Raw genomic sequence first — 228,768 nt, 5'->3', positions numbered from 1 at the left:
GTTGTGCGTCACCAGCACCACGCTATAGCGCTGTTTCAGCGCGGAAATCAGCTCTTCGATGGTCAGCGTGGAGATCGGATCGAGCGCCGAGGTCGGCTCGTCGAGCAGCAATACTTCCGGCTCGATGGCGATGGCGCGCGCGATCACCAGGCGCTGCTGCTGGCCACTGGACAAGCGGAACGCATTTTCGCGCAGCCGGTCTTTTACCTCATGCCACAACGCGGCGGCGCGCAGTGAACGCTCCACCGCTTCATCCAGCAAGCGCCGGTCGCGCACGCCCTGCAGCCGCAGGCCGTACACCACGTTTTCATAGATCGATTTCGGGAACGGGTTCGGCCGTTGGAACACCATGCCCACCCGCCGCCGCAGCGCCGCCACGTCGATCTGCGCGCCGGAGATCGCCGCGCCGTTCAGTTGCAGATCGCCCTCAATGCGGCAGTTGTCCACCAGATCGTTCATGCGATTGAAACAGCGCAGCAGCGTCGATTTGCCGCAGCCCGAAGGGCCGATCAGGGCCGTCACCCGATGTTTCGGGATACGCAGCGAAATATCGTGCAGCACCTGTTTGTCACCATAAAACAGGTTCAGGCCGTTGACCGCCAGCGCGGTCTGTTCATCGTCGAGATGCTGGACATCCAGCCGGGGCAAACTGCCTGGCGTCATCAAACCCATTACGCACTCCCCAAAAATAGCGTCATTGTTACTGCGACCATGCTCGGTACCGCTCCCTCAACGAATGGCGGATGCCCATCGCCGCCAGATTCAAACTCACCACGATCGTCACCAGCAAGAAGGCGGTGGCGAACACCAGCGGCCGCGCCGCCTCCACGCTCGGGCTCTGGAATGCCATATCGTAGATCTGGAAGCTCAAATGCATGAACTTCCGCTCCAGGTGCAGATACGGGAAAATCTCGTCCACCGGCAGCACCGGCACCGATTTCACGACCCCCACCAGCATCAGCGGCGCGGTCTCCCCGGCGGCGCGCGCCACCGCCAGGATCAGGCCGGTCATCATCGCCGGCGCCGCCATCGGCAGCACGATGCGCCACAGCGTCTCGGCCCGGCTGGCGCCCAGCGCCATCGAGCCCTGCCGCAGCGAGGCGGGAATGCGCGACAGCCCTTCCTCGGTGGCGACGATCACCACCGGCAGCGTCAGCAGCGCCAGCGTCAGCGCCGCCCACAGCACGCCGGGCGTGCCGAAGGTCGGGTTGGGCAAAGATTCAGGATAGAACAGCTGATCGAGCGTGCCGCCGATCATATAAACAAAAAAGCCGAGGCCGAAGACGCCGTAGACGATCGAGGGCACGCCGGCCAGATTGACCACCGCGATGCGGATCACTCGCGTCAGCAGATTGTTGCCGGCATATTCGTGCAGATACACCGCCGCGATCACGCCAAACGGCATCACCACGATCGACATCAGGATCACCATCAACACCGTACCGAAAATGGCCGGGAACACCCCGCCTTCGGTATTCGCCTCACGCGGGCTGTCGGTGAGAAACTTCTTCACCTGCTCGCCCCAGTGCATCAGCTTCTCGGAGGTGCTCATGGCGTTCGGGTACCAGGCATCGCGCACCTGGCTGAGCGGAATGGTCAACGTCTGCCCGTGCATGTCGCGCAGCAGCAACGCGTCGCGCTGGCGATCGCGGTTCAGCCCCGCCAGACGTTCGGACAACAGCTGATACTGCCGCTGCAGCTCCAGCCGTTCGGCCTTGATGGCGTCCTGTGCGCGGGCGTCCAGCTTATCGTCGCGCTGCAGGCGCTTTTCCCGCAGCCGCAACGCGTCAAACTGCTGATTGATGCGCGCCATGTCGCGGAATTGAATGTCGTGCGCCTGGCGCGAGAGCGCGGCGATTTGCGGCAGGCGCTGCTGCAACGCCTGCCCCAGATTGCGGCCGGTCAGTGGTTGCCCGTCTTCCAGCAGCCCCGCCAGATAGCCGTAAGCGGTGCCGTGGCTGTCGCGTTCCAGCACCAGCAGGCTGCGCGGCGTGCTTTGGCTGCGGATATCGCTGGCCAGCAAGGTGCGGAAATCCTGCCCCTCGCGTTCGCGGTTGCCGACCTTAATCAGATAACGTTCGACGTTCTGCGCCTCGCCCGGCGGCGTGACGCCCGCCTCGGCCAGTTGGCGCCGGGAAATGCTTTGTTGCTGGTACAACTCACCGATCACCGTCACCGGCCCAGCGCCGTTCTGATTCAGTTCGAACTGATAAACCGGGCTCGGCCAGAAATAGCGCATCCCCTGCCCGGCCAGCAGTAGCAGAATGCCGATCAGCGCCAACAGGCTGACGGCCACCGAACCGGCGGTCAGCCACACCCACGGCGACCCACTCTTCACCCAGCTCTTCATGGCGCCTCCTGATTCGGCGTGTAACGCTTACGCAACCGCAGGCGCACCGCCTCCGCCAGCGTGTTGAACACGAAGGTGAAGACAAACAGCACCAACGCAGTCAGGAACAGCACGCGGTAATGGCTGCTGCCGGAAACCGCCTCCGGCATTTCAATGGCGATGTTGGCCGCCAGCGCGCGCAGCCCCTGGAACAGGCTGCCGTCGATAATCGGCGTGTTGCCGGTAGCCATCAGCACGATCATGGTTTCCCCCACCGCGCGGCCAAAACCGATCATCAGCGCGGAGAAAATGCCAGCGCTGGCGGAAGGCAGCACCACCTTGATCACCGTCTGCCATTGGGTGGCGCCCAGCGCCAAAGAGCCCTGGCTCAGGGTGGCCGGCACGCTGAACAGCGCGTCCTCCGCCAGCGAGAAGATGATCGGCACCAGCGCGAAGCCCATCGCCACGCCCACCACCAGCGCATTACGCTGGTCATAATTATCCCCCAGCCAGAAATGCAACGGCTCACCAAACAGCGCCACCTCCAGCCACGGCCCCAGGCTGAACGCCAGCCACACCGTCAACGCCAGCAGCGGCAACAGCAACAGCAGATCGACACCCGGCCGGCAGCGCGGCATAAAACGATGGGTCAACGCGCCGCACAGCAACACCGCCGCCGCCAGCAACAGCGGCAACGCCAGCACCGCCAACAGATACTGCTCGATGATCGGCGCCAGCCAGATGCCTGCCACCAGCCCGATCACCACCGTCGGCAGCGCGCCCATCACTTCGATAGCCGGTTTGATCACCCGCCGTAGCCCCGCCGTCATAAAGTAAGCGGTATAGATGGCGCCGGCCAAGGCCAAGGGTATGGCGAACAGCATCGCGTAAGCCGCCGCCTTGAAGGTGCCGAAGATCACCGGCATCAGGCTGAATTTGGGTTGGTAGCTGTCTTCGCCGGAGGTGGACTGCCAGACGTAGGCCGGCTGCGGGTAGTTCTCATACCACACCTTGCCCCACAGCGAACGCCAGGTGACGTCCGGATACGGGTTGTCGAGCGCATAGCGCTGCCAGCCCTGCGCGCTCTCCAGCAGCAGACCATCGCCGCGCGGCGCGAACGCCATCTGCCGCACCTCGGCACCCAAACGGGTATTCAGCAGCGGCTGCGGTTGAATGGCGGAAAATAACGAGAAGCCGCCATCGGGCCGCAGAGTGGCGAACACACGGCGGTAAGGCTCGGCCACCGTCAGCTCCTGCCCGTCAGCACCGTGATCGAAATGCTGCACCGGCGTCAGGCGCCAGCGCCGATCTTTTTCCACCTCGAACCACTCGCGCAGATTGCCGTCGGCGCCCTTGATCAGCAGCGCGCTACCGCCGGGCAGCGCCGTCATCTGATACGGGGCGTGTTCGCCAAGGGTACGCGTTTCACGCAGCTGCAGCTGCGCGCCGTCGATCTGATAACGCGCCAGCCGGTTGCCGGTCAGCAGGTAAAGCTGGCGGCCATCCGGCGTCAGCACCAGTTGCTCCCCGTCGTGCTCCAGCGGACGCTCGCTGAACTGCGGCGGCCGGTCGGGGCTGAAGCGGCCGAACACCAGGCGCCGATCGTCGGTCACCCCGGCCAACAGATACTGCCCGCGATGCGCATCCGCCAACGACAGCAGTTTCAGCGGTTTGTTCTGCGGATCCAGCGCCAACGGCTGTTGCCCAAGCGGGAACTGCCACTGCGGCCGGCCGTTTTCCGCCGTCGCGAAGTCCGCGCGTGCCACCACCAACCGGCCGTTGGCCTGCGCCAGCGCAAACAGATCGCGCTCTCCGGCAGCCTGCGCGAGCAGCGCCGGTTTGACCAGCAGCGTCTGCTGCACCAGCGGCGTCTGGGCCTGGCCGCTCGGCGCCGGCGTCAGACGATAAAATTGCCCCGCGCCCTGCGCGTCGATGCGATAACCCACGCGCTGCTGCACGTCCATGCCCAGCGCCAGCGCCGGGGCCGACACCGCGATCGGCAGCGGCTGAGCCTGCCCAAGCGAGGCCGGTTTGAACAGCGGCAGCACCGCAAACAGCAGATAAACGAAGATCAGCATCAACGTCATCAGCACCATCAGCCCGCTGGCGGTCACTGCCGCCTGCACGCCGCGGTCGATGCGCCCGCGCATGCGATCTCGGGGATGTTGATTGGCCGTCGTCTGTGTCATGTGTCTCGCTGTCGCTGATGTAATCGGGCTTACGCCGTAAGATAACCGGGCATCTTATGTCAGTTTTATGACGTTTGCATGACAAAGTTACCCGACTCAACCCAGGTTTTTTACACTGCCAACAGACAATATGAATTTGATATATTGCTGAAAAATGACCATAAACACGCTTTATAACGCCAAGAATAAGCCTGCTAGCCGTCATTTCATGCTGATCGTTTTACTGCCGAGCATCCCGCCGCGGGGAAAATTTATTGCCGCCGAAAAACGCCGCGCGCCAACGCAATGGATATGTTGGACTTTCCTGTCAATCTCTCGCAATAATGATGAAGGACACTAGAGCGGCATCCGGGCGCTGCGTCCCGGATCCTATTCTAAATTTGAACTGGAGTGGCAATGGGTCAGGAAAAGCTCTACATCGAAAAAGAACTAAGCTGGTTATCCTTTAATGAACGCGTGTTGCAGGAAGCCGCAGATAAGAGCAATCCCCTGATTGAACGTATGCGTTTTCTGGGCATTTACTCCAACAACCTCGACGAGTTCTATAAAGTCCGCTTCGCCGATCTCAAACGGCGCATCCTGATCAGCGAAGAGCAAGGCTCCGCCGGTTCCTCGCGCCACCTGCTGAAAAAGATCCAGGCCAAGGTGCTGAAAACCGATCAGGAGTTCGACGGCCTGTACAACGATCTGCTGCTGGAAATGGCCCGCAACCAGATCTTCCTGATCAACGAACGCCAGGTGTCCGAGAACCAGCAAATCTGGCTGCGGCAATATTTCAAACAGCATCTGCGCCAGCACATCACGCCGATCCTGATCAACCACGACACCAACCTGGTGCAGTTCCTGAAAGACGACTACACCTATCTGGCGGTGGAGATCATCCGCGGCGCCCGCACCGACTATGCGCTGCTGGAGATCCCGTCCGACAAGGTGCCGCGCTTCGTCAATCTGCCGCCGGAAGCGCCGCGCCGCCGTAAGCCGATGATCCTGCTGGACAACATTCTGCGTTACTGCCTAGACGATATCTTCAAGGGCTTCTTCGACTACGATGCGCTCAACGCCTATTCGATGAAAATGACCCGCGACGCGGAGTACGATCTGGTCACCGAAATGGAATCCAGCCTGCTGGAACTGATGTCCTCCAGCCTGAAACAGCGCCTGACCGCCGAGCCGGTGCGCTTTGTTTATCAGCGCGACATGCCGAACGAAATGGTGGAACTGCTGCGCGGCAAGCTGGGCATCTCCAACTACGATTCGGTGATCGCCGGTGGCCGCTACCACAACTTCAAAGATTTCATCAGTTTCCCGAACGTCGGCAAGGCCAATCTGGTCAACAAGCCGCTGCCGCGCCTGCGCCACATCTGGTTCGACGGTTTCCGCAACGGCTTCGACGCCATTCGTGAAAAAGACGTGCTGCTCTACTACCCGTACCACACCTTCGAGCACGTGCTGGAGCTGCTGCGCCAGGCGTCGTTCGATCCGAGCGTGTTGGCGATCAAAATCAACATCTACCGAGTGGCGAAAGATTCGCGCATCATCGAATCGATGATCCACGCCGCGCACAACGGCAAGAAGGTCACGGTGGTGGTCGAGCTGCAGGCGCGCTTCGACGAAGAGGCCAACATTCACTGGGCGAAGCGCCTGACCGAAGCCGGCGTACACGTGATCTTCTCCGCGCCGGGGCTGAAAATCCACGCCAAACTGTTCCTGATTTCGCGCCGTGAAGGCGATCAAATTGTGCGCTATGCTCATATCGGCACCGGCAACTTTAACGAAAAAACCGCGCGCATCTACACCGACTATTCGCTGTTGACCGCCGATTCACGCATCACCAACGAGGTGCGCCGGGTATTCAACTTTATCGAGAACCCCTACCGGCCGGTCACCTTCGACAACCTGATGGTGTCGCCGCAGAACTCGCGCCTGAAGCTGTATGAGCTGATCGACAACGAAATCGCCAACGCGCAGGCCGGGGAACAGGCCGGCATTATGTTGAAAATAAATAATCTGGTGGATAAAGGACTGGTAGATCGGTTATATACCGCGTCCGGCGCCGGCGTGAAGATCCGCCTGCTGGTGCGGGGCATGTGTTCCCTGATTCCCAACCTGCCGGGGATCAGCGACAATATTCAGGTGATCAGCATCGTCGATCGCTTTTTGGAACACGATCGGGTTTACGTTTTCGACAATAAAGGTGACAAACGGGTGTATCTGTCCTCCGCCGACTGGATGACCCGCAACATAGATTACCGTATCGAAGTGGCGGTATCGCTGCTGGATCCGGCGCTGAAACAGCGCGTTCTGGACATTCTGGAGATCCTGTTCAGCGATACGGTCAAGGCCCGTTATGTGGATAAAGAACTGAGCAACCAGTACGTGCCGCGCGGCAACCGCCGCAAAGTGCGCGCCCAGGTGGCTATTTACGAGTATTTAAAAGCTCTGGAACAACCAGGACAGTAGGCCAGCAACTATGCCGCTAAAAAACACTGCAACGAACAAACCGCAGGAAATCGCCGCCATCGACCTCGGGTCGAACAGTTTCCACATGGTGATCGCCCGCGTCGTCAACGGCGCCTTACAGGTATTGGGCCGTTTGAAACAACGGGTACATCTCGCCGACGGATTGGACAGCAACAACGTACTCAGTGAAGAGGCGATAGAACGCGGCCTGGCCTGCCTGGCCCTGTTTGCCGAACGGCTGCAGGGCTTCCCGGCGGATAACGTCACCATCGTCGGGACCCACACCCTGCGTCAGGCGGTGAACGCCGAAGTATTCCTCAAGCGCGCCGCCAAAGTGATCCCCTACCCGATCGAAATCATCGCCGGCCAGGAAGAGGCGCGCCTGATCTTCATGGGCGTGGAACACACCCAGCCGGAGAAAGGCCGCAAGCTGGTGATCGACATCGGCGGCGGCTCCACCGAGCTGGTGATCGGCGAAGACTTCGAGCCGCTGCTGGCGGAAAGCCGCCGCATGGGCTGCGTCAGCTTCGCCCAGCTGTTCTTCCCGGGCGGAGAGATCAGCAAAAACAACTTCCGCCGCGCGCGGCTGGCGGCGGCACAGAAGCTGGAAACGCTGGCCTGGCAGTACCGCATTCAGGGCTGGCAGTACGCGCTGGGCGCCTCGGGTACCATCAAGGCCGCCCACGAAGTGCTGGTGGCGATGGGAGAAAAAGACGGTCTCATCACCCTGGAACGCCTGGAAATGCTCGCCGAACAGGTGCTGCAGTTCAAAAGCTTCGGCTCGCTGAGCCTGCCGGGGCTGTCGGAAGACCGACAATCGGTATTCGTGCCGGGGTTGGCTATCCTGTGCGGCGTGTTCGACGCGCTGGCGATCCGCGATCTGCGCTTGTCCGACGGCGCGCTGCGCGAAGGCGTGCTGTATGAAATGGAAGGCCGTTTCCGCCACCAGGACATCCGCAGCCGCACCGCCAAGAGTCTGGCCGATCACTACAACATCGACCGCGAACAGGCCAAGCGGGTGCTGGAAACCACCGAACTGCTCTACTCGCAGTGGATGGCGCAAAACACCAAGTTGGCGCATCCGCAGCTGGAAGCCCTGCTGAAATGGGCCGCCATGCTGCACGAGGTGGGGCTGAGCATCAACCACAGCGGCATGCATCGCCATTCGGCCTACATTCTGCAAAACTCCAATCTGCCTGGCTTTAACCAGGAACAGCAGCTGCTGTTGGCGGCGTTGGTGCGTTTCCACCGCAAGGCGATCAAGCTGGAAGAGCTGCCGCGCCTCAACCTGTTCAAAAAGAAACACTACCTGCCGCTGATCCAGCTGCTGCGTCTGAGCACCCTGCTCAACAACCAGCGCCAGTCGACCACCACGCCGGAAACGCTGCGCCTGACCACCGACGACAACCACTGGACGCTGCGCTTCCCGGCCGGCTACCTGGCGCAAAACAACCTGGTGCAGCTGGACTTCGAGCGCGAGCAGGCCTACTGGAACGACGTCGTCGGCTGGAAGCTGCTGATCGACGAAGAAGGCTCGCAAGACGAACAGCGCTCCGCCTGATCCCCCGCCCCCTGCCAGCCAGGGGGTTTTTCTTTCCGCCCCGCCTCGTCAACCTAAACGAAACCCTAATACGGCGCGCCGCCCGCCGGAAAAAAATGGACAACTTTTGTCATCAGCGCCTAAAATCCGGTTACAAATTCTCGAGCGAATAACACAGGACACCGGCATACCGGGTGATATATGCGCAAGAAAACCACCGGACAGATGACGAAGATAGTGTTGTTTATCAGCTTTATCATTTTAGTCGGCCGACTGCTGTACGCCGCCGTGGTGGCGGTGCCTCATCATCAGGAAAAAAAGCAGGCCGCTGCGCAAAACGCCGCCGAAGTCAGCGCGCCGCAACAGGACGCCTCCTCTGAATAACCGCCGCGCCCCGTCCGTTTCATAAAAATGACTCCGGCACTCGCTATGCTCTATCTTTTAATGAGCCTGCGTCAGGAACGCCGAGCGCCCGTTAAGGAACACCATGTCAGCCGCAACCCATAACGTCAAAAAAGTCGCTGAACACCGCCAGCGCATTCTTACTCTGTTGTTGAACAATAAGGAATTGGTCGACGGCATTCTCGGCCGGCCGGGGGATGAACACGCCCTCAGCCAAAGCGAACGGCTGAACCAAACGGCGGAAATTACCGGCCTGCTGGACGACATGCACGCCGCCGACCTGGCGGACCTGCTGGAAGCACTGCCGCAGGACGAACGCATGGCGCTGTGGCGGCTGGTGGGCAACAGCAAGCGCGGCCAGACGCTGGTGGAAGTCGCCGAGCCGGTCTGGGACAGCCTGATCGAGGAAATGAGCGACAAAGACCTGCTCAAGGCGATCAAAACGCTGGATGTCGACGAACAGGCCTACCTGGCGCAATACCTGCCGCGTAACCTGATGGGCCGGTTGCTGACCTCGCTGGAGCCGGAGCAGCGCGCCCAGGTGCGCGAGATGAGCCAATACGCCAAAGACAGCGTCGGCTGGATGATGGATTTCGAACTGGTGACGGTGCGGCCGGACGTCACGCTCGGCGCGGTGCACCGCTTTTTGCGCATGCGCAAAACCATTCCCGACGCCACCGATAAACTGTTCGTCACCGATCGCAAAAACACCCTGCTGGGCGAGCTGCCGCTGACCGCGGTGCTGCTGAACGACCCGGAGATCCCGGTGCGCGAAGTGATGGACAGCGATCCCGCCACCTTTCAGCCCGAAGACAAGGCCGATGATGCGGCCGGCGCCTTCGAACGTTATGACCTGATCAGCGCCCCGGTGGTTGATGCCAAAGGCAAACTGATGGGCCGCCTGACCATCGAAGAGATCGTCGACGCCGTCAACGAAGAGAGTGACACCAATTTGCGCCGCATGGGCGGTTTGAGCCCGGAAGAAGACGTGTTCGCCCCGGTCAGCAAGGCGGTCAAGACCCGCTGGGCCTGGCTGGCGATCAACCTCTGCACCGCATTCATCGCCTCCCGCGTGATCGGCCTGTTCGAACACACCATTTCCCAGCTGGTGGCACTGGCGGCGCTGATGCCGATCGTCGCCGGCATCGGCGGCAACACCGGCAACCAGACCATCACCATGATCGTGCGCGCGCTGGCGCTGCACCAGATCGAAGTCGGCAACATCTCGCGCCTGATGCTCAGAGAGTTGGGGGTGGCCATCATCAACGGCGTAGTGTGGGGCGGCATCATGGGCGTGATCACCTGGCTGCTGTATGGCGACGCGGCGATGGGCGGCGTAATGACGCTGGCGATGCTGCTCAACCTGCTGCTGGCGGCGCTGATGGGCGTGGTGATCCCGATGACCATGCTCAAACTGGGCCGCGATCCGGCGGTCGGCTCCAGCGTGCTCATCACCGCGCTGACCGACACCGGCGGCTTCTTCATCTTCCTCGGCCTCGCCACCCTGTTCCTGCTGTAAGACGCTCAAAGCCGGCCCCGCGCCGGCTTTTTCGTCATTCTGTCGCCGGGCCTGCGCTAATGCAGTAAAGTCGGCCCTCCCGGTAGGTTTTCCTCTCACGCTGTACTACCCTTTGCCAATAAATCGTCTTAATTCATTCACGTCATGAATTCAATCACAGGCAGAGGCCATCGGTAAGGGTGTCTATGGAGATCAGCGCGCCGAACACGTTCGGCACACACAAAGGCGTCGTGCTGACGCATTCCCTGTTCGTGGCGCTGGCGACGTTTTTGCTCGCCTTGCTGAGCCTGTCGTTATCCAGTGAGGCTCATCACTTCACGCCGCTGTGGTTCCCGACCGCCGCCGCGATCGCCGTGCTGTATCGCCATCCCCCGCGTCATTGGGGTTTGCCGCTGCTGGCCAGCGGCACAGGCATCGTGCTCGCCAGCTTCCTGCTGTTCGGCCTCAGCGCCATTCCCGTCAAGCTGGCCGCCATCAACCTGCTGGAAGCGGCAGTGTGCGCTCTGCTGCTGCGCCGCACGCTGCCGGCGATCGATCCGCTGAGCGATCTGGGCTGTTGGCTGCGCTTCGTGGTCTGCGCGGTGATATTTACCCCATTGTTCAGCGCGCTGCTGGCCGCCGGACTGACCCCCACGCCGGACCAGACGTTTTGGCAATCGTTCGGCACCTGGTTCATCGCTGAGGCGATAGGGGTGCTGTCGCTGGCGCCGCTCGGGCTCACCTATCACCGCCGCCTGTTGGCTGGGCTGAATCCGTATCCGCTGCTGTTGACCCTGATGGGATCGCTGGCCTTCAGCTATCTGGCGCTGACGCATCTGCCCTTCCCCTTTACCTTCGTCATCCTGCCGCTGCTGTGGGCGGCTATCGCCCTGTCGCGCTTCGAAACCTTCACCGTCTGTTTCTGTACAATCCTGCTGATCACCGTCCTGCTGTCGCTGGGCCTGATGCGCCTTACGTCTTCCCGGCACACTTTCCTGGGCGAACTCGGCCTCTATCTGCCGATGTTGCTGATCCTGATCCCGGCGCACGCCATGGCGATGGTGATGCACACCTTCCGGGTGGAAAAGCAACATATCGTCGAGAGCGAAAGCCGCTTTCGCAGCGCGCTGGAGTATTCCGCCATCGGCATGGCGCTGGTGTCGCCGGAGGGCAAATGGCTGCAGGTTAACCAGGCGCTGTGCAAGCTGCTCGGCTATCCGCCCGAAAGACTTTATCGCCTGACCTTTCAAGAGATCACCCACCCGGACGATCTGAACGCCGACCTATCCCAACTGCACGAACTGCTCGACGGCCATATCAGCAGCTACACCCTAGAGAAGCGCTATATCCGCAGCGACGGCCAGACGGTCTGGGCGCTGCTGGCGGTCTCGCTGGTGCGCGACGGCGAAGGCCGGCCGTTGTACTTCATCTCTCAGGTGGAGGACATCAGCGACCTTAAGCGCAGCGAGGCGGAGAACAACCGGTTGGTGGAGCGCATCACGCTGGCCAACCAGGTGGGCGGCGTCGGCATCTGGGAATGGGTGATGGGCCAGGAAAACTTCACCTGGGATCAGCGCATGTTCGAACTCTACGATCTCACCCCCGACCAAACGCCGACGCTGGCGTTGTGGCGCACCCTGCTGGTGCCGGAAGATCGCGAGCGCACCGATCGCGAACTGGCCGAGCTCCTGGCGCAGCCGCGGCCATTCATCATGGAGTTTCGCATCACGACGCGTGGCGGCAAAGTGCGCCATATCCGCGGCCAGGGCAACGTGATCCTCGACGATCAGAGTCGGCCGCTGCGCCTGATCGGCACCAATATCGACATGACCGAGCTCAAGAGCCTCGCCGAGGCGCTGCACGAAGAAAAGGAGCGCCTGCACATCACTCTCGACGCCATCGGCGAAGGGGTGATCTCCACCGACAGCCACCTGCGTATCACCTTTATGAACCCGGTGGCGGAACAGATGTGCGGCTGGCCGCTCGAACTGGCGATCGGTATGCCCGTCGCCGGCGTGGTGCGCCTGACCAACGGCAAAGACGGCCCGGAAATCGAAAACCTCACGCAATACCCACGGCAATGGCCAGCGGATTATGCGCTGGTGCTGCACAGCCGCGACGGGCGTTATTTCGACGTGCAGCAGTCGGTCTCACCGCTGAAAACCCTCGACGGGGAAACCATGGGTGCGGTGATGGTGCTGCAGGACGTCACCGCTTCGCGCGAACTGATGAAAAAACTCAGCTACAGCGCCTCGCACGATGCGCTGACCGGGTTGCCGAACCGCACCCGCTTCGAGAAACAGCTGAAAGCGGCGATCGTCGCCGGCGGGGAACCGTCGTCGCCGCATTCGCTGGTGTTCCTCGATCTGGATCGGTTCAAGGCGGTGAACGACACCGCCGGCCATGCGGCGGGCGATGCCCTGCTGCGGGACATCGCCCAGCTGATGCGGCATCAGCTGCGCCATAGCGACTGCCTGGCCCGGCTGGGCGGCGACGAGTTCGGGCTGATCCTGTACGACTGCCGGCTGGAACAGGCCAAATCGCTGGTGCAGCAAGTGGTTAATCAAATCAGCCAGCACCAGTTCTACTGGGAAGGGAAGATTTACCGCGTCGGCGCCAGCGCCGGCATCACACGCATCAGCGCCGACGCCAAAAGCAGCGAACTGCTGGCGCAGGCCGATATCGCCTGCTACACCGCCAAGCACCAGGGGCGCGGCCAGGTTTATCTGTACGAAACGCGGCAGAAACAGCGGCTGGAGCGGCAGCACGAGGTGCTGAGCCTGCAGGAAGTGCAGACGATCATCAGCGAGGGGCAACTGCGGCTGCTGACTCATGCGGTCGCGCCGCCGGCGACGCCGCTGTCGGCCGCGTTTCACCAGGTGAAGCTGCAGGTGATGGCGCCGGACGAGTGCCCGCTGTCGCACGAGGCGTTCATCGCCGCCGCGCAGCTGTACGGCCTGATGCCGGACATCGACCGTTGGACGGCGGCGCAACTGCTGGTGAAATATGCCGACGACATCAAACGCAAAGGGCTGTCGCTCGCGCTGCCGCTGGCTATCGACAGTCTGCTCAGCGCCGACTTCCAGCGCGAGCTGACGGAAACGGTGCGCGCTTCCTCGCTGCCGCCGCAGGCGCTGCTGTTCAGCGTCGACGAGGCCGCGATACTGGAACACGCCGCGCAGTGTCGGGCATTTCTCCGCGAACTGCAGCAGCAGGGCTGCCGGCTGATCGTCAACGGCTTCGGGCATAACATCAATGCTTTCGATGAGCTCAGCGACCAGAGAATCGACATCATTCGCATCGATGAGCGCTTTATCACCAACGTGCACTGCAACCAGATGGACGAGCTGATGGTCGCGATGCTCAACGGCGCGGCGCATCGAATCAAGGCGCAGACGCTCGCCGGGCCGGCCCACCAGCCGGTGACGCTGCAGGCGCTGCGCGATATCGGCATCGATCTGGCGGACGGCGATCAGGTGGCGCTGGAGCAGCCGCTGGCGGTGTTGCTCAGCGACGGTTATTTCGGCATTCGCTAATCCCTCTTCCTCACCGGCGCCGTCGCACGGGCAGCGCCGCACTCCCCCGTATTTCACATTGTGTTAACCCATACGAGATTAGTGATATAAATAACACCTTAGGCTTAAACGATTAAGTAAGATGAATCGCCCATGCGAGTATCAGCGTATCCGTTGATTTTCCTCGACATGTGATGACTCAGGGATAAGGGACTATGGAAAAGAAATGGTTTTCCGCCAGGGAACTGATGGGGAAGGCGGGGTTGCCCTCAACCCCACAAGGAGTCAATTTGATGGCCCGGCGAGAAGGCTGGGTCAGTCGCCGCCGCAGCGGCGTACAGGGCAAAGCGCTGGAATACCATATCGACAGCCTGCCATTCGGCGCGCGCAGCCTCTCGGCGTTGCACGAGGCCGATCATCCGGACTACGACGTCAAACGCCAGGATCCAATACGGGTCTGGATCGAGTATTACTATCACCTGACGCCGGCCGAACGGGAAAAGCTGCTGGCGTTCCTGATGCGTGAAGGCATGAGCCGCTTGCTGCAGCTGATCGAGTCCCCCCGCTAGCCACGTTCAACTCTCCCCTTCCGGCGCCCAGCCGCCGTTGTGCCACAGGTGCAGCGTGGCGTAAGAGCGCCACGGGCGCCAGCGCTCGGCGTAGCGTTCAATCTGGCGCGGCGTCATGCCAGGGAAACGCTGTTTGATCAGGTAGTCGCCGGCCAGGAACACGTCCGGCCACGACCAGGCGCGCATCGCGATATAGCTGGCGGTCCAGTTGCCGATACCGGGCAGCGCGGTCAGCGCCTTGATGCCCTGTTCGATATCCAGCACGTTGTCGAGCTGCAGCCGCCCTTCGCCCAGCGCGCGGGCAATCTCGATCAGCGCCGCCGCACGCTTCACCTGCACCCCGAGCGGGCGCAGTTCTTCGGGCTGCAGCTGCGCCACCCGTCCTGCGGTGGGGAAAACGTGGGTGATGCCCTCATGCGGCGTCGCCAGCGCTTCGCCCCAACGTTCGGCCATCCGCCCGGCGAAGGTCGCCGCCATTTTCACGCTGACCAGTTGCCCCAGCACCGCACGCGTCGCCTGCTCGAAACTGTTCACGCAGCCCGGCAGGCGCAATCCCGGCGCATCGGCCGCCAGCGAGCCCAGCGCCTCATTAATGCGATCCGGCGCGGCGTCCAGATCAAACAGCAAGCGGACCCGGCGCAACACCTCCGTCGTCACCAAACTGAGCGTCGGCGCGATCTCGACCCGAACCCGATTGCGCGCCTCTTCCGGCTGCACGCTGAACCAGCCGCGGTGTTCAGTGCCACCCTGGCTGACGGCGATCGAGCGCAGGTAGCGGCGCCCCTCGACCCGCTCCACGCCCTGCACGGCGCGTGCCTGCAAGAAATTCAGCATGCGCGCCCAGTCATAGGGCGGCCGATAGCCCAGGTGAAACACCAACCCGCTGGCGGCCGCCCGTTCACCGCGCGCGCCGCCGCTCCGCAGCGCCGACGGGATCAGGCGGTAGCGCGCCTTGAACAGCTCGTTGAAACGCCGCAGGCTGCCGAAACCGGCGGCGAACGCCACCTCGCTGAGCGGCAGGTCGGTATCCGCCAGCAGACGCTTGGCCTGTAGCAACCGGTGCGACTGCGCGTAATCGATCGGCGAAGCGCCAAACTGTTCGGCGAAGATACGCCGCAGGTGGCGATCGGAAATGCCCAGCCGCGCCGCCAGCGCTTCGCAGCTGTGCTCGGACAGATAGCCTTGCTCGATGAGCTGCACCGCCACCTGGGCATAGCGGTTGCCCAGATCGATCAGCGCCAGGCCAGGGGCCAGTTCCGGTCGGCATTTGAGGCAGGGGCGAAACCCCGCCAGTTCAGCCGCCGCCGCGCTCGGATAAAAGGTGCAGTTTTCCCGCTTTGGCGTGCGGGCGCTGCACACCGGACGACAATAGATGCCGGTGGAAGAGACGCCGACGAAAAAACGGCCGTCGAATTTGCGGTCACGCGCGCGCAGCGCGTCGTACAACGCTTGCTGTTGAGTATTCATGGCAACGCTCGGGTTCGGTTTTTTCTGCATTATGGGACTCGGCTGGCGCGCTGACGTGCGGAATTCGGACATTAAGTTAAGCACGCCGCCGCCGCGCCCGCTAAATTTTTCGACACTCGCGCATTGGTGCATTGCCCGCCGGCCCCGTCTCGGGTAAAGTCGCCCCCCTTCATTGGCATGGGGACAAAAAAGAGATGTTTATTGGATTCGATTACGGGACAGCCAACTGTTCCGTTGCAGTGATGCGCGACCACGGCCCCGAGCTGTTGACGCTGGAAAACAACGAGCCGTATCTGCCTTCGATGCTGTGCGCGCCGACCCGCGAAGCGGTGAGCGAATGCCTGCACCGCCATTGGCAGGTGCCGACCGGCAGCGAAGAAAACCAGCAGCTGCTGCGCCGCGCCATCAGTTACAACCGCGAAGAAGACATTCCGGTCAACGGCGACAGCGTGCTGTTCGGCCTGCAGGCGCTGGCGCACTATATGGAAGATCCCGAAGAGGTGTACTTCGTGCGCTCGCCGAAGTCCTTCCTCGGCGCCAACGGCCTGAAACCGCAGCAGATCGCGCTGTTCGAAGACCTGGTGTGCGCCATGATGTTCCACATCAAACGCCAGGCGGAAAACGTGCTGCAGACCGGCATCGATCAGGCGGTGATCGGCCGGCCGATCAACTTCCAGGGCATCGGCGGCGACGAAGCCAACCGGCAGGCGCAGGGCATTTTGCAGCGCGCCGCCGAACGTGCCGGTTTCAAGGACATTGAATTCCAGTTCGAGCCGGTGGCGGCGGGGCTGGACTTCGAGGCGACGCTGAGCGAAGAGCAAACCGTGCTGGTGGTGGACATCGGCGGCGGCACCACCGACTGCTCGGTGCTGCTGATGGGGCCGCAGTGGCGCGACCGCGCCGATCGCCAGCAGAGCCTGCTGGGCCACAGCGGCTGCCGGGTCGGCGGTAACGATCTGGACATCATGCTGGCCTTCAAACAGCTGATGCCGCTGTTCGGCCTGGGCGGCGAAACCGCGAAGGGCATCGCCCTGCCGGCGCTGCCTTACTGGAACGCGGTGGCGACCAACGACGTGCCGGCGCAAAATGACTTCTACAGCGCCGCCAACGGCCGCGTCCTGCGCGATCTGATCCTCGACGCGGCGGAGCCGGAAAAGGTCAAACGCCTGCTGAAAGTGTACCAACAGCGCCTGAGCTACCGATTGGTGCGGGCGGCCGAAGAGAGTAAGATCGCCCTGTCCGGCCAAACGGCCATCAGCGCGCCGCTCAATTTCGTGCAGGCCGATCTGGCGGAGAGCATCAGCCAGGCTCAGCTCGCCGACGCCATTTCGCAGCCGTTGATGCGCATTCAGGAGCAGGTCAGCGCCGCGCTGGCCAGCAGCCAGACCGCGCCGCAGGTGATCTACCTGACCGGCGGCAGCGCACGCTCACCCCTGCTGCGCGCCGCGCTGCAACAGCAGCTGCCGGGCATTCCGATCGTCGGCGGCAACGACTTCGGCTCGGTCACCGCCGGGCTGGCGCGCTGGGCGCAAACGCTGTTCCGTTGACAGCCCAAGGGCGCGGCTCGCCGCGCCCTTGTTCATTGGAGGCTATGCATCATGTCGACCATCCTTACCCTCGACAGCGCCAGGCTGCGGCTGCGCGCCTGGCGCGACGACGATCTGCCGGCCTTCGCCGCGCTTAACGCCGATCCGCAGGTGATGCGCTATTTCCCGGCGACGATGACGGCCGAGGAAAGCCACGCGCAGGCCGAACGCATCCGCGCCTTCATGCAACAACATAGCTGGGGGCTATGGGCGGTGGAAGTGAAAGGCGGCGCGCCTTTTATCGGTTTTGTCGGGCTGGCGCGGCCGGGCGACGATCTGCCTTGTGCCCCCTGCGTGGAGATTGGCTGGCGGCTGGCGGCGGCTCACTGGGGCAACGGCTACGCCGCTGAAGCGGCGCGCGCCGCGCTGGCGTACGCCTTCGACACGCTGCGCTTGCCGGAAGTGGTGTCCTTCACCGCCGAAAATAACCAGCCGTCGCGCCGGGTGATGACGCGCATCGGCATGCAGTTTGACGGCGAAACCTTCCTGCATCCGCGCCTGCCGACGGGCCATCCGCTGCAAAAGCACGTCTTGTATCGGCTGAACCGGCAAATGTGGCGCGAACGCCACGGCGATTAATACAGCGTATCCTTCAGTCGCTGCGGCAGCGCGCTGTCGTACTCCTCACCGTCGAAGCGCGTTTGGCTCACCGCGGCCAAAATATGGCCGGGGCTGGGCAGCGCCGAACGTTCGAGGCGGCTGCCCTCTTCCCACAATCCCGAACGCAAGATCGCCCGGCTGCACTGGAAGAACACCGCCTCCACCCGAATGCGCAGCACCGAACGCGGCAGCTGGTTGCGGTGGACGAAGCGCTGCAGCATCGCCGGCGCCACCACGATTTCCGCCCGCCCGTTAATCCGCAGCGTTTCGCCGATGCCGGGGATCAGCAACAGCAGCGCCACCCGGTTGTCGTGCAGGATATTGCGCAGGCTGTCGATGCGGTTATTGCCGCGACGGTCCGGCAGCAGCAGGGTTTTCTCGTCTTCGATATGGATAAAACCGGCCGGATCGCCGCGCGGAGAGACATCCATGCCGTCCGGCCCGACCGTCGAGAGCGCGGCAAACGGCGCCGCCTCGATAAACGGGCGGTACGCCGGGTGAATATAGCTGACTTCTTTAAAAACCGAGGGCGCGGCGGGTTTGCCGTACAGCTGTTCCAGCGTCGCGAGGTCGTTGATGGTATCACCAGACATTGCGGGTTCCTGAATGGGCCATGTTAACCTCTTCAGCATAGAGCAAAATCGCCGCCGGGTAACGCCCCCTACTCGGCGCTGGCGTCGTTCAGCGCCTGAATGTCGTCCGCATCCAGCGTCAGCTTAGTGGCGCTGACCAACTCATCCAGCTGCGGCAACGAGGTCGCACTGACGATCGGCGCGGTGATGCTCGGGCGCGCTATCAGCCAGGCCAGCGAAACCTGCGCCGGGGAGCTGCCGTGTTTGCCCGCCACCTGATCCAGCGCCGCCAGAATGCGGAAACCGCGCGGGTTCAGGTAGCGTTCGACGATGCGATCGCCGCGCTGGCTTTTGCCCTCGTCCGCTTTGCTGCGGTATTTGCCGGTCAGAAAACCACTGGCCAGCGCGAAGAAGTTGATCACCCCGAGGCCATGGCGCTGCGCCACGCCTTCCAGCTCGGCTTCATACCCTTCGCGCGCATACAGGTTATATTCCGGCTGCAGGGTTTCGTAGCGCGCCAATCCGTTGCTCTCGCTCACCCGCAGCGCTTCTTCCAGGCGATCCGCCTGATAGTTGGAGGCGCCGATCGCCCGCACCTTGCCGGCCTTGATCAGCGCATCGAACGCCGCCAGCGTCTCTTCCAGCGGCGTATCGCGGTCATCGTCGTGCGACTGATAAAGATCGATATAATCGGTTTGCAGGCGACGCAGCGAGTCCTCCACCGCCTGCTGAATATAGCGCGGCGACAGCCCCTGCTTGCCTTCGCCCATCGGTTTGCCCACCTTGGTGGCGATGATCACCTGGTCGCGCTTGCCGCTCTTCTTCAGCCATTCGCCGATGACGGTTTCCGATTCGCCGCCCCGGTTGCCCGGCGCCCAGCTGGAATAAACGTCGGCGGTATCGATAAAGTTGAGCTGATTGTCCACCAGCGCATCCAGCAGGCTGAACGAGGTCGCTTGATCCGCCGTCCAGCCGAACACGTTGCCACCGAAGGTTAACGCCGGCACCTGAATGCCTGAACGACCCAGTTGTTTCTTGCTCATCACAAAGGCTCCATGGGTTAAATGATTTGCCTGTTAATTATTAGCGCCAAATACAGGAAATCGTTAAAACGTATTGGCTATAAGCCGGAATAAATCACTTATAAACATAGCACGCGCAAATCACCCAGTTATTAAGACAATGCTGACGGTTCCTCCATATTTCCTTCATTTTTATGCCGTCTTCGCTGGCTAAACTAGTATCCTGTAAGGAGTGTCATTTTTGTGGCAATGAGTGCCCGCGCCCCTGCCTTTTGGAGAGAATTTTCACCACCATGAATGCAAAACCCCAACGTCGTTCCCTGCTGCTGCGCCTGCTGGTTGCGGCGATTGCGATCATCGTCGCCGTTCTGGCCTGGCGCCATTTCAGCGCCGCCCAACCGACCGCTGGGACGACGCCGGGCGCGCACCAGGCCGCCGGTAAAACGGGAGCGGGCCGCGCGGCGGGCGGCAGACGCGGCGCGCCGATGTCGCCGGTGCAAGCGGCGACCGCCACGCAACAGACGGTGCCACGCTATCTTTCCGGCTTGGGCACCGCCACCGCCGCCAATACCGTGACCGTCACCAGCCGGGTCGATGGCCAACTGATGGCGATCCACTTTACCGAAGGCCAGCAGGTCAAAGCCGGCGATCTGCTGGCGGAAATCGATCCCCGGCCATTCCAGGTTCAGTTGACCCAGGCTCAGGGGCAGTTGGCAAAAGATCAGGCCACACTGGCCAACGCCCGACGCGATTTGGCGCGCTATCAGCAGCTGGTGAAAACCAATCTGGTGTCCCGTCAGGAGCTGGATACGCAGGCCTCGCTGGTGCAGCAGACCGAAGGCGCGATCAAGGCCGATCAGGGCGCGGTCGACAGCGCCAAACTGCAGATCACCTACAGCCGCATCACTGCGCCAATCGACGGCCGCGTCGGCCTGAAACTGGTCGACGTCGGCAACTACGTTACCAGCGGCAGCACCACCGTTCTGGTGGTGATCACGCAGACGCACCCGATCGACGTGGTGTTCACGCTGCCCGAAGGCAACATCGCCGATCTGCTCAAGGCGCAAAAAGCCGGGCCGGTGAGCGTCGAAGCCTGGGATCGCACCAACCAGAACAAGCTGACGACCGGTTCGCTGCTGAGCCTGGACAACCAAATTGATACCGCCACCGGCACCATCAAGCTGAAAGCGCGCTTCGCCAACGAAGATGACGCGCTGTTCCCCAATCAGTTCGTCAACGCGCGGCTGCAGGTGGATACCCTGCACGATGCGGTGGTGATCCCGACCGCTGCGCTGCAGATGGGCAACGAGGGCAACTTCGTTTGGACGCTCGGCGAAGACAACAAGGTCAGCAAACATCGGGTCACCGCCGGCGTGCAGGACAGCCGGCAGGTGGTGATCAGCGCCGGTCTCAACGCCGGCGATCGGGTGGTGACCGACGGCATCGATCGCCTGACCGAAGGCATGCAGGTGGAAGTGCTCGCGCCGAGCGAAGCGCCGGCGGCGGCCAACGCCAAGCGCGAACCTGACGTTCAGAGGAAGTCCTGATGCAGGTGATGCCTCCCAACGCCGGCGGCGGTCCGTCCCGCCTGTTTATTCTGCGTCCGGTCGCCACCACGCTGCTGATGCTGGCAATATTGCTGGCGGGGATTATCGGTTATCGCGCGCTGCCGGTGTCCGCCCTGCCGGAGGTGGATTACCCCACTATCCAGGTGGTGACGCTGTACCCCGGCGCCAGCCCGGACGTGGTGACCTCCGCCATTACCGCGCCGCTGGAACGCCAGTTCGGCCAGATGTCCGGCCTGAAGCAAATGGCGTCGCAAAGCTCCGGCGGCGCCTCGGTGGTCACACTGCAGTTCCAGTTGGCGCTGCCGCTCGACGTCGCGGAGCAGGAAGTGCAGGCGGCGATCAACTCCGCCACCAACCTGCTGCCGACCGATTTGCCTTACCCGCCGATCTACAGCAAGGTTAACCCCGCCGATCCGCCGATCCTGACGCTGGCCGTGACCTCCACCGCCATGCCGATGACGCAGGTGGAAGACATGGTGGAAACCCGCGTGGCGCAAAAAATTTCTCAGGTGACCGGCGTCGGCCTGGTGACGCTGGCCGGCGGCCAACGCCCGGCAGTGCGCGTAAAATTGAACGCCGCGGCGGTCGCCGCCTATGGCCTGAACAGTGAAACCATTCGCGCCGCCATCAGCAACGCCAACGTCAACTCGGCGAAAGGCAGCCTTGACGGCCCGACCCGATCGGTCACCCTCTCCGCCAACGACCAAATGAAATCTGCCGACGACTATCGCCAGCTGATCGTCGCCTATCAGAACGGCGCGGCGATCCGCCTGCAGGATATCGCCACCATCGAACAAGGGGCGGAAAATACCCGACTGGCGGCCTGGGCCAACAAGCAACAGGCGATCGTGCTGAACATCCAACGCCAGCCCGGCGTCAACGTCATCACCACCGCCGACAGCATCCGCGAAATGCTGCCGACGCTGATTAAAAGCCTGCCCAAGTCAGTCGACGTCAAGGTGTTGACCGATCGCACCACCACCATCCGCGCCTCGGTCAGCGACGTGCAGTTCGAGCTGCTGCTGGCGATCGCGCTGGTGGTGATGGTGATCTACGTGTTCCTGCGCAACGTGCCGGCGACCATTATCCCCAGCGTGGCGGTGCCGCTGTCGCTGGTGGGCACCTTCGCCGCCATGTACTTCCTTGGCTTCTCCATCAACAACCTGACGCTGATGGCGCTGACCATCGCCACCGGCTTCGTGGTGGACGACGCCATCGTGGTGATCGAGAACATCTCGCGCTACATCGAGAAAGGGGAAAAACCGCTCGACGCCGCGTTGAAAGGGGCCGGCGAGATCGGCTTCACCATCATCTCTCTGACCTTCTCGCTGGTGGCGGTGCTGATCCCGCTGCTGTTCATGGGCGACATCGTCGGCCGCCTGTTCCGCGAGTTCGCCGTCACGCTGGCGGTGGCAATTTTGATCTCCGCCGTGGTGTCGCTGACGCTGACGCCGATGATGTGCGCACGCATGCTCAGCCACGAATCGCTGCGCAAGCAGAACCGTTTTTCCGCCGCCTCCGAACGCTTTTTCGACCGGGTGATCGCGCAATATGGCAAGTGGCTGAAAACGGTGCTTAACCATCCCTGGCTGACGCTCGGCGTGGCCGTGGGCACGCTGGCGCTGACGGTATTGCTGTACCTGCTGATCCCGAAAGGTTTCTTCCCGGTGCAGGACAACGGCATCATTCAGGGCACGCTGGAGGCGCCGCAGAGCGTCTCGTTCAGCAACATGGCCGAGCGCCAGCAGCAGGTCGCGGCGCAGATTCTCAAAGATCCGGCGGTGGAGAGCCTGACCTCGTTCGTCGGCGTCGACGGCAGCAACGCCACGCTCAACAGCGGCCGGCTGCAGATCAACCTGAAGCCGCTGAGCGAACGCAGCGAGCGCATTCCGGCGATCATCAGCCGCCTGCAGCAGCAAACGGCGCAGTTCCCCGGCGTGAAGCTGTATCTGCAACCGGTGCAGGATCTGACCATCGATACCCAGGTCAGCCGCACCCAGTACCAGTTCACCCTGCAGGCGATGTCGCTGGACGATCTCAGCCTGTGGGTGCCGCAGCTGATGGATGAGCTGAAGCAAACCCCGCAGCTGGCGGACGTCACCAGCGACTGGCAGGATCAGGGGCTGGTCGCCTATGTCAACGTCGATCGCGATTCGGCCTCCCGCCTCGGCGTCACCATGAGCGACGTGGACAATGCGCTGTACAACGCGTTCGGCCAGCGCCTGATCTCCACCATCTACACCCAGGCCAACCAATACCGCGTGGTGCTGGAGCACGACGTCAGCGCGACACCGGGGTTGGCGGCGCTCAATGAGATCCGTCTGAGCGGCAACGACGGCGCCGTGGTGCCGCTGAGCGCCATAGCCAAAATCGAAGAGCGCTTCGGCCCGCTGTCGGTGAACCATCTCGACCAGTTCCCGTCGGCCACCGTTTCGTTCAACGTCGCCGACGGCTACTCGCTCGGCGAGGCGGTCGACGCGGTCACCCAGGCGGAAAAAAATCTCAATATGCCAAGGGACATCACCACCCAATTCCAGGGGGCGACCCTGGCCTTCCAGGCGGCGCTCGGCAGCACGCTGTGGCTGATTTTGGCGGCGGTGGTGGCGATGTACATCGTGCTGGGCGTGCTGTATGAAAGCTTCATTCATCCGGTCACCATCCTCTCCACCCTGCCGACCGCCGGGGTCGGCGCCCTGTTGGCGCTGATGTTGGCCGGCAGCGAGCTGGACGTGATCGCCATCATCGGCATCATCCTGCTGATCGGCATTGTGAAGAAGAACGCCATCATGATGATCGACTTCGCGCTGGCGGCGGAACGCGAGCAGGGTTTATCGCCGCGCGACGCCATCTATCAGGCCTGTCTGCTGCGTTTCCGGCCGATCTTGATGACCACGCTGGCGGCCTTGCTCGGCGCGCTGCCGCTGATGCTGAGCACCGGCGTCGGCGCGGAGCTGCGGCATCCGCTCGGCGTCTGTATGGTCGGCGGTTTGATCATGAGCCAGATCCTGACGCTGTTCACCACGCCGGTGATCTACCTGCTGTTTGACAAGCTGGCGCGCAACACGCATCGCCAGCTGGATACGCAGGAGCTGCCGTGAAATTCTTCGCCCTGTTCATTCACCGGCCGGTGGCCACCACCCTGCTGACGCTGGCCATCGCCATCAGCGGCGCGATCGGCTTTCGCCTGCTGCCGGTGTCGCCGCTGCCGCAGGTGGATTTTCCGGTGATTTCGATCAGCGCGTCGCTGCCGGGCGCCTCGCCGGAAACCATGGCGTCCTCGGTGGCGACGCCGCTGGAGCGCGCGCTGGGCCGCATCGCCGGGGTTAACGAAATGACCTCGATGAGTTCGCTCGGCAGTACCCGCGTCATTTTGCAGTTCGATCTCGATCGCGACATCAACGGCGCCGCGCGCGACGTGCAGGCGGCGATCAACGCCGCGCAAAGCCTGCTGCCGACCGGCATGCCGAGCCGCCCCAGCTACCGTAAGGTCAACCCTTCCGACGCGCCGATCATGATCCTGACGCTGACCTCGGACACCTACAGCCAGGGGCAGCTTTACGATTTCGCCTCCACCCAGCTGGCGCAGAAGATCAGCCAGACCGAGGGCGTCGGCGACGTTTCCGTAGGCGGCAGCTCGCTGCCGGCGGTGCGGGTGGAGCTGAACCCTTCGGCGCTGTTCAATCAGGGCGTGTCGCTGGACAGCGTGCGGCAGGCCATCGCCAACGCCAACGTGCGCCGTCCGCAGGGCGCCGTGGAAAACCCGCAGCAGCGCTGGCAGATCCAGGCCAACGACGCGCTGAAAACCGCCGATGCTTATCGTCCGCTGATCATTCATTACAACAACGGCTCGGCGGTGCGTTTAGCCGACGTGGCCGAGGTCAAAGACTCGGTGCAAGACGTGCGTAACGCCGGGATGACCGACGCCAAACCGGCGATCATTCTGGCCATCAGCCGCGCGCCGGACGCCAACATCATCGAAACCGTCGATCGCATTCGCGCCGAGCTGCCCGCCCTGCAGGAGAATATCCCGGCCTCGATTCAACTCAACGTCGCGCAGGATCGTTCGCCAACCATCCGCGCGTCGCTGGCCGAGGTGGAACAGTCGCTGGCGATCGCCATCGGGCTGGTGATCCTGGTGGTGTTCATCTTCCTGCGCTCCGGGCGCGCCACGCTGATCCCGGCGGTCGCCGTGCCGGTGTCGCTGATCGGCTCGTTCGCCGCCATGTATCTGTGCGGCTTCAGCCTCAACAACCTGTCGCTGATGGCGCTGACCATCGCCACCGGCTTTGTGGTGGACGACGCCATCGTGGTGCTGGAAAACATTTCCCGCCACGTCGAGGCCGGCATGAAACCGATCAACGCCGCGCTGCTGGGCGCGCGGGAAGTCGGCTTCACCGTGCTGTCGATGAGCGTTTCGCTGGTGGCGGTGTTTATCCCGCTGCTGCTGATGGAAGGCCTGCCCGGCCGGCTATTCCGCGAGTTCGCCGTCACCCTGTCGGTATCGATCGGGCTGTCGCTCATCGTCTCGCTGACGCTCACGCCGATGATGTGTGCCTATTTGCTGCGCCACCAGCCGGCGCGTTCGCAGCGGCGCGCGCGCGGCTTCGGCAAAATGCTGCTGGCGCTGCAGCAGGGTTACGGACGCTCGCTGAACTGGGTGCTCGGCCACTCGCGCTGGGTGCTGGCGGTGTTCCTCGCCACCGTTGCGCTCAACGTCTGGCTGTATATCAGCATCCCGAAAACCTTCTTCCCTGAACAGGATACCGGGCGTCTGATGGGCTTTATCCAGGCCGACCAAAGCATTTCGTTCCAGGCGATGCGCGGCAAACTGGAAGACTTCATGAAAATCGTGCGCGAAGATCCGGACGTGGAAAACGTCACCGGTTTTACCGGCGGCTCGCGCACCAACAGCGGTTCGATGTTCATCTCACTGAAACCCCTGTCGGTACGCAGCGATGACGCGCAGAAAGTGATCGCCCGCCTGCGTGCCCGCCTGGCCAAAGAACCGGGCGCCAGCCTGTTTCTGATGGCGGTACAGGATATCCGCGTCGGCGGCCGGCAGGCCAACGCCAGCTACCAATATACGCTGCTGGCGGACGATCTCGCCGCGCTGCGCGAATGGGAGCCGAAGATCCGCACCGCGCTGGCCGCATTGCCCGAGCTGGCGGACGTCAACTCGGATCAGCAGGATAAAGGCTCGGAGATGGATCTGGTCTACGATCGCGAAACCATGGCGCGCCTCGGCATTTCGGTGTCCGACGCCAACAACCTGTTGAACAACGCCTTCGGCCAGCGACAGATTTCGACCATCTATCAACCGCTCAACCAATACAAAGTCGTGATGGAAGTGGCGCCGCCCTACACTCAGGACGTGAGCTCGTTGGACAAAATGTTCATCATCAACAACGAAGGCAAGGCGATACCGCTCTCCTACTTCGCCAGTTGGCGACCGGCCAACGCGCCGCTGTCGGTAAACCATCAGGGGCTGTCCGCCGCCTCGACCATCTCCTTTAACCTGCCGGACGGCGGCAGCCTGTCGGACGCCACCGCGGCGGTAGAGCGCACCATGACTCAGCTCGGCGTGCCGTCCACGGTGCGCGGCGCGTTCGCCGGCACCGCCCAGGTATTCCAGGACACCCTGAAGTCGCAGCTCATCCTGATCCTGGCAGCGATCGCCACGGTGTATATCGTGCTCGGCGTGCTGTATGAGAGCTATATCCATCCGCTGACCATCCTTTCCACGCTGCCTTCCGCCGGCGTGGGGGCGCTGCTGGCGCTCGAGCTGTTCGGCGCACCGTTCAGCCTGATCGCGCTGATCGGCATCATGCTGTTGATCGGTATCGTGAAGAAAAATGCCATCATGATGGTTGACTTCGCGCTCGAAGCGCAGCGCAACGGCGGCATCAGCGCCCGCGAGGCGATTTTCCAGGCCAGCCTGCTGCGTTTCCGGCCGATCATGATGACCACGCTGGCGGCGTTGTTCGGCGCGCTGCCGCTGGTGCTGACCCGCGGCGACGGCGCGGAGCTGCGCCAGCCGCTCGGCATCACCATCGCCGGCGGCCTGGTGATGAGCCAGCTGCTGACGCTGTACACCACCCCGGTGGTCTACCTTTACTTCGACCGGCTGCAGGCGAAGTTCCGCCGCAACAAGCAACTGGCCCCGTTGCCCCATTAATGGCCGACTGATGCTGATGAAACACACCGCCACAGTACGCTGGCAACTCTGGATAGTGGCATTCGGCTTCTTTATGCAGACGCTGGATACCACTATCGTCAACACCGCCCTGCCCTCGATGGCCGCCAGCCTGGGGGAGAACCCGCTGCGCATGCAGTCGGTGATCGTCTCCTATGTGCTGACGGTGGCGGTGACGCTGCCGGCCAGCGGCTGGCTGGCGGACAAGGTCGGCGTACAGCGGGTGTTTTTCAGCGCCATCGTGCTGTTCACCCTCGGCTCCCTCCTCTGCGCCCGCTCGGAAACCCTGAACGAACTGATCGCCTCGCGCGTGCTTCAGGGCGTCGGCGGCGCGATGATGGTGCCGGTCGGCCGCCTGACGGTGATGAAAATCGTGCCGCGCGAGCAGTACATGGCGGCGATGACCTTCGTAACGCTGCCAGGCCAAATCGGCCCGCTGATGGGGCCGGCGCTGGGTGGCTTCCTGGTGCAATACGCCAGCTGGCATTGGATTTTCCTGATCAATATTCCGGTGGGTATCGTGGGCGCCATCGCCACGCTGCTGCTGATGCCCAACTACCAAATGCAGACCCGCCGCTTCGACGTCAGCGGCTTTATCCTGCTGGCGATCGGCATGGCGTCGCTGACGCTGGCGCTCGACGGCCACAAAGGCATGGGGCTGTCCGGCAGCGCCATCGCCGGCCTGGTGGCGCTGGGCGTGGCGGCGCTGTTGGGGTATGTTTGGCATGCTTACGGCAATAGCCGCGCCCTGTTCTCGCTGCGGCTGCTGCGCACCCCGACTTACAAGATCGGACTGCTGGCCAGCCTGCTGGGGCGCATCGGCAGCGGCATGCTGCCGTTCATGACGCCGCTGTTTCTGCAGGTGGGCATGGGCTTCTCGCCGTTCCACGCCGGGCTGATGATGATCCCGATGATCATCGGCAGCATGGGCATGAAGCGCATCGTGGTGCAGGTGGTCAACCGCTTCGGCTACCGCAACGTGCTGGTGGCCGCCACGCTGCTGCTGGCGCTGGTCAGCCTGAGTTTCCTGCTGGCGGCGATGCTCGGCTGGCTGTGGCTGCTGCCGGTGGTGCTGTTCTTCCAGGGGATGGTCAACTCGCTGCGCTTCTCGGCGATGAACACCCTGACGCTGAAAGATCTGCCGGACCGGCTGGCCAGCAGCGGCAACAGCCTGCTGTCGATGGTCATGCAGCTGTCGATGAGCCTCGGCGTCAGCGTCGCCGGCATCTTAATCGGCAGCTTCGCCCATCACCAGGTGGTGGCCGATAGCCCAGCCATTCACAGCGCATTTATTTACAGCTACTGCTGTATGGCGTTGATTATCGCCCTGCCCGCGCTCGCCTTCGCGCGCGTGCCGGCCGATAGCGCGCCCAACCGCACGCTGACCAAAGAGCCGGGTACCGGCTCAACGAGGTTGCAATGAGGATAGGCATTACCGGGAAGCTGTTCCTGGCCATTTTCGCTACCTGCATGCTGGTGTTGATCACCATGCATTGGGGGGTGCGCGTCAGCTTTGAGCGCGGCTTTATCGATTACATCAAGAGCAGCAACGAGCAGCGCATCAACATGCTGAGCGAAGCGCTGGAGGAACAGTACAGCCATCATGGCAATTGGATATTCCTGCGCAACAACGATCAGGTGGTCTACCAAATCATGCGTTCGTTCGAACAGAACAGCGACAGCAGCCACAATCTGCCGCCCAAGGGCTGGCGCACCCAGTTTTGGGTGGTGGACAGCCAGTTCAATCGGCTGGTCGGGCATTCCGGCCCGTTGCCGAAAGAGGGGCCGCGCCACCCAATCCGCTATAACAACGAGATCGTCGGCTGGGTGCTCACCACCCCGGTCGAGCGCCTGACGCGCAATACGGACATCAACTTCGATCGCCAGCAGCGGCGCACCAGTTGGATTATCGTCGCGCTCTCCACCCTGTTGGCAGCGGCGGTGACCTGGCTGCTGTCGCGCGGCATGCTGGCCCCGGTCAAGCGCCTGGTGGCGGGCACCCACCGCCTGGCGGCGGGCGATTTCACCACCCGCGTGGCGGTCAGCAGCCAGGATGAACTGGGCAGGCTGGCGCACGACTTCAACCAGTTGGCCACCTCGCTGGAAAAAAACGAGCAGATGCGTCGCGCCTTTATGGCCGACGTGTCGCACGAGCTACGCACGCCGCTGGCGGTGCTGCGCGGCGAGCTGGAGGCGCTGCAGGACGGCGTGCGCCAGCCGACGCCGGCGTCGCTCAGCTCGCTGCAGGCTGAGGTATCCACCTTGACCAAACTGGTCGACGACCTGCACCAGCTGTCGCTCTCCGATCTCGGCGCGCTGGCCTATCGCAAGGCGCAGGTGGACTGCGTGCACCTGGTGCAGATCGCCGTCGCCGCCTTCCGCGAACGCTTCCGCGCCAAAGGGCTGGAGATCGTCACCCATCTGCCGGCCCAGGCGCCGCTGTTCGGCGATCCCGATCGCCTGAACCAGCTGTTCAATAACCTGTTGGAAAACAGCCTGCGTTACACCGACGTCGGTGGCCGGCTGGAGATCGGCGCCGAGCTGCAGCCGGGGAGACTGATCCTCTGCTGGCAGGACAGCGCGCCGGGCATCAGCGATCAGCAACTGACGCGCATTTTCGAACGCTTCTATCGGGCGGAAGGTTCACGCAACCGCGCCAGCGGCGGCTCAGGGCTGGGGTTGGCGATCTGCCACAACATCGTGGAAGCGCACGACGGGAAAATCCGCGCCGAGCATTCGCCTTTAGGCGGCGTGCGCATTACAGTAGAATTTGCTACCCCGATAAAAAATAAGGCGCCCTGATGGACATTCAGAATCAACCCGTGCAGATCATGATTGTTGAAGATGAGCCCAAGCTGGGCCAGCTGCTGGTGGATTATCTGCAGGCGGCGGGCTACGCCACCCGCTGGCTGACCAACGGTAATGAAGTGGTGCCGACCGTGCACCAGCATCCGCCGGCGCTGATCTTACTCGACCTGATGTTGCCAGGGGCCGACGGCCTGACGGTGTGCCGCGAGCTGCGCCGCTTCAGCGACGTGCCCATCGTGATGGTGACGGCGAAAATCGAAGAGATTGACCGCCTGTTGGGATTGGAGATCGGCGCCGACGATTACATCTGCAAACCCTACAGCCCGCGTGAAGTGGTGGCGCGAGTGAAAACCATCCTGCGCCGCAGCTATCGGCCGCAGGAGAACGCGCGGGAAGATGACCTGCTGCACATCGATGAACCGCGCTTCCAGGCCAGCTATCAGGGGCAGTTGCTGGATCTGACGCCGGCGGAGTTCCGCCTGCTGAAAACGCTGGCCAGCCAGCCAGGCAACGTGTTTTCTCGCGAGCAGCTGCTGAACAACCTGTACGACGACTACCGGGTGGTCACCGACCGCACCATCGACAGCCACATCAAAAACCTGCGCCGCAAGCTGGAACTGATCGACGGGGAAAAATCCTTTATTCGCTCGGTATACGGTGTGGGCTACCGCTGGGAAGCCGAGCCCTGCCGGCTGATGAATGGGGTTTAGAGGGAAATCAGCGCGTCCAGTCTTCAACCGCCAACCCGGGCACCATGGCGAATGCGCGATCGTTGGTCACCAGCGTCGCGCCACGGCTCTGCGCGTGAGCGGCGATCAGTTGATCCATCGCGCCCATGATTTTGTCCTTTCTCACCATGTTTGCCCGCATTTCACCGTAGCAGCGGGCGGCCTCGCGATCCCATGCATAGACCGTCACCGCAGCAAGAAAGGCCTCGACCATGCTTTGCAACGCCTTGTTCCGCCGTTTGGCCACACCGTAAAGCAGTTCCGCCTCCGTGACGCTGGAAATACATACGGCAGAAGGCGGGAGCTTTTGCATGACGTTAAGCACCTGCGGATGCTGCCGAAACAAGTGGCTGACGGTGTTGGTATCAAACATGTACATCGCCTACTCTTCCTCTGAGAATGGATCGCGGTCTGCAACCCCTTGCTGACGATCTTCCGCGCCAAGAAACTCTTGCGGCACCGGCGTTTGGGCGATAATGCTCAGCAGCGGTGCCCAGCTGTCCGGCTTTGCTGGATATTTGGATAAAATCACGTTTCCCTCCCGATCGCGACGGATATACACACGATCCGTATCAAATTCAAATTCCACCGGTAACCTCACCGCCTGATTTCTACCGTTTTTAAACAGCTTGGCGATTCTTTCCATCTCGACACTCCACAGCAGGCATAGGCCAAAGCATATGCCTGCAGCGCGTCGATGCCAAGATCTATCGCTCACTTTTCACTCACCTTTACGTAGCGGGCAAACGGTAACGCGCAATGCTGCTCGATGAAACCACGTAATTGTCATTATGCGGCGCACTGCGCAATCACCGCGCCTTTCCTTAGCTTCCCGTGCGGCGCCGGGCTCACCGAATGAAAACTCCGCGCCGGCGCAAAAAAACTGCGCATTTTTTCGACTAAGCTGCAGTGAGGTTTAGCCGCCGATTTTCAAGCGATTGGCTACACTTACATCACGAATCGGAACCTACAGGAGAAGAACCATGGCAATCGGTCATTACGAGCTGAAAAAAGCAAAGAACGGACAGTACCACTTCAACCTGAAAGCCAGTAACGGCGAAATTATTCTGGCCAGCGAGATGTATGCCAGCAAAGCCTCGGCGGAGAACGGCATCGCCTCGGTGCAGACCAATTCACCGCACGAAGCGCAGTACGAACTGAAGCACAGCGCCAGCAATCAGCCCTATTTTGTGCTGAAGGCCAAGAACCATCAGGTGATCGGCGTCAGCGAAATGTACAGCTCCGAAAGCGCGGCCAAAAACGGTATCCAGTCGGTGACGAAAAACGGCCCGACCACCGATATCCGCGATTTGAGCGCCTGATCCCCCGTTTCGCCCGCGCGGTGGCCGCCACCGCGCGTTTTCCGTTTGACCGGGATCAATCTCCCTTGAATAAATCCGGTTAACTGCTGATTTCTTGCCGCGCTGCGGCTACAATCCCCCGCTTTTACTGCGCCATCAGGTGGCGTGGTGCTGACCTGAAATCAGACCGAGACACACTATGTTTACACCGGAACTTCTCTCCCCGGCCGGAACGCTGAAAAACATGCGTTACGCCTTTGCCTACGGCGCCGATGCGGTTTACGCCGGCCAGCCGCGCTACAGCCTGCGGGTACGCAACAACGAGTTCAACCACGAGAATCTGGCGCAGGGCATCAACGAAGCGCATGCGCTGGGCAAAAAATTCTACGTGGTGGTGAACATCGCCCCGCACAACGCCAAGCTGAAAACCTTCTTGCGCGATCTGAAGCCGGTTATCGATATGGGCCCGGATGCGCTGATCATGTCCGATCCTGGCCTTATCATGATGGTGCGCGAAGCCTTCCCGCAGATGGACATCCACCTGTCGGTGCAGGCCAATGCCGTTAACTGGGCGACGGTGAAGTTCTGGAAGCAAATGGGCCTGACCCGCGTGATCCTGTCGCGCGAACTGTCGCTGGAAGAGATTGCCGAGATCCGCGCCGAAGTGCCGGACATGGAGCTGGAGATCTTCGTCCACGGCGCGCTGTGCATGGCCTACTCCGGCCGCTGCCTGCTGTCCGGCTACATCAACAAACGCGATCCCAATCAGGGTACCTGCACCAATGCCTGCCGCTGGCAGTACAAGGCGGAGGAAGGCAAAGAGGACGACACCGGCAATATCGTGCACCTGCACGAACCGATCCCGGTGCAGACCGTCGAGCCGACGCTGGGCATCGGCGCGCCGACCGACAAGGTGTTCATGCTGTCTGAAGCGCAAAAGCCAGGTGAATATATGAGCGCCTTCGAAGACGAACACGGCACCTATATCATGAACTCCAAGGATCTGCGCGCCATCCAGCACGTGGAGCGTCTGACGCAGCTCGGCGTGCATTCGCTGAAGATCGAAGGGCGCACCAAGTCCTTCTACTACTGCGCCCGCACCGCCCAGGTCTACCGCCGCGCCATCGACGACGCCGTTGCCGGCAAACCGTTCGATCCGACCCTGCTCACCACGCTGGAAGGCCTGGCGCACCGCGGCTATACCGAAGGCTTCCTGCGCCGCCACGTGCACGAAGCGCAGCAGAATTACGAATACGGCTCTTCGCTCTCCGAGCGCCAGCAGTTCGTCGGCGAGTTCACCGGCGTGCGCCGCGAAGGCTGGGCGGAAGTCGACGTGAAGAATAAATTCTCACTCGGCGACAGCGTCGAGATGATGACGCCAGGCGGCAACGTGCTGTTCACCCTCGAAAGCATGCAAAATAAGAAAGGCGAGCCGATTGAGGTCGCGCCGGGCAACGGCCATATCGTTTATTTGCCGATCCCGCAGGATATTGATCTCAATTATGCATTGCTGATCCGCAATTTGGCGGAAGAAAATAGCGCCGGAGCCTAACAATCAATCGTCGCCATTCGGCGGCGATTTTTAGCAAATATTAGAATTGGATCACATCAATGTGCCCGCAGCTTGGTTACTATCACGCTGCTTAAAACGAACAACGAAAATATTTGCATAGCAATACTAGGAACCACCTCCTTAGCCGGCCCAATCTCCCTTGGGCTGGCTTTTTCTTTATGGGTCCGCCATTGCCGCCGGTGCGCCTATTTTTCATTACGTTTTCCCGTTATCCATTTTAATAAAAATAATAACGCCACATCGATATATAAATAACGCTATAGCGATTAATCCTGCCGCCATTAAAATTCCGCTTATTGTCAGGTTAAATTCAGATAAATTCGCATCGTCTTCATATTCACGGCACAATAGGAAATAACCGGAATTAGCTGAATATTCTGATGGCTTGGCGGCGTAGGCTGGTTTATCTTGAGGCATTCTTGGTTTTCCGCCGGAGGAGATCGGTAATGCCTCAACACTCACATGCAGCCGCCCTGCTTATTCTCAACGGCAAGGGCGCCGGCAACGAAGAACTGCGTCAGGCGGTCACACGGCTGCGCGAAGAGCAAATCACGCTGTACGTGCGCGTGACCTGGGAGCACGGCGACGCCGCGCGCTACGTCGCGGAAGCTGCACAACTCGGCGTCGGCACCGTCGTCGCCGGCGGCGGTGACGGCACCATCAACGAAGTGGCCGCCGCGCTGGTGCAGCTGCCGGCGCATAACCGGCCGGCGCTGGGCATTCTGCCGCTCGGCACCGCCAACGACTTCGCCATGGCGTGCAATATCCCCCCATCCCCCGAACTGGCGCTGCAGCTGGCGATCAAGGGCCGCTCGGTGCCGATCGATCTGGCGAAGGTCAACGGCGAGCGCTACTTCATCAACATGGCCACCGGCGGCTTCGGCACCCGTATCACCACCGAGACACCGGAGAAGTTGAAGGCGGCCTTGGGCGGCGTGTCCTACTTCGTGCACGGCTTGCTGCGCATGGATACGCTGCAGGCCGATCGCTGTGAAATCCGCGGGCCGGACTTCCGCTGGGCCGGCGAAGCATTGGTGATCGGCATCGGCAACGGCAAGCAGGCCGGCGGCGGCCAGGAACTGTGCCCCAGCGCGCTGATCAACGACGGCCTGCTGCAGCTGCGCCTGCTGATCGCCGATGAACTGCTGCCGGCGCTGGTCGCCGCCCTGTTCAACGACGAAGAGAGCAACAGCATCCTCAGCGCGGCGCTGCCGTGGCTCGAGATCGACGCGCCGCATGAGATGACCTTCAACCTCGACGGCGAACCGCTCAAAGGCCGCCATTTCCGCATCGAAGTGTTGCCGCAGGCCATCGAATGCCGCCTGCCGCCTAACTGCGCCCTGCTGGGCTGACCTTGTCGGGCGCAGCCGCTGCGCCCCACTTCTTCCCCTCCGTTCATCCGCTTCCACTCGCGATCAAATGTGATCCTCTCCGGCAAATTCATCAATTCATACTTGTATGGTAGTTAGTTCATGACGTATTTTCGCGCTATCTCTCCGCAGCTACAGGATGTGAAGGTTATGAAAATCGTCAACGCCGAGGTGTTCGTCACCTGCCCGGGGCGCAACTTTGTCACGCTGAAAATCACCACCGATGACGGCATCATCGGCCTCGGTGACGCCACGCTGAACGGGCGCGAATTGCCGGTGGCCTCTTACCTGAAAGATCACCTCTGCCCGCAGTTGATCGGCCGCGACGCGCAGCGGATCGAAGACCTCTGGCAATTCTTCTACAAAGGCGCTTACTGGCGGCGCGGCCCGGTGACCATGTCGGCCATTTCCGCCGTCGACATGGCGCTGTGGGACATCAAGGCCAAGGCCGCCAACATGCCGCTGTATCAGCTGTTGGGCGGCGCCTCACGTTCGGGAGTGATGGTGTATTGCCATACCACCGGCCACTCGATCGACGAGGTGCTCGACGACTACGCCAAACATAAAGAACAAGGCTTCAAGGCGATCCGCGTTCAATGCGGCGTGCCCGGCATGAAAACCACCTACGGCATGGCCAAGGGCAAAGGCCAGGCCTATGAGCCGGCCACCAAGGGTGACTGGCCGGAAGAGCAGCTGTGGTCGACGGAAAAATACCTCGATTTCACCCCCAAACTGTTCGACGCGGTGCGCAACAGGTTCGGCTTCAACGAGCACCTGCTGCACGACATGCACCACCGCCTGACGCCAATTGAAGCGGCGCGCTTTGGTAAAAGCGCCGAGCCGTATCGCCTGTTCTGGATGGAGGATCCGACGCCGGCGGAAAATCAGGCCTGTTTCCGCCTGATCCGCCAGCATACCGTCACGCCGATCGCCGTCGGCGAGGTGTTCAACAGCATCTGGGACTGCAAACAGCTGATCGAAGAACAGCTGATCGACTACATCCGCACCACCCTGACGCACGCGGGCGGCATTACCGGCATGCGGCGCATCGCCGACTTCGCCTCGCTGTATCAGGTGCGCACCGGTTCTCACGGCCCTTCCGATCTGTCGCCGATCTGCATGGCGGCGGCGCTGCACTTCGATCTGTGGGTGCCAAACTTCGGCGTGCAGGAATACATGGGCTATTCCGAGCAAATGCTCGAGGTGTTCCCGCACAGCTGGACGTTCGACGACGGCTATATGCATCCGGGCGACAAGCCGGGCATCGGCATCGAGTTCGATGAGAAGCTGGCGGCCCGTTACCCCTATGAACCGGCCTACCTGCCGGTCGCGCGTCTGGAGGATGGCACCTTATGGAACTGGTAAACACCATGCGCAGCGTCGTGATCGAACAGCCCGGGCGCCTGGCGCTGCAGACGCGCGCGCTGCCACAGCCGGCGGCCGGCGAGGTGCGGGTCAAGGTGAAATTCGCCGGCATCTGCGGCTCCGACGTCCATATCTATCACGGCCATAACCCGTTCGCCCGCTACCCGCGGGTGATCGGCCACGAGTTCTTCGGCCTGATCGATGCGCTGGGCGAAGGCGTCGATCCGGCGCGCCTCGGCGAACGCGTCTCGGTAGACCCGGTGGTGAGCTGCGGCCACTGCTATCCCTGTTCGGTCGGCCGCCCCAACGTCTGCACCTCGCTGCAGGTGATCGGCGTGCACCGCGACGGCGGCTTCAGCGACTACGCCTGCGTGCCGGCACGCAACGCCTATCCGGTTCCGGCCGCCATCAGCGATCGCCACGCCGCGATGATCGAACCCTTCACTATCGCCGCCAACATTACCGCCCATCTGCAACCGCGCCCCGACGACATCGCGCTGATCTACGGCGCCGGGCCGATGGGGCTCACGGTGATCCAGACGCTGAAAGGCGTGTACGGCGTCAAGCAGGTGTGGGTCGTCGATCGCATCGCCGAACGGCTGGACATGGCACGCGCCAACGGTGCCGACGAAGTATTCAACAACGCCGAGGCCGCATTGCCGCAGGCGCTGCAGCAGCGCGGCATTCAGCCGACGCTGATCGTCGATGCCGCCTGCCACCCCGCCATTTTGCCGGAGGCGATCGCGCTGGCTTCGCCGGCGGCGCGCATCGGCATCATGGGCTTTTCCGGCGACGCCTGCACCCTGACCCAGCAGAGCATCACCAGCAAGGAGCTGTCGATCTTCTCCTCGCGCCTGAACAGCGCGCGCTTCCCACTGGTGATCGCCTGGATGGCGGACGGCAAGCTAGACCCGCAGCGGCTACTCACCCACTGCGTGCCCGCCGGCGACGTCGAACGGGCAATGCAGATGTTCGAGCGGGATCAGCGCACCTGCTGCAAGGTACTGCTGCAGTTCGAGTAACGTCACGGCAGCATCGGGGCATGGGGCGGCACCCGCCGCCCGTGCAAACAACGAAGCATCACGATTAAAACGACACCCAGTGGAGTGCTTTATGTTTAAAAACCTGCGTTGGACCATCGTGTTCCTGCTGTTCATGGTCTACATGATCAACTACCTCGATCGCGTGGCGCTGTCGATCACCGTGCCGATGATCGAACAGGATCTGATGCTGAACGCCGAACAGTTCGGCCTGATCTTCGGCAGCTTCTTCTTCGGCTACGCCATCTTCAACTTCGTCGGCGGGCTGGCGGTCGACCGCTTCGGCCCGACGCTGGTGCTGGGCGTGGCGGTCGGCCTGTGGTCCATCTTCTGCGGCATGACGGCGATCGCCACCGGTTTTTACTCGATGCTGATCCTGCGCGTCCTGTTCGGCATGGCCGAAGGGCCGATCTGCGCCTCGGCCAACAAGATGATCAACGGCTGGTTCCCGAAGAAACAGGCGGCGACCGCTATGGGCCTGCTCAGCGCCGGTTCACCGTTGGGCGGCGCGGTGGCCGGGCCGATCGTCGGCTATCTGGCGCTGGCGTTCGGCTGGCGGCCGGCGTTCATGATCATCTGCGCCATCGGCATCGTCTGGATGCTGGTGTGGTTCTTCGTGGTGGCGGATAACCCGGCGAAAAGCCAACGCGTCAGCAACGAAGAACGGGCGCTGATCGCACAGTTGAAACAGGAAAATCTCGGCGAGGAAAGCGCCTTGAGCGACGCCGCTCACGGGCTGGGTTACTACCTGAAGCAGCCGATCATTCTGGTCACCGCCTTCGCCTTCTTCTGCTACAACTACATCCTGTTCTTCTTCCTGAGCTGGTTCCCCTCGTATCTGGTGCAGGCGCACAACCTGAACATCAAAGAGATGAGCCTGACCACGATGATCCCGTGGATCGTCGGCTTCGTCGGGCTGGCGCTCGGGGGCTATATTTCCGACAAGATCTTCAACATCACCGGCAAATTGCTGCTGTCGCGCAAGATCGTGCTGGTCACCAGCCTGCTGGCGGCGGCGGTGTGCGTGGCGCTGGCAGGCACCGTCAGCAGCGTGGTGCCGGCGGTGATGCTGATGTCGGTGTCGATCTTCTTCCTTTACATCACCGGCGCTCTCTACTGGGCGATCATCCAGGACGTGGTGCATAAATCCCGGGTCGGCGGCGCCAGCGGGTTCATTCATTTGATCGGCAGCGTCTCCGGCATCATCGGGCCGATCGTCACCGGCTACATCGTGCAGAACACCGGCAAATTCGACAGCGCCTTTATGCTGGCGGGCGGCGTCGCCGCGCTGGGCGCGCTGCTGGTGCTGCTGGTGATCAAGGCGCCGCGCGCAACGGCGGGCGTGCAAATCTTAAAACCCTAACGCCAGACGGGGCGGCTTCGCCCCTTTGCTTACCCTCCAGGGACATTGAACATGAGACTTTCCGACCACAGCGCGCTGCCGGCCGCCGTTATCCGGCCCGGCTACGCACGTGAGCGCGTGAAACCGCGCATGGCGCATATCGGCTTCGGCGCGTTTCACCGCGCGCACCAGGCGATGTACGCCGACAGGCTGGCCAGCGAGCACGGCAGTGACTGGGGTTACTGCGAAATCAGCATGCAGCACGGCCAGCAAAAGATCGCCGACCTACGGCAACAGGACCTGCTGTTCTCGGTGGCGGAGATGGACGACGACGGCTGGCGGGGCCGGGTCATCGGCGTGGTTCGCCAGGCGCTGCACTTGCAAACCGACGGGCTGGCGGCGGTGCTGGCGGCCCTGACACAGCCTGAGATCGCCATCGTCTCGCTGACCATCAGCGAAAAGGGCTATTGCTACCACCCCGCCAGCGGTCGGCTGATGGAGGAACACCCGGCGATCGCGCACGATATCGCCCACCCGGCACAGCCGCAGTCGGCGCCGGGGCTGCTGCTGGCGGCGCTGCGCCTGCGCCGTGAACGCGGGCTGCCGCCGTTCGCCGTGATGTCCTGCGATAACATGCCGGCTAACGGCCGGGTCACGCGCCAGGTGCTGGTCGAACTGGCGCAGCGGCAGGATCCGGCGTTGGCCGACTGGGTGCGTCAAGAGGTCGCCTTCCCTTCCACCATGGTGGATCGCATCGTGCCGGCGGTAACGCCGGAGGCCCGCCGGCAGTTGCGCACCTGGCTGGGCGGCGTCGAGGATGACGTCGGCGTGGCCTGCGAGCCGTTCAGCCAGTGGGTCATTGAGGACCGATTTCCTCAGGGGCGCCCGGCCTGGGAAAAGGCCGGCGCCGAACTGGTGAGCGACGTGCTGCCGTACGAGGAGATGAAGCTGCGCATGCTGAACGGCAGCCATTCCTTCCTCGCCTACCTCGGCTACCTGGCCGGTTATCAGCACGTCGGCGACTGTATGCAGGATGCGGATTTTGTCCGCGCCGCCCGTCACCTGATGCTGGCGGAACAGGCGCCGACCCTGCAGGTGCCGAACGTCGATTTGGCGCAGTATGCCGACTCGCTGCTGCAGCGTTACCGCAACCGCGCGCTGAAACACCGCACCGCGCAGATCGCCATGGACGGCACGCAGAAGCTGCCGCAGCGGCTGTTGGACGCGATCCGCTGGCATCTGGCGCGTGGCAGCCGCTTCGACTGCCTGGCGCTGGGCGTCGCTGGCTGGATGCGCTACGTCGGCGGCCGCGATGAACAAGGCGGGCCGATCGATATCAGCGATCCGCTGCGCGAGCGCCTCGCCGCGTTGGTCGCCGGCAGCGAGGAAGGCCGGCCCCGCGTCCTGGCGCTGCTGCAACTCGACAGCGTCTTCGGCCACGATCTGCCCGATTCGCCTGACTTCGTCCGCGCCGTCAGCCACGCTTATCATCAACTGCTGAGCCTGGGGGCCAAAGCCGCCGTCGCCGCTCTGCCGCTTACCGACCGGGAGGTTTCCGATGACCGTCACCACGCATAACGCCGTCAATACCGGCAATCAACCGCTGCTGCGGCGCGTCGCCAGCGCTTCCGCCATCGGCACCGCCGCCGAATATTATGATTTCTTCGCTTACGGCACCGCCGCGGTGCTGTTCTTCGGCCAGCTGTTTTTCCCCAGCGCCGATCCGCTGATCAGCACGCTGGCGGCCTTCGCCACCTACGCGGTCGGTTTCCTGGCGCGCCCGCTGGGCGGCATCGTGTTCGGCCACATCGGCGATAAGGTCGGCCGCAAGAAGGCGCTGGTGATCACTATCCTGATCGTCGGCCTCGGCACCTTCTGCATCGGCCTGCTGCCCACCTATGAGCAGATCGGCATCTGGGCGCCGCTCGCGCTGATCTTTATCCGCGTGCTGCAGGGCTTCGGCGTCGGCGGCGAACAGGCAGGCGCGGTGCTGATGACCGCCGAATATGCGCCGCCGCCCCAGCGTGGCTTCTACGCCAGTTGGGTGCAGATCGGCGCGCCCGCCGGTTTCCTGCTGCCGTCCGGGCTGTTCGCGCTGCTGACCGCAGTGCTGTCACCGGCGCAGATGCTGGACTGGGGCTGGCGCATTCCGTTCCTGCTCAGCCTGCTGCTGGTGCTGGTCGGGCTGTTTATTCGCCTGAGGATCGACGAATCGCCGGTGTTTACCCAGATCCGCGCCACCAAAGCGGTGGAGAGCCGGCCGGTGGTGGAAGTGGCCCGCCGCTATCCCGGCCTTATCGGCAAAGGGGTATGTGCCAAGCTGATCGAAGCCTGCGCCTTCGCCATGTTCACGGTGATCGTATTGGCCTACGGCAAGGCCAACCACCTCAACGAAACCATTCTGCTGGAGGCGATGATCGTGGCGGTGCTGCTGGAGATTTTCACCATTCCGCTGATGGGCCGCCTCTCCGATCGGCTGGGGCGCAAACCGGTGTACATCGCCGGCGCGCTGCTGCAGGTGGTGTGCATCGTGCCGTTCTTTATGGCGATCAACCTCGATAGTTTCTGGGTGACGCAGATCGCCATGATCGTGGTGCTGACCTTCGGCCACAGCATGTGCTACGCGCCGCAGGCCTCCTACTTCCCGGAGCTGTTCCCCACCCGCGTGCGCTGCAGCGGCATCGCGCTGATCTGGCAGATCGGCTCGCTGATCGGCAGCGGCATTCTCGGGCTGTTGGCGGTGAAGATCCTGCAGGTGACCGGCGGCCACTACTACGGGCTGGCGGGGTACATGATGGTGCTGGGCGTGGTGTCGGCCATCGGCCTGAGCCTGATGCCGGAAACTGCGCCAGCGCGGCGCAAGCAGGAATATCAGGATTGGCATCACTGAGTTACCCTGCTCGGCGGGTGGATTTATCCCCCCGCCCTTAACCAATAATCTGCTAGTATGGTGGCATTCGAATTCCAGCCAGATGCCTGATTGTCGCCATGTCTGAAACGTACAGTCTCACCAACAACGTCCCGGTCAACCAACAGATCTATCGCTTCCTGCGCAAGGATATCGTCGACTGCACCATTCCCCCCGGCACCCTGCTGTCCGAGAAAGAGATTTCTACCCGCTTTTGCGTTTCGCGCCAGCCGGTGCGCGAAGCCTTCATCAAGCTGGCGGAGGCCGGCCTGGTGCAGATCCTGCCGCAGCGCGGCACCTTCGTGATGAAGATTTCCGCCAAGCGCGTGGCCGACGGGCGCTTTATCCGTCAGGCGGTGGAATGCGCCATCGTGCGCCGCGCGGCCGAGCGCGCCACCCCGGCGCAGCTGATGACGCTGGAGCATAATCTGCACCGCCAGGCGCTGGCCGCGCAGAACGGGCAAACGCGCGAGTTTTTGGCGCTGGACGACGAATTCCACCAACTGCTGACCCAGTTTGCCGACTGCCCGCTGGCGTGGGAGACCATCGAAACCATCAAGGCCACCATGGATCGAGTGCGTTTCCTCAGCCTAAGCGAAGTCTCGCCGCCGGAGAGCCTGATCAAGCAGCACTACCGCATCTACGAGGCGCTGAAAGCGCGCGATGCCGAGGCGGCGGAGCGCGCCATCCACGATCACCTGCAGGAGATGATCTACTCCATCACCCCGATCGCCCTGCAGAACACCGAGTGGTTCGAGATCGAATAATCAATCGCTTAGCGCGCCGGGGGCGATCGCCCCCGCGTATTTGGCCACGCCAATGGCATTTCCTCTCAATCGCATCTATTGTTTGTCCTTGCCGGATCAAGTTCGGTAGCATCGCTTTACAGCTTCAATCACCGCTTTTTTACTGCGCCGGTGGTCAAAAACCCTTGCATTGCCGGTGTATGAAGAAGCTTAATCGGGAGTGAATCATGACTGATATTGTGCAGTTGCTAGGAAAGGAAGCGGAAGATCTGCTGCAACACCGCTGTACCACTATCCCCGCCGAGAATCTCTACCTGCCGGGCGACGACTTCGTCGACCGCGTAATGATCGATAACAACCGCCCCAACAGCGTGCTACGTTCGATGCAAACCCTGTTCAACCACGGCCGCCTGGCCGGCACCGGCTACCTGTCTATCCTGCCGGTCGATCAGGGCATAGAGCACTCCGCCGCCGCCTCGTTCGCCGCCAACCCGCTGTATTTCGATCCGAAGAACATCGTCGAGCTGGCGATTGAAGCCGGCTGTAACTGCGTCGCCTCCACCTACGGCGTGCTGGCGTCGGTATCGCGCCGCTACGCGCACAAGATCCCGTTCCTGGTCAAACTCAACCACAACGAAACGCTGAGCTACCCGACCCAGTACGACCAGACCCTGTACGCCAGCGTCGAGCAGGCGTTCAACATGGGCGCGGTGGCGGTCGGCGCCACCATTTACTTCGGCTCCGAGCAGTCGCGCCGCCAGATCGAAGAGATCTCGATCGCCTTCGAGCGCGCGCATGAGCTGGGCATGGTCACCGTGTTGTGGGCCTATCTGCGTAACCCGGCGTTCACCAAGGACGGCGTGGACTACCACTCCAGCGCCGATCTGACCGGCCAGGCTAACCACATCGCCGCCACCATCGGCGCCGACATCGTCAAACAGAAAATGGCGGAAAACAACGGCGGCTACCGCGCGGTGAAATTCGGCTATACCGACGATCGCGTCTACAACAAACTCACCACCGATCACCCTATCGATCTGGTGCGCTACCAGCTGGCCAACTGCTACATGGGCCGCGCCGGGCTGATCAACTCCGGTGGCGCCGCCGGTGAGAACGACCTGCAGGAATCGGTGCGCACCGCGGTGATCAACAAACGCGCCGGCGGCATGGGCCTGATCCTGGGGCGTAAAGCCTTCAAGAAATCGATGAAAGACGGCGTGGCGCTGATCAACGCCGTGCAAGACGCCTACCTGGACAAGAAGGTCACCATCGCCTGATGTGACAGACCGCCTGTCCCAAAGCCCGGCTCGCCGGGCTTTTTTGTGCATCGAGGGAGGTCTTGACAAGGAAATAATGCAACCGAATGTATTTTATAAGCAAAAATAAGAATTAGTTTTTATTTACTATCCTTGGGCTTTTTTTATTCCAAATATGCGAAAGAGAACGACATAAATCATTAAAGATTGAAAGTTAACCTTATCAAATTTCAAATTTCCCACCTTTTCCAAAAACACAAAAAGTTAGCGCATTAATAATTATTATAGTTCATTGTTATTTATGGACTTTTGACTAAATTTTACGCTAATTAATCCACACTTTTATGGTGGTGCTATCATGAAAGTCAATATTGTCATCATCTCCCTGCTCATCCTTTCGCTATCGTCTTGCTCGCTATTTAAATCTCCGGCCTCTAAGCATGAGTTGAAACCGGGAGAAACGTATTGGTTTGACTATGACTCAACAAGAAGCAGCGCCATTTATATTCCCGCAGACTCAAATATCAAGTACTGCGTGGCTCCCCCACCTGATGTCGCGCAGTCCGTTATTGCCGCGCTGAAAGCTGAAATGAGCACGGAACAAATTCAAAAAGTCAGTGGAGATGCAGGGTTCAGCACCGCCGTAGTCGATCTGGCTCGGCGCACCACCACGGTAAATTTTATCCGTGATACGTTGTATCGCGTCTGCGAAGCCAGGCTACAAGGCCCGCTCACCGCTACGGAAAAAGAAATTTTCCTGGCCGCGATAGCCGCCGCCAAAGATATGGCAATCGCTGAAAAAGACAAACAAAAGCAAGAGCTGGCCCAAACGGCCGAAAGAAACGGTGCTTCCGTACAGACAATACAAAAGATTCTCGAACAGTAACAGAAACAAGCTAACAACGGCGATTTCCGTATATCACCCTACCCAAAGCCCGGTTCGCCGGGCTTTTTTGTGCCCGTACCCCTAAACCCGACGCCGTCAACCTTCTCTTTCTTTCACCTTAAACTTTCAAAATAAAATATTTATCTTTCAAATTGTGATCTATTTAAAACAAATAGCCCACCAAAGTGACTACTGTAAGGCCCATGGCGACAGAGCCGCCGTTCGCTCCAGGCCATATCAGTCCATTACAGGAGAACATAATGATTGAGCTAATCACCCACGGCGCCGAGTGGTTTATCGGCCTGTTTCAGAAAGGCGGTGAAGTGTTTGTCGGCATGGTGACCGGCATTTTACCTTTGTTGATCAGCCTGTTGGTTATCATGAACGCGCTGATCAAATTTGTTGGCCAGGAACGTATCGAACGATTGGCGCAGCGCTGCGCGGGCAACCCCGTTTCGCGTTATCTGCTGCTGCCGCTAATTGGCACCTTTGTCTTCTGCAACCCGATGACCCTCAGCCTGGGGCGCTTCATGCCGGAGAAATACAAGCCGAGCTACTACGCGGCGGCCTCCTACAGCTGCCACTCGATGAACGGCCTGTTTCCGCACATCAACCCCGGCGAACTGTTCGTTTATCTCGGCATCGCCAGCGGCCTGACCACCCTCGGTCTGCCGCTCGGCCCGCTGGCGGTGAGCTATTTCCTGGTGGGGCTGTTCACCAACTTCTTCCGCGGCTGGGTCACCGATCTGACCACCAGCCTGTTTGAACGCAAGATGGGCATCCGTCTGGATCGCCAGGTGCAACTTTAATTCGTGGAGTGCAGCATGAGTGCTTATATCCGTATTGAAAAAGGCGCCAGCGGCTGGGGCGGCCCCCTGGAATTGCCGATCGAACCCGGTAAAAAAGTGGTGTACATCACCGCCGGCACCCGACCTTCCATCGTCGATCGCCTCAGCGAATTGACCGGCTGGCCGGCCGTCGACGGCTTCAAAGAGGGCGAGCCGCCGGCGGAAGAGATCGGCGTGGCGGTGATAGACTGCGGCGGCACCCTGCGCTGCGGCCTGTACCCGAAACGCCGCATTCCGACAGTCAACATCCACGCCACCGGCCAGTCCGGCCCGCTGGCGCAGTTTATCCTCGAAGACATCTATGTCTCCGGCGTGCGTGACCACAACATCAGCCGAATCGAAGCGGCAGATAGCCAACCCGCCGCCGCCGTTGCAGCGCCGCCCAAGGCGCGCGACTACGACACCAGCAAGAAAATCACCGAGCAAAGCGACGGGCTGTTGGCGAAGGTCGGCATGGGCATGGGATCGGTGGTGGCGGTGTTCTTCCAGGCCGGGCGCGACACCATCGACACCGTGCTGAAGACCATCCTGCCGTTTATGGCGTTCGTCTCGGCCTTGATCGGCATCATCATGGCCTCCGGCCTCGGGGACTTTATCGCTCACGGCCTGACGCCGCTGGCCAATAGCCCGATCGGCCTGGTAACGCTGGCGCTGATCTGCTCATTCCCGCTGCTGTCGCCGTTCCTCGGCCCTGGCGCGGTCATCGCCCAGGTGATCGGCGTGCTGGTCGGGGTGCAGATCGGCCTCGGCCATATTCCGCCGCAGCTGGCGCTGCCCGCACTGTTCGCCATCAACGCGCAGGCCGCCTGCGACTTCATTCCGGTCGGCCTGTCGCTGGCGGAAGCCAAGCAGGACACCGTGCGAGTCGGCGTGCCCTCGGTGCTGGTCGGCCGCTTCCTGACCGGCGCGCCGACGGTGTTGATCGCCTGGGCCGCCTCGGCCTTCATTTATCAATAATTTGATTCACAGGGAGACATTTATGCACACCATTTTTCATACCACCATCACACAGATCGGCGGCTGCGCCCGCGACGCGTTGCTGGACAACATGCTGATCACTTTCCGTGAAGGCGCGCCGGCGGATATCGAAGAGTTCTGCTTCATCCACCGCCACGGTGCGACCGCCGGCGAGCTGCAGGTCGGCGGCGTGATGGAGCTGGCGCAGCAGCGCTACGCCATCACCGCCGTCGGCAGCGTCGCCACGCAGAATCTGCGCGAACTGGGCCACATCACCGTGCGCTTCGACGGCGAAGCCGAAGCCGAATTCCCCGGATCGATCCACGTATCCGGCCCGACGCCGACCGATATCCCGTTGGGCAGCACGCTGTCATTTATCGCATAAGGAGTAGACCATGTCTGAAGTAGCTGTAGTGATTGGCGGCGGCCAAACGTTAGGCGCCTTTTTGTCCCACGGGCTGGCGCAGGCCGGTTATCGGGTGGCGGTGGCCGATCTGAACGCCGACAATGCCAATCGGGTGGCACAGCAGATCAACGAAGCGTTTGGCGCAGGCAGCGCCTGCGGTTTTCAGGCCGACGCCACCGACGAGCAGAGCGTGATCGCGTTGGCAGCGGCGGTTGACCGGGAATTTGGCCAAACCAACCTGCTGGTGTACAGCGCCGGCATCGCCAAGGCGGCGCCGATCACCGACTTCCCGCTGGGCGACTTCGACCGCTCGCTGCAGGTGAACCTGGTGGGCTATTTCCTCTGCGCCCGCGAGTTCTCGCGCCTGATGATCCGCGACGGCATCGCCGGGCGCATCATTCAGATCAACTCCAAGTCCGGCAAGGTCGGCAGCAAGCACAACTCCGGCTACAGCGCCGCCAAGTTCGGCGGCGTGGGGCTGACGCAGTCGCTGGCGCTCGATCTGGCGGAGTACGGCATCACCGTGCATTCGCTGATGCTCGGCAACCTGCTGAAGTCGCCGATGTTCCAGTCGCTGCTGCCGCAATACGCGCAAAAACTGGGCATCGCACCGGACCAGGTGGAGCAGTACTACATCGACAAGGTGCCGCTGAAACGCGGTTGCGACTATCAGGACGTGCTGAACACCCTGCTGTTCTACGCCAGCGAGAAGGCCTCTTACTGCACCGGCCAGTCGATCAACATCACCGGCGGCCAGGTAATGTTCTGACGCCACCGACGCCCCCTCCCGCGGAAGGGGGCCTAAGGAGAACCCCATGACACAAGCTCTGATCGCCTTCGCACTGCTGGCCTGGCTGCTGCAAATCGCCTTCGGCTGGTGGCAACTGCAGCGCTTCAACCGCGCCTTCGACGGCCTGTGCCAACTGGGCGCCGTCGGCGTCGGCCGTTCCGGCGGCCGTTTCCGCCCGCGGGTGGTGCTGGCGCTGGCCTTCGATGCCGATCGGCGGGTGTGCGGCAGCCTGTTGCTACGCGGCCTGACCGTTTTCGCCCAGCCCCGCCCGCTGCCTCGATTACACGGTTTGCATCAGCGGGATTTGCGCCCGGATGTGATCTTCCCCGAGGATCGCGCATGCCAGTCTGCACTATCGTTAGCGATTGAACCCAAATCGTGATATTTTCACATTAAAAGGCATTACCTTTCATAGTGAATTATTCAGCGAGGGGAAATGCCCCACTCTTGTGAACGGGAATCGCGATGAAACCAAAGCAGCGGCAGGCCGCTATCCTTGAATATCTGCAGCGGCATGGCAAAACGGCAGTGGACGCCCTGGCCGAGCATTTCTCCACCACCGGCACCACCATCCGCAAGGATCTCACCCTGCTGGAAGACGAAGGCGAGGTGATCCGCACCTACGGCGGCGTGGTGCTCAGCCGCGACGACGGCGATCAGCCGATCGACCGCAAAACCCATATCAATACCGAGAAAAAGCGCCACATCGCCAGCGCCGCCGTGGCGCTGATCGCCGACGGCGACTCGCTGATCTTCGACGCCGGCAGCACGGTGCTGCAGATGGTGCCGCACCTGGCGCAGTTCAATAACATCACGGTGATGACCAACAGCCTGACCATCGTCAACGCGCTGGTGGAGCTGGACAACGATCAGACCATCCTGATGCCCGGCGGCACCTACCGCAAAAAATCGGCCTCGTTCCACGGCAGCCTGGCCGAATCGGCGTTCCAGCAGTTCAGCTTCGACAAGCTGTTTATCGGCGCGGACGGCGTCGATCTCAACGCCGGCGTCACCACCTTCAACGAAGTGCATAACGTCAGCAAAGCGATGTGCGAAGCCGCCGGCCGCATTATTCTGTTGGTAGACTCCTCGAAATTCGGCCGTAAGAGCCCGAACGTGGTGTGCGAACTCAGCGCCGTCGACACGCTGATCACCGACCGAGACATCAACCCCGATTACCTCGCCGCCCTGCAGGCGAAAGGCATCAATATCCTTCTGGTAGGAGACCCCGATGAGTAACGCCAACGCCCTGCTCGCCTTCGCCCGCGAAACGCTGGAGATCGAGCTGACCGAAGCGCAACGCCTGCTGGCGCGCCTGGACGACAACTTCGTCTGCGCCTGCGAACTGCTGCTGAACTGCCGTGGCAAGGCGGTGATTTCCGGCATCGGCAAATCCGGCCATATCGGCAAGAAGATCGCCGCGTCGCTGGCCAGTACCGGCACGCCGTCGTTCTTCGTGCACCCGGCCGAGGCGCTGCACGGCGATCTCGGCATGATCGGCGCCGACGACGTGGTGGTGTTCATCTCCTACTCCGGTCGCGCCAAAGAGCTGGATCTGATCCTGCCGCTGCTGGCGGAGAACGGCATTCCGGTGATCGCCGTCACCGGCGGCAAAGAGTCGCCGCTGGCGCTGGCCGCCGCCTGCGTGCTGGATATCGGCGTCGAGCGCGAAGCCTGCCCGATGGGGCTGGCGCCCACCTCCAGCGCGGTCAACACGCTGATGATGGGCGACGCCCTGGCGATGGCGCTGATGCGCCAGCGCGGTTTCAACGCGGAAGACTTCGCCCGCTCGCACCCGGGCGGCAGCCTGGGCGCGCGCCTGCTGAACCGCGTGCATCACCTGATGCGCACCGGCGATCGCCTGCCGCGCGTGAGCGAAAGCGCCAACGTGATGGAGGCGATGCTGGAACTGAGCCGCACCGGGCTCGGGTTAGTGGCGGTCTGCGATGCGCAGCTGCGGGTGGTGGGCGTATTTACCGACGGCGACCTGCGCCGCTGGCTGGTGAAGGGCAACAGCCTGCAGGATCCGCTCAGCCCGGCGATCACCCGCCCCGGCTATCGGCTGCCGGAGCAGTGGCGCGCCGGGGAGGCGCTGGAAGCGCTGCACGAACAACACATCAGCGCGGCTCCGGTGGTCGATATGGACGGCGTGCTGGTGGGGGCGCTCAACCTGCACGATCTGCATCAGGCCGGCATCGGCTGATCAACGCCGGGGGCACCATCACCGGTGCCCCCGGTCAGATCATTTCCAGTCAGGATTGTTCTCGAACTGCTGCTTCAGCAGCGCTTTCATGTCGTCATTCGGCTTGCCGAGCCACTGGTACTTGGCATACTTCTTCGGATGATCGACGGCTTCCGGCCGATCTTCCACTTCCACCCGCACGCCCCAGGCCTGGGATTTGTCCGCGCTGAACGCCACGATCAAAAAGTTGTTGCCGCAGTCGTGCGGTTTGCACAGGTTGCCGACCAGATACTCTTTGCCCTTCCAGTTCAGATTCTGCGCCGGCGTAGAGGTGCCGACGCCCTTGCGCGCCCAGCCCGGCATCCGCGCCTGGCCTTTCACCATGTTTTGCCAGCTGGCCTGATACCCCGGCTGCTGAATCAAATCCGACGTGGTGACGATCTGCTGGGCAAAGCTGCCCGCGCTGAAGCTGAGCAGTGCGCCGAAGAGGGCGCAACGCAGCGCCTGGTGTCCCGTCATAGTCCTTCTCCCTAGGTTAAATCAGGTTTCGCCCGTCAAACCGGGCCTGAACTAGTCAGACCACGGTTGCGGCAAAAAGTTGACTCACCACCAGGCGTGAAAATGATGCACCGGCCCGATGCCGTGCCCCACTTCCAGGGTGTCCGCCTGTTGCAGCGCGTGTTGCAGGTAGTCCTTGGCGGCGGCCACCGTGGCCGCCCAGTCGGCATGGCGCGGGCGCAGCGCCGCCAGCGCGGCCGAGAGCGTGCAACCGGTGCCGTGGGTGTGGCGGGTGGCGACGCGCGGCGCGGTAAAGCGCTGCTCGCCTTCTGCGGTAAACAGCCAGTCCGGGCTCTCACTTTCGCTCAGGTGGCCGCCCTTCATCAGCACCGCTCGGCAGCCCATCGCCAGCAGCGCCCGCCCCTGCTCACGCATCTGCGCTTCATCTTCCGCCGGCGCGCACGCCAGCAGCGCCGCCGCTTCTGGCAGGTTCGGCGTAATGATCGACACCAGCGGCAACAGCTCGCGCCGAATAGACGCTACCGCCTCCGGCGCCAGCAACGGATCGCCGCTTTTCGCCAGCATCACGGTGTCCAGCACCACGAATTCCGGCCGGTAATGGCGCAGCCGTTCGGCCACCGCCTGCACGATGTCAGCGTTGGCCAGCATGCCGATCTTGACGCTGTCGATGCGCACGTCGCTGAATACCGAGTCCAGCTGCGCGGCGACGAACGCCGGATCGATGTAATACACCGACTGCACGCCGCGGGTATTCTGCGCCACCAGCGCGGTGATCACCGAGGTGCCGTAAGCGCCGAGCGCCGAGAAAGCTTTCAAATCGGCCTGAATGCCGGCGCCGCCGCTGGGATCGGTGCCGGCGATGGTCAGCGCGTTAATGCGTTTCATCACAGATCCTCCCCGCGCAGTTGATACAGCGCGTCGAGGAACGCCGGCGTAAAGCTGCCCGGCCCGGCGGCCTGCCTGGCCGCGAGGCCGCCGCAGTGGGACATCACTCGGCAGGCGGTCGCCACGTTATCCAGGCGATCGCCCGGCAGGGCGCAAAACGCCGCCGCCACCGCCGACAGCGCGCAGCCGGTGCCCACCACCCGCGTCATCAGCGGGGAACCGCCTTCGATCGCCCAATCGCGCTGGCCGTCGGTGACGTAATCCACCGCGCCGGTGACCGCCACCACCGCGCCGCTGCGCCGCGCCAGCTCACGCGCGGCGGGCAATGCCGCCAAGGAATCGTCGCCGCTGTCCACGCCGCGGCCGCTGGCCAGCAACCCACTGAGCGCCATGATTTCCGAAGCGTTGCCGCGTATCGCCGCCGGTTTCTCGTCCAGCAGCTGTTTGGCGAAGGCGGTGCGGTAGGAGAGCGCACCGACCGCCACCGGATCCAGCGTCCAGGGCTTGCCGGCCCGATTGGCGGCGGCCACCGCCGCCCGCATCGATTCGGCACGCAGCGCGTTGAGGGTGCCGACGTTGATCAGCAGGCCGTCGGCCAGCGCGCTGAACTGCGCCGCCTCTTGCGGCTCCACCACCATCGCCGGGGAAGCGCCGAGCGCCAGCAACACGTTGGCGGTCAGCGATTGCACCACTTCGTTAGTCAGGCAGTGGATCAGCGGAGGGCGCTGTTGGAATTGGGTCAGACAGGCCGCGGCGCGCGCGCCGGGTAGTGCATCAGGTCGAGCGATCATATTCCTCCCAACCGGCGTTCAAGAAGGCGGCGCCGGCTGGGCGGCCGTGACTTCCCTACGCTGGCATTATCCAGATCAGGTAATACGGGTATTTCTCAGCCTTCACGTAGAAGGGCACCCCGAGTCATGAAAATCAATAGGTTGTGATCAACGTTGCGTTAATCCCTGCAGGGGATCATGCCAGCGGCGGCGCGGACAAACAAGCGAATAAATTGACTCGCGCCTAAGCGATGTTTCCCTCTTTTCCCGCCAGATACAGGCTCAGCACGCCGGGCAGCTCCGCCAGCGTGAACGCCACGCTCTGCGGCGCCGTCTTGAAGATATGGTGCAGCGTACCGGCCACCAGGCTTTGCAACAGCCGGGTTTGCTGCAGGATCTCCGCTTCGGCGGTCTCGGGGCGGCGCAGCTGCAACACGCTGGCGATCAGCGTCAGGAAGCTGGACTTTTCATCCGGCAGGTTCATTTCCCGCATCACCGGCAGGTAGTCGGCATGCTCACGCAGGTACTGCGCATAGGGTGAAAACAGCCGCTGGATCACCGCTTCAGCGGAGAGGCGCCGCCACTCATCGTCACTGGCCAACGCCATGTCGCGCACCAGCGCCTCAATCGACTCGGTATGCCGATCTGCCAGCGCCTTGATCACCGCGTGGCGATCGGGAAAAAAGTGATACATCGAACCGATGGAGGTTTTGGCGTGCTTGGCGAGCCGCTGCATGCTGAGCGCCGCCAGGCCGTCCTGCGCCACGATCGCCGCCGCCGAATCCAGAATGGTTTGTACGCGTTGCCGCCCTCTTTCCTGCTGTGGCTCTCGCCCGGTGATGTTTTCGTCGATTTGCATATTCGTTTCTGCCCGCTGTCATCAACGCATTATACCCATTTGCCGCTACGAAGGCAGGGCGACACAAAAAACTAGATTAATCCCTCTAGTTTAGAGTAGAGTATTTATTCTAGTTTACCCTGACGCAAGCGTGGGGAAGACAAACAGTGACCTCACTCACTGAAAAAGAGTCATTTCATTCGGCCCGTCGCCCAAGCCAATCGTCAGAGAATGCCCTATGCCCGACAAAAAACTGCTTATCACCTGCCTGACCGCGCTGTTGCTCACCGGGTGCTCGCCGGCACCGTCGATAGTGGTGTTCGGCGCTTCGTTCCCCGACTGGCTGTTTTGCCTGTGCGGCGGCGTGGCGGGTATGGTGGCGATCCACCTGCTGCTGCGCACCCCGGAAAAACGCGCCTGGCTGGCGCCGCAGCTGCTGACGTATCCGGCGCTGACCGCGCTGATCGCCATGCTGATCTGGTTACTGGTTTTCCCCCACTGAGACTGACGCCATGACCCAACCACACACCCCAAACCGGCGCAGACTGCTGGTGCTTACCATCCTGGCGTTGACATTCATCGTGGCCGCCGTCGTCGTCTGGCGGGTGGAAAACGCCCCCAGTACCGACGATGCCTACGCCTATGCCGACACCATCGACGTGGTGCCGGAGGTGAACGGTCGCATCGTCGAGATGCCGATCCGCGACAACCAGGAAGTGCGGCAAGGCGATCTGCTGTTCCGCATCGATCCGCGCCCTTACCAGGACGCGCTGGCGGCCAGCGAAGCGCGCCTGATCACGCTGAATGAACAGATCAAGCTGACGCAGCGTTCGGTCAACGCACAGCAGTACAACGCCGAATCGATGAACGCCATCGTCAAACGCTCACAGGCGCTGGTGGCGCAGGCGACCGACACCCTTAACCGCCGGCAAAAGCTGCTCGGCAAGAACTACGTTTCGGCGGAAGAAGTGGAAACCGCCCGCACCTCCCAGCGCTCGGCGCAGGCGGAATTGCAGGCCGCATTGCTGCAGGCGAAACAGGCGGAAGCCGCCGTCAGCGGCGTCGAAGCCCTGGTCGCACAGCGCGCCGAAGTGCAGGCCGACATCGCCATCGCCAAACTGAACCTGGAGTTCACCGAGGTGAGAGCGCCGTTCGACGGCCGCATCGCCTCCCTGAAAACCACCGTCGGCCAATATGCCTCCAGCGCCAAACCGGTGTTCACGCTGATCGACACCCGCCACTGGTACGTGGTCGCCAACTTCCGCGAAACCGACCTGAAAGGCGTGCATCCCGGCGTGCCGGCCACGCTGTATTTAATGAGCGACGCCGGCCAGACCTTCAGCGGCAAGGTGGAATCGATCAGCTACGGCGTGCAGCCCGACGACGGCGGCACCGTGCTGGGCGGGCTACCCAACGTGTCGCGCAACATCAACTGGGTGCACGTGTCGCAGCGCTTCCCGGTCAAGATCGCGGTCGAGGCCCCGAACCCGGCGCTGTTCCGCGTGGGCGCTTCGGCGGTGGCCAAGCTGAACCTGCGCCATGAAGAATAAAACGATGTCTCGCGGCTGGCTGTCCCCGTTGATCGACGAGCTGCGCCCTTCGGACAGCCGCATCAACCTGGTGATCCGTGCCCTGCTCTCCAGCGCGATCGCCATCGTGATCTCGCAGACGCTGCAGGTGCCGTGGCTGGCGCTGTCGCTGATCGCTGTCTTCTTTATCACGCAGTCCAATATCGTTATCACCCGCACGATCGGCATCCTGTTTTTCGTCAGCTCCACGCTGGCGATCGGCGCCGCTATCCTGGTACTGAAGTTCACCTACGACTACCCGATGCTGCGCATCCTGCTCTCCAGCGCGCTGTTTTTCCTCAGCGTGTTCCTGATGCGGGTGACCAAGGTTGGGGTACTGTTCTTCCTGATGGCGCTGGTGGTGATCTACACGCAAAGCTTTGTCGATCTCACTCCGCAGGCGGAAGTGGTGATACGGCTGGTGCTGTGGGTATGGGTGGCGATCAATTACGCCATCCTGCTCACCCTGATCGTCAATACCCTGCTGCTGCCGGCCGAACCGCTGAAGCAGCTAAAGGGCCGGATGAACGCGGTGTTGGACGAAACCCGCGCTATGTTGGCCAATGGCGGCGAGACGCGCGATCTGAGCGCCATCTCGCAGCACGCCACCGAGCTGCATAAGCTGCTGCGCTTTTCGGTGATGCGCAGCGATCGCTGCCGCGCCAGCGAGCCCGGTTATCTGGCGCTGATCACCCTGGTGTTGCAGCTGAATATTCTGGCCTATCAGCTGCCGCCGGCTTTCGGCGCGGCCGCGCGTCAATTGGCGCAAGAGATAGACGCCGCCTGCCGCGCGCTGCAAACCGCGATCAGCCACGACAGCGCGCTGCGATTTTCCGTCGCGATCGCCGGCAGCGACGATCCGCAGGTGCCGGCGCCGCTCAATGAAATGGCCGGCCTCCTGCAGGTCTACACCAACCGCAGCGACTACGCCGACGCCCTGCAGGCCGCGCCACCGCCAAAAGTGCCCTTCTTTACCCCCGATGCCCTGACCAACCCGGTTTACATCCAGTTTTCGTTGAAAACGCTGCTGACCGTGCTGGTCGCCTACGTGTTTTATACCGCCGTCGATTGGCCCGGCATTCATACCATCATGCTGAGCTGCCTGATCGTGGCCCAGCCCAGCCTTGGCGCCACACAGCGGCGGGCGCGGCTGCGTCTCGGCGGCGCGGCGATCGGCAGCCTGCTGGCGCTGATCTCGGTGGTGTGGATCATGCCTCACCTCGACAGCCTCGTCGGCTTACTGCTGCTGACGCTGCCGGTGCTCGCCCTCTCCGCCTGGATCGCCGCCGGCTCCGAGAAGATAAGCTATGCAGGGGTACAGATCCTGTTCACCTTTTCCCTGGCGCTGCTGGAAAGCTTTGGCCCGGTCACCGAGCTGACCGAGATCCGCGATCGCCTGATCGGCATCGTGCTGGGGGTAGGGTTCGCCACTTTCATTCACGCCACGCTGTGGCCGGAATACGAAGGGGAGTCGCTGCGGCAGCAGGTTGCCAACGTGCTGCGGGAACTGGCGCGCTTCCTCGGCGGCGAGAACACAAACGCCATCGGCATCTGGCAAAAGATCGAGGGCTGCGAAGCGGTGGTGGCCCGGGTGACGCTGGAGCCTACCTGGCAGTTGGCAGATGATAACCATGAAAGCTTCACCCGGCACATCCAACTGATCTTTAACCAGACGCGCAGCCTGTTGCTGACCAGCGAAAAGCTCAACACCTATCTGGCAGGCGGCGGCGCGGCGCTATCCGTGCACGAACGCCAGGCGCTGATCGAGGTGCAACGCCAGGGCGGGCGCGTTCTCGCCGAGTATGCGGCGCAGCTTGCCAGCGCGCCGCAAGCGCTGCGGACGCCCGACTTTCATCCACCGCTGGCCGCCCTGCATGCCGACACCGTGCGCCACCTGGCTCAGGAGTTGAGCGACGGGCTCAATCGCCTGCCCGCCTGGGGCGACGCCTAGCATTTTCCGTTTGTGGCCGTGCACGCCCGGTGCAATGCGCTATAGTGAGCACAAACCACCGGGAGATGCCATGCAGATAAGACCCTACCAAGAGACCGATCGCCCCTTCCTGCGCACGCTGTACCTGGCGTCGCGCAAGGCGGCGTTCGGCTGGCGCGATACCTCAAATTATCAGTTGGAAGATTTCGACGGCGCGACGCTGGGCGAAACGATTTGGGTGGCGGAAGACGGCGGCACGCTGCTGGGATTCGTCTCCGTCTACCGCGAAGACAACTTCATTCATAACCTGTATGTCGATCCCCATCAGCCGCCGCGCGGCGTCGGCAGTGCGCTACTGCAGGCAGCGCAAGCCACCTTCACCGCCACCGGCTCGCTGAAATGCCTGGTGAAGAATGAAAAGGCGCTGACGTTCTACCGCAAACACGGTTGGCGTATTATCTCTACCGGCAACGACGGCGAAGAAGATTATTACCTGATGCATTCGCCGGCCCGCTAGCTATTACCCTAGGCATCCGGCATCCCGCGCAGCGTCAGCCGCCAAAACAGCAGCGCGCTCAGGCTGACGCCTGCCCCCAGCCAGCAGACGCCGCTCCAGCCCGCCCAGGCGTACATATGGGTGCCGGCAAAGGCGCCCAGCCCGCTGCCGACGGCGTAAAACAGCATGTAGCAGCCCACCAGCCGGCTATGCGACTGCGGGTGCGCGCGGAAGATCATGCTCTGGTTCAGCACGTGGATCGCCTGACCCGCCAGATCCAGCAGAACGATGCCCGCCACCAGCCAAATCAGGCCGCTGCCGAGCAAACCGAGCGGCAGCCAGGCCAGTGTCAACAGCAGCAGACACGCGCCGCTGGCCACCTGCCCCAGCCCGCGATCCGCCAGATGCCCGGCGCGCACCGCCGCCAGCGCGCCCACCGCGCCGACCAGGCCGAACGCCCCCACCGCGGCATGCGTGAAGTTGAACGGTGCCTGGCTCAGCGGCAACACCAGCGAACTCCAAAAGAGGCTGAAAGCGCCGAACATCAGCAGCGCCAGCATGCCGCGAATTTGCAGCGTGCGGTCATGCAGCAACAGGCCCAGCATCGAACGCAGCAGCGCGGGATAACTCAGCGTGCTGGGAGCGGTGTGCGGCGCAGGCAGCAGCCGCGACAGGATCGGCAGCAATACCAGCGTCACCCCGGCAGAGAAGAAATACACCGTGCGCCAACCGCCAACGTCCGCCAGCGCGCCGGACAGAGTGCGCGCCAGCAGCAATCCCAGCACCACTCCGCCCTGCGCCGTACCAACCACCCGCCCGCGCTCCTGCGGCGCCGCCAGGGCTGCGGCGTAAGCGATCAGCCCCTGCGTCATGGCGGTGCCCAATAAGCCTACCAGCAACATCCCTACCAGCAGCCAGGGCGCGCTGTGCGCCCAGCCCACCAATAGCAGCGCGCCGATCAGCCCCAGCTGTTGTCCCGCCAGCAACCGATGCCGGTTCAGCCGATCCCCCAGCGGCACCACCAACAGCAACGCCAGCGCGCAGCCCAACTGAGTCACGGTGATCACCATGCCGACCGCCGCCAGGCTGATGGAAAAATCATGGGCGATAGCGTCCAGCAACGGCTGCGCATAATAAACGTTGGCCACGCTAAATGCGCTGGCGGCAGCCAGCAGCAGCACCAGGGTGGCCGGCAGGCGCCCTAGCGCCGCACAGGGGGGATCCAGCAGTTTGTCGCTCATTACACACCTCAATCTGGTTTCATTATTAAACCCAATGAACTTTAGGCACAGAGGTTTTATAATGCAACCAGAATGTGCAGCTGGAGATAACCGCCGTGAAACGTAAAAGCCTGGAAGACGCGCCGTGCCCGGTGGCGCGCACGCTGGATGTGATTGGCGACTGGTGGTCGCTGCTGATCGTGCGCGACGCCTTCGACGGCGTCACCCGCTTTAGCGAATTTCAAAAAGGGCTGGGGATGGCGAAGAACATCCTTGCCACCCGCCTGCGCGCGCTGGTGACGCACGGCGTGCTGGAGATCGTGCCCGCCGCAGACGGCAGCGCCTATCAGGAATATGTGCTGACCGAGAAAGGCCGCGCACTGTTTCCGGTGATCGTCGGCCTACGCCAGTGGGGGGAAGATCATCTGTTCGCCGAGGGAGAAGCGCACTCAACGCTGGTGGAAAGCGACAGCGGCCGCCCCGTCCCGCGCCTGACGCCGATCGGCAGCGCCGGGCAAACGCTCACCCCGCTGAATACCCGGGTGGTGAAGGTGGGGGAACGGTGATGAGAGCTAGTGACGGTGCCCGCAGCTCACCCGCTGAAAAACCTGGCGGATAAAGAACCATTCCAGACACCCAGCCAGCAGATAAACCGCGCCAAAAACGAGCGCACCAAACCATTCCGTATCGTTAAAATGGAAAAACCCACTGGCGTCAATCAGCCAAGCGGTTTGATTCTGGTTTAGCCTGGGTACAGGAAAAAGCTTTATTGTCAGCAAAGCCAGCCCAACGACAGCCAATACGTTAGCGAGCAACAGGGCAAGTTTTTTCATAGCCTTTCATTCTACAACCTAACGAAGTCCAACAAACTGAACCTAAGAACATGCGTTAATGGTTAACCCTCAGGTTGCCCCGTTCGTCGGAGACAACCATGAATGCGGCGGTAATCAAATGCGAACCTTCGGGTGTCTGTATATCGTAGGCGACGGAATAGCGCTTCCCTGGCCGAAAAGCATAGTCGAATACCGGCATGCACCTCCCCGGCTCAACGAAGAAAACGTCATTATCGATAGCTTTAATGAGCTTATCGCCTGATTCGCTATAAATCTGAACGAAGCGGATATTATCCCCCGCCTTCATAGAAGAAAGAATGCAGACATGGTTATCTTTGGCTGTGACGACAGCGGGGAAGCGCGGAGTCAACTTATCGCCAGGCCCCGGACAGCCGACCAGGAAGCAGGCCGTGAATAGAACCACATATTTTTTCATGCTCCCTCTCATCCCTTAATAATTTTTTGATAAAGTGCATGAATGTCACGCAAACTATCGGTTCCCCTGTACTTACCCACTCGTCCAGGACGTTGATAATAACGCCACGTTTCAATACCATAAACCAACAGCAGCCAGTAATCAGCAAAAATCGAAGCTTGTTGCTCCAGCGAGTAATCAGTAATTTTATTCTTATCAAGACGATAGTTGTACTCAGCCGCCCAACTAAACAACCCACGCATTCTTACCCATTGCCCATGCTGATGCTGCCATACATGCCCCAACTCATGGATGAAAAGATGTTTATCTTCTATCAGAACCGTGTTATCAGAAAAATCGTCTTTATAGAGTTCCCTTCGTAACCACAACTCACCATTAGGTGCCATGGCATAACTTCTGTTTTGTAAGCCAAACGGGAAATAGCTATCACAGTGTATCCATACACGACCATATATAATTGAGCTTCCATATATATGGCGTGCCAATTTTATTTCCCCCATGGTCATACGTCGTAACGTCCCTTCTTCAGCTAATGCGCTCATTTATTCCTCCTTGAATTTATCAATATCCTAATGCTTTTTTAAAATGAATCTATACATGAACTCTTAAAGAGTTGCATTTGGCATAATCCATTTATAACTTGAATAATTTGCAGAAAGATCCTCATCGATTTTCTATAATTAATTAAACGAAAAAACATATTACAAATACCTTTGTAGTAGCCGCGGTCAGGATACCCTTATCCAGCCCCCTGCATGATTCGCTTCGCAGCGCCATCCGGGTAATGTATAGTCCGCGTTTTACGGAGATCCCATGCTGACTAACTCATCCATTCGTCTGAACAAATACATTAGCGAGAGCGGTATCTGCTCACGCCGCGACGCCGATCGATACATCGAACAGGGCAACGTTTTCATCAACGGTAAACGCGCCACCGTGGGCGCTCAGGTATTTGCCGGCGATGTGGTGAAGGTTAACGGTCAGCTGATCGAACCGCGCAATGAAGAAGATCTGGTGCTGATCGCGCTGAACAAGCCGGTCGGCATCGTGACCACCACCGAAGACGGCGAGCGCGACAACATCGCCGACTTCGTCAACCACAGCAAACGCATTTTCCCGATCGGCCGTTTGGACAAGGATTCACAGGGGCTGATCTTTCTGACCAACCACGGCGACCTGGTCAACAAGATCCTACGCGCCGGCAACAATCACGAGAAAGAGTATCTGGTGACGGTCAACAAACCCGTGACCGACGAGTTTATTCGCGGCATGGGCGCTGGCGTGCCGATGCTGGGCACGGTGACCAAAAAGTGCAAGGTGAAGAAAGAGGCGCCGTTCGTGTTCCGCATCACGCTGGTGCAGGGGCTGAACCGCCAGATCCGCCGCATGTGCGAACACTTCGGCTACGAGGTCACCAAGCTGGAACGCACGCGCATCATGAACGTCAGCCTGAAAGGCTTGCCGCTAGGCGAATGGCGCGATCTGACCGATGACGAGCTGATTGAGCTGTTCAAGCTGATTGAAGGCTCTTCGTCAGAGGCCAAGCCGACGAAGAAAGCCCCGGCCAAATCTGCCCCGGCGAAAAAGCCGAGCGCCGGCGGGCCGAAAAGCGCCGACAAAGCCGCTGCGCCGGCCGGCCGCAAGCGCTTTACCCAGCCGGGGCGCAAGAAAAAAGGGCGTTAAACGCCTTCCCCCGCTCAGCCCGCCGTTGCGCGGGCTTTTTTATCATAAAAGTCAGTCGCAGGCCGCCACTGCGTTCTCACCATAAAAAAGGCCCGCATCAAGCGGGCCAGTCGGTACCAGAGAAGTCTAGAGGGAAAATCAGAACGACCAGCGCAGGTTGGCGTTGACCGAATTAACGCGGGTATCGGCGCCGAATTGCCCCTGATAGCCGACATCCAGCGTCGCGGCGTGCGACAGCTTCACGCTCACGCCGATATCGCCCACCATCACGTTGTCATCCACGGCCTGGCCCTGCGTGATGAACGCGTCGCTGCCGGCAAACTCCATGCGCGATGAGGTGTTCTTATCGCCGTAGGCATGTTGCCAGCCGAGCGAGCCGTAAAGGCTGACGTTCTTCGGCAGTTCGGTCACGCCGCGCACCCCGAGTGTAGAATAGAAGGTATTCATCGTTTCATTGCGCACGCTCAGCGCCGCCGCGCCACCCGACTCCTGGAAGCTGTCGGTATGCAAACGGATGTAGCTCAGGTTGATGAACGGTTCGACGTTCATCTCCGGCTGACCGAAACGGTAACCCGCTTCAGTGAACGCCAGCAGCGAGTTCGCATCGTAATCCGACTTCAGCCGATCCGAGAAGCCGCTGAAATCGACGTTGCGCTTGCCTTCAATCTTGTGCCAGGTGTAACCCAGCGCGCCGCGCAGCGAGAACGCATCCTGCTGCCCGGCCGCATACAGGCCGAGGTGGTAGTTGTCGGTATCGGCCTTGGAACGGCGGCTGTCGACGTCGTAGTCGCCGCGGCTGTAACCAAAGTAGCCGCCGATGCGCACGTTATGGTCCGCCAGCTTGCGATCCGCGCCCAACAGGAAGCCGGTGGTGTTGCCATCCAGCTTGCCCACGTTGCCGTTGCCGCTGTTTTTGCCCCAGGAACTGAAGGTTTGCCCCCAAACGCCGCTGTTTTGCGCCTGCGCCGGTTGCACCAGCGACATCGCCAACGGCGGTATCGGCAGGCTGTCATTGTCGAACAGGCGCAGCATGCGCTGGTTCAGCACGTTGAACAGCTGGGTGCTGCCGGCGATCAGGTTAGACTGCATCGACGGATAGACTTCACCGGACAGCTGATTGAACGCCTCGCGCGCTTCCGGCGCGCTCAGCAGCAGCAGCGAGTTATACAGCGCCAGCGAAGGGCCGCTCTGCGCCAGCGTCGAGAGCGCGCCAGCGGTATTCCACTGGTTGCCGCTCTCGGCCACCGTTTGGAAAATGCCCGGTTTGCCGCTGCCTGGATTCTCGCCCCCCGGATTTTCACCACCTGGGTTTTCTCCGCCCGGATTCTCGCCGCCTGGGTTTTCCCCGCCCGGATTCTCGCCCCCTGGATTCTCACCGCCTGGGTTTTCCCCACCCGGGTTCTCGCCGCCAGGGTTTTCACCGCCCGTGTCTTTCTGCGCGATGGTCAGATCCACGGCGTTGGCGCTGTGGTTCAACGCCACATCGAGGAAGGCGGACTTGGAAACCGCCGACGCGAACTGGCCGTCAATGCCGCCGTCCGAGGTCAGAATGCGGTAGCTTTGGCCGGTTTTATAGCTGGTTTGCGGATCCAGCGCCGTAACCTGCACCTTGGCCTGATCGCTGATGGTGGTTTTGCCCGCCACCAGCAGTTGATCGCTGCGGCCGTCGCCGACGATATCGACGTCATAGAAGGATTCGCCGATAAAGTTCAGGTAGCGTTTCAGCGTCAGCGTGCCGATATTGCCGTCGCCGGGCGAGATATGGCCGCCGGACAGGATCTCGGTCTGGCCCAGCGTGCCGTTGCCGCCCAGCGTGCCGCCGGCCTTGATCGACGCGGCGCTGCTGTAGCCCTGCCCGTTATTGACGTCGGAACCCGCCGTCGCATTGAGGATCAGCGTGCCGCCGTTTTCGGCGCTGAGGGTTTGGATCTCGAAAATGTCGTCTTCTTTCTGGGTATTGATGTCGCTGGCGATGATGAGCTTACCGCCGCGCGCGGTGACGTTTGCCTGCAGGCCAGTGAGATCGCCGTTCAGCGTCGTGTGCCCGGCGGTGTTGATCACCTCGCCTTCGCCGCTCATCTTGTTGCTGAAGACGTAATTGCCGTCGGTATGGTTAAAGTACACATAGCTGCGGAACAATCCGCCCCGCAGGGCGATCGCCGTCTGGGCATCGATAGTGCCAGCAGCGCCCGCCGCGCCGAGCGTCGGCTCGGTCAACCCGGTGCCGGTATCCATGTTGCCGCGGCTGCCGATAATCAGCGCGCCGCGGTTAGAACCGGAACCGGTCTTGCCCAGCACCACTTCGTTGCCGCCGGCGGAGAATGTCCCGCCGTCCATGACCGCCAACACGCCATTGCCGTAATCGCCGACGTTGACGCTGCTGCCGCTGGTAAACCGTGAGCCGCTGCCGGCGATCGTCAGCTCGGCGGTTTTACGCGCGCCGGAGACGCCCGCCACCTGAATATTACCGACGTTGACCGCGCCGCCGTTCAGCACGTCCAGATCGCCGTAAAGCGTGAGCGCACGGCCGACGTTCCATTGGGAATTAGCCCCCGTGACCGTGGCTTTCGGGCTCAGCATATCGCTCTCGCCCGGCCCGCTGCCATTGCCGATGCGTGCGTCAAAGGCGGTATTCAGCACCGCGCCGTCTTCAATCGCCAGCGTGGATCGTGCCCCTAAATCGGTGCCGACGCTGAGAAAATTGCTGGTGACGCGAGAACCGGCGCCGGTGGCGATAAGGTGGCTGTCATAGCCACGGGTGGTGCCGACCACGATCTCTTTCGCGCTGGCCAGCGCACCGTCTTCAACCCGCAAGGTGCCCCGCCCCAGATTCAGGCCGCCACGCAGCACGAACTGATCGTTCACCGCGTTCAGCTCGGCGTTCGGCCCGCGGACCGTGACTACGCTCTCATGAATTTGGCCGTTGAACATCCGGCCAATATTGATGTTATAGGCGCTGATCTTGCCATTCTCGATCAGCAGATTGCCGCTTTGATTGCGGCCGACGTAAACGTCCCCGGTGTAGGCCAATGATTCGGTAATTTTTGAGTCGCCGTCAAAAATGGCATCGTCTGCGCGAGCGATATCGGCGGGCGCCAGCATCAACAGCGGCGCAGAAAATAGAGCGAGGTAAAGTTTGGAAAGCGGTGTACTAACCGCTAAAGGGTGCGATGTCTTGTCATTCACGGGCTATCTCCGTACTCGTTAGCGTGATGTCGCGAAATTTATTGTTATAGGAAAACTCAATACACTAGAGGAGGTGTGAGGCGTTATTTCGCGCACGCCGGTTTAGTGATCGTCGAAGCAAAAGCTTATTGCCCCCCGGCGCTGACGCTCCGACGATGGAAAACCAGGAAGCGGCAATACCGCCCCCGAAGCGAATTATTTATGCGTGACCACCGGCGTACAGGTCGGCGCGCTCAGCGACGGCGACGAACCTAAAATTCCCGGCATCATCAGCGACGAGCAATCAAAAATACGGCCTTTTTCCGTGGTGGCGCGATAAGAAAGTTTTTGGCCGCCCAGCGCATCTGGCTGTGCGCCATTGACATTGGTCACGGTAATTTCGTCCGATGAGCCCAGGCCCAGCATTTTGGCGGTTTCCGCCTGCAGTAATGGAATGGCCTGATCGGTTTTCAGGGTGGAACAACCGGCTATCATCATCGTAACGGTTAAAGCGATAAGTGGTTTCTTCATAAATTATCCTTTATAACCAATCAGTTAAAATTACCGATTAGCTTTATGTTTTCTCTTATCCAAATCCTCGAATAATATATTTCCCTTTCCTAAACGAAAAAACCCTCCTAAAGTAGGGAGGGTTGATAATAATTCATCAGACCTATCTGATATTTGAAGGCGAAAGGAGAATCCTTTGGGGCAGGATTATGCGTTGGTCGTTGATGACCATCCATTGGTAGCAAGCGGCATTGCCAATTTTCTCAGCACGCATTGCCGATTCAAACAGGCGCATGTGGTGACCAATGAAGAGAATTACTACCGCCATATTAGGGAAAATGGCCCACCGCGTTTACTGGTGATTGATTTTTGGCTCTCTTCCGGTACGGCGTTGAAATTACTCAAAGAAGTAAAACAACGTTATCCGCAGGTGCGGATTTTGGTGGTCAGCGGCGACGAGAATAACGATATCTGGCAGAAAGTGCACAATGCCGGCGGGCATGGGTTCGTGTTAAAAAATGAACCGCCAGAATTATTCGCCAGGGCGGTTTTTGCGCTGAATAACAATCAGGAATGGTTCCCGGAAGGCAATGAAGCCGCCATTAAAAACAACCATGACCATTTAAATAAATTCAATTTAACGCCGAGGCAATTAGACGTATTAACTATGATGCTGCGCGGCCTGCCAAATAAAAGAATTGCCACGCAACTGTCTATTTCCGAGCCGACCGTCAAAGAGCATATCAGCAATATATTGAAAAAGATCGGCGTCAACAGCCGAGTGGAAGCCATCACGCTGTTGCACGGCAAACGGGATCCGTCGTCATGAAGTTTTTCCAGCATTTACAAAATGATGGCATCTCTCCACGCGCGCAGATCCGCCTGCTGGACAACACCTTCATGCGGCTGGTGTTCAGCTTCACCGCCGTGCCCTTCGTCGGCATTCCGTTCGCCATCTGGATTTATTTGCTGGGTGATGAACTCGGCCCAACCATTACCTGGATCATCGTTTACCTGCTATGCGCCGTGGCGATCCGAATAGGACATCGTCGCTACCTGCATGAGGCCAAAGAAAATGATGAAGACACCGTGCTGCGCCGCTGGCTGCCGCGCATTAATAAGGTGGCCTTTATTCACGGGCTGGGGATCTCATCACTCTATTTAATTACCCCACAGACCCATAACTTTGACTTTTTTCTGCTGCTCAATATCAGCATCGCCGCGATCGTCGCCGCCAACGCAACGCACCTGACGCCCGTCATCAGCACCTTTACCCGCTTTTTCTTCGCCTCTTGGGGGCTGCTGAACCTCGGCATCATCTGGCGGCTGGAAGACGTGATGTTCATCGTGCTGATGCTGAACTTGCTGTACGGCTTCGCCATTTACCGCCACGCGTTAACCTCGCATGCGTTCTTTATTCAGCAGGCGCTGCTCGAAGAACAAAGCTCGCGCCTGGCGGAGCAGTTCCGCCAGGCTAAAGAGGAGGCGGAACAGGCGCTGCTGGACAAGAACCAGTTCCTGACCACCGCCAGCCACGATCTGCGCCAGCCGGTGCACGCCATGGGTTTTCTGATCGAAGCCATCATCCACAAAAACCGGGACGACAGCCTGACGCCGCAACTGCTGGATCTGCAACAAAGCGTGCGTTCGGTGCATTTGATGTTCAATTCGCTGCTCGATCTCAGCAAGATCGAATCCGGCAACGTGCGCACCGCGGCCACCCATGTGGATATCGGCGCCCTGCTCGACTCGGTGGTCACCCTGTTCCGCGAAGAGGCCAACAGCCGCTCGCTGGCGCTGCGCACCTGGCGGCCCAGACGGCGTATCAGCGTGATGGGCGATCCGCTGCTGGTGCGGCAATCGCTGATCAACCTGATCCAAAACGCCCTGCGCTATACGCAACAGGGCGGCGTGTTGATCGCCATCCGCCCACGCGGCCCCGAGTGCCTGGTGGAAGTGTGGGACACCGGCGTGGGCATCGCCGACGAAGAGAAAAGCAAAATCTTCTCCCCTTACTACCGCCCTGAACTGGCGTGGAAAATCGACAGCGCCGGCCACGGGCTGGGGCTGGCGGTGGTGGCGCGCTGCGCCAAACTGATGAAGGTGAAGTACGGCATGCACTCCGTCGAAGGCAAAGGTTCGCGCTTCTGGATGCGCTTCACGCAATACAGCGGCGAAGACAAAGCGCCGGACACCGCGGCCGCCTACGACAACACCGCCACGCCTATCCGCTATGCGCCGCTGCGCGGCGCCTGCCTGGTGGTGGACGACGATCCCTTGGTGACCTCCGCCTGGGAGAGCCTGATGAGCACCTGGGGCATCACCGTGCGCTGCGCGGCCTCCGCCGAGGAGGCCTTCGCCATTGTCGAGGACGGTTTTACGCCGTTCGCCGTGCTGTGCGACCAGCGCCTGCGCTCCGGCGAGAGCGGTTTCGACATCCTGAAAGCGCTGTTCGAGCGCCTGCCGGACGTGAGCGGCGCGATGGTCAGCGGCGAGTTCAACTCACAGATATTGCAAGAGGCCGAGCAGGAAGGCTATCTGGTGCTGCGCAAGCCGCTGGAGCCGGCCAAGCTGCATGCGCTGCTGACGCAGTGGGGGGCGGGCTAGCGCGAGGCGGTGCCTTAGCGGGCAAGATGCCGCAGCAGGCCTTCAAGGTTGCGCTCCCCTTCCGGGGTTTGCGCACCGGCCTTCAGCCCACCGCGGATCAACCGCTCCGCGGCCGGGCGTGCGAACAATCCCGCCCAGGCGTCGTGCTCGCGATAAAAACCGGCCTGCAGATCCGGTGCAGGCATCGCCTGTTTGGCCGCCGCAATCACCCCCGCAGGCAATGCCGCGATATTGCGCGCTAACCGCTCGACGAAATCATCCAGCTCGGCGGCAGGCAAGGCGCGGTTAATCCAGCCGTAGCGTTCTGCGGTAGCGGCATCGATGAGATCGGCGCCCAGGATCACTTCCAGAGCGCGGCCGCGCGTCATTCGGCTCGTCAGATACTGCGTCGCACCGCCGCCGGGCGTAATGCCCATCAAGGCCTCGCACTGGGCCAGCCCCGCCGCTTCCCGTGCCGCGAAAGCCATATCGGCCGCCGCCACAAACTCGGCGCCACCGCCGCGCGCCAGCCCGGCCAGCTTAACGAGAGTGACCTGCGGCTGGCTACGCAGCAGCTCGCCAAACGCCTGGAACGGATTTAGCCCCTCCGGCGCGTTGCTCGCCAGTTCGTCGAAAGCGTGCGGCTCATCGATCAAGGTCATGTCGACGTGAGCAATAAAGAACGCTGGGTTCGCGCTCTGGAACACCAACACCCGCGTATCCGGATCGTCACGCACCGCGAGCAATAAACGGCTGATTTCCGACATCAGCGCCACATCAAGCACGTTTACCGGTGGGTTATCGATAGCGATCGTCATCACGCCGTGCGCATGAGACAGCCTGAGCTTGCTGAAATCTGTATCTGTCATCTCAATGTCCTTTTACCTGGGGTACAAGTGCGGGTTTTTCACGCCGTGTGTCGAATGGTATACTTTGCATACCTGGCGTCAATTACGCACCTTAAGCATCCCAGGGATGCAGGAGGATACCGATGGATACGACCGACCTTGTTTACCGCGCCGACTGCCCAAGCCGCATCGTCCTCGATCAGATTGCCGATAAATGGTCCATGATGGTGCTGGAAGTGCTGCGTGAACCGCAGCGCTTCAACGCCATCAAGCGCCGTTTGGATGGCGTCACGCAACGCGTGCTGACCCAGACCTTGCGCAAACTGGAACGCAACGGCATGGTGCATCGCAAAGTGTTGGACGGGCGGGTGCTTGGCGTCGAGTATTCGCTGACGCCGCTTGGCAAATCCCTGCAGGGGCCGTTCTCGATACTGTTCGACTGGACGCTGGGGAATATTGAGGCGATTCAGGAGTGCCAGCGCAAGTATGATGAGCAGGACGAGTGATGCGATCCCCCATAGATAGGTTCAGAGAGATCGAGCATGGCCCGTTCTTTTTAACGTAACCGATGGTCTCTACTTTCTTCATGCCCCCTGGCGCTATCAATAATACCAAGGTCTGAACATAGGCCATATTTAGACCACAAACGATGTTCGGCTTTACTTATGGCTGGCATCAGGCAGAAAATGTTTGGTCATATAAAGAAAAACCCTCTGTAAAAACAGAGGGTTTCAGTCACTTCGGCCTAGTTACGAACAGGCTGCGGGAAGTGTCAAATCACTCCCACTCAATTATCAATCAAAAAAAACATTACATTACAAAAAGTTAACCAATAAAAACTCTTTAGTACCATAAAAAACACCATATCCAGAATGGATGTAGAGTCGCAGAGTTGCTTTCGTAATAGTACAAGCGGCAGCTTATTATCGACCGGTTTCGCTAGGGCGAGATCTCGCATAGAGGGTCCAAGTGCGGGATCAGGTGGAGTACCGTCTTTCCCTGACAACTATGCCCCAAATAGGTTGCCTTAATGTCGCCCCTACTAGGCTGTGACTCCATTACAGCGGGTCAACAGCAAGTTCCAACGCTTCCATGAAGTCCAACAACTTGGTGTCGTCAGTTGTCGCTGCCATCTGCTGAACTTGGCCACGAAGTTTGTCCATTGCGGCAGAAAACCTTGGGTTGGCACTTTCCGCAAGGGTTCTCTCCGAGGATTTGCTCAGTAGCTCAACACAAAGATGCCGTCCCTGGGGAGTCAAGCCAACGTAGACGCTGATTGATGCACCATTCGTCTCCAAATGAAAATATCTGACATGAGAGTCATAATCATGGAGGCGAGCATGAAAAAAACTGTTGCAGCTCTTTTCATTGATGTACCGCCTACGATTTTGTGGCCAAGTTGACCAATTGGCTTTGCTCTTGACATGGTTACAGTCGAAACATGCCACTGCAAGATTACGGTATGTAAAGGTGTACTGCCCGTAGGTGTTCTTGGGCAGGATATGCTCAATGGGCCGCGCATAAGCAATCCCAACAAGGCGACGTCGACAGTAACAGCAGCGTTCAGCTTGCAGAGCAGCAAGGTGGGATCGAAGTGCTGATATGATCTTAATACCGGTACCATCTTTTTGGCCCTCCACCATAAATGTAGCAGCACGTATGGCAGACCAGGGGCTGGCTCTGCTTGATGCAAGTTTTCGCCATTCACGATAGAAAGCTCTAGCCTCGACCGAGGTCAATACGTTCTTCCCGAAATCTTTCTCTGCGGTCACTAGTTGATTCACGATCTGGCCTCCTCAGACTTATCGGAGCTAGTCAGTTCCTCTATCGCGAGCGTAGCTCTCCGGATGAGATCAAGGTGCCGCGCAGGTACCTCGGAACCAAGCGCTGGTACAGCCCTAGTAACCTTCTCCTCCATCTGTTGCAATTCATCAAAGACGCTCGACAACATTTCAGTTCGCTCCGTGTTGGCAAACTCGATAGCCCGCGAAACCAACTCAGCACAGCGTTCGTGAACCTCTCGGTTGTTGCCTGTGTAGGTATCGAACCCCTGAAAAAGCACTCGTTCGACACTACTTGCAGCTTGCTCCCCAATTGCTTCTAGCACACCACCATCAGCCATAAATCGGTATGTGTCGTCCCCACGCGAGGTAGAAATTAGAATCGGTGAGTGCGTAGCGATAACCATCTGGCAATTGAAGTCTCGGCTGATAGTCTGAAAAACCGATGGCAGTGCTCGCTGCCAAGCGACGTGCAAGCTAGTCTCGGGCTCATCGATCAGGAAGACAACACCGGGCCGGGCGTATTCAACAAGCCTTGCCGTCAGAAGCAGTAGCTGCTGTTCGCCGGTACTAAGATGATCAAAGGGAACTATCGAATTCTCATGGTTTTTTCGAAAGCCGAGCTTCCACCCATTCATGTTACTTGGAGCCCCATCGACACCAAGTTCACGCACAGACTCCAGAACATCGGAGGTAGCGGACTCCGGCAATAGATAATGTTGACCCGCAAAAGACAGTTGGTCGAGAACTCTGCTCACCGCTGCGATCTTGTCGCGGTCGGCATGGATAGCAACCATCAACTCGGCTAACTTACGTCCAAGTCTTCGCGGCTGTGTGGACATATTACTAGTGCGCGCCCCTAGGTAGACGTAGTCGGCTGTTACCCCCATTTTGGCCTCGAATCTGTCACTGGTTGCAGAAGCGATAGCACGCACAGGCCGCCCAGACGTCACATATGCCTTAGCAAGCTGACGCAAGAGCATGCTTTTTCCCGCACCGTTGTTTCCAATGACGTAAACGCAGCAGGGTCGCTCTCGTTCCTCCAACAGCTTGTAAACAGGGGAACCATCCAGCAGATCGCTCGCGACCATAGGATCACGCTCGGAAATCCACAGAGATGGATCGAGAACCGCGTTCTGGTTGTCCAGAATTTCTTCTAACTGCACATAGCGAAAAAATCCAGGCACCTCGTGTAACTTCGCCCCGAACATCTTCCGAGCACGATTTAATAGCGCATCACCCAGATCGGACTCATAAGGAAGCCGAGACAATGTATCCCCCTTCATTGCGTCCAAGAATGGGGCACAGAGAAATCTAGCCAAGCGATCCAGAGGCTCGTCCCGCAATCCGTCTACCGCGCGACCGTTCATCAGCAGGACTGATTCATCGTTACTGGATCGCTCCTTCGCCATTATCAGCATCGAAAGTCGTGTACGACCAGACACTCGAGCAGGAATCTCTACTACACCCAGAACACACCTACGCTGTAGCAGATCATGCCGAATCTCGGCCCCCCGACCTTTGCCTCGTAAATCAGCTGTGGGGAGGACTACGATCGTGATACGTTGGCCATGTCTATGGTCAAGGAACCATTGAGCGAACTCAAGACCGTTGAGCTCAAAGGGACGCACCTCATTTGTCCACTCCGAACGATAGCGAGTCGGCCAAGCAAATTTGTAGGCTGCCCCTACGCCGCGCCAAGAACTGTCTGCCCCCTGTTCTGCTACTAACTGGAATTGCACGTTATGAGCATGAAGACGAAGACAGACCTCGAAAAGATGGGGCTGAAGCTCAGCCGGCAATACGTAATCGTCACCGGCCTGAACGTCTTTTAGACGAACCCCTAGCTCACCTGTCGTCATCGTGTTCATATCAACGATTGCCCGACCGCTAACTGACCAGCCATGTGCAAAATCGGCGACGAAGCTTTCGACTTTCCGAGCCCAGTTGTTTGAAGATCTCCTGGCACACAAACTTTTGACAAGAAAATCCAATCGATGCAAGTTTGCCGTAGAGTTACCGCTATAGCTAACAAGATGACGTAGTTTTTCCAGCACATATTGTGGCTGACGTGCCCATTCACGCTCTGTTACATCAGAGTCCTTGAGTCTTAACCAGTCGTCAGCACTACGCTTGGCATCCATCAAGCCATAAATCGTCTCTGTATCGGCCCATGACCAAGGAAGCACTATGTGTTTTGAGTTCTGCTCAGTAAATAGCAGAAATATGGCAAGCTTGAGTCCCCCCTCAGGCGTCTGATTAGTCTCTTCTCGCCAGATATCTAAAATCTGCCTCTCAAAGCGCGCAGCATCGATATCGCGTTCATCTATATTTTCCATTATCCCAGCAAACTCCCGTAGATCTAACCTAATAAAACTGGCCCTTTCCTGAAAACTACAGCCTCACCATTTACATGCTCATGCGATTAGCAAGCTTCCAGAAGCCGATATAGTTTAATCTGTAGCGATACTGTTAGGGGTACCACGCTTATGGTCTCGCCAAACATGTGGTGTGTAGTGGTCAAGTAATACTGGCCACGGTTTTACAGTAAAAATGGTACCTGTTCTCGGACTCTTCCGGCGTCAGCCCTCCGTTATAGTGGTGTGGTCTGACGCTATTGTAGTAGTTCAATATGTAATCATTAATTTGCTGCCGGACCTCGTCCCTACCTGCGTAACCATCCGTCGGCACCCATTCTGTTTTCAGACTGCGGAAGAAGCGTTCCATCGGGCTGTTATCCCAGCAGTTTCCCCGCCGACTGACGCTTTGGTTTATTCTGTAACGCCAGAGAAGTTGTTGGTATTTAAGGCCTGTATACTGGCTTCCCTGGTCGCTATGGAACATGACATCGCGCGGTTGACCACGCGTTTCATGGGCCATCCGCAGGGCACTGCTTATCAGTGCGGTATCGGCATGTGCTGACAGACTCCAGCCGATAACCCTGCGGGCAAAAAGATCCATAACAACCGCCAGATAGCACCAGCGATTTCCTGCCCAGATATACGTAATATCTCCGTACCATACCCGGTCTGGCTCCGGTACAGTGAACTGACGCTCGAGCAGATTCGGCAGGCATGTATGTACCTGACGGGCATTTTTATACTGATGTTTTCCGGGCTGACAACTGCTCAGATTCAGGTATTTCATGAGACGCCCGGCACGGTAACGACTCATCGGGACACCGTTCTGGATCAGCATTTCAGCCAGAGTTCGTGCGCCAGCAGAGCCCCGACTCTGGTTCCATGCTTGCCATATTTCGCTGTACAACCTGACTCACGCCGGATTGACAGTATCGCGTCGTTTTCGCCAGTACCGGTAACTACTACGGTGTATTCCCAGAGCGGAGCAAAGGGTAACAACCGTGTGACTGTCACTCCGTCTGGCAACTATCGTGAATCGTTCAGTGAGTCGGACATCAAGAGCGCAGTAGCTTTTTTAATATCGTATTCTGTTCCTCCAGGCGGCGAACCTGCTTTTCCAGCTCGCGGATACGTTGCTGCTCTGCAGTAATCGGGGTCGTAGAAGGTGTGATCCCCTGACGCTCTCGCCTGAGCTGGCGTACCCAGCTCTCAAGCGTGGTAGAACCGACATTCATCACCTCACTGGCTTGCCGATACGAGTATCCCTTATCAACAATCAGCTGTGCACATTCCAGCCTGAACTCAGGGGTGAAAGTACGCTTAGTTTTCTTGTTCATTAAGTCACCTGTTTCATGTTGAGGTGAGAATATCACCTTTAATCAGGTGGCCAAATTTACTGTGCCACTATGGCTGCGGTGGAGGAAAACCGGATAAATAATACCGAGCTAGAAGACCACCATAAATTAGAGTTCAGTCACCAGTATTGCACTGAGCATCGACCCAAGCAGGTAACTGGTGAGTGGAATACTTTATACAGACAGGCAAAACGCTCCCTAACACAATTTAATATCGAACTTGCCAGGCTGACTCATCAGTGTACCAACCGCTCCAGACCAAACGCACTATCGGGTGATGAACTGATAGATAAATATTTTCTCCAATTAATTATGAGATTAACATTACAGCCAGCAGACGAAGAAAAATTGCGCCATCTAGCTCGTAGGATGCTGGATTCAAAGCTATCAGACACCAAGAAAAAAATTTTAGTACTCAGACAATTGGGCTTCAATCAAACAGGTATTGGTCAACGGATACTAAATGCCAAGAAACAGCCAATAATACGACAAGCTGTATCTATAGCGTTGGCATCAGTTCGAAAGGAGTTCCAATTATGAGCGCATCTAAGGCTGATAAAAAATTTTAGCCGCTAAAATATACCCACTCAGCCTTGAGCAGAGGCTCTCTGTCCAAATTCATAGAAAGCATCTACTCTAAAAAGACATGAAAATTTTATTACATGGGCAGAGATAAATTACCTAGGCCATATTCAGTTTTCATCCAATATGGTCGCACCATCTATAGTATCGACTCCCGCAGGAGCCAATAATCGCTGTATCCAGCCAATGGCATGTCCTCGCTCAACGCACTGGGAGAAAAACGCACGCTGCTTTGCTCTGGTAAAGGCAACAAAAAAAGTGTTTAGCTCTTCACCCCGTTGCGGCGTAAGGCTCCACCATGTCTGATTGTCGAGTCCATAAAATATCATCGTGTGAAACTCAAGACCTTTGCTTTTATGGACGGTCATCAGAGCCACTTGGCCAATACCTTCAAACTCATCCAGTGCTTCCGTCCAGCTGCTGCTATGTTCTGCGCACTCTTTCAGGAGTGTAACAAATCCACTCCATACCCTCTCAAAGTCCCTTTCCCGCTGATAAGCGGGAAAAGATTGCCGAAGTGCAGGGGCTCCGACAAATTCAAGAAGCATCTCTGCAATCTCTTCCGCTGCATCCGGATCAGGCTGGCGACGCGCCAACTCTTCCCTTAATTGACGGACGAATGCTTCAAGCTTAACCAGTAACCGTTCCTGCGTGAGATCGTTATCCGGATCAGTAGCCTCCAGAAACAGATAGTTCTGCTGGGCCTGCTCCCAGTTTTCCGGGCTTCGGTTCGTCGCTCCCAGGCGGAGCAAAGGGACTAATATGCTGGTCAGTTCTTCACCAAGTAGATCCTGTATTTGAATTTCACCGACTGAACGGGCCGCATTTCTGATCCTGAGACCTCGTGCCGCAAAAGCAGGGGCTATCTCACCCTCCACCTGATCTGCCCGCATTCTGATCAGAATTGCTACATCATGTGGCGCAACACGCCCTGACTGAACCTCACGCCTCACCCATTCAGCCAGATAATTGTTCTCGTCACCTGCGTTCCGAAATTGCCAGATAGCAGAAACCTCACCTTCAATTTCACGGGTCCCTTGTGCCTGCACAGCTTCCACATTGTCGTCTATCCGGCGAGCAATCTCGTGCTGAATAAGAACCAGATCCGCATGTGACCGCCAGTTTGAAAGCAATGTGATACGCCTCGCACCAAAATCGTTCTCAAACTGGTCGAAGGCGTCATTCATGGCTCCCGCCCATCCCATGATACGCTGCTTATCATCGCCGACTGCCGTAAAGACAGCATCGCTACCATCGAATGCCGTTTGCAACAAGTCGTACTGGGCATAGGTGGTATCCTGGTATTCATCAAGAAAGACAATAGGATACGTTGCCTGTAAGGCCTGACGGATATATGCATTTTCCTGCAGCAACAGTTTTACAAGCCTGTTTATCATCGGGAAGGACAGAGAGATCTCGTCGCCTCCGAAGAATTGTTCATGCCAATAATCTGCTAACGCACGATGTACTTCAGATCCATTTGACAAGTCAATTGGCAGGTCTGTCAGAAGCAGTCTTCCCTCAAGCTGTTGAACACTCACACCGTGATAGCCATGACGTTCAAGAAAATCCTCATAATCCCGACGAAATGGCGTAACGATCTGATACGTGCCAGGCGCATTGAACGGCTCAGGTAAAGCAGGGCGGAACCGGTCCAGAAGTCCCTTAGTGAAGGCATCAAAAGTCATTGAATCAAAGCGCCGCGCCTGCTCTCTCGGGCAACGCTTTGTAACCCTTTCAGCGAGGTTTCTGGCGGCATCTTTTTTAAAGCTGATGGCCAGAATACGTTTGGGGGCCGGACAAATGCTTGTCTGCAGAAGATAGGTCGCCTTCTGTGCCAGAAACTCAGTTTTTCCCGCACCGGCACCAGCGGTCACGAGGATGTTGCTATCGGTTTCACGTAAAGCCTCCCACGCTCTGCCTTCCAGACCACCGACCCCCTGAGGTACCCAGTCGTCTCTTCTTACGCGGATCATTCCCCGATTCCTGGCAGATTTAGTTTATGCATTACGTACTCAATAAGGGCCCTAAGCTCAGCAGGAGCTGACGCAGAAACATCGACATCAGGGATACGGGAAAACGCAGCCAGATGGGTTTCTGGCTTACTGCGGCTCAAGAATAAATACGGATACCATTTAAAAGCATCATCATAGTGCTCGGTATACAAGGCTGGGGTCCCACCTGTTTTAAGTGTGCTGGCCTTTTTGGCTTGAATAGCGTTAGCATCACTCTGAGGCCCACGGCCACCTGGATTGGCAACCTGGTAAGCGTCTGGAAACGCAAGCAACATGGCAAAATCGAGATCAATAGGATAGGAAAAGAAAACACCTTCCCCCCTGAAAGCTTGAAGCAATTGACCTTGCTGGCCTTCATTATAAAGCTGTTGGTCGGTAACCTGAGCAGCATTATCACGATTGAGCTCCTCAAAATTATTCCCAATATGGCCCAGATTCTGAAGGCAGCTCCTCATGGTGTTCGCCCCACCATGTCTACGCCCCAAATCTAGATCGAGCAGTGTGGCATATGGAATCTCAAGATCACTAAGTAACCGCCAGAAATGCGCTACGAACCGTCCTCCTAGTGGGACGACAGGAACAAATGACGGGTCAAGTGGCACCCCCATATCTTCCGCTATTTTCGGAATGACGACGCGCTCTGAATCCCCTTCACCCAGGATTACAAATCGCGCGAAATAAAGTTCGGGGTATGCCTTTACGGCCAACCTGACATACACGCTGGCCTCAACATCATCTTCAGGCAAGGTCAGTTCTCGGATCGATGAGCACCGGGTGCTCCGGTCCATACGAAAATATCTCACTTCCTCCGGCTCTATCCGGCTCAGGATAGCCGGGGAATGGCTGGATAGCATAACCTGCGCGGAAGGCAGTGCACCGATCTCTCTCGCCTGTTTGATGATGCGAGACAAAAAGAACGGTGACAGGTTGTTTTCTGGCTCTTCGATGGCAAGAATCGTCAGGTGAATACGGCGTAACTTATCCTGTTCAAATGAGCTGTCATCAGCAGGCAAAGAAAAAGCTTCACGCTCGCTTTCTAGCGTTGCCGCTGTAAGGGCTATATGGAACAGAGAACGCTGACCGTCACTCAGCTCGGACAAACGGCGCTCCTGACCTTCTTCATCAGGCATAAAGGTAAATTCGGCTTTACGAACAAGCTCCTCAAAACGGTTTTCGATGAGCCTTAAGCGTGGCTTACTGTCTGTATCAGCTTCATAGACCTGTTGCCAACGCTTCGAAAGACGTTGCAGCAGAAACCTCGACGGCTCCTCTTCCTCGAAACTGCTCTGGATCTGACCGGCACTATCAGAGCTTGCATCCCTAAATGCCGTCGACCATTTGGCAGCCTGCCATAACCGCCCTTTTAGAAGAGCGGTCACCTGAGTCGTCGCATCACGATTTGCCGGTAAGTAAATAAACTGGATCGAAGAGCGCTCTACAGCCTGAACCCTGGAGCAATCATCCCATTCAAAATTATCATCCAGGGCTCTTATCCAGCGTATATCCTCTTCAATTGCCCCTTCCGGCGTACCATCATCCGTCCATGTTGCTTGTAGTCGTATCCGGGCCTTAAGGGGCTCTCCCTCACCAGAAGCAGCCATCTGATTGAAGAACTCCGGAACAGCATCAAGAGGAGAAGTGTCTTGATCTTCCAGCTCAGGGAAAGCAAGTACCGCTTCGACAAACAGACTGTCGCCAGACTGCAGTTCCTGCCGGTCAATAGGTATGTGAAAATCCCGACGCTGTACCGACCGCTGCGTTGGTGATGTACCAAACAACCGGGACACAGCTTGCAGCACTGCAGTTTTTCCGGAACCGTTTCCGCCGACAAGTATCGTCAGTTCTTCCTCGAAATTTAGCTCGACCACCCCATGCCCGAAACAACGGAAATTCTGTAGTTTTATCTTCTCTATTTTCATCCCTGATTACCTTTTTGTAAGAGATGCTTTTAAAAGTTAGCTAGCCCCTAAATAACCCATTCATCAATCATATCAGCCCAGTCCTGCAACATAGATGTACGCTGATCACAATACTCCGCTTTGTTATATACCGCTCTCACGCCCCTCTGCTCATGAGCAAGGCATTTATCAATCCAGTCAGTGTTGTAGCCAGCTTCATGTAGCAGAGAGCTGGCCGTGCGTCTCAAGTCGTGGGGCCCAAACTTGGCGAGCGACTTGCCTTCCTTCTGGGCCAATATGTAGGTCATAGTCATCACCCGATTTAGGGTGGCGCTGCTCATGGGCAAATCTGAGTCGTAACGGGATGCAGAATATAGCTAGAGCCACCAGAGAAGGTCTTCAACGCAATCAGGATGTCCAGAGCTTGTCTGGATAGAAACACCAGATGGGGTGTCCGTCGCTTCATCCGCTCCTTTGGAATGGTCCAAAGAGCCTCGCTGAAATTGATCTCGTTCCAGGTGGCATTGGTCAGCTCACTTTTGCGCCCCATGGTCAAAAGCAGCAACTTTACCGCCGCACGGATGGAGGGCGATGTACCAATCCGCCCCATATATACATAAGCCGGATTTCTGCAGGCAACAAAGTTCGATCTCGCGGCTCAAATCTGGCAATGCTCGTTGGCCTCACAAGGTCAGCTGGGTTTTCAACCTTCTGCCCTCGCTCAATGGCCCAACGATAAATCTGCAGCACTATGTCACGGGTATGAACAGCCGTTGCTGGAGCCCCTCGCTCTACAATGGCATCCGTCAACATGCGCAAATCTTCATGGGAGATCTCGGTCAACTTCTGGTTGCCAAATTTCGTTTCCAGCTCCCTAGCATAGACTGAGCGACGCATATCACGGGTGGAGTCCGCCATCAGGTAACCTCGCAGCCACTTTTCCGCCCAAGCACCAAATGTTTCAGCATCTTTTACCCGAGCCTTTTTACGGGCCTTCTCCTTAGCCGGAGACTTACCGTCGGCCACCATCCGCTTGGCTTCATTCAGTCGCTCGCGAGATTCAGCCAAACTGATACCACCGACACCGTAGCGGCCAAAGGTGATCGTCTCTTGCCTGCCATTGATCGACTAGTGGTAACGGAACGAGACCGAACCGGCGGGGGTAACAGCTACATAAAGACCATCCCGGTCATTCACCTTGTAAAATTTGTCCCTCGGCTTGAGGTTGCGTAGCTTGGTATCAGTCAGCAAAAGTCTTATCCTTCCTCGCATCCGATACCATGCTGAAAGATCACCCAGAGATTAGATAATAAAATCAATAAAAACAAAAATATAAATAAATCCAATACCATTAACATACAGGATCAAGCAGCATGGTATCGGCTATCACTCATGGTATCACGCCTCGATAATACCACCATAAATGCCATACTCAAGTGGTGCTTCACAATGCCATCCGTTGCTAGAACATGCCAAATACAGAAACAAAAAAGCCCATGTAAACATGGGCTTAATTTTCTTTTTATGCCAGTTAGTACCAGCTGATGCCTAACGGGTGATCACTCCCACTCAATCGTCGCCGGCGGCTTGCCGCTGATGTCGTACACCACGCGGGAGATGCCATCCACTTCGTTGATGATGCGGTTGGAGACGCGGCCGAGGAAGTCATACGGCAGGTGCGCCCAGTGCGCGGTCATGAAGTCGATGGTTTCTACCGCACGCAGGGAGACCACCCAGTCGTATTTGCGGCCGTCGCCCATCACGCCGACCGAACGCACCGGCAGGAATACGGTGAACGCCTGGCTGACTTTGTTGTACAGGTCGGCTTTGTGCAGCTCTTCGATGAAGATGGCATCGGCGCGGCGCAGCAGATCGCAGTACTCTTTCTTCACTTCGCCCAGCACGCGCACGCCCAGACCCGGGCCCGGGAACGGGTGACGGAACAGCATGTCGTACGGCAGGCCCAGCTCCAGGCCGATCTTGCGCACTTCGTCTTTGAACAGCTCTTTCAGCGGCTCGACCAGGCCCAGCTTCATCTCTTTCGGCAGGCCGCCCACGTTGTGGTGCGATTTGATCACGTGCGCTTTGCCGGTGGCGGAAGCGGCGGATTCGATCACGTCCGGGTAGATAGTGCCCTGTGCCAGCCATTTCACCTGCTCTTGCTTGCAGGCTTCTTCGTCGAACACTTCAACGAACACACGGCCGATGATTTTACGCTTGGCTTCCGGCTCGTCCACGCCCGCCAGTGCGGTCAGGAAGCGGTTTTCCGCCTCAACGTGCACGATGTTCAGGCCGAAGTGGTCGCCGAACATTTCCATCACCTGCTTGGCTTCGTTCAGGCGCAGCAGGCCGTTGTCGACGAACACGCAGGTCAGGCGTTTGCCGATGGCCCGGTGCAGCAGCATCGCGGTCACGGAGGAGTCGACGCCGCCGGACAGGCCGAGGATCACGTGGTCTTCACCCACCTGCTCGCGGATGCGCTCGACCGCATCTTCGATGATGGTGGCCGGGGTCCACAGGGCTTCACACTGGCAGATGTCCAGTACGAAGCGCTCCAGCATGCGCTGGCCCTGGCGGGTGTGGGTCACTTCCGGGTGGAACTGCACGCCGTAGAAGCGTTTTTCTTCGTTGGCCATAATGGCGAACGGGCAGGTATCGGTGCTGGCGATGGTCACGAAGTCGGACGGGATCGCGGTCACTTTGTCGCCGTGGCTCATCCACACGTCCAGCAGCGGTTTGCCGGCCGGGCTGATGGCGTCTTCGATGTCGCGCAGCAGCGCGCTCTCTTTGACGATTTCCACCTGCGCGTAGCCGAACTCGCGTTCGTTGGAACCCTGCACATGGCCACCCAGCTGCATCGCCATGGTCTGCATGCCGTAGCACACGCCCAGCACCGGCACGCCGGCGTTGAACACGTAGTCAGGGGCGCGCGGGCTGCCGGCTTCGGTGGTGCTTTCCGGGCCGCCGGACAGGATGATGCCGCTTGGGTTGAATTCGCGGATCTGCGCTTCGCTAACGTCCCAGGCCCACAGTTCGCAGTAAACGCCGATTTCGCGCACGCGGCGGGCGACCAGTTGAGTGTATTGCGAACCGAAGTCCAGTATCAGGATGCGATGCTTATGGATATTTTGTGTCATGTGAGGCGAATTCCAGCAACAAGAGAAAAAGAGCGAAAATGTGTGTTTCGGGATGGGGCTTGGCGCCCCACCCCGGCCTCTCACTCAGGAGAGGTTAAGGCATCAGCCCATGCGGTAGTTCGGCGACTCTTTGGTGATGGTCACGTCGTGCACGTGGCTTTCCTGAATGCCGGCGCCGCTGATGCGCACGAACTCCGCCTTGGTGCGCAGATCGTCGATGGTGGCGCAGCCGGTCAGGCCCATGCAGGAGCGCAAGCCGCCCATCTGCTGGTGCACGATGGCTTTCAGCATGCCTTTATAGGCCACGCGGCCTTCGATACCTTCCGGCACCAGTTTGTCGGCGGCGTTATCGGTCTGGAAGTAACGGTCGGAAGAGCCTTTGGACATCGCGCCCAGCGAGCCCATGCCGCGGTAAGATTTGAACGAACGGCCCTGATACAGCTCGATTTCGCCCGGGGATTCTTCGGTGCCCGCCAGCATGGAGCCGACCATCACGCAGGATGCGCCCGCGGCGATCGCTTTGGCGATGTCGCCGGAGAAGCGGATGCCGCCGTCGGCGATAACCGGAATGCCGGTGCCTTCCAGCGCTTCCACCGCGTCGGCGATGGCGGTGATCTGCGGTACGCCCACGCCGGTCACGATGCGGGTGGTACAGATAGAGCCAGGGCCGATACCCACTTTCACCGCGCTCACGCCGGCTTCAGCCAGCGCTTTGGCGCCCGCTGCGGTCGCGACGTTGCCGCCGACGATCTGCAGATCCGGGTATTTGGCGCGAGTTTCGCGGATGCGCTGCAACACGCCTTCGGAGTGGCCGTGCGAGGAGTCGATCAGCAGGACGTCAACGCCTGCCGCCACCAGCGCGTCAACGCGCTCTTCGTTGCCGGCGCCGGCGCCGACCGCCGCGCCCACGCGCAGACGGCCGTGCTCGTCTTTACAGGCGTTCGGCTTACGTTCCGCTTTCTGGAAGTCTTTAACGGTGATCATGCCCAGCAGATGGAAGCTGTCGTCCACCACCAGCGCTTTTTCTACACGCTTTTCGTGCATCTTCTGCAGCACCACGTCGCGCGCTTCACCTTCTTTCACGGTGACCAGGCGATCTTTCGGCGTCATCACCGCAGTCACCGGCTGAGACAAATCGGTCACGAAGCGCACGTCGCGGCCGGTGATGATGCCGACCAGCTCGTTATCTTCGGTAACGACCGGGTAACCGGCGAAGCCGTTGCGCGCAGTTAGCTCTTTCACTTCCTGCAGCGTGGTGGACGGGGTAACGGTCTGCGGGTCGGTAACTACGCCGCTTTCATGCTTCTTCACGCGGCTGACTTCTTCAGCCTGGCGCTCGATGGACATGTTTTTGTGGATGAAGCCCAGGCCGCCTTCCTGCGCCAGCGCGATGGCCAGGCCGGATTCGGTCACGGTATCCATGGCTGCGGACAGCATAGGGATGTTCAGGCGGATGGTTTTGGTCAGTTGAGTGCCGAGCTCTGCGGTGTTAGGCAGAACCGTGGAGTGGGCTGGAACCAGGAGGACGTCGTCAAACGTCAGAGCTTCTTTAGCGATACGTAGCATGGGCAATATCTCACCAGGGTGGGCTGTGAAAAAGATAAAATATTGCCGCGGCATTATACAGAGCGGAATCGGTTGCCTCCAGCACTTTCTTACAAAAAGTCTTGATTACCTTTTTCAGCCATGTAGTATCGACCAATTAAGTGATTGTTTTGAAATTTGATCTGGGTCACATGTCGCTACCTGTTTCGCCTTCCATTTTTACCGTAAGCCGCCTGAATCAGACGGTTCGCCAACTGCTGGAAAGGGAAATGGGGCAGATTTGGCTCTCCGCCGAGATCTCCAACCTCTCCCAGCCCGCCTCCGGCCACTGGTATTTCACGCTGAAAGACGACCGCGCCCAGGTGCGCTGCGCGATGTTCCGCAACAGCAACCGCCGCGTCACCTTCCGGCCGCAAAACGGCCAGCAGGTCTTGGTGCGCGCCAGCATCACGCTGTATGAACCGCGCGGCGACTACCAGCTGATCGCCGAGAGCATGCAGCCCGCCGGCGACGGCCTGCTGCAGCAACAGTTCGAGCAGCTGAAACAGCGCCTGAGCGCCGAAGGGCTGTTCGATCAGCAATTCAAGCAGCCGCTGCCCGCCCCGGCCAAACGCGTCGGGGTGATCACCTCCGCCAGCGGCGCGGCGCTGCACGATATCCTGCAGGTCTTGCAGCGGCGCGATCCATCGCTGCCGATCGTCATCTACCCCACCTCGGTGCAGGGCGCGGAAGCGCCGATGCAGATCGTGCGCGCCATCGAGACCGCCAACCGCCGCGACGAATGCGATGTGCTGATCGTCGGCCGCGGCGGCGGTTCGTTGGAGGATCTGTGGAGCTTCAACGACGAACGCGTAGCGCGGGCGATCTTCGCCAGCCGCATTCCGATCGTCAGCGCCGTCGGCCATGAAACCGACGTCACCATCGCCGACTTCGTCGCCGATCTGCGCGCGCCGACCCCTTCCGCCGCCGCCGAACTGGTCAGCCGCAATCAGCTTGAGCTGTTGCGCCAGCTGCAGTCGCAGCAGCAGCGGCTGGAGATGGCGATGGATTACTATCTGGCGCAGCGCCAGCAGCAGTTCACCCGCATTCACCACCGTTTACAGCAGCAGCATCCGCATCTGCGCCTGGCGCGCCAGCAGACGCTGCTGTTCAAGCTGCAGCGCCGAATGGAAGACGGCATGCAGCAGCAGCTGCGCCTGGCCGCCCGCCGCAGCGAACGCGCCCAGCAGCGGCTGGCGCAGGTGCAGCCGCAGGGCCGCATTCACCGCTACCAACAACGCGTGCAGCAGCAGGAATACCGTCTGCAGCAGGCGATGGAGCGGCAGCTCAACGCCTACCGCCAGCGCTTCGGCGTGGCCTGCAGCCAGTTGGAGACCGTCAGCCCGCTGGCGACGCTGGCACGCGGCTACAGCGTGACGCAAACCCCGCGCGGCGAGCTGCTGAAAACCACCAAACAGGCGCAGGTCGGCGAACTGCTGAAAACCCGCCTGCAGGACGGCTGGGTGGAAAGCGAGGTGAAAACCATCACCGTCGCCAAAAAGCCGCGCAAGAAGCGCGCGACCGAGTAACCCCCTACTCCAGCGTAAAACGCTCGCCCGGTTCGCCGTTCACCCACAGCGCGCGCGTTTCGCCTTCCGGCAGGCTGAGCGTCAGCATGCGCCAGGCCGGGCAGAAACGCCCTTCCGTCGTGATATCCAGCATGATGCGTTGATTGTCGCAGCGCATTTCCCAGCGCAGCCACAGCGCATCGCCCTGCCGCCAGCCGTCGCTTTCACCGTCGTCCTCAAACAGCAGCCCACGGCTTGCACCGCAGCCCTTGAGCGGAAACAGCCGCAGCTCGCGCCGATCGTCGGCGGCCACGTCCACATGCGCCAGCCGCTGCGACAGCGGCAGCGCCGCCCCGGCACGCACCAGCAGCGGCAGACGCTCCAACGGCGCCGCCAGCGTCACCGTCTGGCCGCCGCCGAACCACTGGCCGCTGTAGAAGCAGTACCAGCCTTCGCCGTTATCCGGCAGATACACCGAACGGCGACGCTGCCCCGGCTCCACTACGCTGGCCACCAGCAGATCGCGGCCGATCAGAAAATCGTCGTTTTCGCCAAAGGTGCGCGCATCCTGTTCGTGATCGAGAAAAGTCGGGCGCAGCATCGGCTCGTCGTCGGCGCAGGCCTGCCACAGCAGCGTGTAGAAATACGGCAGCAGCCGGTAACGCAGGTTGATCGCCTCGCGCACCGCCGGGGTGGCGGCCGGGTACATCCAGGGTTCGTTGACCGTGGCGTCGTCATTCCAGGAGTGGATGGTGAAACGCGGGTGCATCACGCCGTTTTGTACCCAGCGCACCAGCAGCTCCGCGTCCGGTTTGTCACCGGAGAAGCCACCGACGTCGTGGCCGAGGTTATACAGCCCGGACAGGCTCATGCCCAGCCCCATGCGGATGTTGTAGCGCAGCGTCTGCCAGCTGGTGCGGTTGTCGCCGCTCCAGGTCTGCACGTAGCGCTGCATGCCGGCACAGCCGGAGCGCGAGATCAGGTACGGCCGCTTCTGTGGCGCGAAGCGCTGCTGGGCCTCCATCGAGGCGCGCATCATCAGCAATGGCATCACCGGGCGGATATGCTTGATGGCGATCGGCCGCCCGAAGCCGTGGCAGCGTGCTTCGCCGTCCCACACTTCGTACTCGTTGTTGTCGTTCCAGGTCGAATCGATGCCCATCTCCAGCAGCTGCCGCGTGACGCCCTGCTGCCACCAGCGCACCGCCGCCGGGTTGGTGAAGTCGAGGTGCGATCCCTCGTCGTCCCAGAAACTGGAGCGCTCCGGTGCGTCGCTTTGCGAATCGCGGATAAACAGCCCCTGCGCCGCCACCGCCTGATACTGCGGGTGATCCTGCAGCAGGCATGGCTTGATGTTGGCCGCCAGCCTGAGGCCGGCGTCGTGAAACGCCTGGCTGAGCAGCTTGGGCTGCGGCACCTTGTCGTAGTTCCAGTTGAACACGTAGCGCTTGTTATTGATCGAGGTGTAGCCCGACGACAGCTGGAAAGAGTCGCAGGGTATGGCGTGTTGACGGCACAGCGCGATGAACTGCTGCAGCTGCTGCTGGGCGTCCGGCGCGTCGGTGTAGTGCATGGTCGAACCGCTGTAGCCCAGGCTCCACTTCGGCCCGAAGTGGGTGCGGCCGGTCAGGCGCACGAAGGCCTTGGTGACGTCCAAAACCTTCGGCCCGAGGAACAGGTAGTAATCCAGATCGCCCGCTTCGGCCTGATAGCGGCGGTAGGCCGCGTGGTAGTTGTCTATCTCGTTGCCCAGATCCAGCCAGCAGTTGCTCAGGTTATCGTAGAACAGGCCAAAGCTCGCCTCCGGCCCACGGGTGATGGTAAACGGAATGTGCTTGTACAGCGGATCGGTGCTGGCGGCGTTGTAGCCCATGGCGTCCAGATTGCGCATCTCAAAGCGGCGGCCGGTGCGTTCCAGATCGCCGGCCTTCTCCCCCAGGCCGTAATAGCGCTCATCGGCGAAACGCCGCTGGTAATGCGCCACGCCGTCGCCGTGCGCATTGAGCAGGTAGGCGCTGGTTGGCCGATCCGCCGCCAAGGGCCGCCACTCGCCGTCGGCATTGCAATACTCCCACGCCAGCCACAGCGGCTGATGCACCGTCACGCGCAGCAGCGGCGTGCTGACCACCAGCCGATCGCCCTCCCGACGCAGCTGATAGCCCGGCAGGCTGAAACCGGCGACGCTGAGCCGATCGCGCCCTTCCCAAGGCACATCCTCCTGCGGCGCGATGCTCCAGGTGCGATCCAGCGCCAGCCCGCCATCACGTTTGATCAACACGCGGAACAGACCGTCTTCCAGCACGTACAGGCAGAAACGGTGGCGTTCATCGACCAGCAGCTCGACGTGGTCCGCATGCTGCGCCGCCAATGTCCAATTTTTCAAGGTTTTCATAAATATTCCACTTAGCTGTGTGAAGGGGTTTTCTTACCGCCGCGCTCGGCAATCAGGGCGATCAGGAACAGGGCGCCGATCAAATCGAAGAAGCCCATCGCGATAAACAGCGGGTTAAAGCCGATGGTGTCGGATACTGCGCCGATCAGGAGCGTGAACAGGAAACTGGCGATCCAGGCGCTGGAGCCGCGCATGCCGTTCACCGTCGCCATTTGATTCTTATCGAACGATTCCACCACCAGGGCGCTGAGCATGCAGGAGATCACCTGGTGGCCGAATCCGCCGATCGAGATCAGCGCGATCGCCACATAGGGATCTTGGGTGATCGCGACAAACGCCAGCGACACCATCAGGAAAGCGCCGGTCACCGAGCTGGCGACCACCGAGTTAACGCGGCTGCAGCCGAACCATTTGCGGTACAGGGTGGTGAGATAGCCGCTGGCGACGCTGCCGATATCCGCCGCCAGGAACGGCAGCCAGGCGAACATCGCGATCTGTTTCAGATCCATGCCGCGTTCGGTGGCCAGGTACAGCGGCACCCAGAAGCTGAAGACCGCCCAGGCCGGCTCGGCGAGAAAGGCCGGGATGGCGATGCCGTAGAATTTCTTGTTCTTGCACAGGCTGGCCAGCGAGGTGAGAAACGGCAGCTTCGGCAACACCGGCTCGTTGTCTTCGCGGATCAGGTCCAGCTCTTGCTGACTGAGGTTCGGGTGCTGCTGCGGCGAGTGGTAGAACAGCCACCACAGCACCACCCAGATCAGCGCCAGCCCGCCGGAGAACAGGAAGGCGCCTTGCCAGCCGAAGGAGACGTGAGCGATGACGATGATCGGCGGGGCCAGCATGGCGCCGATGGAGAAACCGACGCCCGCCCAGCCGGCAGCGATCGGCCGCTCCTTCTTCGGGAACCAATCGGAGATCGCCTTGGCGTTGGCCGGGGTGGCCGCCGCCTCCGCGCCCCCCATGAAGAAGCGCAGAATGGCCAGTTGCAGCCAGCTGCCGGCGCCGGCGTGCAGCATGCATACCACCGCCCAAATGCCGGCGCAGATCAGAAAGCCCATCTTCAGGCCGATAACGTCGATCAGCCAGCCGCAGATCGGCTGAAACACCATGTAGGCCAGCTGGAACGACGCCACCACCCAGGCATATTGCTCGGTGCTCATGTTCAGGCTGGTTTTCAGCTCCGGCGCCAAAATGCCCAGCGAGTTGCGGGTGATGTAGTTGACCGTGACGCCCAGCAAGAACAGCGCCAGCATCCACCAGCGCAGCGATTTGAACTTGCGCCGGCCGCTCTGCGCGACCGCCTGATTGATCTCCACACTCATCGGTTCTCTCCCCGCGGCCGCCGGCTACGGCGACGCGCGTTTTGGTAGGGTACGTTGCGCTATCAAACACGGGACGATGAAAACGGATCGGCGCCGTATCATTGGCCGACAGACAATCACAACCCCATGATTTATTTTTTGTTTTCTTTTTCGCACACCATTAAAATTGGACTGACAGGTCGGTAAAATTGGTGTACCAATGCAGACTACTCAGCGAGAGCGCGCAGCGAAACGGAGTTTTTTGCAAATATTTTCACGGGCGGGTGAAAAAATAGCCATAATGGGCATGAAAGCCGGTCAAGACGCTGAAAATGCGCAGTGAAAATATTCTCATGGACGAATTTGAAGGAGATCACAAAATGAACGGAAAGCTGAAAATTCAGGAGATCGCTCGCCAAACCGGGTTGTCGACCAGCACCGTTTCCCGCGTGCTGGCGGGTAAGGCCAACACCAGCGCCGAGGCGCGCCGTAAGGTGCTGGACTGTGCGCAGCAAAACGGCATTCTGCAGGGCATTTCCAGCGGCCGGCTGATGCTGAACAACGTGATGGTGTTCGCGCCGCAGCGCGCGTTCGACGTGCGCACCGACATCTTCTACTACAAGGTCATTCAGGGCATTGCCGCCGCACTGATGGAGCACGAGGTGCGCATCCGCTACTGCGGGCTGGAAGAGCAACACAGCGACGGCGCGCTGTTTCTGGAAAAGATGAGCGACCCGCACACCGAAGCGGCGCTGATCATCGGCATCGACGACGAGCATATCCACACCCTGGCCGCCGATCTGCACAAGCCCTGCGTGCTGATCAACTGCAGCGATCGGCAGATGCGACTGGACAGCGTCTCGCCGGATCATCAGCTGATCGGCGACTATTCCGCCAGCTACCTGTTTCAGCAGGGGCATAGCCATATCCTCAATCTGCAGTGTCTGCGCCGCCACACCATGGAGCTGCGGCTGGCGGGCATCCGGCAGGCCTACGACCGGCATCATTTGCCGTTCGACGATGGCCGCCATCTGGTCACCACCTCCGGCTTCGGCAGTGAAGAGGCCGAGCAGGCACTGACCACCTATCTCGATGGCCTCCACGGCCACTCCCCGCTGCCGACGGCGATCCTGGCCGGCGGCGACTACATGGCGGTCGGGGCGGTCAAGGCGCTCAACAAGCGGGGGCTGAGCGTGCCGGGCGACGTCTCGGTGATGAGCACCGACGGCTTCAATCTGGCGGAAATCCACGATGTGCCGCTGACCTCGGTGCAGGTGCCGCGCGACGAGCTGGGCTACGAGGCGATCCAGCTGCTGCAGCGGCGCATGCTGCGCGCCGACGCGCCGCCGTGCAATCTGCAGCTGCACGGCCGGCTGGCGGTGCGCGCCTCGGTGCGGCGCATCAGCCCGCACAAGACCGCGCCAGCGGTGAGCACGCATGACCACAGGCTTTATGACGAGTAGGCTACACTTAGGCACAGTGCATTCATTCGATGAGGTAAAATTTTTGCCTAAGGAGAGCAACTATGCCAGCCCAGCGCATGCGTTCCGTCATTCCTCCCTACATGCTGCGCCGCATCATTGAACACGGCAACGCCCCGCAGCGCGACTGCGCGCTGCACACCCTGAACCACGTGCAAAGCCTGCTCGGCAATAAGCCGCTGCGTTCGCCGACCGAGAAAAACGCCCGAGCCGGCGAAGCGCTCCGCGATATCTACGACGCGCAGAACGGCACCCAACTGCCCGGCAAACAGGTGCGTAACGAGGGCCAGCCCAGCAGCCACGACGTGGCGGTGGACGAAGCCTACGACTACCTCGGCGTCACCTACGATTTCTTCTGGCAGGCCTACCGCCGCAACTCACTGGATAACCAGGGGCTGCCGCTGGTCGGCAGCGTACATTACGGCAAGGAGTACCAAAACGCCTTCTGGAACGGCCAGCAGATGGTGTTTGGCGACGGCGACGGCGAGATCTTCAACCGTTTCACCATCGCCATCGACGTGGTCGGCCACGAGCTGGCGCACGGCGTGACCGAGAGCGAAGCCGGACTGATCTACTACCAGCAGTCCGGGGCGCTCAATGAGTCACTGTCCGACGTATTCGGCTCGTTGGTCAAGCAGTTCCACCTGCAGCAAACCGCCGATAAAGCCGACTGGCTGATCGGCGCCGGGCTGCTCGCCAAGGGCATCAAAGGCAAAGGGCTGCGCTCGATGTCGGCACCCGGCACCGCCTACGACGATCCGCTGCTGGGCAAAGACCCGCAGCCCGCCAGCATGAAGGATTATATCCAGACCAAGGAAGACAACGGCGGCGTGCATCTCAACTCTGGTATCCCCAACCGCGCCTTCTACCTGGCGGCGACGGCGCTGGGCGGCTTCGCCTGGGAGAAAGCCGGCTACGTCTGGTATGACACGGTGTGCGACAAAGCGCTGCCGCAAAACGCCGACTTCGCCACCTTCGCCCGCACCACGGTGAAACATGCGCTAGCGCGTTTCGACCAGAGCGTGGCGGACAAGGTGCAGCAAGCCTGGCATCAGGTGGGGGTGGAATAATGAAACCGCTGCCGACGCTCAATCAGGATACGGTTATTGAGCTGGCGCGCGAGGGAGGCTTCGCCTACATTCCCAAACTGGCGGGCCAGCGCCGCATCGCGCTGGCCGATATCACGCCGGAGCAGCGGCAACGCCTGAATCAGTTGCTGAACCAGACGCTGCCCTATGCGCAGGAAGAAGGCCAGCCCTCCTCCCCCGGCTGCGGCGACCAGCGCTACTACCGCGTGCAAATCAACTACACCAGCCCCACCCTGAGCACTGAGATCGTGCTGTTAATCCCGGAAAGCAGCGCGCCGCAGGCGCTGGTGGATCTGTGGAAAACCGGCCAGGTGGATGAGTGAGGACTTACAGCGACTGATAGCTGAAATGAACCCGTTTTTTGGAGATCAGCCCGTGCCCGTTCTGGCACAGGTAATCCACCGCCCCGCAGGCTTTCAATTCTTGCAGCGGCTGCCCGCACTCCGGGCAGCTCGCCAGCTGCCGATAATCGCAGAGGCAGGCTTCACAATGGTAATGACCCGCTACCCACTTCATGGTTTGACGACAGTGCGGACAATGCGCATCCATAACGGCTCCCAGGTTAAATCGCGCCCCATGAGCGCAAGAAATAGATCCCCAACGCGGTGGTGAAGAACGACCCGACGGTGGTGATAGCGATAATGTTGGCCGCCAGCGTGGCGTTGCCGCCCATGGCGCGCGTCATCACATAGCTGCCCGAAGCGGTCGGCGTGGCGGAAAACAGGAAGATAATGCCCAGCGCCGCCCCCTGAAACCCGCACAGCCAGCCGGCCAGCGTCATCAGGCACGGCACCAGAAACAGCTTGGCCGCCGACGACAGCGCCGCCACGTTGGACGAGCGGAACATGGCGCGAAAATCCAGGCTGGCGCCGGTGCACAGCAGTGCCAGCGGCAGCGACAGCGCGGAGATATAGCTGCCGGTCTGGCGGATCACGGTCGGGATGCCCAGCCCGGTTTGCGCATACAGCAGCCCGCACACCAGGCCGATGATCAGCGGGTTGGTAACGATGCTGCGCAGCAGCGACAGGTGGCTGATTTTCTTGCCCTGCCCACCCTGTAGGCTGCGCGTGAGGGTGATCACCGACAGTATGTTGAACAGGATCACCGTCACCGTCAGGTACAGCGAGGCGAGCGCAATGCCTTCGCTGCCATAGGCGGTCATGGCGTAGGCCAGGCCGACGATGGCGGTATTGGCGCGGAAGCCGCCCTGCACAAACACCCCGCGCTCACGCGGTTCTTTCACCAGCCACTTGGCCGCCAGCTCCAAGAGCAGGAAGGTCGCCAGCGTGCCGACCGCGCCGAACAGCACCAGCGGCAGGTTGCCGAGCAGCTGCGGGTGGTTGGTGGCGATGCTGAAAAACAGCAGGCACGGCAGCGCCAAATTGAACACCAGGCGGGTCGCGCCGTCGACGAAACGGTCATCCATCAGGCGCCAATGGCGCAGCAGGATCCCCAGCAGCATCATCAGCAGATTCGGCACGGTGACGTTAAACGCAAAACTCCAGGTTTCCCAGGACATGGTGTTCCTTCAGGCAGGCGAGGTAATCTTCAGATAATAAAACGATTTCGGGCCAATAAAAAAGGGGCGCGGCATCACTGCCGCGCCCCTCATGGGCAATTACTTGCTCTTTTTCAGGTGGCTCATCAGGCGCTTGCGCTTACGCATCTGGGTTGGCGTCAGCAGGTTGCGCTTGCCGGCGAACGGGTTGTCCCCCTCTTTGAACTGGATGCGGATCGGCGTCCCCATCACGTTCAGCGAGCGGCGGAAGTAGTTCATCAGATAGCGCTTGTACGAATCGGCCAGATCGCTGACCTGGTTGCCGTGGATCACCACGATCGGCGGGTTGTAACCGCCGGCGTGGGCATATTTCAGCTTCACGCGGCGGCCACGCACCAACGGCGGCTGGTGATCGTCAACCGCCATCTGCATGATTTTGGTCAGCATAGAGGTGTTTACGCGGCGGGTTGCGCACTCGTAGGCTTCCTGCACCGATTCGAACAGGTTGCCGACACCGCTGCCGTGCAGCGCGGAAATGAAGTGCACGCGCGCGAAGTCGACGAAGCCCAGACGCAGATCGAGCATCTCCTTCACGTGCTCGCGATCTTCTTCGCTCATGCCGTCCCACTTGTTGACCGCGATCACCAGTGAGCGCCCACTATTGAGGATAAAGCCGAGCAGCGAGAGATCCTGATCGGAGATGCCTTCACGCGCGTCGATCACCAGCAGCACCACGTTGGCGTCTTCAATCGCCTGCAAGGTCTTGATCACCGAGAACTTCTCGACGGTTTCAGTCACCTTGCCGCGTTTACGCACCCCGGCGGTGTCGATCAGCACATATTCGCGTTCGTCGCGCACCATCGGAATGTAGATGCTGTCGCGGGTAGTGCCCGGCATGTCATACACCACCACGCGCTCCTCGCCGAGGATACGGTTAGTGAGCGTAGACTTACCGACGTTCGGGCGGCCGACGATCGCCAGTTTGATCGGCAGATCCTGCGGGTTGAACGCTTCTTCCGGCTCTTCGTCTTCTTCGCCTTCCAGCGTTTCACCGTTTTGCTCGGCCCAGTAAGCGGCGTTGGCCTCTTCCTCGGTCAGCTCGACGTCTTCCGGTTTTTCCGGCACGAACGGCACCAGCACGTGTTCAATCAGCTGGGTCACGCCACGGCCGTGAGAAGCGGCGATAGCGAACACTTCACCCAGGCCGAGCGAGTAGAAATCGGCGGTGGCGGTGTCCGGGTCCAGGCCGTCGGTCTTGTTGGCCACCAGGAAAGTCGCCTTTTGGCGGCTGCGCAGGTGCTGGGCAATGCCCTGATCCGCCGGCATCAGGCCGGCGCGGGCGTCGACCATGAACAGCACGATGTCCGCTTCTTCGATCGCCAGCAGCGACTGACCGGCCATGCGCGTTTCGACGCCGTCTTCGGTGCCGTCGATACCGCCGGTATCGACGATGATGAATTCATTGCCTTCGATTTCAGCACGACCATACTTGCGGTCACGCGTCAGCCCCGGGAAATCCGCCACCAGCGCATCACGCGTATGGGTTAAACGGTTGAACAAGGTGGATTTACCCACATTCGGGCGCCCGACCAGCGCGACGACAGGTATCATTGTTGAAGCCTCATTACTTAATAATCAATGCGTTACTGCACTGTGGATAGACACCAGCGGTGCAGCTTATAAAATACGAAACGGCCCCTGAACATTCAGGAGCCGTTTTCCCCTTCATCTTTCGCGCCACAGCGGCGTTGTCTGCGCACCTTCGCCTCGGTCACTTAGCTCACTAAGCTCCCGAGGACTCATGCGCTTGCCGCCTGGCTGCAACCCGAAATCTTTCGGGCGCAAGAAGGATCACGACGAGCGGCGTTAGCGGGTGAAAGCGTAAACTTTCCCGCCGCGAGCCTGGATGACCAGCTTGTCGCCGGCCACCATCGGCGCAGACAGGAAGCCGGAGCTGTCCACTTCCTGCTGGGCGACAAAACGGCCATCGGTGGTGTTGACCCAGTGCAGATAGCCTTCGGCGTCACCGGTCACCAGATAACCATTATACATCACCGGCGGCGTCAGGTTGCGGTGCAGCAGATCGCTTTGCGTCCACACGGTCACGCCGCCTTCGGTGCTGAGCGCCACCACGCGATCGTTCTGGTCGATCAGGTAGATGCGGCCCGCGTCGACGATGAAATCATTCACCGAACCCAGCTCGCGTTTCCAGATGATCTGACCGGAACGCAGATCCAGCGCCGTCAGGTTGCCGTTGTAACCCAGCGCGTAGACCACGCCGTCAACGATTACCGGCGTGGTGTCCACGTCGTTCAGGCGATCGATTTCGGTCGCGCCGCTCGGCTGAGAAATGCGCTGTTGCCAGATCAGTTGGCCCTGCTGCATCAGCACGGCGCTGACGCGGCCGTTGTCACCGCCGACGATGGCGGCGCCAAAGGCGACGGCCGGCGCGGATTCACCGCGCAGCGACAGCGAAGGCATGTCCAGGTTAACCGTCCACTTCACCGCGCCGTCGGCTTCGTTCAGCGCCTGCAGCATGCCGTTGGAGGTGTGCACCAACACCATGCCGTCGCTGATAACCGGACGTGAAATCGCTTCGCCGGCCACTTTGGTCTGCCAGGCGATGGCGCCGTCGGCGGTGTTCAATGCGTAAACCACCGCTTTTTCGCTGCCGACGTAAACCTTGTCGCCCGCAACCGTCAGGCCGCCCGACAGCAGCGCAGACAGGTTGCTGGAGAAGAAGCCGGTCTTCTCGGAGAGGTTGACCTTCCACTTCTCGTTGCCGCTGTCGGCGTCCATCGCTTTCACGATGCCAAAGCGATCGGCGGCGTAAATGGTGCTGTCCTGATAGGCCGGACGCAGGTGGGAGTAATACTCACCGATGCCGTCGCCCACCGAGGTACTCCACGCCTTGCTCGGCGTGAACTGATTTTCAACTTTCGGCAACGGCGACATGGTAACCACGTCTTCTTCGCTGTTAAACAGCGAGCAACCACTCAGCAAGGCAGCGGAAACCAGTCCGACCAAGAGTGTTTTACGCAATTGCATGGGAATTCCCCTTAGCTGGACAAGTTATTCAATTTCATGCGCAGCAGAACCTGCAGCGCCTGAGAAGCATTGGACTCAATGCCTTTGCTGTAAGCTTCGCGCGCGCCCTTGGCGTCGCCCTTGGCCAGCAATACATCGCCGCGCACATCCTGCATCATCGCCGCCCAGCCTTCGCCTTTCACGCCATCCAGCGTTTTCAGCGCTTCATCCAGCTTTTTCTCCTGCAGCTGGACACGCGCCAGACGCAGGTCGATCATCGCCAACAGGTTGTCGTCTTTGGTCTGGCCCTGCGCCAGCACCAGCTGCTGTTCCGCCTTGGCGAAATCATTCTGTTCGACAAAGTGCTTGGCCAACTGCAGCGCGGCCAGTACGCCGTAGCTGTTGCCGTTAGCCTGGACAAATTTCTCTGCGGCAGCCACGTCATCCGGCTTGCCGGCCGCCAGACGATCGCTGGCTTCCTGATAGGATTGCGATGCCGCCATCATGTTGGAGTTTTCATGGCTCTGCCAGTAACGCCAGCCAACCAGGGCACCAATTCCGAGCACCACGCCCACCGCCAGCGCTTTGCCGTTCTCGACAAAGAACCGACGCAGTGCGTCGACTTGTTCGTTTTCAGTGGTATAGACTTCCACGGTGTCCTTCTCCTTAACCTAACATCAAAGCCAGACGCGCAGCGACTTCGCTTTGCGCCAGCGTTTCTTGTTCACCACTGCGCAGGTCTTTCACCACCACCTGCTGCGCCGCCACTTCGCTCTCACCCAGGATCAGCGCGATGCGCGCGCCCCATTTGTCCGCACGGGTGATCTGTTTCTTGAAGTTGCCGCCGCCGTAATTGGTCATCAGCTTCAGCTGCGGCGCCGCGTCGCGCACCTGTTCAGCCAGCTGCATCGCCGCGCTCTGGGTGCCCGCGCCGGAAGAGATGACGTATACGTCGATAGCCGACGGCGCCTTGAATTCCGGGTTGACCGCCTGCACCAGCAACACCAGACGCTCGAGGCCCATGGCGAAACCGACCGCCGGGGTGGCGCGGCCGCCCAATTGCTCGACCAGGCCGTCGTAACGGCCGCCCGCGCAGACGGTGCCCTGCGCGCCCAGGCTGGTGGTCACCCACTCAAACACGGTGCGGTTGTAGTAATCCAGACCGCGCACCAGGCGCTCGTTAACGGTATATGGGATACCTGCCTGCGCCAAAAGTTCACACAGACCGGCGAAGTGAGCACGGGATTCTTCATCCAGGTACTCGGACAGGCGCGGCGCATCGTTCAACAGCGCCTGCACCTCAGGATTCTTGGAGTCCAGCACGCGCAGCGGGTTGCTGTACATGCGGCGTTTGCAGTCTTCGTCCAGCACCTCGACGTGCTGCTCCAGGAACGCCACCAGCGCGTCGCGGTAGTTGGCGCGCGCCTCCAGCGAACCGATGGAGTTCAGCTCCAGCTTGACGTGCTCGGCGATGCCCAGCGCTTTCCACCAGCGGGCGGTCAGCAGGATCAACTCGGCGTCGATATCCGGGCCTTGCAGGCCGAACACTTCTGCGCCCAGCTGATGGAACTGGCGATAGCGGCCCTTCTGCGGGCGCTCGTAGCGGAACATCGGGCCGATGTACCACAGACGCTGTTCCTGATTGTACAGCAGACCATGTTCGATGCCGGCGCGCACGCAGCCGGCCGTCCCTTCCGGACGCAGCGTCAGGCTTTCGCCGTTGCGGTCTTCGAAGGTATACATCTCTTTTTCCACGACGTCGGTCACTTCGCCGATCGCGCGTTTGAATAACGGGGTCTGCTCTACAATCGGCAACCGGATTTCGCTGTAACCGTAGCCGCCCAGCACCTGCTTGAGGGTGCCTTCAATACGCTGCCATAATGCCGTTTCTTCCGGCAGGTAGTCGTTCATGCCGCGAATGGCTTGAATGTTCTTTGCCACGTGAGTTCTCTGTCCGTTGTCTGTAAAAATGAACCCGATTATAGGGACTTTGCCGCCCGGTATTCAACGCGGATGCGGTTTTCTGCCCTTCAGGCTCATAAACAAGCGGGCCAACTGGCCCGCCGTGTAGCGATAACGCTTATTTTTCCAGCAGGTTGACCGTGATGCGGTTGCTTTCGTCCATCATCGCGGCCTTGGCGCGAATTTTCGCTTCCAGCTGGTCGATCATCTGTTCGTTGTCGAAACGCTCTTTCTGGCGCACGCCGTCTTCATAGAAGCCGCTCTTCTTGTGGCCGCCGGTCACACCCATGGTGGACACCAGCGCTTCGCCCGGGCCATTCACCACGCAACCGATGATCGAGACGTCCATCGGCGTGATGATGTCTTCCAGGCGCTGCTCCAGCGCGTTCACCGTACCAATCACATCGAACTCCTGACGCGAACAGGTCGGGCAGGCGATGAAGTTGATGCCGCGCGCGCGGATGCGCAGCGACTTCAGAATGTCGAAACCGACCTTCACTTCTTCAACCGGATCCGCCGCCAGCGAGATGCGCAGGGTATCGCCGATGCCTTCAGACAGCAGCATGCCCAGGCCGATGGCCGATTTGACCGACCCGCTGCGCGCGCCGCCGGCTTCGGTGATGCCCAGATGCAGCGGCTGATCGATGCGCGACGCCAGCAAGCGGTAGGATTGCACCGCCAGGAACACGTCCGACGCCTTGACGCTGACCTTGAACTGGTCGAAGTTGAGACGATCGAGGATGTCCACGTGGCGCATGGCGGATTCCAACAGCGCTTCCGGCGTAGGTTCGCCGTACTTTTCCTGCAGGTCTTTCTCCAGCGAGCCGCCGTTGACGCCGATGCGAATCGGGATGTTCTTGTCGCGGGCGCAGTCCACCACCGAGCGAATGCGCGATTCGTTGCCGATGTTGCCCGGGTTGATGCGCAGGCAGTCTACGCCATATTCGGCAACCTGCAGCGCGATGCGATAATCGAAGTGGATATCGGCGACCAGCGGCACGTTGACCTGCTGCTTGATCAGTTTGAACGCCTCGGCGGCGTCCATGGTAGGAACCGAAACGCGGACGATGTCGACGCCCACGCGCTCCAGCGCTTTGATCTGATTAACCGTTGCTTCAACATCGGTGGTACGGGTGTTGGTCATCGACTGCACGGCAATCGGCGCACCATCACCAATAGGCACCTTGCCGACGTAAATGCGTGTAGATTTTCGACGGTTGATGGGCGCTTGGTTATGCATTACTTACTCTCCATTGCTGCTCTGACATCACGACCAGCCGCGCGATTACTGCGCGGCGACGGTCAGGCGAGCAACACGGTTTGACTTAACGAACCGGCTTAAATCAACCGGTTTACCCTGATACTGGATCTGAACTGCCGCCGGCGCGCCGATGGTCAGTTTATACGGCGCAGTGCCGGTCAGGTTCAGCTTGCCACCTTGCTTCTGGGTGCCGCTGAACAGCGTTTTACCGCTCGCGTCGGTCACCTGCAGCCAGCAGTCGGCGGAGAAATCCATCACCAGCGCGTTCGGATCGGCCGCCGGCGCAGCCACGCCCGCATCGGCGGTCGGCAGCGGCGCTTGTGCCGCCGGCGCGGTTTCCGGCAGGGTTGTCTGGCTTGGCGACACCACGGCAGGCTGCTGCTGGGCCGCGCTCGGCGCCTGGGCGGTCGCCGCAGGCGTCTGAGCCGCTGCGCCGGTATCAGCCGGCGCGGCGCTGTTGTCGGTCAACGGCACGTTGGTGCCGGCGTCGGCGTTGCCGTCGGTCAGCGGCACGGACTGCCCTTCGTTATTCTGTGAAAGCTGCGCCGAGGATTGATCGGCCATGGTGGCGATCTCTTCCTGCTGCGCCTTGTGGTTTTGCCACCACCAGGCGCCGGTCAGGCCGATCACCACGAACACGATAAGCCAGGTGAAGCTCATCAGCCAGCCGTCGCGTTTCTTGCGGCGCTTGCCCAGCGAGAAGCTTTGCATCGGCGCCACTTTCGCCATCTTCAACGGCGCCTGCTTGGCCAGCATCGGCAGCAGTTCGTCTTCCGGCAGATGCACCAGCTTGGCGTAGGAACGGATGTAGCCGCGCACGAAGGTGGACGCGAGGTCAGCAGACACGCTGTCTTCCTCGATATCGCGCACGGTGGACATTTTGAGACACAGGCGTTCTGCAACGGTCTGTTGGCTCAGCCCGAGTTGCTCACGGGCCTGACGCAGGCGCTGGCCCGTCGTCATGGATACGGTTTTATCTTGGGAGGCTTCAGTATTCATTAGCTAAGAACTGCTGGTACTGTTTGGATTGTGGAAAACTTCGCGCTAGCTGCTTGCCATAGCGTTGAACGCTATCCTGGCGGCCGGCTGACGCGGCGAAACGAATCTGTAACCATAAGCTGCTGGCGCTGGCCGGCAGAACATGCTGATAAACATCCAATAAAAGTTGCGACTGGGCGCGCTTCCCTTCTCCAAATTGCTTTTCGGCCTCCGCCAACAGCGGAGTGCCTTTGTCCGGATCGACTTTTAGCGCGCGGCTCAACAGCGTGCGCGCCTCATCGTTTTGTCCGGCCTTGAGAAAACAGTAACCTGCGTTTTCCAGGCTGTCGGCGACCTGGCCATAATCGGGCACCAGCGCCGCAGCGCTAAACTGCTGTTGCGCCGGTACATACTGCCCTAAACCGCAAAGAAACGCACCGTAATTATTCAATACGGTGCCATTGCCCGGCGCAAGTTTGAGCGCTTGCCGATAACGCTGTTCGGCCTCGGCGTTTTCACCGTTCCGCTGCGCGTAGAGCGCCATGCCCAACTGCGTGCGGTAATCCTGCGGGGCCGCGTCCAGCGCCTTTTCCAGGTTCTGGCGCGCGGCGTCCATGTCGCCTTGCTGCAGGTACTCCAGGCCCAGTTGCAACCGCGTCTGGCCCGCCTCAGCGACCTGTGCTTCCTTTTCCGGCGCTGAACCGGAACACCCGGCCAACAACCCGGCCGCCAGCCACATACCCCACAGTTTCAGCTTCATGCCCGCATTCATTTCCTTATCGGCCGTCAGCTAACGCCCGCCAGCGACATGCTTGCGCATAACAGGCTGTTAGATAACAAAAAATGGTGCTATAGGATTCAGACCGCCCGTACGTTGATAGGTTCCCCGGCCATTTTCTTCTTCAGGGTACGCTTGGTACGGTCGATCACTTCACCCGCCAGTTGCCCGCAGGCGGCGTCGATATCGTCACCACGGGTTTTACGAACAATAGTCGTAAAGCCGTATTCCATCAACACCTTGGAGAAACGATCCACCCGGCTGTTGGAGCTGCGGCCGTAGGGGGCGCCCGGGAACGGGTTCCATGGGATCAGGTTAATCTTGCACGGCGTGTCTTTCAGCACTTCCGCCAGCTGATGCGCATCGTCGGTGCTGTCGTTGATATGATCCAACATCACGTACTCGACGGTCACGCGGCCCTGGTTGGCGTTGGACTTCTCCAGATAGCGACGCACTGCGGACAGGAAGGTCTCGATGTTGTATTTGCGGTTGATCGGCACGATCTCATCGCGGATGGTGTCGTTCGGCGCGTGCAGCGAAATAGCCAGCGCTACGTCGATCATGTCGCCCAGCTTGTCCAGCGCTGGCACTACGCCGGAAGTAGACAGGGTCACGCGGCGTTTGGACAGGCCAAAGCCGAAGTCGTCCAGCATGATTTCCATCGCCGGCACCACGTTGTTCAGGTTGAGCAGCGGCTCGCCCATGCCCATCATCACCACGTTGGTGATCGGGCGTTGGCCGGTCACCTTCAGCGCACCGATGATTTTCGCCGCGCGCCACACCTGGCCAATGATTTCCGACACGCGCAGGTTGCGGTTGAAGCCCTGCTGCGCCGTCGAACAGAATTTGCACTCCAGCGCGCAGCCTACCTGCGAGGAGACGCACAGCGTCGCGCGGTCGGCTTCCGGGATGTACACGGTTTCGACCTGCTGATCGCCGACTTTAATCGCCCACTTGATGGTGCCGTCGGCCGAACGCTGTTCTTCCGCCACTTCCGGCGCGCGGATTTCCGCCACGCGCTGCAGCTTGCCGCGCAGGACTTTGTTGATGTCGGTCATCTGCTCGAAATCGTCGCAGCAGTAGTGGTAAATCCACTTCATCACCTGATCGGCGCGGAACGGCTTCTCGCCCATTTCGGCGAAGAACTCGCGCATTTGCTGGCGGTTCAGATCCAGCAGGTTGATTTTGGCCGCAGCCGGTTGCTCCACGTTAACGGAGGGGGTAGTCAGCGAATTATTTTCAGACACGGTGTGCTCGGACGTGATGGGTTCTAACATAATGATCTCTGGCCTCGTTATTACACGTTATGGCGCTAAAGAATGGACAGTAAGTTGTGCATTTCAGCCCGCATGATTCGGGTGGCGGCACTAAAAACACGCCCCTGACAAGTCGTCTTATCAGGGGCGCGGCATTGTACAAATTTTAGTAGCGGGTGGCTACGGCTGAAAGGCATTCAGGGCATTTTTATTGTTTCAGCCGGTGAATGCCTGGCTATCAGCTCAGAAATGCACGATTAACGTGCGCAGATTTCGCTTTCGTTGAAGAAGTAAGCGATTTCGCGCTGTGCGGATTCAACGGAGTCGGAACCGTGAACGGCGTTAGCGGTGAAGCTGTCCGCGTAGTCGGCGCGCAGGGTGCCGGCCAGTGCGTTGTCCGGGTTGGTTGCGCCCATGATGTCGCGGTTGCGCTGCACGGCGTTTTCAGATTCCAGAACCTGCACCATGATCGGGCCGGAGGTCATGAACTCAACCAGACCGTCGAAGAATGGGCGGCCTTTGTGCTCAGCGTAGAAGCCTTCAGCTTGTTCGCGAGTCAGACGCAGCATTTTAGCGGCGATGATTTTGAAACCGGCGCGCTCGAAACGCGCGTAGATAGCGCCGATGTCGTTGTTGGCTACTGCGTTTGGTTTAACGATGGAAAAGGTACGTTCTACGGTCATGATGGCCTCTGTATGACTTCCAAAACAGGCCGGTCTGCAATGTTGCCGGCCTTCTCAAGTGGCGCAGATTATATGTGCGCCGTTAACGCTTGCCTACGGGAAAATCAACATTTCATTAAAAAAATATGATCTTCATGGGTCATTTTAACCACGCGGCGGCGCTACTGGGTCTTGTCGGTAGACGGGATCAAATTGCGCAGCCAGCTGCCCCAGCGGCGCTGGTAAAATGGCTGCGTATGGGCGATCAGATAGTGGCTGATGCCGCGCTCGTTCTCCGACACCAGGCAGAAATCCACCGGTTCGTCGTTTGGCGCCGTTTCGCTGGCGACGCTGCCGGCCTCGTTGATCAACGCCTCGATCTCCGCCGGCTCGGCGTCCACTTCCAGCCCGATCAGCAGATTCGGCTTCTCGTCCGCCACCTGGTCGTGCATCAGCGCCAGGAACGCGCGGCGCACCGGTTTGCGCTGGCTGAACAGCGTGGTCAACGCATCCACCATCGCCGACGGGTACTCCTCGGGCTGCCCCAGCAGGATTTGGGTCTCTTTATCGACGTAATGCTCCACCGGTTTGACGACGCCGTCGGTCGCCAACAGCATCGCCACCTCTTCCGGATAGAACTCTTTGCCGTACTCCGCCTTCGGGTTGAGGAACAGATCCGCGCCCTGGGTGATTTCGAACAACACCCGCGCCGGCATGGCGATGAACGGCTGTTCGTCCTCAACGGCCTTCTGCAGTGCTTCCAGCGAAGTGAAGAACGGAATGATGCTGCCGCCGTCCTGCTTTTCCCAATGCTGGATATTGACCGGCGTATCTGCGTTCAGCGTGATGTCGCCGTCCTGCTGCACCTGTTCGCTGTCGCCGAGGATCAGCACCGTGGCCTCGAGCAGTTCACGGAAGAACGCCGGGCGGTGGGCCGGCTCCGTCACCGCCAGCTTCAGCAGGCGTTCAAGTTCGTTCTCGCTCGGGGCGGCATCGTGATGATGGGCACTCATGGCAAACTCCAGGATCAAATAGCGAGGCCCAGCATGCTGGGCCCCGAAGATAATGCGCATTCTAGCGCCCGATGCGGCGGGCGTTCAATTATTTGGCTTTGCTCAGCAGCAGGTTGGCCAAGGTACGCACGCCCAAACCGGTCGCGCCGGCCGACCACTGATCCACCGCGCCTTTGCGGTAGGTGGCGGAGCAGTCGATGTGCAGCCAGCCCTGTTGGTAATTCTTGACGAAGTGCGACAGGAAGGCCGCCGCGGTGCTGGCGCCGGCGGTGTAGGCCGGGCCGGCTACGTTGTTCAGCTCGGCGAAGTTGGACGGCAGCTGGCTACGGTGGAACTCGGCCAGCGGCAAACGCCAGAACGGCTCTTGCTCGGCGGCGGCGCTGCTCAACAGTTCCTGCGCCAGCGCATCGTCGAAGCTGAACAGGGCGTGGTAGTCGTTGCCCACTGCGGTTTTGGCCGCGCCGGTCAGGGTGGCGCAGTCGATAATCAGCTGCGGATCCTGCTCAGAAGCGTCGATCAGGCCGTCGGCCAGCACCAGGCGCCCTTCCGCATCGGTGTTCATCACCTCAACGGTTTTGCCGTTGCGGTAGCGAATGATGTCACCCAGTTTGAAGGCGTTGCCGCTGACCATGTTGTCGGCGCAGCACAGGTACAGCTTCACGCGCTGCTTCAAGCCGCGCGCCGCCGCCAGCGCCAGGGCGCCGGTGATGGTGGCCGCACCGCCCATGTCAGCCTTCATCGAATCCATAAAGGCGCTCTGTTTCAGGCTATAACCGCCGGTATCGAAGGTGATGCCCTTGCCGACCAGGCAAGCGAACACCGGCGCGTCCGGGTTACCGGTCGGGTTGAAGTCCAGCGCCAGCAGCACCGGCGGGCGTTCGGAACCGCGGCCGACGGTGTGGATGCCAGCATAGTTCTGCTCGCGCAGATCTTCGCCCTTGGTGATACGGTAGCTGACGGCATCGCAGCCGACGTCGCACATCAGATCGACAGCGCGGGTCGCCAGTTGCTCCGGCCCCAGCTCTTCCGCCGGCATGTTGATGGTGTCACGCACCCAGTCGACGATCTTCAGGCGCTTATCCAGCTCCTGACGCGCGGCTTCCGGCAGTTCAGCCCATTCGACGTTGCGCTGCCCTTTCGGCCCGCGATAGCCTTGCCAGAACGCCCAGCTGTTTTCCAAATCCCAACCGTCGCCGGCCAGCTTGACGTTTTTGATGCCCTGGCCATCAATTTTGCGGCCCGCGCGCTGGATCGCGCCCAGCTTGTCGGCCCCGGTCAGGTGGATGGTCATCCCTTCACCGTTGGTGCTCAGCAGCGCTTTCTCGCCCCAGCGGGCGTCGGCAGGTTGTTGCGACAGCGTGACCTGCATGAATTCTGTTGTCATAGCCTTCTTACTCCGGATTATTCTTTTATTAATCTTGTCGGATACAAAATAAACGGGCCGCCCATGGCAGCCCGTTACGCTATTTACTCCGCTTCATCTAACCAGACCAGCAGGATCGCTTCCAGTATTTTTTCGTTGGAAGCCTGCGGATCGTCGTCGAACTCTTCGAGATCGCAGATCCACTGATGCATGTCGGTAAAACGCACGGTTTTCGGATCGGTGTCCGGGTATTGGTCGTACAGGGCTTCGCCGATTTCACGGCTGTCGGTCCACTTCAGTCCCATTATGATCTCCGGGTTGACGCTGCGGCTAACAATTAATGCTCACGCGCGTGGTTGACGGTGTAGCGCGGCATTTCGACCACCAGATCTTCGTCGGCGACCAGCGCCTGGCAGCTCAGACGGCTTTCCGGCTCCAGCCCCCAGGCTTTGTCCAGCATGTCGTCTTCCAGCTCGCTGCTCTCTTCCAGCGAATCGAAGCCTTCACGCACGATGCAGTGGCAGGTGGTGCAGGCGCAGGATTTCTCGCAGGCGTGCTCGATTTCAATGCCGTTGCGCAGCGCAACGTTGAGGATCGACTCCCCTTTTTCGGCTTCCAGAACCGCCCCTTCCGGGCAAAGGTCTTGATGGGGCAGGAAAACAATTTTAGGCATGGTTAAACCTCATCCACAGAATGGCCAGCCAGCGCGCGGCGAATGGAAGCGTCCATGCGGCGCGCGGCAAAATCTTGCGTTTGTGCATCTAATGTTTTGATGGCGTCTTCGATAGCGGCGGGATCTTCACCCTGCGCCGCCTGCTGCAACGCCTGGGTCGCGGCGGCGATCGCCTGGCTTTCCGCCTCGCTCAGCAGCGCGGCGTCGGTGGCCAGCGCACCCTGCAGGCTTTCCAGCACCCGCGCGGCTTCCACGCGTTGCTCCGCCAGCTTGCGCGCGCCCACGTCGCTTTGCGCGTTGGCCATCGAATCCTTGATCATGCCGGCGATTTCGCTGTCCGACAGACCATATGACGGCTTGACCTGGATCGAGGCTTCCACGCCGGTGGATTTCTCCATCGCGGTGACGCTCAGCAGACCATCGGCATCCACCTGGAAGGTGACGCGAATGTGCGCGCCCCCGGCAGGCAATGGCGGCAGGCCGCGCAGCGTGAAGCGCGCCAGCGAACGGCAATCCTGCACCAGCTCGCGCTCGCCCTGCAGCACGTGGATCATCATCGCGCTCTGGCCATCTTTAAAGGTGGTGAACTCCTGCGCGCGCGCCACCGGAATGGTGGTGTTGCGCGGGATCACTTTCTCCACCAGACCGCCCATGGTTTCCAGGCCCAGCGACAGCGGGATCACGTCCAGCAGCAGCATGTCGCTGTCCGGCTTGTTGCCCACCAGGATGTCGGCCTGGATCGCGGCGCCGATGGCGACCACTTTATCCGGATCGATCGACGTCAGCGGCGTGCGGCCGAAGAAGGCCCCCACCTGCTCACGCACCAGCGGCACGCGGGTGGAACCGCCGACCATCACCGCTTCCAGCACCTCGTCGGCGGCGACGCCGGCATCTTTCAGCGCGCGGCGGCAGGCCATCAACGTACGTTTCACCAGCGGAGCGATCAGCGCTTCGAACTGGGCGCGGGTCACCTCGCCCTGCCAGCCGGCTACCTCAACGCACACGCTGTCGGCATCGCTCAACGCGATTTTGGCGGCGATGGCGGCGTCCAGCAGTTGGCGCTGCACACCGTGATCGCTGCGATCGGCCACGCCGGCCTGCTCGCGCAGCCAGTCGGCCAGCAGGTGATCGAAATCGTCGCCGCCCAGCGCGGAATCGCCGCCGGTGGCCAGCACTTCGAACACGCCGCGGCTGAGGCGCAGAATGGAGATATCAAAGGTGCCACCGCCCAGATCGTAAACCGCGATCACCCCTTCCTGGCCGGAATCCAGCCCGTAGGCGATCGCCGCCGCGGTCGGTTCGTTCAGCAGGCGCAGGACGTGCAGGCCGGCCAGACGCGCCGCGTCTTTGGTGCCCTGGCGCTGCGCGTCGTCGAAGTAAGCGGGAACGGTGATCACCACGCCATCCAGCTCGCCTTCCAGCGCCGCTTGCGCGCGCGCGGACAGAGCCCGCAGGATATCGGCGGAGACGCCAACCGGGTTAACCGGGCCGGCGGCGGTGACGATCAGCGGCAGGCCGTTGTCGCTGGCCTGAAATTGATACGGCAGGTTCGGGTAACGTTGCTGCACGTCCGCCAACGAACGACCCATCATGCGTTTGATGGAGCTGACGGTATTGGCCGGATCCTGCGCCGCCTGTTGGCGCGCATCCCAGCCGACGCGCTGCGCGTCCGCCTGATAATGCACCACCGAAGGCAGCAAATGGCGTCCCTGATCGTCGGCCAGCGTTTCCGCTTGCCCGCTGCGCACCGTGGCGACCAGCGAGTTGGTGGTGCCTAAGTCGATGCCGGCGGCCAGGCGTCGCTGGTGCGGCGCGGCGCTGAGGCCAGGCTCACTAATTTGTAATAAGGCCATGTTGAAGCTTCCACAATCAGAATCAGAAGGTGTTACTCAAAACCCAGCAGTTTTTCTTCGAGTTGTTCAACCTGTTGCTGGAGTTTGTCCAAAAAGCGCAGCTTGCGCACGGTGTCGGCGGCATCCGCCCACTGTTCACTGTCCAACTGCTGCAGCATCAGCGCGCTGCGCTGCTTGATGGAGGAGGCCAGCCGCGCGCCGAAATCGGCCAGCAGGCTTTCCGCCTCCGGCTTGCGCTCAATGGCGTCGAGCTCTTCACGCAGCTCCAGCTGTTCCATCAGAAAGGCGGTGTCGCGCATCGTATGCTGTTCGTTGCCCAGATCGAAGCCGTGCAAAGATAGCATATACTCCGCGCGTTTTAACGGGTGCTTCAGCGACTGGTAGGCTTCGTTGATGGTCGCCGCCTGCTGCAACGCCATCAGGCGTTCGCGCTCCGGCTGGTTGGCGAAACGATCGGGGTGGAATTGGCGCTGCAGATCCTGGAAGCGGGACGCAAGCAGGCTGCCGTCCACGGTGTAGCGAACGGGCAGCCCGAATAAAGTAAAGTAATCCATAGCGTGCTCTGGGCGTTAGCGGATGAAGTTCCCCCGCCGAAACGGGGGAGCACGATGGACTGTCAGACGTTGAAACTCTCGCCGCAGCCGCACTCGCTTGAGACGTTCGGGTTGTTAAACTTGAAGCCTTCGTTCAGGCCTTCCTTAACGAAATCAAGCTCGGTGCCGTCAAGGTAGACCAGGCTCTTGCCGTCGATGATCACCTTGATGCCTTTGTCTTCAAACACGATGTCGTCATCGTTGGCTTCGTCAACAAATTCCAGCACATAGGCCATCCCGGAGCAGCCGGAAGTTCGCACTCCCAGACGCAGGCCGAGACCCTTGCCGCGGTTCGTCAAAAACGCCTGAACACGCTGCGCAGCGCTGTCGCTCATGGTAATAGACATCACAACCTCACACTTCACATCAAAGCCCGGCGCGGCCGGGCCGATTCAGACAAATTACTTGGCGCTATGCTTGCTCTTATAGTCGGCAATCGCTGCTTTGATGGCGTCTTCAGCCAGGATCGAGCAGTGAATTTTGACCGGCGGCAATTCCAGCTCTTCGGCGATCTGGGTGTTTTTGATCGCTTCAGCCTGATCGAGCGACTTGCCTTTCATCCATTCGGTCACCAGCGAGCTGGAGGCGATGGCGGAACCGCAGCCGTAAGTTTTAAAGCGCGCGTCTTCGATGATGCCTTCATCGTTAACCTTGATTTGCAGCTTCATCACGTCGCCGCAAGCCGGCGCCCCTACCATGCCGCTGCCGACGGTAGGATCTTCGTTGTCGAAAGAACCCACGTTACGTGGGTTTTCATAATGATCGATTACTTTTTCGCTGTAAGCCATGACCTTGCTCCTGAAACCTGAGAATTAATGATGCGCCCATTCGATGCTGTTGATGTCCACGCCCTGCTTGAACATCTCCCACAGTGGGGACAGATCGCGCAGACGGCCGATGGATTTACGCACCAGTTGAATGGTGTAGTCGATCTCTTCTTCCGTGGTGAAACGCCCCAGGGAGAAACGGATCGAGCTGTGCGCCAATTCATCGCTCATGCCCAGCGCGCGCAGCACGTAGGACGGCTCGAGGCTGGCGGAGGTACAGGCTGAACCGGAAGAAACGGCCAGGTCTTTCAGCGCCATGATCAGCGACTCGCCTTCAACGTAGTTGAAGCTGACGTTCAGGATGTTCGGTGCGCCGTGCTCCAGATCGCCGTTCAGATACACTTCTTCCATATCTTTCACGCCGTTCCACAGACGATCGCGCAGGGTGCGCAGACGCGCCATCTCTTCGGTCATCTCTTCTTTGGCGATGCGGTAAGCTTCGCCCATGCCGACGATCTGGTGGACAGGCAGGGTACCGGAACGCATGCCGCGCTCGTGACCGCCGCCGTGCACCTGCGCTTCGATGCGGATGCGCGGCTTACGACGCACGTACAGCGCGCCGATGCCTTTCGGACCATAGATTTTGTGGCCGGAGAACGACATCAGGTCGACTTTCAGCTTGCTCAGATCGATAGGCAGTTTGCCCACGCTCTGGGTGGCGTCAACGTGGTAGATGATACCGCGCGCACGGCACATTTCACCGATCGCTTCGATGTCCTGCACCACGCCGATTTCGTTGTTGACGTGCATGATGGAGACCAGGATGGTGTCATCGCGCAGCGCCGCTTCGAGATCCTGCAGGCTGATGATACCGTTGCTCTGTGGCGCCAGGTAGGTCACTTCAAACCCTTCGCGCTCCAGTTGACGGCAGGTGTCCAGCACGGCTTTGTGTTCGGTTTTGCTGGTGATGATGTGCTTGCCTTTTTTCTGGTAGAAATTGGCAGCGCCTTTAATCGCCAGGTTGTCGGATTCGGTCGCCCCGGAGGTGAAGACGATTTCGCGTGGGTCGGCGCCCACCAGTTCGGCGATTTGGTTACGGGCGATGTCTACCGCCTCTTCCGCCTGCCAACCGAAACGGTGGGAACGGGAAGCCGGGTTGCCGAAAGTGCCGTCCAGGGTCAAAAACTGCATCATCTTCTCAGCAACGCGCGGGTCAACCGGCGTCGTTGCTGAGTAATCCAGATAAATCGGTAATTTCATTGCTCTTGTGCTCCGTACATCACTTCCAAAAACTAAAATAATTTCGCCAGCTGCTTATGCGCGCAGATTAACGTTGATAGTTTCTTGCGGACGACCGTTGGCCGTGCGGCGCGTATCGTTGTTTTGACGATCCGCCACCACCAGCACTTCCTGGTTATTGACCAGTTCTGCCAGCGTAATGTTGTTCAGGAACCCGCTGATGCGCTCGCTCAGATCGCGCCACAGGGCGTGGGTCAAGCAGCGATCGCCGCCCTGACAGCCTTCTTTGCCCTGGCAACGGGTTGCATCTACCGATTCATCGACGGCAGTGATGACAGCGCCAACGGCGATCTCACCCGCGTCTTTACCCAGCAGATAACCACCGCCCGGACCGCGCACGCTGGCCACCAGGCCATTCTTGCGCAGACGGGAGAATAATTGTTCCAGATAAGAGAGCGAAATACCCTGGCGTTCGGAAATGTCCGCCAGTGGCACCGGCCCTTCCTGGGAATGCAGCGCTACGTCAAGCATAGCGGTTACGGCATAACGGCCTTTGGATGTCAGTCTCATAGCTCAATGGTTACCTGTTGGTCAAATATGGCCGAAAGTCTGACATTCCTGAGTAAAACAGTCAACTATTTAACCTAGTAATTGACTCAAGTATTAGCACGTTTTGAACTTAGCAAGAACAAAGGTATATAAAATACATGTTATAACCTTTGGATAACTAATACTATTGTCGCCCACCGTTATGCCACATCAATTAATTACCTTGATGTTTATCCTGTTTCTCGATCGAGGTTAGCATGCCGCGCAGGATATTCAGCTCCTGCCCTTCCGGGCGCGCGCGGGTGAACAGCCGGCGCAGGCGGCTCATCACCTGGCCCGGATGGGACGGGCGAATAAAGCCGGTGCGCTGCAGCGTCTGCTCCAGGTGCTGATAGAAACGCTCGAGGTCATCCACCAGCGGATACGGCGTCTCTTCCAGCTGCGGCGCGCCCGCCTGTTGGCGATCGAGGTAAGCCACGCGCACTTCATACGCCAGGATCTGCACCGCCATCGCCAGGTTCAGCGAGCTGTAGTCCGGGTTGGCCGGAATGGCGACGTGGTAGTGGCACTTCTGCAATTCATCGTTGGTCAGCCCGACGCGTTCGCGGCCGAACACCAGCGCCACCGGCGCGTGCTCGCCCTCGTGCACCGCGCGCACGCCGCATTCACGCGGCTCCAGCATCGGCCACGGCAAGGTGCGAGAACGTGCGCTGGTGCCCACCACCAAGCTACAGCCGGCGATGGCGTCATCGAGGGTATCGACGATGGTGGCGTTGCCGATCACGTCGCTGGCGCCGGCAGCCAGGGCGATGGCCTGAGAATCGGGTTTGATCAGCGGATTAACCAGATAAAGGTTGGTTAACCCCATGGTTTTCATGGCTCTGGCGGTCGAGCCCATGTTGCCGGTATGTGAAGTCTCTACCAGAACAATGCGGATATTGTGCAGCATACAAACTCTGAGCGTGGCGGAAAATCGCAGCATCTTAACACAGCCGTAGGCAATTTGCCGAACAGCTGCTATACTTCGCGCCGTTTCCTGTTCTTTAACATCCTAGTTGGAAGATACCCATGCATCCGATGCTGACTATCGCCGTGCGCGCTGCGCGCAAGGCCGGTAACCTGATTGCCAAAAACTACGAAACCCCTGACGCTGTAGAAGCGAGCCAGAAAGGGACCAATGACTTCGTCACCAACGTCGATCGCGATGCAGAGCATCTGATCATCGACGTCATCCGCAAGTCTTATCCGCAACACAGTATCGTGAGCGAAGAACGCGGTGAGCTGATCGGCGAAGATCGCGATGTGCAATGGGTGATCGATCCACTGGATGGCACTGCAAACTTCATCAAACGTTTCCCTCATTTCTCCGTTTCCATCGCCGTACGCATCAAAGGCCGTACTGAAGTGGCCGTGGTTTACGATCCGATGCGCAACGAACTGTTCACCGCCACGCGCGGTCAGGGCGCACAGCTCAACGGCTACCGCCTGCGCGGTACCAACGCCAAAGATCTGGATGGCACCATCCTGGCGACCGGCTTCCCGTTCAAAGTCAAACAGCACGCAACGCCTTACATCAACATCGTCGGCAAGCTGTTCACCCAGTGCGCAGACTTCCGTCGCACCGGTTCCGCCGCGCTGGATCTGGCCTATGTGGCCGCCGGCCGCGTAGACGGTTTCTTCGAGATCGGCCTGAAGCCGTGGGACTTCGCCGCGGGCGAGCTGCTGGTGCGTGAAGCCGGCGGCCTGGTGACCGACTTCGTCGGCGGCCACAACCACTTCAGCTCAGGTAACCTGGTCGCAGGTAACCCGCGCGTGGTGAAAGCCATGCTGGCCACCATGCGTGAAGAACTGAGCGAAGCGCTGAAGCGTTAATCGCCAGAAGCGAATCGAAAAAAAGCGCTGCCGATGCAGCGCTTTTTTTATGCCCGTTAGCGGGAGAAGGGGCGGATGCCGCCGCCGAATTCCGGCTGCGCGCTGACGTACAGCAACAGCCCGGCGGCCAACAGGATCAGACCGCCGGCCAGCGCCAGCGAGCCCCAAGCCACCGCGCTCCAGGCGGCGGGCGCGCGCGAACGGCTGAGGCGCACCGCCAGCCGGCGGCTGTAATGCACCAGCAGCGCCAGCATGGAGATGGTCAACGAGGTGCCGAACGCCATCGCCAGCGCGGAGATCACTCCCCAACCGAACACGCCGATCACCTTGGAGAACAGCAGCACTAAAATCGCCCCCGAACAGGGACGCATGCCCATCGCCAGCACGATGGCGGCCTGAGTGCGCCAGTCGCTTCCCGCCTGCAGCTCGCTGTCGCTCGGCAGATGCCGGTGGCCGCAGCCGCAATTGGCGCTGTGCACATGATCCGCCGCCAATGGCGTCAGGCTGTTGATGCGCAGCGCCGGCGCCGGGCGCAGCGCCTTGATCGCCGCAAACAGGCGTTTCAGCGCGCGCCAACTCAGCAGCACGCCAAGCAGCATCACCAGAATAAAGCTGCCCTTCTCCAGCCAGAAACTGCTTTGGTGCAGCTGGCGCGAAGAGAGCTGTAACACCACCAGCATCAGCGTGACCAGCGCGATCGCCACCCCGCCCTGCACCAGCGAAGCCGCGAAGGTCAGCTTCAGGCTGCTTTTCAGCCGCGCCGGATGGGTGGCCAGGTAGGTGGCGATCACCACTTTGCCGTGGCCGGGGCCGAGCGCATGCAAGACGCCATAGCCGAGGCTGAACAGCATCAGCGCCAGCCCGGTCTGCTGCGGCGCGGCTTTCACCTGCTGCAACAGCCCCGCCATCTGCTGGTGCAGCGCTTTTTGCCACACCACGCTCTGCATCAGCAGCTGCGGCCAATAGTGCCACGCCAGCAGCGCGGCGGCCGCCAGCACCAGTGTGAACGGCAGCAGCGGCCACAGGCCGAAGGCCCAGTGACGCCGGCTCGTCGTCGGTTGCGAGAGATTTAACGACATTGCAGCGTCACCCGCTGGGCGAACTGTTGCCCCAGCGCCAGGTCTTCGCCGGGCGAGTCGTTCTTGTCGAGCGACAGCGCATAGGCCTGCAGCGACGCATTCGGCTGCGGCGTCATCAGCTTGTAGCTGCACTGCTGCGCCATCTCCGGCGGCAGATGCAGTGCATTTTGGTCTTTATAGGTCATATCCACGAAATAAGTCGGATCGTAAGTAGAAAGTTCGAACGGCTTGCCCGCCAGCGGCTGCGGTTCGGCCAACGGCAGCACGAACTCCAGCACCGCCTGATTGCCCTGGCGCGACAGGTGATATTCGCTGGGCAAGTTCAGGTATTTCACCGGCTTGCCGTCGCGGTAAAGATCGGTGAAATAGTGCTGCCCCAGCACGTTGGCCATCACTTCCGCCGCCAGCTTTTTCCACACTTCCGAATCGCTCTTGGCGTTTTTCGCATCGTAAAGCAGATCCGCCGAGGTGATTTCATCCATCACCCACACCATTTTCAGGCCGACCAGCCGCTGGTCTTTGGCGACGAAGGTGGTATTCATGTCGATAAAGCTGTGTGGATGCGCGATCGCACCGGCGCTGAACACGGCGCCGAAAGCAGCCAAAAGACGACGTAACTTCATCATTATCCTGCCTTACCTGTATTTGTTATAACGTAACACAAATAACTGCCGAACGGCCCGCCTCTCCCGGCGATATTTGTGACGAAAGTTGTAAGCCGAAGTAAAAGCCGCGCGGTAACCCTGCCGGCACAAAGCCTTTTGCTATGCTTAGGCATAATCTCAACCTTTTATGCCGGAAGGTGATAATGAGCCTGGACACCTCTCCCGTGCCCGCGCTCTCCGGACAACAACGGCGCTGCCATCTGCTGCTGATGCTGTACACGCCGGAGCCCGAGTTACAGCTGGAGACCCTAAGCCGAATCAACGGCGTCGCCCCCCCGATAACCCGGCAAGATATAGCCGAGGTGGCCAGTGAAATCCAGCGTTTCCATCACCTGGAGATCGCCGTCGATCCCGACCATGGCTACCAACTGCGGGGCAGCGCGCTCAACCAACGCCTGTGTCTGATCCATTGGCTGCGACGGGCCCTGCGCTGCAGCCCGCGGTTCGTCGAAGACGATTTCGCCCCGCGCCTGCGGCACGCGCTGGCGGCCGATGCCGCCCCAGCGTCTGCGCTGGCTCAAGCGATCGACGCCTGCGAGCCACTGCTCAGCCGCCACTTTGACGCGCGCGACCGCCAATTCCTGCAGCATTACCTGCTCTACTGCGCCTGGCAAAATCGCCTGCAGCGCCATCCGCATTTCGACGCCGTTCAACGCGACTGGCTGCGGCAAAAGCCGGAGCAGCAGGCCGCCGCTTGGTTGCATCAGGCCTGCAACCGGCTGTTTAACCAGCCGCCGCAGGCAGACGAGCGCGATTTTTTGGCGCTGACCTTCACCATGTTGAAAAATCACAGCTACCACAGCAATGACTCGGCGCAAGAGCAGAGATTGATGGCGGCGATCGACAGCATGGTCGAGCGTTTCCAGCAGCTTTCCGGCATGGCCTTCAGCAGCAAGACGGAGCTGGTCAGCCAGCTGTTCGCCCATCTGGCGCCGGCGCTGGAGCGCTGCCGTTTCGCCATCGGCATCGACAATATGCTGCTGGAAGAAGTGGTGCGCAAATACCCGCGGCTGATGCGCACCACGCAGGAAGCGCTGATACCGCTGGAACAGGAATACGGCGTGCATTTTTCCAACGAGGAGGCGGGCCTGGTGGCCATCAGCTTCGGCGCCTGGCTGATGCAGGACAACGCGCTGCAGGAGAAACAGGTGCTGCTGCTGACGCTGGATAACCCGCAGTTGGAAGAGGAAGTGGAATACCAGATCCGCGAGCTCACGCTGCTGCCGCTGAACATCAAGTATCTGCCGTTGAGCGACTATCTGCGCGGCGGAGCGCCGCAGGGCGTCATGCTGGTGATCACCCCTTATGCGGCGGTGCACAGCGATCCGCACCCGCCGTTGATCTATACCGAACTGCCGCTGGAAACCCGGCAGCGCCAGGCCATCCGCGCGCTGCTGGAAGCGCCTTAATCAGCGGCTGACGCTGACCGCCGGCGGCCGGATGAACAAGGCCGGCACCGCGACCGCCGCCATCACCCAGAAAACCCCGCCCTGCCAATATTCGAACAGGAACCCGGCAATGACCGTCATGACGGCGATACCGCCGCCCATCGCCAGCGCCGAATACACCGCCTGCAGCCGGATCACCTCTTGCCCCTGGCGCGCGGCGATAAAGCGCATCGCCGCCAGATGGCAGACGGTGAAGGTGCCGCAATGCAGGATCTGGATCAGCAGCAGCCAGCCCAGCTCGGTGCTATAGGCCATCAGGCTCCAGCGCAACACGCCGCAGCAGGCGGAGAGCAACAGCAGGTTGCGCGCATTCCAGCGGCGGAACAGCACGTTGCTGCTGGCGAAAATAATCACCTCCGCCACCACGCCCAGCGACCACAGATAGCCGATGGTCGAGGCCGAATAGCCCGCCTCCTGCCAGTAAATGGAGCCGAAGCTGTAGTAGCCGGCGTGCGCCCCCTGCAGCAGCGTGACGCACAACAGGAAGCGCCAGACCGGCCCCTCTTTCAGCAGTGCCCACAGCGAACGTTCGGTATCGCTGTGCGTACGCGCTTCGCCCTGCGGCATGACGCTCGGCTTCAGCAACATGCCCAGCAGCATCGCCAGCACGCTGAAGATCAGGCTGTAGAGAATGGCGTTATGGCCCCACACCGCCACCAGCTGCCCGGTCAGCGCCGAGCCGATGACGAACGCCAGCGAGCCCCACAGCCTTACCCGGCCGTAGTCCATACGGATCTGCTTTTGCCAGGTGGCGGCCAGCGCGTCGGTCAGCGGCACCAGCGGCGAGAAGAACAGGTTGAACCCCGCTATCACCAGCATCAGCCAGCCCCAGCCGTTGCCGAAACAGAAGCCAACCGCGAAAGCCAGTGTCAGCAGCGCCAGCAGGCGCAGGGCGGAGACTAAATGAGAGGGATCTTTAACGCGGGGTGCAATCAGTAAACTGCCGAGGAAGCGGGCCACCAAACCGGCGCCGAGCAATATGCCGATGGTTTCCGGCGCGATGCCTTCGCCTTTCAGCCACACGCCCCAGAACGGTAAGAAGATGCCATAGGAAAAGAAGTAGGTGAAATAGCTGAGCGCGAGCCAACGCGTGGATTGCAGAACCATGATCCCTCCGGAGTGAGGGCAATACTTTGACAGAGCTCACACCGCCCCGCAATCTTCATTCCGCTTCAATGCGTTAGAGTGCCAGACAGCTCACAGTTTACCGCGAGCGGCCACAAAAAAACCCGCCGCAGCGGGTTTTATCAGGCAAAAGCGGGATTATGCGTAAACCGGCAGGCGGGCGCAGATATCCAGCACTTTCTTCTTGGTGCGTTCGATGGTGGCTTCATCGTTGATGTTGTCCAGCACATCGCAGATCCAACCGGCCAGTTCGCGCACGTCGGCTTCTTTGAAGCCGCGACGGGTCACGGCCGGGGTGCCGATACGCACGCCGGAGGTGACGAACGGGCTCTTCGGATCGTTCGGCACGCTGTTTTTGTTGACGGTGATGTTGGCGCGGCCCAGGGCGGCGTCCGCTTCTTTACCGGTCAGGTTTTTATCGACCAGATCCAGCAGGAACAGGTGGTTATGGGTGCCGCCGGAGACCACTTTGTAGCCGCGCTGCAGGAACACGTCCACCATCGCCTTGGCGTTGACCGCCACTTGCTGCTGGTAAACCTTGAACTCAGGCTCCATCGCTTCTTTCAGCGCCACCGCCTTGCCGGCGATCACGTGCATCAGCGGGCCGCCCTGGCCGCCAGGGAACACGGCGGAGTTCAGCTTCTTGTACAGCTCTTCGTCGCCGCCCTTCGCCAGGATCAGGCCGCCGCGCGGACCCGCCAGGGTTTTGTGGGTGGTGGTAGTGACGATGTGCGCGTGCGGTACCGGGTTCGGGTACACGCCGGCGGCGATCAGGCCAGCCACGTGCGCCATGTCGACGAACAGGTAAGCGCCGATGCTGTCGGCGATTTCGCGCATTTTGGCCCAGTCAACCACGCCGGAGTAAGCGGAGAAGCCGCCGATGATCATTTTCGGCTTGTGGGTTTGCGCCTGTTTGGCCAGATCGTCATAGTCGATTTGGCCTTTGTCGTCGATGCCGTAAGGCACCACGTTATACAGTTTGCCGGACAGGTTAACCGGGGAACCGTGGGTCAGGTGGCCGCCGTGCGCCAGGTTCATGCCCAGAATGGTGTCGCCCGGCTGCAGCAGCGCGGTGTACACGGCGAAGTTAGCCTGGGAGCCGGAGTGCGGCTGCACGTTGGCGTAATCGGCGCCGAACAATTCTTTGGCACGATCGATAGCCAGCTGCTCAACGATATCCACGTATTCGCAGCCGCCGTAGTAACGCTTGCCCGGATAGCCTTCAGCGTATTTGTTGGTCAGCTGGGAACCCTGAGCCTGCATCACGCGCGGGCTGGTGTAGTTCTCAGACGCGATCAGCTCGATGTGCTCTTCCTGACGCACCACTTCCTGCTCCATGGCACGCCACAGTTCCGCATCGTAATCGGCAATGTTCATTTCACGCTTTAACATCCGGCATCTCCTGACTTAAATCAGCTAACTAAAAAATCACCAAATAACTACCCGTTTGGGTTCTGGGCCACAGTGTAAACCGTTTCGCCCCACCGAAGATAGGTCTTGACAGAGGTTTTTACGCAAACGATTGGCATAAGGTGGCGCAAGGCTTTGATCCGCTAAATGCCGTCGTTTATCAACGGACATTTCCTCATGCGAACGATGCGCTTTTTTCATGTTCTGTGAGCGCGATCGACGCCCGAAGAACACCGCAACGAAAACAAGGGTATTTACAAGCGACGCGGAACCCAATAAGATGCATTTAAAATGCATCATTACAATTATCGTCAAGATCCTAACCTAAGGAGCGCTTCCATGCTGGATAGCCAAACCATCGCCACCGTGAAATCCACCATTCCCCTGCTGGCTGCGACCGGGCCGAAGCTGACCGCCCACTTTTACGATCGCATGTTCGCGCATAACCCGGAATTGAAAGATATTTTCAACATGAGCAACCAGCGCAACGGCGATCAGCGTCAAGCGCTGTTCGACGCCATCTGCGCCTACGCCGCCAACATCGAGAACCTGCGGCGCTGCTGCCGGCGGTGGAGCGCATCGCGCAGAAGCACACCAGCTTCAATATCCAGCCGGAGCAGTACCAAATCGTCGGCGGTCACCTGCTGGCGACGCTGGACGAAATGTTCAGCCCGGGCCAGGAAGTCCTGGACGCCTGGGGCAAGGCCTACGGCGTGCTGGCCAACGTATTTATCCAGCGTGAAGAGCAGATTTATCAGCAGAGCGAAACCGACAACGGCGGCTGGCGCGATCTGCGCGCATTCCGCATCCTGAAGAAACAGCCGCAGAGCGACGTGATCTGCAGCTTCGTGCTGGCGCCGGTGGACGGCGGCCGGGTGGCGGACTTCAAACCGGGGCAATACCTGGCGGTCTACATCAAGCACGACAGCCTGGAGCATCAGGAAATTCGCCAGTACTCGCTGACCACCTCGCCAAACGGCGAGTTCTACCGCATCGCGGTGAAGCGCGAAGATCAGGGGAAAGTGTCCAACTACCTGCACCAGCAGGCGCAGGAAGGCGACGTGATCGACATCGCCCCGCCGCACGGCGACTTCTTCCTCGACGTGGCGCCGACCACGCCGGTGGCGCTGATCTCCGCCGGCGTCGGCCAAACCCCGATGCTCGGCATGCTCAACACCCTGCACGACAGCCAACATCAGGCGCAGGTCCACTGGCTGCACGCGGCGGAAAACGGCAGCGTACACGCCTTTGCCGATGAGGTAGCGGATATTGCCGGCCGTATGCCAAATCTGAGCCGCCATGTGTGGTACCGCGAGCCGGGTGCCGATGACGTGGAAGGCCGCGACTACCACAGCCGCGGATTGATGGATTTGAGCGCGCTGCAAGGCAGCCTGGCCGATCCGCAGATGCACTATTACTTCTGCGGCCCGGTGGCCTTCATGCAGTTCGTGGGCAAACAGCTGCTGGAGATGGGCGTAGAGGCCGAACGCATCCACTACGAATGCTTCGGCCCGCATAAAGTGCTGTAATGCTTGCGGAGCGCGGCCGTCAGACCGCGCTCCCTCTTCATTTCGCCTGCAGTTGGCGCGCGTCCTGGACCTGCTGCACCGTCACCGGCGCCGCCTGGTTGCCCCAGCTTCCCCGCAGATAGCTCATCAGATCCGCCGCCTGCCGATCGTTCAACGCCCAGCCGTAAGCCGGCATGTCGAACGCCATCGCCTGCTGCGTGATCGGCGTATGCGCCCCCTCCAGCACCACCCGCAGCGCGGTCAGCGGATTGTCCGCCGTTACCGTGGCATTGCCTGCCAGCGCCGGAATGGCGAAGTCGGTACCCTCCCCCTTATTGCCGTGGCAGGTCGAGCAGTACATTGCATAGGTCGCCTTGCCACCCGGGTTATCCGCCTGCGTGGCTGGCGCAGCGGCTTTGGCGGCGGTTTCCGGCGCCAGGCTGCGCAGGTACACCGCGATGGCGTTCAGATCGCCGTCGCTGAGATACTGCGTACTGTGGGTTACCACCTCGCTCATCGGCCCGGCGACCGCCGCATGGCGGCTGCGCCCGGTTTTCAGCAGCGCCGTCACCTCTTCCGGCGGCAGGCCGCGCAGATTGGAGGCGTACCAGCCGTCCAGCTCGGCGCCGCTCAGGAATACCGGCGCCTTACCGTCCAGGCCCTTCTCCTGCATCGCCCAGCCGCGCGGCGTGTGGCAGCTGCCGCAATGGCCCGCGCCCTGCACCAGATAGGCGCCGCGGTTCCACTCGGCGCTTTGATGCGGATCTGCCTGATACGGCTGGTCGTCGTGGAACAGCGAGTTCCACACCGCCAGCGGCCAGCGCATCGACAGCGGCCAGCTGATATCGCTGTCGCGGTTGGCGACGTTCTGCGCCGGCACCTCTTTCATCAGATAGTCATACAGCGCGCGCATGTCTTCCGCGCTCATTTTGGCGTACGAGGTGTACGGCATCGCCGGATAAAGCCGGTGACCGTCTTTGGCGATCCCCTGCCGCATGGCGCGATCGAACTCTTCGAATGAGTAAGCGCCGATGCCGTGCAGCTTGTCCGGCGTGATGTTGGTGGCGTAGATAGCCCCGAGCGGCGTCGGGAACTTCATGCCGCCCGCCAATTCTGCGCCGCCCGGCGCGGTATGGCAGGCGGTGCAATCACCGGCTTTGGCGACGTATTCCCCGGCCGACATCGCCTGGGCAGAACCGCCGGCGGCCAGCAGGCTCAACAGGTACAGCGAGCGCAGACTCATGCTCCCTCCTTGGCGGCAACCTTGCCGTAGGCCAGTTCATTCACCGCACGCCACGCCTGATCGATCGCCGAGTTGGCGTACGGGCTCCAGTCGGCATCGGAGTTGGCGATAACGATCTTGCCGATCGGCTGCCGCGCCGTTTCGATGATTTTCTTGGCTTCATCTTCGTCGTCAAACAACCCGTTGAGGAAGTAGGAGTAACCGTGTGACCAGCGGTTGACGGTGATCGCCTGAATGTCGCGCTGATGGTCGAAACCGGCGTCGCCCAACATGCCCTGCAATTGTTCGCGGATCATCTGTTCGTGCACCTCGAACGGCGTGCCCAGCAGCAGCGCGCGCCCTTTGCGCGACTGCTCGCGCGGGCTGAGGCCGCTGCCCGGCAGCGTCGGCACGTACACCATATGCAGGCCGATTGGCCGATCCGGATCGCGCGGGTGCTGGTACCCGCCCATGCTCACCGGGTAGTCCAGCTTCACGCGGCTGTACGGCGCGGCCGGCGAATAAATTTCGTGCACGCCCAGCTTAATGAACGGCTGCCAGTTGCGGATCACCACCTTGCTGTACACCAGCGGCGCCTTGACGTTCTGCTTCAGCGCCTCCTGCTGCTCGTGCGACATCTCCGGCACCAGATACGGGATCATCATGTTGTAGCCGGCCATCACTACCTGCCCGGCGCGCACCTTGGTCATCTTCTCGCCGGTCATATAGGTGACTTCCACCTTGTCGCCGACGTTGGCCGCGTGCAGCCCGGTGCTGTTTAAACGCAGCTTCACCGGCGACTCCGGCCGATCGAGCTGGCTGTAGTCGAATTTGGCCAGCACCACGTCGTTCATATCTTTGCCGGCCGGCGCCACCGCCGGGATCAGCTTGCGCACCATCAGGCGCGCCAGCGTGGCGTTGCCGTCCGGGAAGTGGAACACGTAAGGATCGTCGAGATCCGCCTGCGACTCTTCGTCCAGCGGCGGCAGATTCATGCCGCCGAGGCCCGGCAGATCGCAGATGCGTGCATCGCTGCACGAGGTGCCGTCGATGCCCACCGCCTGGAAGTCGTTGGTGGTCTGCTGGAAATACCGGATCGCCAGCTCGCTCAGGCCCACTTTTTCACGCAGGAACTGGGTGTAGCTGTGGGTATCGAGCCACTCGACCTTCTGCTCCAGCGTCATCTCCGGCAGATAATCTTTCTCCACCGTATGCAGCGCGATCAGCGCCTGGCGATCGCTTTCCGGCAGTGGGAAATCGCCGATGAACGCTTCATAAGAGCGGCCGTTGAGGCGATCGCGCGGAATGTCGTCCGCCACCGTGCGGCCCGGATCGCCGCTCACCACCTTGTCGACGCCGAAGTTCTTGCGATCGAAGTAAACCCCACGGCTCAGGTTCAGATCCGGGTAGAAGGTGGTGTCAAACGCCTGCTCCAGTTGGTCGATATCGACGCCGAGCTTGCGCAGCAGCCCCATCGCCACCGGGCTGAAGTTGGAGCGCGGCGACTGCAGCGATTCACTGCCGCCGTAGCCGAGCAGCATGCCGTCGTCGGTGTTGAATTCGTTGCGCTTGGCGTGGCCGCCGAAGTCGTCATGGTTGTCGATCAAAAGAATGCGCTGCTGCTCGCCTTTCAGCTGCTGCCAGAAACAGGCGGCCGCCAACCCGCTGATGCCGGCACCGACCACCACCAGATCGAACTCTTCAACGGCGGGTACGCTGCCGAAATCAAAGGTTTTGCCGTCGCGCCCCAGTTGATGCGCATGCTCGAACGAGCCCGGATGGTTACCCCGCAGCCCGGTCAGCGCCGGCGGGTAGTACAGGGTTTGATTGGCGGTTTGCGGCGACGCGCGCAAGATTTGCAGCGGCGTCAACCCGGCGGCGATGGTGATCGCCACCCCGTTGAGAAAATCGCGTCTGGTGATACCCATATAGGCTTCCTTTCAATTTTTATTATCATCAGCCGGCCGGAGCCGGCTCGAAGGCCGCGCTATTGTGCGGATAATTACTGTAAAATCAATGTTTGAACATTACATGACGAATGGCCGTGTAATCCTCCAGCCCGTACATCGACATATCCTTGCCGTAACCGGACAGTTTTTGGCCGCCGTGCGGCATTTCGCTCACCAGCATGAAGTGGGTGTTCACCCAAGTGCAGCCATATTGCAGCCGGGCGCTTAAGCGATGCGCGCGGCCCACGTCGCGGGTCCACACGGACGACGCCAGCCCGTAGTTGGATTCATTCGCCCAGGCCAGCACCTGCTCTTCATCGTCAAACGGCGTCACCGTCACCACCGGGCCGAACACTTCGCGCTGCACGATCTCATCTTCCTGGCGCGCGCCGGCCAACAGCGTCGGCTGGAAATAGTAACCCGGCCCTTTCACCTTCTCGCCGCCGGTCACCACCTGCACGTGCGGCAACGCTTTGGCGCGCTCGACAAAACCGGCCACCCGCTCCAGATGCTGGGCGGTAATCAACGGCCCCAGTTCGGTGCTCTCGTCGTCCGGCGCACCAATCTTCAGGCTGGCCACCGCCTCGCCCAGCCGCTTCACCAGCTCGGGATAAATGCTTTTCTGCGCGTAGATGCGGCAGGCGGCGGTGCAATCCTGCCCGGCGTTGTAGAAACCGAAGCCGCGAATGCCGTCCACCACCTGCTGCAGATCGGCATCGTCGAATACCAGCACCGGCGCCTTGCCGCCCAGCTCCATATGGGTGCGCTTAATGCCGGCGGCGGTGTGGGCGATGATGTGCTCGCCGGTGGCGATCGAGCCGGTCAGCGACACCATGCGCACCTTGTCATGCCCGGTCAGTCGATCGCCGACGCCGGCGCCGCGGCCGAACAGCACGTTGAGCACGCCCGGCGGGAACAGCCCGGCGGCCAGTTCGGCTAGTTTGAAAGTGGTCAGCGGCGTCTGCTCCGAAGGCTTAATCACCACGCAGTTGCCCGCCGCCAGCGCCGGCGCCAGTTTCCAGGCCGCCATCATCAGCGGGTAGTTCCACGGGGCGATCGAAGCCACCACGCCGAGCGGATCGCGGCGGATCATCGAGGTATGCCCGGCCAGATACTCGCCGGCGGCCATGCCGGTCAGGCAGCGGCTGGCCCCGGCGAAGAAGCGAAACACGTCGGCCACCGCCGGCAGTTCGTCGTTCAACACGCAGTGATAAGGCTTGCCGCAGTTGAGCGACTCCAGCCTGGCGAAGGTCTCGGCATGCTCGTCGATCAGATCTGCCAGCTTGAGCAGATGCTCGGCGCGCTCCTTCGGCGTGGTTTGCCCCCAGGCGGCGAACGCGGCATCCGCCGCCAGCACCGCGCGATCGACCTGCTCCGGGCTGGCCTCCGCCACCTGCGCGATCACTTCGCCGGTCGCCGGGTTATACACCGGCTGGGTCGCGCCCTGGCCATTCACCAGTTGGCCGTCAATCAACAGTTGGCTTTGCATAGGGTTATCCTTTTATCAGAGGTCGGGTAAGGAAATTATTTGCCGCTGCCGGCGACGCTTTCTCCACCTTTGGTTAGGTAGTAAGCGCCGAGGATCGGCAGCATGGTCAACAGCATCACCGACAGCGCCACCACGTTGGTGATCGGCACGTCGCGCGGGCGGCCAAGCTGGTTCAGCAGCCACAGCGGCAGCGTGCGCTCGTGGCCAGCGGTAAAGGTGGTCACGATGATTTCGTCGAACGACAGCGCAAACGCCAGCATGCCGCCGGCCAGCAGCGCCGAGCCGAGGTTCGGCAAGATCACGTAACGGAAGGTTTGCCAGCCGTCGGCGCCGAGATCCATCGACGCTTCGATCAAGCTGTACGAGGTGCGGCGGAACCGGGCGATGACGTTGTTGAACACGATCACCACGCAGAACGTCGCATGGCCGACGACGATGGTCAGGATGCCCGGCTCGATGTTCAGCGCCTTGAACGCCGCCAGCAGCGCTAGGCCGGTGACGATCCCCGGCAGCGCGATCGGCAGCAGCAGCAGCAGCGAAATGCTGTCCTTGCCGAAGAAATCGCGCCGATACAGCGCCGCCGCCGCCAGGGTGCCGAGCACCAGCGCGATGGCGGTCGCCAGGCAGGCGATCTGCGCCGACAGCAGTACCGCATCGAGGATGTCCTGCCGCCCGGCGGCGACGTTAAACCAGTGCAGCGTGAAGCCCTTCGGCGGGAAGCTGAAGGCCGCATCCTCGGTGTTGAAGGCATAGATGGCGATGATCGCCAACGGGAAATGCAGGAAGACAAGTCCGCCCCAGGCGGCCAGCTTCAGCCCTAAGGGCGCGCGTTCAGAGTGCATCGAAAGCCCCCAGACGTTTGACGATGGAAAGGTAGATGGCGATCAGGACGATCGGCACCAGCGTAAAGGCCGCGGCCATCGGCATATTGCCGATCGCGCCCTGCTGGGCGTACACCATGCTGCCGATGAAATAGCCCGGCGGCCCCACCAGCTGCGGCACGATAAAGTCGCCCAGCGTCAGCGAGAAGGTGAAGATCGATCCGGCGGCGATACCCGGCACCGCCAGCGGCAAAATAACGTGGCGGAAAGTCTGCGCCGGTCGCGCGCCCAGATCCGCTGAGGCATGCAGCAGCGAGGGCGGCAGGCGCTCCAGCGCCGCCTGGATCGGCAGGATCATGAACGGCAGCCAGATATAGACGAATACCAGAAAACGCCCCAGCCCCGAGGTCGACAGCGTGTTGCCGCCGACGCCGGGCACCGTCAGCAGCGAAGCCAACAGCGGCTCCAGCCCCAGGTGCTGCAGGAACCACTGCGCCACGCCGTCTTTCGCCAGCAGCAGGGTCCAGGCATAGGCTTTAACGATATAGCTGGCCCACATCGGCATCATCACGGCGATATAAAAGAACGCCTTGACGCGGCCGCTGGTGTAGCGCGCCATATAATAGGCGATGGGGAACGCCAGCACCGCGCTGGCCAGCGACACCAGCACCGCCATGGTCAGCGTGCGCAGGATGATGTCGTAGTTGGCCGGGTTGAACAGCGCCGCCAGGTTGGCGAAGGTCAGGTCCGGCGTCACCGCCATGGTGAAATCGTCGAAGGTGTAAAACCCCTGCCACAGCAGCGTCAGCAGCGAACCGAGGTACACCGCGCCGAACCACAGCAGCGGCGGCACCAGCAGCAAAAGCAGATACAGCGTCGGCCGGCGATAAAGCCAGGTCGACAGCGCGCGCACGGTACCGCCGCGCGCCGAGGGGGAATCGATGCTCATGTCCATCTCACCTCTCCTCCAGCAGCGGCACCATCGCCGCGCGCGGCCAGCAGGCGACGATCGGCTGGCCGATCTGCCGCTGTTGCCCTTCGGCGATCCACTGCGGATTGGCCTGGCTGACCAGCAGCTTTTCGCCGCCGTTCAGCGCGATTTCATAGCGTGTGGCCGCGCCCTGGTAATGGATTTCCTGCAGCGTGCCCTGCACCTGAATCTCGTCCTGCGCCGCGCCGCCTTGCTCCAGCAGGCGGATATGTTCCGGCCGGATCGAGAAGGTTCGACTTTCGCCGAGCAGGCGCTGCGCCAGCTCGCTACGTACCACGTTGGAGGTGCCGACGAACTCGGCGACGAACGGCGTCTTCGGCCGCATGTAAAGCTCGCGCGGCGTATCCACCTGTTCGATGCGGCCGTTATTGAACACCGCCACCCGATCGGACATCGACAGCGCTTCGCTTTGATCGTGGGTGACGAAGATAAAGGTGATGCCCAGCTGGCGCTGCAGCTTCTTCAGCTCGCCCTGCATCTGCTCGCGCAGCTTGAGATCCAGCGCGCCGAGCGGCTCGTCCAGCAGCAGCACCCGCGGCCGATTGACCAGCGCGCGCGCCAACGCCACGCGCTGACGCTGGCCGCCCGACAGGTGCGCCGGCTTGCGTTCGGCGACGAAACCGAGCGCCACGCTCTCCAGCGCCTCTTGCGCCCGCGCCAGCCGCTCGCGTTTGGCGACGCCCTTCACCATCAGGCCGTAGGCGACGTTTTCCAGCACCGACATGTGCGGGAACAGCGCGTAATCCTGAAACACGGTGTTCACGTCGCGCTGGTACGGCGGCAGGTTGGCGGCTTCCTGGCCGTGGATGCGAATCGAGCCGGAAGTGAGCTGTTCAAAGCCGGCGATCAGGCGCAGGCAGGTAGTTTTGCCCGAGCCGGACGGCCCGAGCATGGAGAAGAATTCCCCGTCCTGAATATCGATGGATACCCGATCCACGGCGCGAACATCGCCGAAAGTCCGCGAAACATCGATGAATTGCACGGCAATGGTCATTTTCTGTGCTCCATACGGATGTGATTCGGGCGCAGCGGGCTGCGCCCCGCGGCTTAGCGGCCGCCCATGATGGCGATGTAGTCCTGGGTCCAGCGGCTGTACGGCACGAACTTGCCGCCCTGCGCCTGCGGCGTTTTCCAGAAGGCGATTTTGTCGAACTGGTTGAAGCCGTTGGTTTCGCAGCCCTTCTCACCCAGCAGCGCGCTGGCCTTGCAGCCCGCCGGCGAAGCCGGCACCGACCCGAACCAGGCCGCCACGTCGCCCTGCACCTTCGGCTCCAGCGACCAGTTCATCCACTGGTAGGCGCAGCTCGGGTGTTTGGCGTCGCTGTGCAACATGGTGGTATCCGCCCAGCCGGTCACGCCCTCTTTCGGGAACACGGTGGCGATCGGCTGCCCCTCGCCCTTCAGGGCGTTGGCCTGATACGGCCAGGCGCTGGAAGCCACCACGCCTTCGTTTTTAAAGTCGCTCATCTGCACCGAGGTATCGTGCCAGTAGCGGTGGATCAGCGCGTGCTGGCTGCGCAGCAGCTTCAGCGCCGCCTGATACTGCTCTTCGTTGAGCTGATAAGGATCGCTGATGCCGAGCTGCGGCTGGGTGGCCTTCAGGAACAGCGCCGCGTCGGCGATGTAGATCGGGCCGTCGTAAGCCTGCACCCGCCCCTGGTTGCTCTTGCCGTCCGGCAGGTTCTGCTGCTGGAAGATCACCGCCCAGCTGTCCGGCGGCGTCGGGAAGGTTTTGGTGTTGTACATCAGCAGGTTTGGCCCCCACTGGTACGGCGTGCCGTAGGTTTTGCCGTCCACGGTGTACCAGGCGCCGTTCAGCAGGCGCGGATCGATGTTCTTCCAGTTCGGGATCAGCGCGGTGTTGATCGGCTGCACCCGCTTGCCGAAGATCAGGCGCAGCGAGGCGTCGCCGGAGGCGGTCACCAGATCGTAGCCGCCTTTGGCCATCAGGCTGACCATTTCATCGGAGGTAGCGGCGGTCTTCACGTTCACCGCGCAGCCGGTTTGCTTCTCAAACTGGGTGACCCAGTCGTAGTTTTTGTCGGACTGGCCGCGTTCGATGTAGCCGGGCCAGGCGATGATATCCAGCCGGCCTTCGCCTTTGCCCAGTGACTGCGGCAGATCGGCCGCCTGGGCCAGGCCGCACAGCACGGTGAGACAGAGCGCGGAGACGGTGGTGGTGACTGCGGTAGTTTTTCTCATCGTAATTACCCCTGTGTTGCGTATCTGTGTGCGGCAGGGAACGGCTGCCGCCCGATTTTGCTTTATAGAACCGCTAGAAGCTGGCTTTGAACTTCGCCATTACGTGTCTGACAACGCTGTAATCCTGCAGCGAATCGCTGGACAGATCCTTGCCGTAGCCGGAGCGTTTCAGGCCGCCGTGCGGCATCTCGCTCGCCAAGGTGAAATGGGTGTTGATCCAGGTGCTGCCGTACTGCAGATGGGCGGCGATGTGCAGCGCCCGATCGATATTTTGCGTCCACACCGACGAAGCCAGCCCGTATTCCGAGTCGTTGGCCCACTCGACTGCCTGCGCCAGATGCTCGAAGCGCGTGACGCTGACCACCGGGCCAAACACCTCGCGCTGCACGATTTCGTCGCTTTGCAGGCAGCCCGCCAGCAGGGTCGGCTGGTAGTAGAACCCCGGCCCGGAGTGGGCCGCGGCGCCGGTGATCAATTCGATATGCGGTTGGCTGAGCGCCCGCTCGACGAAGCTGGCGACGCGATCGCGCTGGCGGCTACTTATCAACGGGCCGATCTCGTTGTCCTGATCGCGCTTGCGGGCGAAGCGCAGGCTGGCGACCGCCTCGCCCAGCGCGTCCACCAGTTTGGGATAGATGCCCGCCTGCGCGTAGATGCGGCAGGCGGCGGTGCAGTCCTGGCCGGCGTTGTAATAGCCGTAGGTGCGAATGCCGTTGACCACCTCGTCGAGATCGGCGTCGTCGCAGACGATCACCGGCGCCTTGCCCCCCAGTTCCAGGTGGGTGCGCTTGACGCTTTTGGCCGCCGCCTGAAGAATTTTTTGCCCGGTGACGATATCGCCGGTGACCGACACCAGCCGCACCTGCGGGTGCCCCACCAGCTGGCTGCCGACCCCTTCACCGCCGCCGTAGACGATATTCAGCACGCCCGGCGGCAGGATCTCCTGCAGCGCCGGCACCAGCGCCAGAATGGTCAGCGGCGTATGTTCGGACGGTTTAAACACCACGGTATTGCCCGCCGCCAGCGCCGGCGCGATTTTCCACGCCGCCATCATCAACGGATAGTTCCAGGGGGCGATCGAGGCCACCACGCCGATCGGATCGCGGCGGATCATCGAGGTGTGGCCGGGCACATACTCGCCGGCCAGCTGCCCTTGCTGCGTGCGCACCGCGCCGGCGAAGAAGCGAAACACGTCGACCGCCGCCGGCAGATCGTCATTGAGCGCCTGATGCAGCGGTTTGCCGCAGTTGAGGGCTTCCAGCTGCGCCAGCTGCGGCGCCTGCCGCTCGATGGCGTCGGCGATGCGCAGCAACAGCGTGGCGCGCTGGGCCGGCGTGGTGCGCGACCAGTGGCTGAACGCCTGCTGCGCGGCTTTCACCGCACTGCCGACCTGCGCCGAAGAGGCTTCGGTCAGGGCGATCAGCGTCTCGCCGTTGGCCGGATTGACGATGCATTCCTGCTGGCCTTCGCCGTCGATAAGCTGACCGTTAATGAACTGCTGACAGGACAAACCTGAGAGAACCTGCACATCCGCCATCGCCTGACGCCCCTAAGTGACAAAAACGTTAACCAAATGTGAATAAGTTAGTTTTAATCAGCCTAAGCGAGCCTCTGGCGGGCAACAAATTCTAAATACTGAACGACGCGTTCGATTAAATCGAATGCTTAAGCCCGGCGGCGTGTTTGCTGCCGTTCTCGCGCGCGATGGTGAGGAACGGCGTCACCAGCTCCGGCCGCGCGCTGCCGCGCCGCCATGCCAACCCGATATCCAGCGGCTCCAGCAGATCGTCCAGCTTCCGCGCCTCGATCATGTTGCCCTCCAGCGACCAGGCGCGGTACGCCATGTCCGGCTGGATGGAGACCCCCATCCCCGCCGCCACCAGACTGCGCACCGCCTCGGTCGAGGCGGTCTTCATGGCGATCTCCGGCTTCAGCCCGGCGCGCGCCCAGATGCGCCGCGCGTGCACGTCCATTTCATCGGCGTTGAGCTGGATCAGCGGCTGTTTGGCCACGTCCGCCAGGCTGATGCTCTCGTGCTCCAGCAGCGGGTGCAGCGGCGGCAGCCACAGGCGGTACGGCGAGTGCATCAGCACCTCGGTCTGCAGCGCGTCGCGGTCCTCGATGTTCGACAAGATCAGTACGCCGATGTCGATCTCGCCGCTGACCAGCAGATGCTCGATGTACGGGCGTTCGTCTTCTACCACCTGCACGGTGACGTTGGGATAGGCCGATTTAAAGCGCGTGAGCAGTTCCACCAGGAAGTAGCCGGCCACCAGGCTGGTGACGCCGATGGTCAGCTTGCCGGTCAGGCTTTCGGTGCCGATCTGCAGGCTGCGCTTGGCGTTGTCCACCGTCGCCAGGATCAGATACGACTGGCGCAAAAACTGGTGCCCCTGATGGGTCAGCGTCATGCCCTTGGCGTGGCGATCGAACAGCCGCACGCCGATCTCGGTTTCCAGCTGCTGGATAGCGAGCGTCAGCGAAGACTGGGAGACAAACACCGCCTGGGCGCCGGCGGAGATCGACCCGGTTTCCGCCACGGCGATGAAGTGGCGGATTTGGCGTAACGTCATCATGGGGGGGATTCCTCAAGCAAAAACATTGCGTTGAGTGTAGACGCCGGCCACGAAGCGATCGGGAAAAGTATCAAAAACGCGATAGCGTTCGCTTTTTTAGAATGCTGACAGGCAAAAAGGGGGAAACGGCGAGGCGAAGAAGCATGATGCGCGGAGGACAGAAATGACAAGGGCGCAGCACGCTGCGCCCTTGATGGCAGAGGATCAGATCGCTTCTTCGTCCTGCTCGCCGGTACGGATGCGCACCACGCGCGCCACGTCGAAGACGAAGATCTTGCCGTCGCCGATCTTGCCGGTCTGCGCGGTCTGCATGATGGTTTCCACGCAGGTGTCAACGATGTCGTCGGCAACCACGATCTCGATCTTCACCTTAGGCAAAAAGTCGACCATGTACTCGGCACCGCGGTATAGCTCGGTGTGGCCCTTCTGGCGGCCGAAACCTTTCACTTCGGTGACCGTCATGCCGGTGATGCCCACTTCGGCCAGTGCTTCGCGGACGTCATCCAGTTTGAACGGCTTGATAATCGCGTCGATCTTTTTCATCTTCTTTCCTTTTACCAATTTTTGCGGCCAAAACCGGATGTGATGGGGTAGCGGCGGTCTTTGCCGAAGTTACGGGCGGTGATGCGCGGCCCGACGGCGGCCTGACGCCGCTTGTATTCGTTGATGTCCACCAGGCGGATCACCTTGCGCACGATCGCTTCGTCGAACCCTTCGGCCACCAGATCGGCGACCGACTTGTCACGCTCAACGTAGCCTTCCAGGATCGCATCCAGGATATCGTACGGCGGCAGGCTGTCCTGATCGACCTGATCCGGCGCCAGCTCGGCGGACGGCGGACGATCGATCACCCGCTGCGGGATCACGTAGGAGACGGTATTACGGTATTCGGACAGCTTGAACACCAGCGTTTTCGGCACGTCTTTCAACACGTCGAAACCGCCGGCCATATCGCCGTACAGCGTGGCGTAACCCACCGCCATTTCGCTCTTGTTACCGGTGGTCAGCACGATGCTACGGCGTTTGTTGGACAGCGCCATCAGCACCACCCCGCGGCAACGCGCCTGCAGGTTTTCTTCGGTGGTGTCACGCTCGGTGCCGGCGAACATCGGCGACAGCTGGCCCATAAAGGCGTCGAACATCGGTTCGATGGAGACGATATCGAACTCCACGCCAAGGATTTCCGCCTCTTCCTTGGCGTCGGCGATGCTGATATCCGCGGTATAGCGGAACGGCATCATCAGCGCCTGCACCTTGTCTTTACCTAACGCATCCACGGCGATCGCCAGCGTCAGCGCCGAGTCGATGCCGCCGGACAGCCCCAGCACCGCGCCTTTAAAGCCGTTTTTGGTCACGTAGTCGCGCACCGCCAGCACCAGCGCTTGATACACCTGCGCCAGCTGCGGCAGTTCAGCGGCCGGATCGGCCATCGGCACCACGGCCAGCTCGTTGAATTCCAGACGAGTCACCTGCTCGTCGAAGGCCGCCAGACGGTGGGTCATGGTGCCGGCGGCATCGAATACCTTGGAGCAGCCGTCGAAGATCAGCTCATCCTGGCCGCCGACCTGATTGAGGTACACCAGCGGCAGCTGAGTGCGCTGGCAGTGGCCGGCCATCAGCGTTTTACGGATATACGGTTTTTCGCGGTTATACGGCGAGGCATTGATCGACAGGATAATCTCCGCGCCGGCCGCCTTGGCGGCGTCGATCGGCTCAGGGAACCACAGATCTTCGCAAATCAGCAGCCCCAGACGGTAGCCTTTCAACTCCACCACGCAGGTGTCGTTGCCGGCGTGGAAATAGCGCTTCTCATCAAACACGCCGTAGTTCGGCAGCTGCTGCTTGAAGTAGCGGGTCAGCAGGCGGCCTTCGGCAAACAGCGACAGCGCGTTATACAGCTTGTCGCCTTCGCGCCACGGGTGGCCGACCAGGATCGCCGTCTCGGCGGAGGCCTGCTGCAGGCGCAGCAGCTGCGCGTCGCAGCGCTGATAGAAGTCATTGCGATACAGCAGGTCTTCCGGCGGGTAGCCGGACAGCGCCAGTTCGCTGAACATGACCAGATCGGCTCCCGCCTTCTGCTGCTCCTGCACGATTTGCAACATGCGTTCGGTGTTGCCTTCAATGTCGCCGACCAGCAGGTTCAGCTGGGCCAGGGCGATGGAAAGTGATCTGCTCATTTGTGTACGATCCCGCTTAATACGTTCCATGGTGCTCTACGCCGGGGCGCGCCGCGGCAAAGAGAACGGAGTGTAAATCATTCCGCCGGATTTGTTGAGAACCTGCGTGGCAGGCACCGGCGGGAATCTGTCATTCTTTGAAATCGTTGGCGTCCAGCTCGTGACGCGACAGCAATTTGTAAAACTCGGTACGGTTGCGGCCCGCCATGCGTGCGGCCTGGGTCACGTTGCCCTTGGTGATCTGCAGCAGCTTGCGCAGGTAGTGCAACTCAAACTGGTTGCGCGCTTCGGCAAAGGTCGGCAGTGCGGTGTTTTCCCCTTCCAGCGCCTGCTCCACCAGCGCTTCGCTGATCACCGGCGCCGAGGTCAGCGCCACGCACTGCTCGATGACGTTGACCAGCTGACGCACGTTGCCCGGCCAGCTGGCGGTCATCAGCCGCTTCATGGCGTCGGTCGAGAAGCTGCGCACGAACGGCTTGTGCCGCTGAGCCGCTTCACGCAACAGGTGGTTGGCCAGCAGCGGAATGTCTTCGGCGCGCTCGTTGAGCGCCGGGATCTTCAGGTTCACCACGTTGAGGCGATAGTAGAGATCCTCGCGGAACTCGTTCTTCGCCATCGCCTTTTGCAGATCGCGGTGGGTGGCGGAGATGATGCGCACGTCGATGTCCAGATCGCGGTTGCTGCCCAGCGGCCGCACCTTGCGCTCCTGCAGCACACGCAGCAACTTCACCTGCAGCGACAGCGGCATATCGCCGATTTCGTCGAGGAACAGCGTGCCGCCCGCCGCCGCCTGGAACAGCCCTTCGCGGCTGCTGACCGCGCCGGTAAAGGCGCCCTTGGCGTGGCCGAACAGTTCGGACTCCAGCAGCTGCTCCGGCAGCGCGCCGCAGTTGATGGCGATGAACGCCTTGCCGGCGCGCGGGCTGGCGGCGTGGATCGCCTGCGCCACCACCTCTTTGCCGGTGCCGCTCTGGCCGTTGATCAACACGCTGACGTCGGACTGCGCCACCATTTTCACCTGCTCCAGCAGGCGCAGCATCAGCGGGCTGCGGGTGACGATGTCTTCCCGCCAGGCCTCGTCGCCGGCCGGGGTGGCCGACAGCGCGAGCGCCTCGTCGATGGCCTTGTACAGCGCATCGCGATCCACCGGTTTGGTGAGGAAGCTGAACACCCCTTGCTGGGTGGCGGCCACCGCATCGGGAATCGAACCGTGCGCGGTGAGAATGATCACCGGCATGCCCGGCTGATGTTTTTGGATCTCGGCGAACAGCGCCATGCCGTCCATCTCGTCCATACGCAGATCGCTGATCACCAGATCGATCTGTTCGCGCGCCAGCAGGCGCAGCGCTTCCTGGCCGCTTTCGGCGGTGGTGACGTGAAAACCTTCGCTGGTCAGACGCATGCCCAGCAGCTTCAGCAGGCTGGGATCGTCGTCAACCAATAACAGGTTGGCCGGTTTGCGTGCGGTCATTGCGCGTGGGACTCCTTATTGGCAGGGGGCGGCGTATAGGTGTCTTCCGGTTCAACCGGCAGCGCGGTGCCCTTTTCCGGCTCGTCCTGCGGCTCAGCCCCTTTGGCGGCCGCGCCGTTTTTACCGGCGGCTTCGCCCTTTTGCGAGCCCGCGCCGTTGTCCGGGATTTCCCCTTGCAGCTGCTTGCGCGAAGAGAGCTGGCGCTCGATGTCGGTCAGGTTTTCCAGCTTGCGTGAGGTGTCCTGCAGCTGCGATTGCAAACGCGCCTGGCTCTGGCGCAGCGAATCGATCTGGCTGTCGCTGCTCTCCTGCAGATGCTGATAGCGCGCTTTCTCATCGAACAGCGTGATCTGCAGCATCTGCTGCTGGCGCCACAGCTGCGTCAGTGGACGCAGCGAGCCGGGGAACTCCATCCGGTAGCTGTTGATCCTGTCGATCATCTGGCGGCGTTCGCCAGAGGTCGGCTGTGCGCTACCCAGCAGGATGCTCTGTTTGAAAACGCCGGACCAGCTGTCACCCGGCACCGTTTTCGCCAGCGCACGCGCCTGGGTCGAGCCGATGCGATCGGCGCAGTCCATCGCGCGCAGCCAGTAGAGCGCATTATCCAGCGCATCCTTGTCGTCCAACTGCCACAGGGTATCGCAAGCCGCGGTGCGGTAATCGATCACCTTGGTATCCGGGATCGCCTCTTGCTGCTGAGCGTTCAGGCCGCCGCTGACGGCGCGATCGACGCAGCCCGCCAGCAACAGCGGCATAAAGAAGACGGCACCCAACCAGCTGATCGGGCGTTTGCCGAGCGGCGCTCTGTGCGTGGCACGCGGTGAACGTTCAGTCTGTGAAAGACGAAGGCGCTTAGACCATGTGTACATTATTTATTCATTCTCGGCGGTTAACGGCAGTTCAATGCGGAAGCAGACGTCTGCACCGGCGACCGTCGCCAGTTGCAGCTCACCGCGCATGCGACGGATACAGTCCTGAGCGATGCTCAACCCCAGTCCGCTTCCTTTTACCGCCCCTTTTCGCTGGTGACTACCCTGGAAAAAAGGCTCGAAAATCATGGCTCTTTCAGCCTCGGGGATCGGCGTGCCGGTATTGGCGACGTCGATTTGCACCCGTTGTCCAACCTGACGGCTGCGGATCCAAATGTTACCGGATTCCTTGCCGTAGTGCACCGCATTGGAGTAGAGATTATCCAGCACGCGCATTAATAGCGTAGGCTCTGCCCAGCAGATTTCCGCCTCCAGCACGATTTCGGTGGAAATCATCTTCGCCCGCGCCGGCAAACTGTGCGCGGCGACCACCAAATCGACCATCTCGCGCAGCTCGACGTTCTCGTGTTCCGCCGGGCCATCGGCCAGTTTGCGGTTGTAATCCAGCAGCTGTTCAATCAGCTGCTGCAGGTGGCGACTGCTGTTGTCGAGGATCGTCACCACCTCTTTCTGATCGGAAGTCAGCGGCCCCGCCACCTCGTCGGCCAGCAGCTCGGTGCCTTCGCGCATGCTGGCCAGCGGCGTTTTCAACTCGTGCGAGATATGGCGCAAGAATTCGTGGCGCTGCGATTCCAGCCACGCCAGCCGCTCGCTCAGCCAGATGATGCGCTGCGCCAGCGAACGCAGCTCGCGCGGCCCCTTGAACGATGCAGTGCTGCCCAACGCGCGCCCTTCCCCCAGGCGGTTGATCATCCGTTCCACGGCCTTGACCGGCCCGATGATCATGCGGGTAAACAGCACCACCAGCAGCACGCTGACCAGGAACAGCAGCAGCGCCTGCCAGCCGAAGAACTGGCCGCGCTCGGCGATGGCCTGCTGCAGCTGCTGGCCGCGCGAGAACACCACCGCGCGCGTGGCCTGCACCATTTCGGCGTTGGAACGGGAGAACGATTCGAGCAAGGCCGAAGCCTCTTGGTCCGGCCCGCTGTTATGGCATTTGATCGCCGCCAGCTGGGTCAGCAACTGACGCAGCGTTTGGTAGTAGCGCTCGTCCGGCAGAATCGGCGCGTGGGCGTCCAGCATCTGCGAATATTGCTTGCGCTGGTTCTGGTACAGCTTCTGCAGCGTAGGATCGACCAGCACGCAGTACTGACGATAGCTGCGCTCCATCTCCAGCGCCACGCTGGTCATCGCCTCACTGCGCCGCGCGTCCACCAGCGTGGTGCGGTTGATGTCCGCCGCCTGCGCGCTGAGGTGATCCAGGCTCTGGTAGGCTTGATAGGCCAGCACCAACAGCGGCAGCAGCACCAACAGAAAGGCCAGCAGCACCAATTGCCGCAGCGAACGGGGAAATAAACGCCATTTTTTCAACGAAATCATCTCATTCTCTCAGCTCTGTCACGATGCTAACTGACTCGCCGGAAAGAAAAAAGCCCGGCAAGGGAGAATCCTGAACGCACAAGGAAAAAGCGACGGGATTGGTGAACCGCGCCCATAGGCCTGCCGACGGCATGCGGCCCCGGTAATATCAACCGGTGCGAAAACGAGAGTGTGGGGAGAGCGTCTGCGTTCGAGGGCATAGGCAACGAAACAGGGATAAGCGCAGCGTTGAGAATAGACATCGGGGCAAGAAACTTGCCCCAACGCAAGGAAGGTGTGGATGCCCTTGAACCTCGTCCCCAGGGTGATGTAGCGCAGCGGCTGGCATCGAACAGGACGAATAGCATCCGTAAGTATCCAGGATTGATGAACCCTTCATCACAGTTGGATACAGGCGGTGCCTCACTCCACGTGTCGCCCGATGCTTGATAAAGCCGTTTGCACGGTCTGTTATCGGTTTAGTTGGACGATAGGCACCATTTCTTTGGCATCATTCGGAGGCTTATGAGGCGATTTGCCGTCTAATAACGGCGCCGTCATAAAAAGTTGAATGAGCAACTGATGAGAATAATGCACGTTGCGTGCCAATTTTGCAATTAAAATTATAACTTTATGATTTTATTAAAAAATAAAATTATATCAGCAAATTTCTTTGCGCATCACGCCCCGATGAGCGATGAAAAAAACGCCGCGCTGTCGCCAAATGCAGACAACTAAAGCCAAACCCGCTTACCACCAATAAAATCAAACGGTTAAATGTCTCCATTTAGCGACAGGGAAAATAGCGCCTGTCGCAAAATGCAGACACTGCCGCCATTCGGCGAACGCCGGCCATAAAAAAGGGCGCAATTGCTTGCGCCCTCTGTACGGTGGTGGCCGTTTTTAGCCCAGCTGCTTACGGGCGTTGCGGAACATGCGCATCCACGGGCTGTCCTCGCCCCACTCTTCCGGGTGCCAGGAGTTGCTCACCGTGCGGAACACGCGTTCCGGGTGCGGCATCATCACCGTGGCACGTCCGTTGGCGCTGGTCACGGCGGTAATGCCGTTCGGCGAACCGTTCGGGTTAGCCGGGTAAGCTTCCGTCACCTGACCGGCGTTGTTGACGAAACGCAGCGCCACCAGGCCTTGGCTTTCCAGCGCCGCCAGATGCGCCGCATCGCGCACTTCGACGTGCCCTTCACCGTGGGAAACGGCGATCGGCATGCGCGAACCGGTCATGCCCTGCATGAATAGCGACGGGCTGGCCGCCACTTCCACCAGGCTGAAGCGCGCCTCGAAGCGATCCGACAGGTTGCGCACGAAGCGCGGCCAGTGTTCGGCGCCCGGGATCAGCTCACGCAGGTTGGACATCATCTGGCAGCCGTTGCATACGCCCAGCGCCAGCGTCTGCGGACGGTGGAAGAACGCCTCAAACTCGTCACGCACCCGCTCGTTGAACAGGATAGACTTCGCCCAGCCTTCGCCAGCACCCAGTACGTCGCCGTAAGAGAAGCCGCCGCAGGCCACCAGCGTGTGGAAGTCCTGCAGATCGCGGCGCCCTGCCAGCAGATCGCTCATGTGCACGTCCACCGCGTCAAAGCCGGCGCGGTGGAACGCCGCCGCCATTTCAACGTGGGAGTTCACCCCCTGCTCGCGCAGCACCGCCACTTTCGGGCGAGCGCCCTTGGCGATGTACGGCGCGGCGATGTCTTCCTCGGGTGCGAAGGTCAGTTTCACGTTCAGGCCAGGATCTTGTTCATCCTGCTTGGCCTGATGTTCCTGATCGGCGCACGCCGGGTTATCGCGCAGGCGCTGCATCTGCCAGGTGGTTTCCGCCCACCAGGTGCGCAGCGTATTGCGGCTTTCGCTGTACAGCGCCTTGCCGTGCTGGGTGATGACGAAACGATCGCCGGCCTGCACGCTGCCGATGTGATGCACGTTGTCGGTCAGACCGTGCTGCGCGAACGCCCGCTTCACGTCGTCGAGGCGTTCGGCGCTCACCTGGATCACCGCGCCCAGCTCTTCGTTGAACAGCACCGCCAGCGCATCGTCGCCGAGGCCATCGAGGTTAACCTCTACGCCGCAGTGACCGGCGAAGGCCATCTCCGCCAGCGTCACCAGCAGGCCGCCGTCGGCGCGATCGTGGTAAGCCAGCAGCGCGCGATCGGCCACCAGCTGCTGCATGGCGTTGAAGAAGCCCGCCAGCTGCGCAACGTTGCGCACGTCGGCAGGTTTGTCGCCCAGTTGGCGGTAAACCTGCGCCAGCGCGGTGGCGCCCAGCGCGTTATGGCCGTTGCCCAGGTCGATCAACAGCAGCGCGCTGTCGCCCTTATCGGTGCGCAATTGTGGCGTCACGGTGTGGCGCACGTCTTCCACGCGAGCGAAGGCGGTGATGACAAGCGACAGCGGCGAGGTCATTTCACGCTGTTCATTGCCTTCCTGCCAGCGGGTTTTCATCGACATGGAGTCTTTACCCACCGGAATGGTGATGCCCAGCGCCGGGCACAGCTCTTCGCCCACCGCTTTCACCGCTTCGTACAGGCCGGCGTCTTCACCCGGGTGGCCGGCGGCGGCCATCCAGTTGGCGGACAGCTTCACGCGCTTCAGACTGCCGATTTCCGTGGCGGCCAGGTTGGTCAGCGCTTCCCCGACCGCCAGGCGGCCGGAGGCGGCGAAGTCCAGCAGCGCCACCGGCGCGCGTTCGCCGAGCGACATCGCTTCGCCGTAATAGCTGTCCAGGCTGGCGGTGGTGACCGCACAGTCGGCCACCGGGATCTGCCACGGGCCGACCATCTGGTCACGCGCCACCATGCCGGTAACGGTGCGGTCGCCGATGGTGATCAGGAAGGTTTTCTCCGCAACGGCCGGCAAATGCAGCACGCGTTTCACCGCGTCGGCCAGCGTGATGTTCTCACGCTGCACCGCCTCGCCATGCGCCTGCAGGCGGGTAACGTCGCGGGTCATTTTCGGCGTCTTGCCGAGCAGCACGTCCAGCGGCATGTCGATCGGCTGGTTGTCGAAGTGGCGGTCGTTCAGCGTCAGGTGCTGTTCTTCGGTCGCTTCGCCGATCACCGCATAAGGTGCGCGCTCGCGGCGGCAAATCTCGTCGAACTGTGCCATCTGCGCCGGGGCAATCGCCATCACGTAACGTTCCTGCGATTCGTTGCACCACACTTCCAGCGGACTCATGCCCGGCTCGTCGTTGAGGATATCGCGCAGCTCGAAGCGGCCACCGCGGCCGCCGTCTCTCACCAGCTCCGGCATGGCGTTGGACAGGCCGCCGGCACCGACGTCATGGATAAACAGGATCGGGTTCTGGTCGCCCAGCTGCCAGCAGCGGTCAATCACTTCCTGACAGCGGCGCTCCATTTCTGGGTTGTCGCGCTGCACCGAAGCGAAGTCCAGATCGGCATCGGACTGGCCTGACGCCATCGACGAGGCTGCGCCGCCGCCCAGGCCGATATTCATCGCCGGGCCGCCCAGCACCACCAGCTTGGCGCCGACGGTGATTTCCCCTTTCTGCACGTGATCGGCGCGGATGTTGCCGATACCGCCCGCCAGCATGATCGGTTTGTGATAGCCGCGCAGCTCAACGCCGTTATGGCTGTTGACGCGCTCTTCATAGGTACGGAAGTAGCCCAGCAGCGCCGGACGACCGAATTCGTTGTTGAATGCCGCGCCGCCCAGCGGGCCTTCGGTCATGATATCCAGCGCGGTGACGATGCGTTCCGGCTTGCCGAAATCCTGCTCCCACGGCTGTTCAAAGCCGGGAATGCGCAGGTTGGACACCGAGAAGCCCACCAGGCCGGCCTTCGGCTTGGCGCCGCGGCCGGTGGCGCCCTCGTCGCGGATCTCGCCGCCGGAGCCGGTCGCGGCGCCCGGCCACGGTGAGATCGCCGTCGGGTGGTTGTGGGTTTCTACCTTCATCAGGATGTGCGCGTCTTCCTGATGGTAATCGTACGTGCCGTTCTCCGGCGCGGCGAAGAAGCGACCGACCTGCGAGCCTTCCATCACGGCGGCGTTGTCTTTATACGCCGACAGCACGTAGTCCGGCGTCTGCTCATAGGTGTTCTTGATCATTTTGAACAGCGATTTAGGCTGCTGTTCGCCGTCGATGATCCAGTCGGCGTTGAAAATCTTGTGGCGGCAGTGCTCGGAGTTGGCCTGCGCGAACATATAGAGTTCGATATCCGTCGGGTTGCGCCCCAAACCGGTAAAGGCATTCAGCAGGTAGTCGATCTCGTCCTGCGCCAGCGCCAGGCCGAGCCGGACGTTGGCCTGCTCCAGCGCGGTGCGCCCTGCGCCCAGCACATCGACCGACTGATACGGCGCCGGCTGATGGTGCGCGAACAGCTGTTCGGCCTGTTGCAGCTCGCTGAAGACGGTTTCCATCATGCGATCGTGCAGCAGCGCGGCGAGCTGGCGCCACTGGGTTTCCGTCAGCTCGGGCGCCTTGACGTAGAACGCCAGGCCGCGCTCCAACCGCAGCACCTGTTGCAAACCGCAGTTGTGGGCAATATCGGTGGCTTTGGAAGACCAGGGAGAAATGGTGCCCGGACGCGGCGTAACCAGCAGCAACCGGCCTTCGGGAGCGTGTTCGGCGAGAGAAGGACCGTACTTGAGCAGACGCTGAAGCTTGGCGTGTTCTTCGGCACTTAGCGGTGCACTAACATCGGCAAAGTGGACGTACTCGGCGTAGATATCACTGACGGGCAGGTGAGCGTCCTGGCAGCGGGACAGCAGTTTGGTAATGCGAAAAGCCGATAAAGCGGGCGAACCACGCAGAATTTCCATAATCAAAGTTCTCTCGTCTTCGAAGCGACGGATAAGACGCTTCATTGGGCGCAACAGGGGAAAACGCGCGTCATTATAGAGAATCCTCGCCGCCGACGAAACCGTTTGCGTAGGGATTATTGATAAAAGCGTGCCGCACCGACGAATTGTCATAACGTGTCAATAAAGTTGCACACTGGCGTTTTGTTGCGCAAAATGCCCCCCGCACTGGTGATTTAACCATGAGAAAAGTCGCGGTTGTCGTCGCCGGTGTACCTGTGCCACCACTGGATAACTATTTGAAACGTCTTAAAATAAACTACATCCTCATCGGCGTTGTCACCCTGCTTCTGGCTCTCGCGCTGTGGCCCAATATTACCTGGCGCAGCGGCCAGGGCGGGCAACTCCAGGAGATCATCTCCCGCGGCGAGTTGCGTATCAGCACGCTGAATTCACCGCTGACCTATTTCAACACCAAGCAAGGGCCGGGTGGGCTCGACTACGAACTGGCCAAGCGCTTCGCCAACTACCTCGGGGTGAAGCTGGTGGTGATCCCCCATCAGAATATCAATGACCTGTTCGACGATCTGGACGACGACGACGCCGACCTGCTGGCGGCGGGCCTTATCTACAACCAGGAACGCCTCAGCCGCGCACGCACTGGCCCGGCCTACTACTCTGTTTCCCAACAGCTGGTGTACCGACTGGGCACCCCGCGGCCGAAAAGCTTCGCCGACATCAAAGGCAAGCTGGCGGTCGCCTCCGGTTCCGCGCACGTCAGCACGCTAAAACAGCTCAAGCAGGATAAATACCCGGATCTCACCTGGGAGTCCTCCAGCGATCTCACCTCCAAAGAGCTGCTGGAGCGGGTTGCCGACGGCAAGCTGGACTACACCCTCGGCGATTCGGTGACCATCGCGCTGCTGCAGCGCATCCATCCGCAGCTGGCGGTGGCGTTCGACGTCACCGACGAAGAGCCGGTCACCTGGTATCTCAAACGTGACGGCGACGACAGCCTGTACGCAGCGATGCTGGATTTCTACAGTCAAATGGTGGACGACGGCACCCTGGCGCGGCTGGAGGAGAAATACCTCGGCCACGTCGGCAGCTTCGACTATGTGGACACCAAAACCTTCCTGTCGGCCATCGACTCGGTGCTGCCCAACTTCCGCCCGCTGTTCGAGAAGCACGCCAACGAGATCGACTGGAAGCTGCTGGCGGCCATCGCCTATCAGGAATCGCACTGGAATCCGCAGGCCACCTCCCCCACCGGCGTGCGTGGCCTGATGATGCTGACCCGCGCCACCGCCGACGGCCTGGGGGTCAACGACCGCCTCGATCCGGAAGAGAGCATTCAGGGCGGCGCGCTCTACCTGCAGCGACTGATGGCCAAGGTGCCGGACAGCGTGCCGGAAGACGAGCGCATCTGGTTCTCGCTGGCGGCCTACAACATGGGCTGGGGCCATATGCTGGACGCACGCAAGCTGACCAAAACGCAAAAAGGCAATCCGGACAGCTGGGTCGACGTCAAACAGCGCCTGCCGATGCTCAGCCAAAAGCGCTACTACCCGCAGCTGACCTACGGCTATGCGCGCGGGCGTGAAGCCTACAACTATGTAGAGAACATCCGCCGCTACCAGGTCAGCCTGGTAGGTTATCTGCAGGAAAAAGAGAGAAAGGCGGCGCAAGCGGCCGCCGAGCAGGAAGCGTTGGGGAAAGGCTATCCGACGGTGATGCCGGAACTGGCGCTCAACTACTGATTATTCCGGCTTATCCGCCGCCCGCTGCGCCAGCTTGAGCGCTTTTTTCTGTTCGCGGCGCAGGCGGAAGAAATTGCTCAGGGTGGCGGCGCATTCGTCCGCCAGCACGCCCGAGACGATCTCCACCTGATGGTTCATGCCCGGATGGCGCAAAATGTCCACCAGCGAACCGGCAGCGCCGGTTTTCTCGTCGGCGGCGCCATACACCAACCGGCGGATACGGCTGTGCACCATCGCACCGGCGCACATCACGCAGGGCTCCAGCGTGACGTACAGCGTGGCGTTCAACAAGCGGTAGTTTTGCAGCACCGCGCCGCCCTGGCGCAGCGCCATGATCTCGGCGTGCGCGGTTGGATCGTGTCGGCCGATCGGGCGGTTCCAGCCCTCGCCGATGACCTGATTGTCCAGCACCAGTAGCGCACCCACCGGCACCTCGCCCTCTTCCTGCGCGCGCAGGGCCAGCTGCAATGCCTGACGCATCCAGTACTCATCGTTATATTCAGTCATCGCATAATTCCTCGTGCGCTTTTGCGGCGGGCATTATACACACTAGCCTCCCTTTGTCGTAGCCGCCCGCCAATGGCTATACTGGCCGAATCAGCGTGTGATTCAGGGACAAGAAACATGAAACTCAGTAAAAAGAACGCCGTCGTGGTGCGCAAGGCGCTGGACGGCTGGGTTGGGGAAGGCGCCTTGACACCCGAGCAACGGCAGCAGTTGCTGCTGCATGTGGACGTACAACCTTTCGACTGGCGACGGCTGGCGCGCTATGCGTTTCTCGCCGCGCTGGCCTCGTTGCTGATCGCCGTCACCAGCCTGTTCGCCGACAGCGCACTGCTTGAATGGCTGAGCGAACTGTTCCGCTTCGACGCGCCGGTGCGCATGGCGATCGCCGGCGTACTGGCGGCGCTGGCCTACGTCTGGGCGCTGCGCCGCCGCCAACAGCACCCGGAAAAACGCTACGGCAATGAGGCGGCGCTGTTTGTCGCCGTGTTGCTCACCGCCTGCGCCTTATGGCAGTTGGGGGTCTGGCTGGATAACGGCAGCGGCCGGGTTTCCGTACTGCTGCTGGTCGCCGCGCTGCTGTACGGCGCGATCGGCTGGTTCAGCCGCTCCGGGCTGGTGTGGTGGTTCGCCCTGCTGTCGCTCGGCAATGCCTTCGGCGCCGAAACCGGCTACCTGTCCGGCTGGGGCGCCTACTGGCTCGGCATGAGCTACCCGATTCGCTTTATCGCCTTCGGCGCGGTGCTGATCGCCGCCGCATTGCTGCTGCGGCCGCTGTTGGCGCAGCGCGGCCTGCAGCGGGTGTCGCTGGCGATGGGCCTGCTGTACCTGTTCATCGCGCTGTGGCTGCTATCCATCTTTGGCAACTACGGCGATCTCGACAGCTGGTACCGCGCGCGCCAGATTGAGCTGTTCCACTGGAGCCTGCTGTTCGGGCTGGCCGCCCTCGCCGCCATCTGGCTGGGGTTGAAGCATGACGACGCCATGCTGCGCGGCTTTGGATTGACCTTCCTCGGCATCAACCTGTATACCCGCCTGTTCGAGTTTTTCTGGGACAGCATGCCGAAGGCGATTTTCTTCGCGCTGCTCGGCCTGAGCCTGTGGGCGTTGGGGCATTATGCGGAGAAGATTTGGCAACTGGGGCGCAAACCGCACGACGTAACCGACGACTGATCGCGGTAGCGATAACAGCAAAGGGCGGAATTCTCCGCCCTTTGTTTATTCCAGCTGCTGCAGCTCGCCCTGCTTGCTTACCCGCCAGCGGTGTTCGCAAAAAAACAGCAGCGGGTTATCCTGCTTGCTGTCGCTGTAACCGCTGTACAGCTTCAGCGGCGCACCGAGCCGTTGCTCCAGCTGCACCACTTTTTGTACGCCCAGACAGCGCAAGGTCAGCACCCAGCCGCCATAGCGGCGCGCGATGCGGCTGCCGACCAATCGCACCCGCGGCAGAAACGCCGAATCCCGATAGACCTGCGCCACCAGTTGCTCCGGCGAGCCGGTAATCAGCCACACCTCGGCATCGTGCTCATCCAAATACTGCCGCAAGCGCATTTGCACCACCGGAAACGCGGTCACCTTCTGGCGGAAAGCCTCGATAAACTGCCGCTCCAACGCCTTCAGCGTCGCTTCGGAGCGCCCGAAGGTGATCGCCCACAGCAACAGGCTCATCGGCCAGCGCGCGGCGCGCCCCAGCAGCAACAGCGCCAGGCCAATCAATGGCAACAGCGGTATCACCAGCAGCAGATTCAGCGGTAAACAGCGCAGCAGGAAGCGCAAGAAACTGCCGAACATATCCTCCTGATGCAGAGTGCCGTCCAGATCGAAAAAGACCACGCGGCGCCCTTCTGCGGCCGATGGTTGCTGCTTGTCGCTCAAACGCTACTCCTCGGGATCGTTGAACCCCATCATCCAGGTGAAGAGAAAACCGGCGATAATCGTAATCAGCATCCCCGCCAGATACAACATCACCTTACCTGAGACGATGGTCAACGCCAAAGGCAGCCCCGAAATGCCGAAGGTAATCACCGTCGCCACCTTCCAGTAGCTGATGAGCGCACCGCCGACCGCCCCGCCGAGGCAGGCGCCGATAAACGGCCGCCCCAGCGGCAGCGTCACCCCGAAGATCAGCGGCTCGCCGATGCCGAGAATGCCGACCGGCAACGCCCCTTTGATCACCTTCTTCAGCCGCGCATTGCGGGTTTTCAACAGCACCGCCAGCGCCGCCCCCACCTGACCGACGCCGGCCATCGCCAGGATCGGCAGCAGCGGGTTGGAACCGTGCGCCTGCACCAGCTCGACGTGGATCGGCACCAGCCCCTGATGCAGGCCGGAGAGCACCAGCGGCAGGAACAGCCCCGAGAGCAGCGCCCCGACAAGCAGCCCGCCCTTGTCGATCGCCAGATTGGCGCCGTGGGCGATGGCATCGGAAATAACCCCCCCGACCGGCTGCAGGATCAGGATCGCCAACGAGGCGGTGACCAGCGTGGTCAGCAGTGGGTTAAGGATCAGTTCGACCGACTCCGGCAACAGCGTACGCAGGCGTTTCTCCACCCAGCACATCAACGCCACCACCAGCAGCACGGCGATCACCCCGCCGCGCCCCGGCTGCAGCGCCTCGCCGAACAACGTGATCTGCGCCAGCGCAGGGCTGGAGAGGATCCCGGCCATCACGCCGCCCATCGCCTGTGAGCCGCCGAACACCCGCGCGGCGTTCACCCCAACCAGAATGTTCATGATGGCGAATACCGCGCTGCCGAATATCGCCAGCAGCCCCAGCACGTTCGGGTAGTCCACGGCCAGCTGACCGGCGATGTCGGGCCGTTTCAGCAGGTTGATGATGCCGGTGATCAGCCCCGAGGCGATAAACGCCGGGATCAGCGGAATAAAAACGTCGGCCAGCTTTTTCAGCGCGCCGCTCATCGGCGCAGCGTATTTTTGCTTGACCTGCGCCTTGGTGCGGGCGGCGTCACCGACGGCGGCAGCGGGCTGTGCATTGCCGCTCAACAGCCCGCGCATGGCGTCCACCACCTTGGCGGCGGCGCCCGGGCCGACGATAAACTGATGCTGCTCACCCTGTTTGATATAGCCCTTCACGCCGGGCAACTGCTTGAGGGCGGCCAGATCCAGACGCTGCTCGTCGCTGACCTCGATGCGCACCCGCGTCATGCAGTTCTCCAGTTTGAGGATATTGCCCTCGCCCCCCACGCCCGCCAAGATCTGTGTCGCCAATGCCGTTGTCTTGTCCATCGCCACCCCCACCGTCAATTAACGCACCAACGCCGCGCGCAGGTAGCCGTCGTGCCGCTGCAGCCGCTGCTGCGCCTCTTCGGCGCTGACGCCGGCCAAGATCATCAGGATCGCCGGTTTAACCTCAAAACCGGTCTGCGCCAGCGCCGCCTCCGCCTGAGCGCGTTCAGCGCCGGTGGCCTCCACCACGATGCGGCAGGCGCGATCCACCAGTTTGACGTTGGTGGCCTTCACGTCCACCATCAGGTTCTGGTAGACCTTACCCAGCTTGACCATCGCGCCGGTCGACAGCATGTTGAGCACCAGTTTCTGCGCGGTGCCGGATTTCAGGCGCGTCGAACCGGTCAGCGCCTCTGGCCCCACCACCGGCGAAATCGCCACCTGCGCTTCGTGCGCAATCGGCGAATCCGGGTTGCAGGAGATGGCCGCCGTCGGGCAGCCCAGCCCGCGCGCATAGCGCAGGGCGCCGATCACGTAGGGCGTGCGCCCCGAGGCCGCCAACCCCACCACCATATCGACGGCGGTGAGGTTCAGCGCCCGGAGATCGGCTTCGCCCAGGGCCTCGTCGTCTTCCGCCCCCTCCACCGCTTTGAGCAGCGCGCCCGGCCCGCCGGCGATCAGCCCCACCACCACGCCGTGCGGCACGCCGAAGGTCGGCGGGCACTCGGAGGCATCCAATACGCCCAGGCGGCCGCTGGTGCCGGCGCCCAAATAAATCAGCCGGCCGCCGGCCTTCAGCGCCGCCGCAGCCAAATCGACCGCCTGCGCAATCGCCGGCAGCACCTTTTCAATCGCCTCCGGCACCTTGCGGTCTTCCTGGTTAAAGCAGCGGACCATGTCCAACGTCGACATCTCATCCAGCCCCATGGTGGCCGGGTTGCGGGTTTCCGATACCAGTGCGCCTAAGTTCATCTGTTCACCTTTGAATTTTTAATTCACAAAATTAAATCAATATTTGAATATTTTATTCAACAAAGCGAGCGCTATTTGCTATTTTAACGGTGAGCTCACAAAAATTTTCACCGCGCGTTTTCGCCCTCTGCATGGCAAAATGGCCGCTGGTTTCCAGGGAAAGAACAATGAGTACCCTTCTGCGCATTCGCCAGATGTATCCGACACTGGCGCAAAACGACCGCAAGCTGGCGGACTTTCTGCTGAATAACGCCGAGCAGGCGCGCCATCTCAGCTCGCAAAAGCTGGCCCAGCTGGCCGGCATCAGCCAGTCGAGCGTGGTCAAGTTCGCCCAAAAACTGGGCTATAAAGGTTTCCCGGCGCTGAAGCTGGCGCTGAGCGAGACGCTGGCCCAGCCGCAGGCAGAACCGGTAGTGACCGTCCACAACCACATCCTCAGCAGCGACACGCTGAAAACCGTCGGTGAAAAGCTGCTGGCGGAAAAGCAGGCGGCGCTGCGCGCGACGCTGGACATCAACAGCGAAGAGCGGCTGCATCAGGCGCTGGACATGCTGCGCCAGGCGCGCCGGGTGATGCTGATCGGCATCGGCGCCTCCGGGCTGGTGGCCAAGGATTTTTCCTTCAAGCTGCTGAAAATCGGCGTGATGGCGGTGGCCGAAGCGGACATGCACGTCCAGCTGGCGGCGGTGCAGGCGCTGGACAAACGCGATCTGCTGCTGGCCATCTCCTTCAGCGGCGAACGGCGTGAAATCAATCTGGCGGCGGAAGAGGCGCGCCAGGCCGGCGCCAGAGTGCTGGCGCTGACCAGCTTCTCGCCCAATGGTCTGCAGCAGCGCGCGGACCACTGCCTCTATACCATCGCCGAAGAGCCCCATACCCGCAGCGCGGCCATCTCCTCCAGCACCGCCCAGTTCGCCCTCACCGACCTGCTGTTTATGGCATTGATCCAGCACGATCTCGATCATGCCCGCGATCGCATCAAGCACAGCGAACAGTTAATGAAAAAGTTGGTTTGACGCGTATAATGGCGGCCGATAAAACGCCGCCAGTTCAATTATTTCCCTTCTCTGCATTCGAAAAATAATGTGCGGGCGGTGACCTGCTCAATTATTGATCAATAATTGAGCGTGCATGGACAGCATTATTTAACGATACCATTATGAATACACACACTGTTATTTTAGATAAGTTGCGGCATTCCGTGACGCATCCGATTCTGCGTACCTTTTTGCTCTATATCATTACTGCATTGATTCTAATCAAGGCGATGGGATACAGCGGTGGAAAAGGTATTGATATTCTTTTTATTGCGCTTACTTTGCTATTATTATCTATTCATTCGCTTACCCGATACGGCCTGATTATTCCGTTTATTCTGCTGTGCACGCTGTATGCGCCGGTCGGGGCCATTTACGGTACCCCTTCCGCTGCCGTGATGTCCGCCCTGTTGCAAACCAACCTCATAGAAGCGAGGGAGTTTTTGCAGACCCTGCCGGCCAGTTGTTATCTGCTGCCCGCCGCCATTCTGGTTATGCTGGCCATTCTCGGCCTATTTATTTGGCGGCAAGCCATTTCAAAAAAAACTATACTTCCCTTGCTAGCCCTGCTGATGGTTATCATTATCGCCAGAGCCTTCAATGGCGGTGTGGCGAATCTTAAATTGCCTGACTTCTTTTTATCCCTCTACTCGGCTTACCATCAATACCAACAGCAGGTTGACGAATTAAGTGCCGGTGCTACAACACCGGATACTTGGTCAATAACCGCAGGCGCACCGACGAATGAAAACTATGTCATTATCGTCGGCGAAAGTATGCGCAAGGATCATATGTCCTTATTTGGTTATCCGGTGTCCACTACGCCGTTTCTGGATAATGCCAATGGACGATTTTACAGCAATTATATTTCCACTGCGCCAAATACGTTCGAATCGCTTCCCCGCACGCTGGCTTTGAGCAACGGCCACAACATTGCCATCGGAGATAATATCATCACCCTGGCAAAAGCCGCCGGTCTCAAAACCCACTGGCTGTCCAATCAGGGCATGTTCGGACAATTCGATACGCCGGTATCAAAAATCGCCATGTTCAGCGATAGCCATTATTTCCTGAAGAAAGGCGACTTCCAATCGCGCAATACCGATGACGATGCGCTGCTGCCGATATTTGACCCATTATTGCGTCGCCAGGGACAAGGCAATCTGTATGTGCTGCATCTGATGGGCTCGCACGCCGACTTTTGCGAGCGGCTTAACGGCGAACCGCCGAGCGTCGAGTCGCCGAATAAGGAGCTGGCCTGCTATCTCTCTACCTACCGCAAGACCGACCGTTTTATCGAGCAGGTTTATCACAGCCTGAAACAGAGCGGCGCACCGTTTAAACTGTTCTATTTCTCCGATCACGGCCTTTCCCACAAGGATATCGGCGGTGGGCGTTCTTTACGCCACAGCGGCGATACCCGGCAGAATTACCAGGTGCCGTTGCTGGTGCTGAGCGATCGCGACCAACAGCACCAGATCATTGATGATCCCTTAAGCGCGTTCGATTTTATCGGGTTGTTTGCCCAAGAGGCGGGAATACGGATTGCCCATCCCGAAGTGATGCCTACGATACGTATCGCAGATGCAGATAAACGCTGGGTGTTTGACGGGCAGAGAATGGTTGATTTCGATCAGTTGGCTGACGATCCGCCTGAGTTACCCTAAGCGGTAAGATGACGAAAAAGTGCCCGTTGCGCGGCGATTCTATGATAGATTGCGCGCCAGCCCGAGCACACCGATGGAAAGATAACTGACAATGGCACTGCTGATTACCAAGAAATGCATCAACTGCGATATGTGCGAGCCGGAATGCCCGAACCAGGCAATTTCGATGGGCGATGAAATTTATCAGATAGATACCGACCGCTGCACCGAGTGCGTCGGCCATTACGATACGCCGACCTGTCAGCAGGTCTGCCCGATCGACAACACCATCATTACCGATCCGCAGCACCGCGAGAGCAACGAACAGCTGTGGGACAAGTTCGTGGTGTTGCACCACGCCGATCGCATTTAATCGCCGCAGGACTGACAAGGGCGCCATAGGCGCCCTTTCTCTTTTCAGCTTTCGACGATCACCGTCGCGCAGGCATAACGCCGCTCGTCGGCCAGCGAAACGTGGATCGCGGTGACCCCCATCTCCCCCGCCAGCTCGGCGGCGCGGCCGTGCAAACGAATATTCGGCTTGCCCAGCGCATCGTTGAACACTTCGAACTGATTGAACGCCAGGCCGTTGCGAATGCCGGTACCGAACGCCTTGGCAGCGGCCTCTTTCACGGCGAAACGTTTGGCCAGAAAGCGAATCGGCTGCTGGTGCTGCTGATACAGCGCCCACTCGGCGTCGCTCAGCACGCGGCGCGCCAGACGATCGCCGCTGCGCTCCACCACCGCCTCGATACGCGCCATCTCGACGATGTCGGTACCCAGCCCGAGCACCGCCATTACCGGCGCGCTTCCCGCATCAGCACTTTCATGTCGGCAACCGCGGCCGGCAACCCGCTCATCACCGCCTGGCCGATAATCGCATGGCCGATGTTCAGCTCGTGCATTTCCGGCAGCGCGGCGATCGGCTGCACGTTGTGATAGGTCAGGCCGTGGCCGGCGTTGACCTTCAGCCCCTTCTCGGCCGCGTAGGCGGCGGCTACCGCGATGCGGCGCAGCTCGGCCTGTACCGCCAGCTCGCCCTGCGCTTCGGCGTAGGCACCGGTGTGGATTTCGATATACGGGGCGCCCACCGCCACCGCCGCGTCGATTTGGCGATGATCGGGATCGATGAACAGCGAGACCAAAATGCCCGCCTGCGCCAGGCGCTCAACCGCCACGCTCATTTTGTCCAGCTGACCGGCGACGTCCAGGCCGCCTTCGGTGGTCACTTCTTCGCGTTTTTCCGGCACCAGGCAGCAGAAATGCGGCTTCAGCTCAATGGCGATATCCAGCATCTCGTCGGTCACCGCCATCTCCAGATTCATGCGCGTCTGGATGGTCTGGCGCAGCAAGCGCACGTCGCGGTCGGTGATGTGGCGGCGGTCTTCGCGCAGATGCACGGTAATGCCGTCGGCCCCCGCCTGTTCGGCAATGAATGCCGCCTGAACCGGATCCGGGTATTGGGTTCCGCGCGCGTTACGTAACGTGGCGATGTGATCGATATTGACGCCCAGCAGCAAATCAGCCATGACAACCTCTAAATACGATTTTCAGTGTCAGCAGTTTACACGCGGGCGCAGGGCGGCAAAAGGGGAAAAGGTCAGGCGTCGTCGACCGGCGTATTCGGCTGTTTGCGCACAAACTGGCGGAACAGTTCGCGGCTCTTCAACGGTTTGCCGCCGAGGTAGGGTTTCAGCGCCATGCGGGTGAAACGCTTGGCGGCGCGCAGCGTTTCGGCATCGGGAAACTGACGCTCCGCCAGCGCGCGCAGTTCGCGCCCGGTGAAGCTGTAGTGATCCACCACCAGGCTGGCGATAAAGCCCTTCTCTTCGCGGTAGCGGTAGGTCATGGCATCATCCACCGGCAGGCCGCTGCCGGCGCAGTGCAGGAAATCTAGGCCGTAACCCAGGTGGTGCAACAAGGCCAGCTCGAACTGACGCAGCGCCTGTTCCGGCGAACTGTCTTCCGCCGCCAGCGCCTGCAGGCATTGCAGGTAGTCGAAGAACAGCACCGAGTAGTTGGTTTCCTGCTCCAGCACGCGCGCCAGCAGCTCGTTCACATACAGGCCGCTGTAGAGCATCATGCCGCTGAGGGGTAAACCAAGGGAGACCGCTTCGGCGTTGCGCAGCGTTTTCACTTCGCCACGCCCGCCCCAGCGCACTAACAGGGGGGTAAAGGGCTGCAGGCAACCCTTCAGATTGGAGCGGCGGCTGCGCGCGCCTTTCGCCAGCAAGCGCACCCGCCCATGACCTTCGGTAAACAGATCCAGCATCAGACTGGTTTCACTGTACGGCCGCCCATGCAGGACGAAAGCGCGCTCCCAGCCGTCCACGGGTCGTTACTTCAGATCGTCAACATAGCCCAGGCTGCGCAGCGCACGTTCGTCGTCCGCCCAACCGGATTTCACTTTCACCCACAGCTCCAGATGCACTTTGGCGTCGAACATCTTTTCCATGTCCTGGCGCGCTTCGATGCCGATGGTTTTGATCTTGGCGCCTTTATTGCCGATGACCATTTTCTTCTGGCCTTCGCGCTCGACCAGGATCAGGCCGTGCACATCGTAACCGCCGCGATCGTTGGCCACGAACTGTTCAATTTCTACCGTCACCGAATAGGGCAGCTCTTCGCCCAGGAAACGCATCAGCTTCTCACGGATGATCTCGGACGCCATAAAGCGCTGGGAGCGATCGGTGATGTAGTCTTCCGGGAAGTGGTGTTCCGCTTCCGGCAGCAGCTTGCGCACGATGCCGGCGATGGTGTCGACGTTCATCCCTTTCTCGGCGGAGATAGGCACCACGTCGAGGAAATTCATCTGCTGGCTGAGGAAGGCGATGTGCGGCAACAGCTTGGATTTGTCAGTGACGTTATCGACCTTGTTGATCGCCAGCAATACCGGGCAGCGCAGGCTGCGCAGCTTGTTGACCACCATTTCGTCGTCGGCGGTCCAGTTGGTGCCTTCGACCACGAAAATCACCAGTTCGACGTCGCCGATCGAGCTGCTGGCCGCGCGGTTCATCAAACGGTTGATGGCGCGTTTTTCTTCGATGTGCAGCCCAGGGGTATCGACGTAGATCGCCTGATAGGCGCCATCGGTGTCGATGCCCATGATGCGGTGACGGGTCGTCTGCGGCTTACGCGACGTAATGGAAACCTTCTGCCCCAGCAGTTGGTTCAGCAACGTCGATTTGCCCACGTTCGGGCGGCCGACGATGGCGATAAAACCGCAGTGTTGTTTTACTTCACTCATTCAAGCTCCAGCTTTTTCAGCGCTTGTTCCGCTGCCGCCTGCTCGGCTTTACGGCGGCTTGAGCCGGTGCCCACCACGGGCTCGCTCAAACCACTCACCTGGCAGTGGATGGTAAACTCTTGGTCGTGCGCTTCACCGCGAACCTGCACCACCAAATAAGAAGGCAACGGCAGATGACGCCCCTGCAAAAATTCCTGCAAACGGGTTTTCGGGTCTTTCTGCTTATCACCGGGGCTGATTTCGTCCAACCGGCTGCGATACCAGTCCAAAATCAGGCGCTCGACGGTCTGGATGTCGCTGTCCAGGAACACGCCGCCGATCAATGCCTCCACCGTATCCGCCAGGATTGACTCGCGGCGGAACCCACCACTTTTCAATTCGCCCGGCCCAAGCCGCAGACATTCGCCCAGGTCAAACTCGCGTGCCATCTCCGCCAGCGTATTGCCGCGCACCAGCGTGGCGCGCATGCGGCTCATGTCGCCCTCGTCTACGCGAGGAAAGCGATGATAGAGCGCATTGGCGATGACAAAGCTCAGAATCGAGTCACCCAGAAACTCAAGACGTTCATTGTGTTTACTGCTGGCGCTGCGGTGAGTCAAAGCCTGCAGTAAAAGCTCCTGCTGTTGAAAAGTGTAGCCCAGCTTCCGCTGCAGCCTGTTTATTACGATGGGGTTCATGAGTTACCAATAGATCAAGAATGCGTCAAAAACTTGCAGCATACGGAACAGGCCTGCTTCGCCGAAAGCCGATCCAAAGCTGTTTCGTTTGCAGTGGCTCCCAGCAGGGGCCAACTTTTTATCGCTCGAGAAAGTATTCTACAACGAGTGGAAACATAATGCTGTGTTTATATCCCCTTAATCCTTCACGCCGCAGTAGGCTGCGGCGTGAAATTAACAGGGAATCAGTCAGCGATTAATGAATACCGCCGATCCGGCTGAAACGCACGCCGGTAGGCCACTCACCTTCCTGTTTTTCAAAGCTCATCCAGATGGCCGTGGCTTTACCCACCAGATTCTTCTCCGGCACAAAGCCCCAGTAACGGCTGTCCGCGCTGTTATCGCGGTTGTCGCCCATCATGAAGTAATGCCCGGCCGGCACCACCCACTCCGCCAGCGGTTTACCCGGCTGTTGGTAGTAAGCGCCCACCCGATCCTGCGCGTCCGGCACGGTCAGGATGCGATGCGTGACGTTGCCGAGGCTTTCCTGGCGCTCACGCATGCGAATACCGCCCGACGGCACGTTATCGTTCAGCGGGATCTGATAGAAGCCGTTGCTGGCCTCGCCCATGCCGCTGCGGCTGAACAGCTGTACGAAGTCGCTCGGCTGCGCATCGGCGTAGGTCACGGCCAGCGCGGTATCGCAGGACTGCCCGCTGTTGCAGGACGGCTGCACCGTGACGCGCTTATTCACCGGATCGTAAGTAATACGGTCGCCCGGCAGGCCAATCACGCGCTTGATATAATCCAGTTTCGGATCCAGCGGATATTTAAATACCGCAATATCGCCACGCTTCGGATGGCCGGTTTCAATGAGCGTAGTCTGGGTAATCGGATCTTTAATGCCGTAGGCATATTTCTCCACCAGAATGAAATCGCCAATCAACAGCGTCGGCATCATTGATCCGGACGGGATCTGGAACGGTTCGTAAATAAACGAGCGCACCACAAAGACCAGCAGCAACACCGGGAAGACCGATGCCCCGGTCTCTACCCAGCCTGGCTGCTTCGCCACTTTCGCCAGCGTTTTATCGTCTACTGCGCCCGCGGTCTGCTCGTTGACCGCCGCAATCTTCGCGCGGCGGGCCGGCGCCCATTTAAAGCGCTCGAAGCACCAGATGATCCCAGTGACCAGGGTGGCCAACGCCAGGATCAGGGCAAACATATTCGCCATGCAAACTCCCTCGTTTCGCGAACTCGTCGCGGTTACTTGCCGTCTTTACCGACGTGCAGAATGGCCAGGAACGCTTCCTGCGGCAGCTCGACGTTGCCGACCTGCTTCATGCGCTTCTTACCGTCTTTCTGTTTCTGCAGCAGCTTTTTCTTACGGCTGACGTCACCGCCGTAGCATTTCGCCAGCACGTTTTTACGCAGCTGCTTCACGGTGGAGCGCGCGATGATGTGCGTGCCGATCGCCGCCTGAATCGCAATGTCGAACTGCTGACGCGGGATCAACTCTTTCATCTTCTCCACCAGTTCACGGCCGCGGTACTGCGAGTTGTCGCGGTGGGTGATCAGCGCCAGCGCATCCACGCGCTCGTTGTTGATCAGCACGTCCACGCGCACCATGTCGGAGGCCTGGAAACGCTTGAAGTTGTAATCCAGCGACGCATAACCGCGCGACGTGGACTTCAGGCGGTCGAAGAAGTCGAGCACCACTTCCGCCATCGGGATTTCATAGGTCAACGCCACTTGGTTGCCGTGGTAAACCATGTTGGTCTGCACGCCGCGTTTCTCAACGCACAGGGTGATGACGTTGCCCAGGTATTCCTGCGGCATCAGCATGTGACATTCGGCGATCGGCTCGCGCAGTTCCTGGATGTTGTTCAGCGGCGGCAGCTTGGACGGGCTGTCGACGTAGATCACTTCTTTGCCGGTGGTTTCCACTTCGTAGACTACCGTCGGCGCGGTGGTGATCAGATCCAGATCGTATTCACGCTCCAGACGTTCCTGAATGATCTCCATGTGCAGCAGACCGAGGAAGCCGCAGCGGAAGCCGAAGCCCAACGCGGTGGAGCTTTCCGGCTCGTAGAACAGGGACGCGTCGTTAAGGCTCAGCTTGCCCAGCGCATCACGGAAAGATTCATAGTCGTCGGAGCTGATTGGGAACAGACCGGCGTACACCTGCGGCTTCACTTTCTTGAAGCCCGGCAGCGCTTTTTCCGCCGGCTGACGCGCCTGCGTCAGGGTATCGCCCACCGGCGCGCCGAGGATGTCTTTGATCGCACAGACCAGCCAGCCCACTTCGCCGCAGTTCAGCACGTCGCGATCGACCTGCTTCGGCGTGAAGATGCCCAAACGATCGGCGTTATACACCTGGCCGGTGCTCATGACCTTGATCTTGTCGCCCTTGCGCAGCGTGCCGTTCTTGACGCGCACCAGAGACACGACGCCCAGGTAGTTATCGAACCAGGAGTCGATGATCAACGCCTGCAGCGGCGCATCCGGATCGCCCTGCGGCGCAGGAATGTCGCGCACCAGACGCTCCAGTACCTCAGGCACACCGACGCCGGTTTTGGCCGAGCAGCGCACCGCATCGGTAGCGTCGATGCCGACGATGTCTTCAATTTCCTGCGCGGCGCGATCCGGATCGGCGGCCGGCAGGTCGATTTTGTTCAACACCGGCACCACTTCCAGATCCATTTCAATCGCGGTGTAGCAGTTGGCCAGCGTCTGGGCTTCTACGCCCTGACCGGCGTCCACCACCAGCAGCGCGCCTTCGCAGGCCGCCAGCGAGCGGGAGACTTCATAGGAGAAGTCAACGTGGCCAGGGGTGTCGATAAAGTTAAGCTGATAGGTCTGCCCATCCAGCGCTTTATAATCCAGCGTTACGCTCTGCGCCTTGATGGTGATGCCGCGCTCGCGCTCCAGATCCATGGAATCGAGCACCTGCGCAGCCATTTCACGGTCGGACAAGCCGCCGCAGATTTGGATAATGCGGTCAGACAGCGTCGACTTACCGTGGTCAATATGGGCAATAATGGAGAAATTTCGTATATGCTTCATTATAAAAGTTTTTCTGCCTTGGTATTTCTGAATTACTCGCCTATAGAAACCCGCATGGACCTAAAGCGACAGTGAATGGGTGAGGCCGTCTTGCACCTGAATCGCTGCATTCTACATGCCACACCACTGAAAACCTAGCGATCGGTGCAGTGAAGGCATTCTATTATGCGCCGCTAAATGTTACAGGTCGCCCCGGCGGGTGAAAACAGATGTTAACGCGGACGATACAGCCTGAACCCGAGGCTTGCCGGTGCTCCGTGGCCATCAAACCCCGGTGCTAATACATAACCGGCCGCAGCGCAATAAACCCCTTCTGAAATTATCGAAAAAGAATATTTGGATCAACCTCTTAGAATTCGATTTTGCCCCACATCCTTTAGGAAAAACCCCATATACGCCACCACCTCGCCTCGGATAGAAAGGACATGAACTCCGCGACAAAACATTATTCCGGGCACTACATCGGCAGCCCACCGGGGTTCACCAGCATATCTGCGTACGTTGATTGGAAGGTGCATTATGATCGATAAAGGGCAAATGCTGAGCCGGCACGATTTTTCGAAGGTCAACTGGGGCATTCTGGCAGCGGCGGCGCTGCTGTTTAGCGTGGGGGCGGCGCTGTTGGTGCTGCCGCTGCTGAGCAGCATTGACGAGAGCGAGGTCATCACGCTGTTGCAGGCCGGCGCGGGCACGATTTTACTCGGCTGTACGCTGCTGGCGCTGCGGCATTATCTGCGCCCAACGCTGACCTATCGCCTGTACGAGCACGGCGTGCGGGTCTTTGACGACCACCATCACAAAGAGCGTTTCATCCCGTTTGAGAAGATCGGTGATATCTATCGCTTTCGCGGCGGCAAGGCTTTTGGCGGGCTGTTTGACGTCACGGCGTTTCGCACCGGCGCAGATCAGCCCTGGTGCACGGTTTTCAGCAATATCGCCCATTCGTGGCGGTTGGCGGACGTGATCGTCGACCAACAGCTGCAGCAGCGCGGGCCGCTGGCGTTGAATGCGCTCTATCAAGGGGAGACGGTGTCGTTTCACACCGTTGAGGGCGACGCGCGCTGGCTGTGGCAGCAGCTGCTCGGCAAGCGGCAAGGCACGCCGACCGAAACGCTGCGACTGAGCGCCACCTTGCTGGCGACTGAACGGGGAAACGTGCCGATCGAGCAGATCCGCACGTTGGAAAACCATCCGCAGCGCGGCATCCGCTTGCTCGACGGCCAGGGAAATCTGCTGTTCGCGATTAACTACGATTCGCTGCTCAGCGCCGATCTGTTCATCGCGCTGTTGGAGCATATGATCCACAACCGCATCACCGCCTATCACAACCCGGCGATGACGCGGCCATCGGTTTAAATCAGCGGGGAGTTTTCCGCCTGCATGCGCATCGCGGTAGGCGGCAACCCAATCTGCAGCACCACCGGCTGGTAATCGGCCTGCTCACCCAGACGTCGAGCCAAGCGGCGAGCCAGCATAAAGGCCGCCCCGCCGCCCAGTACGGCGCCGACTGCCGCCGAGGCGTCGCTGCCGAAACAATATTGCAGCAACGTGCCGCCCAGCATCATGCCCAGCAGCGGCGTCAGGTAAACCAGCATGGCGGAGCGCAGCAGGCTGCCTTCCGCGATGCCGACCTCGACGCGCTGCCCCGGTTCGAGCGGCTGCTCGATATGCACCTGCAGCTGATGCTCGGTTTCCGGCACCAACTCGTTCAACGCACGCGCGCCGCAGCCGGAACGCGCGGTGCAGCTGCCGCAGCCGGCCTTGGGTTCACAGCGCAGCAGCGCTACGCCCTGTTGCCACGAAACCACCGTGGCCCACTCTTTCATCATTACGGCGATACCTTGAAAGAAATGCTGTCGGCGATGCGCTTGGCCGTCGCCGGCGGCAATTCGCCCACAATCGTGATTTCGTTGCCCGCGCGCACTTCGGTCTGAATGGTGCGGCGCCCCTGACGGTAGTACTGCTGCCCGGCGCCGCTGCCCGCCGGGCTGACGTTGACCGAGAAGCTGAACAGGCCGTCGCTGTAGAGCCGGGATTCAACCGGCACGGCGACATTCGGCAATTTGCGGCGATTGCGCGCCACCTCGTCCACGCCAGCCGGCAGCCAGCCGGTGCTCCAGCTCAGCTGGACGTTTTCCACCGCCGGCAGCGACAGCAGCGGCGGCAGGTTGGCTTTGAGCAGCCCCTGCATCGCGCCCTGCACGTCGGCGCCGACCGCAAAGGAGATCACCCGATATTGCTCCAGCGTTTCGCCGTCGCGATCGAGCAAATCCACCCGCAGCGGCAGCTTGGTGTCTTCGTCCATCCAGACGATGTAACTGTAGCGGGAACCGTCGCGCGCCACTACGCGCAGCACTTCACACGGCCGATCGGCGATGCGGGTGCTGCCCACGGAGATGAAGTCGTAATACTTGGCCAGACGAGTGAAATCGGCATAGACGATCGCCGGCAGCGCATCGACGATGTGATCGCCGGTGAGCGTGAACGGTTCCAGACCGGGTTCGAAGTAGCTGATCCCGCCGCCGCGCTGCAACACTTCGCGACGCGGGCCATCCATATGCAGCAGTTGGCCGAGCGGCACGTTGCCGATCACCGCATGGCGATAGCGCAACGACTCGATTCCCTGCTTGCTGATGCTGATGTAGGCGAGCTCGTAATTGAGAGAACGGCTGGCGCTGCTCATCTGTTGCAATAACGCCCCGGACGCAGTTGGCTGCGCCGGGGCGATGCTGGAATAGAGCAGGCTGCCCGTCAATAAACAAACGGAGAACCAGATTTGCTTCATTACTGCTGTTGCATTCCTAAAGACTGAGTTCCGGGAACCTGAATGGCAGCCTGTTGTGGGTTGCCTTGCTCAAGCTGCAGCTGATCCGAATGCAGGCGACGTTGCAGCTCATAGTCCTGCAGCATGGCGTTGATACGCTTACGCTGTTCCTGCACCTGCTGCTGTTGACCGCTGCCGGTAGAGAAACTGTCGGCAGGCACGCCCAGGCTGACCGGCGAGGCCTGGCCCATGATCGGCAGCGTAGTGAAGGCCGGCGATTCGGACGCGTTCGATGGCGCAGAAGGCTGGTTGTACTGCTGCACGCCGACGATCACCGCCAGAGACACGCAGGCCGCCATACCGATTTGCGAAATCTGGCTCGCCCAAGGACGCACTTTGTCCCAGAACGGCATTTTCTGCCAGGTGTGAGGCTGCGGCTGAGATTCCTGAACGGCGGAAGGTACCAGCCGGGCGGGTTCTTTCTCAAGTGCAGCGGCTACGCGATCGGCGATGTCGAGATGCATCACTTGTCCGACATCACCTCGCAGTGTGTCACGTATCAGGTGATAGCTCTGCCAGCTTTGTTGAAGCGTTCGATCTTGCGACAGAGAACTCAACAGCTCGCTGTCGAACGATTCACCATCCATCAGAGCGGAAAGCTTTTCTTTCTGCATGCCTAAGTACCCTTCCTGTGCCCGCCATTGCTAACGCTGGATCAGCGGTTGAACTTTATTATCGATAGCTTCCCGGGCGCGGAAAATACGCGAACGTACGGTTCCGACCGGGCAATCCATGATGGCGGCTATCTCTTCGTAGCTTAGACCATCCAACTCCCGCAAGGTAATCGCCATGCGAAGATCCTCAGGGAGAGACTCAATGGTACGGAAAACTATCTGTCTCAGCTCTTCTGACAACATTAAGTTCTCAGGGTTCGAAATTTCTTTCAGTGCGCCCGCACTTTCGTAATTTTCCGCATCGTTGGCGTCCACATCACTGGATGGCGGACGGCGCCCCTGAGCAACCAGATAATTCTTTGCCGTGTTCACGGCGATTCGATACAACCAGGTATAAAAAGCGCTGTCGCCACGGAACGATTCCAGTGCGCGATAGGCCTTGATAAACGACTCCTGCACCACATCGGGCACATCGCCCTGCGGCACATAGCGGGAAACGAGACTCGCCACCTTATGCTGATAGCGCACTACCAGTAGGTTAAACGACTTCTGATCGCCCTTTTGGACCCGCTCGACCAGAACTTGATCCGTTAACTGCTCGCTCATCCGAGGTAAACTCTCCCCAAATCCGTCTCCACGCGTAAAATTGTACTGCCAGCCATACATTATTTTCCTGAGCAAGCACTCGCTTGGAGTTCATATAGAACACGAAGTTCCATATCGCCATTGTTTTTTCTGTTGATGTCACCCTATCCGTGGCTTTTGCCCGGACAGTTAGGCTAACATGAAATTCACTCTTCTTCTGCACACATCATACGTTATGCAACCATCATCTGAACATGTTAGCGATGTCCTGATCGTCGGCAGCGGCGCTGCGGGCCTGTCACTGGCGCTGCGCCTGGCGCAGCATTGTAAGGTTACCGTTCTCAGCAAGGGGCCGCTCAGCGAGGGGGCCACCTTTTACGCCCAGGGCGGGATCGCCGCGGTGTTCGATGAGACGGACAGCATTGCCTCACACGTTGATGACACTTTGATTGCCGGTGCCGGCCTGTGTGACAAAGAGGCCGTCGAATTCATCGCCGGCAACGCGCGCCACTGCGTGCAGTGGCTGATCGATCAGGGCGTGCTGTTCGACACCGAGATCAACGCGCAGGGCGAGGCGCATTATCACCTCACGCGCGAAGGCGGCCACAGCCATCGCCGCATCCTGCACGCCGCGGACGCGACCGGTAAGGAAGTAGAGACCACGCTGGTGGGGAAAGCAAGCGCTCACCCCAATATTTGCGTGATGGAACGCCGCAACGCGGTTGACCTTATTACCTCGAACAAAATCGGCCTGCCGGGCACCCGCCGAGTGGTGGGCGCTTACGTCTGGAACCGCGAGCTGGAGCGGGTGGAAACCTACCGCGCCAAAACGGTGGTGCTGGCGACCGGCGGCGCGGCCAAGGTATACCAATACACCACCAACCCGGACATCTCCTCCGGCGACGGCATCGCCATGGCCTGGCGCGCCGGCTGCCGGGTCGCCAACCTGGAGTTCAACCAGTTCCACCCGACCTGCCTGTTCCACCCGCAGGCGCGCAACTTCCTGCTGACCGAAGCGCTGCGCGGCGAAGGGGCTTACCTGAAGCGCCCGGACGGTAGCCGCTTTATGCCGGATGTCGACCCGCGCGGCGAACTGGCCCCGCGCGATATCGTCGCCCGCGCCATCGACCATGAAATGAAGCGCCTGGGCGCCGACTGCATGTACCTGGACATCAGCCACAAGCCGGCGGCGTTCATCACCCAGCACTTCCCGATGATCCACGAAAAGCTGCTGACGCTGGGCTTCGATCTGACTCGGCAACCGATCCCTATCGTCCCGGCGGCGCACTACACCTGCGGCGGCGTGATGGTCGATCAGCACGGCCGCACCGATCTCGACGGGCTGTACGCCATCGGCGAGGTCAGCTACACCGGCCTGCACGGTGCCAATCGCATGGCGTCGAATTCACTGCTGGAGTGCCTGGTTTACGGTTGGTCGGCGGCGGAAGACATTCTGCAGCGCCTGCCGTTCATCCAGCAGGCCAAACAGGTGCCGCACTGGGATGAAAGCCGGGTGGACGATGCGGACGAACGGGTGGTGATCCAGCACAACTGGCACGAGCTGCGGCTGTTCATGTGGGATTACGTCGGCATCGTGCGCACCACCAAGCGCCTTGAGCGCGCCCTGCGCCGCATCAATACGCTGCAGGCGGAAATCGACGAGTACTACGCTCACTTCCGCATCTCCAACAACCTGCTGGAGCTGCGCAATCTGGTGCAGGTGGCCGAACTTATCGTGCGCAGCGCCATGGCGCGCAAAGAGAGCCGCGGCCTGCACTACACGCTGGACTACCCGGATTTGCTGCCGGAAGCGCAGCCGACCATTTTGCAGCCTTAAACCATGCGACAGGGCGCCTTATCGGCGCCCTTTTCCTTTCAGTAAAACAGATAGAAGTCGGCGATCAACCGGCGGAAATCGTCGGTATAGCCGCCGTCGGCCTGTTTGATCGCCAGCGCCTGCGCCTGCAGAGGCGTTTCCTTACGCGTCAGCGCCAGCAGCACCCGGTGCAGCGGCGTATCGGCCCGATCGCTGACGTTCACTTTCGCCGCCGTATGCCAGCCGCTTTGCAGCGCCAGGCGTTCGAATTCGGCGCCAACGTCGTGCGGCAGCACCACGCAGAACGTCCCCTGTTCCGCCAGCAGCTGCGCCGCGCAGGCCAACAGCGCGCCGTGCGTCAGGGTTTCGGTGTAGCGCGCGTTGTGGCGCGCCTGGTCGCGGCAGGCCACCGCCGGCTCGAAATACGGCGGATTACTGACGATCAGATCATACTCAGCGGCATGCCGCTGCGCATAATGATGAATATCCTGCGCATGCACGCGGATGCGCTGTGGCCACGGCGATTCCGCCGCATTTTCGCGCGCCTGGCCGGCGGCGGCTTCATCTAGTTCCACCGCGTCGATGGTCACTTCGTCGCCGCTGCGCTGCGCCAGCATCAACGCGATTAGCCCGCTGCCGCTGCCGATATCCAGCACCCGGCGCGCCTGCCCCAGCGGTGCCCAGGCGCCGAGCAGCACCCCGTCGGTGCCCACTTTCATGGCGCAACGATCGTGGGCGACAAAGAATTGTTTAAAGGTAAAACCCCCGCGGCGCGGGGTAAAATCGGCTTTCGATCGCTTGCTCACACTCACCACCTGGCTATAAAACTGGCGTAGCATAAGGCAATCTGATAGGCGGGAAAAGAGCGGCTTTCCGCTTAAATAGGTGAAGATCGCGGCCAACCCGTCTATAATCGGCGCCCCAAGTAGAGGTAGACCATGACAGCAACCACTTTTTCCGAACTCGAACTCGATGATCGCCTGATCGACGCGCTGCGCGACAAAGGCTACGATCGCCCCACCGCCATTCAGGCCGCAGCGATCCCGCCGGCGATGGACGGGCGCGACGTCTTAGGTTCGGCTCCGACCGGCACCGGCAAAACCGCCGCCTTCCTGCTGCCCGTTTTGCAGCACCTGCTGGACTTTCCACGCAAAAAATCCGGCCCGCCGCGCGTGCTGATCCTGACGCCAACGCGTGAACTGGCGATGCAGGTCGCCGACCAGGCGCGTGAATTGGCTGCTCATACCTCGCTGGATATCGCCACCATCACCGGCGGCGTCGCTTACATGAACCACGCGGAAGTGTTCAGCGAAAACCAGGACGTGGTGGTCGCCACCACCGGCCGCTTGCTGCAATACATTAAAGAAGAGAACTTCGACTGCCGCGCGGTGGAAACCCTGATCCTCGACGAAGCCGACCGCATGCTCGACATGGGCTTCGCGCAGGACATCGAAACCATCTCCGCCGAAACCCGCTGGCGCAACCAAACGCTGCTGTTCTCCGCCACGCTGGAAGGCGAAGCGATCCGCGAATTCGCCGAGCGCATCCTGAAAGAGCCGGTGGAAGTGGAGGCCGATCCGTCGCGCCGCGAACGCAAAAAGATCCTGCAGTGGTACTACCGCGCCGATGACGTGCAGCACAAAACCGCGCTGCTAATCCACCTGCTGCAGCAGCCAGACGTGCAGAAATCGGTGATCTTCGTGCGCAAGCGCGAGCGCGTGCATGAGCTGGCCACCTGGCTGCGCGAAGCGGGCATCAACACCTGCTATCTCGAAGGCGAAATGGTGCAGGCCAAACGCAACGAGGCGGTCAAACGCATGATGGATGGCCGGGTTAACGTGCTGGTCGCCACCGACGTTGCCGCACGTGGCCTGGATATCCTCGATATCACCCACGTGTTCAACTTCGACATGCCGCGCACGGCGGATACCTACCTGCACCGCATCGGGCGTACCGGCCGCGCCGGGCGCAAAGGCACCGCCATTTCGCTGGTGGAAGCGCACGACCATCTGCTGCTGGGCAAAGTGGGCCGTTACCTGAACGAGCCGCTGAAAGCGCGCGTGATCGACGAACTGCGGCCGAAAACCAAGGTGCCGAACGAGAAGAGCAACGGTAAACCGTCGAAGAAAGTGCTGGCCAAGCGCGCGGAAGACAAGGCGAAGAACAAAGAAAAGGCCAAGGTGAAAGTGCGCCATCGCGACGCCAAAAACGTCGGCAAACGCCGTCAGGCGAAGGCCAAACCGGCCGGCGACGCGGAATAACCACCGCTGCCTAAGAAAAAACCGCCTGTACAGGCGGTTTTTTTATGGGCGTTTACTGCTGCGCGTAGTGCGTGGCCAGGCGATGCCCCTGCAGCCATTTGTCCAGCTCGCGGAACTGCGCCTTCAGCTCGTCATTCTGCAAATGCGCCGGCGTTTGCGAGAAGTAAAACTGGAACACGACGCCCTGCTGGTTGCGTGCCCGGGCATCGGCCCCGGCCTGCAACAGCAGCAGCGCCAGGTGCGGCGCGTTAATCTTCGCCGCCAGATGCAGCGGGGTATCCCCCAGCCGATCGCTCAAGGTGGTGTCCGCCCCGGCCGCCAGCAACAGACGCAGTTGCTCTTCGCGCCCGGCCAGCACCGCCGCCGCAAGCGGCGTGGCGCCGGTAACGGCATTACGCACGTTCACCTGCGCCCCTTCGGCCAGCAACAGCCGCAGGTACTGCGCATCTTGCAACATCGCCGCGGTGTGCAACGCGCTGTTGCCGTCCAGCCCCGCCGCCGCCGGGTCGGCGCCGAGATCCAGCAACGCCTGCACGCTACCCGGCTGCAGCGAAAGCACCGCCCACTGCAACAGCGTGACCTGTCGATCGCCCCGTTCGCGCAAGCGATCCTGCGTGGCCTGTGCACGGATACCCTGCGTATCGCCACGCGCCACCGCCTGAGCCAGCGCCAGATTGCTGCGGCCGTCAAACGGCGAAATCTCCTGCCCCATCTGTTGCTCCTTAGCCATCATCAGTAAACCGGTCACCGCGACCAGCGCCAGTAAGGCTATCGCCAGCGCCCGCCGCAAGCGACGCCCTTCAGGCATTAGCCTTCGCCTCCCACGGCTTTTGTTCCGCCATCGAGCTTATCACCTTGTCGATGCCGTGCGCCGTCAGGCTGCGATCCAGATGCTTGCTCGGCCGCCAGTCATCGATACCGGTCAGGGTATCGTTGTTGGCCAGGGTGATGTTGTGGCCGATGGCGTCCGGGATCAGCGAGGTCGACTCCTGGGTGCTGGTCAGCATGTCATATTGCTCGCTGTAGCGGCGAATGCCGCCGGCTTCGGCATCTTTCTTCGCCGCCGCCGGATCGATACCCAGGCGATTCAGGGTGTAATCCGACACCCCAGCCGCGTTGAAGGTGACCGCGACGGTACCGGTCGCCAGCGCAGCCGTGGCCGCCAGACCACCGCCAAGCGAATGGCCGGCGATCACCAGCGCATCGCCGAAGGCCGCCTTGGCGCTTTTGGCAGCGGCAACCGCCTGATTGTACTGCACATCGTCATAGCCCGTCGCCTGCCGCACGTTGCTCAGCCAGTCGCGCCAGTCGTTGGTGCCGGCGAACGCCAACACATACTGCTTGTCGTTGCTGTAAACCCCGGCCTGGAAACCGCTGCCCGCGTCGTGCAGGCTGGCGGGATCAATGCCGAAACCGAGCAGCGCGCTGTCGCTCAGGCGGTTGAACCCGGCAGCGCCCTGGCCGTTCAGTGAATAAACGTCCTTGGCCAACAGCGCCAACGCATAATCACCTTCCTGCGATTGTTGCCCCCGGGTCACGCCCGGCGCTGCCGCCGCCGTCGGGGCCGCCGCGGAGATATCGCCGACCAGCGTATTCAACAGATTCTGCGCATTGAGCGTGTTCTGAGAAGGGGTGGCCACCGGCGCCGGATTTGCCGGCGCTGCCGCAGGCTGCGCCGCCGTCGCCGTCTCGGCAGCGGCGCGAGGTGTAGGGATCGCGGCCACCGGGGATACTGCAGAGGTAAAACTTAAAGGCATACTCATGCCGACTCCTTGTCGATAGACTTTTTATTGAGCACCTGAATAGGTGCTGATTTAGCTATCGGCAGGTCGGATGAGTTCTGTATTAGAAATGCTTATCTTTGTACAGAATGTGATCCGCGTTCGGTTTTCGGCCGCCAAACGCAGAAAAGGGAGCCGAAGCTCCCTGATTGACTGCGCCGCAAATTACAGGCTTTCGGTAAAGGTGCGGGCGATAACGTCGCGCTGCTGTTCCGGCGTCAGAGAGTTGAAGCGTACCGCATAACCGGACACGCGGATGGTCAGCTGCGGGTATTTTTCCGGGTGCTTGACCGCGTCTTCCAGGGTTTCGCGACGCAGCACGTTGACGTTCAGGTGCTGACCGCCTTCCACGCGCACGGTCGGCTGCATTTCCAGCGGCACTTCACGGTATTCGATCTGGCCCAGGTCGCTCACTGCGACAACCTGATCTTCCGCGTAGTTGGCCTTGGCGCACACGCAGCGAGCTTCCGCTTTTTCATCATCCAGCAGCCAGAAAGAATTCACCAGCGCCTGGTCGTTCGCTTTGGTAATTTGAATACCGGTAATCATTATGTTGCCTCCGTACAAGGGCGTAAAAATTCACGTCGTGAGAAAACCCAATTCTGGTTTCGGCCATTTGGTAAAACCATTGTTGTCTTGTTGTTCTGTATACCAGCCTGACCGGGCCAGTTCCTTGATTAAAGTCAATTTTTACCGGGTAGGCACAGGGCATGAAGGGGCAAATTTATGTTTTATATCAATTTTCCCACTGCGGCAAAAACCAATTATTTTTGTAAATTTTCAAAAATAATTGCATTACGCGTGACAGTGAGAAATGAAAAGCGGGTTTCGCTGCGCGTGCCGAAACGGTAAGCTATAGCCCATGAATTGCTAAAGAAAACAAAGGAGAGCGTTTATGGCCACCTCCCTCACCTGGCATGACGTGATCGGCAAAGAGAAAGAGCAACCCTATTTTGTTGAAACGCTCGCCTTTGTTGCCGCTGAACGTCAGGCCGGTAAGACCATTTATCCACCGCAGAAGGACGTGTTCAACGCTTTCCGCTATACCGAGCTGGCGGACGTCAAGGTCGTCATCCTCGGCCAGGATCCGTATCACGGGCCCAATCAGGCGCACGGCCTCTCTTTCTCGGTGCGCCCCGGCGTGCCGGCGCCGCCGTCGCTGGTGAACATGTATAAAGAGCTGGCGACCGACATTCCCGGCTTCGAACGCCCGGATCACGGCTACCTGCAAAGCTGGGCTGAACAGGGGGTGCTGCTGCTCAACACCGTGCTGACGGTGGAAGGCGGCCGCGCGCACTCGCACGCCAACCTGGGCTGGGAAACCTTTACCGATAAGGTGATCGCCGCCCTGAATGAGAACCGCGAAGGCGTGGTGTTCCTGCTGTGGGGCTCGCACGCGCAGAAGAAAGGCAACTTTATCGACCGCAACCGCCACCATGTGCTGAAGGCGCCGCACCCGTCACCGCTCTCCGCGCACCGCGGTTTCCTCGGCTGCCGCCACTTCTCGCAGGCCAATCAGCTGCTGGAGCAGCAAGGGCTCACGCCGATCGACTGGATGCCGCGCCTGCCGCAGGCATAATCCAGAGACAAAAAAGGCACCCTCGGGTGCCTTTCTTTATGCCGTTGCCGGGGCGATTACGCCTTGGCTTTGGAGACCGCGACCATCGCCGGACGCAGCAGGCGGCCGTTCAGCGTATAACCTTTCTGCATCACCATCATCACGTGGTTCGGCTGGTGATCGGCGGATTCCATCATGCTCATCGCCTGATGCACTTCCGGGTTGAACGGCACGTTGACGTCGCCGACGATTTCGATGCCATACTTGCGCACCACGTCCAGCAGCGATTTCAGCGTCAGCTCGATGCCTTCGATCATCGCGGCCAGTTCAGGATTGTTTTTATCCGCCAGATCCAGCGCGCGCTCCAGGTTGTCGATCACCGGCAGCAGATCGCCGGAGAATTTCTCCAGGGCGAATTTGTGCGCTTTCTCGACGTCCAGTTCGGCGCGGCGGCGGATGTTTTCCGCTTCCGCTTTGGCGCGCAGCAGGCTGTCGCGCTCGTGCTGCTGCGCTTCCGCCAGTTGGGCTTCCAGTTCGGCGATACGCGCATCGCGCAGATCGACGCCTTCCGCCGCTTCCGGCAGCGTATCATCGTGATGAGCGTGTTGTTCCATTTCTTCCGAGACTTGCTCGTTTGGCGTCTTCTGTTCTTTACTACTCATGAATATCTCCGCGTTTTAGCATTAATCTCGCAACTTGGCTTATTATGGGGATCAAAACCGGGGTTTCAAGTCAACCGGTCACAATGTGGGGCATAAACGGGTCCCGGTGAGGAAAATCACAACAAATGAATAAAAAATTCGCCTGTATTGGCATTGTTGGCCACCCGCGTCACCCTTCAGCGCTGGCAACCCACGAGATGCTGTTCCACTGGCTGGTCGCCCGCGGCTATTCAGTGATGGTCGAACGCCAGATCGCCCATGATTTGGGGCTGAAAGACGCCGTGACCGGCAGCCTGGCGGATATCGGCCAGCAGGCCGATCTGGCGGTAGTGGTCGGCGGCGACGGCAACATGCTCGGCGCCGCGCGCGTGCTGGCGCGCTACGACATCAAGGTGATCGGGGTCAACCGCGGCAACCTCGGCTTCCTCACCGATCTCGATCCCGACAACGCCCTGCAGCAGCTGGCGGACGTGCTGGAAGGCGAATACATCGACGAACAGCGTTTCCTGCTGGAAACCATCGTGCATAAAGAGCACCAGCAGTGCCGCATCAGCACCGCCATCAACGAAGTGGTGCTGCACCCCGGCAAAGTGGCGCACATGATCGAATTCGAAGTGTACATCGACGATCGCTTCGCCTTCTCGCAGCGCTCCGACGGCCTGATCATCGCCACGCCGACCGGCTCCACCGCCTACTCGCTCTCCGCCGGCGGGCCGATCCTCACCCCGTCGCTGGAGGCGATCGCGCTGGTGCCGATGTTCCCGCACACTCTCTCCGCCCGGCCGCTGGTGATCAACGGCGACAGCACCATCCGCCTGAAGTTTTCGCAGATCGGCAGCGATCTGGAGATCAGCTGCGACAGCCAGATCGCGCTGCCAATCCAGGAAGGGGAAGAAGTGCTTATCCGCCGCAGCGATTTCCACCTGAATCTGATTCATCCGAAGGACTACAGCTATTTCAACACGTTAAGCACCAAGCTGGGCTGGTCGAAAAAATTGTTCTAAAATCTGCGCCGGCCACTTTACTGTATATAAAACCAGTCTATACTGTATGAAACTACAGTTATGTGTTTATACACAGGAAGGTTCCCATGCTGGCGCAATTAACCATCAGCAACTTTGCTATCGTTCGTGAGTTGGAAATCGATTTTCAACCGGGTATGACGGCGATCACCGGTGAAACCGGCGCCGGCAAATCCATCGCCATCGATGCGCTGGGGCTGTGCCTCGGCAACCGCGCCGACGGCAACGTGGTGCGCCTGGGAGCCGCCCGCGCCGACCTCTGCGCCCGCTTCTCGCTGGCGGACACCCCGTCTGCGCGCGAGTGGCTGGAACAGAACCAGCTGGACGACAGCAACGAATGCCTGCTGCGCCGGGTGATCAACGCCGACGGCCGTTCGCGCGGCTTTATCAACGGCACCGCCGTGCCGCTGTCGCAGCTGCGCGAGCTGGGGCAACGCCTGATCCAAATCCACGGCCAACACGCCCATCAGTTGCTGCTCAAGCCGGAGCACCAAAAAGCGCTGCTCGACGCCTACGCCGACGAACCCGCCCTGCTGGCGGCGATGAGCCAGGCCTACCAACGATGGCACCAGAGCTGCCGCGAGCTGGCGCATCATCAGCAGCAGTCCATCGAGCGCGAAGCGCGCAAGCAGCTGCTGCAATACCAGTTGAAAGAGCTGAACGAATTCGCGCCGCAGGCCGGCGAGTTCGAACAGACTGACGCCGAGTACAAGCGCCTGGCCAACAGCGGCCAGCTGCTGACCCTCAGCCAGCAGACGCTGCAGCTGCTGGCCGACAGCGACGAGAACAACATGCTCAGCCAGCTCTACAGCGCCAAACACCTGCTGCTTGAGCTAGCCGGGCTGGACGACAAGCTCAGCGGCCTGCTGGACATGCTGGAAGAGGCTTCTATCCAGATCAGCGAAGCCAGCGACGAGCTGCGCCACTACGCCGATCGCATGGATCTCGATCCCAACCGCCTGCACGAGCTGGAACAGCGCCTGTCGCGCCAAATCTGCCTGGCGCGCAAACACCAGGTTGCGCCGGAAGAGCTGCCGCAGCTGCATCAGCAGTTGCTGGATGAACAGCAGCTGCTTTCACAGCAGGAAAGCGATCATGAGCACCTGAACGAGGCGGTCACCCAGCATCATCAGCAGGCGCTGGCGCTGGCGGAAGAGCTGCACCAGAAACGCCTGCACTACGCGGCCGAGCTGACCACGCTCATCACCGACAGCATGCAGGCGCTCTCCATGCCGCACGGCAAATTCAACATCGACGTGCGCTTCGAACCGCAGCATCTGAGCGCCGAAGGGGCCAGCCGCACCGAGTTCTGCGTCTCCACCAACCCAGGGCAGCCGCTGCAACCGCTGGCGAAGGTCGCCTCCGGCGGTGAGCTGTCGCGCATCGCGCTGGCCATTCAGGTGATCACCGCCCGCAAGATGGAAACCCCGGCGCTGATCTTCGATGAGGTGGACGTGGGCATCAGCGGCCCGACCGCCGCCATCGTCGGCCGTCTGCTGCGCCAGCTCGGCGAATCCACCCAGGTGATGTGCGTCACCCACCTGCCGCAGGTGGCCGGATGCGGGCATCAGCACCTGTTCGTCAGCAAGCAGACCGACGGCACGGTCACCGAAACCCAAATGGCGCCGCTGGATAAACGCGCCCGGCTGCAGGAGCTGGCGCGCCTGCTCGGCGGCAGCGAAGTCACCCGCAATACGTTGGCGAACGCCAAAGAACTGCTGGCGGCATAAAAAAGCTCAACTTTTTCACTTTCCTGCGGTCTGACAGTGACGCTGTTGGCCCGAGAAATATCTAAAGTGCGGCGCGGCGGTGATCCAAAGCCATCTCAACGGCCTGAAAAAGGCCAAGCGCTTGAGGTGCTAAAGGAAAGCCAATGCGTCGCAACGTGAAAGATGAAGGGTATAAAGGTTTCCAACTGCCGCAAGGTCTATTATCATCGGCATCCTATGCCCTAAAGGAATGTGATTACTATGCGCTGTAAAACGCTGACTGCCGCCGCTGTAGTTCTTGTGATGCTGACTGCAGGCTGTTCTACTTTTGAAAAGGTGGTTTATCGTCCTGACATCAACCAGGGGAACTACCTGACGTCGACCGACGTGGCGAAAATTCAGAAAGGGATGACCCAACAACAGGTCGCTTACACATTGGGCACCCCAATGCTGCAAGACCCGTTCGGAACTCAGACGTGGTTCTATGTGTTCCGCCAGCAGCCTGGCCATGAAGATATCACCCAGCAGACGCTGACGCTGACCTTCGACAGCGCAGGCGTGTTGACCGATATCCAGAACAAACCGGCGCTGACCAAGTAATCGGCGCTGCCCGCTCTTCCGGCCCATGAGGGGGCATGGTGTTCCTCATGACAGTCGCAGGCTGCAACGCGGAAGAGAAAATCAGTTTCAGATAAAAAATAAGGCGCTATAAGCGCCTTATTTTTTTGCCTTTTCTGCCCGTTGCCGGCGCAGCTCTTTCGGATCGGCGATCAGCGGCCGGTAAATCTCCACCCGGTCGCCATCGTTCAGCGTATCGCCCAGCTTGGCCGGGCGGCTGTAGATGCCGATTTTATTGCTTTTAAGATCGATATCCTGGCGCAGCTCCAGCAGGCCTGAAGCCTGAATCGCCTGCTCGACGCTGCTGCCCTCGGCCAGCTTCACCTTGCGCAGGTACTGCCGCTCCGGCAAGGCGTACACCACCTCGACCTGGATGTCAGACACTGTAGACCTCTTTCGCCCGCTGGGTGAATGCCTGAACCATGCTGCCCGCCAGCTCTTTGAACACCTTGCCGAACGCCAGCTCAATCAGTTTGTTGGTGAACTCGAAGTCCAGGTGCAGCTCCACCTTGCAGGCCTCTTCGCTCAGCGGCGTGAACTGCCAGCCGCCCATCAGCTTGCGGAACGGACCATCGACCAGTTGCATATTGATGCTCTGGTTATCCAGCAGCGTATTGCGGGTGGTGAAGGTCTTGCTGATACCGGCCTTGGCGACGTCCACCGCGGCGGTCATCTCGTTGGAGGTAGCGTTAAGCACCCGGCTGCCGGTGCAGCCTGGCAGAAAATCGGGATAAGAATGAACATCGTTAACCAACTGATACATCTGCTCGGCGCTGAACGGCACTAATGCAGACCGACTGATCTGGGGCATATCATTTCCTGTAAGACATAAAACGTACAGATAATACCATTTATCTGGCGGCAAACAAAAAATCTGCTACGGGATGAGGGAACCAAAAATGCGAAAAATTGCGCAGGTGCTGAACGGGAAAGGATTTCTTTCGCTGGAGCATCCAGTATAATGAACGCACTATGACAAAGAAAAAAGCACACAAACCCGGTTCCGCCACCATTGCCCAAAACAAGCGCGCGCGTTTCGAATACTTCATTGAAGAAGAGTTCGAGGCGGGCCTGTCGCTGCAAGGGTGGGAAGTTAAATCGCTGCGTGCAGGCAAAGCCAACCTCAGCGACAGCTACGTGACGTTCCGTGACGGTGAAGCCTACCTGTTTGGCGCCACCATCACCCCGCTTAACGTGGCTTCGTCGCATGTGGTGTGCGATCCAACGCGTACCCGTAAACTGCTGCTGAACCGACGCGAGCTGGACACCCTGCTCGGCCGCGTCAACCGCGACGGTTACACCGTGGTGGCCTTGTCCCTGTATTGGAAAAATGCCTGGAGCAAGATCAAGATCGGCGTAGCCAAAGGCAAGAAAGAGCACGACAAACGCGATGATATCAAAGATCGCGAATGGCAGACGGCGAAAGCCCGTATCATGAAGCACGCCAATCGTTAAGCCGCTGGCTTATCGAGGTAAACTTCTGGTATACTGCACAAAGTTACTTGGGGCTGATTCTGGATTCGACGGGATTTGCGAAGCCCTAGGAGCATGCCGAGGGGCGGTTGGCCTCGTAAAAAGCCGCAAAAAAATAGTCGCAAACGACGAAAACTACGCTTTAGCAGCTTAATACCCTGCTTAGAGCCCTCTCTCCCTAGCCTCCGCTCTTAGGACGGGGATCAAGAGAGGTCAAACCCAAAAGAGATCGCGTGGATGTCCTGCCTGGGGCTGAAGCGTTAAACTCAATCAGGCTAGTCTGTCAGTAGCGTGTCCATCCGCAGCTGGCCGGCGAATGTAAAGATTGGACTAAGCATGTAGTGCCGACGGTGTAGTAATTTCGGACGGGGGTTCAAATCCCCCCAGCTCCACCAAAATTCTCCATCGGTGATTACCAGAGTCATCCGATGAAGTCCTAAGAGCCCGCACGGCGCAAGCCCTGCGGGCTTTTTTGTGCCTTGAATTTGTCCCGCGAAGTCTGATGCCAACTAATTAAATCCGAACCTTTTAGGCACCTTGTTAGGCACCTCATAAAGCTTTATTGTTTTTGAGGTGCCTAAAACTATGGAAACCCGGCAATGGCAAGACAAACCAAACCTCTATCCGTTAAAGAAATCGAATCTGCTAAACCCAAGGAAGCGGACTACGTTCTCTATGATGGCGATGGCCTTGAGCTACTTATCAAATCCAGCGGGAGTAAAATCTGGCAGTTTCGCTACATTCGCCCTGTCACCAAGAAACGTGCGAAGAAGAGCATAGGCCCCTACCCGTCAGTTACGCTTGCCGATGCCAGAAACTACCGGGCAGAGTCACGCTCTCTCCTGGCGAAACAAATCGATCCACAGGAACATCAGCAAGAACAACTTCGTAGTTCGCTTGAAGCTAAAACCAATACTTTCCAACTCGTGGCTGAACGTTGGTGGAATGTGAAGAAAGCCAGTGTGACCGAAGACTACGCAGAGGATATCTGGCGCTCTCTTGAGAGAGATGTTTTTCCTGCGATTGGCGACGTTAGCGTTACAGATGTTAAAGCTCACACACTGGTTCAGGCCGTCCAACCGGTTCAGGCCAGAGGAGCGCTGGAAACCGTCCGTCGCCTGTGCCAGCGCATCAATGAGGTCATGATTTATGCCCAGAATACAGGCCTGATTGATGCAGTTCCAAGCATTAATATTGGCAAAGCCTTCGAGAAACCTCAGAAAAAGAACATGCCGAGCATCCGCCCTAATCAACTGCTTCAGCTAATGCAGACGATGCGAATAGCGAGCTGGACTGCCCCCCTTGGTTATCAATTGGTTAATTTTTTTGCACATCGTTTCAATTAAGAAAAAAAATGGTAAGATTTTCAAAGTACTGAACTGCTCACACCTATCTTCATAAAGGATATTGTATGCTTTGTAGTATTTCTAAAATAAATATACTAATCCCATACTCTAGAAAAAAAGTTAATATACAATTAGATGGAAAAAGTCTGATTATCACTGGTGGTAATGGTTGTGGAAAAACAAGTTTCATAACAGCCATTTATAACTATTTGAAAAAGGGAATAGATGATCCTAATAATAATAGCATCGAATATTTGATGAATCAGATAAATCATTACAAACACCAAATAGAAAACATTGGGCGAGATGGTGGGAATTATAATTACTATAAGGATATGTTAGAGAAAAACAAGGATAGATTAGAAGAAATTAATAATTTCAATATCGAAACAGATTATATTGACAACAAAGACATTCGGTCTTTGCTCAGATTCCATAGTGCTACAAGACAATCCGCAATCTCTTCACCAAATCAAGCACCAAAACACTCTGTTCTAATTGAGGAAAATAAGCATTTCCCTAATGATAAAGATGGCAGTCAATTCTTTGAAAGCTATTTATTGAGTTTAAAGAAAAACCAAAGCTATGCAATAGCTTTTGATAAAGATGAAAATGAAGCAAAACGTATTAACCTATGGTTTGATAAGATACAGTTAGATCTGCGCTCATTATTTGAAGATCCAGGTTTAGGTCTAGAGTTTGATACAAAAGATGAGAAGTTTTATTTACATCAAGATGGAAAAGACAGATATACCTTTCAGACGTTATCAGCTGGATACTCTTCAATACTAAGTATCTATACCGATTTAATAATGAGAGTTGAAATGTGGGAGGTCTCTCCTGATAATATACAGGGAATTATTTTCATTGATGAAATTGATGCTCATCTACATGTATCATTACAAAAGCAAATATTAAGGTTTTTCATTAAATCATTTCCAAAAATTCAATTTATTGTGACAACCCACTCTCCTTTTGTGGTTACATCCGTTGCAGATTCTGTTATTTATGATCTTACAGCTAATGAGCAAATCATAGATGCTTCTTCATATTCATATGGTGTGGTTATGGAAGAAATTTTCGGCGTTCTACCAGATTCCCATGCATTAACGGATAAGCTTACACACATAGAAAACTTAGTCAAAAATATAACCAAAGAAAATATTTTTGAACTAGAAGAAATCATATCATCTTTGGCATCTAATAAGGATAACATGAGCGATAATACTCAAGCATTCCTTGACTCAGTACAGTTAAAACTAATCAAGACAAAGAAAAATATTAGGAGGTAGGGAGAGAGTTATGTTTAATGTAATAAGAACAATACCCGCCCCTGCTTCGCTGTCAGACAAAAAAACTTATGACGGCGATGATGTTCATTCAGCTCTACAAGAATGTTTTCATGAAAAATGTTATTTATGTGAAACTAAGAAACCATTGGATATAAATATTGAACATTTTGATCCTCACATGGGTGATATAACTAAAAAATTCTCATGGACTAATCTATATTTAGTATGTTCACGATGCAACAATATAAAGCTGATAAAATATAAAAATCTTCTTGATTGTTGTTCAATAAGCGTTTGGGATAGAGTGAAATTAACTCCTGGATTTTCTCCAAAAGCAAAAAAATTCATTATTACGCCGCAATTTCCTGACGATAAAACAATTGAAACAGCACAGCTACTAAATGATATTTACAACAATGACAATACAATAAACAAAAGACTTACAGCTCGTTCCCTACGAACCCAAGTAGTCCAAACCACACACAAACTAACACAGCATATGATTGTTTATCATAGCGAAGATTCTACAGATGAAGAAAAAGAAAATGCACTTGATAAAATAAAAGTTATGATTAAGAAATCATATCCATACTCTGCATTTTGTCGCTGGATGATAAAAGATGATGAAGATCTTGATAAATTATTAACCCCCATCATGGACTGAATCATCTATAAACAAAAGGGCCTAACGGCCCTTTCGTTTTCCCTTGATGGGAACTCTCCATTGGAGAGAATACATATCTCCATACTTGAGGAAACTCAATCAGCCCATTGGACTGTAAAACACTTACAATATATGTGGCAATCAGACACTTCGTTGAAGTGAATATTCTCAAGGAACACTTACTAGATATAAAATTAAATATCGACTGTCAAATATATTTATCTATTTAAATAAAAACTATCGTAATCGCATGAAAACCTGGAGGTTCAAACCAAGCTCCTGACGTCTAATATCTTTTGTAGTGTATATTACACCTCTTAATTTCAGCACAAATTATACAATGAGATTTTACTATTATGATAAATTACCAAATCATTTAAATCGCCATAAAAACATTAATCCATTTCGCCTTTATGAGTACATTACCCCTGCCTTCCTATCATATTCTCAAGAAATTTTCCCTCTAAGTTTTAACTTTGTTTTATATTCAGCCCTAAGATTCGAAGACTGTAATACCAGCCCCAATATAAACGCCTTATCAACATCATCAACTTTACAACCAACAGCCTTAGTCACTTCCGCACCAAGAATGATCTTCAGGCGTGTCTCAGCACTCTTGGATAAGGATTTTTCTTTATTCCTAAGGCGATTCAGACGCATCTGTGCTGATGCGATTTCTTGCTTAATTGTTTTTTCTGTTCTTGGCTTTCTGTTTTTATCATCCGTATTCATAATGATTTTCCTTTTAGTTGTTAAAAACATCAATTAGTGGAAGAATCCGGAACGTACTTCTTTATCCAGGCGTAAAGGTTATGGGTGGTGATGTCGAGACGTGTTGCAACGCTGGAAACAGAATAACCACGATCAACAACCTGTTTCACTGCTTCGATTTTAAACTCTTCGGGATAACGCTTTCAGCTCATGGGCATCTCTCTTTAAGTCATCTTAAATGACACTGAGGTGTCTGTTAAACCCGTGGCAATTCACAATATAAATCAATTAAATAAGAAATCAGTTACAGGGACGCCAGCCGATAAAACAAGGGGTTACGTGAAAACGCAATCCCTTTTTCTTTGTAGTGGCGACAAAATGGCGACACAAAATTACGTCGCCACTTTGTTATCGCTCCCCACGCAGCCATGCAATCGCCAGGGTGATTAGATAGCCGGCAACGAAGAACCCAACAAAGCCAGCAACCTTCATCACTGCCCCATCAAGTAAGAACAGCGACATGAAAGCAGCAATCGCGCAAACGCCGGTTACTATCGCTTCCAAAGCATGCGAAGCACCTAACCCTATATACTTAGTGAGTTTTCTGGTTAGAGAGGATTTTGCAGAGTTCATTCTGAATACCTTTACAAAGCATAGGGTGGCTGTTAATGAATTGGAGATACGGCTCTAGTTGCTCCTCAACCAAGAAATATGCCATATCTAAATTTAACGCCGACACCTTCCGGTATGTTTGAGGAAACTTAACTTGCATTCGTCGGGATGCTTGGGCTGCCTCTTCGATAAGTCCCTGTAACATTACAAGGTTGAGAGTGAACGAAGCGCCAAAGCGTACAAATTGTTTATACGCTAATGCAGAGGTCGCTTTCCTTAGCATCATGTGAGCCGCAAATTGCGCCAATGCAAATTGGCCCCCAGTTCGCCCACCAAGACGACCGACACCATAGGCTAGTTTATTATTGATGGACTCTTTGCCGCTAGCGTCTAATTTCTGATAGAAATCAGTGATCACAATAGTAATCAGGCGTCGTAAGGGTTCTTCACTGTTACCCATCGACTTAACCATACGGGCGAAACGTTCTGTTTCTTCTTGGTTTCTAGTCTTGAGGCTACTACCAGCCAATCCAGCCCCCTGCCAAGTGCGAACAACGCCATGATACATCCCGCTGGGAATAGTCGAAATTCCATCCAAAATTCCATGTGCAATTTGCTTTGCGTCCATTCGCTTTCCTTAAGCAAAATGTGTCCAGCTCAGAGAATAACCAAACCAGGGAGCGATTACCAATTCACGCATTTTTCAGTTTGGGAGTACGCCAAAGCCCCAGGCTTGGCACGGCCCGATGGGATATTTTATAGAAGATCAGAACTGAAAAATCTTTCTGAACAAAATTGCGCAGATGGATAGAGCACAGCACAAAAATATTAATAAATACATTTAGTTATACATATCCCACACTTATTCAAACGTCATCGTTCGCTTCCTTTCAGTGGAAATTGCCTATCTGGTGAGATGATACGCGCTTAAGCCCTATTCCCAAATATCCGGCATGCCCGCAGGCATGCCGGACGCTACCTCACCGCCCCTCTTTCTCCCCCAGGAAGAAATACCACAGCGGAATGGAAAGCAGCAGGGTGAACACCAGCGTATACAGCAGCACCATCAGGCTCCGCATGATCACCATCTGTGCGCTCCAGTCACCGAACGGCAGCTGAAACTGTTCGACGGTGCCGCCGAGGATCGCCCGGCCCATCACGCAGCCGACCGCCACCGCCACTGTCGCCACCGCCGCGCGGAACTTGCGCACCTCGGCGCGGCGGGCGGCCGCTTCCGGCGTTTCGTCCTGAAGGCCTTGCCGCTGCACGCGCCAGCGCCACACGTCCGCCAGCAGCAACGCCGCGAGGCTCACGCCCATTACCGGCAGGCAATAACCCAGTACGGCTGCAACCAGCAGCGTGACGACGCGTGCCGGCAGGGAAAGCGCCAGCCAGGCGGCAACCAGCGTATGCACCGGATGCTGCGCACCCGCCGCCGGGCGGCGACTCCACCACATGCGGTAACCCAGCGCAATCATCAGGCACAGCCCGAGGCCGAACGCCGCCAGCAGCAGCTGATTCGGCAAGCCGAACAGAATGCCCATGTGGGCGTCGATGCCCCAGCGGGTCAGCTTGGCGATGAGTGGGAAGGTGTCGAACCGCACCTGATCGATGACGGCGAAGCTTTGCGGCGCGATGGCGACCGCGTCCACCTGCGTCGGCCAGCTGCGATCCACTTCGGTCACCGTCCAGGCTTTGCCCTCGCCTTTCGGCTGGCGCAGCTCGACCTTGGCGGCGTCGATCCCGGCGGCGCGCGCAGCGTGCAGCGCCCGATCCCAATCACCGTTCAACGCATTGGCCTGCGCGGCAGGGCCCATCTTCATGCCCGGCATCATCCCGCGGTGCTCGGCGTGCGGATCGGCCGGCGTCTGCGGCGCATCGGCCTGCAGGCTGGTGTTGACCTGCGGCGTCAGCCAGCCCAGGTTGGCCCGCAGTGCGTCGATGTTGCTGCCGGCCCACTGCGACCAGGTCAACCCGGTAGCCGAGAAGAACAGCAGCCCGGCCAGCAGCGCCACGCCCAGCGTGATATGCCAATGGCGGCTGGCGGCGAAGCCCCCTTTTGCCCTTTTCAGCTTGCGCTTCGGCCGCGTCGCCAGCCACAGCGCCACGCCACCCAGCGCGGCCACCCACAGCCAGGAGGCCGCCAGCTCGCTGTAGTTGCGCCCCAGGTCGCCGAGCAACAGGCTGCTGTGTAGCTTGTCCAGCCAGGTGCGCAGCGGCAGCACGCCAGAGGTGCCGTACACCGTCATGTCGCCCTTGATCGCCAGGGTGTAAGGATCGACAAACAGCGCGCGCGACTCGGAGGCGCCCAGATCGGCACTCGCGAACTGCACGCGGGTGGTGTCCATTGAGCCGGGTGCCGGACGCACGGCGTAAATGCGCGCCTCGTCACCCGCCGCACGGCGGGCGGCGGCGATCTGGTCAGCCAGCGATCTCGCCTGCCCGTGCGGTTCAGTGAAAAGCGCATCGCGATACAGCGCCTCTTCAAGCTGCGGCGTCAGCACATACAGCGTGCCGGTCAGTGCTGCGACAAAAATAAAAGGAGCGACCAGCAGGCCGATATAAAAATGCAGCCGTCTGATCAGGTTCAGCATCGCGCCACGCGGCGATGCGGCAGGTGGAGTTTTGGTTATTGAAGACATGGCCTTTCTCGTTTTTCAAACTGTGCGCGCAGGCAAACCATCCGCAGCGATACGGACGGCGTTACCCATGATCAAGCAATAGGGAAAAACGGTTGGCCGGGTGGCCCGCGCGGGCTCGGCCGCAGAGTAAGGCGCCGAATGGGCGGAGAAACGATGCGCGGCGCGCAAGGCAGGCGCGCGATGCGCGCCATCAGCCACAGCAGCGGGACGAATGCCCACAGCAGCAGCGGCACGTGGATCAGCAGCTCGCAATAGCCGCAGAAAATCATCTCCGCAGGATCCATGCCGTGGTGGCCGGCATGCTCGGCGGCGGGCATCGCCATCGCGTGCATGTCGTGCGGCATGGCGGCGTCCGGTTGCGCCATGCCGCCCATCATCGGGTGGTGCATCAGCGATTTCGACACCACCGGCGCCACAAACAGCAACAGCACCGCCATAATGGCGATGCAGGCGGTAACGCGTTGCTGTAGCTGACGTGGCACTCTCATCGCGGCGGCGAATTAACCCGGTCGGTGGCGAACAAGCGGCCAGTGTAACCCGCGTTGCGCGATGAGGTGAAAGAAAAGTCAGGTTTGTCTTACACGCCCCCGGCGAGGGCGATCACAGCGCCCGTGAATAGACCCGTGAGGCTTCGCCCCAGGGGTGATACCCGAGCCCGTTATAAACGAAGCCGCTGCGTTCGTAATACCCTTCCAGATCGGTGCACAGGTGCAGCTGCGGGAAGCCCAGCCGGCGGGTTTCCGCAGCTACATGCTCAATCAGTTTGGCGCCGTAGCCCCTGCCGCGCTGCGTCTCTTCTACGTAGAGCGCGCACAGCCAGGGATACAACTCCCCACGGCTGATAAAGTCGTTGGTGATGAGCCCCGCACAGCCGAGGATCTGGTCATTTTCCATCAGCAGGTACCACTGCGGCAGCGGGTTGGCGGCGCCGAGGCTGCGGTTGATGGCGTCTTCATACATCATCAGCGTCTCTGCCGTGGCCCAGTGCCGCTGAAAATACGCAATGGCGCGCGGCGCCAGCTCGGGCGCTTGCCGCACCGAAATCATGTCCATCGTCATTCCCGTTATTCATGTTGTCAGCGTAGAATTATGCAGCAATATGCACGGTATGGCAGCGGCATTCCGCCGCCGTCATTCACTAAGGAGTCATCATGACGCAAAACATCTATGACAATCAGGCCTTCTTCGACGGCTATGCGCAGCTCAGCCGCTCGCAGCACGGCCTGGACGGCGCGCCGGAATGGCCCGCCATCCGCCGCATCCTGCCGGATTTGCAGGGCAAAAGCGTGGTCGATCTCGGCTGCGGCTACGGCTGGTTCTGCCGCAGCGCACGCGAACAGGACGCCGCCGACGTGCTGGGATTGGACGTCTCGGACAAGATGCTGGCCAAGGCGCGGGAGATGACCGCCGACGCGGGTATCGAGTACCGTCGGCAGGATTTGGCGCAGCTGCAGCTGCCGCCGGAAAGTTACGATCTGGTCTACAGCTCGCTGACGCTGCACTACCTCGAGGATTTGCCCGCGCTGTTCGCCACGGTTTACGCCGCGCTGAAACCCGGCGGGCAGTTCATCTTCACCGCCGAGCACCCGATCTATACCGCCCCGGCGCAGCAGGGCTGGCTGACCGACGGTAACGGGCAGAAATCCTGGCCGGTCAACGGTTACCAGCGAGAAGGCCAGCGCGTTTCCAACTGGCTGGCGGAAGGCGTCATCAAGCAGCATCGCACGCTTGGCGGCTATATCAACCCGCTGGCGCATCAAGGGTTTATCATCCAGCATTTGAACGAATGGGGCCCCAGCGCGCAGCAAATCGCCGCTAATCCGGCGCTGGGCGAAGAGCAGGAGCGCCCGATGATCTTCATTCTCGCCGCCCGCAAACCCGCCTGATTGATCCGCAGTAAACCGTTCACACCACCACAGTTGGGGAGGCCGCCTCCCCCCAACGGCTATTGTGCCGGCAACGCCGCCCCGTGCGCCGCGAAGTGCGTCAGCGCCTCGCCTTCCATACGATAGCGCACCCACTCGCCCTGCGGCTGCGCGCCGATGCTGAGGTAGAAATCGATGGCCGGTTGGTTCCAGTCCAGCACGCTCCACTCCAGGCGACCGCACTGCCGTTCGCACGCCAGCTGGGCGATGTGTCGCAGCAGCTTTTTACCGGCGCCCGCGCCGCGATGCTTCGGCGCCACGTACAGGTCTTCCAGATAGATGCCATTTTTACCCAGCCAGGTGGAGTAACTCATAAAGAACACCGCATAACCCGCCGGCTCGCCGTTCACCGTACAAATCAGCGCTTCGGAACAGGCGCCCGGCCCAAACAGGCTGCGTTCGATGTCTTCCACGCTGGCCAGCACCTGCTCGCGCGCCTTTTCGTACACTGCCAGCTCGATAATCATATCCAGAATCAGTTTGGCGTCGCTTTTTTGCGCCGGATAAATCTCAATGGTCATGGCAAATCCTGAGTGTGTTGATGACTGTGCTTGCCAGCATATCGCGCCTCCAATACTGTATGAACTGCATTTTCATCAACAGGTAATGAATATCATGCATCTGGATTTGAAACGCCTCGATCTCAACCTGCTGCTGGTGTTCGAAGCGGTCTATCGGCTGCGATCGGTGACGCGCGCCGCAGCAGAGCTGGCCCTCAGTGCGTCGGCGTTGAGCCACGCGCTGATCCGGCTGCGCAAGGCGCTGGCAGACGAGCTGTTCTACCGGGTCGGCAACGACATGCACCCGACGGTGTATGCCGACAGCCTGGCCCCGACCGTCAGCGAAAGTCTGGCGCTGCTGGCCAAAGGGCTGCATCCGCGCCCGCGCTTCGTCCCCGCCGAAAGCCGGGAGAGCTTCACCTTCGCCATTACCGATTACACCGCTTTCGCGGTGTTTCCCGCACTGATGGCGCAGATGCAGCGCCTGGCGCCGGGGTTATCGTTTCAGCTGCGCTATTCCGAGCGCAAGGTGGCGCTGAACGATCTGCTGGCGGGGCGCATCGACTTCGCGCTGGGCTTTACCGAAACCGATGGCGAAAGCTACCCGGAGATCGACGAGGTGAGCTGGCTAGAGGATGAGTATGTGGCGATCTGTTCGCCCGCGTTCAGCGCGAAATACGGCGAGCTGACGCTGGAAAACTACCTGCAGGCGCGTCATCTGGTGGTGACGCCGTGGAACGAGCAGCGTGGCGTCATTGACTACCAGCTCGACAAACTGGGGCTGCAGCGCGATATCGCCATCCGCACGCCTTCGCTGCTGGGAGCGCCGTTCATCGTCGCCGACAGCGAACTGGTGATGAGCATGCCGCGCTACGCCGCGCAAAAATTGCGGCAGGCGGCGGCGCTGGCTATCCACCCCCTGCCGTTTCCGGTGCCGCCGTATCAGATCAAAATCTACCTGCACCGCAAGAACGGCCGGCCGGAGGCCTGCCGCTGGTTGCGGCAACAGCTGCAGGCGCTGGCGGCGCTATAACGCGGGTTCGCCGATCGGCAGATACCCCTGCCACAGCGGCCGGGCCGGTTTGCCGTGCGGGTTGGCCCGCAGATGCACGTGGTAGCCCTGCAGCGCCTGCAGCAGCAGGCAGTCGTCCACCTCAGCCAGGTCATCCTTGTGCTGCTGCGCGCTGTCCGTCAGCAGCACCCGTTTGGCTTTCTCCTTCGCCTCGTCGGCAGAGCGCGCCACAAACAGGCCGAACTGGTGCAGTTCCGCCAGCTGATCGCTGCGATACCCGCCCACGTTGACGAAAAACAGCTTCTCTTCACCGGCGAACGGCGCAGGCTCCAGGCTCACGTCGTAACCGTCCGCCCAGTCGATGCGCGCATAGCCGTCGACATGCACCTTGCGCTTATCGCCGAACCACTTTTCACGCAGCAGCGGATACGCCTCTTCCGGCCGATCCGCCGCCGCGAACTGCACGTCGTGCAACTCAATATTGGCGCCCGGCGCCGTACCGCCCACATAAAACATCAATAATCCCGGCATGTTAGTCTGCTCTCCTTAGTGATAATCGCTGTATAAATCAATACATAATGAAACTCCTGCCAACGGCGGCGGCATTCTGTGTTATCAATAGATGAGGTTTAATCTGTTGTGGAGGAACGCATGGCATTCAATATCGGTGATTTTGTTCAACGCACCACCGGCGGCCCAAAGATGACCGTGGTAGCGATCGACGGCGAAACCCTGGTTTGCAGCTGGAATGAACTGGGCAAAGAGCAGCGCACGGAAGTGCAGGCCAGCGACGTGGCGCTGTACCACGAAGACGGCGATTTCGGCGTCTGCTGAATGACCGGGGCGCGCCGCGCCCCGTTATCGCTTCAGGCGCGAATGTCCTGATAGGCTGGGGTGGTATCGAACTCATGCTTGGCGAACGGGCATAGCGGAATGATTTTACGCTGCTCCGCGCGCATTTTCTCCACCACCAGCGCCACCAGCTTTTTACCGATGCCCTGCCCCTTCAATGACTCATCCACCCAGGTGTGATCGATAATGGTCAGTTTGTCGCCGCTCGGCACGAAAGAGATCTCAGCGATCAGCTTGCCTTGCTCATCATTGATATAAAAACGCTTCTCGTCTGCCAGTATTTTATGTTCCATATTATTTCTCCCTATATTTAAGTGCGCCGCTGGGGCAGGTGTCGATAACGCGTTTCACCTCGGCCGGCTCGGCATTGTCCGGCATAATCCACGGCCGGCGGTTCAAGGTGAATATAGCCGCGTTGCCGCGCACGCAGTTGGCGGAATGGCGGCATATCGCGCTGTTAAAATAAACGTCAATCTTGTCGCCGGAATAACGGCGGTAACCGGCGGCGGTCAATTCCTCATCCATCTTGGCCTCACATTGCCTGTTTTATTGTTTTTGCTCCAGGCTCAAGTATAGGCAATGCCGTCGGCTTCACCACGCGTCTCACCCAACGAAAAAAGTGGCGCAACCGCCCGTCGCCGCTAGAAAAAAACGTAAATTGTTCTAATATTTATTCAGTAAGACAACATCATTCCGACAGTGGCTAAGGAGTTCGAAATGGGTGATAGCTCAAAAGACGGCGTAATTCTGCTGTCTCGCATTCTACTGATGGTTCTGTTTATCATTTTCGGCTGGATGAAACTGGTCAACTTCGGTGCGACCGTCACGGCGATGGAAGGCTATGGCACGCCGATGCCTTATTTGGCGGCGATCGTTGCCGTGGTGGTGGAGTTTATTTTCGGCATCGCGCTTATTCTCGGTCTGTTTACTCGCCCTATCGCGGTCATTTTCGCCCTGTACGTGTTGGGCACCGCGTTTATCGGCCATCCGTTCTGGAAAATGACCGGCATGGAAATGATGGGCAATGAAATCAACTTCTTTAAAAACATCAGCATCATTGGCGGCTTGCTGTTGCTGGCGGTAACCGGCGCCGGCCGTTATTCACTGGACTATAAAATATTTAATAAATAATTCATCGATGGCCGGCGATATGCGCCGGCCATTTTATTTCGGCTATCCTTTCACCGGCTGCGCTTGGCGTGGCGCTCAAAGTTTTCTGCCTTGGCCTGCGCCGATTTACGCAGCGTGACATAGCAGGCGCCCTCGCCGCCGTCGCGCGGTAAAGCGCGGCAAAACGCCTGCACCTGCTCAAACTGCGCCAGCCATTTGGCGACGTAACTGCGCACGATATTCGGATGGCTTTCGTTCTGCCGCCCGCGGCCGTGCACGATCAGCAGCGAACGCAGATTTTGCGCCTCCGCCTGCATAATGAAACGGAACAGCGCCTGCCGGCTGGCTTCAACCGGCTGACGCAGCAGGTTCAGCGACGCCTGCGGCGGGTAACGCCCGTTGCGCAGTTTGTCCAGCACGCCCTGCTGAATGCCTTCCCCTTTGAACTCCAGCGGCTGTTCACAGGGGATCACCTCGAGAAAATCGGTGCTGAGGAAGTTTTCCTGCCGCAGCCGCTGCGCTTCGCGCCGCGCGCTTTTGTCCACCGCCGCCTGCGGCTTGAGGTACAGCGTCTGCCGTCCGCTCTCCAGCGGCACCACGTCCGCCATCGCCTGTTCAAAAAAGTCTTTTTCCTGCTCGCTCATGTTCCACCTCTCTTGAACGGCAGCCTTTACGGCTGGGAATGGGGTCGATTGTAAGACGCCTTGGCGCGGTTGCAAGCCGGGAATTGTCAGCGGCATTTGTCTCATTTGTCGTCAACGGGTGAGCTTGCGAACAGTTTTCGCTATACTGCTAAGCCATCATTGAGTGCCGCAAAGGATCGAGCCCATGACAATGCGCGAGCTGGAAATCCAGTTTCAAAATGCGATGAATGAGTTGCAGAGCAGCTTCGAACGGCAACACCGCGAATGGCAGCAGAGCTACCAGGCGCTGCAGCAACTGCTGGAAGAAGCCAAACAGCGCGAAGCCGCGCTGCGGGCGCAGAATGAACAACTGGCGCGCAAGCTGAGCACCGCCAGCTCGGTACCGGAACAGCATGCGTTAGTGAAGCAGATCAAAATGCTCGGCGCCCATCTGGACGCGCTGGCCAAAGACGCGGCCACCTTCAATCACCACCTGCGCCAACAGAGCGCGGTCGGTAATTTCAGCGGCGAACAGCATTGATAGCGGCGCTGTCGCACAGCGCCTCCCGCCCCTCTTCTGGCGTATTGAGAGTGTAATAAAGCCTAAATGACCTGGATCATCCTCGCCGCCCTGATCGTCGTATTTATTATCGGTTACCGCGTCCTGACGTCCGACACCCGCAAAGCCATCGATTCGCTGGCCCATCTGCTGAGAGTCAAACCGATGCTGATCGAATCGATGATCCAGGAAATGGGCGGCCGCCAAAGCCAGACCTTTATCCGCATGCTGAACAACGGCTACACCGAAGAGATGCACCAGGCGGCTTATCTGCTGTTCATCTACCTGACGTTCATCAAACAGGCGGACGACGAGCAGATTGCCCTGTGGCGCGACGTGCTGCTGCGCGCCGGGCTGTCGCCGGAGCTGCACGCCGAGCACACCGAAGCGGCGCTGTTTTACTTCGCCGAGCTGGATATCGATGCGTTTGAACTGGCGCAGTTCCGCCGCGCCTACAACGAGCGTTTCAACCGCGAAGCGTTGGCCCACGGCTGATAGCGTCCCCCGGGTCGGGGGACCGATTACAGGAACATGCTGTAAAGGTAGCGCGAAAGCGCTTCGCGCGAGCTGAAGCCGTGTGCGATGCCGTAGCGCTGGTTCGGGGTGTCGCTGCTTAAATCCAGGGGAAACTCCAGATACTGCTCGCTGAAGCGCACCGGGGAGGTCGGCGTGGCGAAATGCACGCTTCTCTCTTTCAGCGCCGGGTGGATCACCAACGCGGTTCTGCCCATCCGCGCTTCGCGATTCACATACACGTAGTGTGCGCCCTTGCGGTAACCATAGGCCTGATCGGTGACATAATCACGCTCAAAGCCGGTATTCTCCAACACTTTAGCCACTTCATCCGGCCGTAAATACATCGATTCCTCCTCTCATTCTGGACCGCTGAGCGACCTTACCGTAATCATTCACCGAAACAATGATTTTCTGGGAAGGAATCCGGGTTTCGGACTATTCCTGAATCAGGCCCGGCTGCGCTGCAACAGGCGCAGGGTGAGCAACACCCCGAGCGCCACCAGCAGCGCCGCCGCCAGATAGATCGACGGCACGCCCGTCTGCCCGATCAATAGCCCGGCCAGCGGGCCGGTGATGCCCAGCGCCAGGTCGAGGAACGCCGAATAGGTGCCGAGCGCCGTGCCCTGGTTCTGCGGCGGCACCTGTTTCACCGCCTCGACGCCCAGCGCCGGGAACACCAGCGAGAAACCGGCGCCGGCCAGCAACGCGCCGGTTTGCACCATCCAGGGCTCACCAGCCTGCCAGATCAACAGCAGCCCGACGATCTCGACCAGAAACGACGCCAGCGTCACCTTCAACCCGCCGTGGCGGTTAATGACGTTGCTGAAGATCAGGCGAATGCCGACGAAGGCGCAGCTGAACAGCGTCAGCGAAAACGCCGCGCCGCTCCAGCCTTTGTCGGCATAGTAAAGTGTGATGAACGTGGCGATCACGCCGAAACCGACGGTGCCCATCGCCAGACCGAGACCATAGGCCCAGATGCGGCCGAACACCGCGCTAAAGGCGATGCGCTGCCCGGCGGCGATCGAGACGTCCGGCTTGCCGCTCGCCAACAGCAGCGCCACCGCAACCGCCAGCACGATCAGCGCCGCCACCCCGGCCAATCCCCACTGCTGATTCAGGTACACGCCAAGCGGCGCCCCGGCAGCCATCGCCCCGTAGGTGGCAACGCCGTTCCAGGAAATCACCCGCGCGGTGTGCATCGCCCCGACCCGGCCGATGCCCCATAGCGTGGAACCGGTGCTGGCGAAGCTTTCGCCGACGCCGAGAAACACCCGCCCCACGCACAGCAACAGCAGGCTGAGCCACGGGTAACCGTCAACGCCGAACGCCAGCGCGTAAAACAGGCCGCTGGCACCGCAGCAGGCCAGGCCGAACAGCACCACCTTCTTCGGCCCCAGCTGATCGGCGTAACGCCCGGCGTGCGGGCGGCTGAACAGCGTGGCGAAGTATTGCGCGCTGATGATAAGGCCCGCCAACACCGAGTTGTAGCCCAGGTGGTCATGCACAAATCCCGGCAACACCGCCAGCGGCAGGCCGATGGTCAGGTAGCAGACGAAGGTGAACATCACCACGGACAAAATACGTCGGTTCAGCTGGAGGTTATTTTCTGCGGTCATCGAAGGTGGCTCGCATCGGACGGGGTAGACGAAGCCCTCCAGCATACCCCGATGAGATTTGATGATAAATGAGAGAGTTATAACGAATTATTATTTCGCTAACGATTTTGCCGCCACCCGCGCGCGCAGAAAATCGATAAACGCCCGCACCTTCTCCGGCACGTGACGGGTATTCGGGTAGAGCGCATAGATGCTCTGCTCAGGGAAACGGTGATCCGGCAGTAACCGCTGCAGCCTGCCGGCATCGATGTCGGGCTGCGCCAGCCACGCCGGCAGCAGCGCCACCCCGGCGCCATGCAGGGCGAACGCCAACAATGCCGCAGCGCTGTCGCCGGTAAGCGTGGCGGCGTCCGCAACCTTGAACAGCACCGCTTCGCGCTGCGGCGTGACCACCTGCCAGCTGAGCGGCGAACTGAGCCGGCTGTGGGCGATCCACTGCGCCTGCGCCAGATCCGTCAGCGAATGAATCGGCCGGTCGGCCAGATAACCCGGCGACGCCACCGGAAAAATGGCAAAGCTGTCGATCAGCGCCGCGCGGTGGCTGGAATCCGCCAGTTGGCCCAGACGGATCGCCACGTCGAAGCGCTCAGAGATCAGATCGGCATGATAAGAAGAAGAGACATGCTGGATGCGCAGCCGCGGATGCTGTCGCGAAAATGCCGCCAGCGCCGGCACCACCACCTGGGCGCCGTACTCCGGCGTGCTGGTGATACGCAGCACGCCGCTCAGCCCGTGATGATCGCGACGCACGTCGTCCAGCACATTTTCCGCCTCCTGCAGCAGCTGCAGGCTGCGCTGGTAGAAGCGTTCGCCGGCATCGGTCAGCGACAGCCGCCGGGTGCTGCGCGCCAGCAGTGACACCCCCAGCTCGTTCTCCAGCTGCTTGACGTTAAAGCTCACCACCGCCTTGGTTTGCCCCAGCGCCGCCGCCGCCGCGGTAAAGCTGCCCGCTTCCACCACTGCCGCAAAGATCGCCAGACGCTGCAAATTCAGCATTTCGTCGCCCTTATTGTCAAAATCATTTTGACAGTGTAATTGCCCGCCGCCGATTTATCCGCACTTTTCCCCCCGATACACTGCTCGCCTTCAACCGGAGGCACCATGTCTTATCGCAGCAAAGTGGCAATCGTCTATCTGCTCGGCTTTTTCGTCGATCTGATCAATATGTTTATCGCCAACGTCGCCTACCCCGCCATCGGCCAGGTGATGCGGGCGTCGGTCAGCCAACTGGCGTGGGTCAGCAACGGCTATATTCTCGGCCTGACGCTGGTGATCCCGCTCAGCGCCTGGCTGGCGCAGCGCATCGGCGGACGGCGGGTGTTTCTGCTGTCGCTGGCGTTGTTCATGCTGGCCACCCTCGGCGCGGGCAACGCCGACAGCATCGGCGCGCTGATCGGCTGGCGCACCCTGCAGGGCATGGGCGGCGGCTTGCTGATCCCCATCGGCCAAACGCTGACCTATCAGCTGTACCGCAGCCATGAACGCGCCGGGCTGTCGGCCGCCATCATGTTGGTGGGGCTGCTGGCACCGGCGCTGTCACCGGCGCTGGGCGGCTGGCTCGTCGATCGGTTGGACTGGCGCTGGGTGTTTTTCGCCAACCTGCCGCTGGCGGCCCTGGCACTGGCGCTGGCGGCGCTGTGGCTGCGTGCGGAAACGCCGACGGCGGCGCGCAAACCGCTCGACGCGACAGGATTACTGAGCGCCTGCGCGGCGCTGACGCTGCTGCTGCTCGGCCTGACCCGGCTGAGCGAAGCCGGCCATCAAGCTTCCGGCGCGGCGCTGCTGGCCACCGGTCTGCTGGTGCTGGCCTATTATCTGCGCCATAGCCTGCGTACCCCGCAGCCGCTGCTGAACCTGCGGCTGGTCGCCGATCCGCTGCTGCGCAACGCCATGGCGGTTTATTTGTGCATTCCCGGCCTGTTCATCGGCGTCAGCCTGGTGGCGATGCTGTATTTGCAAAACCAGCTGGGGATGCCCGCCGCACAGGTCGGCGGCCTGATGCTGCCCTGGGCGCTGGCGTCGTTCCTGGCCATCACGCTGACCGGCAAAAGCTTTAACCGCCTCGGCCCGCGGCCGCTGCTGATCGCCGGCTGTCTGTTGCAAGGCGCCGGCATGCTGACGCTGGCGCAGATCGATCAGGCCGGGCAGCACACGTTGCAGATCGCCGCCTTCGCCCTGATGGGGTTCGGCGGCAGCCTGTGCAGCAGCACCGCGCAGAGCAGCGCGTTCCTGCAAATCCCCGACGGCCAATTGGCGGACGCCAGCGCGCTGTGGAATATCAACCGCCAACTCAGTTTTTGCCTCGGCGTGGCGCTGCTCAGCCTGCTGCTGAATCTGCTGCTGGCCGTGTTGCCGCCCGCGGCGGCCTACCGAACCTGCTTCATTCTGGCGGGCACCAGCGTATTTATCCCGCTGTTGCTGTGCCTGCGCCTCGCCAACCGCGCCATCGTGCGCCAACTCAACGCTCAACAGGATGCTTTATGAACCCGTATTTTACCGAAGTGATCGACGCCCACATCGCCATTGAACGCTGGCTGGGCAAAGGCGCCGGAGAAGAGCAAGCGCTGCTGGCGCGCTTTACGCCGAAATTCAGCATGATCGCGCTGAACGGCGCCCCGCTGGATTTCACCGCGCTGTGCGCTTTTTTCCGCGCGCATCGCGCCGCCAAACCGGGATTGGAAATCGAGATAGAAGAGATGAAGCTGGTGGCCGAATGGCCGACGGGCGCGGTAGTCAGCTACCGGGAAAAACAGAGTCTGCCGGGACAAACCGCCACGCTGCGCTACTCCACGGTGGTGTTTGAACGCCTGCCCGACGCGCTCGGCTGGCGGCATTTGCACGAAACTGCCGCAGCGCAATGATCACAGGAAGCTGCCGGCCAAAAACAATTCCCAACCGACGATCACCCCACACAGGGTTACCGCGCTGAAAATGACTTCAAACAGATAGCGATGGATCATCGTTCGTCGCCTCAAAAGAAGACACCCGGAAGAACCGGGTGTCTGGAATACGGGCTGGAGAGTGCGGAACCTTCCGGTTCCGCAAACATCACTTAATTAAGCTTTTTTACCGGCTTTTTTGTGGTGTTTTTTAGCGGCCTGAGCTTTCTGCACTGGCGCTTTTTTGTGGTGTTTTTTAGCAGCCTGGGCTTTCTGAGTTGGCGCTTTTTTGTGGTGCTTTTTAGCGGCCTGAGCTTTCTGGGCTGGCGCTTTTTTGTGGTGCTTGGCTTTCTTGTGATGCGTTGCTTTAGCTGGCGCTTTTTCAGCAGCAGCCGCTGGCGCAGCGGTAGTGGTGGTCGCAGCTGGCGCGGTGGTGGTAGCCGGAGCAGTAGCTGCGGTATCAGCAGCGAAAGCAACAGAAGACAGACCCATAGTGGCAGCAACGATCAGCGCTAATACTTTTTTCATCTTTAAATCCTCAGAGTGTTGTTTCGGTAAGCTCCGGTGGAGCCGTTGAAACAGATACTAGTGGAATCAAACGGCCGCTTCCGTGAGTGATTGGTTTCGCCGAGTAACCAAATGTACAAAGCCCACGCGCCGGCAAACACCTGCGTGACGGCGGTTTTTTTCCGTGATCGGCCACACAATTCTCGGCATGGTCTACACTTAAAAGACATGTGTCGAAATGGAGAGCTGAATGTTTAAGAAAGCGGAAAGAACAGAACGCGATATCGATCAGGACGTCACTCTGTTGGCCGATACGCTGGATGAAGTGTTGCGCGAGTCCGGTGACAAGACCAAAGAGGAACTGAAAGAGCTGCACAGCAAGGCGAAAGGCGTGCTGCGCGACGCTCGGGCGCGATTCAACGGCTCCACCAGTCTGACACAGCATGCGCGCGACGCCGTCGATCAAGCCGACAGCTATGTGCGTGACAAACCTTGGCAGGGCGTAGGGATCGGTGCCGCCGTCGGCATCGTGCTCGGCGTGCTGCTGGCCCGGCGTTAACACCCCTGCAGTCATAAAGATAAAACAGATGTGCGTCTGGCCCGCGGAAATCGCGGGCCGTTTAATTTTAGCGAAACAGCTGCGCCAGCCCCTGTACCGCCCGCTCCGCCTCCTCTCGCCGGCTGAAATTGGCGAACCCCAGCAGTAACCCTTGCCCCACCGGATGGTCGATTCGCCAGTCCGACAACGCCTGCACCGCCAGCCCCTGCTGCCAGGCTTGCGCCGCCAACGGCGCATCCGCCAAGCCGTCGCGCAGCCGGGCCAACAGCTGAATACCGCCCTGTTGCGGCACCGTCGTCAGCCACGCCCCCAGCTGCCGCTCCAACGCCTGCGTCAGCCACTCGCGCCGCTGGCGGTACAACGGCCGCATGCGTTTCAGGTGGCGATAGAAATGCCCTTGCCGGATAAAATCCGCCACGCCGGCCTGCAGCAGCGGCGGGCAACCGCAGCCACGCAGCCGGCTGCTGCGCGCGAATGTTTCCGTCAGACCGACGGGCACCACCAGATAAGCCATGCGCAGCGCCGGGAACAGCGTTTTGCTGAAGGTGCCGGCGTACAGCACCCGACCCTGAACATCGAGGCTTTTCAGCGGCGGCAGCGGCCGCCCGTGATAGCGAAACTCGCTGTCGTAGTCATCCTCGAGGATCCAGGCCCCGCGCTGCTGCGCCCAGTCGAGCAGCGCCATGCGCCGCGCCAGGCTGAGCGAGACGCCGAGCGGGCTTTGATGGGTCGGCGTCACCACCGCCAGCCGCGCCTCAGGCGCCGTCAGAATACCGGCGGCCACGTCCATGCCCTGTTCATCCACCGGCACGGCGACCGGCCTGACGCCGGCGGCCAGCAGCAGCGGACGCGTGACCGGATAGCCGGGATCTTCGATCCATACCGCGTCGCCGGCATGTAACAGCGTCTCCGTCACCCAGTCCAACAACGCCGGATAACCGGCACAGAGGAAAATTTGCTCCGGCCGACAGCTGATGCCGCGCGACAAATGCAGGTAATGGGCGATCGCCTCACGCAGCTCAGACAGGCCGCCGGCCGGCGGCAGCGCCAGAGAAGCCACCGTGGAACCGCGCAGCTGGCGGGCGACAATGCGCTGCCACAGCGCCCGTGGAAACGCGTCCAGCGCCGGTACCCCCAGCTGGAAAGGCTGCAGCATGCCTTGCGGCTGCAGCGGATCGGCCGCCATTGCCGCCAGCGGTGGCGCAGCGGGGACCGCGCCCGGCGGCATGTGTGGTAGCTGTGGCGAGACATAGGTGCCCGCCTGCCCGCGGCTCTGCAAGAAACCTTCGGCAATAAGTTGCGCGTAGGCGCTTTCCACCGTAGCGCGCGCCACGCCCAGATCGCTCGCCAACCCGCGCACTGAGGGCAACCGGCTGCCTGCCGCCAGGCTGCTCTGGGTAATGGCGTCTTTAATCCGCTGGTAAATCTGCCGGTACAGCGGCTCGGCGAGCCGGCTGTCCAGCCGCAGCGAGGTCAGGAAAGTTGGCATTATGGCCCGGTTAAATAATCATTTTATGGCCCTATAGCATAGACCATAAGGCCGCTAAAGTAGCGCCATGATTTCGTTACTACCGATTGAGGTTGACCATGATTAAGCAACGTTTGAACTATGCCGAGCTGGCGCCCGCCCCGTACAAAAATATGGTGGGCGCGCTGATGGCGCTGGAGAAAGGCGCCCTGGACAAGGCGACCATCGAGTTGATGTTTATGCGCGTTTCGCAGATCAACGGCTGCGCCTACTGCCTGGACATGCACGGCAAAGCGCTGCGTGAAAGCGGTTTCAGCCATGCCAAGCTGGATACGCTGGCGGGCTGGCGCGTCAGCCATGAATTCAGCGAGCGCGAGCGCGTCGCGCTGGAATGGGCCGAGTCAGTGACGCTGATCGCCGCCACCGGCGCGCCGGACAGCGCTTTCGAGGCGCTGAAAGCGCACTTCAGCGATACCGAGATCGCCGATCTGACTTTCGCCATCAGCATCATGAACGCCTTTAATCGTCTGGCCGTCAGCATGCGTCAGTAATGCGCTCGACTCCCCCTCTTCACTGAGAGGGGGAATTTCTCACCCGCAAAAAATTTTTCCCTCGCCTTTTCCAGCCCCAGCGCGGCCTGCGCACCCACCCCCACAAAACACCATATATAGCGTGGTTGATAAAACAAATATCTACATATAGTATTTTATGAGTCAGCCGCAGGGAATGTCGTTCGGTTGATAACGCCGTCAGAAACGCCAGGAACGATGCTCCGTTATCTGACTTGCCCGCCTTTCCTTCAGCCTAAAGGTAAATGCGAATCATGAGCATTATTATTTACAGTAAGCCGGACTGTGTCCAGTGCAACGCCACTTATCGCGCATTTGATAAACAGGGGATTGATTATCAGGTGATCGACCTCACCCAGGATCAGCAGGCGCTGAACCACGTTAAATCCTTAGGTTATCAGCAGGTTCCGGTGATTATCGCCGGTGACGACCACTGGTCCGGTTTCCGGCCGGACAAAATCGGCGCGCTGGCGCTCACCTGCTGAGGCTCGACGATGAATCCGCTGGTCTATTTCTCCAGCAGTTCGGAGAACACCCATCGGTTCGTTGAGAAACTGGGCCTGCCGGCGATCCGCATTCCGATCGCCGGCGCCCGCAGCAAATTGCTGATGGAACAACCCTATATCTTGATCGTACCCAGCTATGGCGGCGGCAGCGCCGTCGGCGCGGTGCCGATCCAGGTGATCCGCTTTCTCAACGTTCCGCAAAACCGTTCATACCTGCGCGGCGTCATCGCCGCTGGGAACACCAACTTCGGCGCAGCGTACGGCATCGCCGGCGACATCATCGCCAAAAAATGCCAGGTGCCTTTTTTGTACCGCTTCGAGCTGCTCGGCACGACGCAAGACGTTGAAAACGTTAGACAGGGAGTAACCGCATTTTGGCAACGACAGAACTGACCAGGCCCGAGACGGGCGCGCTGGATTACCATTCGCTCAACGCGATGCTCAATCTTTACGATGCGGAAGGCCGGATCCAGTTCGATAAAGATCGGCTGGCGGCGCGGCACTACTTCCTGCAGCACGTCAACCAAAACACCGTGTTCTTCCATAACCTGGAGGAAAAGCTGCGCTATCTGGTGGAGGAAGGCTACTACGAGCCGCAGGTGCTGGCGCAGTATGAATTCCCGTTTATCAAGCAGCTGTTCCAGCAGGCCTACGCCAAGAAATTCCGCTTCGAGACCTTCCTCGGCGCCTTCAAGTACTACACCAGCTATACGCTCAAAACCTTCGACGGCAAGCGCTATCTGGAACGCTACGAAGACCGGGTGTGCATGGTGGCGCTGACGCTGGCGGCGGGCGACACCGCCCTGGCGCAGGATCTGGTGGAGGAGATGATTTCGGGCCGCTTCCAGCCGGCCACGCCGACTTTCCTCAACTGCGGCAAACGCCAGCGCGGTGAGCTGGTCTCCTGCTTCCTGCTGCGCATCGAAGACAATATGGAATCGATCGGCCGGGCGGTGAACTCCGCGCTGCAGCTGTCGAAACGCGGCGGCGGCGTGGCCTTCATGCTGAGCAATATTCGCGAGGTGGGCGCGCCGATCAAGCGCATCGAGAATCAGTCCTCCGGCGTCATTCCGATCATGAAAATGCTCGAAGACGCCTTCTCCTACGCCAACCAGCTCGGCGCGCGCCAGGGGGCCGGCGCGGTGTATCTCAACGCCCACCACCCGGACATCCTGCGTTTTCTCGACACCAAGCGGGAAAACGCCGACGAGAAGATCCGCATCAAGACGCTGTCGCTGGGGGTAGTGATCCCGGATATTACCTTCGAGCTGGCGAAGAACAACGAAGAGATGTACCTGTTCTCGCCCTACGACGTCGAACGGGTGTATGGCACGCCGCTGTCTGAAATCAGCGTCAGTGAAAAATACCGCGAGATGGTGGACGACAAGCGTATCCGCAAGTCGCGCATCAACGCGCGCGAGTTCTTCCAGGTGCTGGCGGAGATCCAGTTCGAATCCGGTTACCCCTACGTGATGTTCGAGGACACGGTCAACCGGGAGAACCCGATCGCCGGGCGCATCAACATGAGCAACCTGTGTTCGGAGATCCTGCAGGTCAACCGCGCCAGTACGTATCACGAAGATCTGAGCTACGATCGCATCGGCAAGGACATCTCCTGCAACCTCGGCTCGCTGAATATCGCCAAAACCATGGACGCGCCGGACTTCGGCAAGGCGATCGAGACCGCGATCCGCGCGCTGACCGCGGTGGCCGACATGAGCGATATCCGCTCGGTGCCGTCGATCGCCGAGGGCAACCGCAGCGCCCGCGCCATCGGCCTGGGCCAGATGAATCTGCACGGTTACCTGGCGCGCGAGCGCATTTTCTACGGCTCGGAAGAAGGCATCGACTTCACCAACCTCTATTTCTATACCGTGGCCTATCACGCCATCCGCGCCTCGAACCGGCTGGCGATCGAACGCGGCGGCGCGTTCGACGGCTTTGAGCACTCGCGCTATGCCAGCGGCGAGTACTTCGACAAGTACACCGAGCGCGACTGGCTGCCGCAGACTGAGCGGGTGCGCGAGCTGTTCGCCGCCGCCGGCATCGCCATTCCGGGCCGCGACGAGTGGCGCGCGCTGCGCCAGTCGGTGATGATGCACGGGCTCTACAATCAGAACCTACAGGCGGTGCCGCCGACCGGTTCCATCTCGTACATCAACAACGCCACCTCCAGCATCCATCCGATCGTCTCGCGTATCGAGATCCGCAAGGAAGGCAAGATCGGCCGCGTTTACTACCCGGCGCCGTACATGACCAACGACAACCTGGCGTATTACCAGGATGCCTACGAGATTGGCCCGGAAAAAATCATCGATACCTATGCCGCCGCAACGCAGCACGTCGATCAGGGGCTGTCGCTGACGTTGTTCTTCCGCGATACCGCCACCACCCGCGACATCAACCGCGCGCAGATCTACGCCTGGCGCAAAGGCATCAAGACCATTTACTACATCCGCCTGCGCCAGATGGCGCTGGAAGGCACCGAGGTGCAGGGCTGCGTGTCCTGCGCGCTGTGAGGCAACTTATGACGACCGTAACATCGGCGCCGCTGGTGCGCGCCATCAACTGGAACATTATCGAAGACGACAAGGATCTGGAGGTATGGAACCGCCTGACCTCCAACTTCTGGCTGCCGGAGAAGGTGCCGCTGTCCAACGATATCCCGTCCTGGGCCACGCTGACTCCGAAGGAGCAGCAGCTAACCATTCGGGTGTTTACCGGGCTGACGCTGCTGGACACCATCCAGAACACCGTCGGCGCGCCGGCCCTGATCGCCGATGCGCTGACGCCGCACGAAGAGGCGGTGTACTCCAACATCAGCTTTATGGAGGCGGTGCACGCCCGCTCTTACAGCTCAATCTTCTCTACCCTGTGTCAAACGCCGGACGTGGATGACGCCTATCGCTGGAGCGAGGAAAACCGCGCGCTGCAGAAGAAAGCCGGCATCATTCTGGCGCACTACCGCAGCGACGATCCGCTGCTGAAAAAGGTCGCCAGCGTGTTCCTCGAGTCGTTCCTGTTCTATTCGGGCTTTTACCTGCCGATGTACTGGTCCAGCCGCGCCAAGCTGACCAACACCGCCGATCTGATCCGCCTGATCATTCGCGACGAGGCGGTGCACGGCTACTATATCGGCTATAAGTTCCAGAAAGGGCTGGAGAAAGTGGACGCCGCACGGCGCCAACAGGTGAAAAATTTCGCCTTCGATCTGATGCAGGACCTGTACGACAACGAGGTGCGCTACACCGAGGAGCTGTACGACGGCGTCGGCTGGACGGAAGACGTGAAGACCTTCCTGCACTACAACGCCAACAAGGCGCTGATGAACCTGGGGTATGAAGCGCTGTTCCCACCGGCGATGGCGGAGGTCAACCCGGCGATCCTGTCGGCGCTGTCGCCAAACGCCGACGAAAACCACGACTTCTTCTCCGGGTCAGGGTCGTCCTACGTCATCGGCAAGGCGGTCAACACCGAGGATGAGGACTGGGACTTCTGAGAACATGACAGCGATACCGGTCTTTCAGGCCGGTATCGTGCATTCAATACCCTTGTTCTTTCTGACTACGGATCGCCAGAACAAACGCCGTATCGATATCAGGGATATATTTGTAGAGCGCCAAATAACCGCGAACTTGCTGCCCAATAATCAATTCACGCAGCCCTGAGCCAAGGGCTCGTCCGATCAATGGATTATGTTCCAATACCGCAATCGCCTGGATGATTTCCTGAATGCGCCGCCCTGGATCCACGGCACCATACTGAGCCAAATGAGCGAGAATACGTTCGATATCATCCCTGACCTCTGGCGCCAACTCGACGTTTGCCATCAGCGCCCCAATTTTTTTACCGGAGGTTTAACAGCGTCAGTGTTACCGGCTGCGTAATTTTCCAAATAACCGCGCATCTCTTTCCAAGAGACCGTCTCTCCCGTCGCAATTATCTTGGCATAGCGTTTTTCCGCTTCATTCTCAAAGTCGCGGCGCAACTCTTCTTGCTGCGTTTTCTCCGCTATTGCCTGCAAAATAAAGCTGTGAGACGTCACGCCAGCCTGCTCGGCGACAGCGGTGACTCGGGCTTTAAGCTCATCTGGAATACGGATGGTCGTCGTCGACATAATCGCTCCCAACGTCGGTCAATCACATGTAGCTCAATTGTGCTACATGAAGTCTGACAGCGCAATAATGCAGAGGATTATTTCACCGATTGACGCAGCTCAAGCTGCCGCCAAATAGCGAGTTTCTCCGCGTCGCTGGCGGTCGGCCAGGCGGCGATTTCCGCCCGCGTGCGCCGGCATCCCCGGCACTGCTGGGTTTCGTCGTCGATGCGGCACAGGCTGACGCAGGGCGATCTCACGCCGTGCTGGAATTGCTGATTGTCGCCCGCCATACGCTGCCCTTGATGTGATGAGTTCCGCCACAGGATACCCGATCCTGCGGCGGCGCGTCGTCAATCAGATGATGCCGCCGTTGGCGCGCAGGGTTTGGCCGTTGATCCAGCCGCCGTCAGCCCCGGCAAGGAACGCCACCGCCGCGGCAATATCTTCCGGCGTGCCCAGACGCTCCAGCGGCGCCATCTTCGCCAGCCGCTCGATAAGCTCCGGGGTTTTACCGTCGAGGAACAAGCCGGTGGCGGTCGGCCCCGGCGCGACGGCGTTCACCGTGATATTGCGGCCGCGCAGCTCTTTCGCCAGCACGCTGGTCAGCGCTTCGATCGCCGCCTTACTGGCGGCATACATACCGTAACCCGGCTGCAGCAACCCCACCACGCTGGAAGAGAAGTTGATGATGCGGCCGTTGTCGCGCAGGCGCTTCGCCGCCTCGCGCATCGCATTGAAGCTGCCTTTCAGGTTGATGTCGAGCAGGCGATCCACGTCTTCATCATGCATGTCCGCCACCGGCGCTAGCGCGATCACCCCGGCGTTATTGACCAGAACGTCGACGCCGCCAAACGCCTGTTCGGCGCTGTCGAACAGCTGGGCAACCGCAGCCGCATCGCTGACGTCGGCCTTGATGCTCAAGGCGCGGCCGCCGCGCTGTTCTATCTTGCCCACCAGCTCATAGGCCGGCGCCGGGTTGCCCGAATAGTTGATGATGACGGCAAAGCCATCGGCGGCCAGGCGCTCGGCGATGGCGGCGCCGATACCGCGCGATGCGCCGGTGACGATGGCGACGGAGGGAGTTTTCTGATTCATCGGGAGATCCTTAAAGAAAACGACGAGGGTAACGTTAATCATGCACTCTTTATCACGGCGAATAAGCCCCGATTCTCTGGCATCATCATCCCAAATTATCGAACAATGTCCCCAAGGCGCTTACGATGGCCGCCCGTTGGGCGGCCATCTCCCTTACAGCGCGCCGTAGTTCAATGGCACCCAGGTGTAACCGTCGCCCTGGCGGTTCAGATACCCCAACCCCGGGAACGACAGGTGTGCGCCCCCCACCAGCTCGCTCTGCCGCGCGCTGTCGCCAAATATCCGCAGCCGCTGAGCGACCGCCGCCTTGGCGTCATTATCAAAGCTGATAGCCACCTTCGGATGCGGCAACTGCACCGCTGCCACGTGGATAAGATCCCCCAACAGCAACAGCTTCTGGCCCTGGCTGGTCACCTGATACACGCTGTGTCCCGGCGTATGGCCGTGGGCGGCAAAGGCGGCAATGCCCGGGGAAAGCTCACCGTCGCCGCTGAACGGCTTAAAGTGGCCGGCCGCCTGATACGGCTTGATCGCCGCCTGAGCCCTTTCGAAGTTGCTTTTACTGCCCGCGCTAGCCTGTTTCAGTTTGTCCGCGCTTAGCCAGAAGTCCGCGTCCTGGCTGGCGGCGCGCACCACCGCATTGGGGAATACCGCCTTGCCGTCGTGCGTCAGGCCGCCGAGATGGTCCGGGTGCATGTGGGTCAGGTAGATCTCATCCACCTGCTCCGGCTGGTAACCCGCCGCGCGCAGGTTATCCACCAGCTTGCCCAGGCCGTCGCCCAGCAGTTGGCCGGCGCCGCTGTCGATCATCACCAGCTTATCGCCGGTATTGATCAGATAGGCATTGACCGAGGTGACCACCGGCAGGCTTTGATGCCGCTCGGCCAACCCGGCGGCGATCTGCTGCGGCGTGGTGTTTAGCAACAGCTTGTCCGCCGGCAAACGAATGATGCCGTCGGACAACGCGGTCACTTCAATACTGCCCAGCATGATGCGATAAAATCCCGGCGTCGGGGTTTTAGCCTGCGGCGCGGCGGCCCCGGCCTGTAATGACATAACGGCCAGCGCCGCGCCCAGCAGACAACGTTTCCAGAACATGATGACTCCTTGCGAGAATTGAACAGCGCTAAGTATTGACGCAAAAATCCCGATGCGCCTGTTTAATAAATGCCTTTGATAAATATATGAACAATATATTTATTGTGAATAATTTTGTTTGCCGACTCACACAACCCCAATCAATATTTTCCGGTTCGCCACTTCGTTATTTTTCTTACTCCCTAAACCACGAGTGAGGAAATATCATGAACTACCAATTCGAAAACCTGGTCTTTGAAGGCGGCGGCGTAAAAGGCATCGCCTATGGCGGCGCGCTGGAATTGCTGGAAGCCAAAGGCATCATGCCGCAGATCAAGCAAACCTCCGGCGCCTCGGCGGGCGCCATCGCCGCGCTGCTGGTCGGCCTGGGCTGCAGTTCGGCGGACGTCACCAAAATTCTGTCGGCGATGGATTTTAAAAAATTCCTCGATTATAACGGCGGCTTTTTCGGTACGCTCCAGGATGCCTACCGCCTGTTTAATCAATACGGCATCGCGCCCGGCGATTATTTCTATCAATGGTCACGCGATATTATCAAGCAATATACCGGCAACCCGGATATCACCTTCGAGCAGTTCGAAGCGATGAAGGCGGCGAAAGGGTTCAAGTCGATTTACTTTATCGGCGCCAACCTCAACAGCGGCCAGCGAGAGGTTTATTCTCACCGTACCACGCCGCGCATGAAAGTGGCGGACGGCCTGCGCATTTCGATGTCGTTCCCGTTCGCCTTCGTAGCGAAGAACAATACCCTGGGTGACCTGTGCATCGATGGCGGCATGATCGACAACTACCCGGTGCGGCTGTTCGACTATGACTTCTCCGCCACGCCGCCTTACATCGACGCCTCCAGCCAACGCATCAACACCCGCACCCTGGGCCTTCGCCTCGACTCCGCCGGCGAAATCGCCCAGGCCGCCGGTCAGACCGGCCCGCGCACGCCGGTCAACAACCTGTTTGATTTCACCCTGGCGGTGGCCAACGTGATGCTGGACATCCAAACCAAGGTGCATCTGGACAGCGACGACTGGAAGCGCACCGTGTATGTCGATACGCTCGACGTCGGCACGCTGGAGTTCGGCATCAGCGAGGAGAAGAAACGCGCGCTGATCGAATCCGGCCGCCGCGGCGTAGAGCGCTACTTCGCCTGGTACGACGCCGCCATGAAACAGGCAGCGTAACCGGTATTATCCCCGCCCGCACGTCAGGCCGGCGCGCGGGCAAAAAAAATCCCCGCGGGGGCGGGGAAAGGCAAAGTAACGCTAAGGATTTATAGGAGTTATACGAAGAACTTGGCCAACACCAGCAGCGACAGCGAAACGTTGATAGCGCCGCCGATACGGGTTGCGATCTGGGCGAACGGCATCAACGACATGCGGTTGCCGGCGGTGAGGATCGCGACGTCGCCGGTCCCGCCCTGCCCGCTCTGGCAGCAGGAGACAATCGCCACGTCGATAGGGTGCATGCCGATTTTCTTGCCGACGAAGAAACCGGTCGCCACCAGCGCGCTGACGGTGGTGACGATCACGATCAGATTCTGTACGGTGAACGCGTCCACCAGCTCCTGCCACGGCGTGATAGCCACCCCGACCGCGAACAGGATCGGATAAGTCACGGCGGTGCGGAAGAATTTGTACACCACCTGCGAGCCTTCCTGAATGCGTGGCGATACCCCGTGCGCCAGCTTCACCGCCACGGCGGCGAACAGCATGCCCACCGGCGCCGGCAGGCCGATCAGACGGTGCAGCAGCATGCCCACCATATACAGCAGAATGGCCAACAGCGCGCCGCAGGCGATGGTGCTGACGTCCACCTTGCCGCTGATTTTTTCCACCGCGTTCATGTCGCTGTCGCCCTGCTTGCTCGGCATCAGGCTGCCTTCGCCGGTCAGGTGCGGATAACGCTTGCCCAGCTGGTTAAGCAGGCCGGCGATGACGATAGCGGTCAGGCTGCCGAGCATCACGATAGGCAGAATGCGCCCCAGCGCCACGCCCTGTTCCATGTGTAGGATCGCCGCGTAGCCCATCGACAGCGGGATCGCCCCTTCACCTACGCCGCCGGCCATGATCGGCAGGATCAGGAAGAAGAAGATCTGGAACGGTTCCAGGCCCAGCGCCATGCCAACGCCCATCCCCACCAGCATGCCGACGATCTCGCCGCACAGCATGGGGATGAAGATGCGCAGGAAGCCCTGGATCAGCACCTGGCGGTTCATGCTCATGATGCTGCCGACGATGATGCAGCAGATGTAGAGGTACAGAATGTTGGTCGATTTGTAGAACTTGGTGGTCGATTCCACCACCACGTCCGGCAACAGGCCATAGTGCACCAGCGCGGAAGGAATGAAGGTGGCGCAGATTGCCGCCGCGCCCATTTTGCCGATCAGCGGCAGGCGCTTGCCGAATTCGCCGCAGGCGAAGCCGAAGAACGCCAGGGTGGCCACCATCACCACGATATCGCTCGGCAACTTGCCTTCCAGGCAGTCGAGCATAATCAATACGCCGGCCAGAATAAAGAACGGTAACGGAATAATCCCTACTTTATAATTGTCCAGTATCCGCCACCATTTCTCACGCAGAGGAATATCAGCGGTCTTGTCTTTGGCTACGAGGTAAGAATCATCTGTTGTGCTCATAATCTGGCCTCTTATTAGTTTGTTCAGCCATCATAGAGAAGCGCACGGATTATCTGCTGTGATTATGTTCAAAGTTAAAAAGGGTTTTTAATGGTGGTTATGGTTTCTATGGGGTTAATTAAGATTATGTAAAAACCAACGCGGTTTTAATGGTGTTAATACCGTTTTTATTTTAAAGCTTATTAATTTTATCGCAGGCGAACAATTCTCGTCCGGTTCACTCTAATCCCGTGTGAGGGATCACAAGTTGATCGAGCGCAATATTACAGACCCCGCTTATCGTGATAGGGTAAGGCTTCAGGATCTCTTTACGGTGAAGCTCCACCATGCGCCTCAAACTCTCATTTCAAATCAAACTGTTTCTGTGCCTGGTGGCCTTCTCCTGCCTGCTGCTGACCTGTATCGGCGCCTATACCTATTACCAGTTGGATGCGCAACTGCACCGCGATCTCGGCGCCCGCGCCCAGGTGCAGGCACGGGAAATCGCCCTTATCCCTTCGCTGGTGGACGCGGTGGAAAACAACGACGCCGCCAGGATCGCTGCGTTGATGAAAAAAATCCGCGCCAGCAGCGACGCCAGCTATATCGTCATCGGCGATAATCATGCCCGCCATCTTTATCATTCCGAATACGAAGGCCGCCTGGGCACACCGATGATCGGCGGCGATAATAAAGAGGTGCTGGAAGGGAAAAGCATTATTTCCATTCGCAAGGGCGGCATCGGCGTATCATTACGCAGCAAGGCGCCGATCCTGGATGAAAATAATCAGGTGATCGGCATCGTTTCCGTCGGTTATTTGAAATCGCATATCGATAATTTAAATGCCAGGACGTTGACGCAAATTATCGGCTCTATCGTGCTGCTGCTGATTGCCCTGTTCGTTTTTTCCTGGCTGCTGTCGAAAAATCTCAAGCGCCAGATGTTCTGGCTGGAACCGAAAGAGATCGCGCTGCTGGTGCGCCAGCAAAAAGCGCTGCTGGAAGCCATTTATGAGGGCGTGATCGCCATCGATCCGCAATTGCGGATCATCACCATCAACCATGCGGCGCGCGAGCTATTGGATCTACACCAGCCCGCCGCCAGCTTGCTGGGCCGACCAATCGGCGACGTGATCCAGGCGCAGCCGGACTTCTTCGCCGCCGCGCAACTGGGCCAGGATACGCACGACGAAGTGTGCCGCTTCAACCACGTGCGGGTGATCGCCAGCCGGGTGCGCATCATGCAGGAGCAGGAGCTGCAAGGCTGGGTGATCAGCTTCCGCGACAAGAACGACATCAATACCCTGAGCAGCCAGCTCAGCCAGGTGAAACGCTATGCCGACAACCTGCGCATCATGCGCCACGAGCAGCTGAACTGGACCGCCACGCTGGCCGGGCTGTTGCATATGCAGCGCTACGACGAGGCTATTCGCTATGTGGAAGCCCAGTCGGAGGGCGCGCAGGAGATCCTCGATTTCATCTCGCAGCGCTTCAGTTCGGCGGCGCTGTGCGGCCTGCTGCTGGGCAAATATTCCAGCGCCAGAGAAAAAGGCATCGAGCTGCGCTTCGATCCGGCCTGCCAGCTGCGGCAGATCCCGGCGGCGCTGAATGAGACCGAACTGATGTCGATCGTCGGCAACCTGCTGGATAATGCGGTGGAGGCGACGCTGCACCGCCCGGCGCCGCACGATGCGATCGAACTCTATATCAGCGATGGCAGCGACGAGCTGGTGATCGAGGTGGCGGATCGCGGTACCGGCATCGCTGAGGAGATTCGTGATACGCTGTTTGAACAGGGCGTCACCACCAAAGCGGATAAAAGCGACCACGGCATCGGCCTGCATCTGGTCGCCAGCCACGTGGCGCAGGCGCATGGCAGCATAGAAGTGTCGGACAACGAGCCGCACGGCGCGATATTCTCTATATTTATCCCTAAATAAAACCCATAACCCGATTTTTTGAGCACCCGATTATGTCACACCAAGCACTGGACGTTCTGATCGTGGAAGACGAGCCGCAACTGGCGACGCTGCACGCGGAGTTCATCGAGAAAAATTTCAACCTGCGGGTGGTGGCTTACGCCGCTACGCTGGCCGAAGCGCGAGCCAAAGCCAACGCGCACCAGCCGCGCCTGATCCTGCTGGATAACTTTCTGCCGGACGGTCAGGGCATCGAGCTGATGGAAGAGCCGGCGGTGAAGAACCCCGCCTGTTCGGTGATCTTCATCACCGCCGCCAGCGACATGCATACCTGCAGCCAAGCGATCCGCAACGGCGCCTTCGACTACATCATCAAGCCGGTGTCCTACAAGCGGCTGCGCAATTCGCTCGAACGTTTCATGCAGTTCGTACAGACCCAGCGTACCTTCAAGATCATCGATCAGGATAACGTCGATGCGCTGTACAACCTGCAGTCGAAGCAGTTCTCCAGCGAGCCGAGCGCCAAAGGCATCGAAACCAATACCCTAGAGCTGGTGCAGGCGCTGTTTATCGCCCAGCCGACGGTGGCGCATGCGGTGGAAGACGTGGTGGAGCAGGTCGGCATCAGCAAGACCACCGCCCGCCGTTATCTGGAATATTGCGTCGCCACCCAGTTCGTGCGGGTAGAGATGTTGTACGGCAATATCGGCCATCCGCGGCGGCTGTACCGCAAGGCCTGAGGCTGCCATCTGGCTGTCATATTACGGCGATAACATAGCGCTCGACGATATCCCCCTCGATATCGGCACCTGTCGTTAAAACTGATGAAATACTGATGACTTTTACCCGGCCTCTGGTCGGGTTTTTTATTATCCGAACGGCAGGCGTAAAACCGAAATAGCTCATCGCCCCACACCGCGTTATTTCCTCAAAAACCAAACCATTATGGCGAATAACAGCCGTCAATTTTGAGTCACGGGCCAAATTACCATAGCTAATTAAAACCTTGATGTAAACCACTAATATCCCATTTAAATGACATTGAGGGTTGTCTCAGATATTCACTGTGTTAGGGTAAAAAGCTCTTTTATTTTGCTAAGGACAGCCCATAACGCGTTAATTAAACCAGAGGAAACAGCAAATTGCATGGCAATTAAACTCGAAGTAAAGAACCTGTATAAGATATTTGGCGAACACCCGGAACGCGCATTCAAACTGCTGGATAAAGGTCTGACAAAAGATCGGCTGTTTGAAAAAACCGGCTTATCGCTCGGCGTAAAAGACGCCACTCTGGCCATTGAAGAAGGCGAGATATTTGTCATCATGGGGCTCTCCGGTTCCGGCAAGTCCACCCTGGTACGCCTTCTCAATCGTCTGATAGAACCCACCCGCGGTCAGGTGCTGATCGACGGTGAGGACATCGCCAAAATATCCGACACCGCGCTGCGCACCGTGCGGCGAAATAAGATCAGCATGGTATTTCAATCATTCGCGCTGATGCCGCACATGAATGTCCTGAATAATACCGCCTTTGGTATGGAATTAGCCGGCATACCGTTGCAGGAACGTCAGGAAAAAGCGCTGGATGCCCTGCGTCAGGTCGGGCTGGAGAATTATGCGCTGTCTTATCCGGATGAATTATCCGGCGGTATGCGTCAGCGCGTAGGATTAGCCCGCGCCATGGCCAATAACCCGGATATATTATTGATGGACGAGGCTTTCTCGGCGCTCGATCCGTTAATTCGCACCGAAATGCAGGATGAGCTGGTGAAATTACAGGCCCAGCATCAGCGCACCATCGTGTTTATTTCCCACGATCTGGACGAGGCGATGCGTATCGGCGATCGCATCGCCATCATGCAGGGCGGTGAGGTGATCCAGGTCGGCACACCGGACGAGATCCTGAACAACCCGGCCAACGACTATGTGCGCACCTTCTTCCGCGGCGTGGACATCAGTCACGTGTTCAGCGCCAAGGATATCGCCCAACGGCGCCCGGTGACGCTGATCCGCAAAACCCCCGGCTTTGGCCCCCGATCGGCGCTGCAGCTGCTGCGCGATGAGGACCGTGATTATGGTTATGTTGTTGAACGCGGGAAGAAATTTATTGGCGTGGTGTCGATAGAGTCGCTGAAAAAGGCGCTGTCCGCCAATCAAACGCTGGACGATGCCCTGCTCGAGGCCCCTGCCGCCGTGCCGGCCGATACGCCGCTCAGCGATCTGATTTCCCTGGTCGCCCAGGCGCCCTGCGCGGTGCCGGTGGTGAGCGAAGAACATAACTATCTCGGCATCATCTCCAAGGCCATGCTGCTGCAGGCGTTGGACAAGGAGGGCTCAACCAATGAGTGATACCACGCAAACCCAAGATCCCTGGGCTACCGCACCGGCAGATGCCGGCGCCAACGCCGGCGACGCCTGGTCCAGCGCGCCGCCGCCGGCCGCTCATGACGCCGCCGGACAAGGCACAGATTGGCTCAGCAGCGCCCCGGCGCAGCCTGAACACTTCAGCCTGCTCGACCCGTTCCATAAGGCCTGGGTGCCGTTCGACTCCTGGGTCACGCAAGGCATCGACTGGCTGGTGCTGCACTTCCGCCCACTGTTCCAGGGCATTCGCGTGCCGGTGGATATGATCTTGAGTGGCTTCCAGCAATTGCTGCTGGGCATGCCGGCGCCGATCGCCATTCTGGTGTTCTCGCTGCTCGCCTGGCAGGTCTCGGGCCTCGGCATGGGCGCCGCCACGCTGCTCTCCCTGGTCGCCATCGGCGCCATCGGCGCCTGGTCGCAGGCGATGGTTACGCTGGCGCTGGTGCTGACCGCGCTGTTCTTCTGCATTCTTATCGGCCTGCCGCTCGGCATCTGGCTGGCGCGCAGCAAGCACGCCGCCAAGGTGATAAGGCCGCTGCTCGACGCGATGCAAACCACCCCGGCCTTCGTCTACCTGGTGCCGATCGTCATGCTGTTCGGCATCGGCAACGTGCCGGGCGTGGTGGTCACCATTATCTTCGCGCTGCCGCCGATCGTGCGCCTGACCATTTTGGGCATCAAGCAGGTGCCGGAAGATCTGATCGAGGCCGCCGAATCCTTCGGCGCCAGCCCGCGGCAGCTGCTGTTCAAGGTGCAGCTGCCGCTGGCGATGCCGACCATCATGGCCGGCGTGAACCAGACGCTGATGTTGGCGCTGTCGATGGTCGTCATTGCCTCGATGATCGCGGTCGGCGGTCTGGGGCAGATGGTGCTGCGCGGCATCGGCCGGTTGGACATGGGCCTGGCCGCCGTCGGCGGGGTCGGCATCGTGATCCTGGCGATCATTCTCGATCGCCTCACCCAATCGCTGGGGCGCGATCGCCGCAGCAAGGGCATCGGCCGCTGGTATCGCCGCGGCCCCATCGGGCTACTGACTCGCCCGTTCATCAAACAGGCCTGACGCTTTTCCCGCCGGCGGCTGCGGCCCCGGCGGGCTATGACACCACCACATCGAAAGAGGGGAAACACTATGCGCACCACGGGCATCTGGGCTCTCGCCCTGACGACGCTGATTGGCTCACAGAGCGCCATCGCGGCAGACTTACCCGGCAAGGGGATCGCGGTACAGCCGGTGCAAAGCACCATTTCCGAAGAGACGTTCCAGACGCTGCTGGTCAGCAAGGCGCTGGAGAAATTGGGTTACGACGTGAAGGAACCGCGTGAAGTGGATTACAACGTCGCCTACACCTCCATTGCCTCCGGCGATGCGACCTTTATCGCGGTCAACTGGGACCCGCTGCACGCCGATCAGTACAAGGCCGCCGGCGGCGACGCCAAGTTCTACCGCGAAGGCGTCTACGTCAACGGCGCCGCGCAGGGTTACCTGATCGACAAGAAAACCGCCGAGCAGTATCACATCACCAACGTCGAACAGCTCAAGGATCCCAAGATCGCCAAGCTGTTCGACACCAACGGCGACGGCAAGGCCGATCTGACTGGCTGCACCCCGGGTTGGGGCTGCGAAGCGGTGATCAACCACCACATCAAGGCCTACGGTCTGAGCAACACCGTCGAGCATAACCAGGGCAACTACGCGGCGATGATCGCCGACACCATCACCCGCTACAAAGAGGGCAAACCAGTGCTGTATTACACCTGGACACCGTACTGGGTCAGTGATGTGATGGTGCCGGGCCGCGACGTGGTCTGGCTGCAGGTGCCATTCTCTTCGCTGCCGGGCGAGCAGAAGAACGTCGACACCAAGCTGCCTAACGGCGCCAACTACGGCTTCCCGGTCAACACCATGCGCATCGCCGCCAACAAGCAATGGGCCGAAGCCAATCCGGCGGCCGCCAAGCTGTTCGCCATCATGAAGCTGCCGATCGCCGACATCAACGCGCAAAACCTGCGCATGCATGAAGGCCAGGCTTCGGAGGCCGATATCCAGAACCACGTTAACGGCTGGATCAAGGCGCACCAGGCGACCTTCGACGGCTGGGTGAAAACCGCCGCCGAAGCGGCGAAGTCATAACCGTTCAGGGGCGCCGCCTTTGCCGCGCCCCTACCCCGCCATATCGATGCCGCTGAACTGTAAAAAACGTGCGGCGGCGTTCGACAAAGGCTGCGGCCAGATGCAATACACCTGGCGCCGCGGCCCGTCTTCAATCGGAATCGACACCAGCGCACTTAAGCGTTGCGCGGTCGAGACAGGTACGATACCCGCCGCCAATCCGCGCCGCACCAGATTTTCCAGCCATTCGATATGATCGATTTCAAAACTGACGTGCCGGCGGATACCCGCCGCCTGGAAGGCGCGATCGGTTTGGCGTCGCGCACCGGTGCCGCTGTAGAAATCCACCAGCGGCACTTCCGCGAGCGCCTGCAGGTTCACCCGCTCGCGGTTGGCCAGCGGGTGCTGCGGCGCCACCAGCGCCACCAGTGGCTCATCGGTCAACTGCCGGTGCGACATCGGCAGTAAATCGACATCGCCGGGCCAGATGCCGACGAACGCCATATCGCACTTCTGCTGACGCACATCCTCCAGCAGGGCTTCGCTCATGCCAACGTACAGGCGGATGTTCACCGCCGGATAGTGGCGATGAAACTTGTCGAGCTTTTCGGTCAGATCAATCGCGTTTATGGTTGAAATCGTGCCGATGGTCAGGGTGCCGGACACCGCATCGCCGGCGGCGGTCACCTCCTCCACCAGCGCCTGCTGCGCCGCCAATAGGCGCTGCGCCGACGGAATGAAAGCCTGGCCGGCGGGGGTCAACCGCACCCGGCGAGAGGTGCGTTCAAACAGCGTACAGCCCAGCTCTTCTTCCAGTTTTGCGATCTGGTGGCTGAGCGCCGACTGCACCGTATGGCAGCGCTGCGCCGCCCGGGTGAAACTCTGTTCTTCCGCCACCGCCAGCGCATAGCGGATCTGTTTCAGGTTCATGGCATCTATCTTGAAATGAGATAAATCAAATGAAAATTATACATTGGTTTCCACAGACGCGTTGCCGGATACTGCGCGCTATCTTCTTCCCGTGATGAAAAAATCATGAATCCACAAAACGCCCATCCGGGCCTCAGCCCGGCGCTGACCGTGCTGATTGCCATCGCCACCGGCCTGGCGGTCGCCAGCAACTATTACGCGCAACCGCTGCTGGAAACCATCGCCACCAGTTTCAACCTGTCGGTCAACCAGGCCGGCTTTATCGTCACCGCCGCGCAGCTCGGTTACGCCACCGGCCTGCTGCTGCTGGTGCCGCTCGGCGATATGTTCGAACGCCGCGGCCTGATCGTGTTCATGACGCTGCTGGCCGCCGGGGGCATGCTGATCACCGCCACTTCCGCCACGCTGCCGATGATGATCCTCGGCACCGCGCTCACCGGGCTGTTCTCGGTAGTGGCGCAGATCCTGGTGCCGCTGGCCGCCACGCTGGCCACCCGGAAAAGCGCGGCAAGACCGTTGGCATCATCATGAGCGGCCTGCTGCTCGGCATCCTGCTGGCGCGAACCGTCGCGGGCGCGCTGGCGTCGTTCGGCGGCTGGCGCACCATCTACTGGGTCGCCAGCGTGCTGATGATCCTGATGGCGCTGATCCTGTGGCGCGCGCTGCCGCGCTATAAGCAACACTCCGGGCTGAACTACCCGCAGCTGCTGGCCTCGATCTTCAACCTGTTCTGCCGCACGCCGCTGCTGCGCACCCGCGCCATCCTCGGCGCCCTGTCGTTCGCCAACTTCAGCGTGCTCTGGACCTCAATGGCCTTTCTGCTCGCCGCGCCGCCGTTCAACTATTCCGAAGGGGTGATCGGGCTGTTCGGCCTGGTGGGCGCCGCCGGGGCGCTGGCCGCTTCGCGCGCCGGGCATCTGGCGGACAAAGGTAAAGCCGGGTTGACCACCACCGTCGGCCTGGTGTTGTTACTGCTGTCCTGGATCCCTATCGCGTTAGCCAAACAGTCGCTATGGGCGCTGATCGCCGGCATTCTGATCCTCGATCTGGCGGTGCAGGCGGTGCACGTCACCAACCAGAGCGTGATGTACCGCATCATGCCGGACGCGCGCAACCGCCTGACAGCCGGCTACATGACCAGCTACTTTATCGGCGGCGCGCTCGGTTCTCTGCTCTCCGCCTCGGCCTATCAGCATGCCGGCTGGTACGGCGTGGCCGCCGCCGGCGGGGTGTTATGCCTGCTCAACCTGCTGACCTGGTGGCTCGGCAAGCACCACGATCCACAGGGGCCAGCGACAATCTGATTATCGTGCAAATAGTCACTAAAGAAATTTATTAGCGGTGCAGGGTATAAACATTACTTACTCTCTGGTAATGTTCTGGGCATAAACTATTGAAGTCCTATCTACCCTGCGATCCACAACCATGCAAAGCCAAGCTGCAGACAGCCTCAATCCGCCCGCCGTCAGCGCCACCTTCGCCAACGGCGTCGTCGACAGTTTGCCGATCGTCATCGGGTATGTCCCGGTGGCGTTCGCCTTCGGCCTCAGCGCCGTCAAACTGGGCTTTTCCCCGCTGGAAAGCCTTTTCTTCTCCTGCATCATCTACGCCGGCGCCAGCCAGTTCGTGATCACCGCCCTGCTGAGCGCCGGCATGTCGCTGTGGGTCTCCGCGTTGACGGTGATGGCGATGGACGTGCGCCACCTGCTGTACGGCCCGGCGCTGCGTCACCGTATCGTCTCGCGCATGTCGCCCGGTAAAACGGCAATGTGGGCTTTTGGTCTGACCGATGAGGTCTTCGCCGCCGCCACCGCCAAGCTGATGCGCAATAACCGCAGCTGGAGCGAAAACTGGATGCTGGGCATCGCGCTCTGTTCCTGGCTTTCCTGGGTAGCCGGCACCGCGCTCGGCGCGCTGTTCGGCAACGGCCCGCTGGAGCAGTTCCCGGTGATCGAGGCCTCGCTGGCCTTCATGCTGCCGGCGCTATTTCTCAGTTTCCTGCTGGCCGCTTTTCGGCGCCCGCAGAGCCTGACCATCGCTGCCTCATTGGCCGGTGCGCTGCTCGGCGTGGTGCTGTTCTCCATCCCGGTCGCCATTTTGGCCGGCATCGGCGCCGGTTGCGTCGCCGCTCTGTTCCAACCTGCCCCTGCGGAGGCCAGCCATGAACACTGATGTGCTGGTGATCGGCCTGGTGGTGGGCTGCGCCAATTACTTGTTCCGTTATCTGCCGCTGCGGCTGGCGCCGGCGCGCGCCCAGCCTGGCCTCAAACGCGGTAAAGCCGCCCTGCTACTCGACAGCATTGGCATCGCCTCGATCTGCGCCCTGCTGGTGGTCTCCAGCACGCCGGTGGTGATGCGCGAACCGGACAAGCTGCTGCCGACGTTGGCGGGGTTCGCCGCGCTGGCGCTGTGCTTCTACCGCAGCAAAAGCATCATTCTGTCGACGCTGCTCGGCGCGACGGCCTTTGGCGTCACATTAAAGCTGTTAATGCTTTTCGGTCCAGGCTGACGCCGCGCCGAACGTTTGGCTTCGCTTTGGCGTTTTCATGCGCCACATCTTTACAAACTCTGACAAATGACACGAATTGCTAAATTATCCGCACGGCTGAACATTTACATTATTAGTCACCGTCGTTACTATCTCGAACGAAATTAATGAGGCCCTAAATTATGGAAAGCTCGTTTGCCCCCATAGAACAAATGCTGAATTTCCGCGCCACCCGGCAGAAAGATTTCCCGTATCAGGAAATCCTGCTGACCCGCCTGTGCATGCACATGCAAGGCAAGTTGCTGGAAAATCGCAACAAGATGCTGAAGGCGCAGGGGATTAACGAAACACTGTTTATGGCGCTGATTACCCTGGATGCGCAGGAGAGCCACAGCATCCAACCTTCTGAGCTAAGCTCTGCCTTAGGCTCCTCGCGCACCAATGCGACCCGCATCGCCGACGAGCTGGAGAAACGCGGTTGGATCGAGCGCCGTGAAAGCGATAACGATCGCCGCTGCCTGCATCTGCATCTGACGCCGCAGGGGGAAGAATTTCTCAGTCAACTGCTGCCGCCGCAGCACCAATGTCTGCATTTCCTGTGGTCCACGCTGACCGACGATGAGCAAAAACAGCTGGAACAGCTGACGCGCAAATTGCTGGCACGTCTGGATCAAATGGAAATCACAGAACAGTTATCCTAATTCACAATTTCTGTTCAGGTACCTATTATGCGATCCCCATTTAACTGGAGATTCACCCCGCTGTTCGCCGTATTGCTGCTGGCCGGGTGTGCTTCTACCGATAATATTGCCCCGCAATCCACGCTGATGGATCCGCAGAGCCTGCAGTTGGCTCAGCCGAAAGTCAGTTCGCTGGCCGTCAGCCCGCAGTGGTGGCGCGCCCTCAAGGATCCGCAGTTGGATGCCCTGATGACGCAGACGCTGCAAAACTCGCCGACCCTGCGTCAAGCCGCCGCCCGCGTGCGCGAAGCGCAGAGCGTGGTGGGCGAAGCCAACGCCGCCAACGGGCCGAACCTGGATCTGAACGCCAGCACCCAGCGTCAACGCGTGCCGCAAAACGTCAATATGGGGTTGGGGTATCCGCATAAGCCGATCTATTCAAGCTCCAACTCCCTGGGGTTGAACCTGGCGTACGAATTCGACTGGTGGGGTAAATACCGCAACCAGGTGAACGCCGCCAAAGCGCAAGTGAACGCTGCGCGCGCCGAGCAGGAACAGGCGGCGCTGACGCTGACCAGTTCGGTGGCGTCCGCCTACTACCAGCTGCAAAGCAATCTGGCGCTCGAAAAGCTGCTGCAGCAGGAAGTGAACAACAATGAACGCCTGACCGCGCTGCGCCAACAGCGCTATCAGGCCGGGCTGACCGGCGTCGACGTGCCGCAACAAACCCAGGCGCAGTCCGACGTCGCCAAACAGCAGATCCTGCAGCTGCAGTCACAAATCGAACAGCTCAGACACCAGCTCGCCGCGCTGGCGGGCCAAGGGCCGAACGCCATGCAGCACCTGCGTCAGGTGCCGTTGCCCGCAGACAACCTGATGGCACCGCAGGGCGAGCTGACGGCGGATCTGCTGGGCAAACGCCCGGACATCGCCGCGCAACGCCAGCTGGTGGAGTCTTACAGCCAGCGCGTCAGCGCCGCGCGTAAGGAGTTTTACCCCAGCCTGACCATTTCAGCCTTCGCCGGCCTGATGACCACCAACACCAGTGGCACCAGCCCGAATCTGTTTGAAGCGGCCAGCCAGGCCTGGAACGTGATGCCGGCGATTTCGCTGCCGATCTTCCACGCCGGGGCGCTGCGCAGCAAGCTGGGCGAGGAATCCGCGCTGTATGACGAAGCGGTGGAATCCTATAACCAAACCATCCTGAATGCGGTACAGGAAACCGCCGACGCCATCACCATCCAGCAGAGTTCTGCGCAACAGCAGCTGCAGGCGGCGTCCGCGGCCCAGTCGATGCAACAGGTGTATCAGGTCGCTAACGCCCGTTACCAGGCAGGGATTATCGGGCGCGACGATCTGTTGACCAGCCAGACGCAGCTATTGCAGCAGCAACAGGCGGAGTTAAATGCCAGCAGCAACTTACTGCAGGCGAAGATAGGACTGATCCGTGCGCTGGGCGGTGGCTATCAGGCCCCGGCCGCAGCGGATTCGAAAGCATAATAATATAAGGCTTGGAGAACACCATGAGCGCGAGCGCGGAAATCCAAAACCCGCAGCAGCCGAGCGGCAAAAAGAAGCAGCGTAAATTTTGGCTGCTGTTGCTGACGGTTATTTTCATTGTTATAGGGGTGGCTTACTTAGTGTATTGGTTCCTGGTGCTGCGTCATCATCAGGAAACCGACGACGCCTACGTCTCCGGCAACCAGGTGCAGATCATGGCCCAGGTGTCCGGTAGCGTGAACAGCGTCAATTTCGACAACACCGACTACGTCAAGCAGGGCGACGTACTGCTGACGCTCGATCCGACCGATGCCGAGCAGGCGTTTGAACGCGCCAAAACCGGCCTGGCCAACAGCGTGCGTCAGACCCACCAGCTGATCATCAACAGCAAGCAGTATCAGGCCAACATCGCCCTGCGCAAGACCGATCTGAGCAAGGCCGAGAACGATCTGAAACGCCGCGTGGTGCTGGGCAGCGTTGACGCCATCGGCCGCGAAGAGCTGCAACACGCTCGCGATGCGGTCGACAGCGCCAAGGCCGCGCTGGAAGTGGCGGTGCAGCAATACAACGCCAACCAGGCGATGGTACTGAATACCCCGCTGGAACAGCAGCCGGCAATCCAACAGGCCGCCGCGCAGATGCGTGACGCCTGGCTGGCGCTGCAGCGTACCAAAGTGATCAGCCCCATTACCGGTTATGTCTCGCGCCGCAGCGTGCAGGTCGGCGCGCAGATCGCTGCCGGTTCGCCGCTGATGGCGGTGGTGCCGGCCGATCACATCTGGGTTGACGCCAACTTCAAGGAAACCCAGATCGCCAACATGCGCATCGGCCAGCCGGCAACGGTAGTCAGCGATGTCTACGGCGATGACGTGGTGTATCAAGGCAAAGTGGTCGGTATCGACATGGGCACCGGCAGCGCCTTCTCGCTGCTGCCGGCCCAGAACGCCACCGGCAACTGGATCAAGGTGGTGCAACGTCTGCCGGTGCGTATTGAGCTCGACGCCAAGCAGGTGGCCGATCATCCGCTGCGCATCGGTCTTTCGACGCTGGTGACCGTCGACACCGCCAATCTGGACGGCCGCGTGCTGTCTGACGTGGTGCGCGACAAACCGCTGTACCAGAGCGACGCGCTGGCGTTGAATCTGGCGCCGGTTAACCAGCTGATCGCTGACGTGATCCATGCGAACGCCGGCTAAGCGCGCGGGAGGCCATCTTGCCACAGAAACCGCTTGAAGGCGCCCAGCTCGCCTGGATGACGGTCGCGCTCGCCATGGCGACCTTCATGCAGGTGCTGGACTCCACCATCGCCAACGTGGCGATCCCCACCATTGCCGGTAACCTCGGGTCTTCCAACTCGCAGGGGACCTGGGTGATCACCTCGTTCGGCGTGGCGAACGCCATCTCGATCCCGATCACCGGCTGGCTGGCGAAGCGCATCGGCGAAGTGCGGCTGTTCCTCTGGTCCACCGCGCTGTTCGTCCTCGCTTCCTGGCTGTGCGGCATCTCCAACAGCCTCGGCATGCTGATCTTCTTCCGCGTGATCCAGGGCGTGGTGGCCGGGCCGCTGATCCCGCTGTCGCAGAGCCTGTTGCTGAACAACTACCCGCCCGCCAAGCGAGCGATGGCCCTGGCGCTCTGGTCGATGACCGTGATCGTCGCGCCGATCTTCGGGCCGATCCTCGGCGGTTACATCAGCGACAACTACCATTGGGGTTGGATCTTCTTCATCAACATCCCGATCGGCGCCTTCGTTATCATGGCGGCGATGGCGACGCTGAAGGGGCGAGAAACCAAAACCGAGATCAAACCGATCGACACGGTTGGACTGGTGCTGCTGATCGTCGGCATCGGTTCGCTGCAGGTGATGCTCGATCAGGGCAAGGAGCTGGACTGGTTCAACTCGACCGAGATCATCACCCTGACCGTCGTGGCGGTCGTAGCGCTGTTGTTCCTGGTGGTCTGGGAGCTGACGGATGACCATCCGGTGGTGGATCTGTCGCTGTTCAAGTCGCGCAACTTCACCATCGGCTGCCTGTGCATCAGTCTGGCGTACATGCTGTACTTCGGCGCCATCGTGCTGTTGCCGCAGCTGCTGCAAGAGGTGTACGGCTATACCGCCACCTGGGCCGGGCTGGCGTCGGCGCCGGTCGGGCTGATCCCAGTGCTGCTGTCGCCGATCATCGGCAAGTTCGGCAACCGGCTCGACATGCGCAGGCTGGTGACCTTCAGCTTCATCATGTATGCCGTGTGCTTCTACTGGCGCGCCTATACGTTTGAACCGGGCATGGACTTCGGCGCTTCCGCCTGGCCGCAGTTCGTCCAGGGCTTCGCCATCGCCTGCTTCTTCATGCCGTTGACCACCATTACGCTGTCCGGCCTGCCGCCGGAGCGTATGGCGGCGGCATCGAGCCTGTCGAACTTCACGCGAACCCTGGCGGGCTCGATCGGTACCTCGATCACCACCACCCTGTGGACGCAGCGCGAATCGCAGCACCATTCGCAGCTGACGGAGTTCGTCAACCCGTACAACCCGCAGTCGCAGGAGATGTACCGGCAACTGGAGCAGCTCGGCATGAGCAAGCAGCAGGCGTCGGCGTATATCGCCAACGAGATCACCGCGCAGGGCCTGATCATCTCCGCCAACGAGATCTTCTGGCTGTCGGCCGGGGTGTTCCTGGTACTGCTGGTGCTGGTATGGGTGGCGAAACCGCCGTTCAGCTCTGGCGGCGGTGGGGGCGGCGGCGCTCACTAAGCTTCAATAAACGAAACGGGCGCCCTGGGGCGCCCGTTTTTTTATCCGACGTAGAACAGATTACGCCTGATTCTGACGCCACCAGTCCGCCAGCAGAATGCCGGTCGCCACGGAAACGTTCAGGCTTTCCACTTTGCCGGTGCCGCCGATAGACACGTTCATGTCGCCCTGTTGCCAGGCGCCGTCGCTGAGGCCGTCACGCTCCTGGCCCAGCACCAGCACCATCTTGGCCGGCAGCCTGGCCTGCGCCAGCGCGGTGCCTTTGTGGCTGGAGGTGGTGACGATGGTGTAACCCGCCTTGCGGAAGGTATCCAGCACCGACAGGAAATCATCGGCGTTGATCGCCTTGATGTGCTCCGCGCCGCCTTCTGCGGTACGCACAGCCGCGCCGGACTCCAGCAGCGCCGGATCCTGCAGCAGCACGCCGTTGACGCCGAAGTGGGCGCACGAACGGACGATGGCGCCCAGGTTGTGCGGGTTGCCCACTTCTTCCAGCGCCAGCACGCAGTCGGTCGCCGGTGCGGTTTTCAGGTAGGTCTGCGCATCCAGGCCCTGACGCTTTTTGATCAGGAAGCAGACGCCGCCGTGGTGCTCAGTGCCGGAAGCCTTGGCCAGCTCTTCCTCATCCACCACGTGGTAGGCTTTGCGGTTAGCCGCCATCCAGCGCAGCGCTTCACGGAAGCGCGGCGTGACCGACTGCACGAACCAGGCGCGCACGATCGCTTCCGGGCGGCTGGCGAACAGCGCCTGACAGGCGTTTTCACCGTAAACGCGGGTTTCTTCCGCGCGCTGGCGGCGTAGCTGTTCCGGATCGATGAAGCTTTTGCCGCTGATGCCACCGTGATCGAACGCCGGCTCTTCATTCGGTGCCCGCGAGACGGTTCTCCACGGTGACTCGTTGCCACCGCGATCTTCAGTGCGCGCCGGACGGCGAGGACGATCGCTTTCACTGCGGCGGGAGTCGGCGCCGCGGCGATCGTTGCCGCCACGCGCCTTGTCTTGACCAGTGCGGCCCGAGCGCGCACCGTCAGCCGGACGGCCTTTGCCAGCCGGACGTTTATTCTTGTTGCGGTCATCGCCATTGTCGTCGTCATTGCGGACGTACATCACTTTGACTTTACCGTTCTTGCCACTAAATGAATCGTTCATTGTCTTCTCCACCAACGCGCAGGGCGCGAAGATTACCTGATGTTGGTGCACGAAGCCACCAACTTGCGCTAAAAGCTCCCAACTATCACATCCATTGAACAAACCTCATTGTTCACGCGCCGGGTTTTGCCGATAATTGTCAGCATTAAAGAAACATCTCCGCAACCGCGTTGCGGGGACCCGGCTTTCTCAGTACCCGAGGTCAACATGAATACAGTTTGTGCAGCTTGCAATGCCACCAACCGTGTGCCGGAAGAACGTCTGGCGGACAACGCGAAATGCGGCCGCTGCGGCCACGAGCTCTTCGACGGTGAAGTGATCAACGCCACCGCCGCCACGCTGGACCAGTTGCTGCAGGACGATCTGCCGGTCGTGGTCGATTTCTGGGCGCCGTGGTGCGGCCCGTGCCGCAGCTTTGCGCCGATCTTTGAAGACGTGGCCGAAGAGCGCGCCGGCAAAGTGCGCTTCGTGAAAGTGAACACCGAAGCCGAACCGGAGCTGAGCGCCCGTTTCCGCATCCGCAGCATCCCGACCATCATGGTGTTCCGTCAGGGCAAGATGGTCGACATGCTCAACGGCGCGATGCCAAAAGCACCGTTTGACAACTGGCTCAACGAGTTAGTGTGATTCCGCAAGTATAGGCCGTATCCCGCCATCGCGCGCGAACGCGCCCCGATCGAGCCCGCCCCTCCCGGCGGGCTTTTTTCTGCGTTACAATAGCGGTTTTTCCCCCAGGATCGTTATGACCGACAACGCCGTACTTCGCCTGCGCCAATTCCGTTTAGACCGCGCCACCCGCCCTTTTTTGGCGCGCGGTTGCCGGGTGGCGCGTTGTCAGGGTTGCCTGCTGCCGCATAAAAACTGCCTGTGTGACACCATTCGCCCGCAGCAGGCCGGCAGCCGCTTCTGCCTGATCATGTTCGGCGCCGAGCCGCTCAAGCCCAGCAACACCGGGCGCCTGATCGCCGATATCCTGCCGGACACCCAGGCGTTCCTCTGGTCGCGTACCGAGGTCGATCCCGCCCTGCTGGCAGCCATCAACGATCCGACGCGGCAGCCTTATGTGGTGTTCCCCGCGTCCTACGCCGACGCCGAACGGCCGGTGTTCAATGAGCTGCCCGTCGGCGGTAAACCGCCGCTGTTCATCATGCTGGACGGCACCTGGGCAGAAGCGCGCAAAATGTTCCGTAAAAGCCCGTATCTCAATCAATTCCCGGTGTTTTCACTCAACGTCGATGCCGCATCCGACTATCAGCTGCGCGAAGCCAGCCGCGCCGAGCAGCACTGTACGGCGGAAGTGGCCGCCGCCCTGTTGCAACAGGCGGGCGATCTGCCGGCCGCCGACGGATTGAATCAGCATTTCCGCTATTTCCGTCAACAGTATCTGGCGGGAAAACCGACCCGGCCGGAGGCACCGGTCACAGCAATGTAGCCATAAAGCGCCTAAAATCAGGCGTAACGTTGCCAAAAGGAGCCGTGCATGAGCCAGCGAGGGTTAGAAGCGCTACTACGTCCCAAATCGATCGCCGTGCTGGGCGCTTCGCAGCAGCCGGGCCGTGCCGGCAACCTGATGATGAGCAACCTGCTGGCCGGCGGTTTCGGCGGGCCCATCTTGCCGGTGACGCCGCGCTACAAGGCGGTATGCGGCGTCATGGCCTATCCCGACGTCGCCAGCCTGCCGCTGACGCCGGATCTGGCGATCATCTGCACCCACGCCAAGCGTAATCTGGCGCTGATCGACGCGCTGGGCCAACGCGGCTGCAAAACCGCCATCGTGCTCTCTTCGCCACCGGAACAGTTCGCCGAGCTGAAGGCCTGCGCGCAGCGCCACGCCATGCGGCTGTTGGGCCCCAACAGCCTGGGGCTGCTGGCGCCGTGGCAGGGCATCAACGCCAGCTTCTCGCCGGTGCCGATCCAAAAGGGCAAGCTGGCGTTTATCTCGCAGTCCGCCGCCGTGGCCAACACCATTCTCGACTGGGCGCAGCAGCGCGAAGTCGGCTTCTCCTACTTCATCGCGCTGGGCGACAGCCTGGACATCGACGTCGACGACCTGCTAGACTTTTTGGCGCGCGACAGCAAGACCAGCGCCATCCTGCTGTATCTGGAAAACATCAGCGACGCACGACGCTTTCTCTCCGCCTCGCGCAGCGCCTCACGCAACAAGCCCATTCTGGTGATCAAAAGCGGCCGCAGCCAACAGGCGCAATTACTGCTCAACAGCCAGCTGGGGCTGGACGCCGCTTATGACGCCGCCATCCAGCGCGCCGGCCTGCTGCGCGTGCAGGATACTCACGAGCTGTTCTCCGCGGTGGAAACCCTCAGCCATATGCATCCGCTGCGGGGGGAACGGTTGATGATCGTCAGCAACGGCGCGGCGCCGGCGGCGATGGCGCTGGACGAACTGCTCGGCCGCAACGGCAAGCTGGCGACGCTGAGCGAGGAAAGCCTGGCGAAGCTGAGCGATGCGCTGCCGGATTTCATTCGCGCCGGCAACCCGCTCGATCTGCGCGACGACGCCACGCCGCAGCGCTACCTGGCGGCTCTCGAAGCGCTGCTCGACAGCCACGACTATGACGCGCTGCTTCTGATCCATGCGCCGAGTGCGGCGGCGCCGGGCACCGCCACGGCGCAGCGGCTGATTGACGCGCTGCATCGCCATGCGCGCGGCAAGCGCATCACCTTGCTGACCAACTGGTGCGGCGAATACTCTTCTCAAGAGGCGCGCCGGCTGTTTACCGAGGCCGCCATTCCCACCTACCGCACGCCGGAAGGCGCGGTCACCGCCTTTATGCATATGGTGGAATACCGCCGCAACCAAAAGCAACTGAAAGAGACCCCGGCGCTGCCGGTCGGCCTGACCGCCAATACCGCCGACGCTCACCGCCTGATCCATCAGGCGCTGGCCGAAGGCGCCACCCAGTTGGATACCCACGAGGTGCAATCCATTCTGCAGGCTTATGACCTGAGCACCCTGCCGACCTGGATCGCCGAAGACAGTGCCGAAGCGGTGCACATCGCCGAGCAGATCGGCTACCCGGTAGCGCTGAAGCTGCGTTCGCCGGATATCCCGCACAAATCGGAAGTTCAGGGCGTGATGCTCTACCTGCGCACAGCGACCGAAGTGCAGCGCGCGGCGGAGGCGATCCTCGACCGAGTGAAGCGTACCTACCCCCAGGCGCGCATCCATGGCCTGTTGGTGCAGAGCATGGCCAACCGCGCCGGCGCCCAGGAGCTGCGCATCGCGGTGGAGCAGGATGCCATTTTCGGCCCGCTGATCATGCTGGGTGAAGGCGGCGTGGAGTGGCGCCAGGAAAATCAGGTGGCGGTCGCGCTGCCGCCGTTGAATATGGCGCTGGCGCGTTATCTGGTGCTGCAGGCGGTGAAAGGCGGCAAGATCCGCGGGCGCAGCGCGCTGCGGCCTTTAGATATCCCTGGACTAAGCCGCTTGCTGGTGCAGGTCTCCAACCTGATCCTCGACTGCCCGGAGATCGCCCGGCTGGATATTCACCCGGTGTTGGCCTCCGGCAGCGAATTTACTCTGCTGGACGTTTCGATGCAGCTCGCGCCGTTCAGCGGCGATCCGCAGGCGCGGCTGGCGATCCGCCCTTATCCGCATGAGCTGGAAGAGACCATCGCGTTGAAAGACGGCAGCCAGTGCCTGTTCCGCCCGATCCTGCCGGAAGACGAACCGGCGCTGAAACATTTCATCGACCGGGTGACCAAGGAAGACCTCTATTATCGCTACTTCAGCGAGATCAACGAGTTTACCCATGACGATTTGGCCAACATGACGCAGATCGACTACGATCGAGAAATGGCCTTTGTGGCGGTGCGCGCAGACGAGATCATCGGTGTGACCCGCGCGCTGTCCGATCCGGACAACACCGACGCCGAGTTCGCCGTACTGGTGCGTTCCGATCTCAAAGGCGTGGGCCTAGGCCGTCAGCTGCTGGAGAAAATGATCGCCTACGCGCGCGCGCATGGCCTGACCCGCCTGAGCGGCATCACCATGCCGAATAACCGCGGCATGATCGCGCTGGCGCAGCGACTGGGCTTTGGCATCGAGGTGCAGCTTGAGGACGGCATCGTCAATCTGACGCTGCCGCTGCAGGCCGCCGACGCGCAGTGACCTGCGTCGCAATGCGCTACGAATCCACCACTTAACGCCAAAACATACGCACAATCGGGGCAACTAATGGTATTATCGCCCGATTATTCGGTTTATTGTTTTTATGCCTGTGGCGTTCCGGCCATCAATCATGAGAGAAGAAACGCACTGTGATGTTGTCAAAATTTAAACGTAGCAAACATCAACAACACCTTGCACAACTGCCCAAACTCCCCCAGACGGTTGCTGATGTTCGTACGTTGTACGCGCCGTCCGATTTTCGCACCACGCTGCTGAGCGCCATCGCCAACGCCACCCAACGCATCTATCTGGTGGCCCTGTATCTGGAGCATGACGACGCCGGGCGCGAGATCCTCAACGCGCTGTATCAAGCCAAGCAGCGTCGGCCCGAGCTGGAAATCTGCGTACTGGTCGACTGGCACCGCGCACAGCGCGGGCGAATCGGCGCCGCCGCCGCCAATACCAACGCCGACTGGTACTGCGCCATGGCCAGCCAACATCCGGAACAGTCGGTGCCGATCTACGGCGTGCCGGTCAATACCCGCGAAGCGTTGGGCGTTCTGCACCTGAAGGGCTTTGTGGTCGACGATACCGTGATCTACAGCGGCGCCAGCATCAACGACGTTTATCTGCATCAGCATGAGAAATACCGTTACGATCGCTACCAGCTGATCACCAATGAGGTGTTGGCCGATACCCTGATCGATTACATCAAGCAGCATCTGCTCACCGCGGGCGCCGTACAACGCCTCGATCGCAGCGATCGGCCGAAAAGCCCGGAGATCAAAAACGAGACCCGTCTGTTCCGTTTCGCCCTGCGCCGCGCGGGTTACCACTTCCGCGGCAAGGCCGGCAACGATGAGCTGGCGGTGACGCCGCTGGTTGGGCTTGGCAAGCAAAGCGTGCTGAATAAAACCATTCATCACCTGATGTCGTGCGCCGACCAGAAACTGACGCTGTGTACTCCCTATTTCAACCTGCCGGCGCTGCTGGTGCGCAACATCATTTATCTGCTGCGCCAGGGCAAACAGGTGGAGATCATCGTCGGCGACAAGACCGCCAACGACTTCTATATTCCGGAGGACCAGCCGTTCAAAATCATCGGCGCGCTGCCCTACCTGTACGAGATCAACCTGCGCCGCTTTCTGAGCCGCTTGCAGCGTTATATCGACACCGGGCAGCTGATCGTGCGTCTGTGGAAGGATGGCGATAACAGCTATCACCTGAAAGGCATGTGGGTAGACGAAGAGTGGCAGCTGATTACCGGCAATAACCTCAACCCGCGCGCCTGGCGGCTGGATCTGGAAAACGCCATTCTGATCCACGATCCCAAGCAGGAAATGCGCGAGCAGCGGCAAAAAGAGCTGGAATGCATCCGCACTCACACCACCGTGGTCGGCCATTATCAGGAGCTGCAAAGCATTCAGCAGTACCCGATCAAGGTGCGTAAGCTGATTCGGCGTCTGCGCCGTATCCGCATCGATCGGCTGATTAGCCGTATCCTGTAAGCGGTATGCTGACCCCGGCCAAGGCCGGGGTTTTTATTACAGCTGTATCTCCTTGCCTTTGCGATGCAACCGGAGCGAGACCAGCAGCGCCAGCAGGCACATGCCGGAGACATACCAGAAGAAAGCGTTCTCCACGCCAAACGATTTAAGCGACAACGCGACATATTCCGCCGAACCACCGAACAGGGCATTCGCCACCGCATAAGACAAGCCTACCCCTAACGCGCGTACCTCCGGCGGGAACATCTCGGCTTTAAGCAACCCGCTGATCGCGGTGTAAAAGCTGACAACGAACAGCGCCAACACGATCAGACCGAACGCCATAAAGGGGTTGGTCACCTCTTTCAAGGCAAACAGGATCGGCACCGTCAACACCGTGGCGAAGGCTGAGAAGATCAGCATCGAGCTGCGACGGCCGATTTTGTCCGAAAACGCGCCTACCGCCGGCTGCAGCAGCATAAAGACGAACAGCGCCACGGTCATGATGGCGCTGGCCAGCTTGGCGTCCATACCAGCGGTGTTCACCAGGTATTTTTGCATGTAGGTGGTGAAGGTGTAGAAGGTCAGCGAACCGGCGGCGGTAAAGCCCAGCACCATCAGGAACGCCTTGCGGTTCTTCCACAGCCCCGTCAGCGAACCGGCATCTTTGTGGTTACGCGTCTTCGCATCGGAGGTTTCATTCAGCGAGCGGCGCAGGTACAGCGCCACCACCGCCAACACCGCCCCCAAGGCAAACGGAATACGCCATCCCCAGGCTTTCAGCTCTTCGCCGGACAATATTTGCTGCAGGATCACCAAAACCAGCAGCGCCAACAGTTGCCCGCCGATCAGCGTCACGTACTGGAACGAGGCGTAGAAGCCACGCCGCCCCTTGATTGCCACCTCGCTCATGTAGGTGGCGCTGGTGCCATACTCCCCCCCTACCGACAACCCCTGGAACAGGCGGGCAATCAGCAGCAGCGCCGGCGCCCAGCTGCCGATTGATTCATAAGTCGGCAGGCAGGCGATCACCAGCGATCCGGCGCACATCATGCAGACCGAAATCAGCATCGAGTTTTTCCGGCCATGCTTGTCAGCGATGTAGCCGAATAACCAACCGCCGATAGGTCGCATGAAGAAGCCGGCGGCGAATACCCCGGCGGTTTGCAGCAGCTGTGTCGTACTGTTGCCCGCCGGAAAAAATGAGGCAGCAAAGTAGATTGAGCAGAAGGAGTAGACGTAAAAATCAAACCACTCCACCAGATTGCCTGACGAAGCCCCGACGATAGCGAAAATGCGTTTCTTGTTATCCAGCGCTCCCTGTTCGGTGCCGTGCTCATCCCCAAGAGCCGAGGTTGTTTCTGTCATGATGTTTTCTCCGAGCCATAGCAATGATGAAATTCGGCGTCCTGCCGCCAGGTGTTACTTTATTGTTATTTATAAGTTAACAGCCAAACTTAATAGCGGACGAAGAATATCTGATATTCAGAGAAACAATGCGTTGGTTTTGTGATGAATATTAAACAGTACGATGAAAGCTGAAGCGGATTACAACGGGGATTTTCC

General features: G+C 60.0%; 209 protein-coding genes, 1 other RNA gene, 7 pseudogenes and 1 riboswitch (1 of these 218 only partly in view). Of the genes and pseudogenes, 97 read left to right on the top strand and 120 right to left on the bottom strand.

The genetic code is table 11. The features are described 5' to 3' along the window. The 3 genes in view from pstB to N6G83_RS33040 are tightly spaced (at most 28 nt apart) and all read right to left on the bottom strand, a layout consistent with a single transcriptional unit that may run on beyond the window. On the bottom strand, window positions 1-672 hold the 5' portion of the coding sequence (gene pstB, locus N6G83_RS33050; protein ID WP_019452422.1) for a phosphate ABC transporter ATP-binding protein PstB. It extends 141 nt beyond the left edge of the window; the window shows 672 of its 813 coding nt (coding positions 1-672); its start codon is at window positions 670-672; its stop codon lies beyond the left edge, outside the window. A 28-nt stretch (window positions 673-700) separates the two neighbouring features. After that, window positions 701-2,350: a phosphate ABC transporter permease PstA gene (gene pstA / locus N6G83_RS33045; RefSeq protein ID WP_025303847.1), complete on the bottom strand. Its 1,650-nt coding sequence runs from the start codon at window positions 2,348-2,350 to the stop codon at window positions 701-703. Next, the gene (locus N6G83_RS33040) at window positions 2,347-4,518 is read right to left on the bottom strand and encodes an ABC transporter permease subunit (protein ID WP_260516070.1); all 2,172 of its coding nucleotides are present in this window, start codon (window positions 4,516-4,518) and stop codon (window positions 2,347-2,349) included. The genes pstA and N6G83_RS33040 overlap by 4 nt, the downstream gene beginning before the upstream one ends. A 396-nt stretch (window positions 4,519-4,914) precedes the next feature. On the opposite strand from N6G83_RS33040, the gene ppk1 reads away from it, so the two are divergent. From ppk1 to N6G83_RS33010, 6 genes are all read left to right on the top strand, one after another. Further along, window positions 4,915-6,978, top strand: coding sequence for a polyphosphate kinase 1 (gene ppk1, locus N6G83_RS33035; protein WP_043137932.1), 2,064 nt, complete (start codon window positions 4,915-4,917; stop codon window positions 6,976-6,978). Window positions 6,979-6,988: 10 nt separating this feature from the next. Further along, the gene (ppx, locus tag N6G83_RS33030) at window positions 6,989-8,539 is read left to right on the top strand and encodes an exopolyphosphatase (protein ID WP_043137936.1); all 1,551 of its coding nucleotides are present in this window, start codon (window positions 6,989-6,991) and stop codon (window positions 8,537-8,539) included. 180 nt (window positions 8,540-8,719) lie between these two features. Continuing rightward, a complete protein-coding gene (locus tag N6G83_RS33025) occupies window positions 8,720-8,902 on the top strand; it encodes a YfgG family protein (RefSeq protein WP_004941600.1) in 183 nt (60 codons plus the stop codon). Between the two features lie 103 nt (window positions 8,903-9,005). Beyond that, window positions 9,006-10,439, top strand: a complete 1,434-nt coding sequence (gene mgtE, locus N6G83_RS33020) for a magnesium transporter (RefSeq protein ID WP_049204844.1) — start codon at window positions 9,006-9,008, stop codon at window positions 10,437-10,439. Window positions 10,440-10,624: 185 nt separating this feature from the next. Further along, window positions 10,625-13,954, top strand: a complete 3,330-nt coding sequence (locus tag N6G83_RS33015) for a diguanylate cyclase (protein WP_260516074.1) — start codon at window positions 10,625-10,627, stop codon at window positions 13,952-13,954. A 194-nt stretch (window positions 13,955-14,148) separates the two neighbouring features. Continuing rightward, a complete protein-coding gene (locus N6G83_RS33010) occupies window positions 14,149-14,502 on the top strand; it encodes a DNA-binding protein (RefSeq protein ID WP_025303853.1) in 354 nt (117 codons plus the stop codon). A gap of 6 nt (window positions 14,503-14,508) precedes the next feature. Here the strand turns inward: N6G83_RS33010 and alkA are convergent, their stop codons facing one another. Then, window positions 14,509-15,999, bottom strand: coding sequence for a DNA-3-methyladenine glycosylase 2 (gene alkA, locus N6G83_RS33005; RefSeq protein ID WP_141998669.1), 1,491 nt, complete (start codon window positions 15,997-15,999; stop codon window positions 14,509-14,511). A 164-nt stretch (window positions 16,000-16,163) separates the two neighbouring features. Here alkA and yegD point away from each other — a divergent pair, with 164 nt between their 5' ends. Together yegD and N6G83_RS32995 are read left to right on the top strand one after the other, a co-directional pair. Then, entirely contained in the window at window positions 16,164-17,516 is a 1,353-nt protein-coding gene (yegD, locus tag N6G83_RS33000; protein WP_025303855.1) for a molecular chaperone, read from the top strand. 51 nt (window positions 17,517-17,567) lie between these two features. Next, the gene (locus N6G83_RS32995) at window positions 17,568-18,134 is read left to right on the top strand and encodes a GNAT family N-acetyltransferase (RefSeq protein WP_025303856.1); all 567 of its coding nucleotides are present in this window, start codon (window positions 17,568-17,570) and stop codon (window positions 18,132-18,134) included. On the opposite strand, the gene N6G83_RS32990 is transcribed toward N6G83_RS32995, so the two are convergent. Next, on the bottom strand, window positions 18,131-18,748 hold the full coding sequence (locus N6G83_RS32990) for a pyridoxamine 5'-phosphate oxidase family protein (RefSeq protein ID WP_025303857.1): 618 nt from the start codon (window positions 18,746-18,748) through the stop codon (window positions 18,131-18,133). The genes N6G83_RS32995 and N6G83_RS32990 overlap by 4 nt on opposite strands. 68 nt (window positions 18,749-18,816) lie before the next feature. Next, window positions 18,817-19,770: an aldo/keto reductase gene (locus tag N6G83_RS32985; protein ID WP_043137956.1), complete on the bottom strand. Its 954-nt coding sequence runs from the start codon at window positions 19,768-19,770 to the stop codon at window positions 18,817-18,819. Between the two features lie 272 nt (window positions 19,771-20,042). Here N6G83_RS32985 and N6G83_RS32980 point away from each other — a divergent pair, with 272 nt between their 5' ends. Genes N6G83_RS32980 through baeR form a run of 6 tightly spaced genes read left to right on the top strand, consistent with a single transcriptional unit; the run spans window position 20,043 to window position 31,028 of the window. Then, window positions 20,043-21,296, top strand: a complete 1,254-nt coding sequence (locus tag N6G83_RS32980; protein ID WP_260516076.1) for an MdtA/MuxA family multidrug efflux RND transporter periplasmic adaptor subunit — start codon at window positions 20,043-20,045, stop codon at window positions 21,294-21,296. Further along, window positions 21,296-24,415 (top strand): MdtB/MuxB family multidrug efflux RND transporter permease subunit, encoded by a 3,120-nt coding sequence (locus N6G83_RS32975; RefSeq protein WP_142591403.1) that lies wholly within the window; start codon window positions 21,296-21,298, stop codon window positions 24,413-24,415. Before N6G83_RS32980 ends, N6G83_RS32975 begins: the two co-directional genes overlap by 1 nt. Continuing rightward, window positions 24,412-27,492: a multidrug efflux RND transporter permease subunit MdtC gene (gene mdtC / locus N6G83_RS32970; RefSeq protein WP_025303861.1), complete on the top strand. Its 3,081-nt coding sequence runs from the start codon at window positions 24,412-24,414 to the stop codon at window positions 27,490-27,492. The genes N6G83_RS32975 and mdtC overlap by 4 nt, the downstream gene beginning before the upstream one ends. A gap of 10 nt (window positions 27,493-27,502) precedes the next feature. Next, on the top strand, window positions 27,503-28,933 hold the full coding sequence (locus N6G83_RS32965) for an MFS transporter (protein ID WP_049296101.1): 1,431 nt from the start codon (window positions 27,503-27,505) through the stop codon (window positions 28,931-28,933). Beyond that, window positions 28,930-30,312 (top strand): two-component system sensor histidine kinase BaeS, encoded by a 1,383-nt coding sequence (baeS, locus tag N6G83_RS32960; protein ID WP_049204856.1) that lies wholly within the window; start codon window positions 28,930-28,932, stop codon window positions 30,310-30,312. Before N6G83_RS32965 ends, baeS begins: the two co-directional genes overlap by 4 nt. Next, on the top strand, window positions 30,312-31,028 hold the full coding sequence (gene baeR, locus N6G83_RS32955) for a two-component system response regulator BaeR (RefSeq protein WP_004941568.1): 717 nt from the start codon (window positions 30,312-30,314) through the stop codon (window positions 31,026-31,028). Before baeS ends, baeR begins: the two co-directional genes overlap by 1 nt. A 7-nt stretch (window positions 31,029-31,035) precedes the next feature. On the opposite strand, the gene N6G83_RS32950 is transcribed toward baeR, so the two are convergent. Both N6G83_RS32950 and N6G83_RS32945 read right to left on the bottom strand, forming a co-directional pair. Further along, window positions 31,036-31,425 carry a type II toxin-antitoxin system VapC family toxin gene (locus N6G83_RS32950; protein WP_043137970.1) on the bottom strand — a complete coding sequence of 130 codons (390 nt, stop codon included), beginning with the start codon at window positions 31,423-31,425 and terminating at the stop codon, window positions 31,036-31,038. Window positions 31,426-31,428: 3 nt separating this feature from the next. Then, complete coding sequence (locus tag N6G83_RS32945) at window positions 31,429-31,692, bottom strand: antitoxin (protein WP_004941563.1); 264 nt, start codon at window positions 31,690-31,692, stop codon at window positions 31,429-31,431. A 337-nt stretch (window positions 31,693-32,029) separates the two neighbouring features. Here N6G83_RS32945 and N6G83_RS32940 point away from each other — a divergent pair, with 337 nt between their 5' ends. Further along, window positions 32,030-32,368 (top strand): YegP family protein, encoded by a 339-nt coding sequence (locus N6G83_RS32940; protein ID WP_016926703.1) that lies wholly within the window; start codon window positions 32,030-32,032, stop codon window positions 32,366-32,368. A 178-nt stretch (window positions 32,369-32,546) separates the two neighbouring features. Then, window positions 32,547-33,899 (top strand): tRNA 5-hydroxyuridine modification protein YegQ, encoded by a 1,353-nt coding sequence (yegQ, locus tag N6G83_RS32935; RefSeq protein WP_025303865.1) that lies wholly within the window; start codon window positions 32,547-32,549, stop codon window positions 33,897-33,899. Window positions 33,900-34,115: 216 nt separating this feature from the next. Here yegQ and N6G83_RS32930 read toward each other — a convergent pair whose 3' ends face one another. Then, on the bottom strand, window positions 34,116-34,337 hold the full coding sequence (locus N6G83_RS32930) for a hypothetical protein (protein ID WP_141998673.1): 222 nt from the start codon (window positions 34,335-34,337) through the stop codon (window positions 34,116-34,118). 29 nt (window positions 34,338-34,366) lie between these two features. Here N6G83_RS32930 and yegS point away from each other — a divergent pair, with 29 nt between their 5' ends. The 16 genes from yegS to gutQ all read left to right on the top strand — a co-directional run bounded on the left by yegS (window position 34,367) and on the right by gutQ (window position 50,037). Then, window positions 34,367-35,272, top strand: a complete 906-nt coding sequence (gene yegS, locus N6G83_RS32925; protein ID WP_043137977.1) for a lipid kinase YegS — start codon at window positions 34,367-34,369, stop codon at window positions 35,270-35,272. 168 nt (window positions 35,273-35,440) lie between these two features. Continuing rightward, window positions 35,441-36,655 (top strand): D-mannonate dehydratase ManD, encoded by a 1,215-nt coding sequence (gene manD, locus N6G83_RS32920; protein WP_025303867.1) that lies wholly within the window; start codon window positions 35,441-35,443, stop codon window positions 36,653-36,655. A 5-nt stretch (window positions 36,656-36,660) separates the two neighbouring features. After that, window positions 36,661-37,677, top strand: a complete 1,017-nt coding sequence (locus N6G83_RS32915; protein ID WP_162496006.1) for a Zn-dependent oxidoreductase — start codon at window positions 36,661-36,663, stop codon at window positions 37,675-37,677. Between the two features lie 91 nt (window positions 37,678-37,768). Continuing rightward, the gene (locus N6G83_RS32910; protein WP_025303869.1) at window positions 37,769-39,058 is read left to right on the top strand and encodes an MFS transporter; all 1,290 of its coding nucleotides are present in this window, start codon (window positions 37,769-37,771) and stop codon (window positions 39,056-39,058) included. Between the two features lie 51 nt (window positions 39,059-39,109). Next, window positions 39,110-40,615, top strand: coding sequence for a mannitol dehydrogenase family protein (locus N6G83_RS32905; protein ID WP_260516080.1), 1,506 nt, complete (start codon window positions 39,110-39,112; stop codon window positions 40,613-40,615). Further along, complete coding sequence (locus N6G83_RS32900; protein WP_099816844.1) at window positions 40,596-41,927, top strand: MFS transporter; 1,332 nt, start codon at window positions 40,596-40,598, stop codon at window positions 41,925-41,927. The genes N6G83_RS32905 and N6G83_RS32900 overlap by 20 nt, the downstream gene beginning before the upstream one ends. 98 nt (window positions 41,928-42,025) lie before the next feature. Further along, window positions 42,026-42,712: a GntR family transcriptional regulator gene (locus tag N6G83_RS32895; protein WP_025303872.1), complete on the top strand. Its 687-nt coding sequence runs from the start codon at window positions 42,026-42,028 to the stop codon at window positions 42,710-42,712. A 206-nt stretch (window positions 42,713-42,918) separates the two neighbouring features. Next, the gene (gene fbaB / locus N6G83_RS32890) at window positions 42,919-43,968 is read left to right on the top strand and encodes a class I fructose-bisphosphate aldolase (RefSeq protein ID WP_025303873.1); all 1,050 of its coding nucleotides are present in this window, start codon (window positions 42,919-42,921) and stop codon (window positions 43,966-43,968) included. A gap of 337 nt (window positions 43,969-44,305) precedes the next feature. Further along, a complete protein-coding gene (locus N6G83_RS32885) occupies window positions 44,306-44,833 on the top strand; it encodes a hypothetical protein (protein ID WP_260516082.1) in 528 nt (175 codons plus the stop codon). A gap of 260 nt (window positions 44,834-45,093) precedes the next feature. Beyond that, on the top strand, window positions 45,094-45,642 hold the full coding sequence (locus N6G83_RS32880) for a PTS glucitol/sorbitol transporter subunit IIC (RefSeq protein WP_004941528.1): 549 nt from the start codon (window positions 45,094-45,096) through the stop codon (window positions 45,640-45,642). Between the two features lie 15 nt (window positions 45,643-45,657). Continuing rightward, window positions 45,658-46,638 carry a PTS glucitol/sorbitol transporter subunit IIB gene (locus N6G83_RS32875; RefSeq protein ID WP_025303875.1) on the top strand — a complete coding sequence of 327 codons (981 nt, stop codon included), beginning with the start codon at window positions 45,658-45,660 and terminating at the stop codon, window positions 46,636-46,638. Window positions 46,639-46,660: 22 nt separating this feature from the next. Then, a complete protein-coding gene (gene srlB, locus N6G83_RS32870; RefSeq protein ID WP_004941520.1) occupies window positions 46,661-47,023 on the top strand; it encodes a PTS glucitol/sorbitol transporter subunit IIA in 363 nt (120 codons plus the stop codon). A 10-nt stretch (window positions 47,024-47,033) separates the two neighbouring features. After that, window positions 47,034-47,813 carry a sorbitol-6-phosphate dehydrogenase gene (gene srlD / locus N6G83_RS32865; RefSeq protein WP_043138004.1) on the top strand — a complete coding sequence of 260 codons (780 nt, stop codon included), beginning with the start codon at window positions 47,034-47,036 and terminating at the stop codon, window positions 47,811-47,813. A gap of 46 nt (window positions 47,814-47,859) precedes the next feature. Beyond that, entirely contained in the window at window positions 47,860-48,216 is a 357-nt protein-coding gene (gutM, locus tag N6G83_RS32860) for a transcriptional regulator GutM (RefSeq protein WP_043138008.1), read from the top strand. Window positions 48,217-48,299: 83 nt separating this feature from the next. Continuing rightward, entirely contained in the window at window positions 48,300-49,073 is a 774-nt protein-coding gene (locus N6G83_RS32855) for a DNA-binding transcriptional repressor (RefSeq protein WP_025303878.1), read from the top strand. Beyond that, window positions 49,066-50,037 carry an arabinose-5-phosphate isomerase GutQ gene (gutQ, locus tag N6G83_RS32850; protein ID WP_260516085.1) on the top strand — a complete coding sequence of 324 codons (972 nt, stop codon included), beginning with the start codon at window positions 49,066-49,068 and terminating at the stop codon, window positions 50,035-50,037. Before N6G83_RS32855 ends, gutQ begins: the two co-directional genes overlap by 8 nt. A 39-nt stretch (window positions 50,038-50,076) precedes the next feature. Here gutQ and N6G83_RS32845 read toward each other — a convergent pair whose 3' ends face one another. The 4 genes from N6G83_RS32845 to N6G83_RS32830 all read right to left on the bottom strand — a co-directional run bounded on the left by N6G83_RS32845 (window position 50,077) and on the right by N6G83_RS32830 (window position 53,049). Continuing rightward, on the bottom strand, window positions 50,077-50,535 hold the full coding sequence (locus N6G83_RS32845) for an inhibitor of vertebrate lysozyme family protein (protein WP_033639640.1): 459 nt from the start codon (window positions 50,533-50,535) through the stop codon (window positions 50,077-50,079). 84 nt (window positions 50,536-50,619) lie between these two features. Next, entirely contained in the window at window positions 50,620-51,420 is an 801-nt protein-coding gene (thiD, locus tag N6G83_RS32840; protein ID WP_025303881.1) for a bifunctional hydroxymethylpyrimidine kinase/phosphomethylpyrimidine kinase, read from the bottom strand. Next, window positions 51,420-52,211 carry a hydroxyethylthiazole kinase gene (thiM, locus tag N6G83_RS32835; RefSeq protein ID WP_025303882.1) on the bottom strand — a complete coding sequence of 264 codons (792 nt, stop codon included), beginning with the start codon at window positions 52,209-52,211 and terminating at the stop codon, window positions 51,420-51,422. The genes thiD and thiM overlap by 1 nt, the downstream gene beginning before the upstream one ends. A 35-nt stretch (window positions 52,212-52,246) precedes the next feature. Next, window positions 52,247-52,343, bottom strand: a riboswitch (TPP riboswitch). Between the two features lie 91 nt (window positions 52,344-52,434). Next, window positions 52,435-53,049: a TetR/AcrR family transcriptional regulator gene (locus N6G83_RS32830; RefSeq protein WP_025303883.1), complete on the bottom strand. Its 615-nt coding sequence runs from the start codon at window positions 53,047-53,049 to the stop codon at window positions 52,435-52,437. Window positions 53,050-53,266: 217 nt separating this feature from the next. Between N6G83_RS32830 and N6G83_RS32825 the strand changes: the two genes are divergently transcribed. From N6G83_RS32825 to N6G83_RS32810, 4 genes are all read left to right on the top strand, one after another. Further along, a complete protein-coding gene (locus tag N6G83_RS32825; protein WP_025303884.1) occupies window positions 53,267-53,530 on the top strand; it encodes a YtcA family lipoprotein in 264 nt (87 codons plus the stop codon). A gap of 10 nt (window positions 53,531-53,540) precedes the next feature. Then, the gene (mdtN, locus tag N6G83_RS32820) at window positions 53,541-54,578 is read left to right on the top strand and encodes a multidrug transporter subunit MdtN (RefSeq protein ID WP_049204871.1); all 1,038 of its coding nucleotides are present in this window, start codon (window positions 53,541-53,543) and stop codon (window positions 54,576-54,578) included. Beyond that, window positions 54,568-56,547, top strand: a complete 1,980-nt coding sequence (locus tag N6G83_RS32815) for an FUSC family protein (protein WP_260516087.1) — start codon at window positions 54,568-54,570, stop codon at window positions 56,545-56,547. Before mdtN ends, N6G83_RS32815 begins: the two co-directional genes overlap by 11 nt. Window positions 56,548-56,617: 70 nt before the next feature. Continuing rightward, entirely contained in the window at window positions 56,618-57,043 is a 426-nt protein-coding gene (locus N6G83_RS32810) for a GNAT family N-acetyltransferase (RefSeq protein WP_025303887.1), read from the top strand. 8 nt (window positions 57,044-57,051) lie between these two features. Here the strand turns inward: N6G83_RS32810 and N6G83_RS32805 are convergent, their stop codons facing one another. After that, window positions 57,052-58,263: an MFS transporter gene (locus N6G83_RS32805; RefSeq protein WP_038629834.1), complete on the bottom strand. Its 1,212-nt coding sequence runs from the start codon at window positions 58,261-58,263 to the stop codon at window positions 57,052-57,054. Between the two features lie 95 nt (window positions 58,264-58,358). Between N6G83_RS32805 and N6G83_RS32800 the strand changes: the two genes are divergently transcribed. Then, window positions 58,359-58,808, top strand: coding sequence for a winged helix-turn-helix transcriptional regulator (locus N6G83_RS32800; RefSeq protein ID WP_033638555.1), 450 nt, complete (start codon window positions 58,359-58,361; stop codon window positions 58,806-58,808). Window positions 58,809-58,814: 6 nt separating this feature from the next. On the opposite strand, the gene N6G83_RS32795 is transcribed toward N6G83_RS32800, so the two are convergent. Genes N6G83_RS32795 through N6G83_RS32785 form a run of 3 tightly spaced genes read right to left on the bottom strand, consistent with a single transcriptional unit; the run spans window position 58,815 to window position 60,053 of the window. Further along, window positions 58,815-59,075 (bottom strand): DUF1158 family protein, encoded by a 261-nt coding sequence (locus N6G83_RS32795; protein WP_167324517.1) that lies wholly within the window; start codon window positions 59,073-59,075, stop codon window positions 58,815-58,817. Between the two features lie 55 nt (window positions 59,076-59,130). Beyond that, complete coding sequence (locus N6G83_RS32790; RefSeq protein WP_049204878.1) at window positions 59,131-59,511, bottom strand: putative T6SS immunity periplasmic lipoprotein; 381 nt, start codon at window positions 59,509-59,511, stop codon at window positions 59,131-59,133. 8 nt (window positions 59,512-59,519) lie between these two features. After that, window positions 59,520-60,053 carry a hypothetical protein gene (locus N6G83_RS32785; protein ID WP_049204880.1) on the bottom strand — a complete coding sequence of 178 codons (534 nt, stop codon included), beginning with the start codon at window positions 60,051-60,053 and terminating at the stop codon, window positions 59,520-59,522. A 271-nt stretch (window positions 60,054-60,324) separates the two neighbouring features. Between N6G83_RS32785 and rluF the strand changes: the two genes are divergently transcribed. After that, window positions 60,325-61,194 carry a 23S rRNA pseudouridine(2604) synthase RluF gene (rluF, locus tag N6G83_RS32780; protein WP_048796715.1) on the top strand — a complete coding sequence of 290 codons (870 nt, stop codon included), beginning with the start codon at window positions 60,325-60,327 and terminating at the stop codon, window positions 61,192-61,194. 138 nt (window positions 61,195-61,332) lie between these two features. On the opposite strand, the gene N6G83_RS32775 is transcribed toward rluF, so the two are convergent. Further along, a complete protein-coding gene (locus tag N6G83_RS32775; RefSeq protein WP_260516089.1) occupies window positions 61,333-64,380 on the bottom strand; it encodes an autotransporter domain-containing protein in 3,048 nt (1,015 codons plus the stop codon). A gap of 195 nt (window positions 64,381-64,575) precedes the next feature. Continuing rightward, window positions 64,576-64,890, bottom strand: coding sequence for a hypothetical protein (locus N6G83_RS32770; RefSeq protein ID WP_025303891.1), 315 nt, complete (start codon window positions 64,888-64,890; stop codon window positions 64,576-64,578). Window positions 64,891-65,065: 175 nt separating this feature from the next. On the opposite strand from N6G83_RS32770, the gene N6G83_RS32765 reads away from it, so the two are divergent. Both N6G83_RS32765 and N6G83_RS32760 read left to right on the top strand, forming a co-directional pair. Continuing rightward, complete coding sequence (locus tag N6G83_RS32765; RefSeq protein ID WP_167324519.1) at window positions 65,066-65,698, top strand: response regulator transcription factor; 633 nt, start codon at window positions 65,066-65,068, stop codon at window positions 65,696-65,698. After that, complete coding sequence (locus tag N6G83_RS32760; RefSeq protein WP_260516092.1) at window positions 65,695-67,476, top strand: hybrid sensor histidine kinase/response regulator; 1,782 nt, start codon at window positions 65,695-65,697, stop codon at window positions 67,474-67,476. Before N6G83_RS32765 ends, N6G83_RS32760 begins: the two co-directional genes overlap by 4 nt. Window positions 67,477-67,490: 14 nt before the next feature. Here the strand turns inward: N6G83_RS32760 and N6G83_RS32755 are convergent, their stop codons facing one another. Beyond that, window positions 67,491-68,324, bottom strand: a complete 834-nt coding sequence (locus N6G83_RS32755) for an enoyl-CoA hydratase/isomerase family protein (RefSeq protein ID WP_025303894.1) — start codon at window positions 68,322-68,324, stop codon at window positions 67,491-67,493. Between the two features lie 122 nt (window positions 68,325-68,446). Here N6G83_RS32755 and N6G83_RS32750 point away from each other — a divergent pair, with 122 nt between their 5' ends. After that, a complete protein-coding gene (locus tag N6G83_RS32750) occupies window positions 68,447-68,809 on the top strand; it encodes a winged helix-turn-helix transcriptional regulator (protein ID WP_127146624.1) in 363 nt (120 codons plus the stop codon). A gap of 552 nt (window positions 68,810-69,361) precedes the next feature. On the opposite strand, the gene N6G83_RS32745 is transcribed toward N6G83_RS32750, so the two are convergent. The 3 genes and pseudogenes from N6G83_RS32745 to N6G83_RS32735 all read right to left on the bottom strand — a co-directional run bounded on the left by N6G83_RS32745 (window position 69,362) and on the right by N6G83_RS32735 (window position 73,817). Beyond that, a complete protein-coding gene (locus tag N6G83_RS32745) occupies window positions 69,362-70,087 on the bottom strand; it encodes an HNH endonuclease (RefSeq protein WP_260516106.1) in 726 nt (241 codons plus the stop codon). After that, window positions 70,084-72,423: an AAA family ATPase gene (locus N6G83_RS32740; RefSeq protein WP_260516107.1), complete on the bottom strand. Its 2,340-nt coding sequence runs from the start codon at window positions 72,421-72,423 to the stop codon at window positions 70,084-70,086. Before N6G83_RS32740 ends, N6G83_RS32745 begins: the two co-directional genes overlap by 4 nt. A 181-nt stretch (window positions 72,424-72,604) precedes the next feature. Continuing rightward, window positions 72,605-73,817, bottom strand: a pseudogene (locus N6G83_RS32735) (IS3 family transposase). Window positions 73,818-73,850: 33 nt separating this feature from the next. Between N6G83_RS32735 and N6G83_RS32730 the strand changes: the two are divergent. Further along, complete coding sequence (locus N6G83_RS32730; RefSeq protein ID WP_260516108.1) at window positions 73,851-74,339, top strand: hypothetical protein; 489 nt, start codon at window positions 73,851-73,853, stop codon at window positions 74,337-74,339. A 152-nt stretch (window positions 74,340-74,491) separates the two neighbouring features. Here the strand turns inward: N6G83_RS32730 and N6G83_RS32725 are convergent, their stop codons facing one another. The 5 genes and pseudogenes from N6G83_RS32725 to guaB all read right to left on the bottom strand — a co-directional run bounded on the left by N6G83_RS32725 (window position 74,492) and on the right by guaB (window position 82,997). Beyond that, the gene (locus N6G83_RS32725; protein WP_260516110.1) at window positions 74,492-76,357 is read right to left on the bottom strand and encodes a UvrD-helicase domain-containing protein; all 1,866 of its coding nucleotides are present in this window, start codon (window positions 76,355-76,357) and stop codon (window positions 74,492-74,494) included. Beyond that, on the bottom strand, window positions 76,354-78,315 hold the full coding sequence (locus N6G83_RS32720; RefSeq protein ID WP_260516111.1) for an ATP-dependent nuclease: 1,962 nt from the start codon (window positions 78,313-78,315) through the stop codon (window positions 76,354-76,356). The genes N6G83_RS32725 and N6G83_RS32720 overlap by 4 nt, the downstream gene beginning before the upstream one ends. 47 nt (window positions 78,316-78,362) lie before the next feature. Beyond that, a pseudogene (locus tag N6G83_RS32715) lies at window positions 78,363-79,545 on the bottom strand (tyrosine-type recombinase/integrase). Between the two features lie 308 nt (window positions 79,546-79,853). Continuing rightward, on the bottom strand, window positions 79,854-81,431 hold the full coding sequence (gene guaA, locus N6G83_RS32710) for a glutamine-hydrolyzing GMP synthase (RefSeq protein ID WP_043138057.1): 1,578 nt from the start codon (window positions 81,429-81,431) through the stop codon (window positions 79,854-79,856). A 102-nt stretch (window positions 81,432-81,533) separates the two neighbouring features. After that, window positions 81,534-82,997 (bottom strand): IMP dehydrogenase, encoded by a 1,464-nt coding sequence (guaB, locus tag N6G83_RS32705; RefSeq protein ID WP_038629838.1) that lies wholly within the window; start codon window positions 82,995-82,997, stop codon window positions 81,534-81,536. A gap of 170 nt (window positions 82,998-83,167) precedes the next feature. On the opposite strand from guaB, the gene xseA reads away from it, so the two are divergent. Further along, a complete protein-coding gene (gene xseA, locus N6G83_RS32700; protein ID WP_142591390.1) occupies window positions 83,168-84,544 on the top strand; it encodes an exodeoxyribonuclease VII large subunit in 1,377 nt (458 codons plus the stop codon). 4 nt (window positions 84,545-84,548) lie between these two features. On the opposite strand, the gene N6G83_RS32695 is transcribed toward xseA, so the two are convergent. Both N6G83_RS32695 and N6G83_RS32690 read right to left on the bottom strand, forming a co-directional pair. Beyond that, the gene (locus N6G83_RS32695; protein ID WP_260516114.1) at window positions 84,549-86,915 is read right to left on the bottom strand and encodes a glycoside hydrolase family 31 protein; all 2,367 of its coding nucleotides are present in this window, start codon (window positions 86,913-86,915) and stop codon (window positions 84,549-84,551) included. Between the two features lie 11 nt (window positions 86,916-86,926). Beyond that, window positions 86,927-88,237 (bottom strand): MFS transporter, encoded by a 1,311-nt coding sequence (locus N6G83_RS32690; RefSeq protein WP_260516116.1) that lies wholly within the window; start codon window positions 88,235-88,237, stop codon window positions 86,927-86,929. Window positions 88,238-88,596: 359 nt separating this feature from the next. On the opposite strand from N6G83_RS32690, the gene N6G83_RS32685 reads away from it, so the two are divergent. From N6G83_RS32685 to N6G83_RS32675, 3 genes are all read left to right on the top strand, one after another. Next, a complete protein-coding gene (locus N6G83_RS32685; RefSeq protein ID WP_260516118.1) occupies window positions 88,597-89,679 on the top strand; it encodes a LacI family DNA-binding transcriptional regulator in 1,083 nt (360 codons plus the stop codon). A gap of 62 nt (window positions 89,680-89,741) precedes the next feature. Continuing rightward, the gene (locus N6G83_RS32680) at window positions 89,742-90,767 is read left to right on the top strand and encodes a M4 family metallopeptidase (RefSeq protein ID WP_141967221.1); all 1,026 of its coding nucleotides are present in this window, start codon (window positions 89,742-89,744) and stop codon (window positions 90,765-90,767) included. Continuing rightward, window positions 90,767-91,108: a protealysin inhibitor emfourin gene (locus tag N6G83_RS32675; RefSeq protein WP_033648911.1), complete on the top strand. Its 342-nt coding sequence runs from the start codon at window positions 90,767-90,769 to the stop codon at window positions 91,106-91,108. Before N6G83_RS32680 ends, N6G83_RS32675 begins: the two co-directional genes overlap by 1 nt. Before the next feature lie 4 nt (window positions 91,109-91,112). Here N6G83_RS32675 and N6G83_RS32670 read toward each other — a convergent pair whose 3' ends face one another. From N6G83_RS32670 to trmJ, 22 genes are all read right to left on the bottom strand, one after another. Further along, a complete protein-coding gene (locus N6G83_RS32670) occupies window positions 91,113-91,334 on the bottom strand; it encodes a zinc ribbon domain-containing protein (RefSeq protein ID WP_260516120.1) in 222 nt (73 codons plus the stop codon). Window positions 91,335-91,347: 13 nt separating this feature from the next. Then, on the bottom strand, window positions 91,348-92,304 hold the full coding sequence (locus N6G83_RS32665; RefSeq protein ID WP_033648913.1) for an AEC family transporter: 957 nt from the start codon (window positions 92,302-92,304) through the stop codon (window positions 91,348-91,350). Between the two features lie 99 nt (window positions 92,305-92,403). Further along, the gene (gene der, locus N6G83_RS32660; protein WP_004941442.1) at window positions 92,404-93,894 is read right to left on the bottom strand and encodes a ribosome biogenesis GTPase Der; all 1,491 of its coding nucleotides are present in this window, start codon (window positions 93,892-93,894) and stop codon (window positions 92,404-92,406) included. Window positions 93,895-94,149: 255 nt separating this feature from the next. Next, window positions 94,150-95,331, bottom strand: a complete 1,182-nt coding sequence (gene bamB, locus N6G83_RS32655) for an outer membrane protein assembly factor BamB (protein WP_025303907.1) — start codon at window positions 95,329-95,331, stop codon at window positions 94,150-94,152. A gap of 11 nt (window positions 95,332-95,342) precedes the next feature. Continuing rightward, on the bottom strand, window positions 95,343-95,963 hold the full coding sequence (locus N6G83_RS32650) for a YfgM family protein (protein WP_025303908.1): 621 nt from the start codon (window positions 95,961-95,963) through the stop codon (window positions 95,343-95,345). A 13-nt stretch (window positions 95,964-95,976) separates the two neighbouring features. Then, complete coding sequence (hisS, locus tag N6G83_RS32645) at window positions 95,977-97,251, bottom strand: histidine--tRNA ligase (RefSeq protein ID WP_025303909.1); 1,275 nt, start codon at window positions 97,249-97,251, stop codon at window positions 95,977-95,979. A 139-nt stretch (window positions 97,252-97,390) separates the two neighbouring features. Next, complete coding sequence (ispG, locus tag N6G83_RS32640) at window positions 97,391-98,512, bottom strand: flavodoxin-dependent (E)-4-hydroxy-3-methylbut-2-enyl-diphosphate synthase (protein WP_016929756.1); 1,122 nt, start codon at window positions 98,510-98,512, stop codon at window positions 97,391-97,393. A 45-nt stretch (window positions 98,513-98,557) separates the two neighbouring features. Next, window positions 98,558-99,532, bottom strand: coding sequence for a cytoskeleton protein RodZ (gene rodZ, locus N6G83_RS32635; RefSeq protein WP_049204899.1), 975 nt, complete (start codon window positions 99,530-99,532; stop codon window positions 98,558-98,560). Beyond that, entirely contained in the window at window positions 99,522-100,271 is a 750-nt protein-coding gene (gene pilW / locus N6G83_RS32630) for a type IV pilus biogenesis/stability protein PilW (protein WP_049209609.1), read from the bottom strand. Before pilW ends, rodZ begins: the two co-directional genes overlap by 11 nt. 98 nt (window positions 100,272-100,369) lie before the next feature. Continuing rightward, complete coding sequence (locus tag N6G83_RS32625; protein ID WP_004941426.1) at window positions 100,370-101,566, bottom strand: bifunctional tRNA (adenosine(37)-C2)-methyltransferase TrmG/ribosomal RNA large subunit methyltransferase RlmN; 1,197 nt, start codon at window positions 101,564-101,566, stop codon at window positions 100,370-100,372. Between the two features lie 236 nt (window positions 101,567-101,802). Beyond that, window positions 101,803-102,228, bottom strand: a complete 426-nt coding sequence (gene ndk / locus N6G83_RS32620) for a nucleoside-diphosphate kinase (RefSeq protein ID WP_004941424.1) — start codon at window positions 102,226-102,228, stop codon at window positions 101,803-101,805. Window positions 102,229-102,389: 161 nt separating this feature from the next. Continuing rightward, the gene (gene sseB / locus N6G83_RS32615) at window positions 102,390-103,220 is read right to left on the bottom strand and encodes an enhanced serine sensitivity protein SseB (RefSeq protein WP_043138089.1); all 831 of its coding nucleotides are present in this window, start codon (window positions 103,218-103,220) and stop codon (window positions 102,390-102,392) included. Window positions 103,221-103,308: 88 nt separating this feature from the next. Next, window positions 103,309-104,604, bottom strand: a complete 1,296-nt coding sequence (pepB, locus tag N6G83_RS32610; protein ID WP_043138092.1) for an aminopeptidase PepB — start codon at window positions 104,602-104,604, stop codon at window positions 103,309-103,311. A gap of 83 nt (window positions 104,605-104,687) precedes the next feature. Further along, complete coding sequence (iscX, locus tag N6G83_RS32605; RefSeq protein ID WP_006327336.1) at window positions 104,688-104,888, bottom strand: Fe-S cluster assembly protein IscX; 201 nt, start codon at window positions 104,886-104,888, stop codon at window positions 104,688-104,690. A 32-nt stretch (window positions 104,889-104,920) separates the two neighbouring features. Then, complete coding sequence (gene fdx / locus N6G83_RS32600; RefSeq protein WP_004941417.1) at window positions 104,921-105,256, bottom strand: ISC system 2Fe-2S type ferredoxin; 336 nt, start codon at window positions 105,254-105,256, stop codon at window positions 104,921-104,923. Between the two features lie 2 nt (window positions 105,257-105,258). Continuing rightward, window positions 105,259-107,109, bottom strand: coding sequence for a Fe-S protein assembly chaperone HscA (hscA, locus tag N6G83_RS32595; RefSeq protein ID WP_025303914.1), 1,851 nt, complete (start codon window positions 107,107-107,109; stop codon window positions 105,259-105,261). Between the two features lie 32 nt (window positions 107,110-107,141). Beyond that, window positions 107,142-107,663, bottom strand: coding sequence for a co-chaperone HscB (hscB, locus tag N6G83_RS32590; protein WP_025303915.1), 522 nt, complete (start codon window positions 107,661-107,663; stop codon window positions 107,142-107,144). A 62-nt stretch (window positions 107,664-107,725) separates the two neighbouring features. Then, window positions 107,726-108,049: an iron-sulfur cluster assembly protein IscA gene (iscA, locus tag N6G83_RS32585; protein ID WP_004941410.1), complete on the bottom strand. Its 324-nt coding sequence runs from the start codon at window positions 108,047-108,049 to the stop codon at window positions 107,726-107,728. Between the two features lie 54 nt (window positions 108,050-108,103). Then, on the bottom strand, window positions 108,104-108,490 hold the full coding sequence (gene iscU, locus N6G83_RS32580; RefSeq protein WP_004941408.1) for a Fe-S cluster assembly scaffold IscU: 387 nt from the start codon (window positions 108,488-108,490) through the stop codon (window positions 108,104-108,106). Window positions 108,491-108,514: 24 nt separating this feature from the next. Continuing rightward, a complete protein-coding gene (gene iscS / locus N6G83_RS32575; RefSeq protein ID WP_016929764.1) occupies window positions 108,515-109,729 on the bottom strand; it encodes a cysteine desulfurase in 1,215 nt (404 codons plus the stop codon). 54 nt (window positions 109,730-109,783) lie between these two features. Then, complete coding sequence (gene iscR / locus N6G83_RS32570; RefSeq protein WP_004941404.1) at window positions 109,784-110,278, bottom strand: Fe-S cluster assembly transcriptional regulator IscR; 495 nt, start codon at window positions 110,276-110,278, stop codon at window positions 109,784-109,786. A gap of 193 nt (window positions 110,279-110,471) precedes the next feature. Continuing rightward, entirely contained in the window at window positions 110,472-111,206 is a 735-nt protein-coding gene (gene trmJ, locus N6G83_RS32565; protein WP_025303916.1) for a tRNA (cytosine(32)/uridine(32)-2'-O)-methyltransferase TrmJ, read from the bottom strand. A 119-nt stretch (window positions 111,207-111,325) separates the two neighbouring features. Here trmJ and suhB point away from each other — a divergent pair, with 119 nt between their 5' ends. Further along, entirely contained in the window at window positions 111,326-112,129 is an 804-nt protein-coding gene (suhB, locus tag N6G83_RS32560) for an inositol-1-monophosphatase (protein ID WP_025303917.1), read from the top strand. Between the two features lie 56 nt (window positions 112,130-112,185). Here suhB and N6G83_RS32555 read toward each other — a convergent pair whose 3' ends face one another. Next, window positions 112,186-113,208 (bottom strand): nickel/cobalt transporter, encoded by a 1,023-nt coding sequence (locus N6G83_RS32555; RefSeq protein ID WP_164099444.1) that lies wholly within the window; start codon window positions 113,206-113,208, stop codon window positions 112,186-112,188. Further along, window positions 113,199-113,834 (bottom strand): DUF1007 family protein, encoded by a 636-nt coding sequence (locus N6G83_RS32550; protein ID WP_028127507.1) that lies wholly within the window; start codon window positions 113,832-113,834, stop codon window positions 113,199-113,201. Before N6G83_RS32550 ends, N6G83_RS32555 begins: the two co-directional genes overlap by 10 nt. 182 nt (window positions 113,835-114,016) lie before the next feature. Here N6G83_RS32550 and csiE point away from each other — a divergent pair, with 182 nt between their 5' ends. Then, on the top strand, window positions 114,017-115,282 hold the full coding sequence (csiE, locus tag N6G83_RS32545) for a stationary phase inducible protein CsiE (protein WP_049209552.1): 1,266 nt from the start codon (window positions 114,017-114,019) through the stop codon (window positions 115,280-115,282). On the opposite strand, the gene N6G83_RS32540 is transcribed toward csiE, so the two are convergent. Both N6G83_RS32540 and glyA read right to left on the bottom strand, forming a co-directional pair. Continuing rightward, a complete protein-coding gene (locus N6G83_RS32540; protein WP_148123685.1) occupies window positions 115,283-116,428 on the bottom strand; it encodes a 3-phenylpropionate MFS transporter in 1,146 nt (381 codons plus the stop codon). A 156-nt stretch (window positions 116,429-116,584) separates the two neighbouring features. After that, complete coding sequence (gene glyA / locus N6G83_RS32535; RefSeq protein ID WP_025303922.1) at window positions 116,585-117,838, bottom strand: serine hydroxymethyltransferase; 1,254 nt, start codon at window positions 117,836-117,838, stop codon at window positions 116,585-116,587. 357 nt (window positions 117,839-118,195) lie between these two features. Here glyA and hmpA point away from each other — a divergent pair. Then, window positions 118,196-119,385, top strand: a pseudogene (hmpA, locus tag N6G83_RS32530) (NO-inducible flavohemoprotein). A gap of 37 nt (window positions 119,386-119,422) precedes the next feature. Here the strand turns inward: hmpA and N6G83_RS32525 are convergent. From N6G83_RS32525 to purL, 15 genes are all read right to left on the bottom strand, one after another. Further along, window positions 119,423-120,607: a cytochrome c gene (locus N6G83_RS32525; RefSeq protein ID WP_260516130.1), complete on the bottom strand. Its 1,185-nt coding sequence runs from the start codon at window positions 120,605-120,607 to the stop codon at window positions 119,423-119,425. Beyond that, the gene (locus N6G83_RS32520) at window positions 120,604-122,514 is read right to left on the bottom strand and encodes an FAD/NAD(P)-binding protein (protein ID WP_148123688.1); all 1,911 of its coding nucleotides are present in this window, start codon (window positions 122,512-122,514) and stop codon (window positions 120,604-120,606) included. The genes N6G83_RS32525 and N6G83_RS32520 overlap by 4 nt, the downstream gene beginning before the upstream one ends. Window positions 122,515-122,599: 85 nt before the next feature. After that, the gene (gene patD / locus N6G83_RS32515; RefSeq protein ID WP_049200734.1) at window positions 122,600-124,024 is read right to left on the bottom strand and encodes an aminobutyraldehyde dehydrogenase; all 1,425 of its coding nucleotides are present in this window, start codon (window positions 124,022-124,024) and stop codon (window positions 122,600-122,602) included. A gap of 35 nt (window positions 124,025-124,059) precedes the next feature. Continuing rightward, window positions 124,060-124,866: an ABC transporter permease gene (locus N6G83_RS32510; protein ID WP_004941378.1), complete on the bottom strand. Its 807-nt coding sequence runs from the start codon at window positions 124,864-124,866 to the stop codon at window positions 124,060-124,062. Further along, window positions 124,856-125,800 (bottom strand): ABC transporter permease, encoded by a 945-nt coding sequence (locus tag N6G83_RS32505; protein WP_025303927.1) that lies wholly within the window; start codon window positions 125,798-125,800, stop codon window positions 124,856-124,858. Before N6G83_RS32505 ends, N6G83_RS32510 begins: the two co-directional genes overlap by 11 nt. A gap of 1 nt (window position 125,801) precedes the next feature. Next, window positions 125,802-126,830 carry an ABC transporter ATP-binding protein gene (locus tag N6G83_RS32500; protein WP_015378790.1) on the bottom strand — a complete coding sequence of 343 codons (1,029 nt, stop codon included), beginning with the start codon at window positions 126,828-126,830 and terminating at the stop codon, window positions 125,802-125,804. A gap of 53 nt (window positions 126,831-126,883) precedes the next feature. Continuing rightward, window positions 126,884-128,038: a putative ABC transporter substrate-binding protein YdcS gene (gene ydcS, locus N6G83_RS32495; RefSeq protein ID WP_025303928.1), complete on the bottom strand. Its 1,155-nt coding sequence runs from the start codon at window positions 128,036-128,038 to the stop codon at window positions 126,884-126,886. Window positions 128,039-128,111: 73 nt separating this feature from the next. Further along, the gene (locus N6G83_RS32490; protein WP_043138131.1) at window positions 128,112-129,575 is read right to left on the bottom strand and encodes a gamma-aminobutyraldehyde dehydrogenase; all 1,464 of its coding nucleotides are present in this window, start codon (window positions 129,573-129,575) and stop codon (window positions 128,112-128,114) included. A gap of 115 nt (window positions 129,576-129,690) precedes the next feature. Further along, window positions 129,691-130,614: a LysR substrate-binding domain-containing protein gene (locus N6G83_RS32485; RefSeq protein ID WP_015378793.1), complete on the bottom strand. Its 924-nt coding sequence runs from the start codon at window positions 130,612-130,614 to the stop codon at window positions 129,691-129,693. 204 nt (window positions 130,615-130,818) lie between these two features. Next, the gene (gene glnB, locus N6G83_RS32480; protein ID WP_004847623.1) at window positions 130,819-131,157 is read right to left on the bottom strand and encodes a nitrogen regulatory protein P-II; all 339 of its coding nucleotides are present in this window, start codon (window positions 131,155-131,157) and stop codon (window positions 130,819-130,821) included. A gap of 11 nt (window positions 131,158-131,168) precedes the next feature. Further along, entirely contained in the window at window positions 131,169-132,791 is a 1,623-nt protein-coding gene (locus N6G83_RS32475) for an NAD+ synthase (RefSeq protein WP_025303930.1), read from the bottom strand. Between the two features lie 130 nt (window positions 132,792-132,921). Next, window positions 132,922-134,262 carry a two-component system response regulator GlrR gene (glrR, locus tag N6G83_RS32470; protein ID WP_025303931.1) on the bottom strand — a complete coding sequence of 447 codons (1,341 nt, stop codon included), beginning with the start codon at window positions 134,260-134,262 and terminating at the stop codon, window positions 132,922-132,924. Next, entirely contained in the window at window positions 134,259-135,131 is an 873-nt protein-coding gene (gene qseG, locus N6G83_RS32465; protein WP_053085981.1) for a two-component system QseEF-associated lipoprotein QseG, read from the bottom strand. The genes glrR and qseG overlap by 4 nt, the downstream gene beginning before the upstream one ends. 3 nt (window positions 135,132-135,134) lie before the next feature. Next, window positions 135,135-136,571, bottom strand: coding sequence for a sensor histidine kinase (locus N6G83_RS32460; protein WP_025303933.1), 1,437 nt, complete (start codon window positions 136,569-136,571; stop codon window positions 135,135-135,137). Between the two features lie 882 nt (window positions 136,572-137,453). Then, window positions 137,454-141,347: a phosphoribosylformylglycinamidine synthase gene (purL, locus tag N6G83_RS32455; protein ID WP_260524103.1), complete on the bottom strand. Its 3,894-nt coding sequence runs from the start codon at window positions 141,345-141,347 to the stop codon at window positions 137,454-137,456. A gap of 275 nt (window positions 141,348-141,622) precedes the next feature. Between purL and mltF the strand changes: the two genes are divergently transcribed. Next, window positions 141,623-143,083, top strand: a complete 1,461-nt coding sequence (gene mltF, locus N6G83_RS32450; protein ID WP_025303935.1) for a membrane-bound lytic murein transglycosylase MltF — start codon at window positions 141,623-141,625, stop codon at window positions 143,081-143,083. Here mltF and tadA read toward each other — a convergent pair whose 3' ends face one another. Beyond that, the gene (gene tadA / locus N6G83_RS32445; RefSeq protein ID WP_033644114.1) at window positions 143,084-143,590 is read right to left on the bottom strand and encodes a tRNA adenosine(34) deaminase TadA; all 507 of its coding nucleotides are present in this window, start codon (window positions 143,588-143,590) and stop codon (window positions 143,084-143,086) included. A 117-nt stretch (window positions 143,591-143,707) separates the two neighbouring features. Between tadA and N6G83_RS32440 the strand changes: the two genes are divergently transcribed. Beyond that, a complete protein-coding gene (locus N6G83_RS32440; protein WP_148123690.1) occupies window positions 143,708-144,760 on the top strand; it encodes a DUF2157 domain-containing protein in 1,053 nt (350 codons plus the stop codon). A gap of 45 nt (window positions 144,761-144,805) precedes the next feature. On the opposite strand, the gene yfhb is transcribed toward N6G83_RS32440, so the two are convergent. From yfhb to murQ, 3 genes are read right to left on the bottom strand one after another with little or no spacing between them, the layout of a single operon-like run. Further along, window positions 144,806-145,462 carry a phosphatidylglycerophosphatase C gene (yfhb, locus tag N6G83_RS32435; RefSeq protein ID WP_148123691.1) on the bottom strand — a complete coding sequence of 219 codons (657 nt, stop codon included), beginning with the start codon at window positions 145,460-145,462 and terminating at the stop codon, window positions 144,806-144,808. 3 nt (window positions 145,463-145,465) lie between these two features. Further along, window positions 145,466-146,833, bottom strand: coding sequence for a PTS transporter subunit EIIC (locus N6G83_RS32430; protein ID WP_148123883.1), 1,368 nt, complete (start codon window positions 146,831-146,833; stop codon window positions 145,466-145,468). Between the two features lie 18 nt (window positions 146,834-146,851). Continuing rightward, window positions 146,852-147,745: an N-acetylmuramic acid 6-phosphate etherase gene (murQ, locus tag N6G83_RS32425; protein WP_025303940.1), complete on the bottom strand. Its 894-nt coding sequence runs from the start codon at window positions 147,743-147,745 to the stop codon at window positions 146,852-146,854. 167 nt (window positions 147,746-147,912) lie between these two features. Here murQ and N6G83_RS32420 point away from each other — a divergent pair, with 167 nt between their 5' ends. From N6G83_RS32420 to N6G83_RS32410, 3 genes are all read left to right on the top strand, one after another. Further along, window positions 147,913-148,761, top strand: a complete 849-nt coding sequence (locus N6G83_RS32420; RefSeq protein WP_016929788.1) for a MurR/RpiR family transcriptional regulator — start codon at window positions 147,913-147,915, stop codon at window positions 148,759-148,761. A 143-nt stretch (window positions 148,762-148,904) separates the two neighbouring features. Continuing rightward, window positions 148,905-150,449 (top strand): phosphoethanolamine transferase, encoded by a 1,545-nt coding sequence (locus N6G83_RS32415; RefSeq protein WP_192973979.1) that lies wholly within the window; start codon window positions 148,905-148,907, stop codon window positions 150,447-150,449. A 91-nt stretch (window positions 150,450-150,540) separates the two neighbouring features. Continuing rightward, entirely contained in the window at window positions 150,541-150,801 is a 261-nt protein-coding gene (locus N6G83_RS32410) for a YfhL family 4Fe-4S dicluster ferredoxin (RefSeq protein WP_025303942.1), read from the top strand. 44 nt (window positions 150,802-150,845) lie between these two features. On the opposite strand, the gene acpS is transcribed toward N6G83_RS32410, so the two are convergent. The 7 genes from acpS to lepA all read right to left on the bottom strand — a co-directional run bounded on the left by acpS (window position 150,846) and on the right by lepA (window position 157,397). After that, window positions 150,846-151,226, bottom strand: coding sequence for a holo-ACP synthase (gene acpS / locus N6G83_RS32405; RefSeq protein ID WP_004929169.1), 381 nt, complete (start codon window positions 151,224-151,226; stop codon window positions 150,846-150,848). Further along, complete coding sequence (gene pdxJ / locus N6G83_RS32400) at window positions 151,226-151,957, bottom strand: pyridoxine 5'-phosphate synthase (RefSeq protein WP_025303943.1); 732 nt, start codon at window positions 151,955-151,957, stop codon at window positions 151,226-151,228. The genes acpS and pdxJ overlap by 1 nt, the downstream gene beginning before the upstream one ends. Before the next feature lie 71 nt (window positions 151,958-152,028). Further along, complete coding sequence (recO, locus tag N6G83_RS32395) at window positions 152,029-152,760, bottom strand: DNA repair protein RecO (RefSeq protein ID WP_004929165.1); 732 nt, start codon at window positions 152,758-152,760, stop codon at window positions 152,029-152,031. Between the two features lie 6 nt (window positions 152,761-152,766). Then, window positions 152,767-153,675, bottom strand: a complete 909-nt coding sequence (gene era / locus N6G83_RS32390) for a GTPase Era (RefSeq protein WP_025303944.1) — start codon at window positions 153,673-153,675, stop codon at window positions 152,767-152,769. After that, the gene (rnc, locus tag N6G83_RS32385; protein WP_004929158.1) at window positions 153,672-154,352 is read right to left on the bottom strand and encodes a ribonuclease III; all 681 of its coding nucleotides are present in this window, start codon (window positions 154,350-154,352) and stop codon (window positions 153,672-153,674) included. The genes era and rnc overlap by 4 nt, the downstream gene beginning before the upstream one ends. A 235-nt stretch (window positions 154,353-154,587) precedes the next feature. Beyond that, complete coding sequence (gene lepB, locus N6G83_RS32380) at window positions 154,588-155,565, bottom strand: signal peptidase I (protein ID WP_015378805.1); 978 nt, start codon at window positions 155,563-155,565, stop codon at window positions 154,588-154,590. 32 nt (window positions 155,566-155,597) lie between these two features. Beyond that, window positions 155,598-157,397, bottom strand: a complete 1,800-nt coding sequence (gene lepA, locus N6G83_RS32375; RefSeq protein ID WP_049209569.1) for a translation elongation factor 4 — start codon at window positions 157,395-157,397, stop codon at window positions 155,598-155,600. Window positions 157,398-157,916: 519 nt separating this feature from the next. Between lepA and N6G83_RS32370 the strand changes: the two genes are divergently transcribed. Further along, on the top strand, window positions 157,917-158,753 hold the full coding sequence (locus N6G83_RS32370; RefSeq protein WP_043138313.1) for a hypothetical protein: 837 nt from the start codon (window positions 157,917-157,919) through the stop codon (window positions 158,751-158,753). On the opposite strand, the gene rseC is transcribed toward N6G83_RS32370, so the two are convergent. Genes rseC through rpoE form a run of 4 tightly spaced genes read right to left on the bottom strand, consistent with a single transcriptional unit; the run spans window position 158,750 to window position 161,441 of the window. Further along, the gene (gene rseC / locus N6G83_RS32365; RefSeq protein ID WP_025303947.1) at window positions 158,750-159,226 is read right to left on the bottom strand and encodes a SoxR-reducing system protein RseC; all 477 of its coding nucleotides are present in this window, start codon (window positions 159,224-159,226) and stop codon (window positions 158,750-158,752) included. The genes N6G83_RS32370 and rseC overlap by 4 nt on opposite strands. After that, a complete protein-coding gene (gene rseB / locus N6G83_RS32360) occupies window positions 159,226-160,182 on the bottom strand; it encodes a sigma-E factor regulatory protein RseB (RefSeq protein ID WP_025303948.1) in 957 nt (318 codons plus the stop codon). Before rseB ends, rseC begins: the two co-directional genes overlap by 1 nt. Next, window positions 160,182-160,835, bottom strand: a complete 654-nt coding sequence (gene rseA / locus N6G83_RS32355; RefSeq protein WP_260516131.1) for an anti-sigma-E factor RseA — start codon at window positions 160,833-160,835, stop codon at window positions 160,182-160,184. Before rseA ends, rseB begins: the two co-directional genes overlap by 1 nt. Window positions 160,836-160,865: 30 nt before the next feature. Then, on the bottom strand, window positions 160,866-161,441 hold the full coding sequence (gene rpoE, locus N6G83_RS32350; RefSeq protein ID WP_004929136.1) for an RNA polymerase sigma factor RpoE: 576 nt from the start codon (window positions 161,439-161,441) through the stop codon (window positions 160,866-160,868). Window positions 161,442-161,655: 214 nt separating this feature from the next. Between rpoE and nadB the strand changes: the two genes are divergently transcribed. Next, entirely contained in the window at window positions 161,656-163,257 is a 1,602-nt protein-coding gene (gene nadB, locus N6G83_RS32345) for an L-aspartate oxidase (RefSeq protein WP_260516132.1), read from the top strand. A 38-nt stretch (window positions 163,258-163,295) separates the two neighbouring features. Here the strand turns inward: nadB and trmN are convergent, their stop codons facing one another. Beyond that, window positions 163,296-164,075, bottom strand: a complete 780-nt coding sequence (gene trmN / locus N6G83_RS32340) for a tRNA(1)(Val) (adenine(37)-N(6))-methyltransferase TrmN (protein ID WP_260516133.1) — start codon at window positions 164,073-164,075, stop codon at window positions 163,296-163,298. 99 nt (window positions 164,076-164,174) lie between these two features. Between trmN and srmB the strand changes: the two genes are divergently transcribed. Continuing rightward, complete coding sequence (srmB, locus tag N6G83_RS32335; protein WP_025303951.1) at window positions 164,175-165,497, top strand: ATP-dependent RNA helicase SrmB; 1,323 nt, start codon at window positions 164,175-164,177, stop codon at window positions 165,495-165,497. Window positions 165,498-165,549: 52 nt separating this feature from the next. Here srmB and N6G83_RS32330 read toward each other — a convergent pair whose 3' ends face one another. The 3 genes from N6G83_RS32330 to grcA all read right to left on the bottom strand — a co-directional run bounded on the left by N6G83_RS32330 (window position 165,550) and on the right by grcA (window position 167,827). After that, window positions 165,550-166,305 carry an ankyrin repeat domain-containing protein gene (locus N6G83_RS32330; RefSeq protein WP_043138324.1) on the bottom strand — a complete coding sequence of 252 codons (756 nt, stop codon included), beginning with the start codon at window positions 166,303-166,305 and terminating at the stop codon, window positions 165,550-165,552. Next, window positions 166,298-167,260, bottom strand: coding sequence for a DUF2974 domain-containing protein (locus N6G83_RS32325; RefSeq protein WP_025303953.1), 963 nt, complete (start codon window positions 167,258-167,260; stop codon window positions 166,298-166,300). Before N6G83_RS32325 ends, N6G83_RS32330 begins: the two co-directional genes overlap by 8 nt. A gap of 183 nt (window positions 167,261-167,443) precedes the next feature. Then, window positions 167,444-167,827, bottom strand: a complete 384-nt coding sequence (gene grcA, locus N6G83_RS32320; RefSeq protein ID WP_004929114.1) for an autonomous glycyl radical cofactor GrcA — start codon at window positions 167,825-167,827, stop codon at window positions 167,444-167,446. A 346-nt stretch (window positions 167,828-168,173) separates the two neighbouring features. Here grcA and ung point away from each other — a divergent pair, with 346 nt between their 5' ends. Continuing rightward, window positions 168,174-168,857 carry a uracil-DNA glycosylase gene (ung, locus tag N6G83_RS32315; protein WP_033635636.1) on the top strand — a complete coding sequence of 228 codons (684 nt, stop codon included), beginning with the start codon at window positions 168,174-168,176 and terminating at the stop codon, window positions 168,855-168,857. 56 nt (window positions 168,858-168,913) lie between these two features. Here the strand turns inward: ung and grpE are convergent, their stop codons facing one another. Next, window positions 168,914-169,498, bottom strand: coding sequence for a nucleotide exchange factor GrpE (grpE, locus tag N6G83_RS32310; protein ID WP_025303955.1), 585 nt, complete (start codon window positions 169,496-169,498; stop codon window positions 168,914-168,916). 125 nt (window positions 169,499-169,623) lie between these two features. On the opposite strand from grpE, the gene nadK reads away from it, so the two are divergent. The 3 genes from nadK (at window position 169,624) to bamE (ending at window position 172,829) form a co-directional block, all read left to right on the top strand. Further along, window positions 169,624-170,502, top strand: a complete 879-nt coding sequence (gene nadK, locus N6G83_RS32305; RefSeq protein ID WP_043138328.1) for an NAD(+) kinase — start codon at window positions 169,624-169,626, stop codon at window positions 170,500-170,502. 86 nt (window positions 170,503-170,588) lie between these two features. After that, window positions 170,589-172,250: a DNA repair protein RecN gene (recN, locus tag N6G83_RS32300; RefSeq protein ID WP_260516134.1), complete on the top strand. Its 1,662-nt coding sequence runs from the start codon at window positions 170,589-170,591 to the stop codon at window positions 172,248-172,250. Window positions 172,251-172,490: 240 nt separating this feature from the next. After that, complete coding sequence (gene bamE, locus N6G83_RS32295) at window positions 172,491-172,829, top strand: outer membrane protein assembly factor BamE (RefSeq protein ID WP_004929101.1); 339 nt, start codon at window positions 172,491-172,493, stop codon at window positions 172,827-172,829. 117 nt (window positions 172,830-172,946) lie between these two features. Here the strand turns inward: bamE and N6G83_RS32290 are convergent, their stop codons facing one another. Then, window positions 172,947-173,231 carry an RnfH family protein gene (locus N6G83_RS32290; protein ID WP_004929098.1) on the bottom strand — a complete coding sequence of 95 codons (285 nt, stop codon included), beginning with the start codon at window positions 173,229-173,231 and terminating at the stop codon, window positions 172,947-172,949. Then, complete coding sequence (locus N6G83_RS32285; RefSeq protein WP_004929096.1) at window positions 173,224-173,658, bottom strand: type II toxin-antitoxin system RatA family toxin; 435 nt, start codon at window positions 173,656-173,658, stop codon at window positions 173,224-173,226. The genes N6G83_RS32290 and N6G83_RS32285 overlap by 8 nt, the downstream gene beginning before the upstream one ends. Window positions 173,659-173,819: 161 nt before the next feature. Between N6G83_RS32285 and smpB the strand changes: the two genes are divergently transcribed. The 5 genes and pseudogenes from smpB to N6G83_RS32260 all read left to right on the top strand — a co-directional run bounded on the left by smpB (window position 173,820) and on the right by N6G83_RS32260 (window position 177,622). Further along, entirely contained in the window at window positions 173,820-174,302 is a 483-nt protein-coding gene (gene smpB, locus N6G83_RS32280; protein ID WP_016929804.1) for an SsrA-binding protein SmpB, read from the top strand. Window positions 174,303-174,351: 49 nt separating this feature from the next. Next, window positions 174,352-174,715, top strand: a transfer-messenger RNA (tmRNA) gene (gene ssrA, locus N6G83_RS32275). Window positions 174,716-174,919: 204 nt separating this feature from the next. Then, a pseudogene (locus N6G83_RS32270) lies at window positions 174,920-175,609 on the top strand (integrase domain-containing protein); the annotation flags it as partial. 122 nt (window positions 175,610-175,731) lie between these two features. Further along, window positions 175,732-176,958: an AAA family ATPase gene (locus N6G83_RS32265; protein WP_060448117.1), complete on the top strand. Its 1,227-nt coding sequence runs from the start codon at window positions 175,732-175,734 to the stop codon at window positions 176,956-176,958. Window positions 176,959-176,968: 10 nt separating this feature from the next. Further along, window positions 176,969-177,622 carry a hypothetical protein gene (locus tag N6G83_RS32260; protein WP_072271559.1) on the top strand — a complete coding sequence of 218 codons (654 nt, stop codon included), beginning with the start codon at window positions 176,969-176,971 and terminating at the stop codon, window positions 177,620-177,622. A gap of 422 nt (window positions 177,623-178,044) precedes the next feature. Here the strand turns inward: N6G83_RS32260 and N6G83_RS32255 are convergent. From N6G83_RS32255 to N6G83_RS32225, 7 genes and pseudogenes are all read right to left on the bottom strand, one after another. Continuing rightward, window positions 178,045-178,354: pseudogene (locus N6G83_RS32255) on the bottom strand (conjugal transfer protein TraD). Between the two features lie 53 nt (window positions 178,355-178,407). Continuing rightward, window positions 178,408-178,536: pseudogene (locus N6G83_RS32250) on the bottom strand (transposase); the annotation flags it as partial. A 205-nt stretch (window positions 178,537-178,741) separates the two neighbouring features. Beyond that, on the bottom strand, window positions 178,742-178,966 hold the full coding sequence (locus N6G83_RS32245; RefSeq protein ID WP_055317294.1) for a hypothetical protein: 225 nt from the start codon (window positions 178,964-178,966) through the stop codon (window positions 178,742-178,744). Then, window positions 178,926-179,573, bottom strand: coding sequence for a hypothetical protein (locus N6G83_RS32240; RefSeq protein ID WP_072271560.1), 648 nt, complete (start codon window positions 179,571-179,573; stop codon window positions 178,926-178,928). The genes N6G83_RS32245 and N6G83_RS32240 overlap by 41 nt, the downstream gene beginning before the upstream one ends. Window positions 179,574-179,925: 352 nt before the next feature. Next, window positions 179,926-181,587 (bottom strand): DUF2534 family protein, encoded by a 1,662-nt coding sequence (locus N6G83_RS32235; RefSeq protein WP_260516135.1) that lies wholly within the window; start codon window positions 181,585-181,587, stop codon window positions 179,926-179,928. 71 nt (window positions 181,588-181,658) lie between these two features. Then, the gene (locus N6G83_RS32230; protein ID WP_239666026.1) at window positions 181,659-182,075 is read right to left on the bottom strand and encodes a DUF2946 domain-containing protein; all 417 of its coding nucleotides are present in this window, start codon (window positions 182,073-182,075) and stop codon (window positions 181,659-181,661) included. 112 nt (window positions 182,076-182,187) lie between these two features. After that, window positions 182,188-182,640, bottom strand: coding sequence for a GNAT family N-acetyltransferase (locus tag N6G83_RS32225; protein ID WP_043138456.1), 453 nt, complete (start codon window positions 182,638-182,640; stop codon window positions 182,188-182,190). Window positions 182,641-182,738: 98 nt separating this feature from the next. On the opposite strand from N6G83_RS32225, the gene N6G83_RS32220 reads away from it, so the two are divergent. Then, entirely contained in the window at window positions 182,739-183,473 is a 735-nt protein-coding gene (locus tag N6G83_RS32220) for a class I SAM-dependent methyltransferase (protein WP_025303969.1), read from the top strand. A gap of 59 nt (window positions 183,474-183,532) precedes the next feature. Here N6G83_RS32220 and N6G83_RS32215 read toward each other — a convergent pair whose 3' ends face one another. Beyond that, window positions 183,533-184,033 (bottom strand): GNAT family N-acetyltransferase, encoded by a 501-nt coding sequence (locus N6G83_RS32215; protein WP_025303970.1) that lies wholly within the window; start codon window positions 184,031-184,033, stop codon window positions 183,533-183,535. Between the two features lie 85 nt (window positions 184,034-184,118). On the opposite strand from N6G83_RS32215, the gene N6G83_RS32210 reads away from it, so the two are divergent. After that, window positions 184,119-185,045: a LysR substrate-binding domain-containing protein gene (locus N6G83_RS32210; RefSeq protein WP_099816871.1), complete on the top strand. Its 927-nt coding sequence runs from the start codon at window positions 184,119-184,121 to the stop codon at window positions 185,043-185,045. On the opposite strand, the gene N6G83_RS32205 is transcribed toward N6G83_RS32210, so the two are convergent. Continuing rightward, window positions 185,040-185,555, bottom strand: a complete 516-nt coding sequence (locus tag N6G83_RS32205; protein WP_260516136.1) for a DUF1543 domain-containing protein — start codon at window positions 185,553-185,555, stop codon at window positions 185,040-185,042. The two genes, N6G83_RS32210 and N6G83_RS32205, sit on opposite strands and share 6 nt — an antisense overlap. Before the next feature lie 120 nt (window positions 185,556-185,675). Here N6G83_RS32205 and N6G83_RS32200 point away from each other — a divergent pair, with 120 nt between their 5' ends. Next, entirely contained in the window at window positions 185,676-185,858 is a 183-nt protein-coding gene (locus N6G83_RS32200) for a YodC family protein (RefSeq protein ID WP_025303973.1), read from the top strand. A gap of 32 nt (window positions 185,859-185,890) precedes the next feature. Here N6G83_RS32200 and N6G83_RS32195 read toward each other — a convergent pair whose 3' ends face one another. Together N6G83_RS32195 and N6G83_RS32190 are read right to left on the bottom strand one after the other, a co-directional pair. After that, a complete protein-coding gene (locus N6G83_RS32195; protein WP_049209586.1) occupies window positions 185,891-186,169 on the bottom strand; it encodes a GNAT family N-acetyltransferase in 279 nt (92 codons plus the stop codon). Window position 186,170: 1 nt separating this feature from the next. Further along, complete coding sequence (locus N6G83_RS32190; protein WP_025303975.1) at window positions 186,171-186,401, bottom strand: (4Fe-4S)-binding protein; 231 nt, start codon at window positions 186,399-186,401, stop codon at window positions 186,171-186,173. Window positions 186,402-186,593: 192 nt separating this feature from the next. Here N6G83_RS32190 and N6G83_RS32185 point away from each other — a divergent pair, with 192 nt between their 5' ends. Then, window positions 186,594-187,007 (top strand): DoxX family protein, encoded by a 414-nt coding sequence (locus tag N6G83_RS32185; RefSeq protein ID WP_016929826.1) that lies wholly within the window; start codon window positions 186,594-186,596, stop codon window positions 187,005-187,007. Between the two features lie 50 nt (window positions 187,008-187,057). Here N6G83_RS32185 and smrA read toward each other — a convergent pair whose 3' ends face one another. Next, window positions 187,058-187,630 carry a DNA endonuclease SmrA gene (gene smrA / locus N6G83_RS32180; RefSeq protein ID WP_025303977.1) on the bottom strand — a complete coding sequence of 191 codons (573 nt, stop codon included), beginning with the start codon at window positions 187,628-187,630 and terminating at the stop codon, window positions 187,058-187,060. A gap of 184 nt (window positions 187,631-187,814) precedes the next feature. Between smrA and N6G83_RS32175 the strand changes: the two genes are divergently transcribed. Both N6G83_RS32175 and N6G83_RS32170 read left to right on the top strand, forming a co-directional pair. Then, window positions 187,815-188,150 (top strand): MbeD/MobD family mobilization/exclusion protein, encoded by a 336-nt coding sequence (locus N6G83_RS32175; RefSeq protein WP_004928976.1) that lies wholly within the window; start codon window positions 187,815-187,817, stop codon window positions 188,148-188,150. A 66-nt stretch (window positions 188,151-188,216) separates the two neighbouring features. Continuing rightward, entirely contained in the window at window positions 188,217-188,663 is a 447-nt protein-coding gene (locus N6G83_RS32170) for a DUF1198 family protein (RefSeq protein ID WP_033639556.1), read from the top strand. Window positions 188,664-188,689: 26 nt separating this feature from the next. On the opposite strand, the gene N6G83_RS32165 is transcribed toward N6G83_RS32170, so the two are convergent. From N6G83_RS32165 to N6G83_RS32155, 3 genes are all read right to left on the bottom strand, one after another. Further along, the gene (locus N6G83_RS32165) at window positions 188,690-189,028 is read right to left on the bottom strand and encodes a DUF2002 family protein (RefSeq protein WP_025303979.1); all 339 of its coding nucleotides are present in this window, start codon (window positions 189,026-189,028) and stop codon (window positions 188,690-188,692) included. Window positions 189,029-189,130: 102 nt separating this feature from the next. Further along, entirely contained in the window at window positions 189,131-190,303 is a 1,173-nt protein-coding gene (locus N6G83_RS32160) for an MFS transporter (RefSeq protein WP_089196196.1), read from the bottom strand. Between the two features lie 90 nt (window positions 190,304-190,393). Further along, entirely contained in the window at window positions 190,394-191,299 is a 906-nt protein-coding gene (locus N6G83_RS32155) for a LysR family transcriptional regulator (RefSeq protein ID WP_025303981.1), read from the bottom strand. 105 nt (window positions 191,300-191,404) lie between these two features. On the opposite strand from N6G83_RS32155, the gene N6G83_RS32150 reads away from it, so the two are divergent. Next, a complete protein-coding gene (locus N6G83_RS32150) occupies window positions 191,405-192,787 on the top strand; it encodes an MFS transporter (RefSeq protein WP_260516137.1) in 1,383 nt (460 codons plus the stop codon). Continuing rightward, entirely contained in the window at window positions 192,784-193,164 is a 381-nt protein-coding gene (locus tag N6G83_RS32145) for a DUF4440 domain-containing protein (protein WP_260516138.1), read from the top strand. Before N6G83_RS32150 ends, N6G83_RS32145 begins: the two co-directional genes overlap by 4 nt. A gap of 195 nt (window positions 193,165-193,359) precedes the next feature. On the opposite strand, the gene asr is transcribed toward N6G83_RS32145, so the two are convergent. Beyond that, window positions 193,360-193,710 (bottom strand): acid resistance repetitive basic protein Asr, encoded by a 351-nt coding sequence (asr, locus tag N6G83_RS32140; RefSeq protein ID WP_260516139.1) that lies wholly within the window; start codon window positions 193,708-193,710, stop codon window positions 193,360-193,362. Between the two features lie 229 nt (window positions 193,711-193,939). Here asr and N6G83_RS32135 point away from each other — a divergent pair, with 229 nt between their 5' ends. Beyond that, window positions 193,940-194,248, top strand: a complete 309-nt coding sequence (locus tag N6G83_RS32135; protein WP_004928950.1) for a YqjD family protein — start codon at window positions 193,940-193,942, stop codon at window positions 194,246-194,248. Between the two features lie 67 nt (window positions 194,249-194,315). Here the strand turns inward: N6G83_RS32135 and N6G83_RS32130 are convergent, their stop codons facing one another. Then, window positions 194,316-195,740, bottom strand: a complete 1,425-nt coding sequence (locus tag N6G83_RS32130; RefSeq protein ID WP_049296138.1) for a PLP-dependent aminotransferase family protein — start codon at window positions 195,738-195,740, stop codon at window positions 194,316-194,318. A 95-nt stretch (window positions 195,741-195,835) separates the two neighbouring features. Between N6G83_RS32130 and N6G83_RS32125 the strand changes: the two genes are divergently transcribed. The 5 genes from N6G83_RS32125 (at window position 195,836) to nrdF (ending at window position 200,290) form a co-directional block, all read left to right on the top strand. Beyond that, window positions 195,836-196,267 carry a carboxymuconolactone decarboxylase family protein gene (locus N6G83_RS32125; protein ID WP_025303985.1) on the top strand — a complete coding sequence of 144 codons (432 nt, stop codon included), beginning with the start codon at window positions 195,836-195,838 and terminating at the stop codon, window positions 196,265-196,267. 272 nt (window positions 196,268-196,539) lie between these two features. Then, window positions 196,540-196,770: a glutaredoxin-like protein NrdH gene (gene nrdH, locus N6G83_RS32120; protein WP_004928934.1), complete on the top strand. Its 231-nt coding sequence runs from the start codon at window positions 196,540-196,542 to the stop codon at window positions 196,768-196,770. Window positions 196,771-196,779: 9 nt separating this feature from the next. Further along, window positions 196,780-197,184 carry a class Ib ribonucleoside-diphosphate reductase assembly flavoprotein NrdI gene (gene nrdI / locus N6G83_RS32115; RefSeq protein WP_004928930.1) on the top strand — a complete coding sequence of 135 codons (405 nt, stop codon included), beginning with the start codon at window positions 196,780-196,782 and terminating at the stop codon, window positions 197,182-197,184. After that, entirely contained in the window at window positions 197,166-199,310 is a 2,145-nt protein-coding gene (gene nrdE, locus N6G83_RS32110; RefSeq protein ID WP_071845116.1) for a class 1b ribonucleoside-diphosphate reductase subunit alpha, read from the top strand. The genes nrdI and nrdE overlap by 19 nt, the downstream gene beginning before the upstream one ends. Window positions 199,311-199,318: 8 nt before the next feature. Further along, window positions 199,319-200,290, top strand: coding sequence for a class 1b ribonucleoside-diphosphate reductase subunit beta (gene nrdF / locus N6G83_RS32105; RefSeq protein WP_033639549.1), 972 nt, complete (start codon window positions 199,319-199,321; stop codon window positions 200,288-200,290). 43 nt (window positions 200,291-200,333) lie between these two features. Here nrdF and N6G83_RS32100 read toward each other — a convergent pair whose 3' ends face one another. The 5 genes from N6G83_RS32100 to N6G83_RS32080 all read right to left on the bottom strand — a co-directional run bounded on the left by N6G83_RS32100 (window position 200,334) and on the right by N6G83_RS32080 (window position 203,083). Further along, complete coding sequence (locus tag N6G83_RS32100; RefSeq protein ID WP_043138388.1) at window positions 200,334-200,621, bottom strand: type II toxin-antitoxin system RelE/ParE family toxin; 288 nt, start codon at window positions 200,619-200,621, stop codon at window positions 200,334-200,336. Continuing rightward, window positions 200,621-200,908 (bottom strand): CopG family ribbon-helix-helix protein, encoded by a 288-nt coding sequence (locus tag N6G83_RS32095; RefSeq protein ID WP_049205214.1) that lies wholly within the window; start codon window positions 200,906-200,908, stop codon window positions 200,621-200,623. Before N6G83_RS32095 ends, N6G83_RS32100 begins: the two co-directional genes overlap by 1 nt. Before the next feature lie 77 nt (window positions 200,909-200,985). Then, on the bottom strand, window positions 200,986-201,180 hold the full coding sequence (locus N6G83_RS32090) for a DUF1289 domain-containing protein (RefSeq protein WP_127146532.1): 195 nt from the start codon (window positions 201,178-201,180) through the stop codon (window positions 200,986-200,988). Between the two features lie 64 nt (window positions 201,181-201,244). Beyond that, on the bottom strand, window positions 201,245-201,985 hold the full coding sequence (locus N6G83_RS32085; protein ID WP_049205218.1) for an SDR family oxidoreductase: 741 nt from the start codon (window positions 201,983-201,985) through the stop codon (window positions 201,245-201,247). Between the two features lie 153 nt (window positions 201,986-202,138). After that, a complete protein-coding gene (locus tag N6G83_RS32080) occupies window positions 202,139-203,083 on the bottom strand; it encodes an MBL fold metallo-hydrolase (RefSeq protein WP_260516140.1) in 945 nt (314 codons plus the stop codon). 206 nt (window positions 203,084-203,289) lie between these two features. Between N6G83_RS32080 and N6G83_RS32075 the strand changes: the two genes are divergently transcribed. Then, window positions 203,290-204,261, top strand: coding sequence for a patatin-like phospholipase family protein (locus N6G83_RS32075; protein ID WP_260516141.1), 972 nt, complete (start codon window positions 203,290-203,292; stop codon window positions 204,259-204,261). 98 nt (window positions 204,262-204,359) lie between these two features. Here N6G83_RS32075 and N6G83_RS32070 read toward each other — a convergent pair whose 3' ends face one another. Continuing rightward, complete coding sequence (locus N6G83_RS32070; protein ID WP_260516142.1) at window positions 204,360-205,715, bottom strand: 2-hydroxycarboxylate transporter family protein; 1,356 nt, start codon at window positions 205,713-205,715, stop codon at window positions 204,360-204,362. A 326-nt stretch (window positions 205,716-206,041) separates the two neighbouring features. Here N6G83_RS32070 and N6G83_RS32065 point away from each other — a divergent pair, with 326 nt between their 5' ends. Together N6G83_RS32065 and N6G83_RS32060 are read left to right on the top strand one after the other, a co-directional pair. Continuing rightward, the gene (locus N6G83_RS32065; protein ID WP_049205224.1) at window positions 206,042-207,634 is read left to right on the top strand and encodes a sensor histidine kinase; all 1,593 of its coding nucleotides are present in this window, start codon (window positions 206,042-206,044) and stop codon (window positions 207,632-207,634) included. A gap of 32 nt (window positions 207,635-207,666) precedes the next feature. Beyond that, window positions 207,667-208,353, top strand: a complete 687-nt coding sequence (locus tag N6G83_RS32060; RefSeq protein WP_025303996.1) for a response regulator — start codon at window positions 207,667-207,669, stop codon at window positions 208,351-208,353. Window positions 208,354-208,369: 16 nt separating this feature from the next. Here N6G83_RS32060 and N6G83_RS32055 read toward each other — a convergent pair whose 3' ends face one another. Further along, window positions 208,370-208,633, bottom strand: a complete 264-nt coding sequence (locus N6G83_RS32055; protein WP_127146528.1) for a hypothetical protein — start codon at window positions 208,631-208,633, stop codon at window positions 208,370-208,372. A 126-nt stretch (window positions 208,634-208,759) separates the two neighbouring features. Here N6G83_RS32055 and proV point away from each other — a divergent pair, with 126 nt between their 5' ends. The 3 genes from proV to proX all read left to right on the top strand — a co-directional run bounded on the left by proV (window position 208,760) and on the right by proX (window position 212,108). After that, a complete protein-coding gene (proV, locus tag N6G83_RS32050) occupies window positions 208,760-209,962 on the top strand; it encodes a glycine betaine/L-proline ABC transporter ATP-binding protein ProV (protein WP_016929846.1) in 1,203 nt (400 codons plus the stop codon). Further along, window positions 209,955-211,037, top strand: coding sequence for a glycine betaine/L-proline ABC transporter permease ProW (proW, locus tag N6G83_RS32045; protein WP_169541366.1), 1,083 nt, complete (start codon window positions 209,955-209,957; stop codon window positions 211,035-211,037). Before proV ends, proW begins: the two co-directional genes overlap by 8 nt. A 69-nt stretch (window positions 211,038-211,106) precedes the next feature. Beyond that, window positions 211,107-212,108, top strand: a complete 1,002-nt coding sequence (gene proX, locus N6G83_RS32040) for a glycine betaine/L-proline ABC transporter substrate-binding protein ProX (protein WP_025303998.1) — start codon at window positions 211,107-211,109, stop codon at window positions 212,106-212,108. A gap of 30 nt (window positions 212,109-212,138) precedes the next feature. On the opposite strand, the gene N6G83_RS32035 is transcribed toward proX, so the two are convergent. Further along, the gene (locus tag N6G83_RS32035; RefSeq protein ID WP_016929849.1) at window positions 212,139-213,017 is read right to left on the bottom strand and encodes a LysR family transcriptional regulator; all 879 of its coding nucleotides are present in this window, start codon (window positions 213,015-213,017) and stop codon (window positions 212,139-212,141) included. A 105-nt stretch (window positions 213,018-213,122) separates the two neighbouring features. Between N6G83_RS32035 and N6G83_RS32030 the strand changes: the two are divergent. The 7 genes and pseudogenes from N6G83_RS32030 (at window position 213,123) to emrB (ending at window position 220,437) form a co-directional block, all read left to right on the top strand. Beyond that, window positions 213,123-214,321 (top strand): annotated as a pseudogene (locus tag N6G83_RS32030) (MFS transporter). Between the two features lie 121 nt (window positions 214,322-214,442). After that, a complete protein-coding gene (locus tag N6G83_RS32025) occupies window positions 214,443-215,189 on the top strand; it encodes an AzlC family ABC transporter permease (protein ID WP_025304000.1) in 747 nt (248 codons plus the stop codon). After that, window positions 215,179-215,526: an L-valine transporter subunit YgaH gene (gene ygaH, locus N6G83_RS32020; RefSeq protein WP_025304001.1), complete on the top strand. Its 348-nt coding sequence runs from the start codon at window positions 215,179-215,181 to the stop codon at window positions 215,524-215,526. The genes N6G83_RS32025 and ygaH overlap by 11 nt, the downstream gene beginning before the upstream one ends. 161 nt (window positions 215,527-215,687) lie before the next feature. Beyond that, window positions 215,688-216,206, top strand: a complete 519-nt coding sequence (gene mprA, locus N6G83_RS32015) for a transcriptional repressor MprA (protein WP_025160249.1) — start codon at window positions 215,688-215,690, stop codon at window positions 216,204-216,206. Between the two features lie 27 nt (window positions 216,207-216,233). Then, window positions 216,234-217,685 carry an efflux transporter outer membrane subunit gene (locus tag N6G83_RS32010; protein ID WP_025304002.1) on the top strand — a complete coding sequence of 484 codons (1,452 nt, stop codon included), beginning with the start codon at window positions 216,234-216,236 and terminating at the stop codon, window positions 217,683-217,685. Between the two features lie 23 nt (window positions 217,686-217,708). Beyond that, a complete protein-coding gene (gene emrA, locus N6G83_RS32005; RefSeq protein WP_043143796.1) occupies window positions 217,709-218,881 on the top strand; it encodes a multidrug efflux MFS transporter periplasmic adaptor subunit EmrA in 1,173 nt (390 codons plus the stop codon). Window positions 218,882-218,898: 17 nt separating this feature from the next. After that, on the top strand, window positions 218,899-220,437 hold the full coding sequence (gene emrB, locus N6G83_RS32000; protein ID WP_043143795.1) for a multidrug efflux MFS transporter permease subunit EmrB: 1,539 nt from the start codon (window positions 218,899-218,901) through the stop codon (window positions 220,435-220,437). A gap of 60 nt (window positions 220,438-220,497) precedes the next feature. Here the strand turns inward: emrB and N6G83_RS31995 are convergent, their stop codons facing one another. Continuing rightward, the gene (locus N6G83_RS31995; RefSeq protein ID WP_049296144.1) at window positions 220,498-221,586 is read right to left on the bottom strand and encodes a tRNA/rRNA methyltransferase; all 1,089 of its coding nucleotides are present in this window, start codon (window positions 221,584-221,586) and stop codon (window positions 220,498-220,500) included. Between the two features lie 207 nt (window positions 221,587-221,793). Between N6G83_RS31995 and trxC the strand changes: the two genes are divergently transcribed. The 4 genes from trxC (at window position 221,794) to pssA (ending at window position 227,223) form a co-directional block, all read left to right on the top strand. Further along, a complete protein-coding gene (gene trxC / locus N6G83_RS31990; RefSeq protein ID WP_004928868.1) occupies window positions 221,794-222,213 on the top strand; it encodes a thioredoxin TrxC in 420 nt (139 codons plus the stop codon). A 115-nt stretch (window positions 222,214-222,328) separates the two neighbouring features. Beyond that, entirely contained in the window at window positions 222,329-223,018 is a 690-nt protein-coding gene (locus N6G83_RS31985) for a tRNA-uridine aminocarboxypropyltransferase (RefSeq protein WP_038629863.1), read from the top strand. A gap of 48 nt (window positions 223,019-223,066) precedes the next feature. Continuing rightward, entirely contained in the window at window positions 223,067-225,715 is a 2,649-nt protein-coding gene (locus N6G83_RS31980) for a bifunctional acetate--CoA ligase family protein/GNAT family N-acetyltransferase (RefSeq protein WP_149570356.1), read from the top strand. Between the two features lie 152 nt (window positions 225,716-225,867). Continuing rightward, a complete protein-coding gene (gene pssA, locus N6G83_RS31975) occupies window positions 225,868-227,223 on the top strand; it encodes a CDP-diacylglycerol--serine O-phosphatidyltransferase (protein WP_025304007.1) in 1,356 nt (451 codons plus the stop codon). A gap of 36 nt (window positions 227,224-227,259) precedes the next feature. On the opposite strand, the gene N6G83_RS31970 is transcribed toward pssA, so the two are convergent. Further along, window positions 227,260-228,570: an MFS family transporter gene (locus N6G83_RS31970; protein WP_025304008.1), complete on the bottom strand. Its 1,311-nt coding sequence runs from the start codon at window positions 228,568-228,570 to the stop codon at window positions 227,260-227,262. Window positions 228,571-228,768 lie beyond the last annotated feature (198 nt).

The organism is Serratia sp. PL7, assembly GCF_945957435.1.
Note: the sequence above shows the minus strand (reverse complement) of the source record. Positions and strands in the feature narration are given on the sequence as shown.

Excerpts from the sequence above, each read along its gene's own strand:
- fdx (WP_004941417.1), bottom strand. The coding sequence starts at position 105,256 with ATGCCTAAAATTGTTTTCCTGCCCCATCAAGACCTTTGCCCGGAAGGG.
- pilW (WP_049209609.1), bottom strand. The coding sequence starts at position 100,271 with ATGAAGCTGAAACTGTGGGGTATGTGGCTGGCGGCCGGGTTGTTGGCC.
- N6G83_RS32950 (WP_043137970.1), bottom strand. The coding sequence starts at position 31,425 with ATGTACATGTTTGATACCAACACCGTCAGCCACTTGTTTCGGCAGCAT.
- N6G83_RS32670 (WP_260516120.1), bottom strand. The coding sequence starts at position 91,334 with ATGGATGCGCATTGTCCGCACTGTCGTCAAACCATGAAGTGGGTAGCG.
- ydcS (WP_025303928.1), bottom strand. The coding sequence starts at position 128,038 with ATGAGAAAAACTACCGCAGTCACCACCACCGTCTCCGCGCTCTGTCTC.
- N6G83_RS32680 (WP_141967221.1), top strand. The coding sequence starts at position 89,742 with ATGCCAGCCCAGCGCATGCGTTCCGTCATTCCTCCCTACATGCTGCGC.
- N6G83_RS32505 (WP_025303927.1), bottom strand. The coding sequence starts at position 125,800 with ATGGACATGAGCATCGATTCCCCCTCGGCGCGCGGCGGTACCGTGCGC.
- N6G83_RS32165 (WP_025303979.1), bottom strand. The coding sequence starts at position 189,028 with ATGTATTTACGGCCGGATGAAGTGGCTAAAGTGTTGGAGAATACCGGC.
- N6G83_RS32010 (WP_025304002.1), top strand. The coding sequence starts at position 216,234 with ATGCGATCCCCATTTAACTGGAGATTCACCCCGCTGTTCGCCGTATTG.
- N6G83_RS32510 (WP_004941378.1), bottom strand. The coding sequence starts at position 124,866 with ATGCACTCTGAACGCGCGCCCTTAGGGCTGAAGCTGGCCGCCTGGGGC.
- thiD (WP_025303881.1), bottom strand. The coding sequence starts at position 51,420 with ATGAAACGCATTAACGCGCTGACCATCGCCGGCACCGATCCCAGCGGC.
- N6G83_RS32325 (WP_025303953.1), bottom strand. The coding sequence starts at position 167,260 with ATGAGTATGCCTTTAAGTTTTACCTCTGCAGTATCCCCGGTGGCCGCG.
- N6G83_RS32965 (WP_049296101.1), top strand. The coding sequence starts at position 27,503 with ATGCTGATGAAACACACCGCCACAGTACGCTGGCAACTCTGGATAGTG.
- N6G83_RS32665 (WP_033648913.1), bottom strand. The coding sequence starts at position 92,304 with ATGTCCTGGGAAACCTGGAGTTTTGCGTTTAACGTCACCGTGCCGAAT.
- N6G83_RS32500 (WP_015378790.1), bottom strand. The coding sequence starts at position 126,830 with ATGACCATTGCCGTGCAATTCATCGATGTTTCGCGGACTTTCGGCGAT.
- murQ (WP_025303940.1), bottom strand. The coding sequence starts at position 147,745 with ATGAACTTAGGCGCACTGGTATCGGAAACCCGCAACCCGGCCACCATG.
- proV (WP_016929846.1), top strand. The coding sequence starts at position 208,760 with ATGGCAATTAAACTCGAAGTAAAGAACCTGTATAAGATATTTGGCGAA.
- N6G83_RS32815 (WP_260516087.1), top strand. The coding sequence starts at position 54,568 with ATGAAGAATAAAACGATGTCTCGCGGCTGGCTGTCCCCGTTGATCGAC.
- srlD (WP_043138004.1), top strand. The coding sequence starts at position 47,034 with ATGTCTGAAGTAGCTGTAGTGATTGGCGGCGGCCAAACGTTAGGCGCC.
- grcA (WP_004929114.1), bottom strand. The coding sequence starts at position 167,827 with ATGATTACCGGTATTCAAATTACCAAAGCGAACGACCAGGCGCTGGTG.
- xseA (WP_142591390.1), top strand. The coding sequence starts at position 83,168 with ATGTCGCTACCTGTTTCGCCTTCCATTTTTACCGTAAGCCGCCTGAAT.
- glrR (WP_025303931.1), bottom strand. The coding sequence starts at position 134,262 with ATGACCGCACGCAAACCGGCCAACCTGTTATTGGTTGACGACGATCCC.
- rluF (WP_048796715.1), top strand. The coding sequence starts at position 60,325 with ATGCTGACTAACTCATCCATTCGTCTGAACAAATACATTAGCGAGAGC.
- N6G83_RS32185 (WP_016929826.1), top strand. The coding sequence starts at position 186,594 with ATGGGTGATAGCTCAAAAGACGGCGTAATTCTGCTGTCTCGCATTCTA.
- N6G83_RS32830 (WP_025303883.1), bottom strand. The coding sequence starts at position 53,049 with ATGCAAATCGACGAAAACATCACCGGGCGAGAGCCACAGCAGGAAAGA.
- N6G83_RS32905 (WP_260516080.1), top strand. The coding sequence starts at position 39,110 with ATGAGACTTTCCGACCACAGCGCGCTGCCGGCCGCCGTTATCCGGCCC.
- trmN (WP_260516133.1), bottom strand. The coding sequence starts at position 164,075 with ATGCTACGCCAGTTTTATAGCCAGGTGGTGAGTGTGAGCAAGCGATCG.
- N6G83_RS32985 (WP_043137956.1), bottom strand. The coding sequence starts at position 19,770 with ATGAGCAAGAAACAACTGGGTCGTTCAGGCATTCAGGTGCCGGCGTTA.
- N6G83_RS32420 (WP_016929788.1), top strand. The coding sequence starts at position 147,913 with ATGAGTACCCTTCTGCGCATTCGCCAGATGTATCCGACACTGGCGCAA.
- glnB (WP_004847623.1), bottom strand. The coding sequence starts at position 131,157 with ATGAAAAAGATCGACGCGATTATCAAGCCGTTCAAACTGGATGACGTC.
- yegD (WP_025303855.1), top strand. The coding sequence starts at position 16,164 with ATGTTTATTGGATTCGATTACGGGACAGCCAACTGTTCCGTTGCAGTG.
- fbaB (WP_025303873.1), top strand. The coding sequence starts at position 42,919 with ATGACTGATATTGTGCAGTTGCTAGGAAAGGAAGCGGAAGATCTGCTG.
- N6G83_RS32080 (WP_260516140.1), bottom strand. The coding sequence starts at position 203,083 with ATGTTCTGGAAACGTTGTCTGCTGGGCGCGGCGCTGGCCGTTATGTCA.
- ispG (WP_016929756.1), bottom strand. The coding sequence starts at position 98,512 with ATGCATAACCAAGCGCCCATCAACCGTCGAAAATCTACACGCATTTAC.
- N6G83_RS32550 (WP_028127507.1), bottom strand. The coding sequence starts at position 113,834 with ATGATGAAGTTACGTCGTCTTTTGGCTGCTTTCGGCGCCGTGTTCAGC.
- ung (WP_033635636.1), top strand. The coding sequence starts at position 168,174 with ATGGCCACCTCCCTCACCTGGCATGACGTGATCGGCAAAGAGAAAGAG.
- patD (WP_049200734.1), bottom strand. The coding sequence starts at position 124,024 with ATGCAAAGCCAACTGTTGATTGACGGCCAACTGGTGAATGGCCAGGGC.
- N6G83_RS32895 (WP_025303872.1), top strand. The coding sequence starts at position 42,026 with ATGTCTGAAACGTACAGTCTCACCAACAACGTCCCGGTCAACCAACAG.
- N6G83_RS32975 (WP_142591403.1), top strand. The coding sequence starts at position 21,296 with ATGCAGGTGATGCCTCCCAACGCCGGCGGCGGTCCGTCCCGCCTGTTT.
- der (WP_004941442.1), bottom strand. The coding sequence starts at position 93,894 with ATGATACCTGTCGTCGCGCTGGTCGGGCGCCCGAATGTGGGTAAATCC.
- N6G83_RS33025 (WP_004941600.1), top strand. The coding sequence starts at position 8,720 with ATGCGCAAGAAAACCACCGGACAGATGACGAAGATAGTGTTGTTTATC.
- N6G83_RS32230 (WP_239666026.1), bottom strand. The coding sequence starts at position 182,075 with ATGAGAGTGCCACGTCAGCTACAGCAACGCGTTACCGCCTGCATCGCC.
- N6G83_RS32625 (WP_004941426.1), bottom strand. The coding sequence starts at position 101,566 with ATGTTAGAACCCATCACGTCCGAGCACACCGTGTCTGAAAATAATTCG.
- N6G83_RS32785 (WP_049204880.1), bottom strand. The coding sequence starts at position 60,053 with ATGAGCGCATTAGCTGAAGAAGGGACGTTACGACGTATGACCATGGGG.
- N6G83_RS32060 (WP_025303996.1), top strand. The coding sequence starts at position 207,667 with ATGTCACACCAAGCACTGGACGTTCTGATCGTGGAAGACGAGCCGCAA.
- glyA (WP_025303922.1), bottom strand. The coding sequence starts at position 117,838 with ATGTTAAAGCGTGAAATGAACATTGCCGATTACGATGCGGAACTGTGG.
- N6G83_RS32790 (WP_049204878.1), bottom strand. The coding sequence starts at position 59,511 with ATGAAAAAATATGTGGTTCTATTCACGGCCTGCTTCCTGGTCGGCTGT.
- N6G83_RS32430 (WP_148123883.1), bottom strand. The coding sequence starts at position 146,833 with ATGGACAAGACAACGGCATTGGCGACACAGATCTTGGCGGGCGTGGGG.
- smpB (WP_016929804.1), top strand. The coding sequence starts at position 173,820 with ATGACAAAGAAAAAAGCACACAAACCCGGTTCCGCCACCATTGCCCAA.
- N6G83_RS32085 (WP_049205218.1), bottom strand. The coding sequence starts at position 201,985 with ATGAATCAGAAAACTCCCTCCGTCGCCATCGTCACCGGCGCATCGCGC.
- rseA (WP_260516131.1), bottom strand. The coding sequence starts at position 160,835 with ATGCAGAAAGAAAAGCTTTCCGCTCTGATGGATGGTGAATCGTTCGAC.
- N6G83_RS32825 (WP_025303884.1), top strand. The coding sequence starts at position 53,267 with ATGCCCGACAAAAAACTGCTTATCACCTGCCTGACCGCGCTGTTGCTC.
- iscX (WP_006327336.1), bottom strand. The coding sequence starts at position 104,888 with ATGGGACTGAAGTGGACCGACAGCCGTGAAATCGGCGAAGCCCTGTAC.
- N6G83_RS32195 (WP_049209586.1), bottom strand. The coding sequence starts at position 186,169 with ATGGAACATAAAATACTGGCAGACGAGAAGCGTTTTTATATCAATGAT.
- rseC (WP_025303947.1), bottom strand. The coding sequence starts at position 159,226 with ATGATGAAAGAGTGGGCCACGGTGGTTTCGTGGCAACAGGGCGTAGCG.
- gutQ (WP_260516085.1), top strand. The coding sequence starts at position 49,066 with ATGAGTAACGCCAACGCCCTGCTCGCCTTCGCCCGCGAAACGCTGGAG.
- grpE (WP_025303955.1), bottom strand. The coding sequence starts at position 169,498 with ATGAGTAGTAAAGAACAGAAGACGCCAAACGAGCAAGTCTCGGAAGAA.
- manD (WP_025303867.1), top strand. The coding sequence starts at position 35,441 with ATGAAAATCGTCAACGCCGAGGTGTTCGTCACCTGCCCGGGGCGCAAC.
- N6G83_RS32750 (WP_127146624.1), top strand. The coding sequence starts at position 68,447 with ATGGATACGACCGACCTTGTTTACCGCGCCGACTGCCCAAGCCGCATC.
- N6G83_RS31970 (WP_025304008.1), bottom strand. The coding sequence starts at position 228,570 with ATGACAGAAACAACCTCGGCTCTTGGGGATGAGCACGGCACCGAACAG.
- N6G83_RS32460 (WP_025303933.1), bottom strand. The coding sequence starts at position 136,571 with ATGATTTCGTTGAAAAAATGGCGTTTATTTCCCCGTTCGCTGCGGCAA.
- N6G83_RS32875 (WP_025303875.1), top strand. The coding sequence starts at position 45,658 with ATGAGTGCTTATATCCGTATTGAAAAAGGCGCCAGCGGCTGGGGCGGC.
- lepA (WP_049209569.1), bottom strand. The coding sequence starts at position 157,397 with ATGAAGCATATACGAAATTTCTCCATTATTGCCCATATTGACCACGGT.
- trmJ (WP_025303916.1), bottom strand. The coding sequence starts at position 111,206 with ATGCTGCACAATATCCGCATTGTTCTGGTAGAGACTTCACATACCGGC.
- pstA (WP_025303847.1), bottom strand. The coding sequence starts at position 2,350 with ATGAAGAGCTGGGTGAAGAGTGGGTCGCCGTGGGTGTGGCTGACCGCC.
- N6G83_RS32795 (WP_167324517.1), bottom strand. The coding sequence starts at position 59,075 with ATGAAAAAACTTGCCCTGTTGCTCGCTAACGTATTGGCTGTCGTTGGG.
- N6G83_RS32690 (WP_260516116.1), bottom strand. The coding sequence starts at position 88,237 with ATGAGTGTGGAGATCAATCAGGCGGTCGCGCAGAGCGGCCGGCGCAAG.
- N6G83_RS32370 (WP_043138313.1), top strand. The coding sequence starts at position 157,917 with ATGATCGATAAAGGGCAAATGCTGAGCCGGCACGATTTTTCGAAGGTC.
- N6G83_RS32210 (WP_099816871.1), top strand. The coding sequence starts at position 184,119 with ATGAATATCATGCATCTGGATTTGAAACGCCTCGATCTCAACCTGCTG.
- lepB (WP_015378805.1), bottom strand. The coding sequence starts at position 155,565 with ATGGCGAATATGTTTGCCCTGATCCTGGCGTTGGCCACCCTGGTCACT.
- srmB (WP_025303951.1), top strand. The coding sequence starts at position 164,175 with ATGACAGCAACCACTTTTTCCGAACTCGAACTCGATGATCGCCTGATC.
- N6G83_RS32880 (WP_004941528.1), top strand. The coding sequence starts at position 45,094 with ATGATTGAGCTAATCACCCACGGCGCCGAGTGGTTTATCGGCCTGTTT.
- N6G83_RS32810 (WP_025303887.1), top strand. The coding sequence starts at position 56,618 with ATGCAGATAAGACCCTACCAAGAGACCGATCGCCCCTTCCTGCGCACG.
- N6G83_RS32900 (WP_099816844.1), top strand. The coding sequence starts at position 40,596 with ATGACCGTCACCACGCATAACGCCGTCAATACCGGCAATCAACCGCTG.
- N6G83_RS31985 (WP_038629863.1), top strand. The coding sequence starts at position 222,329 with ATGACCGACAACGCCGTACTTCGCCTGCGCCAATTCCGTTTAGACCGC.
- N6G83_RS32100 (WP_043138388.1), bottom strand. The coding sequence starts at position 200,621 with ATGGCAAACGTCGAGTTGGCGCCAGAGGTCAGGGATGATATCGAACGT.
- N6G83_RS32695 (WP_260516114.1), bottom strand. The coding sequence starts at position 86,915 with ATGAAAACCTTGAAAAATTGGACATTGGCGGCGCAGCATGCGGACCAC.
- rseB (WP_025303948.1), bottom strand. The coding sequence starts at position 160,182 with ATGAAGCAAATCTGGTTCTCCGTTTGTTTATTGACGGGCAGCCTGCTC.
- N6G83_RS32990 (WP_025303857.1), bottom strand. The coding sequence starts at position 18,748 with ATGTCTGGTGATACCATCAACGACCTCGCGACGCTGGAACAGCTGTAC.
- N6G83_RS31980 (WP_149570356.1), top strand. The coding sequence starts at position 223,067 with ATGAGCCAGCGAGGGTTAGAAGCGCTACTACGTCCCAAATCGATCGCC.
- N6G83_RS32225 (WP_043138456.1), bottom strand. The coding sequence starts at position 182,640 with ATGGACATGATTTCGGTGCGGCAAGCGCCCGAGCTGGCGCCGCGCGCC.
- suhB (WP_025303917.1), top strand. The coding sequence starts at position 111,326 with ATGCATCCGATGCTGACTATCGCCGTGCGCGCTGCGCGCAAGGCCGGT.
- N6G83_RS32475 (WP_025303930.1), bottom strand. The coding sequence starts at position 132,791 with ATGAGCAGATCACTTTCCATCGCCCTGGCCCAGCTGAACCTGCTGGTC.
- N6G83_RS32035 (WP_016929849.1), bottom strand. The coding sequence starts at position 213,017 with ATGAACCTGAAACAGATCCGCTATGCGCTGGCGGTGGCGGAAGAACAG.
- N6G83_RS32555 (WP_164099444.1), bottom strand. The coding sequence starts at position 113,208 with ATGTCGTTAAATCTCTCGCAACCGACGACGAGCCGGCGTCACTGGGCC.
- proX (WP_025303998.1), top strand. The coding sequence starts at position 211,107 with ATGCGCACCACGGGCATCTGGGCTCTCGCCCTGACGACGCTGATTGGC.
- N6G83_RS32235 (WP_260516135.1), bottom strand. The coding sequence starts at position 181,587 with ATGTCTTCAATAACCAAAACTCCACCTGCCGCATCGCCGCGTGGCGCG.
- guaB (WP_038629838.1), bottom strand. The coding sequence starts at position 82,997 with ATGCTACGTATCGCTAAAGAAGCTCTGACGTTTGACGACGTCCTCCTG.
- qseG (WP_053085981.1), bottom strand. The coding sequence starts at position 135,131 with ATGTACACATGGTCTAAGCGCCTTCGTCTTTCACAGACTGAACGTTCA.
- guaA (WP_043138057.1), bottom strand. The coding sequence starts at position 81,431 with ATGACACAAAATATCCATAAGCATCGCATCCTGATACTGGACTTCGGT.
- N6G83_RS32075 (WP_260516141.1), top strand. The coding sequence starts at position 203,290 with ATGAACTACCAATTCGAAAACCTGGTCTTTGAAGGCGGCGGCGTAAAA.
- csiE (WP_049209552.1), top strand. The coding sequence starts at position 114,017 with ATGAGCCTGGACACCTCTCCCGTGCCCGCGCTCTCCGGACAACAACGG.
- N6G83_RS32260 (WP_072271559.1), top strand. The coding sequence starts at position 176,969 with ATGTTTAATGTAATAAGAACAATACCCGCCCCTGCTTCGCTGTCAGAC.
- N6G83_RS32205 (WP_260516136.1), bottom strand. The coding sequence starts at position 185,555 with ATGCCGGGATTATTGATGTTTTATGTGGGCGGTACGGCGCCGGGCGCC.
- N6G83_RS32725 (WP_260516110.1), bottom strand. The coding sequence starts at position 76,357 with ATGATCCGCGTAAGAAGAGACGACTGGGTACCTCAGGGGGTCGGTGGT.
- N6G83_RS32885 (WP_260516082.1), top strand. The coding sequence starts at position 44,306 with ATGAAAGTCAATATTGTCATCATCTCCCTGCTCATCCTTTCGCTATCG.
- N6G83_RS32945 (WP_004941563.1), bottom strand. The coding sequence starts at position 31,692 with ATGGAAAGAATCGCCAAGCTGTTTAAAAACGGTAGAAATCAGGCGGTG.
- N6G83_RS32170 (WP_033639556.1), top strand. The coding sequence starts at position 188,217 with ATGACCTGGATCATCCTCGCCGCCCTGATCGTCGTATTTATTATCGGT.
- N6G83_RS32200 (WP_025303973.1), top strand. The coding sequence starts at position 185,676 with ATGGCATTCAATATCGGTGATTTTGTTCAACGCACCACCGGCGGCCCA.
- N6G83_RS32190 (WP_025303975.1), bottom strand. The coding sequence starts at position 186,401 with ATGGATGAGGAATTGACCGCCGCCGGTTACCGCCGTTATTCCGGCGAC.
- yegQ (WP_025303865.1), top strand. The coding sequence starts at position 32,547 with ATGTTTACACCGGAACTTCTCTCCCCGGCCGGAACGCTGAAAAACATG.
- N6G83_RS32845 (WP_033639640.1), bottom strand. The coding sequence starts at position 50,535 with ATGACGGGACACCAGGCGCTGCGTTGCGCCCTCTTCGGCGCACTGCTC.
- thiM (WP_025303882.1), bottom strand. The coding sequence starts at position 52,211 with ATGATCGCTCGACCTGATGCACTACCCGGCGCGCGCGCCGCGGCCTGT.
- N6G83_RS31995 (WP_049296144.1), bottom strand. The coding sequence starts at position 221,586 with ATGAACGATTCATTTAGTGGCAAGAACGGTAAAGTCAAAGTGATGTAC.
- gutM (WP_043138008.1), top strand. The coding sequence starts at position 47,860 with ATGACACAAGCTCTGATCGCCTTCGCACTGCTGGCCTGGCTGCTGCAA.
- mgtE (WP_049204844.1), top strand. The coding sequence starts at position 9,006 with ATGTCAGCCGCAACCCATAACGTCAAAAAAGTCGCTGAACACCGCCAG.
- N6G83_RS32415 (WP_192973979.1), top strand. The coding sequence starts at position 148,905 with ATGAATACACACACTGTTATTTTAGATAAGTTGCGGCATTCCGTGACG.
- N6G83_RS33010 (WP_025303853.1), top strand. The coding sequence starts at position 14,149 with ATGGAAAAGAAATGGTTTTCCGCCAGGGAACTGATGGGGAAGGCGGGG.
- iscS (WP_016929764.1), bottom strand. The coding sequence starts at position 109,729 with ATGAAATTACCGATTTATCTGGATTACTCAGCAACGACGCCGGTTGAC.
- N6G83_RS33040 (WP_260516070.1), bottom strand. The coding sequence starts at position 4,518 with ATGACACAGACGACGGCCAATCAACATCCCCGAGATCGCATGCGCGGG.
- N6G83_RS32070 (WP_260516142.1), bottom strand. The coding sequence starts at position 205,715 with ATGAGCACAACAGATGATTCTTACCTCGTAGCCAAAGACAAGACCGCT.
- N6G83_RS32740 (WP_260516107.1), bottom strand. The coding sequence starts at position 72,423 with ATGGAAAATATAGATGAACGCGATATCGATGCTGCGCGCTTTGAGAGG.
- yegS (WP_043137977.1), top strand. The coding sequence starts at position 34,367 with ATGCCTCAACACTCACATGCAGCCGCCCTGCTTATTCTCAACGGCAAG.
- ygaH (WP_025304001.1), top strand. The coding sequence starts at position 215,179 with ATGAACACTGATGTGCTGGTGATCGGCCTGGTGGTGGGCTGCGCCAAT.
- N6G83_RS32215 (WP_025303970.1), bottom strand. The coding sequence starts at position 184,033 with ATGACCATTGAGATTTATCCGGCGCAAAAAAGCGACGCCAAACTGATT.
- N6G83_RS32910 (WP_025303869.1), top strand. The coding sequence starts at position 37,769 with ATGTTTAAAAACCTGCGTTGGACCATCGTGTTCCTGCTGTTCATGGTC.
- N6G83_RS32720 (WP_260516111.1), bottom strand. The coding sequence starts at position 78,315 with ATGAAAATAGAGAAGATAAAACTACAGAATTTCCGTTGTTTCGGGCAT.
- pssA (WP_025304007.1), top strand. The coding sequence starts at position 225,868 with ATGTTGTCAAAATTTAAACGTAGCAAACATCAACAACACCTTGCACAA.
- nrdI (WP_004928930.1), top strand. The coding sequence starts at position 196,780 with ATGAATCCGCTGGTCTATTTCTCCAGCAGTTCGGAGAACACCCATCGG.
- iscA (WP_004941410.1), bottom strand. The coding sequence starts at position 108,049 with ATGTCTATTACCATGAGCGACAGCGCTGCGCAGCGTGTTCAGGCGTTT.
- N6G83_RS32995 (WP_025303856.1), top strand. The coding sequence starts at position 17,568 with ATGTCGACCATCCTTACCCTCGACAGCGCCAGGCTGCGGCTGCGCGCC.
- N6G83_RS32525 (WP_260516130.1), bottom strand. The coding sequence starts at position 120,607 with ATGAGTCTGCGCTCGCTGTACCTGTTGAGCCTGCTGGCCGCCGGCGGT.
- N6G83_RS32330 (WP_043138324.1), bottom strand. The coding sequence starts at position 166,305 with ATGCCTGAAGGGCGTCGCTTGCGGCGGGCGCTGGCGATAGCCTTACTG.
- N6G83_RS32155 (WP_025303981.1), bottom strand. The coding sequence starts at position 191,299 with ATGCTGAATTTGCAGCGTCTGGCGATCTTTGCGGCAGTGGTGGAAGCG.
- N6G83_RS32065 (WP_049205224.1), top strand. The coding sequence starts at position 206,042 with ATGCGCCTCAAACTCTCATTTCAAATCAAACTGTTTCTGTGCCTGGTG.
- asr (WP_260516139.1), bottom strand. The coding sequence starts at position 193,710 with ATGAAAAAAGTATTAGCGCTGATCGTTGCTGCCACTATGGGTCTGTCT.
- N6G83_RS32285 (WP_004929096.1), bottom strand. The coding sequence starts at position 173,658 with ATGCCCCAGATCAGTCGGTCTGCATTAGTGCCGTTCAGCGCCGAGCAG.
- N6G83_RS32175 (WP_004928976.1), top strand. The coding sequence starts at position 187,815 with ATGACAATGCGCGAGCTGGAAATCCAGTTTCAAAATGCGATGAATGAG.
- N6G83_RS32135 (WP_004928950.1), top strand. The coding sequence starts at position 193,940 with ATGTTTAAGAAAGCGGAAAGAACAGAACGCGATATCGATCAGGACGTC.
- nrdH (WP_004928934.1), top strand. The coding sequence starts at position 196,540 with ATGAGCATTATTATTTACAGTAAGCCGGACTGTGTCCAGTGCAACGCC.
- pdxJ (WP_025303943.1), bottom strand. The coding sequence starts at position 151,957 with ATGGCTGATTTGCTGCTGGGCGTCAATATCGATCACATCGCCACGTTA.
- N6G83_RS32485 (WP_015378793.1), bottom strand. The coding sequence starts at position 130,614 with ATGATGACGTTACGCCAAATCCGCCACTTCATCGCCGTGGCGGAAACC.
- bamE (WP_004929101.1), top strand. The coding sequence starts at position 172,491 with ATGCGCTGTAAAACGCTGACTGCCGCCGCTGTAGTTCTTGTGATGCTG.
- N6G83_RS32145 (WP_260516138.1), top strand. The coding sequence starts at position 192,784 with ATGAACCCGTATTTTACCGAAGTGATCGACGCCCACATCGCCATTGAA.
- N6G83_RS32240 (WP_072271560.1), bottom strand. The coding sequence starts at position 179,573 with ATGGACGCAAAGCAAATTGCACATGGAATTTTGGATGGAATTTCGACT.
- smrA (WP_025303977.1), bottom strand. The coding sequence starts at position 187,630 with ATGAGCGAGCAGGAAAAAGACTTTTTTGAACAGGCGATGGCGGACGTG.
- N6G83_RS32930 (WP_141998673.1), bottom strand. The coding sequence starts at position 34,337 with ATGCCTCAAGATAAACCAGCCTACGCCGCCAAGCCATCAGAATATTCA.
- N6G83_RS32220 (WP_025303969.1), top strand. The coding sequence starts at position 182,739 with ATGACGCAAAACATCTATGACAATCAGGCCTTCTTCGACGGCTATGCG.
- nadK (WP_043138328.1), top strand. The coding sequence starts at position 169,624 with ATGAATAAAAAATTCGCCTGTATTGGCATTGTTGGCCACCCGCGTCAC.
- N6G83_RS32410 (WP_025303942.1), top strand. The coding sequence starts at position 150,541 with ATGGCACTGCTGATTACCAAGAAATGCATCAACTGCGATATGTGCGAG.
- N6G83_RS32025 (WP_025304000.1), top strand. The coding sequence starts at position 214,443 with ATGCAAAGCCAAGCTGCAGACAGCCTCAATCCGCCCGCCGTCAGCGCC.
- N6G83_RS32675 (WP_033648911.1), top strand. The coding sequence starts at position 90,767 with ATGAAACCGCTGCCGACGCTCAATCAGGATACGGTTATTGAGCTGGCG.
- rodZ (WP_049204899.1), bottom strand. The coding sequence starts at position 99,532 with ATGAATACTGAAGCCTCCCAAGATAAAACCGTATCCATGACGACGGGC.
- rpoE (WP_004929136.1), bottom strand. The coding sequence starts at position 161,441 with ATGAGCGAGCAGTTAACGGATCAAGTTCTGGTCGAGCGGGTCCAAAAG.
- N6G83_RS32540 (WP_148123685.1), bottom strand. The coding sequence starts at position 116,428 with ATGGTTCTGCAATCCACGCGTTGGCTCGCGCTCAGCTATTTCACCTAC.
- N6G83_RS32520 (WP_148123688.1), bottom strand. The coding sequence starts at position 122,514 with ATGGGTATCACCAGACGCGATTTTCTCAACGGGGTGGCGATCACCATC.
- alkA (WP_141998669.1), bottom strand. The coding sequence starts at position 15,999 with ATGCAGAAAAAACCGAACCCGAGCGTTGCCATGAATACTCAACAGCAA.
- N6G83_RS32770 (WP_025303891.1), bottom strand. The coding sequence starts at position 64,890 with ATGAAGAAACCACTTATCGCTTTAACCGTTACGATGATGATAGCCGGT.
- N6G83_RS32980 (WP_260516076.1), top strand. The coding sequence starts at position 20,043 with ATGAATGCAAAACCCCAACGTCGTTCCCTGCTGCTGCGCCTGCTGGTT.
- N6G83_RS32730 (WP_260516108.1), top strand. The coding sequence starts at position 73,851 with ATGGCTGCGGTGGAGGAAAACCGGATAAATAATACCGAGCTAGAAGAC.
- acpS (WP_004929169.1), bottom strand. The coding sequence starts at position 151,226 with ATGGCGGTGCTCGGGCTGGGTACCGACATCGTCGAGATGGCGCGTATC.
- N6G83_RS32855 (WP_025303878.1), top strand. The coding sequence starts at position 48,300 with ATGAAACCAAAGCAGCGGCAGGCCGCTATCCTTGAATATCTGCAGCGG.
- N6G83_RS32095 (WP_049205214.1), bottom strand. The coding sequence starts at position 200,908 with ATGTCGACGACGACCATCCGTATTCCAGATGAGCTTAAAGCCCGAGTC.
- N6G83_RS32150 (WP_260516137.1), top strand. The coding sequence starts at position 191,405 with ATGTCTTATCGCAGCAAAGTGGCAATCGTCTATCTGCTCGGCTTTTTC.
- N6G83_RS32490 (WP_043138131.1), bottom strand. The coding sequence starts at position 129,575 with ATGGCGGATGTGCAGGTTCTCTCAGGTTTGTCCTGTCAGCAGTTCATT.
- emrA (WP_043143796.1), top strand. The coding sequence starts at position 217,709 with ATGAGCGCGAGCGCGGAAATCCAAAACCCGCAGCAGCCGAGCGGCAAA.
- N6G83_RS32125 (WP_025303985.1), top strand. The coding sequence starts at position 195,836 with ATGATTAAGCAACGTTTGAACTATGCCGAGCTGGCGCCCGCCCCGTAC.
- N6G83_RS32265 (WP_060448117.1), top strand. The coding sequence starts at position 175,732 with ATGCTTTGTAGTATTTCTAAAATAAATATACTAATCCCATACTCTAGA.
- ppk1 (WP_043137932.1), top strand. The coding sequence starts at position 4,915 with ATGGGTCAGGAAAAGCTCTACATCGAAAAAGAACTAAGCTGGTTATCC.
- N6G83_RS32755 (WP_025303894.1), bottom strand. The coding sequence starts at position 68,324 with ATGACAGATACAGATTTCAGCAAGCTCAGGCTGTCTCATGCGCACGGC.
- N6G83_RS32090 (WP_127146532.1), bottom strand. The coding sequence starts at position 201,180 with ATGGCGGGCGACAATCAGCAATTCCAGCACGGCGTGAGATCGCCCTGC.
- hscA (WP_025303914.1), bottom strand. The coding sequence starts at position 107,109 with ATGGCCTTATTACAAATTAGTGAGCCTGGCCTCAGCGCCGCGCCGCAC.
- mdtN (WP_049204871.1), top strand. The coding sequence starts at position 53,541 with ATGACCCAACCACACACCCCAAACCGGCGCAGACTGCTGGTGCTTACC.
- baeR (WP_004941568.1), top strand. The coding sequence starts at position 30,312 with ATGGACATTCAGAATCAACCCGTGCAGATCATGATTGTTGAAGATGAG.
- iscR (WP_004941404.1), bottom strand. The coding sequence starts at position 110,278 with ATGAGACTGACATCCAAAGGCCGTTATGCCGTAACCGCTATGCTTGAC.
- N6G83_RS32245 (WP_055317294.1), bottom strand. The coding sequence starts at position 178,966 with ATGAACTCTGCAAAATCCTCTCTAACCAGAAAACTCACTAAGTATATA.
- nadB (WP_260516132.1), top strand. The coding sequence starts at position 161,656 with ATGCAACCATCATCTGAACATGTTAGCGATGTCCTGATCGTCGGCAGC.
- srlB (WP_004941520.1), top strand. The coding sequence starts at position 46,661 with ATGCACACCATTTTTCATACCACCATCACACAGATCGGCGGCTGCGCC.
- baeS (WP_049204856.1), top strand. The coding sequence starts at position 28,930 with ATGAGGATAGGCATTACCGGGAAGCTGTTCCTGGCCATTTTCGCTACC.
- N6G83_RS32685 (WP_260516118.1), top strand. The coding sequence starts at position 88,597 with ATGAACGGAAAGCTGAAAATTCAGGAGATCGCTCGCCAAACCGGGTTG.
- mprA (WP_025160249.1), top strand. The coding sequence starts at position 215,688 with ATGGAAAGCTCGTTTGCCCCCATAGAACAAATGCTGAATTTCCGCGCC.
- trxC (WP_004928868.1), top strand. The coding sequence starts at position 221,794 with ATGAATACAGTTTGTGCAGCTTGCAATGCCACCAACCGTGTGCCGGAA.
- nrdF (WP_033639549.1), top strand. The coding sequence starts at position 199,319 with ATGACGACCGTAACATCGGCGCCGCTGGTGCGCGCCATCAACTGGAAC.
- bamB (WP_025303907.1), bottom strand. The coding sequence starts at position 95,331 with ATGCAATTGCGTAAAACACTCTTGGTCGGACTGGTTTCCGCTGCCTTG.
- N6G83_RS32940 (WP_016926703.1), top strand. The coding sequence starts at position 32,030 with ATGGCAATCGGTCATTACGAGCTGAAAAAAGCAAAGAACGGACAGTAC.
- ndk (WP_004941424.1), bottom strand. The coding sequence starts at position 102,228 with ATGACCGTAGAACGTACCTTTTCCATCGTTAAACCAAACGCAGTAGCC.
- N6G83_RS32915 (WP_162496006.1), top strand. The coding sequence starts at position 36,661 with ATGCGCAGCGTCGTGATCGAACAGCCCGGGCGCCTGGCGCTGCAGACG.
- ppx (WP_043137936.1), top strand. The coding sequence starts at position 6,989 with ATGCCGCTAAAAAACACTGCAACGAACAAACCGCAGGAAATCGCCGCC.
- hscB (WP_025303915.1), bottom strand. The coding sequence starts at position 107,663 with ATGGATTACTTTACTTTATTCGGGCTGCCCGTTCGCTACACCGTGGAC.
- recN (WP_260516134.1), top strand. The coding sequence starts at position 170,589 with ATGCTGGCGCAATTAACCATCAGCAACTTTGCTATCGTTCGTGAGTTG.
- sseB (WP_043138089.1), bottom strand. The coding sequence starts at position 103,220 with ATGAGTGCCCATCATCACGATGCCGCCCCGAGCGAGAACGAACTTGAA.
- iscU (WP_004941408.1), bottom strand. The coding sequence starts at position 108,490 with ATGGCTTACAGCGAAAAAGTAATCGATCATTATGAAAACCCACGTAAC.
- N6G83_RS32160 (WP_089196196.1), bottom strand. The coding sequence starts at position 190,303 with ATGACCGCAGAAAATAACCTCCAGCTGAACCGACGTATTTTGTCCGTG.
- N6G83_RS32440 (WP_148123690.1), top strand. The coding sequence starts at position 143,708 with ATGAAACTCAGTAAAAAGAACGCCGTCGTGGTGCGCAAGGCGCTGGAC.
- N6G83_RS32760 (WP_260516092.1), top strand. The coding sequence starts at position 65,695 with ATGAAGTTTTTCCAGCATTTACAAAATGATGGCATCTCTCCACGCGCG.
- rnc (WP_004929158.1), bottom strand. The coding sequence starts at position 154,352 with ATGAACCCCATCGTAATAAACAGGCTGCAGCGGAAGCTGGGCTACACT.
- era (WP_025303944.1), bottom strand. The coding sequence starts at position 153,675 with ATGAGTGAAGTAAAACAACACTGCGGTTTTATCGCCATCGTCGGCCGC.
- tadA (WP_033644114.1), bottom strand. The coding sequence starts at position 143,590 with ATGACTGAATATAACGATGAGTACTGGATGCGTCAGGCATTGCAGCTG.
- proW (WP_169541366.1), top strand. The coding sequence starts at position 209,955 with ATGAGTGATACCACGCAAACCCAAGATCCCTGGGCTACCGCACCGGCA.
- N6G83_RS32805 (WP_038629834.1), bottom strand. The coding sequence starts at position 58,263 with ATGAGCGACAAACTGCTGGATCCCCCCTGTGCGGCGCTAGGGCGCCTG.
- pepB (WP_043138092.1), bottom strand. The coding sequence starts at position 104,604 with ATGACAACAGAATTCATGCAGGTCACGCTGTCGCAACAACCTGCCGAC.
- N6G83_RS33015 (WP_260516074.1), top strand. The coding sequence starts at position 10,625 with ATGGAGATCAGCGCGCCGAACACGTTCGGCACACACAAAGGCGTCGTG.